The sequence below is a fragment of the Flammeovirgaceae bacterium SG7u.111 genome, assembly GCA_034044135.1.
Lineage (GTDB): Bacteria > Bacteroidota > Bacteroidia > Cytophagales > Flammeovirgaceae.
In genome coordinates, this window is record CP139021.1 from 1,593,602 (window position 1) to 1,824,287 (window position 230,686).

A 230,686-nucleotide genomic window follows, 5' to 3' on the forward strand; every position below is an offset into this window, starting at 1 on the left:
GAATTATCCCATGAGTGTGCAGCAAATTAGGCAAAAAACGGGATTGGGCGAAGGCGGTGATGTTTATTTGTTTGCAGTCACCACCTTGGGTAATGAAAAGTTGATATTGAAATGCCGAAAAATATAAACTACTTCTCTAACAGGTTTTTTACATCTTTCCAGAAAATATTTACCCAGCCAGTGTACATCTTTCCCGAAGGGTGCAGCCCATCTGAAGCAAGCAGGGCCTCATCGTTTTTGGCAGTTCTAGAATAGGGTGTAATATTATAAAAAGCCACTTGGTACTTTTCACAAATCTCACTTGCCTTTTCATTGTAATTATCTAATTCTAGGGCAATTTTCTGGCTATCTCTGGCAGAGGCAAAAGGTGTTACCCCATAATCGGGAATAGAAACTACAAATACTCTTTCAGGTCGGTTCTGGGTAAAGGAAATAGACTGTATCAATAACTCTTCAAATTCCTTTTCGTACTGCTCAAAAGGATAGCCTCTGTACTGGTTATTCACCCCAATTAGGAGGGAAACCAAGTCATAATCATTTGTGATCTTTTCAGCATTAATGGCTTTTTGCAGCTCATCAGTCGTCCATCCAGTGGTAGCTATTATTTTAGGAGGTTCTACTTTCAGCCCTTCCTCTTCTAGCTTTTTACTAAGTTGTACAGGCCACCTTTCGTTCGTAGCCACACTTTCCCCAATTGTATAAGAATCGCCTAAGGCTAAATACTTTATAGTAGATGAAGTTGAATCGGTAGAGGGTGTTGTGGTCATGTCTTGTTCTGTAGGTTTTGGAGTTTTAGTACTGTCTTCACTTTGGGGGTTAGGCGATGACGTTGAAAAACAACTTGTAATGACTAAAAATACGAATAAGTAGTAGGTTTTGAATAACATCATGAACTTCATAGATGAGGGTTGGAATTATATTATTTTGTTGTCTAGCAAAACTTGAACATACATAAGTAAGCATTTTTACCTCATTACTATAAGCAAAAAATAAGGCAGATGTTTTGGTAGTAGCTGGAAATGAAGTGGGTTAATAAAAGCAAGTATTTAAGATATTGATTAAACTAAAAAGGAGCTTTTGGTTTTTACTTTAAGAGGAAAAATATCCTGATAGGTAGAAATCGCAGACTTAATAAGTGTTTATAAAAATTTAGATTTTGAGCATTTATTACATAGCCTGTCAAATCGCTTTTCTCGAGTTTTTTATTTTACCCGTTTCTTGGTATTTTTAGTATAAGTCATTGTTTATCAATGTTTTGAGATAGGAGTATAGCTACTTGTGGATAGTGTGAATATTTTGTTTGAATTAAAATTTGAAGTAACCTGATAATCTATGGAAAAGTTAACTAATCTTAATTAGTCATCCGAATATATCAAGTTTACTTGCAAAGTATGAATAGTGTGTATACAGGGAATAAAGCAGTGTTAATTAATATTTGGAATATTGATTTATTTTGTGATAAATATTTTGCAATGTCATAATAGGCAATAGAATATTTGTAACTGTTTAAGTGTGTTTGTAATAAAGATTGAGTGTTGGGGAATTAGTTCAGTGTTCTTAACATACGTTTGCATATGAAGATTTTGTCATAAAAGTGGATAAATCCTAGTTCAACTTACATGTAATCATTGTGCATCAAAATAAGATAGGATACTTATATAAATGGCCTAGCGTAGATAAGTACAAGCTATCAAATATAAGCACTTTACTAAATTCTATACTAAAACTAAGACACGATGAATTATTCTCGTAAGATTTTCTTAACCCTTATTCTTATGGCTATTAGCTGGAGTATCCTTCCAGCACAGACATCAAACCGATATGAAATAAGGAAAATGTTCATGTACCATTTCTTTAAGTACATTGAGTGGCCTGATGATAATAGTGCTAGTGGTGAGTTTGTTATTGCTGTTGCAGGCGATGATCAAATGGCACAGGTATTATCTAAGAACTTTAACAGTTTCAAAAGACACGGAAAAAAGAAATACGTTGTAAGAAGCTATGATAGCTTCGAGCAAGTAAAAGATTGCCATGTACTCTTCTTAGGAAGAAGTCAAAGCAAGTATTTTGAAGATGTAAAAGGTCAGTTTGAAGGTAAGTCGACCTTACTTATTACAGATAGAAATGGACTTGGAGACAAAGGCAGTTGTATCAACTTTAAAGAGCAAGGGAATAAGCTCCAGTTTGAACTAAATGTCTCTTCTTTAGACAAAGCAAAACTGAAGGTTGCAGGGCAATTAAGACAAGTTGCAATTTTGATTTAAAAAAGGGCGATACTCAAGTAATTTGTGGGGTACATCAGCGTTTCTAAACTGATAACCCCATTTTTTTTGAGGTATAGAGACGCAAACTATAAACATTTACTTGGCTCATAAACAATGAATAAATTCAGATTAACGATTAAGACGAGGATCATTGCAGGTTTCTTATTGCTGATTGTGATTTTTGGATGCAATGCTCTTATCAGTTTTACTACACTAGAAAATAGCCAGGCTATTATCAGGAGTAATTCTGAGGATATCAATCCTAGTGTTACCGCACTGCACGATTTTTCGGAATTGTTGCTGAAGTCAAAAATGTATTCGACAAACTGGGTATATCTGCAAGCGAATACGGATGATAAGAAAGATTTGAAAGATCTTCACAAAAACTTATATCCTACTTTGAAAATTAGGTTGAATAACCTTAAAAAAAACTGGGATAACCCAGAGCATATAAGTGAGCTTGATTCAATTTTTACAAGTTTTGAGGAGATGCTTGCCAGCGAGAAAGAGATCATGGCCTTACTGGTTTCTTTTGACGATTACCAAAATCCTTTGGCAAAATTCACGGCAGAAGACCTAATTGAAAAAACGATTCTTATTCAAACAGCAACTATCTCTGAAAGGTTATCTAAGCTGGTGGTTGCTAAGCAGGCTGAAGCCGCTGCTGCCGATAAAAGTCTACTAGTCTCTTTTGGTGAGTTGAGAATTATAAATACTGTGTCAGGTATATTGACAGTGATTTTTGGATTGGTAGGGGCATTATTTGTTGCTAATTCAATCACTACACCTATCAATAAACTGAAAGAAGTCATTATAAAGCTAGGTCATGGTGTACTTCCAGATAGCCAATCTTCTAAGTTTAAGAATGATGAAATAGGTGAGATGGAAAAAGCTGTAGATAAGCTTGTGAAAGGATTGATTTCTACTTCAGAGTTTGCCGAAACAATAGGTAAAGGCGAGTACGATAATTCTTATCAGCCACTGAGTGAAGAAGATATTTTGGGTAATGCTCTCATTTTGATGAGAGATAACTTGAAGAAGGTGTCTGAAGAAGATAAGAAGAGAAACTGGATTGCTACAGGAGTTGCACGTTTCTCTGATATTTTAAGGAGCGAACATGAGAATATAGAAGTAGTAACGAATAATATTCTTCAAGAGCTTATCATGTATGTGGAGGCGAACCAAGGTGGTATTTTCATTGTAAATGATGATAATAGAAGTGATGTTCACCTAGAAATGGTAGCCTGCTACGCTTACGATAGGCGCAAATTCTTAGAGAAAAGAGTAGATGTAGGAGAAGGTTTGGTAGGTCAGTCTTACCAAGAAAATGATAAAATATTTTTAACTGATGTTCCTGAAGAGTATGTAAGTATATCTTCTGGATTAGGTGAAGCTAACCCAACAAGTATCTTGATTATTCCTTTGTCAATCAATGAAGAAACTGTGGGTGTACTAGAGCTTGCTTCTTTCAAAGTATTTGAAGACCATGAGGTTGAATTTATAGAGAAAATAGCTGAAAATACTGCTTCTAGTATCGCTTCTGTAAAAATAAACCATAGGACTAAAAAGTTACTAGAAGAGTCTCAGTTGAGTGCCGAACAGTTAAGGTCTCAAGAAGAAGAAATGAGGCAAAATACAGAAGAACTTCAAGCTACTCAAGAGGAGTACGAAAGACGAATAAATGAGCTGGAAAGGCAACTTGAGCTCAAAAAGTCTGAAGAAGGAGCCAATTATGAAAGTAATATTGGTAACTCACTCGAGTAACAAGAAATTGATATATTGATACATGAAGCCAAAATAGTAGAGCTGCTCTGAAAAGAGCAGCTTTTTTTGTTCTAAATTATAGTAAAGAGGAAGATGTAAAAACTAAGGACCGCCACCTTTCATTTTTTGTGTAAATTCGCAACTTCATTCAACCATAGCTACTAATGTTGATAGCTCAGAATTTATACTAAATGGCTTTAGACAATAAGATTTTTAAAAACGAAGACCCTCGAAAACTCTGGTACTTTTTAGGGGCGTCTATACTCATCAGTTGGGTAACTCTTTTAATCCCTAAAATAAGCTTTGCTTATGTAATTACTCCCTTTCTTGTAGCGCTGTTTTTGGCTACCTTCAATACTACTGAAGGGATAAAGAAAGATTTTAGGGATAGAATAGTTGATATAAAACGTATTAATAGAGGATGGTTGCTTTTGGTTTTGCTTTTTCATCCCACAGTAGTTTTTTTAACTTATGGTTTATCAGCTGGGTTTGGACTAGCCCCTATAGATTGGGAGTGCATCAAGTTGAGTGTTTCCCAAAATTTGCTCATGTACCTAGTTTTCATGATTTTCCCATCTATTTTCGAGCAAGCTGCTTGGAGAGGGTTTGCCCTAGACAGGATGCAGCTTAAGTGGACAGCTTTGCAGGCAAGTTTGCTTACGGCACTTTTCCATATTGTTTGGTGCTTACCATTGTTTTTCGAGGGAAATGTGATGGCTAGCATTGGGCTATTTACCCCACGTTTCTTTGCTTGGGTAATACAGATGCTTGCACTATCAGTGGTTTACACCGTGATTTACAACAACAATCAGCGGAGTATTTTGATTACTATTTTGTTTCATGTTTTATTTAATATTACTAATGTAGCGCTTTGCTATAAGCTTGCTGAAGCAAGTGTAAGCACTGAAGTGATAAGGACGGGTATCTATGTACTAACAGCTGCAGGGTTTGTGGTATACTTCGGTGCCAAACACCTCCTAAAAGAGAAATAAAAATAGGATTCAGGTATTTAAGCTAAAATTTGAATTTCTTATTCAAATGGAGTTTTTGTTGAAAGGCTACTAATAAAACATGGAGGGTTTTACAAAAATGTTCAAATTTCAAGGAATCTTATTAGTTTTGTAGCCTTAAAAATAAACCTAGCCAGCTAGGTATAACTTGGCTATGGAGTGAGAGCTTACAAGCCATCAAATCAGCGTTAATTAAACTATTTTAAGGACTAGTTCCTAACCTCAAGATGGAAAACAAAAAATACTACATCATTGATTTTGATAGTACTTTCACCAAAGTAGAAGCACTCGACGAGCTATGTGACATTGTACATGCAGGCAAAGAAAGCCTTGGACCTGTTCTTTCCAAAGTAAAGGACATTACCGATAGGGCTATGGAAGGAGAACTTTCCTTTGCCGAGGGGCTTGCTGAGCGAATTGCCATTATTGGAGCTCATCGCGATCACCTTCCCACCTTGGTCGATAGACTTAAAACCAAAGTAACCGATTCTATAGCTAGAAATAAGGATTTCTTCGCAAAGAATGCCGACGATATTCTGATCATTTCCAATGGATTTGTGGCATTTATAGAGCCTATTGTAACGCAATATGGCATTAAAAGTGAGAATATCTATGCCAACCATTTTGAGTTCGATACTGAAGGAAATATAATTGGTTTTGACAAAAGTAACCCACTAGCTGGCAACAATGGAAAGGTGAAGTTGATGAAAGACCTGAACCTAAAGGGGGATATTTATGTGATCGGTGATGGTTACAATGATTATGAGATCAAAAAAGCAGGGATCGCCGATAAGTTTTTTGCTTTCACAGAAAATATAAACCGTGAGAAGGTGAGCCAAGTTGCCGACTATATCGCACCAAGTTTCGACGAAGTTCTTTACGTAAATAAAATGCCAATGGCTATTTCTTATCCTAAAAATAGAATTAATGTATTGCTTCTAGAAAATGTGCACCCCAATGCTCAAAAGATGTTTGAGGATGAGGGTTACAATGTAGAAGTGATGAAAGGAGCTCTTGATGAAAATGAGCTTGCAGAGCGTATCAAAGGAGTTTCTATTTTGGGTATTCGCTCAAAAACCAACGTAACAGCAAAAGTGCTTGCCAATGCTAACCGCCTTATGGCAGTTGGTGCATTTTGCATAGGTACTAACCAAATTGATTTAGCGGGCTGCCTTGAAAAAGGTATCACCGTATTCAATGCACCTTTTAGCAATACGCGTAGCGTGGTTGAGCTTGCAATCGGTGAAATTATCATGTTGATGAGAAACCTTCCTGATAAAATGGCTGCCATGCACCAAGGCAAATGGGATAAATCTGCAAGCGGTTCTTTTGAGATTAGAGGGAAGAAGTTGGGCATAGTAGGATATGGAAACATTGGTGCTCAGCTTTCTGTATTGGCAGAAAATATGGGTATGAAGGTTTATTACTACGATATGGTAGAAAAACTAGCCTTGGGCAATGCAACCAAATGCAATTCTATGGAAGAGCTGCTTGGTATTGCCGATGTAGTCTCTCTCCACGTAGATGGCAGGGCTGAAAACAAGATGGTTTTTGGCGAAGAGCAATTTGCCATGATGAAAAAAGGGTCTATTTTGGTGAACTTGGCTAGAGGTTTTGTGGTAGATATAAAAGCTCTTACTGACAACCTGAAAAGTGGAAAACTAGTGGGTGCGGGAATCGACGTGTTCCCCGAAGAGCCTAAAAATAACCAAGAGCCATTTGTGTCTGATCTACTTGGTATGAAAAACGTAATTCTTACTCCGCATATCGGAGGAAGTACACTAGAAGCTCAGGAAAATATTGCCAGCTTTGTACCTAGTAAAATCATCGAATATGTGAACACGGGTAATACGTTCAATAGTGTGAATTTCCCGAACTTGCAGTTGCCAGCCTTCGAAAAGTCGCATAGGTTGCTCCATATTCACAAGAATGTATCTGGTATTTTGGCTAAGATCAATAGCGTATTAGCTAAGCATGAGATCAATATCATGGGACAATACCTCAAAACCAACGAACAAGTTGGTTATGTGATCACCGATATAGATAAAGAGTACGATAAGCAAGTGATGAAAGACCTAAAAGCAATTGAAGATACTATCAAGTTTAGGATTCTTTACTAGCAGCATTTGCTTGGGAAAAGCAATATTATATAAAGGCCATCGAATCTCAATCAGACTCGATGGCTTTTGTTTTTTTTAGTGATTTTTGTGCTTCGACCTTAAGCTTTCACGCCCAAAAAAGGTTCAAGTTGCCTAATGAGTTGCGCTTCAGGAACTACTCCCGATTGCCTCCACAAAATCTTGTTCTTATGGAAGAGAATCAAGGTAGGAATACCTCTTATCTGGTACTTTTGGGCTGCTGCGGCATTTTTATCTACATTTACCTTTAGTACTTTCAATTTGCCATCCAGCCTTGAAGCCACTTTGCTCAGCGTAGGCGCCATTACCTTACATGGCTGACACCAATCGGCATAAAAATCTACCAACACTGGAACATCTGAATTTTTGATCAAATTTGAGAACTTTGACATTTTATTTACTGGTTTTTAATGCGTTAATGCTTTTAATTATAATTAGTCTAATGAGTAGTAGCCATGGAAACCCATGCATTAGCAAGTCAAAATAATCCATAGCTTGCATGCCAACCGCTCCTCCTGCTACCCATTTTAGCTTTCCCCACACATGCGGTTCTGGGAAAAAAGGGGCGAGCCCGAGGGTGAGACATGCCATTACGATATATGCGGTATTGTTTACTATTTTCATCAGCTATATTATTTACAAACACATGAACATTTGTTCATGTAAATATAGTTCCCAAACCCTTAAAAAAAGAGTAGAAGGTTTAAAAGTAGATAGGCAGAAATGAATAAAGCCCCTACAAAGGGGCTTTACAAAACTTGATACCTGAGGTGCTTGGCTATTGTTTGGGCTTGTAAAGCTTAAAGCTATTTACAAACTCATCAACTACTTCGTTGCTTGCTCGGTTTCTGGCGGCTGCATACATGATGGTGTAAATCCTCGTTCCAGCCTTTATCATTTTCATGGTAATATGGCCATTGATATTGGTTTGTGGGGAAAACATCTTGTAGGTAATGCTTTTGTCGAACCCGTCATTTTCCCCTACCGTTCGTGAGCCCATTGTAATATAATCTGAGCTTCTGTCCATTGCTTCAGCAGATTGGTCAAAGAACTGCTCAATATCAATCGAATTAAAAAAAGGAGGAGGAAAATCCACATAGCTAACCACGTATTTTTGCTCTATTCCCATGCTGCACAAGAAAGTGACCGCATCAAATTTTTGATTTGCCAACATATTTTCTTGTATCATTACATTCGGTTTTTCAGGAAACTTGATTAAAAACTCGCCTTTTTTTGAGCCATAAAGCCCCGATTTTGTTGTTATTACATCGGGCTTATCGCTTGAGCATGCTTGAAAAATTAATATTAAAAAAATAACTACTACTTGAAGTTTTCTCATCTGTTGTTTTATTAATTGAAATACTCATTCTTGTTAGCATAACGTACTTTTTTAATAAAACATGTGAACAGTGTTCTGAAAATAAGGGAGATTTATTACCTGTTTGTCCCCCTTATTTCCCTGATCCAATATCTTCTGATTTATATCTTCTTAAAAGCTACAATAGCATTATGCCCCCCAAATCCAAAAGTATTACTTATGGCTACATCTACCTTCGCTTCTTTTGCTTCCCCCGTTACAATATTCAACTCCTGAGGGATTTTTTCATCTTTCTGTTCCAAATTGATGGTGGGAGGAATCAGTCCCGTATTGATGGCTTTGATGCTCAAAATCCCTTCTACAGCTCCTGCAGCCCCAAGTAAGTGCCCAGTCATCGATTTTGTTGCACTTATGTGCAAGTCGCTTTCAGTGCCAAAGACTTTCGTAATAGCCTTGATTTCACTCAAATCTCCCACTGGGGTGGAAGTGGCATGTGCGTTGAGGTAATCAACTTGATTGGGAGAAATACCCGCTTCTGCCAGTGCTAGTTCCATTGCTTTGGATGCGCCTAGTCCTTCGGGGTGAGTAGAAGTCATGTGATAGGCATCGGCAGTCATGCTTGCACCTACAATCTCAGCGTATATTTTTGCCCCTCGTTTTTTTGCATGTTCGTATTCTTCTAGTATCAATGCGCCAGCTCCTTCTCCCATCACAAACCCGTCCCGGTTGACATCAAATGGGCGAGAAGCTTCCACAGGATTTTCATTGTTGGTGGACATTGCCTTCATAGAGCTGAACCCTCCCACAGATGCTTCCGTAATTGGAGCTTCCGATCCACCCGTAATAAATGCTTTTGCCTTTCCAAGTTTGATGTAGTTGTAGGCATCCATAATGGCTGAGTTGGAAGTTGCACAAGCCGAAACCGTGGTGTAGTTGATCCCCATCAGTCCAAATTTCATGGAGATCATCCCCGAAGCCATATTGGCGATGAGTTTGGGTACGAAAAAGGGATTGAACCTTGGGTTTAGGTCGTTTGCGACATAGCCTTTCACCTCGTCTTCAAAAGTCTGCATGCCTCCTTGCCCTGATCCCCAGATCACTCCCATATCGTAAGGCGACATTTTTTCTATATCAATGCCGCTGTCTTCCATTGCTTCTGTTGCTGCATAAAGTGCATATTGGGTAAAAGGATCGCTCTTTCTAATTTCATTTCTGACCAGATACTTTTCAGGCTCAAATTCTTTTACCTCGCAGGCGAACTTTACTTTGAAGTTACTTACATCAAACTTGGAGATGGGAGCAGCACCGCTTTTTCCTGCAATCGCATTGTCCCAAAACTCATTTACCGAATTACCAATAGGAGTCAAAGCTCCCATGCCCGTAACACATACTCGTATTTCTTTAGGATGTTTCATGATTATACTTATTAGTAAGTAAGTTTTAAAATCAAATTTTTTTAACCACAAAAATATTGACTGAACTAGCTTATATAGTTTTTAGATATTTTCCAGAATAGATCTTTTGACTGTGGCGAGCACATTTTCTTTGGTCACCCTGCTTAGAATCAGGGAAGAAAGTAGCGCTGAAACTACTTCATCGGCTTTGTCCGAAGCCTCGCCCTTAAAGTTGAAATTGCCTAGTTTTCTGCCGTTTTCAAAAACCTCTCTCAGCCAAACTCTTATTTCTTGGCTAGCTGCCGTAAGTGATTCCTGCATTTTAGGAGGGAAGGTTTCGTATGCCGAGCCCATCGCTCCCATGAAACAAGCTAGTTTACTTGCATAGCTTTTGTCATAGATGCCAATGAAAGCTTCAAGCTGCTTGAGCGGCGGAAGCACACTCCAATTCACTTTTTCCACAGCAAATTTTTCCATCGTTCTGTCGATAATGGCTTTGCCCAAATCTGCTTTGGTGGGGAAATGGTAGTGAATCGCAGCATTTTTTACTTCTAAAGGCGTGGATATATCTTTGTAGCTAAAGGCATTATATCCCTTAGAGCGAATCAATACCTCCGCCAAATCCAAAATTTGCTCTCTCATTTCTGACATATCTTGCAATATTACTTACTAGTAGGTAAGTAAGCAAATTTTGTTTTGAGTAATGCAAGGAAGTTTCGTTGTGCTTGTTTCGACTGCCCACAACCTTAGTGGAAAGTAACTAAGAAAAATTCCTACCAATTCGGATGAATACTATCTTTCAACAGCTCGTCGTAAATCTTTTGAACTTCTTCCATTTGAGCTGCCGTTAGGTCAGGCAGGTTGCTTACGCTGATGTTGGCTTCGGCTTGGCTAGGTCGGCTAGCTCCTGGGATTACGCAACTCACCGCATCGAACATCAGCACCCATTTGAGGGCTTGTGGAGCGATTAGGGTTTCCCCAAATAATTTCTGAACCCTTTCCAAAGCAGCAAACCCGAGTTCGAGTGGAACACCAGAGAAAGTTTCCCCTTTATCGAAGAATTTTCCATCTCGGTTGAAGTTCCGATGGTCTTCGCTGGCGAAGGTAGTTTCCTTGGTTATTTTTCCGCTAAGCAAACCGCTGGCAAGGGGAACTCTCGCCAAAATCCCCACATTATTTGCCTTGGCTAGGGGGAAGAATTCCTCGGCAGGCTTTGGGCGGAACATGTTGAAAATGATTTGTACAGTCGCCACGCCAGAGTAGTTCATCGCCATAATAGCTTCCTCTACTTTCTCCACACTCACTCCATAGTGGCGGATTTTCCCTTTTTCCTTTATTTTATCTAAGGCTTCAAATACCTCATCTTTTTGGTACACAGAAGTAGGAGGGCAGTGCAGTTGCAAAAGGTCGAGCGTATCCAGCCCAGAGTTTTTCAAGCTATCGTCAATGAAACTTTCGATGGTTTTTGAGTTGTAGCCTTCAGCATTATGAGGATTCAGTCTGCGCCCACTTTTGGTGGCAACCAGCACCTCTTCCGAACGGCTTCTGACTACTGCTCCCACAATCTTTTCACTTAATCCATCTCCATACACATCGGCAGTATCAATGAAATTCACTCCTTCGTCTATGGCTTTATGGATAATGGCTTCCGCATTCTTCTGATCAAAATCAGCTCCCCATCTGCCGCCCACCTGCCAAGTGCCTAGCGATACTTCTGAAACTTTATATCCTGTTTTACCTAATGTTCTGTAGTTCATGGGTATTGTTTTAAGTGTTTTTTAATTCGATTTTTCTACCATCCATATCCTGAATTATAGCAGTTAAACCCCATTCTGTGTCTTTGATATCCGAAATAATTTTCCAACTTGAGTTCTTGATATGCTTGATTGTTAAATCTAGGCTTTCAACTGAAATTCCTAGCCTGAGTGAGCTGTCTGCTTCTTTCATTGATTTTGTTAATGGATAAATTTCAAAGACAAAACCATCCTTTTCACTCGCATAATGAAGTGGCCCTTTCCCATGTTGGTGATAGTCAAATTTAAATCCAAGCAATTCATATTGCTTTTTTAGTAACTGAGGCTCTTTTGTTCGAATAACAATTAGATTGAATTTCATTTATTCTTTTTTCAATTTCTTAAATATATCTATCAAAATAAGAATAGCTAAAAATGAAGCACAAAAAAATCCCAGTAAGCTAGCCTACTGGGATTCTATATGAACTGGTTTTTACAGATTAGTACCTGTAATGTTCAGGTTTGAATGGTCCTTGTTGTTCCACACCAATATATTTAGCTTGCTCTTCAGAAAGCTCGTCCAATTCAACACCAATTTTTTCAAGGTGCAAGGCAGCTACTTTTTCGTCCAAGTGCTTAGGCAACGTATAAACTTTGTTCTCGTAGTTTGCAGAGTTGTTCCAAAGCTCTATTTGAGCTAGCGTTTGGTTCGTGAAAGAGTTAGACATCACAAACGATGGGTGGCCAGTTGCACATCCCAAGTTCACCAATCTACCTTCAGCTAAGATGATGATTTCTTTTCCATCTACATTGTAAACGTCAACTTGAGGTTTTACTTCGTATTTAGTATCACCGTAGTTGCCATTCAGCCAAGCCATGTCAATTTCATTATCGAAGTGACCAATATTACAAACGATGGTTTTGTCTCCCATCAACTTGAAGTGCTCTTCAGAAATGATGTTGTAGTTACCAGTACAAGTAATTACAATATCAGCTCTTGGTACAGCATTTACCATTTTCTTTACTTCATAACCGTCCATTGCAGCTTGTAGCGCACAAATTGGGTCAATTTCAGTAACGATAACCCTTGCGCCAGCACCGCTAAGTGAAAGAGCAGTTCCCTTTCCAACATCACCATATCCAGCAACAACGGCAACTTTACCAGCCAACATTACATCAGTAGCTCTTCTTATCGCATCTACTGCAGACTCACGGCAACCGTATTTGTTATCAAATTTAGATTTTGTAACTGAATCGTTCACGTTGATAGCAGGCATTGGAAGAGTTCCATTTTTTACCCTTTCGTACAATCTGTGAACACCAGTAGTAGTTTCTTCAGAAAGACCTTTGATGCCAGCAACCAATTCAGGATACTCGTCAAGCACCATGTTGGTAAGGTCACCGCCATCATCCAAAATCATGTTCAATGGCTTCTTGTCATCACCCTCTCCAAAGAAAAGAGTTTGCTCAATACACCAGTTGAATTCTTCCTCGTTCATACCTTTCCAAGCGTAAACAGGGATGCCAGCAGCGGCAATTGCAGCAGCAGCTTGATCTTGTGTAGAGAAAATATTACAAGATGACCAAGTAACTTCAGCACCTAATGCAACTAAAGTTTCTATCAAAACAGCTGTTTGGATAGTCATGTGTAAACAACCAGCGATTCTTGCGCCTTTCAAAGGCTGCTCAGCGCCATATTCTTCTCTTAGGGACATCAAACCTGGCATTTCTGCTTCAGCCAATTTGATTTCTTTACGACCCCAATCTGCTAGGTTTATGTCTTTTACTTTGTAATTAAGTGTAGTCTGTGACATTGGATGGAATTTTTTATTTTTAAAGATTTGCAAAAGTAGTTCTTTCTAATGTAAACATCAATGAAAATAACTACTGATCAGCGTGTATGTTATTCAGAACTCCTTTAATATATGAAAAAAATTATTTTGTTGAACTTAGGTGCCTTATCGTAGATGCTACAGAAGAGAATTTTTGGGCTTCACCATTTTTATACAAAACCCACTCTGTACCCTGTCCATTTTGGTGGATATTCAATTCTAAATCAGCATTTTCATCAAAAGAAAAGCCTTCTCGTTCCAAGGCTCTTTTTGTCCAGAAGTAATGGGCTTTATCTCCTTTTAGGTTGATAGTTTTCCCCCTCTGAGGAATATTGACCTTGAACGTCCCTGTTTCTTTACAAAAATCAAAGCCACCTTTTTGGAAAGCTTTTTCAAATGTACCTTGTAAGATCAAGTCTTCTGGCATGCCAGTAACCATGGACTGGTTGGGCATCATAAGCCAAATGTTATCGGCTGCTTGGAGGGCAAGGTCTAGTTCGTGGGTTGAAAGTACAATTGCTTTCCCAGTCTTGCGGGCCATCTCTCTAAGCAAACGGATGATTTCAACTCGGTTGGGAAGGTCAAGGTGGGCGGTTGGTTCGTCCAGCATGATCAGTGGAGTATCTTGAACCAAAGCCCTTGTAATAAGTACTTTTTGCCTTTCGCCGTCGCTGAGCTGACTTATTTGTTTGTCGAGAAATTCTTCAATTCCAGTAGCTTTTACAGCTTCTTTTATCACCCGCTTGTCTTCTTCGCTTAGTTGCCCAAACCAACCAACGTAAGGGTAGCGGCCGAGGGATAGGAGGCTGTACACACTTAAATTTCCTACTGTCATATTTTCGGTGAGTACCAAACTGAGTTTTTTTGCCAGCTCTGTCTTTTTAACTTTATGGATATCGATATCTTCTAGCCAAATTCCCCCTTTCAAAGGCGCTTGGATTCCTGCCAGTGTTCGCATGAGCGTACTTTTTCCAGCTCCATTGGCTCCTAAAAGACAGACCAGTTGACCAGGATATAGCTCCAAATTGAGATGCTCGGCAACCATTTTGTTTCCTTTTTTGGATTTGTACCCAATTTGAAGATCGTTGGTGCGCAGGATTTTCGGAAGCTGTGATACGCCGTTAAGGGAAGTCGTGGATTTGGAGGCAAGTGTTATATTTTCCATATCGGTCAGTTTTCTCATTAGAAAGCTCCTTTTAAATTTTTTCGTTGAATAATCACCCAAATTACTACGGGTGAACCGATAATAGCTGTTACCGAGTTGATAGGAAGCGTGCTCTGGTGCCCAGGTATTTGTGCAATGATATCGCAAAAAAGCATGATGCAAGCACCCATTAGACAAGCCGAGGGGATCAATACACGATGATCCGACGTGTTGAATAACGAGCGACAAAGGTGGGGTACTGCTATACCTACAAAACCAATAGGCCCACAAAAACCGGTCACCGCACCTGCCAACAGGCTAGTGGAAAGGATGATCAAGATTTTTATTTTTTTGAGGTTCAACCCCATGCTGCTAGCGTAGTTTTCTCCCATGAGCAAAAGGTTGAGGTATTTGGAAGAAATAAACGTGATCAGTACGCCAACTCCTACCGAAATACTCAGTACTTTGAGGTGTTGTTGGGTAACCCCTCCAAGGCTACCGAAAGTCCACAAAAGGTAATCTTGAATTTGTTCGGGGCTGCTGAAATATTGCCAAATACTTACCATGGCAATGGTCAAATTGGCGATCATCAGCCCTACTATCAATAAAACAACATTATCGTTGATTCGGAGCGAAATCCCTATAATGATAAGGAGAATGAAAGCTGAACCAAGGGTAGATGCTAAAATGATAAGCCAACTTCCACCTATCCCCAGTTGCCTCAGGGCAAAGCTAGTGGTCACAAAACCCGAGCTAAGCATCACAACAGCTACGCCTAAACTTGCCCCTGCAGAAATGCCTAAAACTGAAGGACCTGCAAGTGGGTTTCTAAAAAGCGTTTGCATTTGCAAGCCACTTACGGCCAGTGCCGCCCCAGCCAAAATTGCGGTGAATGCTTTTGGGACACGAATAGTTTCTACAATCTTGAGCCAAGCTATATTGTCCGAACCTTTGCCTACCAATATGGCGACTACTTCCGTAAAAGGGATATTAACAGAGCCAAGGGCAACGTCTAAGACCAAAAAAAGAATCAATAGGGTAATCAGTGCCAACATCCAAGATAGCTTGGGGGCTAAACTTGGCAGCTTTATTTCTTGCCGAGTATCTATACTACTTGTTCTTTGCATAAAGTTTCAAAAAATACAGCCATGATAATGACGGAATGTAGCTTTCGTACTCGATGGATCTGCCCCGAATCCTCCTTGTATAATTATTGGAAAAACTAAGATAAGCTGGCTGTCGCCTGTTACTTATTCGCTTTTCTCCCGAAAGCTTAAAGCTATATACAAAAATGGCAGGTCTTCTGACTTTCCCAGGTTTTGGCTTGCCTTCCCGCCCCAATTAGGGCAGTGGCGAAGGTAAGAGCCTCACCTCTAGATGTTGCAAAGCAACAACAGGATTACAGCAGCGGGGACTGTTCCAGAGTTTCACTGGATTCCCTTTTCATGCTTGCCCTTATGCAAGGGCTTGCAACCACTTTTCTTCTACAAAGATAACACATTTCCCGAATGAAGGTAGGGTTTTCAACTGCTCAATTCGCTAAAGATCATTTCCGCTCTAGTTTCTACAGTCGTTTTGGGAAGTTCAATCACCTTGTAGCCAAGTTCTATATATACTTTTTGGATGGCTGTGCCGAGGGCAAAAGCTTCGGTATAGGATTGGGGCCTTTCTGGGTCGTTGACATAGACTTCTTCCCACGGTGGACACCAAAAAACGGTAGTATAGTAAGGGTGGGAGAGAATGCTCTTTTTTACTCCCAAGTCCGGTAGATTATTGCAACGCAAGTAAGCTAAAATATCGGGCATACCTCTGTCAAAAAAGACAAAAGAGGGATTCTGAGAAGCATGCTCCCATTCAGTAGCCATTTCTTTGCAACAAAGCAGGGCAAATGCGGGAAGATTCTCCCAAGGCAACAGGCCTTTCTTTTTGGACGATTCTTGTTGGATAAGCTTTCGACTGACTTCTTCGCTTATTATATATCCAAGGCTTTGTAGTTTGTTAATTAAGGTAGTTTTCCCTGCTCCAGGCCCTCCCGTTATTACTATTCTTCTTACCATTTGTATTTTTTTCGGCAAAGGTAAAAAGGAAGCGGAAAAGCTACTCAAATTGATAGACTAGTTCTTTTGTATATTTCTCTAAGTGTAAAACAATGCTATTATGCCCCTCTTTTTGCAAAGGCTTTAGGTCAAAAGTAAGTGTGTCCTGTACTATTGCTTCGCAAAAATCGTGGTCTTCAAAAGAAAGAAGGAGGTTGAGCTGAGGTGGCATCGATTTCGTCAAATAGCCATCTGTAACCATGTAAGCTTTTATTTCACCACAGCCTCCGCCATAGCTGATTACCAATTCCAAAGAGTCGTTTTTTATCTCTGCATGTTTGTAGAAAAACTCGTCTTTGCTTGCTTCGCTATATTTTGCAGGGTCAACTATTACTTGCGAGCTGGTACTTTTGAGTTGCCAGTTGGCAAAAGCATCATCGTCTTGGGTAACCTCAACGTTATCATCTGAGCAGGAGCTCAGAGCTATCAGGCTAAATAAAAAGATGTATAAGTAGTGAAAGTGTTTCATGATCAGATGTTTTTTGATAGTTGTTTTGTAAAGTTTCTACAAATAAGATGCTTTTTTTGGTCAAAAGGTTTAATAGCCTTGGCGTATTTACTGTTAAAAAAACAAAAAAGCCCTGTGGGCTCCCACAGGGCTTCATTTTCAATCGCTTTTTAAAACTAATACGTTATCTCCACATTTTGCTCAAAGTCATAGAGAGTAAGCGCCCTAATGGTGTAATAAGCACTCCAAAAATCCCGAAGTGATTGGAGATAGTTTTGTTTGGCCTCGTCTTTCTCTTTTAGTGCAATGTTTAAGTCTGTAATACTGATTTTGGCTACCAAATAGCGCTGCTGGGAAATGTCGTACCTGAGTTGGGCAATTTCATCGGCTCTTATCGAAGCTTTCAATTGTTCTCTCAAAATGGGGAATTGTTTCACCAGAGTATAGATTTCTTGTTCAAAGTTGATCTCCTCTTGGGCAACTGTGTTTTTTACGAGTTCTTGATTGGCTATAGCTGTGTTTTTCATTGCTTTTTGCCTTCCCCAGTCCATGATCGGGATTTGAAAAGTAACAGCTAAACGCTGCTGGTCTTGCATGTCATTATAAAGCATATCGAAAGTATTGCTTTGGCTGGTGAGACCGAAACTTCCTACTACGTTCACATTGAGCCCGCTTTGCCCTTTGGCTTGGGCAACCTCCCGTTCTGCTTCCATTAGCTCCCGTTTAAATGCTAAATACTGCTGCCGGTTCTTTTTTGCTTGTTGAATAGCCAACTCTACGTCAATCGGGAAATCTGGTATTTCGGCAGGGGCAATTAAAGTGACTTCTTGGTTATCAGGGTTTCCAATGAACGTGTTTAGGTTGAGCATAGTTGTTTCCAAGTCTAACCGAGCTTGCCTTACTTGTTGTTCCGAATTAACAAGGTTGAGCTCCAACTGTAGAAGTTCGTTTTCTGCGATTTTTCCCAGCTCGTACCTTCCTTCGGCAATCCGGTAAATAGTATCGTTGTTGATCTTGTTTTTTTGAGAGATTTCTAGTGAAATCTGGGCGAGGAGTAAGCTGAAAAATAAGTTGCTGGCTCGAATGGCTACCCGTTCCACTTCTTCATTATAATCTTTAATAGATTCTTCGTACCTGATTGGTTCTATTCTTTTGTCCCATTTTAGTTCGTTAAACCCAAATACAGGTTGGGTAACACCAAATATTAAAGGAGATGCAGCGTAGCTGGTAGACCTATTATCTCCATATAGGTCAATCCGCTGAACGTTGGTACCGGCAAAGATCCGCCCGCCTGTAGCCGAAATAGCTTGGCTGATACTAAGTTGTAAATCCGAACTTGCCAAGCTTCTTCTTATAAATATATCTGTACCATCTGGCTGGGTAACAGGAGAGATGGAACTATTAAAGTCTGGCAAAGAGCCATCTAGAGAGAGCTGTGGCTTGTAGTTGGATTGGTAGGTTTTGTATTGCCAATAGCGGTTTTCCTTCCTGTTTTTTGCTTGTAATGAGCTGAGTGAATTCATTTTTGCCAAATTAATCACTTGGCTCAGGTCGTAAACTTGCTGGGCGAATAGCCCATTTGTAATTAAAATAAAAAAAATGATAACTGGCAGTATTCTTTTTGTCTGCATTTTTCTGAAGTCTTAGAAGATCTTGTGTATCAATTTAAAATTATGCAAAGGCATTGTGCAGGTGGAATTATAGGTTTCCACCACAAAATTTACTCATGCCTCAGCGAGGTAATGGGGTCTTGGTCTGCAGCTCTTTTTGCAGGAGTAATTCCGAAGATAAGCCCAACACCAGCTGCTACTGCGAAGGAAACAATGATAGATCCTGGAGAAATAATAGTAGGAATATCGGCTACTTCGGCGATTATAAGCGCCAAGGAAACTCCCAGTATCACCCCAATCAACCCTCCTGAAAGGCTGATCATCACAGATTCGAATAAAAATTGGAGGACAATGTCGATGCGTTTTGCCCCGAGGGAAATTCTAAGCCCGATTTCCTTGATCCGCTCCATTACCGATGCTAGCATGATATTCATGATTCCAATCCCCCCAACTATCAATGAGATTCCTGCAATAGCTCCAAGTACTATGTTGAAAATATCCTTGGTTCGCTGCTGCTGTTTGAGCAAGAGCTCCGGGATAGTGATTTCGTAATCGACCATTCTGAAGTGCCTTCTTTCCAACATCCGGGCAATTACGTCAGCCGTTGCGTTGAGATACTCTGTTTCTTCTACTTGTACTACTAGTTTGTCAAGTTGATGGTAGTTTTTGTCTGCGGTAGGCACATCTTCTTCATCTCCACCTCCGCTTCTCACAATGAAAAAACCTCCATTACTAGCCGCAGCTTGCCTGATCATACTTGCCGTGATAAGTGCCCTGTTTTTGTAGCGGGTAAGGATAGTTTGAATGGGCGTATAAACATCCATATTAAAATCTCGGATGCCTAGCTTAGAAGAAATACTGGATTTTGAAACCATCCTTTCTTCCATCACCCCAATGATCTTGAGCCAGTGTGGACCACATTTGATGTACTTCCCTATGGGATTAGATTTACTAAAAAATTTTGATTTGATACCTCTTCCGATTATACAAACTTGGTCTCCGTAAGCGAGGTTATGTTCGTTGAACTCCCTGCCCTCAGCTAAGTTGAAATTATAAATATCAAAATAAGATGGCTCAACACCAACAAGTTTTGCGGATCTCCTAATGCCGTTACACACAATTTGTGTCTCTAGCAAAATCTCTGGGCTCATTTTGGAGATAGTCGGAAGGATTTTTTTTACACTTTTCGCATCTAAAAGGGTAAGCCCTGGTGAGAATTGAACTTTTTCTTTTCCTCCTCCCGAGTCATCATCTACATTTTCTTCCACTTGCTCCACCACTGGCGTGACTACAATGTTGTTGACCCCTACCAATTTGATTTGCTCCAACACTTCTTGCTGGGCACCATTCCCAACGGCTAACATAGCAATTACAGCAGCCACCCCAAATATAATTCCAAGGGCGGTGAGCATTGTTCTCATTTTATTTGAAAGCAATGCTTCGGTAGCTATATAAAGGTTGGATAAATACCTTTCTAAATTATTCATTTCTATGAAGTTCCCCTGCTTTACAGGGGCTTGGGTTTTGTGAGTGATGTTTAAAAAAGGCGGAGTTGCCGCCTTTGTCATTCAAAATCTGTTAATTAGAAGCCACTTGTTCTGCCTCTCCGCCGTCTAGTAGCTTAATTCGTTCATCTTCCATGCCTATTGGAGTGGAGAGATAAATTTCATCGCCTTCTTCTATTCCGCTTTCTATCACCGCTTCGTTGTCGTTGGTACTCCCTACCATCACCTGCTGTTTTGTAGTTCCAATGCCAAGTTTGGTGTATACATAAGTAATAGAGTCGCCTTGGTTGTGAAGGCATTCCAATGGCACAGAAAGAACATTTTCTACAGTATTCGAAATGATGATGTTACTTGTAGTCATGGCAGGGCGGAGGGTGGTATCGCTTTCGCTCACTTTTATGAGTACTTCAAATACTTTCGCATCGGAGTTTGGCTTTTGTTCACCTACGTTGGCTACTTGAGTAACCAAGCCGGTCAGCTTTTTTTCTGGGAAAGCATCTAACCCAATCTTAACAGGTTGGCCTCTCTTAATCTTCATGATATCCACCTCGTTTACATAGGTTTTGGAAATCATAGTGCTAAGGTCGGGAAGGGTTGCTACTTCAGGATTCCATGAGGAGATGGTCGATCCTTCTCGTATTTTTTTGCCATTCCAAGACTTTGTGTAGATCACCATGCCGTTTTGTGGAGCTATAATGGTAAAGCTACTTAACAGGTCATCTAAAAACTTAACATCTTGTTGTTGTTCGTTTAGCTCCATTTGAGCCTCAGTCATTTTTGCTCTAGCTTGCTCAGCTTTTATCTCATAGTTTTCCTTGGCTTGTTTTAAATCTCTTTTAGCCTTGGTAAGTTCTATTTCCGCTTGCTTAATAGTTGCTGGCGGTTCAAATTGAGATTGTTCCAAAACAATTTCCTTTTCCTCAACATTAAATTGGAGGTTAAGGATATTATCTCGTGCTTCTCTTAATTGAAGAGCGGTATCAAGTTTTGTCTGAGTGTATTCCGCCTGTTCTTTGGTAAGTTGATCTCGTTCTTCTTGGTATTTGTTGAAAAGCTCAGATTTATCTAGCTCTGCTATAAAGTCTCCGGCTTTTACCCTCGAACCTTCTGGGATAAGCTTTTCGATTTTAAATTCTCTCAAGCCACTTCGGCGCAAGCCTCTGGGACCTCTGATGCTTACCGAGTTAATAGGGTCAAGCTCACCTGTAGTAGTAATGGCTATTTCAAAATCACTTTTCTTGACTGTAACTGTAATCTCATTGCTGCTATCAGCATCTGTCTCCCACAATAGGAACACCGCTAACAAGGCAACAATAATAGCTCCTGGGATAATATATCTCTTTTTCATCTTTGATAGGTATTTGTGTAAGGGCAATCCGTTTGCCCTAGGGTATTTTATATTGGAAATTTACTAAATATATGTAATGTTTATTTTTTCTCATTAAAAAAAGTTAGCCTATAAAGATTAAGCATAGAAAATGAAAAAAGTTTATGCATTTGAGATAGAGCAGGCATTTGTATTTCTGATAAATTGGTAGAGTAGCTAAACAAGCATTGATTGTGCCTTCAAAAAGTCTATCAGTTGATTGGTAAAAGTCCCGTTCAGAACGGAATAATTGTGAAATTAACCGTTCCCTTCAATATGTCAAACCATTTTGGCTGAAACAAGGTGATAAATACACCAAGGGGTAAAAAATAGGATGAAAAGGTTTTTTTATATAAGCATGTTTAAAATTTAGGTTTTCAAGTGAGACTCCATAAATGAGCGTTTGCAGCTAAATAGATGAAATTTAAACAGGCTCTAAATGCCCTAATCCAAAATCTTTGATTTGATTTTTCTTTTTTTGTTTTTGATACAAAGGACTTGGCTTTTCCCACTTTCGTTTCCAGTGCGGTCTATGGCCGTTATTATATAGGTGTACTTTTTGTTTTTCTTTACATCCGTATCCCTAAATTCGTTTCTTTCCACTCTTCGGAAACTGCTGATGTTTTTATTCTCTGGCACAATGTTTTCATCTTTGCCTTCTGCTCTGTACACAATGTGATAAATAGGCTTGCCCGAAGAGTCTTCTGCTTGGCTCCACTGGAGGACAGCTTCTCCATTTTCCCCTTTTTTACAATTTATCCTAGAAGGAGGTGCAGGAGTCGTTTTGTCTATCCAAGGCATGGTAGGAGGGAGGGCTTTGGTAGGGTAAATGCTTGTTTTTAAGCTGTCGCAAAAGCCTAAAGAGTTTTTCTTAAAATGCTTGGAGCTGTAGAATGCATTGCCCATTATACTCGTTTTTTGCCTACTCATCTGGATTTGCTCGGGAAGCTCGGCAGGGTCGAGCCATTTTTCTGGCCTCGACTGCCCGATTCGATAAATGGCATGCCCCACGTACACATGCCTGCCATAAGCGTGTTTGTCCCACCACTGGAGCAGGGTGGTATAGTCCGCCGCAGGATGCCCTTGTGGCCAGTAAAGTTGAGGGGCTACATAATCTATCCAACCAAGTTTCAACCATTTGAGAATATCGGCGTAGAGGTCATCGTAGTTGGTCATGCCTGCTTTTGTATTGGAACCCTCCGCATCTCTGTCAATGTTTCTCCACACACCAAAGGGGCTGATTCCAAACTTCACGTCTGGCTTCACTTCTTTTATCCCCTTGCTAAGTGCCTCTATCACCTCGTCTACATTTTTCCTCCGCCAATCTTCTTTGGTTTCGGGGGTGAACCCTGTTCCGTAAAACCTAAAAGAGGTGCTGTCGGGAAAGTCTTGACCAGCTATTTTGTAAGGGTAAAAATAATCATCAAAATGGACGGCATCTATGTCGTACCTCAGCGTTACATCCTTTATCACATTTACTAGGTAATCTCGCACTACAGGAATTCCCGGATCGAAATAGACTTTTTTCCCATAGGTTAAAAACAGGTCTGGGCGAGTTTTGGTGAGGTGGAATTCTTCAATGCTTGACTTTGACGTATCGAAAATAGCTCGGTAAGGGTTGAACCAAGCGTGAAATTCCATACCTCTTTCATGTGCTTCTGCTATCATAAACTGAAGCGGGTCGTAATAGGGCTGGGGCGATTTTCCTTGCTCTCCGCTAAGCCATTCTGACCAAGGTTCAAACCTTGAGTAATAAAAGGCGTCGGTGGAAGGCCTGACCTGCACTATTACCGCATTCATGTTGAGCTTTTCTAGCATATCCAGTAATTCAACAAATTCCTCTTGTTGTGCTTTGGGTTCAAGTCCGGGTTTTGAGGGCCAGTCAATATTTGCAACAGTAGCTATCCATGCTGCGCGAAGTTCTCGCTTGGGGGCAGTTTGGGCTTGAAGATACTGGTTTATGAAAAGGAAAATGAAGAGGAGTGAAGTAGGGAAATTGAGCTTCATTAGTTTTATAATGTTTTTGTAAAAGTGGTGATTTCCTCGGCAAGGTTTGCCCAAGTGAACTTTGCTTTAAAACTGGCTATATTTTGCTTGAATTTTTCAAGATTCCCCTCCCTAAATACTTCTTGGATAGCATTTGCTATAAGGGTTGGCTCAGCATCGGGAATAGCCAAACCCGTACCATAAGGTTTTACGCTTTCTTTGAGGCTTCCTTTGTCGGTCACTATGATAGGCACATCAAAATGGAAGGCAACGGCAGAAACCCCGCTTTGGGTGGCGGTGCGGTAGGGTAAAATATTTACATCCGCAGCCGAAAAATAAGTGTTCACCTCTTCATCTGGCACATATTCGTTGATAAGTCGAATACCTTCTTTATTAGGACTTGTCTCTATCAGCTTCTTATATTTTTCAATGCTTTCATATGCTTCGCCCACTATCAGCAATACATATTCATCGGATAATTGCCCCATGGCTTCTATCAGCGCATCTAGCCCTTTGTAAGCTCGGATTAACCCAAAGAAGAGTATTACTTTTTTATCGGGAGCTATGTCCAGTTTTTTTAAAGCCTCATTTCGTTCTATTTTCTCTCCAAAGTGAGCATAAATAGGGTGGGGGTGAAGTATAAAAGGTGCATCTGGTCGGACTGAAAGCAAGTCGTTTTTTACCGATTCGCCCATTACCACAAAGCCATCGTTCTGTTTTACAAAAAAATTGGTGAACTGGGCATCTCCTGGCTTTTGCTCATGAGGGATAAGGTTGTTGATTACCGAAATTACTTTGCAGCCTTTTTTGCGGAGCAGCTTGGCAACCATGCCTTGGGAAGGTCCAAAAAAGGGCATCCAATAACCAATGATCAGTAAATCGGGTGCAAATTTTCCAATTTCAGTTGCTGTTTTCCAGTAAGAAAGTGGATTGATACTGTTTAATAAACGGGTAGAAGGAATGGGGTCGGCATTGTCATTTTCGGGAACATATTGGCTGGTGCCGGGGAAAAGTAGGTTGGGATATTGTACAGTAAAGTTATAAGCCTTTACTTCGTGGCTTTTTTCCAATGCTCTGAATAGGCTGGCGTTGTATTGGGCTATCCCTCCTCTGAAAGGATAGAAAGTTGATAAATAAGCTATTTTCATAAGCAACTCACTGCTTGGAAACCCCAAGGACTTAAAATGGTTAATGTTGATTGGGCTATGGGACAAAAAAAGGGCTGATATACAGCCCTCAAAATTACCATTCTTTCATTACCATCCTATGTTCTGATTACGCTTTTTCTTTGAGCAGTTGCTCTAGCTCCTTTATCTTGGCTTCTTTTTCAAGAAGCTGTTTTTTTAGATCCGTTTGGGCTTCTTTACTCTTCATATTGGCTTTTACCAATATTTGTTGGTTAGATTCCAGCTTTTTGGTAACCTTTTCCAACTCTTCTTTTTGGGCAATAGCCTCTGTTTGATAAAACTCAACTTCCGACAATTTCTTGGTGAGAGAAGCTTCCCTTGCCTCTATTTCCGAGTTTTTTGCGATGATATCTTTTTCTTTTTCTTTGGCCTTTTCAAGGGCTTTTTTCAAGATATCTTCATTTTTCGAAAGCTTGTCGTTTAGTTTCTCGACATCATTTTGCTTACGCTCCATTTGCTCCTGAGTAGCTTGGAGCTCCTCCATGTTTTGCCTCATTTCCTCTTCTTGTGACCTAAGCATCTCGCTTTGCATCTGAGAAGATTCCAATAGCTCTTTGGTTTTTATAATGTTCTTGGTGTTTGAAATAGCAGAAGCTATATTTTCACCAAGCTTTTCCACAAAATTGATTTGGTATTCTTCAAACAAATTGAAGGACGCTAGCTCTAAAACACCGTAAACCTTGTCGTTGATTTTTAGGGGTACTATTAGGATGTTTTTGGGAGTAGCTTTACCCAAGCCAGAAGTAATGTTGATATAATTTTCTGGTACAACTTTCAAGTAAGTGGTTTTACCTTCCAAATATACCTGACCGACCATTCCTTCCCCAACCAATATTTTCTTTTCATCAAATTTCTTGCGGTCATACGCATAGCAAGAGAGCATTTCGATGAAAATATCATTTTCGTTATCGTCATTTAGAGAAAAAAGACCGCCTTGGTTTGCACCCATATATTTCACCAAATTAGAAACTATAGTATCGTAGATGGTTGATCCATCATCTTGTTCGGTGTTTCTGAGGATATCGGCAAACTTTGCAAGACCCGTGGTAATCCAGTTTCGCTGGTTTTCCTCTGCATTAATCTTTTTTATATGGTCTCGCATTCTCACGAGAGACTCACTGAGTTCACCTGTAGCATCCTCATTAAAAGTTGCTTCTAGGTTTCCCTCTTCTATTTGTCTTACAAACCTAGTTGCCTCCGAGATTTCTCTTTGTAGGTGCTCAAAAGATTCTTTGAGATCAGTATTTTGCTTTTTCTTAAAAATGCCTTTGCCTAGCATGGATTGTCTTTTTGTTTTGGACGACTGTCTTCTATCCTTATTAAAAATATTGGAATAATTCATTTTTGTATATGAATTACTATGGGATAACGGTTTATTCACTGAATTGATATGCCAGATTTTTGCTTTTTTTATCTAACGTTTAGCTGCATTTCATTGCTCAGATAAGGTATGCCAGAGATAGTATATGTCTAACTTAAAACGAGAGGTTGCCAAGTGATTGATTCAATACTGTAAGGAAGTTGTGTAAGTTTTTTAGGTTTAAATGATTTTTTCATCCCAGTATAAATTGGTTTATTAACATTTGTTGGGGAAATGTCCTGTTTTTAAGAGGTTTTCACTACGGATGTAAGTTGTTGGGGCTTGTAAGTTTATAGCTGTAATGTTACCTTTGTGTTGTCAGGATATAATATGCATGTCCGGATAGAAGATAAAATTGAGATACTCATTAATAACACGAAGCTCTTAAGAACCTTTGGTTCCTAAGAGCTTTTTCGTTTTATACATCGAAGCGTCCTGCATTGCTTGTGGGGGTGGGTTCTTACAAGCAATGCAGGACGCAAAATAAAATACCTGCTAGAGGTATAAGAAGGCTCTTTTTACCCTCCTACAGTTTCCTTTAGTTTACCTACCAAATGAACCCAGAGGTCTTCAAGCTCTTCTTCATCGTCCATATCCGAATAATCAATGACTTTTAAAAAAGAGGATTGGGTCATTTCGTTGAAGTTGATCTTGAACTCTAAGTAAGACGGATCATCGTCATCTTCTTCTCCATCTTGGATGAAAATATATTTAATATGGCTGTTTGTTCTTTTCGTAGCTATTTTAGCCTTTCGTTGGTCATCTTCCCACACAAATTCATATACCTTATCATTGGAGATATTCACTTGGTCTGCGAGCCACTCTTGCATTTCACCAGGGTTAGACAAATAAGGGAAAAGCATTTTGACTCCTGCCCTCAGCTCGAATTCGGTAACATATTTATACTTAGCCATTTCGTTTTTGTTTAGTCAAGCCTGTTGTTTGTGCCCAATTTGTTTAAGTAATTATATTATTGGACGACTAGGGCTTTTTTTGTGTATCCGATTAACTGATACAGGTGCTGATTAAAGAACTTTTTGTTCTTCCCTGTCTCGCAATTTAAAAATTTGAAACAAAACTCCAAGCAGTTAAGGTAGATATAAACTGAAAAGCTTACATGGGGGAGAGAGATTGCCCAAGTTGGAGGATGGTGGTACGGAAATTGACAAAGAAGGGTGGAAGTGATTGGTAATTGCCCATGGGCAGAGCCAGTTATTTAAAAACTGAGGTCAAATCTAGTTGGTTAACTCAGTTTTGTACCAATATGAAGCCGCCCCGTTCCGTCTAGGTTCGGGGTGTTTTCATTTAAGAAAACCAGCTTCGTATCAGTATAAAATAAATTGGTCTTTTGTACTGGATTATAATTACTTAATAAACTTGATATCCATTATTTCAGCAAGCTTTTTTGGGATATCGGTATTGTCATAAAATCCATCAAAGCTTGATTGTTGCACACCCAAAGCGCGGACGGGAACCGGTATTCCGGTATGTGCATGGCTTATCCAACCAATTCCTGCTTTCGTATTGAAGATTTTCAACCATGCATTTGCTGCTGCATTAGAATCTGCATAGGTCAAGCTTTCTGTTCCTTCATTGTTTATAAGATGCTTATGGGCAATTTGTAAGCTTTGTAGCTCTTCAGAATCCAACTCGCTTTTGTCTATTCCAAAAAAGTCTTTTCCTATCTCAAGCACTTTTTCAAATGAAAGCTCTTTTAAAGAATTCTCTTTTATAAAATCGATAAACAAATTGTTCAATTCATTAATAGAGCCTTTTTGCTTCTTCAAAAGGGCAAAGTTTGACTCATATTTCATTTTACTATTTCCCATTGCAAGACCGCCAGTTTCATGGTCGGCAGTTATAATGATGATGGTTTCATCAGGGTGTTCGTTGTAAAAATCGACCGCTTCTTTAATAGCTTTATCAAAATCGATAACTTCTTGAACAACCGAAGCGGCATCATTTGCATGTGCAGCCCAGTCAATTTTACCACCTTCTACCATCAAGAAAAATCCATTTGGGTTATCAAGAAGGTTTATAGCTTTCTTCGTGAAATCAGCCAAAGTAAGCATACCTGCCTTTTGATCAATTGAATAAGGTATTTCCGCCTGTCCGAGTATATCAGGGGATACCATCATGATTTTGTCTTCAGTACTTTTTAGGTTGGCAAAGCCCGGCTTTGTGCTGATATATTTGTATCCAGCTTTTTCAGTGATTTCGTATGCACTTGGCATTGAACCTGGCTCTTTTCCAGTAGGGTGGTTGAACCCCCCTCCGCCAAATACATCAAAACCACTTTTAGGTAGTTGGACTCCAATTTTGTAGTAGTCACCTCGAGAAGGTTGGTGAGCATAAAAAGAGGCTGGCGTAGCGTGGTTTATACTTACAGAAGACAGGATTCCCACCTTTAGTCCTGCTTGTTTTGCAGAATAAGCTATTGAATGTACGGCAGTTTTGTGGTCCTCTTTCATGCCAATAGTACCGTTGGAAGTCTTGCTCCCAGTTGCCAAGGCAGTGCCCGATGCCGCAGAATCGGTTATGAATTTCTTTTTCGAGTAAGTCGATTGAAATCCTAGAGTTGGAAATTTGCTCATAGTCAAGAGCTTTGTTCCGACTTCTCCTTTGGCTGCCGCCAGGTATGCTTCTGTGAGGCTTACATGAGCTTCACCCATGCCGTCGCCAATAAAAAAGAAGACATATTTAGCTTTTTTAGGCTCGTCACTTGGGTTGGTAAATCCTGTAGTTCCTAGGAAAAAGGCAACTAGGAGTAAATAGTGAGAAATGGTTTTCATGTTTGAATTAGGTTCAGTTTTGTGATATAATTAACTTGTTTAACTTAGGATTTAAGTCCTTTATTTGCACGTAATTGGGTAGCCTTAAGCGGCTATGCTCCAAAGTAACCCCACAAGTTTAAATAGCCCAAGGTTTAGGCGTGTTTTTTTAGTAGGCGGCGGATAAATTAATCTGCCTTTAATTTTACCAGAAGAATAAGCGGTATTTAGAGTGAAAGGGGAAGGCTAGTTATTTGGAAGCTGCTTATGCACTATTTCCCGACTCTTATGTGGTTTTGCTCCACGGCATCGTAAGCTTTTGCAAAGGAATGTCCTTCGTTTAGTTTTTCTATCATTTGCGAAAGCCCTTCTTTTCCTACTATTTTCCACCACCTGTCCACTTCTAGGGAAGCGGTTACATACGAAAGAAAAGGGCTTATTTCTGTGTACTTCTGAAACTCGCTCATTTCTTTTAGTTCATTGAGCGAAGGGGCTTTTTTACCATAGTCTGTAAGCAGGATCCATGTTTTTTTGGTGTCCTTGTACCGGTGGTCTAGCAAAAGAGCCAAACCTTCATCGAACCATGCGGGTATTTCTTGCTCCCTCTTGAGCCAGCCAAGCCTTGCTAACAACTCGGCATGTACCAGTTCATGGCAGATCACATCCACATTTAGCCCTTCCGCCCCAAGCACAATATACGAACCAAAAGGAGTGATATGGTTCATGCCAGGGCTGCTTGATTGCATGCCATAAGTCTGCATAACTGTAGGGGAATTTCCTGCTATTATCACAGGCTGTGCATAGGTAGGGTCGAAGAAAGTATGTAACCGTTCTTCGGCTTCTGCAACAGCAAAAAGAAAGTTGGAGACCTGTTCGTCTACCATCTCTTCTTCTACATAAATATTGGGCGCTACCTCTTCCAAACTAGATATCGGCACCAACATACACCTCAGTTGACTTGAAAATAAATAGGCGTATGCTAGGGCAAATGTCCCTGAAGCAATGAATGCATAAAAGAGGTAGTTGGCTGTTTTCTTTTTCACGGTAAATAGTATAGTACAAGTTAATGGTGGAAGGCTCGTTACTGATTGTACTATGCCTTTTATTAGTTGTACTTATTAATGATAAATCAAGTTACATCAAATAAGTGCGGGTAAAATTTGTTAATAAATGTAAATAAATGTTATCTTTTACCCCCTTTAGGTAGAGGGTAGAAGCGAAAATGAACGTTATTCAAAAATAAGAACACCAAAAGTTAACGAACTGTTCAGCTTGGTAAGTTCAAGATATAAATTTGTTGAATGTCCAAAAAACAGAAGTATTTTTTATAATGAGCTAATAAACAAAACGTTAACAAATAGGAGTTTAGAGCGTTGTAACGCATAGCATTAAAAGTGATTGCTGCAATTACAATCATAAAGAATTATTTATCCATTCATATAAAGTCATGAGTAAAAAAGCAAAAGTACTACTAGTAGAGGATGATAGGGTTATAGCCAAGTTGGTGAAAAAGTACCTAGACATTAGAGGTTATGATGTTGTCTATTGTGACAATGGAAAAACCGGACTATCGACATTCAATAATTACAGTTTCGATATTTGTGTGTTAGATGTAATGATGCCATACAAAGATGGTTTTACATTGGCGCAAGAAATCAGAAAAGTCGATGAGTTTGTGCCTATTTTATTCATCACATCCAAAACCCTTGCAAAAGACAAAATCAAAGCCTTCAAGCTTGGAGCAGACGACTACCTTACTAAGCCGTTTGACATGGAAGAGCTTTTGCTTAGGATAGAGGTGATTTTGAAAAGGCAACAAAGCCAGCCTAAAAAGCCGCACAGCGACCAAGAAGACCAAAAAGAATTCAAAATTGGAAAATATACGCTGGATTTTTCTTACCAAAAACTGATTTTAGGAGAGGACGATCCAGAGCCAAGAAAACTTACCACACGTGAAGCCGAATTGCTCAGGTTCTTGTACCTCCACCGCAATGACCTGATAAGGAGAGAGTATATCTTGCAGGAAATTTGGGGGGATGATGATTACTACAAAGGCAGAAGTTTGGACGTGTTTATGTCCCGCCTAAGGAAGTACTTGAAGGAGGATCCGGACATCCAAATCATCAATGTACATGCTATTGGGTTCAAGTTTATAATTTGATAAAGCCCTGTGTTAGTAGCGTCTTTCGAAACCAGTAAGGGGACAATCGAGTTCGAGTTGTTTGAAAATGATGCGCCGAATACGGTCGCTTACTTTTCCAACTTGGTAAACAAAGGGTTTTACAACGGGATGATTTTCCACAAATACATCCCCGAAACCCTAATTCAGACGGGCTGCCCCAATGGCGATGGAACCGGTCATGCAGGCTACCTCATAAAATGCGAACTGACAGGAAACAGGCAAGAGCATGATATTGGGGTACTCTCTATGGCGCATGCAGGTAGAGATACCAACGGGTCGCAGTTTTTTATCTGCCTCGGAAGAGATCAAGTGAAGCACCTAGATGGAAACCATACTTGCTTTGGCAAAATCCGCCCTAAAGGAATTGATGTGCTCTATAAGCTCAGGAGGTTCGATGAAATAGAATCCATCAGAGTGTATGAGCTAAGCGATTCTTACGATGATATTCCAGAGCTGTAAAAAGTTCTTAGTCATAGTAAAAAGGGAGGTTTGAGTTTTAAAAAAACTTAAATCTCCCTTTTGTTTTTTTACCCCTTCACCAGTTCGTTTTCCAGCACCTCGGCTATTTTGGGCAAAGAATCGTAAAGCTCTTTGTACGAACTGATCACCCAATATTTTTCCTGAAACTTGTCCTTTATATAAGGAGTAGCCAAAATTTCAGTCACGTTGTAAGGCAGGTGCGTAGCCTTGTTGCTCAGGCAGTAGACCGACTCCCCGCTGGAAGAAAGGATGCCCGCACCATAAATCTTAGTTTTCCCTTCTTCCCGAATCAGCCCAAACTCCACAGTATACCAATAAAGCCTCGAAACCAGCTCGATTGCCCATTCGTTCTCAATGTGCCGAAGGGCAATTTCGCTCAAGCCGCTCAGGAAGTCACAAAAATGCTGGTTGGTGAGCAGCGGCACGTGCCCAAATACATCGTGGAACATGTCGGGTTCTTCGAGGTAACCGAGCTGGGAAAGTTTCCTAAACCATGTGGAGGCGGGGAAGCGTTGGTTTTTCAGCAGCTCAAAAAACTCCTTGTTGGGGATCAGCCCTTTCACCACTTCTAAGTTCCATCCTGTTTTTGCTTCCAGCACTTCGTTCACTTCGCTGAACTTGGGGATAGCCTCTCGGGTAAACCCAATGGCGGAAATCCCCTCCAAATAAGCTGGGGAAGCCACTTGGGGCAATTGTTCCATTTGTCGGTCCACTAGTTTTTTCCACACCTCAAAGTCCTCCGAGGTGTATTTTTCATATTCTTGCAGCATGTGTTGTTGGTTTATGGTTGTATTACAAGAACACCATGAAGAGGGTTTGGGTTTTGGGGGATATGATTATGGGATGAGAAGATTTGCTAATGAAATATACCGTCGTGGTCGTTTTGACCGCCCACGACGTTTTGGAGATGCCATAATTAGTTGATTAATGAGAGGGTGAAAGGATGAGGCAATGAGAAGATTTGCTGATGGGATGATGGGATGATTAGAAATAGATGGGAAGTTTGTAGCTTGGTCTTCCAGACCGAATGGCTTCTTAATTCTGTCACCCCGAATCTTGATGCGGGGTCTGTTGGCTATTTGGGAAGGGGTTTGAAGTTAAATCAGCTCATCTAAAAGTTCTTTAGCAGACCTTGCTTCTGATTTTTCGGCTTTCATTAGTTTAGGGGTTCACATACTCTTAATAAGCCCACCTCTTTACATACCCAACCAAAAACCAATTTCCATTTCTCTTTTCGTAAAGGATTATCTCCCCTCCATTGTTGCCATTTCTAATGGTTATTAGAGAAAAATTACCGTTTTCAGAAAAAACGGGTCTTGATACAGCGATTGGAAAGCTTCTCCAAGAGGAAGTTCTATTATTGTATTTTCTTATTTCCTTTTTCAGTGCTTTTTGTTCTTCTTCATTTAGGTTAGGAAAGAGGGAAAGAGCTTTTTTGACTTTAATGAATTCCCCTTCTTCTTTTACGACGATTTTTTTGGTAAACTCTGTTTGGTTCCATTTACTGGTATCGAGTTTAAGGTTTGATTTTTTTATTAAATTAATAAGCAATGTTGTATCCTTAAAATTCAAGGATTTCATGTGTCGTGGTACATAAAAAGTATTAAAAGTGTCAATATTTAATTCTCGATAAAATGGAGTTGATTCAACAATTGATGACTTATCTTCTAGAGCTATTTCAAGTAGGTTTTGAGAAAAAGCATTTAGAGGAGTAAATAAGAGTATGAAAAATAATGCTTTGTTTATCATCGATAGAAATTTATTTGATTCTGTAAGTCAGAGTAGTCTATGAAAAAGAATTTAATTGATGAGATAAAATCAATTTCAATTACAGCAAGAGTCGCCTTTGGATTGATTTGTTTAGAGAAGTGTATCAAAAATGAAAAATTATTTTTGAACAATACATTTTTATGGTTATTAAACGAAATGTGGTCTTACACAAATACCAGTGACGCAGCGTCTTGGCAAGAAGAGATGGATGAAGCCTGTCCAGAGGTTATTTTTGATGAAAGAGCAGTTTATGAAGAGTTTGAAAAAATAACCCCTCAAATGGGTTACGAACTTAGATCTCTTTATGATGAAATACCAGCTTATATAACAAGGATCGTTGATGAGGTGATATTAATTGGTACATCGAATTTATATGCTGGAACAGGAGAATATGCTAAAAATTCGCATTTTCATACCATGAATGTGATTCAAATCATGGAAGATAAAAATATTCCTTTACCAAGTATTGAAATCTTTAGGGAGTATTCTTTTAAAGAAAAGGGTGGTTGGGGGAGAGGTTTTGATAAAGAAGAAATAGTTAGCAAACTAAAATAAATTAACCCCATTACTCAGAGCATCCCAGTTTACCACGCCTTGCGTGGCTCCGACCAAGCAAGGGCTAGATTCTGTAACTCGTTATCGGGCATCAAGTGTTGAATGACATTGGCTTTTGGATAATAGTGTAATTTTTCTTTTGATTGAAAATCAACAACTTATCGACTCCTTCAAAAAAACTTTAAATTTTTTTCATTTTTTTGAGTACAAAATGAATGGTAGTGGCTTAACTGTATAGAAACCGAAAAACAATGGCAAACGGGAATTTAACATATAAAGATTACGGCGTTGAGGATTTTGCTCAAGATACCTTCTTTTCGAAGTGGGTGAAGTCGCCAGATGCCGAGAGCCAGCGGTTTTGGGAAGCTTGGCTCAGCGAAAATTCCGACAAGCAGGCGGAAGTGGAGAAAGCCAAAAAGTTAGTTCTTTCTATTCATGTAAAAGATGACGAGATAAGCGAAGGGCAGATCAAGAAGATTTGGGGGGTGATAGAAGGCGGAATGGACAGCGAAGGAAAAGTTGTTCAGTTAGAGACGGAGAAGCCTCGCAGATCTTGGATAAAGTTTGCCGTGGCGGCGAGTGTTGCCGCGCTCATCGGGGTGCTTTTCCTGATGAACCTCGGAAACGAACCGCAGTTTGAATCGTACAGGGCTGAGAATGGTAAGCATTTACAAATCGACTTGCCCGATGGTTCTTTGGTGAAGTTGAATGCCGGCTCGGAGCTAAGCTTTGACAGAGCAAACTGGGAAAAGGAACGCTTGGTGAAGCTAGAAGGAGAAGGCTTTTTCGAAGTAAAGAAAGGGGAGAAGTTTTCGGTGCTGACGGAGTTGGGTTCGGTAGAGGTGTTGGGGACAAGTTTCAATGTGTTTGCCCGAGACGGGAAAATGGCGGTGGATTGCATCACGGGAAAGGTAAAGGTGAGTACGGCAGACAAAAAGAAATCGGAGATGTTGACTCCAGGGCTGGGGGTGAGCGTGGCGGCAGGAAAGATTGTGGAAAGCTACGACTTTGAGCCTGAGGAAAAGGCAACGTGGAGGATAGGCGAGTTTACCTACGATGACATTGACGTAGCGCAAGCACTGAAAGAAATAGAAAGGCAGTTCGATTATTCGGTAGAAATACAAGGAGATATCTCCGATAAAAAATACACTGGTGGGTTTGAAAACTCGGATTTGGAGCTGGCACTGGAGCAGATTTGCTACCCCATGGAACTGAGTTATGAAATACTGGAAGCGGAGCGGAAAATTATCATCAAGTGAAATTGATTTTCGTTTTCAAAAAAAGCTTCAATCAACTAGCGTTATCTAACATCATGTGGAGAAAATTGTACTTACAACTATTGAAAATGAGTGTGTGTTTGTTGGTGTTAATAACATCACACATAGTTTTGGGTGCAGAACCAATTATTATCAATGAAAAATTTGAAAATGTACCTTTAATAGAGGTTTTTGATATCTTAAAGAGCAAGTATAAACTCAAAATAGCGTACGAGAAAAAGTTAATAGAAGACATTATAATCAATCAAAAAATAGAACAACTTCCCCTTGAGGAGGCTTGGGAGCTATTGCTCCAAAATACCGGATTGGGTTTTAAAATAATAAAAGGAAATAGGGTCTTAATCAGAAAAGAAAAAATGCCGAAAAAGAGTAACCATATCGCCCCATCAACTTTCTCGGTAACGGGAGTAGTGAAAGATGTGGAGACTGGCGAAACGCTCCCTTTTGCCACGGTAAGTGTGAAAGGGAATGAGGAGAAGTTGGTTGCCCAAGCAGTTGCCAACCAAGACGGACATTTTTCTCTAGTGGACTTAAAAGGTTGGAGCGATTCTATTCAAATAAGTTACTTGGGTTACCAAACGCTTTCTACCAAAATTGACCTGACTGAAGATGGCATGATGGTGCTGGAAATTGCCCCCGAATATTCGATGCTGGACGAGGTGGAGATAGCCGATATTCCCAAATCGACCATGGAACTGGGCAACCAGCCCGGAAAGTTTAGGCTCAACCCAAAGGAAATTGTGAAAACTCCACAACTAGGAGAAGCTGATCTGATGCGGGGAATGCAGATGTTGCCAGGGATTAGTAGTGCAGGTGAAAAGTCTTCGGGCTTGAACATACGAGGAGGCTCGGCAAGTCAAAACCTGGTCTTGTTCGATGGCTTTACCATTTACCACCTCGACCATTTTTACGGGCTGTTCAGCTCGTTCAATACCGATGCGGTGAAGGATGTGCAGGTGTACAGAGGAGGGTTTGAAGCGAAGTATGGCGGAAGGGTTTCGGGCTTGGTAGATATCACTGGCAAGGCGGGGAATTCGAACAAGCCTGCGGGAAGTATTGGAGTGAATCTGTTGAGTGCAAATGTGGCGTTAGAAACTCCTATTGGGCAAAAAGCAACGGCATTTGTTTCGGCAAGAAGAGCTTATACGGACATCATGCAGACGGGCTTGTACAATAGTTTGTTTAGCTATGCTCAGACGGAGCTTCCTGAGCTGAACACCGATACCAACAAGAATGAAAATAGAACTGAAACACCCAATTATTATTACTACGACATCCATGCAAAGGTATCGTTGAAACCTTCAGCAAAGGACTTGGTTTCATTGAGCTTTTATAACGGGCAAGATGATTATGTTTCTGTTGAAAGCCTAAAAACAGAAAGAAGTAACTCTTCTTTTAGCGAGGAAAGTATTGAAAAATACTTGGTGGGAAATACGGGAGTTGGCTTGAGGTGGAACCGAATCCATTCTAATAATTTGTTTGGAACGTTGAATTTGGCTTGGTCTAACTATTACCGTGACTATTCTTTTGAACAAAACTCGCTCACTACTTTTTTCCAACGGGAAACTGCTAGAGGTTGGGATGTATTTAGGGAAAATAGGATTAATGAACTTTCGGCAAGATACAACTTTGAGTACACCGTAAATGACAAAAACTACGTGGAATTTGGGTTTTATACTACCCACAACCAAATAGATTATAGAGATGTAGCGAGTGATTCCGAAGGGCTGCTTGAGTTCAAGCATGGAGGAACGCAAATTGGAGGTTTCATTCAAAATACCTTTACGCCAAACGAGAAATTGAGCTTTACTCTTGGGCTTAGGGAAACATACTATACACCTACAAAAGAGTTTTACCCCGAACCCAGGTTTTCCATGGGCTATCAGGTAACTGAAAATTGGAAGCTAAAGGGTTCGATAGGAAGGTATTACCAGTTCATCAATCAGATAGAACATAGTGCGGCGAGTATCATCAATCAAGATTATTGGGTGTTGGCAAACGATGAGTACATACCAGTTCTTTCGGCTGATCATTTTATAGTGGGAGGGAGCTTTAGTAAAGGAAGCGTGGTCGTAGATGTGGAGTTTTATCATAAAAACATGGAGGGTTTGATGACTACCGAACTTGAGCATGTGTTCCGAGGAAATAACCTTAGGCCAAGCTGGAAAGTAACTGGGGTTCTCAACGACGGTGAAGGAATAGCAAATGGTGTGGATATTTTGGTGCACAAGCAGGGAAAGGTATTGAATACTTCGGTTGGCTACACGCTAGCGCAGGTAAAGCATAAATACGACCGGTTGCAGGAAGGTGACTATTTTGCTGCCAATATAGACCAGCGGCATGAATTTAAGGTGTATAACCAAGTGAACTTGGGGAAGTGGGATTTTTCGGCAAACTGGATTTTCCACACGGGCAGGCCTTACTCTGTCCCAACCGATACGATGACGCAAACAAACGGAAATGTGAAAATACTATACGATGAACAAAACAACGGAAGGCTTCCGAATTACCACCGTCTCGATGTTTCTGCCAGTTACCAAATGAAGATGGGGAATGGTATAGGTAAAATTGGCTTGTCGATCTTTAATGTATACAATCAGAAAAATGTGGGGAAAAGGGAATACTTGCTTGATAGGAATCAAGTATTTGCCCCAAGGCAAGGATACCAAACTTTTAATTCGGTAGAAATATACGATGAATTGTTACTAGGGAGAACAGCTAGCTTATTTCTTAACTTCCAATTCTAACTTTATAAAATAAGGCTAATAACAAAGAAAAATTAATCTAACAAACCATGTAAAACCTAATTCATTTTACCTAATCAAATATTTCTGAAGTAGTAACTAGACTTCTTTTTGAAAAAATAAAAAAGAAGACCTGGGGAGGATTGTACCTATTTCAAAAACAAAATCTTGAACAAATTAAATTTCAAAATCATGAAAAACCATTTGATAAGTATTAAGTCACTTTTAGTAGCTGTTGTATTTGGAGCATTGGCAATGAGTTGTGAGAACAACGGAATGGACGATGTAAGCCCAGAAGAAATATTGGACGCTACCACTTTTTCCGAGAATACATTTAGTGAAATGGAGCTAGAGCTTGATGAGGCAACCGATAATTTGGGGGCAAGTAATGAAAGAGGCGGGATCACTTGGGGCAAAAATGGCTGCGCAACCCGTACTATTGAAGAACCTGCTGAAGGTGGTTACCCTAAAACTATCACCTTGGAGTTTGGTGAAGATTGTGAAAATGCTGCAGGCAAAAGCAAATCTGGTAAAATCATTATCACACTTACTGCTGAAAAAGGAACTGTGGGAGCGCAGAAAATTGTAGAATTTGAAAACTACGAAGTGAACGGCTATGCTATTGAAGGCAAAAGGACTTTTACCTACTTAGGCGAATACACGCACACGGTGGTATTGGAAGGTGGGAAAATAACTACTCCTGAAGGCGAAGTTATTACCCGTGAAGCTGAGAAAGAGCGCAAAATGGTAGAGGGAATGGATACTGAAGCAAGAGCTGATAATGTATTCGAAATCACTGGCACTGTAAGTGGAACGGTAGAAGGAGTGGCTTATACCAAAACTATTACTTCTCCACTCGTGTCTAAGGTTACTTGTCCTTGGATAGTTTCTGGTACTATCGAATCAGTTGTATCTGAAGCTACTTCTGTGGTGGATTTTGGTGATGGAACTTGCGATAACTTGGCTACACGGACTGTTGATGGGGAAACAGAAGAGTTTGAGATGGAATTTAGGATTAAGAGAAGGATGTTGAAAAGAATGAAGAGTTCCAAATAAATAGTAAAGGTTAATCATCGCAAAACAACATTCAAATTTAGGATTTCATAGAATAAATTTCTCCGAACATTAGAGATAAAACTCTAATTTAAGATAAAGGCCGCCCGGGTTTCCGAGCGGTTTTTCTTTTTGTAAGTCTATTAGACTATATCACGCTTTGCGGTAAGGATGTTGCTGAAAAAAATCAATAGACGGGGTTTTTAAGCCCCGTTTGGAAGCAAAAACGGTATTGGCTTTAGCCGAAACTAAGCTTTAAACCAAGAAAATTTATGCAGACTAAATCGTGATAAACTCTATTGGTTCAGTGCATCTAAAAGTAGTTGGTTTTTATTAGTGGAAAGGGTGGCCAGTCGAAAATGAAACTCGCTTAATCCTCTAAAGTTCGATGCATTTCTGATGAGGATTCCATGCTCGTTGACGAGCTTTAGCTTTAGGTCGGCGGCTTTTTGAGCTTTATGTTTCAATAAGAAATAGTGAGTGTGGCTAGGGCTAATTTCAAGGTCGTGGATTTTTGCCAATGCAGTGATTAATGCTGCTTTTTCGGAAAGAATATTGCCCATGTCAGGCTTCAGTGCATCGTAATTATCCATGATGAACTTGCCCGCTTCTACAGCCAAGGCATTTACCGACCAAGGCATTTTTAACCTTGTCAATTCTCTAATTACTTTTTCGTTCCCTAGCACATACCCCAACCGCAGCCCAGGCATGGCAAAAGTCTTGGTCAAGGATTTTACCACTACCAAGTTTTCCAACTCCTTTATATAAGGCACCGTACTTTCCACACTTGGGGCAAAATCGATATACGCTTCATCGATCACAAAAAGGGTCTGTTCATTCTGCTGTATAAGCTTTTTGAGAGTAGAGAGCTCTGTTGCTCTTCCATCGGGATTATTGGGGTGGCAGATGAACGCCATGCCTTTTGGGAGCGTGGGAAGTTCGTTGATGGTACGATAGGGGAGGTATGTCATCTGGCAGCGGTGGAGTAGGCAGGCATCTTCGTACTCGGCAAAAGTGGGGTAAAAAATGGTGGCCGGGCTTTCCCTGTTCCAGTGGGCTAGGAGGTAAAAAGCTTCCGTGGCGCCATTGGTAGGAAGGGCGTGTGTTTCTTCCAATTGATGGAAACTGGCAATAGCTTTTGCCAAACTTTCTGCCGATGGCTCGGGGTAGTTCCCTATTTTCTTTTGTTGTTGAAGTAAATAATTCAGTAAGCGTTGGTCGGTTCCTTTGTGCCAAACATTGGTGCTGAAATCGGCAACAATCTCTCTATCAAAAAGGTAGGCGTCATCGCCGTGTCCGTGTAGCATATCGTCTCAATTAGGTTTGCTTTTGGAGTGGTAAAGCTACACTACGAAGCTTCATGAAAATGTGTTTTTGTAGAATAAAATTTGGTTGGCAGTTTCGGGAGAAAAACGCCAAACGTAATTGATGTCCTCTTTATTTTCTTCTGCTTATTCTCTAAGACGGCCATAGTAACTCTTTGTAAAACCCATAAATTTACACTCTTTATAAAAAGTACTTCACCTGACATTTTTTTGAGAATTAAAGATTATGCCAATAAATCTGATTGTACAATAGCATAATTACCTTTGTTAAATTAAGAAGAACTTTGATAGGCTTATAATTGTAGGGAGGTGGATTTTACTTGAAATGACGAATAACATAATGCTAAACCGTGTTGTTTAAGTCATTTTCCTTAACAATTGTTAATAAAATTTCATAAAAATTTAATCGCCTGACTTACAGCATTTACCGATTTATACAGATAGATTGGTCTAAAAAACGTTGTAATGCTGCTTTGATATTTACAAATTGCAGACTAATTTGAAAAGATGGATATAAGTTAAACTACCAACAAGTTTTGCGCTTCCGCGCATTTATAAAATATTAATCTTCCAAAATATAATTTTCAATGAGTTTAGTCAAAGATACCGTAACCAATGATGGTAACGCTCTTGAGCAAGGCAAGAGTTATTCACACCAAGAAGCCCTAGAAAAGTGCTTAGTTTATTTTAAAGGAGATGAATTAGCGGCGACAACTTGGATGAACAAGTATGCCGTAAAAGATAAAGATGGCAACTTTAAAGAAACTAGTCCAGCCGATATGCACCGCAGGATGGCAAAGGAATTTGCAAGGATAGAAACAAATTATCCTACAAAAGCCGAGCTCAACGGAAGCACTAGCAAGCTGTCGAAATATGGGCAAAAGAGGAATCTTCTCGATGAAAACAAAATATATAGCCTTTTTGAGGACTTCAAATATGTGATTCCTCAGGGTAGTGTGATGGCCGCTCTTGGTAATCCCTATATGTTGGCATCTTTGTCTAACTGTGTGGTATTGCCTCAGCCTTTCGACTCTTACGGTGGTATTTTCTATACCGACCAACAACTTGCGCAGCTTTTCAAAAGAAGGTGTGGAGTAGGTATCGATATTTCTAAGCTTCGCCCTAATGGCGTAAACGTTGCCAATGCGGCGGGAACTACTACAGGTGCGGTATCGTTCATGGACCGTTTTTCAAACACCACTCGTGAAGTTGCCCAAAATGGCAGAAGAGGTGCATTGATGATCACCATCGACATTGCTCACCCTGATGTGGAAGAATTTATCACTATTAAGCAAGACCTTACTAGGGTAACTGGTGCGAACGTATCTATCCGACTTTCAGATGAGTTTATGGAAGCTGTAGATAAGGACACTGATTACATGTTGAGGTGGCCGATTGATGCTAAAGATCCTGAAATAAAGAAAACTATTAAGGCTCGAGACCTTTGGAATACGATTATCGAATGTGCCCATAAAACTGCTGAGCCAGGATTGATTTTCTGGGATAGGCAACATAAATATTCAACTTCTTCGGTATATCCAGGTTTTGAAAACGTATCTACCAACCCTTGTTCGGAAATTGCGATGCAAGGAGGAGATAGCTGCCGTTTGATTGCGATCAACCTTTATAGTTTTGTGGAGAATCCGTTTACTCCTGAGGCTAAGTTCAATATGGAGAAATTCTACGAGGTAACCTATGAGTCTCAAAGGCTTATGGACGACTTGGTAGACTTGGAATTAGAGGCTATTGAACGTATCATCGCTAAGATTGAAAGTGATTCGGAGCCGATGCACATCAAACAGACCGAGATTGATACATGGAGATTGTTGTACGATGCGGGAAAAAACGGTCGTAGAACTGGTCTAGGTTTCACTGCTCTTGGCGATGCTGTAGCTGCTTTGGGATTGAAATTTGACAACGACGATGCACTTGCCGAAATAGATAAAATAATGAAGGTGAAGTGTGAGGCTGAATTTGATAGCTCTATTGACATGGCTATTGAAAGAGGTTCTTTCACCAACTTTGATGCTGAAATTGAAAATACTTCTGAGTTTGTTCAGATGCTTGAGAAAGACCTTCCTAAGGTATACAAGCGTATGATGAAGCACGGCAGAAGGAACATTTCTATCAGTACGGTTGCGCCTACGGGTACGCTTAGTATGCTGGCACAAACTTCTTCTGGTATTGAGCCGGTATTTATGTTGGCTTATAAGCGTAGAAGAAAAGTTAACGTACATGACAAAAACAAAAAAGTAAGTTTCGTCGACCAAATGGGCGATTCTTGGGAAGAATTTGATGTGTACCACCCAAAATTGAAAGTTTGGATGGACAAAACAGGGGAAAAAGATTTAGAAAAGAGTCCTTATGCAGGTGCAACTGCTCAAGAAATTGATTGGATTCAGCGTGTAAAAACACAGTCTATTGTACAAAAATATGTGACTCACTCTATCAGTTCAACTATCAATTTGCCAGAAGACGTTGCTGTAGAAAGAGTAGGAGAAATCTACCTAGAAGCTTGGAAGCATGGTTTAAAAGGCATCACTGTGTACCGCGACGGTTCTAGGAGTGGTGTGTTGGTAGCAGATACCAAGAAAGAGGAAAAAGACAAAGATCAGGTACTCAACGAGATCATAGAAACGAAAGCTCCTAAGCGTCCGAAAGAATTGGAAGCAAGAGTGATCCGTTTTAGGAACGAAGACCAGCAATGGTTGGGCGTAGTTGGTTTGCTCAATGGTCGTCCTTACGAGGTGTTCACTGGTCGTGCCGAAGATGCATTTGCGTTGCCTAGCTATGTGACCCAAGGCTGGATTATCAAGAGTAGCGTAGAAGACGGTGATTCTTCTCGTTACGATTTCCGCTACACCGATAGCCAAGGCTATAGAGTGACCATTGAAGGGCTTTCTCGTTCATTCAGCAAGGAGTTCTGGAACTATGCGAAGTTGATTTCAAGTATCTTGCGCCATGGTATGCCACTGCCGCAAATTGTAGATTTGGTGAGTAACCTTAACCTTGATAAAGATTACATCAATACTTGGAAAAATGGTGTTGCAAGAGCCTTGATCAAGTTCATCCCGAACGGAACCAACGCTGCTGACCGCATGTGTGGAAGCTGTGGAGACCCAGAAGGGTTGATCTACCAAGAAGGTTGCCTCAAGTGTAAAAGCTGCGGGTACACCAAATGTGGATAAGCAATTCTTGTTGAAATATACGGAGCCCACGCTTTCAGGCGTGGGCTTTTTTGTTCTAAAGGGTAAATGACCTAACTTTCCCTCCAAACCATTAAAAACAAACAGTTCTTTCATGAAAACAATCATTACTGCACTTCTCCTGCTTCTTGCGGGGCAACTTATGGCTCAAAAAGTATTGGTAGCTGAGCATTTGAAAAATGGAAAAAAGAAAATCATTCGATTAGACGATAAAATCAAGCTTTTTTACAAAGTGCCCGATACAGTTACGTTGGGAAAGGTAAAGCTTAAAGCAGGCTTGAGAGTAGTAGAAGACAACCATACTGATTATAAGAGGGCGACCTTGCTTCAGATACTAGACGATACGGCTATTCAAGTAGTAGAATATTCCGATACGGTGATTGTAAAAATGGAAGACATAGTAGCTATCCGAAAGCACCCGAAGCCCGGTAGAGGGCTTGTGAGGCTGGTATATATTGGAGGTTTTATTACAGCCGCTGTTGTAGTTCCTGCAGGCATTGTGGTGACCAATGTAATTGCCGCAGTAGTAGTTCAAGAAGCACTCTGGGGCCTTGTAGATGATAAAATTATCTATCCCAATCATAAAATAAGGGGCAAGCGGAAGAAATGGAAGCTCTACATAACCGATGCTAGTGATGTCGGCGGAAGTTGAAACCCAGCTAGAAAACTCTAGAAATATCTTTCTCAGTAGAATAGTTTCTCTATGAAAATCCCTCGAATAAAAGGAATAATTGATAGAAGAATCCTGATCAATTATCAAGTTGAACCAGATGTGTTGGAAGCTTATTTGCCCAAACCTTTCAAACCAAAATTGGTGAAAGGAAAAGGTGTTGCCGGGATTTGCCTTATTAGGCTAAAAGAAATCAGACCCAAGGGCTTACCAAAACTATTCGGCATTTCTTCGGAAAATGGGGCGCATCGGATTGCCGTAGAATGGGTAGAGAAGGGCGAAGTAAAAGAAGGGGTGTATATTCCAAGGCGAGATACTTCATCAAAGCTGAATTCCCTAGCTGGAGGCACCATTTTCCCCGGTACGCACCACTTAGCCCAGTTTGCTGTTAAAGAACAAGATGGGGCTTACCAAGTTGGTTTTAAAAGCGATGATGCAACAAGTTTGTACATCAAAGCAAAAGAGACCGAGGAATGGAATGAGGAAAGCATTTTTGATGATTTGCCAAACGTTTCAGCTTTTTTTGAAAATGGCGCAGTAGGCTACTCCCCCAAGAAAAGTGAGGAGTGTTTTGATGGGCTAGAACTCAACGTGCCGAATTGGAAAGTTTCCTTGTTGGACGTAGAAGAAGTTCGGTCTAGTTTTTTTGAAAATGAAGCTATTTTCCCGAAAGGCTCTATAAAATTTGATAATGCTCTTTTAATGAAAGATATCCATCACGAATGGATAGGATTAAATACCTTGAGAAATGAATTCTAAAATCAACTTAGTGCAAGGTGATTTGACGAAGCAAACCACCGATGCAATCGTGAATGCGGCAAATAGTTCATTGCTAGGTGGAGGAGGAGTAGATGGCGCTATCCATCGGGCAGCAGGGGGAGAGCTTTTGGAAGAGTGCCGCTTGCTCAACGGCTGCCCAACGGGTGAAGCTAAAATCACAAAAGGATATAATTTGCCAGCCAAGCATGTTATCCACACAGTAGGGCCAGTTTGGAAAGGAGGGGAGCGAAACGAGCCGGCACTGTTGGAAGCTGCCTACCGAAATTCTTTGCAGTTAGCAGAAGAGAATGGGTTGAGCTCTATTGCATTTCCCAACATTAGTACAGGAATTTACCATTTCCCCAAACACCTAGCTGCTCAGATAGCGATGAAAACTGTTGTGACTTTTTTGGAAACCAGCAAGCATATACAACAAGTAGTTTTTGTTTGTTTTGATAACGAGAATTACTCGCTTTATCAAAAGGCTTTGGCTTAGTGTTAAGAACAAAAAAGACCACGCCAAAGCGTGGTCTTCAAACTTAATATAATTCGGTGTTATCCAGCTTAGTCCGCTTTGGCTTTGAGCATTTTTGTTTGGGCTAGCTCCATTTCGTACTGCGAAACCTGCGCAAACGGCCCTTTACCTGATTTCATGAACGCTTCTCTTGCTTTGTCGAAGGTGTCCATATTCACATAAACCACTCCAGCCATAAAGTTGTATTTTACTGTTTCTATGGGGCTTAAGTTCGCATCTTTAAGCAATTGCTCTACTATAGCAATCGCCTGCTCATTTTTACCCATTTTATAAAGGCTAATACTTTTCATGAAAAGGATATTTCTTGCATTGCTCACCTTAGAGAGGCACTCATCAGAAAGCTTCACTACTTCGGCATATTTTTTTGCGTTGAGCAAAAGCTCTATCGCCTTATCGTAAAGTGCCACTTGTTTTTTAGGATCTTCCTCACCTTCTATCGCTTTTTTGTACAGGTCTACGGCTTTTTGGGGGAAGTTTTCTGTTTTTACAGAAATGTCGGCTAGTAATTGGTTTGCTGACGACATTTTAGGATCAATAGACAACGCTTCGTCAAGCATCTTAGACGCATTTTCAAAGTCATGAACCATGGTATAGCTATTGGCAATGTTAAAATAATAGCTAGGTCTTAATTTTGCTATTTTAGATTTAAATGGACCAAAGTCAGCTTTTTCAAGTGCTGCATCACTCTTATCAAAATCTTTGGCTTTATGATAGGCATAACCTAGCTCAAAATACAGCTTGGCCGTTACCTTAGGGTCGCTGCTATTCACTGTGCTTGTGGCCGATTCCATGTTATTGATGGCTGTTTGGTAATCGCCAAGTGCATTGGCAACTACGGCATTATTATACAATGCATCAATATTCGTTTTGTCTATTTTCAATGCTTCTGTTGCATATTCTTTAGCATCGCTATAGAGCTGCTTACTAATATAAAATTGCGAAAGGCGAGAATAACTTTCTATTTTCTTTTTAGGATCTGGTTCGTTTTCGGCCATTCTTTTCATCACCCCTATTACCTTGTCTTCTTTTTTGGCAACGGTATAGCATTTTACCAAAGCTCCATAGGCTTGCATCATATCAGGTTTTAAGCTTACGGTTTTTTCAAGGTTGGAGGTAGCGTCTTCCAGTTTTTTCATAGAAAAATAAGCCATGCCTTTTGAGAAGTACGCTCGGTGGAAGGTATCGCTAATGGCAAGTGCATAATCATATTCCAAAATAGCTTTTTCAAACTGCTTTGCCTTCATCATCATGTCCCCTTTTTTGATAAAAGTTTTTGCGGCTTCTACCGTTTTGGAGGGCTGTCCTGCTTTTTGCTCGCCCTGACCATAGGCTAGGCTAGTCAAAAACAACAACCAAATGGTTAGGTTAAGGATTCTATTTTTTCTCATAATAATTGATTTAAGACCTGCTAACTTGCTCGTAGTCAATTTAATGTTTTACAAATATTTGATATAAACGGAATTGCCTGCCTTTTACAGATTGGCAATAGCACACCTTATCAAATACTTAACTCGTTGCGTTTAATAATATTATATAATAGTGACGTAGAAAGCGTTGGGAAAATAGCACTATATGTATAGCCAAGTATTATCCTTAAATTGTAAATTTGGTATTTTACCTACGTTGTTATAAATAAGTATTTTGTTTAGCCTAGCCAAGCTGAAAGGTGTTTTTGTTCTTTTTCGGAAAGTTTGTCTTTTAGAGAAATTTCATACGTATGGAAGTAATGCCGGCTATCGGATTGGAGGGCACAAGTGTACAGTTCGTTGTTTCGGAAAAAAGCTATTTGGAGCTTTGGCTCTGAAAGGGCAACTAGGGCGTCGGGAGAACTTGTAATCTTGATCCCGTTAATGGAAACAAGTTCATCGTTGATGCATAAATAGGAATCCGCTGGCGAACCAGTGGCAATTTTGGCTATTTTGTGGACACCATTTTCTTTCTTCAGCTTCATACCAAAATCTTTTTCCAAAGCTGATTCGGGAAGTGCCTTTTTGAATTCGCACCCTACATTTTTAAGCAATTCTTGGAGTCGCTCTTCTACGGGCGTAGTTCCAAAAATATAGGCTTCAAAGTATTTTTCCATGTCCCTGCCCGCTATGGTATTTACCATGCGGATATAGTCGTCGGTTCGGTAACCTTTTTTTCCCGAGCCAAATTCTTCCCACATTAGCCTCATCACATCATCAAGGCTTTTTTGGTTGTTAGTCTTTTGGCGGAGTTCCAAGTCGAGTAACATAGCAACTATCGCCCCTTTCACGTAGATGGAAACCTTTCGGTTGGGGATGCCCAGTTTGTAGCCGTCCAGCCAAAGGTCGGTGGAGGAGTCTGCCAAGGACATATTGAAGCGCCCGTAGTTTTCAAAATGCCTTTTGAAGAGCTTGTTCAGTTCTTTGAAGTAGCGCTCTTGGCTAAAAACACCGCTGCGCTTAAGCATGAGGTCGCCGTAATAGGTCGTTACTCCTTCGGCTATAAAGCCAGTTTGGAAATAGTTTTCCTTGCTAAAATCGTAAGGCACCATCTGCGCTGGGCGAATGCGGGTCACGTTCCATGTGTGGAAAAGTTCGTGGGAGCTTACGCCCAAAAGTTCATCGTACAGTTTTGGGTCGTGAAACTGTTCTGCCGGACCCAAAGTGATAACAGTGGAGTGCGCATGCTCCACTCCATGGTAGTGCTTGTAAGGTAGTATTTGGAAGAGGTAATGGTATTCTTTGGTTGGGAACTCTTCGAATAATGCTACTTGTACTTGGGTAAATGCCCTGAACTCATTTTCCATTTTCACCCAGTCGGGCTTGCAGTTGCCCTGTATCCAAATATGGAACTCGCAACTGCTTTCCTCAAACTGGTGGTGCAATAAAGTGGGGCTGGCAATCACTGGCGAATCTACCAATTCGTAATAGCTTGCCGCCTTTAGCTTTTTCCCCTTCACTTTCAGGCTAGTGGCTATGGTATAATTGTCAGGTACATCGAGCCTTACGGTGTAGGCTTCTTTTTCCCTGCCAACCACGGCAAGGGTACAGTTTACCCAGTTGATGTAAAGCTGATTTTCATCGAGCCAACTTCCTCCGGCATCCATTTGGCTGGCGTAGTAGCTGTATCGTATCACTATTCTTCTTGCACCAGAGGTTTCCACTCTCCACCGGTCTTTCTTCACTTTTTGCACCGAAAGCGGTAATCCGCTACCGTCTTGAGCTGAAAAGGAGCGAATGTTTTGGGCAAAGTTTTGAAGCTCGTACCTACCAGGTCGCCATGCGGGGAGCTGAAGTTCGAGGAACTTTCCTGTTACCTTTTCTATAGTAAACTCAAGGTCGATAAACTGTTTGTGGGGAAACCGATAAGATACTTGATAGTGCATATGAGTTAGGCTAAGTCTATAGCCCTAAGTTCTCATTTATTTAGTTGGATTGCAAGAATAGTTTTGGGAGGGTTATACTAGAAAAAACTCCCAGACAACCTATTCGCTTGTCCTCAGATAGTTTCGGCCTTTTTTTTCCATAGTTCAAATGGGGAAGGATCTCCTTGATTATTGCACCTTTGGTCAAAACACTCATAAATGATAGATAGCTTAAGATTGTAAGACTTTCCTAAGTTGCTCATTTTGAGTGTTTTTTAATTTAGACAATTTCTTCAACGAAAAAGGTCAATATGAAGGTTATTACTATGAATATTTCCCAGATGGAAAACTTAGAACTGAAATCTTGTATGAAAAAGGAAAGATTCTTTATTCAAAACAACTAACAGAAAATGGGGACATTGAAGGTACTTTCTTAACCATTGATGTTAAACCCCAATCCAAAGTTGATGAATATATTGTTGGGAACAAATATACGTTTGCAATTACTCTTGCCTACCCAGGGTTTGAAGATTCTTTCATAGGAATAAATGTAGGAGAATTAGATAAAGGCAAAAATGTGGTTTCAAGCGATTTTGAATTTGTTTCTGATTCACTTACCGCCTTATTTTTTACCTATGTCAAGCAACCCTCATATTGAAAAAGGGGTCAGGTTAGATATCGTTATTTGTTTGCTATAACATCTTGAAATATGAATAATATATTACTTTAAAACCGCTAAACTCTCAGCCAATAATGAAACTCAATTTTTTATTTCTTTATTTAACACTAATAGCTATTCTCTTTTCTTGTGAGCAGAATGATGATATTGATCCTAAGCTCGATGTACCAGATGCCGTACCAGAAAATGAAATTATTCGCATCCCTGTGGTAGTTCATGTTGTCAACTATGCTCCAAGTCCTTTTGAGATTAGCGATGAAAAAATCCAATCTCAAATAGATGTGTTGAACAGAGACTATAGGAAAAAGAACCCAGATTACCTCAAGACTCCTGATGAGTTTATGGATTTGGTTGCCGATGTGGGTATTGAGTTTCACCTTGCTACGGAAGGTCCTGATGGAAAAGCAACAACAGGGATAATACGAACAGAGAGTACTGTTTCAGGGTTTGATGGCAGATCTTTGGATGATAGTGTGCCCATTGAAGATTTAGCGCTTTATTTTGCCGACAAAGGTGGACAGGATGCATGGCCCAATGACAAATACCTTAATATATGGATAGGGGATATGACGTCTCGCAGTGGAAAGGTTTTGCTTGGAGGCTATGCTAATTTCCCTGGCAGTGACCCAAGAATTGACGGTGTTGTATTAGAACCTAGGGTAGTGGGTACGCTTCCACCTTTGAGTGAAACAAACAACCTTGGCAGGACGGCTACCCATGAAATTGGACATTGGCTACATTTACTCCACATCTTTGCTAAGGACAGTGATTGTGCATCAACAGATTCTGTAGCTGATACGCCCCCACAATACGCTCAATACCAAGGAAGGCCTACCTATCCGAAGATGTCGTGCGGAAGTAGTGACTTGTTTATGAATTATATGGATTATGTCCATGATGATGCCATGTTTATGTTTACCAAAGGTCAGAAGAAAAGAATGAGGTCCCTTTTTGATAAAGGCGGTGCTAGGAGGGAGCTTTACCTCAATTCTAGGAAAAGTAAAGCTGAATAAAAGATTGATTTTAGAAAAGGAAAAGCCTGAAATTTAGTGATATAGCTGAACTTTAGGCTTTTATATTTTATTAGAAAGCTATATTACAACCTAGGGCAACTACTACAGTTTTTGCCTTTGCGCTTATATTTTTTACAGCACTTTTTCTTTTTGAAGGTTACATCGCAAGAAAGTTCTTCTGGTATAAACTCTGTATCGCTTAGTAGGCTAATGCCGTTTCCTTTGATCAATATAGGTCTGTCAAATGTCATTTCAATTCTTATTTGTATTCGTAATGCATGGCAAATATGCATAATTTTATTTTTAATTAGAATAAATCTAAATAAAAAAGACTTTGTCTTGCATATATGGAGAACACAAGGATATCTTTGCATTTTATTTTTAATTAGTCTAAATAAAAACATGAAAACTATACTACTATTCACATTACTACTCATGGCTAGCCCGAGTCTTTTTGGGCAATATGGAACCCTAACAGGGAAAGTCATTAATCAAAAAGGGCAGCCTGTCGCATTTGCCAATGTATATTTGGAAGGAAGAACTTCGGGATCTTCAACCGATGATGAAGGGAAATTCATTATCAAAAACGTAACTACTGGGAAGCAAACGGTGTTAGTCAGTGCCATTGGCTACCAAGGAGCAAAGCAAGTTGTAGCAATCAGTGCAGGTCAAACGACTACAATCGACTTCTCCATCGTAGCAGATGCCCGGTATTTGCAATCTGTTGAAATCATTGGCAGGGATGAAACCAGTTATAAAAATACTCGCTCATTTATTGGAACAAAGTCAGGTACAGCACTGATCGATGTCCCTCAATCCATTGGTTATGTTACCAAAGAGCTGGCCTTAGACCAAGGAGCTTTTCGGGTAAATGATGTGGTGAAAAATATAAGCGGGGTAAATCAATTTTCTTTTTATAATGACATAACAATACGAGGACATCGGATTCAGGGCCAAAGAAGTTCGGGGAATTTGACGAATGGAATGAGGGCTTTTACCAGTTTTTGGAAGCAACAGCTTATTCCGCACATAGAGCGGGTAGAGGTAATGAAAGGACCAGCTTCGGCACTTTTCGGAAATGCTTCGGCTGGAGGAACCATCAATCGTGTGACCAAAAAGCCACTGGCTGAGCAAAGGCAATCCATCAGCGCAACGGTAGGAAGTTTCAATACTTTCAGAACCCTAGCGGATTTTACGGGGGCAATGACGGAGGATAAAACCTTACTTTACCGCCTCAACCTTGGCTACGAAAATTCGGGCAGTTTCAGGGATTTGCAATACGATAAAAACCTCGTAGTTGCCCCTTCTTTCTCTTTCTTACCTACCGAAAAAACACGATTGAACATAGACTTGGTATATCAGGGTTCGGATGGTAGGCTGGATCGGGGGCAGGCAGTTTTTGGTGATGGTGATTTGTATTCAGCACCTATTTCTAAGTCGCTCAGCGCTATGAACGATTACCTCAAAGAGGAAAATGTGAATGTCACAGTTTCTCTCAACCACAAGTTCTCTGACAAGCTGAGTTTCAACAGCATTTACATGCGTTCTAGCTACCGAGAAGATTTGCAAGAGCATAGAACTGCCAACACGTTTGCCTCGTTGGGCGATGGTAGCCGCGATCCAGAAAAGGTAGAAATGAGGGTGTTTATCAGAGAAAGAAAATGGAACAACGATAACTTTAATAACTATTTTAACTATAACTTCAACATTGGGAGAGTTGAAAACAGCTTGCTCGTTGGCTGGGATTACTTCCAACAAGTATTGGAGCCAGGAGGCTCTCAATTAGAAGCAAGGGGATATCTCAACGCAGATAAAACAGGGGCGATCAACTCTTTTGATGCAAGTAAGCCAGAAAATTATGCGCTAGATTCTGACGGTAATCCTATTCCCAATGTACCGCATTTTGACCTGACCGACCCATTTGCCAACCAGATAAGAGAGCTGTCGAAGTACTTTTATACCACACGAATTTATGCTCAAAGCAAGCTTTATTCGAATGGTATTTACATTCAGAACCAAGTAAAAATTGGCAAATTGCAAGTATTGCTTGGTTTGAGGCAAGAGTTCTACAACGATGTGCTTAATTTCAAGTCTGAACAAGAAGAATCTGTAGAACAAGATGCGCTTATCCCAAGGTTAGGTTTAGTTTATTCGCTCACCCCACAACTCAATGTGTACGGTACTTGGGTGAGAGGATTCCAGCCACAAACAGCTAGTGTGGTAAATGACCCGAATGCGGGTGGTCCTTTCGACCCGCTCACCAGTGAACTTTTTGAAGCTGGGTTAAAGTCAGAGTGGTTTGAGGGAAAATTAAGTACGAGCATGGCAATCTTCCATCTTACCGACAATGGAGCGCTGTACCCAGCAAATGATCCTAATAATGCTGATTTACAAGTGCAAATTGGTGAAGAAGTATCCAAAGGAGTCGAGCTTGATATAGCTGGAAGTATTTTGCCCAATTGGAGTGTAGTGGCTAGTTACTCATTCAACGATGCCACCATTACCCAAAGCGATACTGAAACGGAAATTGGCAGGCAAAAGCCAAACGCACCGAAGCATACAGCCAACATTTGGACCAAATATATCTTCGGCAAAGGTTCATTGAGAGGACTTGGTTTTGGACTGGGAGCCAACTATGTGGACGAGCGTTATGGATCCATCGTAAGTACCGATACACCTCCCGTGTTTCCAAGTTATCAACTAGTGGATGCTGCCGTGTACTACAAACTGGAGAAGTTTCAGGTACAGCTAAACATCAATAATGTATTTGACAAAACCCATTGGGTAGGAGGTTACGATTACCTTAGGGCATTTCCGGGTTCGCCCCGAAATGTAATGACTACGATTGCGTATACTTTTTAAAGGGTTTTCTCTAACATTTTTTGATTCCTTTTTGAGTTAACGCTCACTTTTGAATGGTTGCAGGTTGCTTGTTTCTCGTTACTGGATAATTAAAACTAGATTAAAAAATCTTGGTAATTGGTTTGTACAAATTGTTTATCAGTGTTTTTACAATGAATTTTCTTTGATTTTTTCAGCAGCCAGTAATTAGAAACAAGCAACCGTAGTCATATAAACTTTCTAGCATTTTACCCAAATAACAAATCAATAATGAACAACAAATTGTTGTGGAAAATCCATAGCTGGGTAGGGCTTTACTCAGGAGTGATCATTGCCTTTTTGAGCCTGACGGGAGCGGTTGCTCTTTTTAGGGATGAAATAGACTTGGGCATCAATCCGTACTTGCGCAAAGTGGAGATCAGCGGGGAAAAGGTGAACATGACCGAAGTGGTTGAAAGGGAAATTGCTGCTCATCCAGACTTGGCTTTGTTCGAAGTGGAGTTGCCAAAAGTTGAAAATGGTACTTGGAACATCCGTTTCTTTGCCAAAGAAAAAAGCCGTTTATTTCCCATATTTTGGGAAGTTTTTGTAGATCCCTACACAGGCGATGTCCTTGGCGAACGGAATTATTACACTTCCTTTTACTATTACCTGCGCAACCTCCATGTGCGGTTTTATGAGAACTTTTACGGTCGGCAAATTGTCGGCTTAGCCGGAATTGCCCTGCTCATTTCCACCATCACGGGTTTCCTTATTTATGGGAAATTCATGAAAAACCGCTCTTTTTGGTCAATAAGAAGAAAGAACCTACGGATGATGCAAGCCGATCTTCACAAGCTCATCGGCATCACCGCACTAGCGTTCAATTTAGTAATTGCGATCACCGGTAGCTGGCTCGGGCTTCAACCGTACCTCCAAAAATGGCTGGATATCGAACGCCCCAACTCCTATAAAGTAGCAGAAAAACCATTGGACAAGGCAAGTGATCTGGCTTATTCTTTTGATTACGATGCTGTGTTGGAAGCGACCAAGGCAAGCTTTCCCGAATTAGTTCCAACCCGAATTCGTCCTTCTACCAATGGCGAGCGGACTATAAAAGTACTGGGTGATGTGCCCGGCAAAATCCAAGAACGATTCAGCAACACTCTTGTGTTCGACAAAGCTGATTTCCGGCAACTTTTCAAGTACGATATCTCCGAAGGAAGTTTTGGGGGCAAACTTTTTTACATTCAAGAGCCGCTGCATTTTGGTGATTTTGGGGGGATTTGGCTAAAAGTTTTCTACTGCTTTTTTGCCCTCACTTCGGGCTTCCTTTCCCTCAGCGGCTTTATCATCTACCTGAAGAGAACCGAGAAGAAACGGAAAGAGAAGCCAAGCTTTGTAGAGCTAAAGCCCCTTTTGCTCCGCTGGTCGGCTGGGATGTTGGTTTTTTGTGCGATAGTTTTTGCCCTTCACGCTGTGTGGGGAATTGGAATAGCCTCGCTGGTAGTCGTGGTCACTTTTTATAGCTTGCTGGTGGGCTACCTTGTAAAAGCAGGCTGGTTGTGGGGAAAGAAGAAGTTGGGGAGGGAAAAAGCATTGGCGTGATAATTATACTACCAACCCCATAGCCACTGAAATCAACACCATCATCGCTAAGGTAGTGCCGTGGTTGATACGTGCTACTTTTTTGATTTCTTGATGGGAGATTTCCCGATCGTTTGTGCCTATAAAAGGCTTGGGAACTAGCTGGCCGTGGTAGTAATTGGGCCCACCAAATTGGCAATCTAAAATGCCTGCAAGAGCAGCTTCGGGGTAGCCTGCATTGGGGCTTTTGTGCAGCCGAGCATATTTTTTTACGAAAACCAACCCTCGCTTTTGCCAGCTCACCAAAATCATGAGCGTAGCCGTGATACGGGCAGGAAAAAAGTTGGCGAGGTCATCGGTGCGGGCCGCTACTTTTCCAAAAAGCTCGAAGCGTTCGTTGCGATAGCCCAGCATGGAGTCCATGGTGCTTATCATCTTGAATGCCATGAGAGCAGGCACGCCGCCCAGTAGGTAGAAAAATAGCGGGGCTATTACCCCATCGCTCAGGTTTTCGGAGAGGGATTCGAATACGGCGATGCGGATTTGCTTAGGGCTGAGTTTGTCCGTTTCTCTTCCCACAATCCAGCTCAGTCGCTTGCGTCCCGCATCCAAGCCTTGCTTTTCCAAGGTATCAAAAACCTCTTTCCCTTCCTGCAAAAGGCTTTTATTGGCTAAGCCAAAAAACACAAAAACGCTGTTGAACACCAAAGCAAGTACCGGGTGGAGTTGGTACAGCCAATATTCGGCTTGGAAGAAAATTAGGAAGGTGACGATGATAAGGGAAATAGCCAAAAATGCCCCTTTCACCAAGCGAAACCTTCTTTGGTTGAGCAGCTGCTCGCCTTTGGAAATACACCAGCCAAACCAGCGGACGGGGTGGGGGAAGTTGCGCGGATCGCCCAACAGTAAGTCCAAAAAATAACCAACCCACAAGGGGATAAGTACGGTTAAAAGGTCATCCATGTTTTTACGTAACTAGGTTTTATCCCATTCTACTTATGATTGGTTGCTAGTTCCTAGTTGAGATATGTACAAAAACCAGCAACCAGTAACTAGCACCCAGCACTCACACCGCAGGCTCTTGTTGGCTGAGGCAATGGAAGCTACCCAACCCCCAAATGATATCTGTTGAATCTATTCCCACTACATCCCTGTCTTTAAAACAACTGGCAAGAATTTCCAAGGCAATTTCATCTTGTTTGCAGTTGAAGGTAGGCACTATCACCGAAGCATTGGCTATGTAAAAGTTAGCGTAGGAAGCTGGCAAACGTTGCCCTTCATACGTTACGGCATCGGGCATGGGAAGCTCTATGATTTCGAGTTGCTTTCCTTTCTTTAGGCGCATCTGCTTAAGCAGGGCAAGGTTATCTTGCAAGGGCTGATAGTTCTCGTCCCCTTTGTCGTGTTCCACCACCGTTACCACCGTATCGGAAGCTACAAAACGGGTAATGTCATCGATGTGCCCGTCCGTATCGTCGCCCACTATTCCTTCTCCTAGCCAGAGGATTTGCTCTACATTATAATAGTCGCAAAGTAATTTTTCAATTTGGAACCTACTTAGCTGGGGGTTTCGGTTCTTGTTTAGCAAGCAAGAGGTGGTAGTGAGCAATGCTCCATCTCCGTTGAAATCAACCGATCCTCCTTCCATGATAATTTTCGGCTCAAACATGGGAAAGCGAAAGGCTTCGGCAACACGCATAGGTATTTCATTGTCGAGGTCGAAAGGGGGATATTTCCCGCCCCAAGCATTGTGCCCCCAGTTTACTATCGCCTTTGGGTTCTCCGCTGTTGGGTTTATCACAAACGCAGGCCCATGATCGCGACACCAAGCATCATTAGTTGGGTGGTGGAAAAACTGGATTTTATCCAAAGGGGCGTTTATTTTTTCAAGTTCCGCCATGGCAGTTCTTCTCATGGCTTCGCTGGTTACGTTTATTCGCACAAATTCCCCTCTTGTCAGCTCTTTTATAAACTGATAATAGCTTGGGAAAATAGCATCTATTTTTCCGGGAAACGACTCTCGGTTGTGAGGAAAGCTGAGCCATGTAGCCTCATGTTTTTCCCATTCGGCAGGGAAGCGGTAGCCTAATTGTCTGGGTGTTCTCATTCGTCGATCAGCCTTTTGGTAATAGGTTGGTACGAGTCAATTCGCCTGTCGCGCAAGAAAGGCCAATGAACTCGGTACGTGTCTGTTTTAGTTAAATCAAGCTCTTGTACATGTAGTTCTTCTTTGTCGTGAGCGGCTTTGTAGAGCAACTTGCCAAAAGGGTTGGAAATAAATGAGCCTCCCCAAAAGCCTAAGTGTCCTTCTTTGCCCACACGGTTCACTGAAACTACATGCACTCCATTGGCCACGGCATGCGAACGTTGGATGGTTTGCCAAGCGTTGTATTGTTCATCGTTTACTTCCTGTTCTTGGCTGTCTGCCCAGCCGATGGCGGTAGGGTAAAATAAGATTTCCGCACCCATTAGGCTGGTGATCCGCGCCGCTTCCGGATACCATTGGTCCCAACAAATAAGCACGCCTATTTTGGCAAACTTAGTATCAAAAACTTTGTAGCCTAAGTCGCCGGGAGTGAAGTAGAATTTCTCGTAAAAACCAGGGTCGTCAGGTATGTGCATTTTGCGGTATTTTCCCAGATAAGTACCGTCCGCATCAAGTACGGCAGTGGTATTATGATAGACTCCCTGTGCCCTTTTCTCAAACAAAGAAGCGATAATGACCACACCTAGCTTTTTGGCAAGAGCCGAAAACCGATCCGTAGTAGGACCGGGAATGGCTTCTGCCAATGGAAAGTTGTCATAGTCTTCTACATCGCAAAAGTAAAGGGATGCAAATAGTTCTTGAAGGCAGATGATCTGTGCACCGCCTTTTGCAAGCTCTATTATTTTTTCTTCTGCTTTTTGTATGTTTTGGGCTTTGTCTTTCACACAAGAAAGCTGTGCCAAGCCCACTTTTACCTTATTTTTTGTCATGATAGATGTTAAACCAAGCTTATATAAAATATGTCTTGAGAGCAGTTGCCGCTACTAGTTCATTTTCTCAAAGTAGGCAATTCACTTTTAGGAGATAATGATACCTTTGTTGAAGGGCAGGGCAAGATAAAAAGTTCGCAAATATAAATGCAAATTTGAAAGAGGATTAAGTACGGAGCTTCTTTTTTTTAATACTAAACTTCTTTCTGATTATCAGGTTTTTATGTTGTGTTTGATTAAAATTTGTACCTTAAATTCCTCATTGAGATCTAAAAAAGATAAACCTACATGTATTCAAAACAAAGAATAATGTTTTCCGCACTGTTCTTTATGGCTGCTATAGTCCATGGGCAGCAACAACGTAATTGGTTGGTAGAAGAAGCCAGTAATATTACTATTTATGGGACATCAAATGTAGCTGATTTTGCATGTGCCATTGCAAGTAAAACCGAGAAAGATACGTTGGACATGAGCTTTGAAAGAAGCTCAGAAAAGCTTGTGTTTCAGAAGGCGGAGTTGCGGATAGATGCCGCCAGTTTCGATTGCCAAAACAGATTGATTACCCAAGATTTTCGCAATACCCTGCAAGTAGATAAGTATCCCGAGATTATCCTCCATTTTATAAGTTTAGATACACCTACAGAGTCGAATCTTAAAAACCATAAGCTAGATGGAGAAGTGAAAATCACCATTGTAGGCGTATCCAAGTCTTACGAGATCAGGTTTGAGGTGGAAAGGAAAAATGAAAAGGCTTTTTATTTGGCTGGGAAAAAAAAGGTAAGGTTCAAAGATTTTGGCTTAAAACCGCCTCAAAAGCTTGCCGGTTTGGTAAAAGTGGAAGATGAATTAGAAATCGATTTTACCCTATTGCTTAGCTCATTAAACTAATCTTTACTTAACTTTCCCCCATGGATCGTCGAACTTTTTTACATCTGTCTTCAGCTGCTTTGCTTGCCTTGCCTGCTTGCAAGCCTGCAAAAGAAACCAATTATCCCTTGCCACTTTTCGAACTCATTTCAGATCGGAGTAGGGGACATCTTATCTTTGGGGAAAAGCAATTTGAACAGGGGGAAACTATCCGAAAAGAGGTAATGATAGTAGGTGGAGGAATGGCTGGATTGTCGGCGGCTTACCAGCTCAAAAACAGGGATGTAGTGCTTTGCGAACTTTCTGATAAGCTAGGTGGGAACGCCAGTGCGGGGGAGTACAAAGGCGGCATGTTTTGCCAAGGGGCACATTATGAACTTACATTTCCCCATTACTTTGGTAAAGAAGCGTTGGGCTTTTTTGAAGAGCTAGGCATCCTTTATTTCGACAAGGTAAAAAACGAATGGAATTTTCATGATAGGCAATTCATGATTCGCCCAGGAGTAGAATCGCAGTGCTTGGATGGTGGGGAATATCGAGACGATGTGTTGCCCGAAACCGATGCGACGGATGAGTTGTTCAATTTGCTCAATCCGTTGGTGGGTGAATTGATGTTGCCCACCCGCCTGATTCCTGAGCATTGGCAGCATCTCAACCAACAAACCTTTACTCAATTTCTTTCCCAAAATATAGACCTTGGAAAAAAATTGAAACAAGCCCTCGATTATCATATGATTGATGATTTTGGTGGAACAGCTGATGAGGTTTCGGCGCTGGCAGGGGCGTATTATTATGCTGGGAGAAACTATGAAACGGTAGAGCCAGAGATTTTTTCCCCTCCCCAAGGGAATTATTATTTTGCCCAAAAAATAATGAAAAAGCTTCCTGCTGAAAGTTTGCTCACGAAGCATTTGGTAAAAAAAATCAACCCTATGGCAAAAGGTTTTGAAGTAGAGGTGCTGGATTTGGAACAGGGTTTTATTAAAAAATACGAAGTAGAAAAACTGGTATATGCAGGGCAAAAACATGCGCTCAAGTACATTTATCCGCAAGACTATCCGCTGTTTTCCAACACCGCTTATTCCCCGTGGATAGTGATGAACTTTGCGATGAAGCAAGGCTTGCCACAGGATGGCTTTTGGCAAAATGAGCTGCTTACGGGCAAGCGGGGCTTTATGGGGTTTGTAGATTCTGCTTCGCAGTTTGGGGCAAAAGGCAGGACGCTTTCGGCGTATTTTTGCCTTCCACCTAATGAACGTAAAACACTCGAAACCTTAGAAGCTGATCCTACGCCAGCGCTCAAAGAAGCTATAGGGCAAATAGCTAAGTATTATCAAATCCTTCCCGAACAATTTGCCGAAATGGTGGAAAAAGTCTTCGTAAAGATGATTGGGCACGCCATGCCTGTCCCCACGCCCGGTTACTTGCTCAACGACCCCAACCAGCGTCGTTCCAACCCTAATTTGGTCTATGCAGGCACGGATGTTAACCGCCTGCCCCTGCTCCTCGAAGCCGTGGATTCGGGTTTGGTGGCGGGGAGGATGTTGGTGGCGGGGTAGTTAAGTTAATATGATATTATTTTCAAACCTATCAGGTTTTCAAAATCTTATAGACCTTTAATGAAACCCCAAATTTGAACCTTCGGATTGTTGTCGTAATTTAGCCATCGAAACTTTACTCTGATCATGACAATGAACGAACATCCTTTAAACCAATACAAACATAATATTGATGCTTTTGGGAAAGAAGCCGATCGCTATCGGAAGAAATACAACTTCTGGTCGGTGCTGCGCGCTTCATTTTTTTTGGCGGGGCTGGTTGCACTTATCTACTATGCTAGCGAAAGGGATGCTTCCATTTTTTTCGGCTTGTTGGGAGTTGGGATCGTTGTGTTCGCTCTTATGGTTCGCAAGCATCAGCAAATTTCATTTCAGCGGAAATACTTTGAAAACTTGGTGAAAGTTAACGAGGATGAGTGCAAGCGCTTGGACGGAAGGCTGCGGGAACTGGAGAATACGGGCGAAGAGTATATTGATAGAAAACATGCGTATAGCATTGATTTGGACATCTTTGGGAGTAGCTCCCTTTTCCAGCTGATTTGCCGAACGGTTACTGCGTCGGGGCATAAGAAGTTGGCTGATTGGCTGCTTAGCAAAGCGAATGCTTCGGAGATAAAAGACCGGCAGGAGGCTACTTTAGAACTGAAAAATAAGCTTGAGTTTAGGCAAGAATTTCAGGCAAATGGTATGTTCACCAGCCCAGGTTTTGCAGAGATAAAGTTGCTTAGCGACTGGATTGGCAAACCTAGCCGTATCATCAATAAGCCTATTTTGGTGGCAGCGGGTTATATTTTGCCCCTAGTAATGTTGGTTGCGCTTATCGCCTATTTTTCATTTGACTTGCCCAATATTGTAATTGCTGCTCCTGTGCTTGCCAACTTGGTGGTACTTGGATTGGTAGCAAAGCCGGTCACCATCCTGATCGTAGAAACAGGGAAAAGCGCAAACATTCTTAAGACCTTGGAAAGGCTGATTACCCTTATAGAAAGTCAGGAGTTTCTTTCGCCCAAGCTTTTGGCAATCCAACAAAAACTTACCGATAGAAATGTGAAGGCTTCTGTTTCAATAAAAAAGCTAAGTCGAACTTTAAACTTTTTAGAAGCGAGGCAAAACGTTTTTTTCTATGGAAGTGCCAACCTGTTTTTTTTAGCTGAAGTGATTGGGGCTATCCGTTTGGAAAGGTGGGAGCAAAGGCATCGGGAAGATCTGGTAGGCTGGCTTGATGCCCTCGCCGAATACGATGCCCTCAATAGCCTTGCTGCTATGACCTATTCTTACCCTGACTACAGTTTTCCTACTATTAGCGAATCTCCTTATGTATTCAAGGCCAAAGAATTGGGGCATCCGCTCATAGGAGAAGAACGAGTGACCAATAATTTTGAGCTAAGCGGCCATGGCAAAACTGTAATTATCACAGGCTCAAATATGTCGGGGAAAAGTACTTTTTTGAGGACCTTGGGAATCAATGCGGTACTGGCATTTGCTGGAGCACCCGTTTGTGCTAAGCAGGTAGAAATTTCCCTGTTTCAAGTATTTACCAGCATGCGTATTCAAGATTCGCTGGAAGAGCATACTTCTGCTTTCTACGCCGAACTAAAGCGGATAAAGCTACTTCTCGATGTCATTAATGGCAACGAGGAAGTTTTCTATTTACTGGACGAGGTGCTGAAAGGAACAAACTCAAAAGATAGGCACAATGGTGTTCGGGCGGTGATTAGCCAGTTGGTGGAGAAACCTTGCTTTGGGCTGCTTTCTACCCACGACCTGGAGCTAAGCCAACTTGCAGAGGAGTATCCAGAGCAGATCAGTAATTTTAGTTTCAATAGTTCCATTGAAAACAATAAGCTTCATTTTGATCACAAACTCACCCCAGGGCTTTGCCATAGTTTCAGTGCGAGTAAGTTGATGGAAGGCTTGGGGATTATTTTGGGGGAGAGTGAAACTGATAAAAAGTAGGATTAAGCTAGTGAAATGAGCATCAAGAAGTAGTTTAGCGATTAGGAAAAAGAACTTACAACCCGTTATTATTCACATTCACTACCCATGGACTTAGATTGGTATTACTATTTTTTTATGCTGTTGGCAGGAGTATTAGCTGGAGCTATTAATACACTTGCCGGGAGCGGCTCGGTTATCACGCTGTCCATCCTCATTTTTGCTGGTTTGCCCGCCGATATTGCCAACGGGACCAACCGGATTGGTACTTCTGTTCAGAGTATGATCAGTGGGTACAATTTCTACAAAGGTAAGCAATTCACCATTACAGGTAGTTTGCATTATACCATTCCTGCCTTGCTTGGGGCTATTGTCGGTGCTATGGTGGTGGTGGATATCAACGAGAAATGGTTGGAGTACATCATTGGGATCATGATGATGGGGATGCTGTTGCTCATCATTTTCAAGCCGCACAAAAAGATACGCAACGAAAGCAATGAAGCTGGCAACAAATGGGTTACATGGCTGATTTTTGCCGCCATCGGTTTTTACGGAGGCTTTATTCAAGCTGGAATTGGTATTTTCTTGATGATGGGCCTGAGCTACCTTACAAAGCTAAGCATGGTGCAGTCCAATGCGGTGAAAGTATTTACCGTGGCACTTTTCTCTCTTCCCGTACTTTGCATATTTATTTACAACGACCAAGTAAACTGGGAGCTAGGAATTTGGTTGGCAGTGGGGCAAGCCATTGGGTCTTATTCGGCGAGCAAATTTGCCCTCAACAATCCTAATGCGGTTACTTGGATGCGGAAAGTACTGATTGTGATGATAGTAGTTTCTATCATCCGTATGTTCGGAGTTTGGGAATGGGTAGTTGGTTGGGTTTAAAAAGAAAAAGGTGCTTTACTGTAAAGCACCTTTTTTGTAATGAAAAGCCGCAAGATGGCACGCTATCTTTCATTATTAAATATACGCGTACCTACATCTTCTCCATGCACAATATCAATGATGACGTTTTCACGCTTACCATTGGCTATGTAGGTAGTAATATTTTTAGCAGCTGCTTTTTTCGCAACACTAATTTTTGATTCCATTCCTCCTCTTCCTTCGCCTTCTTTTTTATTCGAAGACTGGACAAATTGCTCTACATCTTGAGTGGTGGAAACAGTACTGATCACTTTCGAGTTTTCATCGTCAGGGTGACCATCGTAAATACCATCGGTATCCGTTAAAATGATTAAGGAATTTGCATTTACAAGTTCGGCTACCAAGCTGGCCAGTTCGTCATTATCGCTAAACATGGACATCGACAGCGAAACAGCATCATCCTCATTCGCAATGGGAATGATCCCTTGGTTGATAAGCCCTTCGTAGCAGTTGATCATGTTATCTCTGTGCTTGCCTGGGGCAAAATCACGTTTGGTAGCTAGAATCTGGGCGCATATCATACCATAATCATGGAATAAGGTATAGTAATGCCTCATCATTCGGGGTTGTCCTACAGCAGAATAAACCTGTCTGCGAATGGTATTGTCTTCGATAGTGTTCGTTCCGCTAAGTATTTCTTTACCAGCTATAACCGATCCAGAAGATATCAATATACACATGATATTTTCTTCATAAAGCTGTGCTATTTGATCGACTAATTTTTTTAGAATAGGTACTACAATGCGGTTGTCCCTGTTGGTCATCACATTGGTTCCTACTTTTATTACAACTCTTTTTTGATATTGCTTTTCAACTTGCATATCTAATTTTATTATTTTCCTAGTTCTACTGCTCTATTAAAGGCTGCGAATGCAGCTTCTATAATTAATCTATTCACGTTGTTACTTTCCATTGAATCTAAAGCGGCTCTTGTAGTTCCACCTTTAGAAGCCACCCTGTCCATCCATGTTTGTGGAGAGAGGTCATTTTGATTAAACAGCTCGACAGCCCCCTCAAAAGTTTGGCAGACCAAGGTTTTTGATTCGAGATCCGAAAACCCCATTTCTTTTGCAGCATCCATCATAGATTGCATAAAGTAGAATACATAAGCAGGACCGCTTCCAGATATACCTGTTGAAGCATCCACCTCTTTTTCGGTACCTACCCTTACTGATTTTCCTGTTGTATTTAGCAAGTTTTCTACGGTGGAAAGCTCCAAGCGAGATACTTCGGCTGAAGCAGTGAACGAGGTGAGTCCTTTGCCAACCAGTGCTGGCAGGTTGGGCATAGCCCTTACCACTTTGGTAATGCCTAGTCCATTTTTTATTGTTTGGATAGTCGTTCCCGCCATAATGGAAATTACCAGTTGGTCGGGAGTCATTAAGTGTTTTATATTGTTAAATAACTCCTCGCTATGGAATGGTTTTACCGCCACAAAGATAATGTCCGCTTTAGGAACGCAGTCTTCAAGGTTCGAGTAAACATCAAAGCGGCTTTCTTTTTTCAGTTCCTGAATCTTGTCAGGATCTGTGTCCGCTATCATTAAACTACTACCCGTTAAAAAGTCCGATGTTAACAATCCTTTGGCGTATGCTAGCCCCATGTTGCCAGCACCAATAACTAATACCTTCATTTTGATTTTAAAAGTTTAAGGTTTGATTTTTTTCTTGTATGAAAAAAAGTTCGCTGAACTAGAGTTGTATCTAAAAAAAGTCTAGTCTAACAAGCGAGTATTGTCGCAAAAATAAAGAAGTAGTAGGGAAAATCCTATTTTGTGATTTTTCGCTCTAGCAATCTGAGTTTGTTTTACAAAATGTTTTTGGCTTAGTGTAGACTCTGGTAAATGTACATATATGGGTAGTGAGACTACAATACAGCTAAGAGCCCGATGCTTTTAGTCCCTATAGGTTTTTCAAAGAAAAAAAGTATGAAAATTATTTTTGAGCAGCCATAAAACACCTATAATTCTCCTGCTAGAGAGAGTTCGTGAACGAGAGTTTGACATGTGAAATTATGTCCCTGCGAAAAGGCGTGTGTGTAGTGTTTTTCTGCGATGTCAGCTTTTCCTCATCAGAAGTGCTTTAGAGCCAATTTCAAGTGATTATTATTTTTTTTAAACCAGAGATTGCTGTTAAAAGTTAACTAGATATACTATTTATTTCACCTATGTATAGGTGCTGTTTCGAAACAACAATTATTTTGATAGGTGATTACGCTCAAACGGGTCGATTTGAGATTAACATTTAAACATTGAACATGATGAAAGAAAGCTATCCGTTTGATACGGATGAAATTAACCAGCTAATGCGAGAGAGGAGGTCGGTGTTTCCCGATCAGTTTAGCGGAGAAATTATTCCTCAAGAAATTATTGAACAGTTATTAGAAAATGCTAATTGGGCACCAACCCATGGGCTTACCGAGCCTTGGCGTTTTTTTGTGTTTTCGGGAGAAGGGCTGAAAAAACTTGGGGAGTTTCAGTCTGACTTGTACAAAAAACTGAGCGGGGATGATTTTGATGAGAAGAAATACGAGAAATTGCGGTACAAACCATTGAAGGCCTCCCACGTGATTGCAATAGCTATGGAACGACAAGAATCTGGGAAAATTCCTGAAATTGAAGAGATTGAGGCTGTAGCTTGTGCCGTTCAGAATATTTATCTTTCCGCAACGGCTTATGGGCTTGGCGGATACTGGGGCAGTGGTGGCATTACTTACAAAGAGGAGGCAAAAGGCTTTTTTGGATTGGGAGAGAATGATAAGCTGCTGGGTTTCTTTTATTTGGGAATTCCAACTAAAAAAGCTGGTGGAGGAAAACGCAAGCCTATAGCCGAAAAGATGACGTGGATTAGCTGACAAAGATTGATATATGTCCGTGTTGACATATGAAAGAGTGTCAATATGTCTGCTGGAACTTTTTTAGCAGTAAAATTGATATATGTAAGTGCAATGTAAAACACCGAAGAAAATAGTTCTTACATTTGTACTAAAAGTACACTAAGTGTTAGTGTGTACAAATAACTTTACATTGATAACCAGTTTTTTACAAAGAAATAGGTGGTCTTTGTACAAGCAAGGTTAGTTTATATTTTATCAATACAATAAATAATTAATCAGACAATGGGAAAAGCGATTCAAGTTACGGATGAAAACTTTGAAGAATTAGTATTAAAATCTGATCAGCCAGTATTGGTTGATTTCTGGGCAACTTGGTGTGGACCTTGTATTATGATGGCGCCAGTAGTAGAAGAATTGGCTACAGAGTATGATGGAAAGGCGGTAATAGCAAAACTAGATGTAGATGCAAACCCTCAAGCTGCTGCTCAATTTGGCATAAGAAGTATTCCTACTATGATGTTCTTCAAAGGTGGTGAAGTTGTTGACAAGGTAATTGGAGCGACCTCAAAAGGAGATCTTTCTGGAAGGATCGAGAGCTTGGCATAGTTGCCGCATCATCCTATTCTTTAGGTATAAAAAAGCCGCTGGGAAACCAGCGGCTTTTTTGTGTAAATGCCCTAGGTTTACCTTGAAAAAAACGCTTTTCGAATTGTATGTGATGTTTATGTTTAATGATGGTTAAGAAGTTTAATATCGCTGTTTTCATGCGTTATATAAGGTAATTCGCACATATTGCTTACTTATGATATTTAGAGAAATTTGGAATTGGGTAGGAGACCTTGGGTTGGACTATGCAAAGAATAAAAATGATTTGCGTAAGATCCAGTTGATGAACAGGGTGTACTTTACAGCTGCATTAATATCCCTGATAGCCAGTTGTCTTGATTTTGCCACGGGGTATTTTTTTTCTGGGTTGGCCGTAGTTGCAATCGCTTTATTTATAATGTCAGGTCTATGTCTGAATAAAGCTGGATATTATAAGTTTTCTTTCGATGTGATTTCATGGATTATCTGCGCTCTTATTTTTTACCTAGATGGTAGTTTAGGTGGAAAGGCTGGAGGATACTTCTACTTTTTACCTGTAGTTTTGGCGACTGCGTTTATGAGTGATTTTGAAAGCGCATGGATTTTCTTTCAAAAAATATCTGCCCCTGCTTTTTTCCTATCCATTTCGCTTTTTACTGGTCATGATTTGTTTATTGATAACAGCTTGCTTTTCCCCCAAGGATTGAGCGAAGATCATGTCTTTGTTTTTTATGTCTCCAATTTTCTACTAAGCCTTATAGCATTTTTACTATTCCTCTATCAGATTATACATACTAACATTAAGAATCAAAAAATGCTGGCTTTTTCGGAAGCTAAGTTACGTGCCATACTCAATAACAACGATATGGCAATGGCAATGGTAGGGCTTTCTGGTGATGTCCTTGAATATAATACTGAGTTTATTTCTATTTTTCAAAACCCTGAGTTAGTAAAGATCGATTATCTTTTGACAGAAGACCCTCAGAAGGAGATATGGTTGTTGTGCATTGAAAATGCCAAGAAAGGCGAGAAAGGAAAGTTTTTTTATGAGAAGAATGTAAATGGGGCAAGAAATACTTACCGAGTATATTGTTATCCAGTATTTGAAGATGATAAAGTTACAGGCGTAACTATATTTTTGAGAGATATAACCAAGAATTTCGAAATTGAAAAAGAGATTAAGAGAAAGAGTCAGACACTTAATGGGATTTTGGAAAATGTGCCCGTTGTGGTATTTAGGCTAAATCCTGAAGGGTTGTTGGCGGAACTAGAAGGTAGTGGGCTAAAGCGTTTGTTGGGTGATGACGGTGACCCGGCAACCTTTATGCAAAGAACTAATATGGGACTAGAGTCTGCACTATTTGTAAAAGAGTTTAAGAGATATATGATAGATGCTCAAAATGGAAAATCTGGTTTTTTTGTCTCAAAAGGTAGTACGAATGGAGAATGCTGGTTTTATAACATTCATATTTTCCCCGACTCGGTTCGTACTGGTGGGGTCATCGGGTTTGCTTTTGATGTGACCGAACAAGTCATTAGTAAAAAGCAAATTCAGGCTACAAATGAGCAGTTGGAGCTGGTGTTGAAATCAAGTGATGAAGGTTTTTGGGATTGGAATGTATCGACTAATGAAATTTATTTTTCTCCAAGGTGGAAGGAAATGTTTGGGTACAAGGATGTTGACCTTGGCAAGAACATAGATATTTTTGAGAAGGTCTTGGGGAAAGAAGTTAAAGATGGTTTTTTTAGCGAGCTCTTAGGGTTTGTAGAAGGATCTACTTCAAGATTTAGGCAAGTGTTAAAAGCCCGGCATAGAGAGGGGCATATTGTTTATATTGAATCTAATGCAATCCTTAAAAATGATAAAGAAGGAAATTTAATACGAATTGTAGGTTCTAGTAAAGACATTTCTGACCTGAAAATAAAAGAAGAAGTGCTGAGTCAACAAAATGAAAAACTATTAAAGTTGAACAATGAGTTAGATAGTTTTGTGTACAGCACTTCTCACGATTTACGAGCTCCTTTAGCATCTATTTTGGGCTTGGTTAATATTTCGAAGTATGAAACAGAACTGAATGTTATTAAAGACTACCTGCTGCTGACGGAAAAGTCCATAAAAAAACTTGATGGTTTTATAGGGGATATTTTAGATTATTCAAGAAATAATAGGCTACAACTCGCTAAAGATGATATCGACTTTAATCTTTTGATAGATGAAGTATTTGATCAATATGTTTTTAGTGGAAACGATGAAAAAATACAAATAGAGATTGATGTGCATCAGCACCATAGGTTTGTGACCGATCGGCGTAGGCTAAGTACAGTAATTAAAAACTTGGTTTCGAATGCAATTAAATATGCCGATACTAATAAACCCGAAAGCCTTTTGAAAATTGCCGTAGTTGTAGAAAAAGAAGAGTCTAGGATAGTGGTAAGTGATAATGGTCAAGGAATTGACCAGTCGCATCTTGAAAAGATTTTTGAAATGTTTTACAAAGCCAATGAATATAATTCAGGTTCTGGCTTAGGGTTATATATTGTAAATGAAACTACCCGTAAATTAGGAGGGCTTGTTGAAGTGGAATCGGAGCTAGGCAAAGGATCAACGTTTACTCTTATCGTGCCTAATCTGAAAAAAGAAGAAAGCCCACAAGTGGCATAAGAAATAAGAGTGTTTTAATATGAAAACTTGAATTTTAAACACCCTCTAAACAATTTTAAAACATAAAAAGGACTGGTTTTATAACCAGTCCTTTTTATGTTAACTCCATCCAAATCAAATTCCTGCCGTTGGTGGTATTTTAGGGTTGCATTTTTAAAGTAGTGATGTCAATAGGGTGAAAAGGCTTTAATTCTTTTTGAAAACCTCATTTTGTTTAGCGTTAAACTTTAAGACCTATGTTGATCAATTACCTAAAAGTAGCTATTAGGAACTTACTGAAACACAAATTTTATTCATTCCTCAATATTTTCGGGCTAGCCATTGGGCTTTCCATTTGCCTGCTGATTTTTGTTTACGTAGCCAGCGAGACCAGTGTAGATAAGTTTCACGATAGGGTAGAGGATATCTACAGGGTGAACTTGATGGGGAAAATAAACGGGCAAGAAATAGAAGTGGGAGTGACCTGCCCTCCCATGGCAGCAACGCTTAAAAGAGAATTTCCCGGTGTTGAAGATGTAACAAGGATGTATAGATGGTCGGATGTTGTGATCCGCCAAGGGGAACATGTTTTTACAGAGGAAAAACTGGTGTTGGCAGATAGTAACTTTTTCGAATTCTTTAGTTTTCAACTGCTGGAAGGGAATAAAGAAAAAGTATTAAATGAACCGAATACGGTCGTTCTTTCCACTTCCTATGCTCAGAAGTATTTTGGAAATGAAGATCCAATTGGCAAGATATTGACTGTGGGAAATGATAATACAGCCTGTAAAGTAACTGGAATAATGGCTGACCCACCGGTCAATACAAGGTTTAGGGCAAAGATGTTACTCTCGATGGAAACGATGGAGTATAGCCGAAATACTGAATGGCTTTCTAACAATTTCTGGACTTATTTCAGAAAAGCAAATAAGGCGAATGTTGCCGATATAGAATCTCAGCTAGATGAACTTGTATTCAAATATGTAGGGCCTGAAATAGAACAGTTCATGGGAGTTACTGTGAAGCAAATGAGGGAACAGGGTGGTAATTATGGCTACTTTGTAGAGCCACTAGGAGATATTTATTTGCATTCGACAGTCGCAGAGCAAATTGGACAAAATGGTGATATTAAGTATATCTATATTTTTGTGGCTATTGCCATCTTCATTTTGTTGCTTGCTTGTATTAATTTCATGAACTTGGCAACAGCCCGGTCGGCAAAGAGAGGAAAAGAGGTGGGGATCCGTAAAGTATTGGGCGCATTTAAGCGTAGATTGGTTGGTCAGTTTTTGGCTGAGTCTGTGCTTTATAGCTTGCTTTCTATGGTTGTGGCTTTTTTGCTTGCAGCAGTGACACTTCCCTTTTTCAATCAGCTTGCAGGAAAGGAAATACCTTTTGAAGCTTTGCTAAATATACAATTGATACTTGGCTTCCTCGCAATTACCTTGCTAACTGGGATTGTGTCAGGAGCGTATCCTGCCTTTTATCTCACTTCCTTCCAACCGTCTCAAACCTTGAAAGGAACGATGAAAGCTGGGGTAAGAAGTGGCATAATGCGCAATAGCTTAGTTGTTTTCCAATTTGTGATCTCCATTGGGCTGATCGTTTGTACCACCATTGTATTCAAGCAATTGGAGTATGTGAGAAACAAGAACCTAGGTTTCGATAGGGAAAATGTGCTGGTGATAGAAAATGCAAGAAGGTTAGGGAACAACAAGGCTGCTTTCATGGAAGAACTAAAAAAGCAAACGAGTATAAACAGTGTAGGCGTAGCGAATGATACCCCGCCAGATATTCGTAATACTACGGTATTTAAAGATAGGCTTACTGAGTCAGATCACCTCATTGCCCAGTTTTATGTGAATTGGGATTTTATACCAACTATGAATATGGAGATAGTAGCTGGTCGGAATTTCTCTCGCGATTTCCCATCCGATTCTACTGCAGTAATCCTCAACGAGGCTGCAGTAAAAGAGTTTGGCTTAACCGACCCTATTGGCGATGAAGTACTTTCACCAGATGATGACGGCATTCAGCACCTTAAGGTAGTAGGCGTGGTGAAGGATTTCAATTTTGAAAGCCTGAAAGATAAAGTGCGACCTATTGCCATTCTTTTTGCCAAATGGCCCAATAGGATAGTGGTCAGGTTAAACCCGGGGGATGTGGCCGCCAATGTAGAGATGATTGAAGAGAAGTGGAAACAAATGGCTTCCAACGAACCGTTCGATTATTCTTTTTTGGATGACGATTTCGATGCCCTTTTTAAAGCAGAACAGCGCTTGAGCCAAGTATTTACCACACTGACTACACTAGCTATATTGATAGCTTGTCTTGGTTTGTTCGGTTTAGCCGCCTTTACCGCCGAACAGCGGGTAAAAGAAATAGGGATAAGAAAAGTATTGGGGGCTTCAGTTGCGAGTTTGGTTGTGTTGCTCACCAAAGAATTTACCATACTGGTACTGATTGCTTTCAGTATAAGCATTCCTATAGCTTATTTTACAATGGACAAATGGTTGGAGGATTTTGCCTATAGAATAGAAATAGGGGTAATGGAATTTGTGTTGGCAGGAGTAATATCGTTGGTGGTTGCTTGGCTTACGGTGAGTTATCAATCAATTAAAGCCGCATATTCTAATCCTATAAAGTCGCTCAGGAGTGAATAGTTTTAATTGTTCTGAAAAGAGCCGTTTATGATAATTTACGAAGCTGCTTTTCGAAAGAAGAGTAGCTTTTTCTATATTGGTAATTCCTTATCCACACCACCAGCATCTTAACCCACAACCTTTTCAGGAAGTTGTTCAAGTTGAGATGTCTCTTCCTCAAACTATTTTATTATTCTAATCTAACTATGAAAAAGTACCTACTTGTAATTGCATTTCTTTCTTCATTTTTTCAACTATTGGCTCAACAAGAGCGCCCTTTTGAGTTAGGGATAAAAATTGGTGTGATGGCTCGTGGTGAGCAAAATGCCATTACCGATGTAGCAGGAGTAAAAGTCGGGCATGTTACTCTTCACCAAGGCGATAGCGTGAATACGGGTGTGACGGCAATCCTTCCTTATAGCGGAAATATTTTCCAACAGAAAGTACCTGCGGCTATTTACCTTGGTAACGGGTTTGGGAAGTTGGCAGGTTATAGCCAAGTAGAAGAGTTGGGGAATATCGAAACCCCGATAATATTGACAAATACACTCAGTGTGCCCAAAGCTTCCAATGGATTGATTGATTATACTTTTTCATTTGCTGAGAACGATAATGTGCGCTCGGTGAACCCTGTGGTGGGTGAAACAAATGATGGTTATCTCAATGATATAAGGGGGAGACATGTGACAGAAGAACATGTGTTGGATGCTATCAAAAATGCGAAAGGAGGGAAGATAGAAGAAGGAAACGTGGGAGCAGGCACGGGTACCATGTGCTTCGGGTTTAAAGGAGGAATAGGAACGGCTTCACGCAAGCTTCCTGACGACCTTGGTGGTTATACGGTTGGGGTGCTTGTTCAAACAAATTTTGGTGGAGTATTGGAGATAAATGGTGTGCCTATTGGCGAGGAATTGGGTAAATATTATTTCAGCAGAATATTGGAGCAAACTCCCGATGGTTCTTGTATGATGGTAGTGGCCACGGATGCCCCGCTCGATGCTAGGAACTTGAAAAGGCTGGCTAAAAGGGCGATGCTTGGCTTGGGGAAAACAGGTGGGATCGCTTCGAATGGAAGTGGGGATTATGTAATTGCTTTTTCTACCAATGAAAATTTACGCATGCCTTACTCATCGGAAAAAAGTACTTATGAAGCCACATTGCTTAGAAATGAGGAGATGTCTCCTTTGTTTTTAGGAGCTATAGAAGCAACGGAAGAAGCTATTATCAATTCACTTTTTGTTGCTAAGTCGGTTACGGGTAGAGATGGGCACAAAGCAGAGGAGTTGCCTGTTGAAAAAGTGCTCGAATTAATGAACAAATATAACAGATTGGAAAAGTAGGATACTAAGAAATTGGTTTTTACAAGACAAGAATGCTTGAATTATTTTTCGTTCAACCATTCTATTGCCTCCTCTGTTGACCTAAAGAACTTAAGGGGAAGGTCAAATTTTTTGGATCTGACCAAGATGTGGTTCAAATAGTATTCTTTGAAAATATTGCCATCAAATACTACGGCAGCTTTCTGCAAGCCTCTTTCTATTGCACTTGGAAGAGCTACTTCTTCAAACCAAGTTCTATCCCTTGGTCCTATGATCACTTGCCGGCGGATGTCGGACATGAAGTTACCTTTATCAATAATATCGGCATACTTTAATGCTGATAGAAAGGTCTCTTTGTATTGTTCGCTATTGACTTTCCCTTTCCAGATGATCTGTAAAAGCTTCATCTCTGGAATGAAAATAATATCTGCTGCTTCGGTATCCTTTAGTACCTTTTTGCTGTATTTGAGTACATGTTCCATTTGTTGGTTTTTATTTTTTATTTCAAACGAAATGTTAACAAATGGATTTTGTAGAAGTGTATAAAGGAGACTTATTGTTCTATAATAACATTGAGAATGTCAGAGGTGGCATTTCCTAAAACATCGGTTACGGTGATTGTAATAGCTATTTTTTGACCTATTTTGAAATTACTTAATGCTTCTATGTACTTTCTTTCATTGCCATTCCCCACTTTGTAATAGATTTCGTCAACCCCAGTTTTGGCATCAACAGCGGAGAGGTAGATAATCCCATGTGGGGGTATGGCGTAGTGTATTTCTCCATCTATTTCTTTTTGAATTGCCGCAGTACTAAAGTTGAAAATCAGCTCTGGAGGTGTGTTATCGACAAAAAAGCTTATAGTATCGGAAGATTGATTCCCCACTTGGTCGGTAGCCAAAAAAACTATTTGGTGAAAGCCCTCTTCTTTTACCTTAATAGGGCTTTCATAGGATGTTTGTACTCCCTTGTCGAGCAAGAAAGAGGACTTTTTCACGCCCGATGCTTTGTCTTCTACATTAAGTATTAGCTCTGTATTCTCTTTTATGAATAATGTATCTCTAGAGTTAAATGTTTTTCCTGCAAAGCGAGGGCTTAGTACGGGTGGTTGATCATCGAAAAAAATGCCTAGTTTTTCACTATTGGCTTTACTCGTGTTGCCTACTTTGTCGGTGGCGTAGTAGCTTATTTGGTGTGCTCCTGAAAGCTGAGCAAGCTCGAACATTTCTGTATATGTACTCGCCTTTCCACCATCTATGCTGTAAAAAATGCTATCTACCCCAGCATGATTATCTACAGCATTTAGCTTGATTTTAGCTCCGGGAGCTGCGTAAAGCTGATTGCCCAAGAACTTTTTCCCTACTACTTTATAGACTACATAAGGAGGGATTTTGTCAAGGTAAAAGTCATAGGTTTTTTGTATTTCCCTGTTTTTTACCTTGTCGGTAGAAGAATAATGTAATTGGTGCTGGCCATCGGGAAATGAAGTTAATGACAAGAGGTTTGTATAGGTTTTGGAGGCATTTTCATTGAAAGCATATTGAATTGATTTTATGCCTGCTCCATCGTCCGTAGCATTTAGCGATATTTTTGCATTTGGCGAGAATGTGTTTTCCAAGTGAATTCCCTCTGGAGAATAAAAAGTTGAAGGAGGTAGCGTATCCACAAAAAAATGAATATCCTTAAGTTGTTCCACATTTCCTACCCTATCTGCAGCGTAGAAAAGCACTTGGTGCTCTCCGTGGGAAGAAAGCAAAATGCTATCGGAATACTCGAAATAAGATTGCCAGTCTATTCGATAAAAGATGCCTTTCAACCCTGCTAGATTATCGGTAGAAGAAAGGGCAAGTTTTAGGCCCTTTCCAAAAAAGGTCAACGTATCGGTTTTGAAAGAGGGTGCGCCAGTAAATACATGTGTAGTGATGGGGGCTTCTCCATCTACTCCGATAAAAAAACGACCTTCGGTAGCATTTTTTCCCAAAGCAGCAGGGTAGAGATCTAAGTAATATTTTCCCGATTTTTGAAATCTAATCCCTTCTTTCTCTGCCTGTTGATTTTGTAGAGTATATCTGCTGCTATCTTCCCCTGCTATAAGCGCAAGGATGTTGATAGGAAGGGCTTGGTTAATGTATAAGTTGTTTAGTGAATCGGTAAAAGGGGTTTTTTGATGGCTCTCTGGGCTTTGGCAAACGGCCGCTAGAGGAAAAAAAGCCATTATTAAAAAATAGAACACTATGGTAGTAGTCTTTGGATTCATAAGATCAACATTACCAAATAGTTAAAAATGGAGCTCATATCAGGCAATGTGTTTTATATCGATAATCTAAATTTTTCTATTGTAAGAAACAACGCTTTATTCTAAAGATATTTTCTTGTTGTGAAGCTATTTGGTAGCAGAAAAACTGGTTGTTATTACTCAGTTATTGCCCAACTTCTATGCTTTTTTTTCCGCAGATGTATTTTTCATCTCCATTGTCGGCTAACCCTCTTACCATTAGCGTTACGGTATACTTTCCAGGCTTATCGTATTGATGATTGGAAATGATATTGCAGCCATAGTTTCCATCCCCAAAATCCCAATAAAAATCTACCGCTTCGTAGTCATTGCTTACAAAAGAATCTGATCCGTCGAAATAATAAGGAAATCCTCGGCTAGAGCTACCGGGTTTTTCAGCTTTGATCTTTATTACTTGGTCTACATCTATGCGGTATCGGTTGGTATCGGCAAAGCTAATACCCTCGTACGACTGGACAGAAACTAGCATTACCTCATAGGTTCCGTAAGAATCGTAGCAGTGTTCTACAAACCTTCCACCAGAAGTTTCCCCATCTCCGAAATACCATTTGTGTATGACTTTAATATCGCTTCCCGAGCCATCTTCATCTATGTTGAACTCATAGCAAAAACCACTTCCTACCTGCTCAAGGCAAGTGACATCGGTCAGTTCTTGGAATATGACAGGCGCCATACAAGGCTGATCCTCTCTGGTATTTACGAACCCTGTGGTAGGCAAAAAAAGAGGAGCCAACCAATGCAAAAAATATAGAAACGTAGGTATAACGGTCATAGGCTTTTGCAATCAATTCACTCGGTAGTAATAGTTGGTTCCTTCGGCCTGCTTATATTTTTTAGCCAAAAGAGGCATTTTATCAAATAGTTCTTCCGCTACATTGGCTTCGTCCACTATTACCTCTGGAGGTTCTGCTTCAAGGTGATCAAAGATACTCAACAAAATAGAATACCTGTTCATCTGATCAAAATGCTTTAGTGATAGCTTCCAGTTGAGGTACGGGCTTGTAGAGGTGTTGTTCAAATAATAAGATGTATTATTTCCAAGTACTAATACTTTTTTCCCCTCGTCAAAACCCTCTACTTTTTGGGTGGTAAGGCGGGCATAAGAGACGAAGTCTAAGTCTGGAATTATATTTTGAATATTGTTGTAACAGAAAAAAATCAGCAAGACTGGCAGCAAGATGAATTGTATCTCGGCGACTAGTCTTTTCTTTATCAATAAAAAATAATGGGTGAGAAAAAAAGCAAATGCTGGTGCGAATACAATTAGTTGGAAAGGTGCAACAACAGGATTAAGGAGCAAGGAAACGGCACAAGTGATAATCCAGAGTACCATAACTTGTTGGCAGTTTACCTGAAAGTTTACAAACCCTCTTTCGGTGAACGTCTTGAATGCGCCGAACAGCATAATAGCTGCTGGAAGCAAGGTAAGAGCTATCATATCTTGCCAAGAAATATATACCACCCGGATAGTGAAATAGGAAATGATATATTGTTCAACAAAATCGTTTACCGCACCTCTATAGAACAAGAAGGTAAAGAAAATGATAAATACGAAAAGAAATCCATACACCACCATGAGCAGGAAGCGCGCCGAAGAAGTTCGGTACATGGCGAATACAACCAGCGTTAGGAACAAGAATAAAAAGCTAGGTGCATAAAATAGCGTAGCAATGGCTAAATACAGGCCTGTTTTGAAAATTTCTTGTGAAAGGGTCTCTTCATCTAAAAGGAACAAATTTCGGAGTACCAAAAGCAAAAAGCTCATGGAGAGAAGCACTGGAGAAAGTGTCCAGAAATCGAAGCTTATAGAGATGAAGAGCATGTATAAAAATGCAGGGATATAAGTGTTTTCGTTAAATACCCTGGCCCTAACCAGAAATCGGTTGAATGTAAATGCTTGGGAAATGCCTATGAGCATTGCAATTGACTGATAAGCCAGTTGTGACTTTCCAAACAAACTATCCACCAACCAATAGACTGCAGCTGTTAGGGGCCCGGTATTGTCCCATACATCCGAATACATGCTCACGCTCCAACCAAGTTGCTCGCCTAGCAACATCCAGTTGAGCTCAGGCAGCGTGAGTGAAGTGCCTGAGAGTATCATCGGAAGGCGGATCATCAGCATGATGAGGAAAACGCCAATTACCCGAAAAGGATCGTTGATGCGGAAAAAACTTAGCAATTTGTTTCTTGTGTTTTGTTATTTCGACTTAGACTAGTCCTGTTCTTCTTCGTCTTCATTAGTTTCGGGTGGGATTTCTAGCCCTTCAAAAAGTTTGTTCACTTCTTCCACCACGTCTTCGGTATTGTCAATAAAAAATAGAAGATCGGGAATTACCCTAGCTTGATGCCTAATTCTATTGCCCAATTGCTTCCGCAAGTAGCTTTTCTTTTCGTTTACCAAGTTCAGTAAACCTTCCTTATCTTCTACCATCAAAAAGCTAAGGTAGATCTTGGCAATGCTGAGGTCGGGAGTGATGTTTACTTGAGTAACCGTAATAAACGCTCCCCCAAACATATCTCTGCTTGCCTGTTGCATGATCTCGCCTAGGTCTTTTTGTATAAGCCTTGAAAATTTCTTTTGTCTCTTCGAATCCATTGTTTCACTTTTTCAATACTTCTGCAAAGGAACTGATTTATCTACAAAATACAGTATGCTCTGATATTTTTCCTCAGAGCATGTATAAATTTTACCTGTTTCGTTCCAAACACCCATTTACGAAACCTCACAGAAGCGTCTGCCCGGTTCAAAATAAAATTTCTCACTGTGCCGACACTCGGCCTAAATTTTACACATGCTCTAATTAAACAAGTCAGAAAGGTCTGGGTCATCCGATAAATTAGGGTCCCCTTCTTCAGGTCTGCCAAAGTCATCCATGGCTTCTTGTTCCGATGCCCCTTCCAAAAAGGCATCGAAATTAAGGTCGTCTATAAGCGTAAGCATATAATAAAGGTCATTATAAAAGCTTTTTAAGTATCCCAGCCTGTTCAGTGGTTGGAACATCTTTATCTTAAAAATTTCCCTATCAAGGTTTACTGCTACATAGAGCTTATTGCCAATAATAGAAATATACACTTTTGCCTTGGAATAACGCTTTAACTTCAGCATTTTTTGCATAAAGGGTTCGGTTAAGATCAACTCGCCCTCCAAGAGGTCATCTGCATATACCACGAAGTTTTCCCTAAAATCAATATTATCGGGGCGCACATACTTGCCTCGGTAAAAGTTATGCTTTTGGATGAGCGTACCTGCATGGCCCATGTTTTTATACAATTTGTTTTGCATAATATAGACATCGCCTTTGAGGGTGAAGGGAATGTCTGCCACTACAAAAAATCCATCAAACATCTTTTTGATTTTTCCTTTTTTGCTCGGGTCTTTTCCTTTTATTTCCGAGGCCACGTGCAATTCGGAAAATGAAACAGGAATACCGTCCACCATGCCTTCTATAAAATCGTCTCCATAATAGATGTCAGGACGCAGCAAAAATAGTTTACTGGCTTGGAAATCGTCGTAGGGCACATAGTCCTCAGGGCTGTAGGTAAGAGAAGGATCTACAAACTCGATAAGTCCGCGTACTACAGTATCCTTGAAGTTGGCAGGAATATCGTGGTCGAAATAATATTTCTTATATATAATGATAATTACAGGGGTAGCCAAGGCGATCACTATCAATATGGCCCAGTTGGGCATATATCCTAAGTACGCTATTGACCAACTTACGGTGATAATGGATACAAGAATCCCCCCAAGCCAATTTTTTCGACTTTTCATCTGGAGCCTCCGTTCCTCTAGCCCTTCAAGCTGCTCGCCCATGGAGTCGGCAAGATGTTGGCGAAATTCTTCAAACGATTTCATTCAAGTTTTTCTCTAGTTTTTTGATGACTACTGTTTCCTGCGCAATAGTCCAGTAAGTTGCCAAAATTTATTTCCAAACAAAAGGAATTGCAAATTTTAGCGGGGCAATTTCCGGTGCGCAGATGAAAACTTTGGCACAGATTTGTTACTTGAAAAAATACTTGCCATTTTCCCTGTTCGGTTTGTCTATAAAGAGGATTGTTTAGGATAATAGAAAAGAAAATTAGGATATGGGGATGGAATAGGTCTTTTGCCCAATAAGCAACTCTATAAAAATTTAATCAATCCCGATAGCTATCGGAGTACGCAAATGTTTAACTAACAGAATAAATGAAAGCTTTACTATTATTACTTAGCTTATTTGGTTTTGGAACAGCTCTAGCTCAAGGCAACCTAGTTTTTGAAATCACCGAGCACAACTTTGGGGAGGTTAGGGAAGGAGAGCTAGCCGAAAAGGTTTTTAAATTTATAAATACGGGAGATATACCAGTGGTAATTAAAGACGTATGGGCTTCTTGCGGTTGTACCACGCCCGAATGGCCTAAAGAACCTATTCTGCCTGGCGATTCTTCTGAAATAGCCGTCGTATTTAATAGTACTGGAAGACCAGGTACTTTCTATAAGACTATAAGTATTGCCTCCAATGCTCTTGAGCCAATTTCAAAACTGATAATTCGAGGTCAGGTCATAAGGCCTACAGATCCGGCAAAACCGCAGGGAGGGAACAATTCAGCATCGCTTGAGCTAGGTGAAAAGTCTTATAACTTTGGAAAAATCCAAGTTGGGGATAAGTTGGTGAGGAATGTTTTTGTGAAAAACACTTCTGAAAGGTCGGTATTTATAGAAGGCTTGCAAAGCGAATGCAAGTGTGTAAGAATAAAAGGAGGAGGCAAATTTATAAAAGCCCAAGAGGAGGTAGAAATCGAGTTGATATTTACCCCAAGGTCCATTGTGGTAACACCTATATTGATCAACTTCCAAACAAACCGTTCTGGTGCAATTACTTACGAGCTGAAAGGTGAAGTAGTGAAAAGTTTAATAGAAAAGAGTACAGTAAGGGAGTCTGAGTTATATGATTTTTAAGATTGGTCTCTTAGAACTTACTTTAAGAAATAAGTTTTTGAAGAAGAATAACGGCTGATAAAAAGCATCGGAGTGTCAGAGAATTGTTGATTTGTCACTTTTCTGATGCTTTTTTTATTTTTTTCAAAAACTCATTACATCTTTTTACTTGATAAGTGAAATAATTTCAATCTATCCTTGGATTTTGGAGTATAGAAGTTTTTCTTTGAATTGCAGTTTTTTAGTACTGTTTTTTTTGTTTTTTTGTTTAATTGAATGGTTCTTGTTTTAATATAAAGAATAAAATATGGAAATGGTGTTATAGGGGAACAAGCTGAAATGTTTAAATGAAATAGAATGCTTTGTGTATTTTGTGATAAATACAGATAAAAATTACACTTGAAATGTATTGCTCAACTAACAACAGTAAAGGACAAGATTAGTAGGCATATTTGTAGTGTTAGGATTTAGGAAAATAAATAAAACAACACTACTATGGATACTCTACTAATTATAATTTGCATAATGGCTGGTTCTTTCGCCTTCTCAACTTTGCTTTATCTTTATTTCGCTTACACTTCTAAGCCAAATCCTGAAGAAGAAGTTGAATTCATCAAAACTGCGACTGCCATTAAATTTGGTGCTGAAGACAGAATGAAAATGAAAGTAGCAATTGCTGAAAAAGTAGCATAAGCTCAAAAAAGATAAGGCTAGTACAAAGATTACTCTTTAAGTGCAATACATTATTATCAAAAAACCTATCGAGATTGTATAGGTAATTAAATGTAATAAACACAAAGATATGACTCACTCGACCTAAACTGGTCAATCTGATAAAACAGGTTGACCAGTTTTTTTTGAATGCTTTTTAATACTCTCTGACCTCTTGAACTACTGACCTCGTAAAAGGTGCAAGCTGCCTTTGTACACTGTTTTGGTGAAGCGAATGAAATAATAATAAACCCCTGAAGGGCTTTCACTACCATCCCAAGCAAATTCTCGCTCTTCACTTTTGTAAACTGGGTCTCCCCAGCGGTTAGTGATCTCTACCGACTGGAATTTATCTTTGCAAATGTCAGGAGGAAGTTGCCCTATGCGGTACTTATCACTTTTTCCATCCCCATTAGGAGTGAAGGCATTTGGAAAGTCTACTGTTTCAGCAGGGCGAGGGTTGTCTATCAGGTTGATAGTAAGTTGGAGTGTGTCATAAGATTCTAATCCACAGGAAGTACTTGAAAATGCTATTAAAGTCAGGTCATAGCTAAGCTTGGAAGTATCTCCTAGCAGCTCGCAGGAAGTAGACCAGTTCAATGTAGTGTTGAGGGGAGCATTCCCACTTACGGAAATAAACTCCATTCCCAGATCTGAAAAAGTAAAGCTTCGCGGTATAGCAGATAAGGAAACGACATCGTTTTCCGTATCGTCAGCTAAAATGGAAAGATCAAGCTCATCGCCCGCTATTACCGTTACCGATTGGTTTCCAGAAGGCTGGTCAATTGTTGCGTCAGGAATCGAGATTATAGGAGCTTTGGCTGGGTCGGGGATGTAGATAAAGTGCAGCCTCAATTTTACAGAACTGGTGTCTGAATAGGAACATCCGTAGTAGTCTGTGGATTGGAATATGAATTCGTAAACAAGTTCATTAACTCCTTCAGTAACTGAGGGGAAATCGCTACACGAAGGTTTCCAACTTAAGCTAGTACTTACTTCGCCTACTCCAGCAACAGTGTTGGCACTCATTCCATTTGAATTTAGGCTAAAGCCATCTCCAAAAACTTCGAGTAAAAGGCTATCGAATTCAATATCAGTAGCGGCTATTTCTAGTTCATAGGTTTCTCCCAAATATACCGTATCTATGAAAAGTTGTTCTGTTTCATCAAAGGCGACATCTTTTGGTACAATCACAGGAGAGACGTTGGGTGGGATTTCATCTATCAAATTAATTTTAACCCTTGCTGTATCTCTACTAATAATCCCACATTTGCCAACATCACCTACTATTAAATCCACAAAAAAGCTTTCTTCGGATGAGCCTCCTTGCAAGTTTAGGCAAGAAGACTCCCAAAAAAAGGAGGAGGTGACTTCACCAACCCCATTTGTTAAGGGGAAAATCATTCCCTCATCACTCAGCTGGTAATTATCTCCAATGCCATAAACAACCAAAGAATCTCCTTCAACATCTTTCGCCAAAGCATCGAAGCGGAGCGTATCTCCTAATTTCAAATCTACTTCATAATAGCCTGCGCTAGCATTGAAATCAAGATCAGGGGTGATTTCAGGAGGGATATTTGGGTATTGGATATCAATGAATAGATGGAGGGTGTCGTAAAGTGGAAGGCTACAACTATTATCCCCAATGAGTGCTAGCACTTCGTACATACCATTGAGTAGGGCAGGACATTCTTTAAGGCAAAGCTCAAACTTAGCAGTATCTCCCTTATTTATAGTAGTTTGGGGAATGTCTCTTACCTCAATTTCGGTGCTTGGGAAGTTTAAGGGGACAAAGCGGGTGTTGATGATCGTGTTAGAATCGGGATCAGTGAAGTAGAGAGTGAGGCAATTATCAAGTGCACCTGCTTGGTAAACCAAGGTGTCACCATCTGAGTAGAGCTTCCCAGGTTCGGTTTCAGCTATTACAGAAGGAGCATTTGCTTCGGGACAGTCAAGTACCATTAGCTGGAAATCTCGAATTACTTCACCTATTTTTTGTCCATCTCTAAATTCTTCACATCGTATAGAAAAAACAAAAAGCCCTATCTCAATAGGGGTAAGGTTTAGCTCACCAGAAACAAGATCGATACTGAGAGAAGGTACACCTCGAACCATATTGTTTACATCATACCCATCTAAAAACTCGACTGGTGTATAGGGCCCGGCTCTGAAATTGGCAAGCACAGGTTCATCTCTTGAAGAATTACCGCTCAAGGGAACTGCCAAGGAATAGGCTAGGGAATCTCCATCGGTATCAGTACCTGAAAAGTCGAAATAAAAAGGTTGGTCTATACAGGCATAATCGCTTAGAGGGGGGAAAAGAGTAGGAGACGAATTGATAAAAGGTTCACCGTTTTTCACAACAGGTGGAAATTCCATATAGAAAGCCTGGCCCGCCCCACCCGGATCGAAAATATTTTGGATGACACCATTCCGGCAACATCTTTCGTAAACGGCATAATAGCCTTCTATATCGCTGTAGCTGGATGCCGTAAGGATTACTTCTGCATCATAAAGCTGCCGGGTTGTTCTGAGAAACCCAACTGCACAGTCAGGGTTGGTGTAGTCCACAATTGTTTGTGCTCGCCTAACTAGCGAGAAGGATGTGACGAATTCGTCGTTGCTTTTGCTAAAGATTGCGATATTGGCAGTAGGGTCTTTAGCCCCTTGTTGACCATTTATTTCATCAAAATAAATAACGAGCGCCAAGCGATACCTGTTCGCTTCCAAATGAGTAAGGGTGATTTCCCCACCTACAATATGGGTAGCTAGTGCTTGATTGTGCAGACCTGAACAAAGCCATAGTAATAATGAAACAGCAATGAGTTGAGTAGTTTTTTTTATCTTCATACACATGGGAATTGACAATTCTAGCCTTGGAGTAGGGTAAAATTGGGAGGTATAACGAATGCTAGTAGCTTAGTGTTGGTATAACGATTTTGCAGAGGTGCAAAATACTATTTTATATGACACATTGAGTGGTAGAATAGTTTTCTTTTGGAAAACAATTCTACAAAAAAACCGATAGGTAGCTCAGCTTTTTATCGGTTGGAAGTGGGTTTTGTATTTGAGTGATGTTATTCTTTTTTCATTTTATCGATGGTAGATGTGGTGGAAAAACCTTCCACAAAATCGATGGTTTTTACTTCTCCGCCATGTTGTGTTACAATATCTGCGCCTACAATATTTTTTATTTCGTAATCGCTGCCTTTTACCAACACATCGGGTATGAGGGCGCTAATTAGTTCAAAAGGGGTTTCCTCGCCAAAAAGTACCACCGCATCTATAAAACTCATTGCGGCAAGCACCCTAGCCCTAGCATATCCGGAGTTGATGGGGCGGCTTGGTCCTTTCAGCTTGCTTACCGAAGCATCGGTATTCAAACCTAAGATCATTTTATGGCCAAAAGCAGCAGCTTTTTCCAAGTAATCTACATGACCTAAGTGGATAATATCGAAGCAGCCATTAGTGAAAACCACTTTTTTGCCTTCTTCTTTCCAGTTTTTCCTGAGTTCTTTTAACTCATTTAGTGTTTGTATTTTATCTTTTGATGCCATTTTATTCCTTCTCTATCAATTTTCTATTCAATTTTTCAATTGTGACTTTCTCCTGCTTTTTTTTTCTGTTTGTGATGAAAAAACTGATGATCAAACTAATTCCACCACCTACTAGCAAGATCAGGGTAGAAAGTCCGTGGGAAAGGAGGGCAAAGTTTTTCCCAGTAAGTTCGTCTACGCCAAACAGCGTGAGGGTAAATATGGCAAATAAATGAAATGACCCCGTTCCTCCTGGGGTTGGTATGGCCATGCCTACACTGCCCAAGACAAGGAGGTTAAAGGCACAATAAAGCCCCAATGAACTTGTTTCGGGTAGGGCAAAAAACAGGAAGTAAGTCATGAGGAAATAACACACCCAAATAGCGAATGTAGAAAATATATACGCGATTCGCTGCTTAGGATTTAGGTCTTTGATACTTAGGAGACCTTCCTTTAAACCCATCAAGAAATCATATGCTTTGGCGTAAAGCCTGTTTTGCCTTAGGCGGCTTCGGAATTTGTAAAGGGCAAATAAAATGAGTATGCCCATGATCCCTACCGACAAAAAGAGCAAGGCTTTTTCCATGAGCCCAGTAGGGTGTGAGCTTATGTTGTCAAGTACAAAACTTCCCACCATTTCGTACTCTACCAAAAATAGAGCAATAGCCATGGTTGCCAGCATGATCAGGTCGACTACGCGCTCTGTCACAACTGTGCCAAAAGCTTTGTTTACGGCAACGCTATCCGTTTTATTGAGTAAGCCACAGCGCATGAACTCGCCAAGACGAGGGACAAACAAGTTGGCAAAGTATCCAGACATTACTGCCAAAAAAGCATTTATGCTACTTACATCATAACCAATAGGCTTCATGGCAACTGTCCAGCGCCAAGCTCGGGTGTAGTGGGCTGCTATTGATGCTAAAAGGCTCATTACTACCCAAAATAGGTTGAGTTCAGTCAGCATTTTGCCAATCTCACTGGTGCTTTGATCTTTGTAAAGGTACCAGATTAGCAATGCGCCCAAAGAGAGGGAAGATACATATTTAAAAGTGGATATTAGCTTTTTTTTCATTTGCTCAGTGTGACCGGTTCTCTTTTTCTGTACCTTTAAGTTACCAAAAAATTGATACGCTTGCACAAAAAAATAATGCCCTGCTGTTGGCAGGGCTATGGTTAATCTAATTTGTTGTCCTCGTTGGGGAAAACCAAAATAGGTTTATAATCTTTTGCTTTTTTCTTTTTGATGGAGACGTATGAAATGATAATCAGGATGTCTCCAACTTGTACTTTGCGGGCAGCTGCGCCGTTGAGGCAAATAACTCCACTACCTCTCTCGCCAGTAATTACATAAGTTTCGAACCTCTCACCATTATCGTTGTTCACGATCTGGACTTTTTCGCCTTCGATCAAATCTGCTGCATCCATCAAGTCCTCGTCTATGGTAATACTGCCCACATAGTTCAACTCAGCTTGAGTGACTTTTGCACGATGGATCTTCGACTTTAATATTTCTATATACATGACATTTTTAGGGCAGAGCCCCAGCTGTTTTTAAGATGTTTATTGGTGGTTTTGTATTGCCTTTTCCATACAAACGCCTATTTCCCAAAAGATTTTGAGGGGCTAGAAAAACGGGAACACGAAACCACCCTAAAAACGGTCGCAAAATTAGGAAAGTTTCAACTTATCCCTAAATGCTTGTGCTAGTTTATTTTCTAATCAGGTAATCTTTTAGCCAAAAGTTGTCTATGAGGCGTGCAGAGCCTAATTGAGCAGCCAGACAAATGGCCATTTTATCTAAGGTTATTTTTTCTTTGAGTTTCTCGAGAGAGTCGGTATGAACGAATTCGAAATACTCCAACCCAAAAAGTTTTTCCTCTAAAATCTGTTTTTTACCTATTTCTTTAGCTTCAATAACATCCCCGCCATTCGCAATATGTTCGCAAGCTTTTAGCATGCTTTGATAAAGGGTAGGCGCAGCAGCTCTTTCCTTTGGGTTTAGCCTTCGGTTTCGGGAAGACATGGCCAACCCATCTTTTTCTCTTACCGTGGGGCAGCGCACTATTTCTATCCCAAATGACAAGTCGGTGTTCATTTGACTGATAATAGCTAATTGTTGCATGTCTTTTTGCCCAAAATAAGCCCTATTGGGAGCAACAATATTGAAAAGTTTGGAGACAACCACACCTACTCCACTAAAATGACCGGGTCTTTGCTCACCTTCTAGGGTAGAAGAGAGGGAGTCGAATTCCATGCTGGTAAAGAGGTTTTCGAAGCCATTTGGGTACATTTCTTCGTGAGAGGGGGCAAAAATAGCGTTGCACCCTGCTGCTTCTAGCATTTGGGCATCGCTTTCTAACATTATAGGATAATTTTTGAAATCCTCGGGGTTGTTGAATTGTACAGGGTTTACGTAAATGCTGCTTATGGTAAGGTCATTTTCCGTCACCGATTTATTCGTAAGTGAGATATGACCTTGGTGAAGAGCACCCATAGTAGGAACTAAGCCTATGCTTTTACCACTTTTTCGCTGTTTGGCTAAAAAATCACGAGTTTCTTTGATGGTATGGAGTATGATCATTTCCTTGGATATTTTTTTTGCAATAATAGTCAGGTAATACCAATAGTATCTAACCAATTTAAAAAATGAATAAGTCATGTAAGGTTAGCTAGTTAATATTGTTGTTTGCCAATATGAACCTAGCTCGATGTTTTAAGGTTATATCGCTAATGAAACCTGTGTTTTATACGGGGTTTTGTGTCCCTAATATTTTCAAAGCTTTTTTTATAATGAATGAAAAGCCGACTTGTGACTACATTTTGGAGGGGTTTTAGTGTGGCAAATAGCAGATAGCGAGAATATGTTCACATCTGCTAACAGAATTTTCCAAAATTTAAAGGTAAGAAAACCGGCAATTTTTATAAAAAAATCTAATTTTATAGAAAACAGTCCTTAAGATATATGAAGCAGCTTAAGATTACTCAGAGTATTACCAATAGGAAGGAAAGCGAATCGCTGGATAAGTACTTACAGGAAATAAATAAGATTGACTTGCTTAGCGCAAAAGAGGAAGTTGAGCTTGTGAAGAGGATTAAGCAAGGGGATGATAAAGCATTGGAAAAGTTGACCAGTGCGAATCTCCGTTTTGTTGTATCTGTTGCGAAACAATACCAAAGCCATGGGCTTTCACTCAATGACTTGATAAATGAAGGCAATATTGGGTTGGTGAAGGCTGCCCATAAGTTTGATGAAACTAGAGGCTTTAAGTTTATCTCCTACGCTGTTTGGTGGATTCGTCAGGCAATTATGCAGGCTCTTTCGGAAAATTCGAGAATTGTTAAGCTCCCTTTGAGCCTTTCGGGTACGATTAGTAAAATACGTAGAGCTGCTTCTGAGCTGGAACAAAAGTACGAGCGAGACCCAACAGACGAGGAAATAGGAGAGATTCTTCACTTAACTGCTGATGAAATAAACGGGGCGTTGAATTCGGTAAAAGGACAAGTATCTTTTGATGCACCACTTGGCGGTGGAGATGAGGCTGGTTCATTGCTCGATATTATGGAAAATACCAATATTGATAAAGTTGATAAAGAACTTACTGGTAACAATTCTCTAAAAGTAGAAATTGAAAGAACATTGAACTCTCTTTCTCCAAGGGAAAAACAAGTGGTAAAAATGTCTTTCGGGTTGGATGGGAGTGATCAATATACCCTACAAGAAATTGGGGAATATATGGATTTGACCCGAGAGCGAGTAAGACAGATAAGGGAAAAAGCACTTAGAAAATTGAGGTTTACCTCACGAAGCAAACTGCTTTCCAAGTACCTAGAGTAGTTAGGGCTGGGGTACAAACAAGAAACCCCGACAAACATAGGTTTGTCGGGGTTTCTTGTTAAATAAAGCTAATCTTTTATGATTGCTTGAGCATATCCTTTAATGAGGTTATATCTTTGACCTCATCTTTCACTTTTAAGGTGAAGACATGTTCTTTGTTGTTAATTTGCTCATGATCTAAGGATTCGAAATCGCTTGAGCCAAACACTGCCATTTTATTATCAGGAAGCACGGCCACAATTCTATTTTCAGCTTTTGGGTCAAAATAAAACTTCTCTTGGTTTTTAGCATCAAATCTTATCACAGCTCGTTGGTCGCCAGTCACCAAAAATACCGATGTGTTTTCCATTTGAAATATATTTTGGTCGAGTTCAAATGAAGCGCGGCAAACTACAGGGTTTTTGATGTAATGGATACGGTCAATATTGTAAATGCCAAAACCATTAATTCTTAAGCTTCTAAGCATATTTGCTTCTGTTGCCATTCTTTTTTCCTCAACAATCCTTTTTTTCTGAGCTTTATCGAATTTCTTACGCTTTTTCTCAAACTCCTTCAGGGCAGTTTTGTAATTATTACCTGCAAGCACAGGGGCAACGTCGAAATCTATCTTTTTGTCTTTGTTGCTTAATTGCATGGTGTACTCTCCTTTTTCTCCTTTGATAGGGCTAAGTTTGATATCCTGCCAATCGTGTTGGAAAACCCACCTGTTGTCTTCTAGGGTAGGGTTAAAGTCGTTCTCATCGCCTATGTATTCCCACATAATTCCATTGAAATAAGCTAGTTCAGGATATTCTTCCACATCCATTATAAGGTCGAAAATGAATTTTTTGTCTTCCGCAGATTGTGGCTCTAAGGGTTCTACAGGTACGGGGGCCAGTTTATCCAATCTTGCTAGTTTTGCTTTGTTAGGCTTTCCATTAGAAGGTACGCCTTCGTAGTCCCACTGGCGAGTATTGTTGTCTAAAGCATAGAAGTTATAACCAGGCTCGTCTATGAACGAAGCTAGGTTCACCTCAATGGTTTCGCCTTCTCTAACATAAAGTTGCTCTCTCGCGCCTTCTTCTGTAGGTATCATTTGAGCTTTTACAGCTTTCTTGGCATATGCACGGATTTCGAACATGCCTCCAGTTTGGAAATTGTGAATAGTGCCGGCGCTATCGTAGGTCATTGGTATGCCACTTGCGATGATATCGGCAGCCGTGTGAAACTCTCTGTACTCAATGTCCACGTCTCCGTTTACGGTATTTCCATTGGCATCTACCAATATACGGGCAGGTATGTGTACTACAGATCCTGTCTTGTAAGTAAAGGTGGTGCCTTCTTCAGCTTTTAAGCTTACTTTTTGGGCTACAACATCTACGTTTTCAAAAGGTGAGGTAATACTGGTACTTTCTTTTGGGGTAGAGGTGCAGTTGTAAAGGCACAAAGCACCGATAAAAAGTAAGGTAATGTAGGATTTTTTGCTCAACATGGTTTTAAAAGTTATGTGTATTTTAATGTAAATGGTTAATTTGTTTTGGAGGTAAGTTTTTACTAGCCAACAACACTTTAGAATAAATGTTTGCCAGATTTGGTATTGGGTAATGAAGCTGGTAATCGAGTGGAATTAAGTTTTTCAAAAACTATTCTTTCCTTACAGGAATGCTTAGTGTTTTTGGTGTAAAAAGCACAAGCTGGCTAGTTCACTGTAACATAACGCTTTGTTTGTAATACTATTTTCTTGGACTCCATACCCATTCACCTTTGGTATTTATATACCCAATTTCATCCCCTCTTATAAGTTGGAACATGTTTTTGTTTTGTTGGGTAATTCCATCAAAATCAGGTGATACGATGACTGTGCCGCTCCGGTTGGCAATCCCATATTTGAAAAGTATCCCCACTTTTGCCAATTTATCGGAGTTGAAAGGGCTCACATAGTTGAACTTGGCTTCGGTCAGAGGAAGGCAGAGTTTATCAACCAATGCCCATTTTTGATTGTTTTTTTGAACAAAAGCAACATGGTATTGAAAATCAGTAGCATTCAAATTTTCATCTTTTAAGATAATATGCCCTTGCTCATCTATATAATTTATAAGCTTTCCCTGTCTAACTATCGCCCTTCCTTCGCTGTAGGTTTTAAGAGGAGTGTAGCTGCCCGTGTTTACCGTTTCAAGTTTTTTATTTATGAAAATAGGACCGTTTTTTCTGCCGGGTTTGGTATAAACTACCGCTATACCTTCATTGAAATTTTCTGCTCCAACAAATATAGGAGGTATTTCATATTTACCTTTGTGGTTGAGATATCCCCAAAAACGTTTTTTCATGGGTCTGGTACTTGCAAGGCTATCACTAAAGTCGCCTACTAGTTTATACTTTGGCTTTATTACTACCTTCCCTTCTTTATTGATAAAGCCATATTTTCTCTTTCTAAAATTATTTTGGCTAGTACGAACATAAGCTAAGCCTTCGTGGAAATCACCTATTTTACTAAAATGAGGTTTTAATATCACATTACCCACCGAGTCGATGATTCCCCAGTTCTTTTGTTTGACTTTTGCATAGCCATCTTGGTCAAATGACGTGATCTTTGAATATTTGGGAGGGACGACCCACTTCCCTTTTTCGTCCATTAGCCCCCATTTACTTTTTGTGTAAACCCTTGCTACCCCTTTTTCATAATCTTCTACTCGGTAATAAATTGGAGGGATGATTTCAGTTCCGTTTATTCCAATGATTCCTTTTCTGTTTTTGAGCTTGACCCAAGTTTTTCCCCCACTAAAATTGCCAACATCTTGGTAGGTAGGTTTGATCATCTCATTTCCATTTCTATCTATAAACCCCCAAACATTTTCTTTGCGGAAAGCAGCAAGCCCTTCGTTGAAATCTCTAACTTCAGCCAGCGTATCTCGGATTACCATTTCCCCCTCTCGGTTTATAAACCCCCAGCCTTCAGAGGTAAGCACCCTTGCCCTTCCTTCCTTGTATTCATTTAGGGCTAGGTACTTAGTTGGAATTGCTTGCCTGCCAAGCGTATCCAAGTAGCCCATTAGGAGGTCTTCTTTGATCAGAAGGTAGAGACTATTTTCGCTGTCGGGCAAGAAGGAAATGTGACTGTACTGAAAGTCTATTACCACATTATTATCAGAATCGATCACCCCCCATTTTCCATCTTTTTCAACTATAGCCTGCTGATTCACAAAGTCATGTGCAAAATCATAGTCCGCAGGAATAACCAGTTTTCCATATTTGTCCATAAACCCCCATCTGCCGCCATCGCAAATAGGTATATCTTTAAAATTGATAGTTATTTTGGCTTGGTTGAGGTAGGTGATAAAGCGTGATGACCTAAATGCTTTCATATCATCTAGGGCGTATTTTTGACTTCGGGAATTTTTTTCTACAAAGCCATATTCCCCTCCTATATTTACCCTAACCAGTTCATCATGGAAATTACCAACATACCCTAATTTTTCATATGTTCTTTGACCAGGTCGCTTAAAGGTTGATCTTTCCCCTTTTCTATTTTTAAGCCCCCAGTAAAGGCTCCCTCTTCCAAATTTATAGATAAACCTAAAAGCTCCATTTTCCTTTATTCCAATAAAAGCAGATTTGCTTTTGTCATAAAGAGCCCATTTGTTTCGTAGGCTTCCAAAGCGGTATAAGCTGGTTGAACTCCCTCCAAACCAAGTAGATGCTGATTGGTTTTGCCACGAGCCTCCTCCAGAACCAAAGCGGGTGGGGGTAAAGGCTGAGGTATTCATGGAAATAGCCTTGCGCCCTTTCAGGGAAATGGACAAAACATTAGCCAGCCTATAACTATCTAGTAACTTCCCCTCTTTGTCAAATTTTATGATTTGTACGCCACCGCCTTTTTCATACCCTTTTGCTTGGCCGGAAAAAACTTCTATGTTTTCATAGATAGGCTTCAGCAGCACCTTTCCTTTTTTATTGATAAGCCCCATTTTACTCTCTTTTTCTACTTTGGCAAGACAGAAATTAGGTGGGAATGAATAAATTGTATTATAAGTGCAAGGTGCTATCAGGTTGCCCATTAAGTCATGAATTCCCCATAGCCCATCTTCGTTTATGGCAATAAGGTCATCGCTAAGGAATTTGTAGTTTCTATACGTTTTTTGGGAGAGCAGGTCGCCTGACTTCAGTATTATGAAAAAGCCATTTTTGGATTTTATCTCCAAAAAACCTTTATTTATCCTGCTGACGTTGTTGATTACTCCTTCAAACACTATTTTTTTCTGCAAGTGAGAAAATATTGCCGAGATAGATTTTTCTTTTCTCAACAAAATGAAGTCATCATCTATTAGTTCAAAGTCTTTCCAAGCAATGTCGACCAGAAGGCTATTGGTAGAATCGACTATGCCCCATTTTTCTTGTTTTGAAACCATGAAGTATTTAGCGCCATCGCCCACGGCATCGTAAGTAGGGGAAACGAGTATATCTCCTTTGCGACTAGCAATGCCATACGCCGATCCTTGTCTGATCTGTAAAAACTGATTTACCCCTTCTAATATACTGATATGGTCGAAGGTAGGAGGAAGGAGCTCTTGGCCTGTGGTATCGAGTATTCCTGTAAGATTGTTCATCCTACTTACTACAAGAGAAGAGTCAAGAAAATAGAGCGAATCGTAAGCTGATGAAATGAGCAAATAGCTGTTTTCTTCTTTAGGTTCAATAGTTCCCATTCCATGTTTACCGTTCTTTTCAAAAAAGAAAAATGGTTTTCGGACGAAGTTGATTTCTGCAAAAATAGCGGGACATATTAGCGAGCCAGTTAGGTCACTTATTCCTAAAAGGGAGTCCTTGAATACTTTAAAATACCCATCAGCCTCTTCTTGAATGAGATCGAAATTGGTAGGGGAAATGATGCTATCGGTAAGGTTGGCTAATCCCCATTTTCCATTGTTGGCTACAATGGCAATTTTATTTTTAGTAAAACGGATATTGTCAAAAGCAGGGTCGAGTACTTGTTTGCCATCTGAATCTACCACTCCATATTTTTTGTCCAGCTTCACAACCGCAAGGCCTTGGTTGTTAAAAGCTCCCATATGTTCATATTTCGGTTGTAAAATTACATTACCTGTAGAGTCGATAGCTCCCCATTTATAATCTATACGAACAGGGTAGTAATTGCCAAATTTTTGGGCATAGGCGGATATATTGGATAAAAATATTAGAAGAGTAAATAGGATTATTTTAGGTTTTATTGATTTGGACATGGTTCAAAAAATTGAATTAGTCTTAAAATATCACATGAGCATGAATGCTCGTTTGGTTTTGGGAAATGAGAAAATTGATAAAGGATTTATATGACCTGCTATCATACTTGGCTCATCTCTTTTTTAGTAAACTTGATCTAAGAACGTACCAAGCTATAGGTTATGGGCATTGAGGGCATAAAATTCTCTAAAACTCTTGGTTTGTCTTATTGAAGCGGGGGAGGTTGTGGTGTTGATTGAGCTTAATGTGAAATACTAATTACTAATTTATTTGGCTAACGAGCTTGCTCTTTAGGCTTCTAAAGCGAAAAACCTACATTAGATAGCTGAAAAAAAAGCGAAGCTTCCCACAATGAAAGTCGATTTATTGGATTTTAATAACAGTTATACACTACGATATATAGCACCATTCATTTGAAATTAACTTCTATAGGTATGAATTTTACACGTTCCAAATTCTTTGTAAGCATCCTGCTTTTACTTTTTTGTATTTCAGCCAAGGCTCAAGAACAGAAAGCCCATGAAAAAAAGGTGTATGTCTCTGAAGACAGTAGTATTTACTGGCAAGGAGATTTACCCGTTTATATTTTCCTTTCTACAGATCCCGAGGGTAAAAACCCTATCCGATTGAATAAGGGAAATGCAGACCAATACACAAACCCTTATTATTTCGATACCGAAGGCAAGAACTTTATCAGAACTCGCTGGGCGGTTGACCGAAAAACTAAAAAGGCTATTGTTCCTGCTTTGGAAGTTGAACTAGAAGTTGAGAACGATAGGATAGCGCCAACTACTGCTATAGATCTTAAAAATGCACCTAAATTTGTAGGCAAAGGAACGGTTTATTATGGAAAAGGCTTAGAGGCGTCGCTAGATGCTAAAGATGCTCTTTCGGGTGTGGAAGGTATTCATCTTTCACAAAACAAAGGAGCTTATGCAAGCTATGATAGCCCCATAAAAGTAGAGCGTGAAGGTGAGCATACATTTACCTATTATTCGGTAGATAATGTTGGAAATATTGAAGAGCCTAATTCTAAAATATTTACTTTGGATATCACCCCACCCCAAACTAAACATGCGATTGTAGGAGACCATTTGGATAATATAATTTCTCCAAAAGCGAAGCTAGAATTGACTAGCCACGATGCATTATCAGGTGTAAAATCTACAAAATATAAGTTTGATGAAGGCGACAATAAAGGGTATTATAGTAAAATCTCACTTGCATCCCTAACGGAAGGTGACCATACCATAAAGTATTTTTCAGAAGATGAAGTGAAAAATGCAGAAGCAGAAAAAAGCTATTCTTTTTACCTAGATAAGACAGCCCCAATTGCCCATGTAGAATTTGAAGGTGCTCGCCATAAAATAGGGACGAAGACCTTTGTTGCAGGACCTACTAAAATTAGGATTGTGTCTACAGATAATAAAGCTGGTGTTGAAAAAGTAATGTATTCATTTGATGGAGTTACCTACGAAGAATACAAAGAGCCTTTTAACTTGGTACAAGGACAAAGCAAGAAGTCAATCAAGTATTATGCAGTAGATAAAGTAAAGAACAAAAGCACTGCAAGAGCTGATAATGAAGTTGGTTCGCTTTACCTCGACCTTACTGCTCCTAAGCTAAGTTATTCTTATTCAGGTGAGCATTTCTTAACTCGCGATACCATGTTCATCACAAGCGAGACAAATATTGTTCTGAAAGCCACAGATTATGAAGCTGGTGTAAAAGAAATTACCACTTCAGTGGATAAGGGTACAGAAACAGTATATGATGGGACGCTGAATATTGAAGGGAGTGGCTTTCATACTATAGATTATATTGGTAAAGATCAAGTGATGAACACCAGAAAAGAGAGCTTCTTTGTAATGGTTGATAACGATGGCCCAGAGATTTTCTATCACTTAAGTATGGATGCTATAGGTGAGCAGATGTTGAAAGACAAAACGAAGCCAATTCCAGTATATGCTAGCCACACGAAGCTCTATTTGGCAGCTACAGATGTATTAGTAGGTACTGATAAAATCTATTATACAATTGATGGAGGTACAGAAAAACTTTATACAGGGCCAATTCAGACATCAAAAGCAGGTTTAAGAGCTTTGAGCGTAAGAGCGGTTGATAAGCTTGGCAATGAAAAAACTAGTGAACTTATTGAGTTTGTAATCCAATAAACACTCTCTATTCATATATATATAATTTCGAAGGACTGGGGTTTGCCCTAGTCCTTTTTTGCGTTTTAGATATTTCCTACCTACTTAAAAGCAGGGATTCCCGTAATTTCATGCCCGAGGATGAGCAGGTGGATATCGTGCGTACCCTCGTAGGTTATCACCGACTCTAAGTTCATCATGTGCCGCATAATGGAATAATCTTGGGTGATGCCCATCGCTCCTAAAACTTGCCTCGCTTCTCTCGCTATGTCCAAAGCCATGGCGACATTGTTCCTCTTTGCCAAAGAAATTTGGGCAGTTGTTGCCTTGCCTTTATTTTTGAGCTTTCCAAGCTTCCACACTAGCAATTGCGCCTTGGTGATTTCGGTGAGCATTTCTGCTAATTTCTTTTGAACCAATTGGAAGCTGGCAATTGGTTTGCCAAACTGAATACGCTCCAAGGCATACGACTTTGCTGTATCGTAGCAGTCCATAGCTGCGCCAATTGCTCCCCAAGCAATCCCGTAGCGGGCAGAATCTAGGCAGCCAAGCGGTGCTCCCAGCCCATCTTTATTTGGGAGGAGGTTTGCCTTAGGAACTTTCACATTGTCAAATACCAATTCTCCTGTAATACTTGCCCGCAGCGACCATTTTCCATGTGTTTCTGGTGTGGTAAAACCTTCCATGCCTCTTTCTACTATCAGTCCTTTTATTCTGCCTTCTTCGTTTTTTGCCCACACCACGGCAACATCTGCTTGGGGAGAATTAGAAATCCACATCTTTGCACCGTTGAGCAAGTAATGGTCTCCTTTGTCTTCAAAATGGGTGACCATTCCGCTGGGGTTAGAGCCATGGTCGGGCTCTGTAAGCCCAAAGCAACCTAACATTTCCCCCGTAGCAAGTTTTGGCAAATATTTTCGCTTTTGCTCCTCGCTACCATATTTGAAAATAGGATACATCACTAGTGAACTTTGCACTGAAACAGTCGAGCGCATGCCCGAATCACCCCGTTCTATTTCCTGCATAATCAGCCCGTAGGCTATATTATCCATTCCGCCGCCGCCATATTCCTCAGGGAGGTTGGAGCCAAATGCACCCATTTCTCCAAAAAGAGGAACAAGGTGAGAGGGGAAATGGGCTTTTTCATAACAATCTTCTATGATGGGGCTGATTTCTTTGTTCACAAAGCTTCTGATAGCATCTCTTACCATCAAGTGCTCTTCGGTAAGTAAGTCGTCAACTCCATAAAAATCTGGGGAAACAAATTCTCTATTGATCGCTTTTCGGTTGATGTCCATATGTTTCAATTTATTGGTTGTTGGTTGTTGGTTGTTTTATTGGTTTGGAGTTCGATAGTTGAATTTATAAAATATCTCCTAACTATTGATAGTTATAGGGTTCAATATTTTGCCTATGCAGACATCTTCTTTTGTTGGTATAATTTGCTATTCCTTTGTTTTTAGGAAATCTTACTTTAGTTTACAATCTATTTATCATTCCTTAGCCATTCCAACATAATTTTCTTTCACGTTGCTACTTCATCAAGGTGTTTGAGGTGGGCAATTGATGGTTTCCTCTGACATTTAGTCTTTGGTAAATCGGGGTGAAATTACTGCCCAACTTCTCTTTTTTTAGATTTAAGTGTATGAACAAAAATAAGTACAACCTATTTTTCAGTAAAGTGTTGATTGTCAATGCCAAGTTGTCCTTATTAAAATAGCACTGGTGCTTAATAGGTGCTGAAATATTATTGACCAAGTAATGGATTTGAAAAAAACGATCAGTGGAATAGCCGGGCCTCTGGCTTTTATAATTATACAAGGAGTTGAATTTGAAGGTTTGTCCCCAGAGGGCAGGGCAATTATGGCTTCCACGGCCTGGGTAGCTATTTGGTGGATTTTCGAGACCTTGCCGATGGCTGTTACAGCATTGTTGCCCATTGTGCTTTTCCCGCTCACGGGAGGTATGGATATCAAAACGACAACTACTACCTATTTCAGCCCTCTTGTGGTGCTCTATTTAGGAGGGTTTATCATTGCCTTGGCCATAGAAAAATGGGAGTTGCATCAGCGGATTGCCCTCAATATCATTAAGGTGATTGGTTCTAATACCAAAATGATTGTGTTAGGGTTTATGGTAGCAACAGCCTTTCTTTCCATGTGGATATCCAATACTGCCACCACGCTCATGATGCTGCCTATTGGGATGGCCATTGCTAACCAGTTGGGGAAACTGCGCCACGCAGATGACGAAGAATTGCGGATGAATTTCAATAAATCGTTGGTGTTGGCCATAGCCTATGCTGCCTCAATTGGTGGTATGGCAACCTTGATTGGAACACCAACAAACGCTATTTTTTCTGCTATCAGCATCGAGCTTTACGATAAAGAAGTCTCTTTTTCCGAATGGTTTTCTTTTGGGCTGCCCGTAAGTACGTTCCTACTGTTCATTGCCTGGCTGTACCTTACCAGTTTTTCTTTCAAATCGGGAAGTTCAAAGATTTATGGAGCAACCGATGAAGTGGATAAACGGTTGAAAATGTTGGGAAAAATGGGTTATGAAGAAAAGCTAATTGCAATCGTGTTTGGGCTGACAGCTTTAGCTTGGATGTTACGCTCATTTGTACTTTCCAAATTTATTCCAAACCTCAACGATACCATCATCGCAATTGCCGGAGCAATTGTTTTGTTCATCATTCCTTCCAAGGAAAAGGGGCAGGCATTAATGGATTGGGAAACGGCAAAAAAGTTGCCTTGGGGCGTTTTATTACTGTTTGGAGGCGGTTTGGCAATTGCCGCCTCTTTCAAGAACTCAGGCTTGGCAGATTGGTTTGCCCTACAAATGGCTGCTTTAGAAAGTTATCATTACGCAATCGTACTGTTGGCTATTATTCTCATGGTCAATTTCTTCACCGAAATCACCTCTAATGTAGCTACGGCAGCGGTGGTGCTGCCTATTCTTGCTTCCATGTCCCAATCAATTGATGTCCATCCATTTGGTTTGATGATAGGAGCTTGCTTTGCCGCTTCTTGTGCGTTCATGCTGCCGGTGGCCACTCCGCCAAATGCCATTGTATACAGCTCGGGTTACCTCAAGGTAGGCGACATGATACGAACAGGAGTATGGCTAAATATTCTCACAGCCATTATCCTCTTCCTCTGCATTTACTTCCTCCTCCCGCTCATTTGGGGAATTGATATGATGAAGTTTCCTTTTTAGAAGCTGGTGGTGGGGCAGTAATGGCACAGAAACTCGCAACCTACCTCTTCACCACAAGCTTTTTGCTGATAAACTCGCCGTTGTTGAAGCTGGTTTTGAGCAGGTAAAGCCCTTCGGGCAACGTCGAGATATCCAGCGAAGTAGTTGGGAAACCAGAAGGCTGATGGCTAGCCATTAATCTTCCCGCCAAGTTATAAATGCCAATGTGCTTTGGTTGCATACCTTCCCAGCTCACATTTACAGACTGGCTGGCAGGGTTGGGGTACACCACAAACTCTCCGTGAAGCAATTCATCTTCCAATGAAGTAACAATATAGCTGCTTTCGCTTGGTTGGGACACAAAGTCGTTTTTCATTGCCCTTACAGAAAAAGAAAGAGACTCATTCGCTGTCAAGCCCAAAATCTCAACCTCTGTTTTTCCAGGATCAACGGTTTCTTGGGCTACTAAAAATCCATTTTCATCCCGTGCTTCTACTACAAATTGAGGTTGTAAACCAGAGTTGTTTACCCAGTTTACCTGAGTAGAGGTGCTACTCGTATTTTCCAATACAACATCCGATGGAGCATTGATCAACATAAAAGTTTGGGCTGTTTCATACTCAAATGCATCGCCTTTTATGCTCAAAATAGAATCACCATTAGAAAGGCTAAGTAGGGCGGCAATGGGTGCAGCCGAGCCGTCACCAAAATGATCGAGCAAGTGAAATTTGTATTCGCCCTCAGGCAAGCTAACCTGATAGCTTATAGAATCATTTAATAAGTCTTCGTGAGGAGCAAATCCGTTGATCACGTTTCCTTCAGCGTTGAGAAGACGCCACGCATTTTCTTCGGGATAGTTATCAGTGAAAAGTTTCACGGTTAAGTTTATCCCTTTTTCAGGTTTGTGGGTAAAGATAGTGAGCGTGTCTTTTGCCGAACATTTTCTTCCATTAAGTGAAGTGACCCAGATTTTTAATTCATTTTCGGTATGGGTAAGTTGCGATACGTCTATCGACAAACTTGATTTGTGCAATGGGCGAACAGAAATACCCGTTTTTGCATAAGTTGTGTGACCGTTTGTAGAATATGCTAGCTCAATCTCTTGCACGGTGGCATTTCCCGTATTTTTTATTTCAAGGGGAAATTCGACGTTTTCCTTTTCGGTATAAAGCAAATCTAAAAAAGTCCCCACTTCCACTTTTTCGTTTGGTACAAATGGGATGCTAAAAGGGAATTCGAGTTTGCCGCCATAGTTGCCTTGTACATGCATAGCAGTAAATAAACTATCGGCTACGGGAAGTTTTAGTTCCACATATCCATCAGGATGGTTCAGCCCATTTTTAAACAAGTCTTCTACCACCAATGTGTAATTGCCCTCGGGCAGACAAAATTCCTCTCCCAATAAGCTGTTTGCATGGTTTTGCCCAAAGTTATATCCTCCATTTCCAGTAAATACAATCTCCCCACTGGCCGCTTCCAGCACATGCCACGATACTTCATTTGGTCTGTCGTCAAAATGAAAATCTAACTTAGCTGTATGTCCATGAATAAGGTCAATTCCGTGGGTAGCCGAATTGTTAGAAGTGTCTTTGTCAACCGTGTTGCCTTCAAAATCGATACGAACGATTAGGTCAAAATGTCCGAGGTGGTCAAATTCAAAATCAGTAATTTCTATATAAGAAGCATCTCCGCTGGCCAGCCCGTTTTCTATGGAAATGCTTTGTTGGTAAAGCAGGTGATTTTCTGTTCCCTCAGGCGAGGAAATAGTGACTTTTACAGAGTTTGCAGTTGCAAGCCCCTTGTTTTCAACCACCATTTTAAGTACTCCTTTGGTTAGTTTCCCTTCGCAAAAAGACGGTTGCCCTTTCGAGCCCAAAGCAATAAGTCTGTTGATGGCAAGGTCGGCTTCCAGTGGGGTAGTTGGTTCGTCAAGATGTGTGGTATCTTTTATCCATTGCTCGTAAACAGGCACACGGGTGTAGATGCCAGGCAAGTGTGCTTCTCCGCACCCATAGCCCCAGCTAGTTACGCCGCCCAAAATCCAGCCAGAGTCATCGGCATTTCTCACGGCCAACGGGCCGCCACTATCGCCTTGGCAAGCATCTTTGCCCCCGTGGTCGTAATTGCCGGCTGCCATCATTCCATGGTCTATCAACCCATCGTAAGAATCAGCACTGTTGGCCAGCTCATTGGATACAATGGGCAGGGTAACGGCTTGCAGGCTGTCGGCAAAATCTTGGGTAGTACTGCTCTGGTTGCCCCATCCGCTTACAAGGACTTCTTTTCCAGCATCAAGTAGGCCAGCTTGTTGGTCTGCCATGGTGGCAAGTTCAATTCTTTGTGCTTTGTTGCCAGTCAGGTCAAGTGGCTTTGCAAGTCTAATTAGTGCAATGTCATTAGAAATATGTGCCTCATTGATGTATTCAGGGTGGATAATGATGTCAGCTACTTCCATTCGCTGTCCAGCATCTTTATATAGGCTAGATTCTCCCGCCACTACCCAAAGTCCAGTAGGATTGTCTTGGTAGTCTGCTACGCAATGCGCTGCGGTAAGTATCCAATGTTCATCTATGATTGTTCCTCCACAAAATTGGGCACTAAAATCACTTAAGCTGTTTGCCTCACGCAAAAATACTTGCCAAGGCACCTCTTCTATCGGAGTTGATTTCCCTCCTACTATTTTCCAAGGAATGCTATCTGAGGAAGAGTTTTTGCCCAAATTGACATCTTTCTGATCTTGAGCCCAGATGCTTCCTACAAAAAGGAGTTGGATAAAAAGAACTACAGTAATTTTCTTCATTTGATAGTGATTGGAGTGGAGAGTAAATGGACTGGCTATCACCATTGCCCATTGAAAACCTTCTCGTGTTTTTAGATGAAAAATCAGTTAAGTCTTATACAAAATATACAGTTCTATGACTGAAGGAAATTTTGTTTAAGTGTTAATAATCAGAAGGAAAGTAGAGTTTTATCGTAATGCAGGTCATAAAGTAAGCTCAATCTGAGAAGATTTGCTTGATTTTCCTGTTAACAAGATTGAAGTAATATTTGAATAGTTCTTAAGAGAAAGTATTCCTTCCTTTTTGCAGTTGGTAGGAGGTTAAAGTCAATGGATTTAGAATGGGAAATTAGAGTGCCTAAACCTTAATATCCTTATTGTTAAGTAATAGTTTTTATATACCTGCCCTATTTCAATAGTTGATTTGAATAAAACTTAACCTACACCCACCCAATAATTTTCTATTTTTACTTTCAATACCAAGCCTTTCCAAATCAATAAGCACCACGATAACTATCAGAATCGTAGTTCAACAACATCAACCCAACAATTTAAGATCATGAACAGAAGGAAGTTACTCAAGCAAATTACCACTGGTGCCTTTGCTTTACCGCTACTAGGAGCAAGCGATATCGGGAAGCATTTACCCCAAGTTTCCGAATGGAAAGGAGAGTTCAGCCTCGACAAGGTGAAGGACGAAGCATTTTGGAAGAAGGTAAAAAAGACCCATTACGATGTTTCCGACGAGTTTATTAACCTCGAAAATGGAATGTTTGGCGTGCAGCCCAACATGGTGGTAGATGCCTACTGCGAGTTTATCAGGAAAGTGAACAGGGATAGTTCGGGCTATGTGCGAAACCATTTTTATAAGGAAGATTACCAGCCTATTATGGATATCCTCTCCGAATTTTCTGGAACGGAAAAAGAGGAAATCCTCATCACCCGAAATGCCACCGAGGCCATGAACATCATCATTAATGGCTTGCCTTTCAAAGCTGGGGACGAAGTAATTTTCCACATGCAGGATTACCCCAGCATGATCGAAGCCTTCCAGATGCTCGAAAAAACTAAAGGTATCAAGATCAAGGAAATAGAGATTCCTTATATACCAAAAAGTGATGCTGAAATAGTGAAGTTGTACGAAGAAGCCATCACTGAGAAAACCAAATGCATCTTGGTGACGCATATGATCCACCTCACGGGGCAGATTATGCCGGTGAAAGCCATCTCGGATATGGCAAAGAAAAAAGGAGTGGATGTAATAGTAGATGCAGCGCATAGTTTCGCTCACGTCGATTTTAAGATTCCTGACTTAGGCTGCGATTTTGTGGGAGTGAACCTGCACAAGTGGTTTAGCACGCCATTGGGAATGGGCATGTTGTATGTCAAAAAAGATCGGATAAAAGACCTAAGCCCGCTGTTTGGCGATGCGACCAAACCTGATGACAGCATTTATAAATTGGGGCACTTCGGCACCATTTCTTCACCTACTTATCTTACCATCCCAAAGGCGGTGGAGTTTAACAACCTAGTGACGCTTCCCGTAAAAGAAGCCCGCTTGCGCTACCTCCAAAACTACTGGACAAGTGAGATCAAAAACATCCCCAATGCGGAAATGCTAACCCCAACCGAACCAGCGAGAAGTTGCGCCATAGCCACCTTCAAACTAAACAACATGGGTGTGGAAGAAGCAGCGGAAAAGCTGTACAAAGGCTATGGTATATTCACCGTAAAGCGCAACCTGCCGGGCGACAAACTGGGCATCAGGGTCACGCCGAACCTGTACAATGGAACAAATGACCTAGATCGTTTGCTGGAAGGGATTACTGCTTTGAGCAAGGTGTAGAGTTTATAAATCTTTTCAGCTCAACCAACGTCATCCCGTATTTGATGCGGACGGCTAGTCATGGGATCTTCCTCTATGCACAAGAGGGCATTGCGGAAAGAATAGGAGGAAGATTCCCGTATTCGCAAGAATGACTGATTTTAGGAAGTAACGCCGTCACTGGCAGTGACGGCGTTACTATATATCTTGTTATTTAACAGAGTTTCTTTTAAATTTCATCTTGATAACTGAAACTGATTTTTTAAGTCCGTCAAACTTAAACAACCATGGAAGATTTTCTTTAAATCGATGTACTTCTGAGTAGGTAAAACTCGTATTAATATTTTAGTTAAATGAACAGTCTGAGAGTGATTAAAGTTTATACAAGCCGTTCTGTGTTATTTCATTATTTTAATTCTGTCTTCAGTTTCTAATGAAATCTCTTGATGAGATTTCAGGTAGTTGATAAAGACTTCTACATCAACAGGGGATTGTATGGGTGGTACAAGGATTTTTTCTTGTAAAATGTTGTTGAAATTACCCCCTCCTAGTAAAATATAGCTAGGCATTGCAACTTTATATTTTTCTATTTCATCTATTGGTTTGCCATTTATGGTTACTGATAAAAGGCTTGGGCTATTCTTTATCATTGTGTAAGTATAGTTGATTCCCGATACTTGTAAAAAATCACCTCCATTTTCATTAACATCGGTAATACTTTTATTAATAAGGTCTTTTATTTCTAATCCATTTAGTTCAACTAAGCATACTTTGTTTCCAAAAGGAAGTACTGCGTGAGCTTCCTTAAGTGTTATTTCACCTTTGAAGATATTGCCTCTAATACCTCCTCCATTTATAAGCCCAATGTCAGCTTTATGATAGTCTCTAAAAGAATTGGTAATTAAGTTTCCTAATAGATTTTCACTTTCTCTACTGCCTTCATTCAATAAGTTTTTATTTGTATATGAAATACTAGAGGATAATTTAATGTCAAGACTATCCATGTATTTCTTCTCCAATACTAACAGTTCTTTATTAGATTCTATAGTAGTGTCAAGTGGATGTATTTGAATTTTAGATATGATTTTATGTTTTTCCTTGTATAGGGTAACCTCAGCGAGTGATCCCATATTTCCGCAAGTAGCAATGATTGTTTTTTTACCACTTGAGTGAACGACTGTTTTGGTTTCTGAAACTTCTTCAGTAAAAATCACATCAATACCATCAACTTCGCTTAATAATATCTCATTTACTGAAATAGGAGATTGAGTAATAGCTATTATAATTTCTGCTCCTTTGTTTTGTAGCCTTTTTACATTCTTTTTAGCTGATTTTATTAATTCATCCTGTTTTATTATATTTTTTTCTTGAATTGAGGTGTTCATTGCATCTGTTAAACCTATAAATCCAATCTTCGTATTTGATTTTTCTATGAGTATAGATTCAGGTAGAGAAGCAAAAGTATTTCCAATACTATCTTTAAGGTTAGAAGAAAACCATTGAAAGTTAGATTTCTGAATCAGTTTTTTAGTGTTTTCAACACCAAAATCAAAATCGTGCTGACCGAAGTTAGCAATGTCAATAGGAATTTCATTGAATGCTTCAACCATTGGAAAACCATGGTAAATTCCACCAAAAAGAGTTCCGCCTGCTAAATCACCTCCAAATAAAACAATAGCGTCATTTCTTTCTTTTATGTTATCGACAATGGTTTTAAGTCTTGATACTCCTCCTCTATTTCCATATTTATCATTGACAGGGGCGATTTCATGGGCATCGTTAAAATATAAGATAGATATAGTTTCCGAAGGTTTAGGTTGGCAGGCTACAAAAAAAAATAAGGAGAAAACTAAAATTACTATTTGATTGTGTACGATGCTTTTCTTATCCATGCTCTAAAAGTAATAATACCATTTGCGGGAAATTATAAACCCAATTCAATAAATTCTTTAATTTTATTTGGTTGATCTAAATTATCTCAGTAAGTATTACAGATCGATCAACTTGCTTAATTATAAGAGTGTAATTAAGTCTTAGAGTTAAAGTTTGTGGTTATTTTCTCAAGCGCTGGAAAACATCCAAATATCAAATATTAGTTACATCGTAAAAATCATCTACAACAATTTTATATTTCTCCAATACTTTTTGCAGTGAATTGTATCTACTTTCCATTTCTTCAAGAGGTAAATGTCGTTTGCCTTCAGCTTCTCTTTGTGCAACTCTAGGAATTAGCTGTTGAGGCGTTCCGCCTAAATAATACATTTTAATACGATAGTTATTTTCTTGAAAAAGTTCTATAATTTCCAAGTGCCTTGCATTTGAAGCTCCGTTATCAAAAAGAACTGATAAGTTTTTTTCAAATGCTTTAACAAGTATTTCGTAGCCTAAAATCCGTGCAGGAATTTCCCATCGTTTGAACGCATTTACTATATCCTTTTTCTTTTCTTCCTGATAGAAAGAAATTTTTTCCATTACATCATCAAAACCAAGGTAAAGAATTTCTTCACGAACAAGCTTTTTAAGCAAGACATTTTCACAATATGTAGACTTTCCACTTCCTGGAAGTCCCGCCATATGAATCAGCAGTTTGTCCTGTTGTGGAACAACTGAATTTAACATATTATCCTTCAACAATTGAAATTCTTCTATTACCTCCTTTTCGTCCACTTCGTTTGGTAACGTTGTCACAATATTATCAAAGGATAAGCTATTTATGTCTGTTATTAGCTGTTCTAAATTTTTCATTTTGTATTTATTTTATCTTCAACTCTCTTTTTTGATTTCCTTGTGTTTTTTAGTTTATGATGCTCCGATGGCAGCATTTTTTCTCTAATTTTTAGAGTCTCATCATAAAAAAGCAATGCTTTTTCATTGTTTTCTATATACTCATAAAACTCGGCTGCAGATTGATAAGCCCTTGCTACATTTTTTGTAATAAAGTCATTGTCATATGTTTCATCCCTTTCCTCCTTGATTTTTTCACATAAGCTAAGGGCTTTTTCATGATACGTGCTACTCTCACCTTTATAATTATCATTACCATAATATTCATAAAGAGATTTATACACATGTCCAAGCGAGGTGTAATTTCTCAATAGATATTTTTTATCTTCTTTTACATAATATTTTTCTCCCAACGCTAAACTTTCATTGATAGCTTCCAATGCTAATTGTAAATCTTCTTCTATTTGTTTCTCAATATCTTGGCTTTTGTCCTTACTATTAAGTGCTTTAATATTTTCATTTGCCCTCAATCGTCTTGTATCCCCAATGCTATCATAGGCATTTATTATATATTCTTCAACTCCCATTGGGGAAGTCATTCCCTCAACTTCAATAAGATTTATTTTCCGACCATTAGAAATTGAATAAGATTTTTGGGAAACACTAATATCCTTTATTTGCTGTAATCTTCTGAAACTTTCAATAGATTTTTCAAAAAATTGAATAGCTTTTTCAGAATTTTCACCTTTTCTTTTAGCCTTGAAAATAAGTCCAAAGTTGTAATGTTCAAGTGATTGTTGGAATAAGTTTGTTCCAAATCTTGATTTGGCTTTTACCGCTTCTTCCTCATACCTTAAAGCAATATCGTATTCTGATTTAGTGGATTCTCCTAGTAATTGATAAAAGAAGCTAAACACTTCATTTGCTTCAATATAGAGTTTATAGTTTTCATTTTCTTCTAAATTATCTTTACAATATTCGATTACTTCATCTAAATAGTATTTGATAAGCTTCTCTTGATACCTGCCTGAAAGATGAATTGAAGCTAAAGCAACTACTATTTTAAGTTGCATCACCTCGTAAATATGCTCAAAGATATTAAGCTCTAAAAAAGCCTGTGCTAAGTCTAAAAAAATCTCTCTATCATAAATATCTTCTGGTTTGCTTAGTAAAGCAACATACATCCTTTGCAATTGAGGGTTGAAATCTGATATTTTGAAACCTTCTTTTTCAGGGGCTATAGCAATATTGTCTCTCAGTAGACCTCCAATTAAATCATGTATCGTGTAACGGCCACCATAGTTTTCAATCCAACCATCCTCAGCTAAAGAGTGTATGGCATTTGCGATTTTATTATTGTTATGGTGAGATTGTTCTCCATATAAAAATTGAATATCCTGAAAGGAGAAGTTCTTAACAGAAAATAAAGCAGAAGTAAATAGTAGTTCTCTCTTTATTCCTATAATGGTGCTATCTAATTGGTATAATTCATTTAAGACATTTCTTACATATTCTTCTTTTCCTTCAAATGCAACGATGTTTTCATTCATCCCAAACAACCCTCTTTCATCTAATTTTCTATTTATATATCTAGGGCCTACTCTGTTGGCTAGACCTGCGGCAATAATAATAAGTTTTGTATTGCTATATACCTTATTTATAATACTTTCGATTTCGGTTTTGTCTTTTTGAAATTTCAATCGTAGAGAATGACCCTTTCGAAGTGAAGGAGCATGTTCTTTAAAAAGTCTAAATGCGTACTTTTTCTCTAGTTTATCTACTTCAAGTGTGTTTTTAAATGCCCAATAGCGTTCGTCTAATTTTCTTGAAGTAACAATAAGCCTGAATTTACCTTTTTTGAGCGATTCAATTCTACTAATAAATTGCTCTAAAGTGATTGATACTTTTGGTGTGATATTATCTAATACAATTAAGTTAAACCCTTCTTGCTCTTCTAAATATTCAAAAAATTCATCTCTAAACTTTTCTTCATTCAATGTAGAAGGAGGCTTGCTAAACTTGGTAAATTGTTTGATTATTTCAATAGTATCATCTTCATAATCAATCCAAGAGATGGTATCATAAGATGCTTTGTGTAAGTCAATGTATTTTTTAGCCAACATGGTTTTGCCAAACCCTCCTAAACCATGTAATAAAAATCGAATGCAATTTGTGTCAGAATGTATCTGTAATGTTTTATGTAGTTTTTCGAGTTTTGGTACTCTATCAACGAATTCTTTTAATTTATTCTCATCAACTTTTGGTATAGTTGTTAATGGTTTGGCTTCTTTTCGTATTTGCTTTTCTACTTGCTTGATAAGCTCTTTAAAATCATCTTCTATTAGTATTTGTGGGTCAGTCCAAACTTTGCCAGAAATTTTTGCTAATGGGATATGTACTTTTTCTTTGATAAAACTAAGGTCACTATATTTTTCTTCAAATGCAGCTTTTTGAGAAAATGATAACGGTGCTAATTTTTTATCTAAACTGCCAAACTTTTTTTCCCAGTAGCTAATTAATTCTAGCCTACCATTTTCTGAATAAATTATCTCTTTGGCATCTTTTAGCACAATTGGGAAAATTCTTTTATCAAAATCATGTCCCCAGTCATACGCTTTGGCTAATCCAAACATGTACTTTTGTGATTCTAGATACTTTTTTTCGATAATGATAATTAAGGCATCTGAGCTACCAACTCTAATAATAAAATCACGAAGAGGTTCACTGTCTTTCAGGTCTTGTTTAATATTGTAACCTTCTTTTTGGAAAGCTCTATCAAGTAAATCAAAAATCCTTTCACTCTCTGGACTTTGATTGTCCTCATGTTTACTAAAATATAATACATGAATTTTTGAAGAATCCATTCTATAAAAAACTTAATGATTAAATGACCTAATTACATTTTTGCCTATCGACTTTTGGATAAAACTTGATTTATAATTTCCTCAAATTTTTCTTCCATTAGTTTTTGTGCATCAGAATTTCTTGTCATACCAGAAATTTTTGCTAATGGGATATGTGCTTTTTCTTTGATAAAACTAAGGTCACTATATTCTTCTTCAAATGCAGCTTTTTGAGAAAATGATAACGATGCTAATTTTTTATCTAGATCATCAAACATTTTTTCCCATTCCTTAATTAATGCTATTCTCGCATCTGTTGAATAAACTATATCTTCGACATCATCTAAAACTATTGGGAAAATCCTCTTTGAAAAGTCATGCCCCCAATCATATGCTTTGGCAAGTTCATACATGCAAAATCTTGATTTTAAGTATTTTCTGCTAATGATGGCAATTAAAGCATCTGCACTTCCTATATCGTTCATAAAGTCACGAATGATATCTCTATATTTCATATGGGTTTTATCGCGCCTCACCTCATGACCTTTCTTTTTAAAGGCTTCGCACAGTTTATCAACAATTACTTCACGGCTAACCCCTTTTTCTTTTTTATCTCCCCAAGCGTATGATACATAAATTTTCATGATATTATTTTTTATTAGGCTTTACTATTTTGTAGAGATATAATCAAATAGAGTTATATCTTTTTCGTAAATTTTCTCTATTAACCTTTTTTCTTGTTTTTTAAGGTATAAATTATAGTCAGTGCTTCTTATAGATTTGTTTTCTTGTGGAATAATATTGGGAGTCTCTATTCCTATTTTGGTGAAAATCACATGAATTTCTTTTGTAAAATTTTCAAAATTTGCTACGTAGTCAATCAATAATTTTTTTTGGGAAGAATCACAAATCATCTCATATTGAGGTGCTAAATGCCTATTTAAATCATCTATCTCATAGTTTCCATTTTCGATAAACTGAAGCATTTCATAAATAGTGTTGAATTGAATTCTGTTGGGCCGTGATTTTCGCCAAAAAAACTCTGATACTACCCTATCCCAAGGGTTTCTGACAAAAGCAAATTTGAAGTACTCATTAAATTTATTTACCCCTAATGCTTTCTGGATTTCAGTAACATTCAAATGCATTTTTCTTCTTCCAATATTTATTGTATTGTCTTTAGGTAAAGCATCTCGGTTATGTTGAGCATCAGGAAGAATCTTATACAAGGACTTTCCACCTGTTTTAGGAATATGAATATATATATATTTATGAGTATGAGAAATCATAGCAAGAAAAAACGAGACTTAAATTGTATTTAAAATAACACTTACAGAATTAATGATTTTCATGTTTTTACTTCTCCGAGCAATCTTTACGATCCAGACAAGGGCTGTTCTACCTTGTTTTTTGTTTGATTAAGCTACTTTTCAAACTTTTTTTGATGTATATGAAATTCTGTTGCCTATACGCAAATCACATAGATAAATCGAATTAGTTTTGGATTCCGCAAGAGTCAACATATTCAAAGATTAATTCTTGTGCCTACAAAAAATGGCTTAACAAAAGTATCAATCCAGGCTAATAGAAAGAAGGTGTTTTGACATACTACATTTTGATATTATAATGCTACCTAAAGGGGTAGCCCTATAATCTTTTATAGCTTTCAGTGTTTTTTTTGCTGCCCAAGCTTGTTCTGTATGAACTGAAGATGATCTATATTCAGTTAAGGATAAATAAAACTCTGTATCGGTTCCAATATAATTTTTTATAAACTGCAATGAGGTTATATAGAATGATTGACATAAATAACTACTCCATTGATTTGTTTCTTTCGGTAAGATTTGTTCTAAATTGTCAATTTTGCTTATAAGTTCTTTGGGATTCATTATGTAACATTTCGTTAATAGTACCCAAAATACTAACTTACTGTTGGAAATACTACACTTTAACTTGTTTTTGGTATTTATAAACCAGTGTTTTTTACCTTGAAACTATGCCCCATCACTTCCAATCCAAGTAGTTCCGCCAGTTGTGTTGCTCTTTGAAGCCCAGTACTTCTCGAATTTTTCGGTTGGAGAACAGTGCTTCGTGTTCTTCCAGTTCGCGGGTAATGGGTACGCCGGGGTAGAACTGTTCAATCAGTTTTTTGGTAGGAATCACCGCCCCGTTATGGTCGTTCCCTGCATTGAACACTTGGTAACCAAGTCCGTCCTTCTGCAAACATAAATCGACGACCTGCCCCAAGTCACGCGCATCGATGTAGCAGAATGCATTCCTGCGGCGCACTTCAGGGTGTTTGAAATAATGAGGGAACAGTTCCGCATATTCGTGCGGCTCAATCACGTTTCCTATACGAAGGGCATACACATCGAAGCCAGACCTGCGCTGGAAGGTGCGTGCTGTTTTCTCATTTACTACCTTTGACAGTCCATAGCTATCCATCGGGTCAACGTCATAGTCCTCCTCCAAGGGCAATGATTTCGGGTCGGTTTTGCCATCCGAAAAACACATGCCGTAGGTAGTCTCCGAGGAGGCAATAATGATTTTCTTTATACCAAGCTTTACCGCTGCTTCAATCACATTATACGTCCCCATGGTGTTGACCCGAAAGGTTTCATTGTCAGGTTTGATCAAGATGCGGGGCACGGCGGCAAAATGCACCACTGCATCAAATGTTGGAACACCATTTCCTGCGTCCAGTTCATCCAGCCCGGCATATGAGCTCATGGCGTTGAACATCTGCCCAGAATCCGTGATATCTGCCGTTAAGTTATCCACCACTGGGTGATCCAAAGGCGTCAGGTCTACATTCATCACCCTATGTCCTTGGTCGAGTAAGTAGGGAATCACATGCTTTCCAGCTTTTCCAGATCCTCCTGTAAAAAATATCCGCATCTTCGTTATGTGTTTCGGTTAATAGTAATGAAGTTGTTTAAAGATAATTCTTCACGCTACAAATGGCTTGTTTTATCTTATATTTCGTTGCTTTTTTTGCAAATAAAGCTGCTCCACAGCGGAGTATGCAGGAAGGTTTTAATGTAGACTTGGCTTAACTAATTTGAACTTAACTGTTAACTTAGTACATGACAAAAAATACCCGTTGCCTGTGGGTCATAGACAACATTGTGAATCATCTAGTTTGGGATTGTTTTTTTACGGTCTGTGCGCCACAGACTGTGGGAGAGACATCCCTAGCGGCCTCTTGAGTAACTATGTAGAGGTTTCGAGAAAAGAACCCTGTGAAGGGTTCCACTATTGTAGAAATGGATATTTAAACAAAGCCAATCCTGTTAAGGGTTACAGAAACCTAACTATTAGCCAAAAGCCTGCAACATCCTGCTGAAATGCGGGACAGGCTCTACGGCGTTGTTTTGATTTTAGATTGCCAAACTACAATAATGAAACCCTTACTTTAAACAACTTCATAGTCTATTGTCCATTTACAAAATTATTGCCTATCAAAACTTGGTTTTTAGCTAATTATACTACAGGATAGTACATGTCTATTTATTGTCTCAGCTCTTTCAAAAATAGTCCAATGTAAGTAATTGCTTAATTTCGAAACGGAATTCCTCCATTTTGGGCAAGTGTTTATCAATACTCTGTTGTGAGTCCGATAAAATCTTACGCATTCGGGCGGTTTTCTGCTTATGGTGCTTCATAGGTTCTTGCAATGCGTATAAAATTAGCAGTTTGTCCCCTAAATAGTGCGGCAGTAGGGCTGTGACAAACGGCGTTGTTTATAATATTAGCGGCGCATGCTCCATTTCATGCGGCGCACGTGTCAAATCATTCTGCTTATTACATGATCAGTACGGCGCAGCCTCTAAATCGTGCGGCGGTCGCACCATTTCATCCCACAATCGCTCCAAGTCATGCGGTGATGTAATAAATCCATGCGGACAGTGCACTATTTTATCCCGCTTTGTTTATAAAATTAGCATCTATCCTTCCAGCCCATGTTACTAGTGCAATAATCCTAGTTGACAACGCTATAAATGCTACCTATATCCTTCCATTTGCCAAAAATTATGCGCCAAGCAGTGTTGAGAGGGTAAAAGTGAGTAATGTAAGAAATTGGGAAGGTGAGGTAGTTTTGATGTTAGGCCGTCCCGCTCGCTTTAAGCAAACGGAACGGTTAAATACTACTTATTGCAAACGGTAAATAACACATTGTCAGCATTCCACTTTCCTTCGGGGAGAATATCCTCCCTAAAGTGGACACCTGTAAACCCTTGTGCTTTTAGGAATTCGACCACATCTTTTTTGGAAAAGAAATGTGTCCAAAAGCGGTAGGTGCTCATTGCCCCATTTTGGTCAGTGATGTGGTGTTGGTACAATACCACTTTTTCTTTTTCATAAAGATGAGATTCTGAAAGGGCAAGATATGGGGTGCTTTTCCAAAAGCCAGTGTCCACAGCTTCCCAAGACTTGGGCGTAACCATAGTTTCTAGCTCTTTGTCTTGCAACACATCGAAGATAAACAATCCTCCTTTTTTGAGAGAACGATAGATTTTACCTAGCAATAGGTCTCGCTCTTGTGGAGGTAACACTCCAAGGTCGGTATAGATAAGTACTACCAAGTCGAATGCATTATCTTCAAGCGCTAGCTCTAGGTAATTGGCATTGAGGTAGGTAATGTCCAAGTCTTGCTTTTTGGCAGCTTCTTTTGCATACTCGATGGAGATTTGGGAAATATCCAAGCCTGTGACACGATGTCCTTTTTGGGCAAAGAGTTCTGCATAAAGTCCAGGTCCGCAGCCCAAGTCAAGTATGTTGAGAGGGGATGAGGATTGTTGAACCTTTAAAATCCAATTTGCCGTCTGAAGGATGGTAGCTTTTTTTCTGCTTGCTAAGTCCAATTCAGGGTTTAAGTGGACTTGAAGCAATTGCTTTGAAATATGTGGGTCTGTCCACATAAATGCACTGCCTTTTTCATATATAGCAGGCTTTGCAGACCCTTTTATGATGTCTGAAATATTCACGATGTACTTTCTTAAGTGATTAAAATTTAGATACACCTAGATAGGGCAATGAGATCTGCTCATTGCAACGGTGTTGCCCCAGAAAAGGGAAGAGATATGAGTTATAGTGTTTTCAAATCGATATAAAGATAGCCATTGGTGAAAGAAAAGTCAAGCTTCAACATCTAGTCAGGGCCTTAAAAATCAGAAAGTCCTAAGTAAGTCTTTAGGTTGAATAGTCAATTAGAAAATCTAAGAAGCGATTTGGAAATATTTTTATAATTCTTACATATATCTAATAACAACTAATTTTTTCCGCAAATGCAAATTGGCTATTTGAGAAGATATGGATAAAACAAAATGGGTTCGGCAACAACTATTTGTAGCTTCACTCCAAATGGAAACTACTAATTACTATTTTGTAGTATTTGTTATTTTGTTTATCTTAGTAATACTATAAAGTAGTATTAGATATGAAACAATTTCAATTAGGAGAATTTGAAGAGATCGTACTCCTTACGGTGGGCATCTTGCACGGCAATGCCTATGGGGTTACCATTAAGGATGAAATAGAGCAGCGGCTCGATAGGCAAGTGAGCGTAGGGGCACTCCAGACCACGCTGAGGAGGCTGGAGAAAAAAGGGTATTTGACCTCTTCTCATGGCGATTCTTCTGAAGCCAGAGGAGGCAGGCCCAAGCTCTTTTTTACCATGACTGCCTACGGAAAGCAGGCAATCGACTACACACGCCAAACCCGGAATAAGCTTTGGGATTCGCTTCCTCCCTTTATCTTGAACCTAGGTTAATGAAAAACTCCTCAGCTCCAAAAGCTCTTTTGAGCGTATTCAAATGGTTTTGCAAGCCCGATTACCACGCCGATATAGAAGGTGATTTGCTGGAACTCTACGAGCGCAAGGTGCAGTCGGATGGCAAAAGAAAGGCAAATTGGTTATTGCTCAAAGATATTTTACTTCTTTTCAGGCCAGGTATTATCCGACCTGTCATCAGAACGAATCCATTAAAATCTAACGGTATGTACAAGCATTATATCAAAATTGGTTTTCGGAATATCCTGAAGCATAAAGTCTATTCTTCTATCAATATTATGGGCTTGGTGATAGGAATGTTGGCAGTGCTGATGTTGGCGAAGTACGTTGGCTTCTTTGTGGGCTACGACGGCTTTCACGAGCAGGTCGAGCAGATTTTTGTGATCCAGCAGGAAGAAAAGCAGGAGGGGAAGTTGATGTATGCGGGGAAACAAACCTACAATGGTGTGGCAGAGTTTGCCAAGGAAAATTATCCGGAAATACTGGAGGCAAGCCGTTATGGCTTTAATGTAGAAATGCTGATAACAACGAATGGTAAAGAAGGAGAGGAACAGGTAAAGTTCAATGAACAGCGGATATACACGGTCGATTCTAGCTTTTTCAATATCTTCTCCTTCGAGTTTTTACAAGGAGACCCTGCTACTGCACTTAGCCAGCCTGGCTCGGTGGTGCTCACGGCTTCTACTGCCAAAAAGTACTTTGGAGAAGAAGATGCCGTGGGGGAGTTTCTTCAATCGAGTCTTCCTTGGGGCGAAAAACACGAGTTGCAGGTCACGGGTGTTATTCAAGATACTCCTCTCAATTCCACTTTTTCCTTCGATTTCCTCCAAACATCGGTGGGGAAGGAGCTGGAAGGTGATTGGCTGTATCCGGACATGGGGTTGTTTGTATTGCTAGATCCTTCAGCCCAGCCGAAGCTGCTTGGGGCTAAAATCAGTGCCGATATTTCGAGTCTTGAGGAGTTTACTTCTATCCAAAAAGAGCTTTTCATTGAATTGAAGCCTATTAAAGGGAACCTGTCTAATACGGAATATTTGCTTGCGCTTGTGGGGGTATTTATGCTCGTGATCACATGGATCAACTTCATCAACCTTACGGGGGCGAATGCCTTGAACAGGTTCAAAGAAATGGGTGTGAGGAAAGTATTGGGCTCGCTAAAGTCTCAGATTGTTCGTCAGTTTGTGTTGGAAGGCTTGCTGCTCAATGGGCTTGCCCTAGTGCTTGTTATACTTGCCGCTACGCTTCTATTTCCTGCCATAAAAGAATTTGCCAATGGACGAATTTTGCCTTTGCTAGAGTGGGATACGCAGACCAATAGCCTATTTTTATTGGTGTTCTTTTTTGGTTCAATCGCTTCTTCTGCCTACCCTGCCATTGTTCTTTCCAAACTTCACCCAATGGACGCGCTCAAAGGGCGGCTTTTTAACCAAACCACTAAGGTAGGTTTTCGGAAAGTGCTGGTCGTGTTCCAGTTTAGTTTATCTATGGTTCTGATCATCGGCATATTCATCATCTCTGACCAGATGAAATTCATGCAAAATCATGACCTAGGATTTGAACTGGACAGGACGCTCATTGTAAAAACAGCGAAGAAAGGTTGGCGAGGAAAAAGCCAGTTCGAGGCATTTAAAACGGAGGTAGGTGCACTGTCGGTAGTGGAAGGGGTAGCGTCGTCTACCATGGTACCCGGCGGGGGAAATGGGCAAGATGTGGTTTGTAATCTGCAAAGTAGTAAGGAGGGAGTGCAGCTCCATTTGATAGGCGTAGATGAACATTATATGGATAATTACCAGCTCCATATCCTTGCTGGAAAAGGATTTAGCGAAGAGGCTATTTGGAAAAACAAACGAGGGGTCATCATCAATAAAGCGGCCTTTGAGCTTTTGGGATTAAACAATTTGGAAGAAGCTTTAACGCAAAAAATAGTCAATCAGAACAATGGGAAAACCTATGATATTTTAGCTGTTATAGACAATTACCATCATCAATCCCTAAAAGAGAAAATCCATCCGCTTTTATTTGAGTTCAACCCATTTAGAGGGCATACATCCATCAAATTAGCAGCTAGAAGTTACCAAGATTACGACAACCTTGCGCTTGCCATTCAGGGAATTGAAGACGTGTGGGAAAGTGTATACCCCGATCAATACTTCGATTATTATTTTTTAGATGATCGTTTTAACTCCCAGTATGAAGCAGAAACCAATTTTAGGAAAATATTTGGGGTTTTTACTGGCATATCTATTTTTGTGGCTTGCCTGGGGCTGTTTGGTTTGTCTGTTTTTGTAAGTTTGAGAAGGAAAAAAGAAGTGGGTGTTCGGAAAACCTTCGGAGCATCTTCCATTCATATTTTGGGCTTGTTCATTAAAGAGTATCTAGGGCAGATTATTCTTGCCGCATTTCTAGGTGCGCCTATCGCTTACTTTCTTATGCACAAATGGTTAGAGAACTACAGTTTTAGGGCAAGTATTGGAATTGAATCGTTTCTCCTTCCCATTCTTTTGCTCACCAGTATTTCTCTTTTGTGCATCGCTTATCAGACAGTAAAAGCAGCCTTTACCAACCCCACGGAAACACTTCAAAATGAGTGAAATAAGTGGAGAAAGATCTGTTGGATATAACAAATAGGAATGCTTGAAAAAGACAAAAGAGATGGCTAGTATCCGAGCCATCTCTTTTTAAAGGTTTGGATTTGTTGGTCCAGCACTGAGTTTACAGCATCATTCCACCCGAGGCCTCAATGCGTTGTCCGTTGATCCATTTTGCATCTTTGGTGCATAAGAAAGCGACCACCCCACCAATGTCGTCGGGCAAACCGACGCGTCCTAAAGCCGTAGTACTTGCTAATTGAGCATTTACCTCTTTGTTATCCCTTACATGCCCGCCACCAAAATCTGTTTCGATAGCACCTGGAGCAACCACATTGGCAGTAATACCGCGCGAACCCAATTCTTTAGCCAAGTATCTGGTAAGTACTTCAACAGCCCCTTTCATGGAGCCATAAGCCGAAGAACCGGGGAAAGAAAAACGGGCAAGACCTGAGGAAATATTGATGATTCGTCCGCCATCATTCATAAATGGCAGTGCCTTTTGGGTAAGGAAAAATACACCTTTGTAGTGGATGTTCATGGCAGTGTCAAATTGCTCTTCCGTAGTTTCGGCAAACGATGCGTAAAGTGCCGTCCCCGCATTATTGATCAAAAAATCAAAGTTTGTACTGCCGGTTTCCTCTTGCAAATATGCTGTTACATAGTTGAAAAATGCATCGAATGAAGATACGTTTCCAGCATCCAACTGAAAAACGCTTGCTTTCTGCCCAATTGACTTGATTTCTGTAGCTACTTTATCAGCTTCTGTTTTGTTGGAGTTGTAGGTCAGTACAACGTCAATTCCCTTTTTGGCTAGTGCCAAAGCCATATTTTTTCCCAACCCGCGGCTTCCGCCTGTAACTAATGCAATCTTGTTTTTAGTATTCATCCCAATTGTATGTTTTGTGTGGTAAATTCAACAATACAAAAGTGCTGGAATTAAGACTAATCCATTTGCATGTATCAATCCATTGTTTGCAAAAATCAAATATTAGGATTAGGAGCGGAAAGCTAGAGGTGAAATGCCAGCTTGCTTTTTGAAGAAATTGGAAAAATGGGCAACTTCTTCGAAGCCCAAAGAATAGGCAACTTCTGAAACATTCCAGTCGGTTTGTTTCAAGAGCAATTTTGCTTCTTGTGCAATGCGACCACTGATGAAATCGGTAGTGGTTTTTCCAGTGTTTTCCTTTAATACTTTATTGAGGTGGTTGACGTGGATGGCTAATCTTTCCGCATAGCTTTTGGCGGTGCGCAACTCCAATTGTTGGCTAGGCGAGGTGATAGGAAATTGGCGTTCCAATAGCTCAACAAACAAACCTACTACACGGGTGGTGGCATTGTGGGGTGGCTGTGTAGCTATTTCTGGTTGAAGCTTTTGCCCGTAATGGATCAATTCCAACACATAGTTGCGTAACAAGTCATATTTGAAGGTATAGTCAGATGTGATTTCCTTATTCATTTTATCAAAAATAAGGCTAATTTCCTTTACTTGTGTAGTGTTAAGCTGGAAAACAGGATAGCCACCCGGTTTGAAAATTGGAAGGTCATCTAGTAGCATTCCAGCCCTTGAAGATGCAAGGAACTCCTCAGTGAAAATACAGAAATGACCTGATTGGTTTTCATCTTGGGAAAGGTAATTATATGGAACTTTTGGTGAGGCAAAAAGTAAGGCATGTTGCTTTATTTCAATTGTTTTATCAGCATATTCAGCAAGGTTGTGCCCGCTTATCAGGCTAATTTTGTAATACGCCCGCCTATTGTAAGGCATCGTTTTCGTTTCCTTTACCTTCTGCATCACGTTGCTGATGTTGAACACATTGAAATGGCCAATGTCTTTGTTGATACCTTCTGGCAGAATACGTTGGAGCTCGCTGTCATTTGCGAAACCCATCTCCCTATAAAAATCTTGTAAAGTTGTTAAGCCTACCATAATCCTGAATTTGCGAAATTCAAATATAGGAATATTAGTTGAATGTGCAGTTTTTGATAGAAATAGGAAGAAGGTTTTAGCAGTACTTACTAAGAGTATTTATGACTAGGTAAGTTGAACCTCGAGAGTATACTATCCATGATTTAACTTCCCAAGCAACTTGATCGTTTCCCCCAATCCAACAAAGAATAGCCAAAATAATTAGAATTTTTTAATTGATCAAATCTGGTTGTCGGTAGACTAGAGTAAGCCATTTGTTGAAAACATTGCCTTTTTGGTGTTTAGAGCCTTTATCTATGCTTGCTTTTTGTACAACCTTATCTTGTGAGGTAGGGTCATTAAACCTAATGATAACTAATCTTGAATTATAGATTAACTAAATATTTCAAACTTATGAAAAATAGATTTTTTATGGCAATGCTTGGCAGTTTGGTGTTCATGCTGATGCTAAGCGGGTGTGGGGAGGATGATGTAATAAATGATGGGGACGAGCCTTCGATTATTGATCCAATTGATTATGAACTAGGCAGCAACGATGGAATAATTATTTTCTATGGCGATTCAATCTATACCGAAGGGACAGGGCTGAGCGTAAACGAAACCGTGGTCACTATTACAGCAGTAGGAACCTATTCTGCTATCGGCACGCTAAACGATGGGCAATTGTTGGTAGATACGGAAGACGAGGGGAATATCAATATTGTGCTCGACGGAGTTGATATGACTAGTGCTACATCTGGGCCAATTTTTATTAAAAGTGCCAATCAGGTAAATATCATTTTGAATGAAGGCTCTGAAAATTACCTCACCGATGCGGATGAGTATGTATACGAGGGAGACGATGACGAGCCAAATGCCGCTCTTCATAGCAAAGCAAATATGACTATTTCGGGAGAAGGTGCGCTAATGGTAACCGCAAATTACAACGACGGAATTACCAGTAAAGATGGCTTGGTGATTATGGATGGCACATATATAGTAAAGGCAGCGGACGATGCGATCAGAGGCAAAGATTATTTGCTGATAGAAGGCGGAAGCTTCTCGTTGGAAGCTGGTGGTGATGGCCTGAAATCGGATCATGAAGCCGATGTAGACTGGGGCTATATCACTATTAAAGCAGGAGATTTTGTGATCACTTCGGAAAACGATGGCATCCAAGCCGAGACAGATCTTACTATCGAATATGCTACGATGGCAATAGTAGCGGGAGGTGGTTATTCAGCTAAGTTGGGCAGCGATGTTTCTGCAAAAGGCTTGAAAGCAGGAGATGAATTGAAAGTAGTAGATGGAGAATTTGACATCAATACTGCTGATGATGCCATCCATTCTGACAACAGCATTGTGATAGATGGGGGTGGTTTTGTGCTAGGTACGGGTGACGATGGAATTCATGGAGAGGTTACCTTGGCAGTCAATGGGGGAAATATCCTAATTGAGCATTCGTATGAAGGGATTGAAAGTGTGGGAATAACGATCAACGACGGAAATATCCATGTGACTTCTTCGGACGATGGTATCAATGCAGCAGGAAACAGCGGTCGGGATAATTACCTGACTATCAATGGGGGATATATTGTAGTGGATGCAGATGGGGATGGTTTGGATGCTAATGGCTATGTGGAAATGAACGCTGGAATAGCCATTGTGAACGGACCTACCCAGCGCAATAATGGTGCGCTCGATTATGATGCTACCTTTGCCATGAAAGGAGGAACCTTGATTGCAGTAGGTTCTTCGGGAATGGCTCAGGCACCAACAAGTGGTACTTCTTCACAATATGGCTTGATGGCAGTGTTTGGAGAGAATCAAAAATCAGCCAATACCTTGGTGCACATCCAAAATGAAGCAGGAGAGGATATTGTGACTTTCGCCCCTAGCAAAGCGTACCAATCTGTGGTGTTTTCATCACCTGTCTTGCAAACTGGAACTACCTATTCACTCTATTTTGGAGGCAGCAGTACTGGTACAGAAACGGACGGGCTGTATGATGGAGGCACGTATTCTGGAGGAAGTTTGTACAAAACGTTCAATATTTCAGGTACGATCACTACCATTCAGTAGGTGTAGTAGGTTATATTATAAAGCAAGTGAAACCCTCTCAGGTGCTCTTTTCTGAGAGGGTTTGTGTTTTGCAAATGGGCTTTTTCCCACCTATTTAATTATTCACCATTTTCATTGCGCCTTCTGTATACCTTTCTCCTAATACTTTAATGTTATCGGATAGAGAAGAGATTGCTTGTAGCTCATTGGTACTAAGGTCGATAGTTACAGAACCGGCATTTTCATCGAGATACTTGATTTTCTTTGTTCCCGGTATTGGAATGATGTCATCTCCCTGAGCCAACAGCCAAGCTAGCGCCAATTGGGCTGGAGTATTACCTTTCTTTGTTGCTATTTCTTCTAGTTTATCCACTAGCTTTTTGTTTTCAACAAAGACCTCCTCTTGGAACCTAGGCAAATTAGCTCGAAAATCGTCCGATGCTTTTGGGGCTTCTTTTATTGTTCCAGTAAGCATGCCTCTGCCCAGTGGGCTGTAGGGTACTACTGAAATGCCTAATTCGCGGCAAAGTGGAAGTATTTCCGATTCTAAATCTCGGGTAAAAAGAGAATATTCACTTTGTAAAGCTGTGATGGGGTGCTCTGCATGGGCTTTGCGAATAGAGCTTGCAGAAGCTTCTGAAAGCCCTAGGTAACGAACCTTTCCTTCTTTCACCAGCTCTGCCATAGCCCCAACGGTTTCTTCTATGGGTACATTGGGGTCAACCCGGTGCGTGTAATACAAATCGATGGTATCAACTCCCAAACGCTTCAAGCTAGCTTCACAAGCTTCTTTTACGTAAGCTGGGCTTCCATCAAAATAAGTCTTGTAGGTTTTCATGTTTGAAGGGTCAAAATTTTTGTCGACCCGAAAGCCAAACTTGGTGGCAAGGAAAACCTTATCCCTTTTTTTTTGCAATACCTTGCCCAGTAACTCTTCATTATGGCCAACCCCATACATATCGGCCGTGTCCCAGAAGTTTATGCCAATACTAAGTGCATGTTCAAGTGTTTCTATTGAGTGCTTATCATCCCTTGGTCCATAAGCGAAACTCATTCCCATACAACCCAACCCAATAGCTGAAAGTTGCTCATCGGTAGTTGCCAATTTTCTATATTTCATAAGTATTTTGGTTAATGAATGATCTGTTCAAAAGTAGGGGTTTGCAAGAGTAGAGACATAGAAGGATTCAAACCAAAAACTATAAAATTCAAACAATAAGGAGGAGGCGATTCATTAACTTCTAAATTCCCTAGGAGTCATACGGGTTTGCTTCTTAAAGAAGTTGTTGAAGTAAGAAGGGTTTTCAAAACCAAGGCAATAGGCTACATCTGCAATGTTCCAGTCCGTATGGCTTAGAATAGCTTTGGCTTCATCAATTACCTTTTTACTTATATGATCTGTAGTCGTTTTTCCTGTGATTTTCTTCACGGCTCGGTTAAGATGATTGGTATGTACGGAAAGCCGGTTGGCAAAGTCGTTGGCACTTTTGAGCTGTAAAGAATGCTCCAATGAAACGGGAAATTGCCTTTCGAGTAGCTCAAGAAAAAGAGAGGAGATTCTAGTAGCGGCATCTTTATGTTTGAGGTACGATCCAGCAGGTTTCATTTTTAAAGCCTCATGCACTATCAGGTTCATATAACTTCTCATGAGGTCATATTTGTATTGGTAGCCTGATTCTATTTCAACTAGCATATTTTCAAATAAACTGCTTACTCGCTCAGTTTGGTCATTATCTAAGAAGAAAACCGGGTTGCCCCCCACTTTGAAAAGTGGGTATTGCAAAAAGCTGTCATTTTGATGGTTGGAAGTGGCAAACTCTTTGGTGAAAAGGCAAAAATAGCCTGACTGTTCTGCTGATTTAGCTTCCCAAGAATAAGGGATATTGGGGTTGGAAAAGAGCAAAGTGTTTTGCTTGACTTCAATCCATTGGTTGGCGTAGTGCAAAGTACCTGTTCCTTTGATGAGTGATATCTTATAAAAATCCCTCCGATTGTACGGACTGTAGTTTTTGCAAGCAATGTCACTTCTTTTGTACACATTAAAATGTCCACCGTCCTTGTTTGTTAGAAGGTGCGGTTTTGTTTCTGTATCCGAAATTGCTATCCTATTGTAAAAGTCTTTTACAGATTCGCTTTTTTGCATAGTTTCTATTCTGGTGTTGAGTTTTTCAAAGTTAAAGAAATCAAACTAAAATAGAGTTGTGAATAAGGAGGGAATGAGGTAGTGAAAAAATAGGGAGAGGTTTTGTCCTTCCCTATTTTTTGTGTTTTATGTACTACTCCAAGCTTTTCAACACCGCTATAAGCAATTCAGGCGTTATCCTTTTTTATAGCTTGGCGAGTTGCTTCAGCTAAGCTTAGTCTTATTTTTTAGTGGTTAATACTACTACTCCATTTTTGGCGCGAGTTCCATATATTGCAAGTGCGGGAACACCATTATCTTCCGATAAAATATCCAAGCTTTTCATATCTTTCATTGAATACTGGTTCAGGTCGGACAACTTTGCCGGTTTGTTGTTGATGATTACTATAGGATAATTGTAATGACCTGTGTCCTCGGTAATGTTTAATTCACTTTTTATTCTGTTTTCAGCATAAGAATAGAAATCCGTTTTTTGTACTTCATTACCAAGAAACTTATCGATACAGATGCCACTCATTCCCCACCGGTAACACCCAGGTGATAAGGAGTCTAAAAAGATAGATGTTAACTTATTCGTTTCTAGGGTTGTATTTACCAAGTTCAATAGTTGAGTTGCCAGTTCGCCATTTTGGGTACTTCTAAGTCGACCACTCCAAATGCTGAGAACTTTGTAAGATGCAGGAGTGGCAATTTCAAAATAGACAAAACTGCCATCTATTCCTCTGTAATCATCATCTTCTAACTCCCAAATAGATTGAGCCATTATGGCCTCTAAAAGTGGTTGTGAAATGCTTTGTGGGAAAGAGGTTGTAGAGGAGATAGGCTTACTACTTTTTTTTGTGTGAATTTTGTATTCACAGCTAATTGAGTCATCTAGCTGCAGCGTAAAAATGCTGTGTTGTTTCCAAATTCTAATGCCTAGGGAATCTGGCGAATAGCGCAAGTCTTCCAAATCGTAAAGCTGTAATGTTTCAGGTAGCCTTTCTGCAAAACCTTTTGTATTTACATTATTTTGAGGAATATCCATTTCCTTTTGCCCCATCAACAGGTGCGTAAAAAGCAACAAAGAAAGAAGTAAAGTATAGCGCTTCATCATCAAGTGTTTTTTTAAGATTGTACAGTGGTATAGGTGTTCTTGTAGACACTATTATGAGGGCTGGGGTTGTAAGCAATGGGCAGCAATGTGGGAAAGGCAAACAGATTTAACATCAAAACTCAACCTCCCTTTTTCTAACTCCCACCAAAACACTTCAGAATAGGTAAGAGATAAATAAAAAAGGGCATTTCTATTAAAAGAAATGCCCTCCTTGGATGGGATTTTATGTTATTCTAAATTCTTCAGCACTGCCATTAGCAGTTCAGGAGTCATTCTTTTTTTGTAGTTTGGAGAGATGTATTCGAACAAAATTTGCCCCTTGGTATCGGTGACAAACACGGTCGGCACAGGTAAGGTTTCCGTCTTTTTCTGACGCGCCTTTTCTGGGGAGAGTTTGAAAGCAATGCCTGCTTCTTGGCTAAATTTGCCACCTGCATCCGAATAAATGCTATACTTCACCTTGTCTTTTTCTACAGTTGGTTCGATGTTTTCAAAGCTATCTGGGCTAACCGCTACTATCTGGTAGCCAAGCTCAAGTATTTCCTCTTCGGCAATAGCCAAAGCCGAAAGCTGCATGTTGCAATACGGGCACCATCCGCCCCTATAAAATACCAACACCGTTGGCTTTTCTTTTATCACATCGTAGAACTTGGCAGTGCTTCCATCTGCCTTGGTAAGTTCGCTATTGGGCAAAACCTCGCCAATAAGCAAGGGGGAAATGTCTTCTGCTTTGTCGGGTATTTGTGCTGAAAGAGTACTCATGTTGAATAGAATTACTGCGCTTAAAAGTGTAACTGATTTTAATAGTTTCATAAATGTGGTTTTGTTTTAGGTGATTGAACAGCTAACTACCAAACAAAGTTTCGAGTAGGGGATAGATAAATCTTAGCGTTTGAAATAGTTGATAGATTTTTTGTTGCGTTTGCTAATTCCCTTCTCTATATGAAAAAACGCTTTAGCATACCTTTCTTCCCAACTTCCGCTAATTTCAATGAAGCGAATTCCGTGCTCAGCCAAGGTGTTTCTATGTGAGGTATCTAATAGGTTCCTATCTGTTTCATTGAGCCTTGTCCCATCTTGTACGTGGGGAACATCATTGTTTAGATACAAGTAAAGGTCTGCAAGGTTGGAGTTGTATATTTCAGAACTGACTTGAAGGGCTTTGTCAAAGAAGAACTCCGAGTACGATTTTGTAATATGAATATCGGTATCTATGATGATGAGAGGGCTATCGCCTAGCACAGTTTGGTCTATTCTTTTAGCATGTTCCATTGCCAAGAGATGCAAGTCTTCAAAGCTAAACGAATTGGAGTTTTCAATAATTTCGCGTGCAACTTCTGAAACTAAACTACAATTGAAATGGGACGAGAGTTTCCTCGATAAGGTAGTTTTGCCTGTAGACTCTGTACCCAATAGCACCACTTTTATTGCAAAATCTGGCTTTACACTAGCAGGTAAAAACTTCCAATACGAGAAAATATCGTTTCGAAGAGCTGTGGCCGAAACAGGGTAGAGCTGCCTGGGAATATCAAAAGCAAGGTGCTGAATATCCATGAAAGAGGCTACATAGTTGCCATACTCTTCTGAGGTGATGAGCAAGGAGTAATCGGGGAAAAGCTGTTTGAAAATGCCTGCCCAAGCTTTTGAAACCGTTTTGGAAGACTCGGATGTATTTGGCAATTCACTTTCTAAATAATTGAAAACTCGAACTTCAATATTTTTTTGTCCCTCAAACGATTGTTCAACCCACTTTTTCCTTTTGGTATCAGGGATAGTTTCTTTGTCGCTACAGCAGACCAACACGCTAAGGAAGTCGCAGTTTTGGAGGGCGAAATGTACCATTGCCTCATGGCCTTTGTGGAAAGGCAAAAACTTGCCAAATACGAACGCTTTAACCATTTTTCAGCAATTTTTTCCAGTTATAAAGCCCGTATGCAACCAAACCAAGGAAAATGAAATATTCTAAGGATAAGAAGTAAACTTCTCTGATGAAATACAGAATAACGCAGACAATATCAATAATGAGCCATAAATACCAGTTCTCTATTTTCTTTTTGGCCAAAAGGATAGTGGCTGCAATACTGGATACCATGATGAAGGAATCTACAAATGGATAAGCTGCTGGAATGGTGAACAGGCTAGGCAGGTAGCTGTGGATGTTTTTGAATAAGTATCCTGATAGGATCGTACCTATCACAATTGCCAGAGCTATTATTAGTCTGTTGTTTGGACTGATTTTCGAAACCTTTTTCTTGTTTTCTTTGGTCTTCCAATTGTACCAGCCGTATAGCGTGACAATGAAGAAGTAAACTTGGAGGAACATGTCTGCATAGAGCTGAACTTGGAAAAACAAGATGAAGAGAAAGACTTCATTTACAATGCCAGTACCCCAAGTTAAGATATTGGCTCTGGAGGCCAAATAAACCGAGAGCAAGCCAAATGCTGTTCCTATGAGTTCTACATAGCTAATGGGATTGCCCCAGATTTCAAAGGCTATTTTTTCAATGCTGAAGAAGTCCATTAGAAACTGTAGGTTACAGATGCATAAAAATTAGTAGGTGCTTGGGTGAAATATTTTTTGCTGCCATCAAAATCTACATACCCTTGGTTGAAGTATTTGGTATTGGTGATGTTGTTTGCGAAAACAGAAAACGTATAGCCTTTGAAATCGTACTGAACCTTGCCGTTTAGTAGAAAATATCCATCGATAGCGGATGAGTTTGCAAAATCTATGTAGGATTTATCCTGATACCTTGCCAAGAGAGAAATTGAAAAGCCGTTTATGGAATAAACTACTTCTTGGTTTATGATAAGAGGTGGGGTCAGTATAGGGGAAAAGACTTCTGATTGCTCTTTTATTCGGCTATAGTTGAAAGAAGAATTGTTGATAAGCGAAATGCGATTGTTAATCTTATAGTCAATGGTTAGTTCCACTCCTGTCCGATAACTTTGCTCTACATTATTAGTGAGAGCTAAGCCGTTGGGACCAAAATTGCCTTGCAGAACAATTTCATTTCGGAAGTTCATGTAGTAGAGGTTGGTATTTACATGGAATTTGCTTGAAGAATATCTCAAGCCTAACTCATGGTCAACTACATATTCGGGGTCTTGTATGAAGGTCAGGGCATTTCCTAGGCTGTCGGCAAGTAAATCATCATTGCCTCCAAATATATCATTTCTTGTAGGTTCCCTGCCCGTGCTGCCAACACTGTAGTAGAGCACTGTATTAGGCTTTGCTTCCAAGCTTACCCCCACTTTTGGATTGATAAAGTTCCAATCCATTTTATCGAACGAAACCGATCCTTTGTAGTCAAAAGAAGAGTAGCGGTATTGGATGTCGGCAAAAAATGAAAGGTTGTTTATGGTATAATCTGCTTTTGTAAAGATGCTGACTTCATTTTTGTAGCCTGTGTTTTCATACAAATTTCCCAAGGCTTTCTCACTGCCGGTATGCTTCCGATCATACACATTGCCATGGATGCCAGTTGTCCAGTTCAAGCGGTTTTTAGAAAAAGTGTAGTTACTGAAAAAGCCTATCAGGTTAGATTGAAAGGCATAATTATAAAGCTCTTCCGTGGATGGCAGCCCTAAGAAACTATTTAAGTTGAAATCATAGTTTCCTTTCAGGTAGGTGTAATAGATACTTGATTGGAGAGATGAAAAATCACTGATCATCCAATTGTTTTGAATTTGGGCGAGGGATTGAAAAAAGCGGTCTCGCTCATTTTCATTGACATTTGTTCTTCTATCTATGGAGATCAAGGAATCTGAAACGCCCAACCAAGCTAACTCATTCTTTTGTTGTCCTGCCAATAAATTGAATTTCCATGTAGACTTGTCCAAGAATAAGCCACTGCTCAGAAACAGTGATTGGGAATTGTTTGAAGAATTGTATTTATAGCCATCGGAATATACTTGTGAGGCTCGTACATAAATTGCTTTTTTGTTTTTTATGCCACTGTTGTATTCCCCAAATGCTCTGAAACTATTGAACGATCCATAGCCAAGGCCAAAGGTTGTTTTGGTCGAGTCGTAAAGATTAGGAGAAAATAATTGTACACTTCCGGCATAGCTTGCTATTCCGTTTTTTGAGGTACCCACACCTCTTTGGATCTGAATTTTGCTTACCGAATTGAAAATATCGGGGTAGTTGGAAAAGTAAGCGCCTTGGTCTTCGGGCTCGTTGAGTGGAACACCGTCCAGCGTAATATTAATTCTTGTTTGGTCTACGCCTCTCAGCCTGAAATAAGAATACCCCTGTGAGCTTCCTGCATCCGAATAATTAGTAATGGATGGGGTTTCTATTAACAAAAAAGACGGCTCTTGACCTGTCGATTTCGTTTTTAACTCTTTCGAATCAATATTTTGATAGGTGAGTGGTGTGAGCTTGTCGGCTTGGTAAGTAATAATGACTTCTTGCAGTGTGGTTGCCGAGTCAAGTTGTGGGTTTTCTTGTGCGACAAGCTGTCCACCAATCAGAAATGTAAAAAGGAACGGTAAAAAATATCTAGTCATTTATATGTGTTTTGATTGCTATGAAGCAGCGAAAGTAACTAGAGTAAGGTGATAGTTCAAATTTACCTTTGGTTAAAAAAATAAGATACCTAGCTCACTTCTTAAATTCCTTCTTACACTTTTTCCAAAAGGCAAAAAAAGAAGGGAATGCTCTGTAACATCAAACATTCAGTCCCTTTACCCTCCTGAGCCCTCTTTAAAATTTCTGGTAGATGCATAGCAATCGGGTCAATTTGTTCGATACGTGCTTTTATGTCTTTGAACTGAGTTGGATTATCTCTTTGCTATTTTATTGGAGGAAACTATTCGTTGCCTAGAGCATTTGAACCTCGTAATCTCACTATTTCGCTTTTTGCGGTGCTTCTGGCTTGCTCCGCTATTCACACGTTCTCTCCACATTCGAAACGATTTGGGTTTCAGCTCCCTGCGCATCAGTTTGATCACTTCTTGCTCTGGCAAGTTGAACTGATACTCAATGGCTTCAAAAGGGGTACGATCTTCCCAAGCCATCTGAATTACTCTGTCTATATCCTGTTCGTCCATCTGTACTATAGCACTTTTTTGACTTCAAACAGGGTGTTTAGCAGGAGTGTTTTGAAGAAATAGGAATTGAATATATAGTCTATTCAAGTATTAAAAGTTTTCTACAAATACCTCTAATAGCAATTGTGAATACCCCTTGGTAGGTATTTCGATAGCGGATTTCTTCATAGATATTTGAGATATAATCAATCACAGAAATGATATCATCTTTCATTGCGGTAGTTAAGAACTAGCGGCCAAACTTTGGTAACACGAACCTATCTAACTTATTCACATAATAAAGTATATTTTCCATGAGAGAAGCTGCAATGTTTAACAAGTCTACAGAGAAGTCAAATGGAGTTGAAGAACTATCCGCTCAACCTAAGGTGGTTTATAGTAGTAAAGAAGAAGGAATGAAGATGAAGGCTAAAAAAGATATTTCCCACTACCGAAAACATAGTTCCTCTGATGATCTGTATAAAAAGAATTTGGCAATAAAACTTAGAAACTACACCCACTATGTTTTTTAGGAAACCTTTTGTGTAACTCTAAACTTTCTGAAAGTTAATAATCTGATAAATAGTTAAAAATACTTTTTTTATATTGCTGTAATAAAGACTAAACATTTTAATAATGAAAGGATATTCTATTCATGTGGGGGTAAATCGCATAAGTGAAACACACTATGAAAAAAATTACGATCCATTGACAGCGCCAGTATGGGATGCAGAACGAATGAGGTTCATTGCAGATAAAGAAGGCTTTATTCCAATTGCTACCCTATTGAATGAAGCGGCTACAAGGGAGAACTTCTTTTCAAAAATTGAGTTGTCATCATCAAGAATGACAGATGAAGATACATTGATGATCACTTTTTCTGGGCATGGATCCTCTTTTCGAGACTCTAAAAATCCTCGTGACTATAAAATAGTTCAAGCAATTTGCTTATATGATTGGATGCTTCGGGAAGATGAATTGTTAATTGTATTGGATGGTCTTTTTAATAGTAAGCAAAAGATTATTTTTATTTCGGACAGTTGTCATTCAGGAGGTTTTCTAGAAACAGAAGACACTTTAGATATAGAGCCTGATAAACAGCCAAGTTTAACCCAAGAGTCTATAAAACCGACTCCAGAAGATCATTTAGGACAGAAAGCAAAATCACTCCCAGAAAAACATTTTGAAAATATCTTTTCGAGAAAGATATATCAAGATAAATGGAAGGATTTGGGCATAGATGACATAGATAATCAGCCTCAAAACGATTTAACTATAAATCACCTTGCAGCTTGCCTACAAAAAGAAGAAGCATTAGAAAGAGAAGCAGAATATAGTTTTTTCACAGAAGCTTTGTATCGGGTTTGGAATATGTCAAGACATTCTTATATCGACTATGAAAGCTTTACTAATGATATAAAGATCCATCTTCAAACATTAAACCCGGTACAAAAACAAAGCCCAAATTTCAAGCAATTGGGCACGCCAAACACTGAATTTATACTTAGTAGACCTTTTTAATTTTATTTACCCTAAATTATTTTCTTATGAAATCAATTGAAGAAATTGACCTTATCAATTTTGTCCATGTCTATATAGATCATGACCATGAAGATGAAACACAACTAATGGTGAGTGCACAGATTTTTGTAGAACCTATAGAAAACAAAACGTTAAAGCTAAAATTTATTGATAATGGAATAGATGCTAAACAGGTGTGGAATTGTGATTTTGATATTGATGATCACGAAGAGAATGATAGTAGTGTTGTTGGTTTTCAGGAAGTTATTATAAATACACATGTCTATTTAATGTTTGTATTCCGAAAAAACCTTCCCAAAGTTGGACAAAATTGGTGTCAGTTTTTTCCACAGCTCTACATTGATGGTCAAAGAGTAAAAGGTCACGATGGAACTATTCACAAACCAGCAGGTGGGGATGGTGATTAATAATTATGAGACTAGTGATACTATTATTTATATCTACATCTTTTATTTCAGACTTTAATGAAAGTTTGTCTAAAGCAAAAAAAATGGCTAATAACTTCCAATACGAGGAAGCTATTAGCCTTTGCTTTGATATTATTCAGCAAGCTGAAAAAGTAGAAAATGATTCAGCTAAAGGTTATGCTTTTATCAGACTGGGTACAATTTATTGTGACCTTGCTAAAGAAGAAATTGGAAAAATCTATTATTTTAAAGCTAAAAACGTAGCTCGAAAAATTAATGATTTACATCTTAATGCATTATCTAACTACGGTATTGCCGCTGCTTATCAGCATCTACATCATTATGATTCAGCCATATTTTTTTATAATGAAGCCATTCCTTATTTTGAAAGTGTGGATGATAGTTTGACACTTAGTTATTTCTACAGCAATTTAAGCCTATTGTATTCCAAAATTGATAGTATTGGTCAGATGGAAGCGTATTCCAAAATGGCTCTTTCGATACAAATAAAATATGATGATCATAAAGGTATAGGAGTCTCCCTATCTAACCTTGGTTTAGCTGCAATGCATAATGAAGAATATTATCAGGCTATAGAAAAGTATAAGAATAGTCTACCAAAGTTTCGACTTATTGATAACAAAAAAGGGTATTCCGAATCTCTGCGTTGGATCGGGGTTTGTTACTACAAATTAGGGGAATATGATAGTGCCTCTTATTACTTCTATAGGTATGAAATGGAAGGTCATGATTTGTACCACCAAGATTACCAAGATCAGATCCTTGAGTTAGAGACTAAGTATAAAACTTCAGAAATAGAAAAAGATATTGCAGTTAAGCAAGCCGAAATAGAGAAAAACCAAAAGCAAATTGCAATACTTATAGTAGTTATAATCGCTATTATCATCATAGCTACTATAGGTTTTTTACTTGTTCGCCAAAAAAGGTTGGTGATGAAAGCCAATGCTGAAAAAGCTATTCAAGACCTACTTCAGCAGCAAGAGATCAAGACTGCTTATGCCCTCCTTGAGGGGCAGGATTTGGAACGAAAGCGCATAGCCTCCGAGTTACACGATAACCTTGGCAGTATCCTCACTTCGCTCAATATGTTTTCAGATGCTTTACGGTCGAAAACAGAACCTGAAAAAATAAAGGAAATTGCAAGTAAGATTAGCGAAACCTCACAAATTGCTAACCAAGAAGTGAGGGCTATATCCCATAGTCTCGATGCTGGTTTGCTTAACCACTTCGGGTTGAAAACAGCTATCCAGCATTTGATGGAAGCAATCCAAGCGTCAAAAAGCATTGCGATAGAGCTGGAACTGCAAATCGAAAGCTTGTTAGAAAATGAAACAGCTTTAGAGGTTTATCGAATAATCCAAGAGTTAGTGAATAATACGCTCAAACATGCTAATTGCTCAAAAATAAGGGTAGATATTAGTCATGTTGAGAAAGAAATGAGTATTATTTTTTACGATAATGGTGTAGGGTTTGACCTTTCTAAAGTAGAAAGAGGGATGGGGCTAAGTAATATTGAAAATAGGGTCTTAAAATTGGGAGGGGAGTTATCCATCGAGTCAGAGGTTGGAAAAGGAAGTACTTTTATCATTGAATTACCAAACATATGAACAACATTAACATCCTATTAGCCGACGATCATCAAATAGTCATTGAAGGGTTGAAGCTTCTTTTAGAAGCCAGAGATAATTTCGATGTTGTTGGTGAGGTAGTAGATGGTCAACAAGTATTAGATTTTATTGAAAAGAACAAAGTAGATATAGTCATTCTAGATATCAATATGCCTGTGATGGATGGGATAGCCTGTGCTAAAAAAATAAAGGAAAGCCATCCGCAAGTGAAGGTGATTATATTGACCATGTATGCGCAGAAGTCATTTGTAGAAGAGATCATTAAGATTGGGATAGATGGATGTCTTCTGAAGAATAATTCTGGCAAAGAACTAATCGATGCGATTGATAGGGTGCATTCTGGTCGCTCTTACTATGACCAGATCCAATTCTTTACTTCGACTAAAGAAGAAGTAAAGACCTATAAGCTAAGCGATAGGGAAATTGAGATTATACGCTCTTTGGCAAATGGCAGGACAAGCGCCGAAATAGCCGAAGATTTATATATCTCCCAGCATACCGTAAAAACACATCGGAAAAATATCCTCCGAAAACTAAACCTCCACAACAGCGCCGACTTGGTTAAATACGCACTGAATAATGGAATAATCTGAGTTAAGATAGCCCAGCAACGACATCGCTCCGAGCTATTACACCTCTTCCAATCCTCCAAAATACAGAGTCATTCTAGACCTGACCCAGAGTTTCTCTTCTACACCTCCAAAATATGGAGTCATTCTGGGCTTGACCCAGAATCTTCCTCCCACGTATCAGCGAGCTACGCAGAACTTAGTTTTTTTGGATAAGCAGTATAAGGACACTAATCTAAGGTAGGAAGGAGATCCTGTATCAAGTGCAGGAAGGCTCAATAGAGGAGTATCCTAAAGCATATTTCTTTAAAAGGTAACCTATTTGCAAGCGATGGCGTCGTCTCTTTACCTCTCCAATTCCATCGATTATTGCGACCAGTTCATTGGTTCATCCACCAATTCCACCTATTATAGCAATCATCCCATTGGTTAGTCCGCCAATCCCACTTTTTATAGTACCCAGTCCATTGATTAGCCTACCAATTCCATTAGTTAAAGCACCCAGCTAATTAGTTAGCCCACCAATTCAATTGATTATAGTACCCAGCCCATTAGTTAGTCCACCAATCCCACTGGTTATAACATCCATCCCATTAGTTAGCCGACCAACTCCAAGTTTTGTGTAAGAAATAAAGTGTTATAGAAAGATTTTATGGGTTGAATTGGATGTCACCTATCGGTTATGAGATTCAGGCTATTTTTTGTGCCGATTTTCTAAACAATTGCATTGTTTGAGCAGCTGATTTTGGTAATAAATTGACCGAAAGTTTAAAATGGGTCTAACATTACTTAGGCAATATGTAAGATTTTTGCAATGAGAGAATATTTTGCCTGTAACAAGCCTAATTTTCATGCTATATTTTTTCTGATTTCTTACATCGGCTGCTCTAGCGGACTGTAAAGGAGGGTGATACTGTATGTGGTATACAGCTAAAAGTTGCATGCAACAAAAAATCTATAGCTCGTTATATGACCAATTAAAATTTTTATTAACCATAAAATCAAAGACTTATGGAAGAAAATGCAAATCCAATCAATAACACAGAAACCCCAAAGAGGAAAGAGAACAACTCTTGGAGGAAAACCTTTACACAAGATGTACAATTCTTGGTGAAAGTAGCAGAAAGCACTAGCAACCTCGCTAGGGCAAACGATGCAGGCTTTACAAAAGGAGAGCTTGAAACCATGATAGCCGTGGCAAAGCAGGTAATTACCTTAGATATCGCTTGGGAGGAAATGCATGCCAAGCGAGACGACCAATACAGCATCTTTAGGCAGTCGATGGACAATTTGGAAGCCCTGTATATCCGCGACCTTACCAAGGCAAGGCGTATTTTCGACAAAGCAGAAGAAAAGGGCATCAGCAAAATGCTGAAGCTAGAAGGCAAGCGCCCGCAAGACATTAGCAACATATTGGACTACATCACTAAGTTCTATAGCTTTATCCTAAGCGAGAAAGAGATTGGCGATAGGCTAAAGAAGCGGAACATTACCCCGGAACTAGCCCAACAGCTACTTGCCCTTACCGAAGAAGTAACCGACAAGCACATCCTCGCCCAGCGCAAAGCAGAAGAGGCAGTAGAAGCTACCGAAACCCGCAACACCAAGCGCGATGAATTCTACAGTTGGTTCAAAGATTTCAAAGCTACCCCAGTTCCAAAGAAAAAAGCTGCAGCGAGTAGTAAAGTGAAAGCTGTGAAGGCTTAGAAATTTTTTAGTTAGATATATAATCTATCCATTTTGTTATTAGCCTAGTGTAAGCTGGGCTAATTTTTTTATGCAATTTTAAAAGTTGTCCGATTTTTACAATGAAAGGTGTTTTGAGGGTGGTATGTTTGAAATATTATTAAACATAAACCATTCAAAATGAAAAAATCAAAAGTTCTAATTAAGGAAAATGATAAACCTATTCAGCTTGAAGTTCAAAGTGGGTATTCTATATTAGGAGGATTCTCATTGACATTGTATACGGATAATGAAAAAAGTGATCTTTACCCTGAAAGGGCGAAATCATTAACTGATAGAATAGTTGATATTTTTTTATTACCACCTGTAGACGTTTTACTAGAATCAAAACTTTATATATATGGTGTATATGGACCTGCACCTACCCACAGTCAAATTTTTATTAGTTATAATTTCCTTCAAGAGGACATTGAATTGAAGGTTCTTGAAAAAAAATCAAACCAAATAGAAGAATCAATCAGTACTGCTTCAAAGAGGTATCATAATTCATTTTCATTTGAGAAAGAGACGGTATGAAAAAGGTAATATTGTTTATTTTGTGTTTTTCTTTTATTCTTAATTTGAAAGCTCAAGAAGACTCTGGAACTTCAGATTCGAAATCATTAAGTGACCAATCTTTAAAAGCAACAAATTTTTCTGTGCCAAATTCATTGGCTTTTGATTTATTAGAAGTGTCACCCTCTAATATTCATAGACCTGGAATTACAAGAGATTTTAAATCTGATTGGATATTTAATAATAATGGGTTAAACCCCAACATAGCTTTTGAGGCAGAACCAATATGGCTTTTATTTCATCGGAAAACTAGTTTTATGGAATTTGAAGATAAGCGAAATAAATATTTAAGAAAAACACTGTCATCATTAAATTTATCTGTTGGTACTGTTACTAAAGATTCAACACAATCATTAGCATATGGATTGAAAATCAATTTGTTTACAGAAAAACATCCAATGTTTGATAATGACCTTATCTTAGATATAACTCCTAAAATGACTAAAATAGATACTTTATTAAGGGATATAGAAATAGATATTGATAATGCTAAAACTAAAATAGAGTTTGATTCATTGAGTCAAATAAAAGATTCGATAGAAGTAGTAAAAGAAAAAGAATCAGCAAGTTTTAATGATTTTGTTATAAACAGACTCGAAGTTTTTGAAAAAGAAAATTGGAATTCTACTGTCATAGATTTAGGGTTCGGTCAAATATTAAATTATGATTCAGAAAAATTAGATAGTCTTAACCTTACAAACAAAGGGTTTGCATTTTGGCTTGCAGGAGTTACTGGTATTGGTAAAAAAGTTATGCTTAATGGTATAATAAAATACTCTGTTTTTGACGAATTTAAAAGAATTGAACCAGGAGGTAATATTAGATATGGGAGTTTAAAGGTTAATGGTTTCGTTGAATTACTTTATCAGTATACAGATTTTAATGAAATGGAAAACACCAAAAATATAATATTAGCTTATGGTGTTGATTATAAAGCGTCAAATGGGTTTTATATTCAAGCAAGTTTAAAAACTAAATATGATGAAGATTTTAAGGTCAGAAATTTAATTCCTACAATTAGTTTTAATTATCAGTTATCACAGTAAAAGTTATTCTTGATAAATAATGCGGAAACATCTAAAATGAATTGGAATAAAACTATACCATGGTTTCTTACAATAGCTTGTACTTTAACATTGATTGTGATAGGGGTATTCCTTAGATCATGTTTAAAAATTTTAAATAGGCATTTTTTTGATCCTATTAAGTATTATTTGGCAGTTTTGCCATAAAACCCAAGCTTCTTGGCTTTTGGTAGTTTTTTCATAGTCTTTGGACAGCCTCCGGAAGAAATTGAACGTGCCGAATGTCCTCTCGGTGACCCATCTCCACTTGATGGGCACAAAGCCCCTGGGGGTTGGGGGACAAGAGGATATCTCGACCTCTACGCCCCTTATGTTGTCCTCTACCCATCCGGTGAACTTCTTTTTATAGGCCTGGTCTGCCAGGATCTTTTCCATCCTGTGCAGGTAGCCCAAGAGGGGCTCCACCACCCGTTGCCCTATCGTGCCGTCATGCTCGTTGGCGCCAGTGGCGACCACTCCCCATACCAGCCCGAGCGTATCGGTGATGACGTGCCTTTTTCTCCCGTTCACCTTCTTGTTGCCGTCCAGCCCCGTGTCCTGCCCGATAAAAGGCGCGCACTTTACCGACTGGCTATCAATGGAAAGCATGCTCGGGGTCGCCTTCTTGCCCTTCCTCTTGCGCTCTAGTTGGTTGAGTGCCGCGTTCAGCCGAAAAAGCGTGTTGTCCCCCTGCCACTTGCGGAAATAATAGTATACCACATTCCAAGGAGGGCGTCCCTCGCCCGAGAGGCTGCGCCACTGCTGTCCGCTGCGCATGCAGTACAAGATCGAGTCCACCACGTCCCTGAGGTCATATTTGCGTTTCCTTTCCACGGGAAGATATTCTTTTATATATTGCCATTGCCGGGAGGTCAAGCGGGTATATCCTGTTTCCATAAACTTTGTTGTTTCGTCACTACAAAGTTTTAGCCTGCCCGGCTCTTTTCAAAATTTAAACATGCTCTAATTAAGAATATTGAATGGTACAAAAGAAGTGTATTTGATATTTGTATTTCAGAAGTGAGTAGTCCAGAATACAGATTTTATGCATACCATTTACACTTAAGTATGATTAAACGTTCAATAGGACTTTTTTCCGGTTTTGCAATAATGTTCCTCGGATTAGGAGTTGCTTTTTTTACATTAAAAGAAAATACAACTCTTAGCTCAGACGGTTTTGGCTTTACAACAAAAGTAGCAACTGCTTCGCCTGGAATAATTGCATTGTTGGTAGGTACTTATTTAATTATATCAACAATTAATAGTAAAGATCATTTTCCTGTATATAGTAAAACTAATTCAACTAAAAGAACATTAGACAAATCTAAAAAACCGAATTTTCCACAAGATTTAGACTAATAGTATTATGAAAACTTTTGTTTTTTTATTTATTGTAGCGGCTTGTTCACTTTCTTTTTTTACTAAAATAGAGGATAACATATCCCAAAAAGATTTAAGAACAACTTGTAAGGTTCTTTATCAATTGACAGATGAAGCTATTGATAATGATAGAAAGGATAACATAGCTATTTATTATAATGCTTATTATGCTATTAGGGGAAATTACAATATAACAGATGGGTGCGATCAATACTTTGAAGGCATAAGCAGTAGTTATTTTAACGATATTGGAAGCTATAATATTAATTTAGAATCTCCACCTAAAGCTAAAGAAATGCCAAAAATAGTAGTAGGAGGATTTACGCATCAGCAAGTCCAAGTTTTAGAAAAAATCACTGAGTTGAATATAACTATGGATGACTTAGAAAAATATTTTTTCTATAATGAATTACAAAAGGGTTACATTGATTTAAACAAATTAAAACCTGAAAATATTGATGATCTAATGAAAATATATGATAATATGAATAAAATAAATTTAAATCATTTTGATGCTAACAAAGTAAAAGATTTGCCAAATAAAAAACTTGAAATAAAGGAATTCAATGAAATTATTAAAAACAAAAACTGAAAAGAGATTCTGAAGTAAAACCTTATATATAATATTCAACTTTATATTAACTCAAGCTCAGGTTCTAGTTCATTTTGATATTTTCTTTATCAACCCCCTACAAAAATTCATCAACATAAGTTTCCAACCTTATCCCCTTCCATCCCAACAACAATTACTAACTTACCCCCATGTACAACCACAACTACAAAAAATGAAAAAACTACAACTCCTAGTATTGATTCTTGGGGGAATCCTATGTCTTTGGGGCTGCCAAACGCCGCAAAAGGAATCCAAGTTAACCTTTACCGTCACATTGGCGGATAGCCTTGCCGAGGAGGTGCAAACGGGCAGGCTTATTTTGGTGCTCTCCAAAGATGGGGAGAAAGAGCCTCGGTTTTCCCTCTCCGATGGTCCTGCTACGCAACTGGGCTTTGGAAAGGATGTGGAAGGCTTTGGCAAGGGAGCTACAGTAACCTTCGATGCAAAGGACTTTGGCTACCCGATCGAAAGCCTTGACGATATTCCTGCAGGCAAGTACTATGTACAGGCAGTGCTTAACCGTTACAAGGAATTTAACCTTTCTACGGGGCATACGGTGCAGCTTCCGCCAGACAAGGGCGAGGGGCAGAAGTGGAACAGGAAGCCGGGGAATTATTACAGCAAGCCCATTGAAATTGAGATTGGGGAAGCGGGAGGCGCGTTTGAGGTTACGCTCGATCAGGAAATAGCCCCAATTGCCCCGCCAGCCGATTCTAAGTACATCAAGCATATCCGCATGAAGAGTGAGAAGCTTTCCGAGTTTTGGGGAGAGGATACCTATTTGGGGGCGCATGTGCTCCTGCCCGAGGGCTTCGACGAGCATCCCGAGGCGAAGTACCCGCTGATGGTGTTCCACGGCCATTTCCCAGCAGACTTCGGTGGCTTCCGCACTACAGTTCCCGATCCTGACCTTGAGCCTACGTTTAGCGCACGCTTCAATGTGAATGGCTATAACAAAATAGTGCAAGAGGAAGAATACAGTTTTTACCAACAATGGATCAGCAAGGAATTCCCTCGGATGATCATCATCGAAATCCAACATCCGACTCCCTATTACGATGATTCGTATGCGGTGAACTCCGCTAGCCAAGGTCCTTATGGCGATGCCATTACTTATGAACTTATTCCCTACATAGAGGAGCAATTCCGAGGAATTGGTGAAGGCTGGGCACGGTTTCTCTATGGTGGTTCTACGGGCGGTTGGGAAGCGCTTGCCGCACAAGTGTTCTACCCTGAGGAATACAACGGCTGCTTTGCCGCCTGCCCCGATCCTATCGACTTTAGGGCATACACGGTGACGAATTTGTACGAAGATGACAATGCGTATTACTACAAAAGCGAGTTCAAAGAGCCCTTGCGCCCCGGTCATCGCGACTATTTGGGCGATATAAGTGCGAGCATAAAAGATGCAAATATGTTGGAACTAGTGTTGGGTACAAAAAGCCGCTCAGGTCAGCAGTGGGATATTTGGGAAGCAACGTATTCCCCCCAAGGCGAAGACGGCTATCCGCAGCGTATTTGGGACAAGAAAACGGGGGAGATCGACAAGGACGTGGCGGAATATTGGAAGGAAAACTACGATATAGGCTACATCCTCCAACGAGACTGGACGACTTTAGGGCCTAAGCTAGAAGGGAAAATCCACATCTACTGTGGGGATATGGATAACTATTACCTCAACAATGCGGTCTATTTGGTGGAGGAGATTTTAGAATCGACCAGAGAGCCCTACTACGCTGGCGTGGTAGATTACGGCGACCGTGCCGAACACTGCTGGAACGGTGACCACGAGAACCCTAACCACATTTCTAGGCTGCGCTACAACACCATGTACGTGCCAAAAATACTGGACAGGATAAAGAAGAGTGCCCCAGCAGGAGCGGACTTGACGAGCTGGAGGTATTGATTATTTGATGATGGGATAATTTGCTGATGTGCTGATGAGAAAATGAGGAAAAACCTTGTGCTATTCTGATGATGGGATTATACGATGGTATGATGATGGAGTGATTTGTTAATAGCTTGTGCCGATAGCTATCGAAACACGCCAGCAAGCGGTATTGAGTTAGAAATTAGAGAGACAACCCGTAAAGCTTGTCACAAGCTGATAGTCAAAGATTTGAACAAGGGTTAACGAATGAAGATGTACGATTTCCGAAGATTATTTTTTTACTTCTAAAATCGCTATTCGTTAATCCTTGTTCGTAATTCAATTTCAGATTGATTACCAATTCCTCAGCCCCACTGACTAGGGTATTTATCAAGTTTTTAAAGGCTCTCTCGTGGAAATATCCATGGGAGAGCCTTTTTTAATGATCATCAATACTACAATTAGGATATTGCTTTTGTTTGTCTATATTTGCAATACTACAAAAAGGAAATTGTATGAAAACATATCCATTAGGTGAATTTGAAGAAATAGTACTGCTTACCGTTGGGGTGCTTTACGACGAAGCATACGGGGTAGCGATAAAGGATGCTATTGAAGAAAAAGCGCATAGGAAGGTAAGTGTTGGTGCTTTGCAATCGGCATTGAAGCGGATGGAGAAAAAAGGGTACTTGCAGTCGAGGATTGGGGATGCCAATGCGCAAAGAGGAGGGAAGCCCAAGTGCTTTTACACCATCACTGCTTATGGGAAAACGGCTTTGCAGCAAAGTCGTGAGATCCGCGCTCGACTCTGGGATGAAATACCAAAACTAGCTCTTGAACTCAAGCTGACATGATAAAAAAACTTGCTAATCGCTTATTCAAGTGGTTTTGCCACCCTGACTTCTACGATGAGATAGAAGGTGACTTGGAGGAAATGTACCAACGAAACCTCAAAAACGGGGTAGCAAAAGCCAACTGGCAATATTTTTTCCAAGTCTTAGGTTTGTTTCGTCCAAGCCTGATGCGTTCCTTTTTCCACCAACCTCTTTTTAACGTTCATATGTTCAGCAATTACTTCAAGATCAGTTTTCGGATATTGGTTAGGCAAAAATTCTATTCAGCAATTAATATCGTCGGATTGGCAGTGGGGATGGGTGTTTGCCTGCTCATTTTTCAATACCTCCATTTTGAAATGAGTTACGATACGTTCCATGAGAATGCAGATAACCTTTATAGAATCACGCAAACAGTCAAAAAAAATGGAGAGGTAACTTCCAAAGGAATTGATGTGACGTATGGCTTGGGGGCAAGTATCAAAGAGGAAATTCCTGAAGTGAGGAAAGTGGTGAGGGTCAATCCGCAGGAGTTGGGATTGATTGTGATAAATGAGGAAAACGATGTAAGGCATCAGGAGAATAACATGTGGTATGTAGAAGACAATTTCCTAGAAGTGTTCAATTTTCCTTTGAAATATGGGGCAAAAGAAACAGTGTTGGCAGATATGCACAGTATAGTACTCACCGAGCAATTAGCTCAAAAGTATTTTGGTGATACGAATCCCATAGGAAAAGAATTGAAGGTGAGTGGGGGAAGTTTGACGGGAGACTTCATCGTCACTGGCGTGTTGGAAAAGCTTCCTGAAAACTCTCATTTACAGTTCGATTTGCTTATGCCGATTCAGTTTATGCTCTCTCATTGGCGTATGTACAAAGAAAGCGATGGATGGAAATGGCAAGATTTTACCACTTACGTGGCAATTGATAAGACTCAAAACCTTGGCGAAACGGCGGCGAAGATTGACCAACTCGTGCGAGTCCATTTGGGAGGTGCTTTAAAAGAGTTTAACATTGAAGTAAACAGTGGTTTCCAGGCTGTGCCCGATATTCACCTAACATCTGATGGGCTGAATGGAGAAATAGCCAAGAACAACGGAAATAGTGAGAATATACTCTATTTCGCCATCATTGGTATCTTCATTTTGGTGATAGCTTGGATCAACTACGTGAATCTTTCGACGGCACGTGCGATGCATCGGGCAAAAGAGGTGGGGGTGCGCAAATCAATTGGGGCGAAGCGGCGTCAGTTGGTAAGCCAATTTCTGGTTGAATCTGTGTTGATCAATGTACTGGCAGCGGTTTTGGCTTTGGGGATAGCGTATTACCTCTTGCCTGTGCTTAGTGCTATTGTTGGGAAAGAGATCAGCTTTGCCATTCTTCAAGATGCTGCTTTTTGGCAAGGCTTTCTGTTTATCCTGATGTTGGGTTCGTTGCTTTCGGGCTTGTATCCTGCGTTTGTCTTGTCTTCTTTCAAGCCGATAAGTGTGTTGAAATCAGTTAAATTAAGCTACAGCGGTGGGTTCAATTTGCGAAAGAACCTGATCGTTTTTCAGTTCTTTATTTCCATCATTCTCATCTCGGGAACCTATCTTGTGTACAAGCAAATCTCGTACATGAAGGGCAAGGACTTGGGCTTTGATATGGAGAAAATATTGGTGGTGAACGGGCCGAGAGTGGTGTTGGAAAAGAATAGAGAATCTTTAGGAGCGCTGTATCAGCAGTTTAAAACCGAAAGCCAGCAGTTCCATACCATAGGTGCAGTGACGGCAACCAGCGATGTGCCGGGCAAGGGATATACATGGTCGGAAGGGGCTTGGAAGCCCAATCAGTTACAGGAAGAAAATATCATGGTCAATGCTGTTTTAGTTGATACAGCTTTTGGCAGAACCTATGGGTTGGACTATTTGGCTCAAGCGAGTTCCCCTTCACAGATAAGTGTAGACCAAGAATATATTATAGTAGACGAAGAGACGGTCAAATCGTTTGATTTAGGGTTACCCTCCGGGGCATTGAATGAAAAAGTGATTTATGGAGGAGATACGCTAGAAATCGTTGGGGTGGTAAAAAACATGCACTGGAATTCTGTAAAGGAAAAGTATAGTCCCATATTTTATGTGATTGATAATCAGTATGGAGCTTATTATTCCATTCAAATGAACTTATCTGACATTCCTGAGAGCATTTCCCATATTGAGCAGGCTTATAAAAAGGCATTCCCTGACGACCCTTTTGACCACTACTTTCTGGACGATGATTTTAATCGCCAATATCAAGCGGACTTGCAATTTGGCAACTTGTTTTCTGCCTTTTCGATACTAGCCATTTTTATAGCCTGCCTTGGCTTGTTTGCCCTCGTGTCTTATTCGGCTACGTTGCGAATAAAGGAAATAGGTATCAGGAAAGTGCTGGGTGCAAGTGTTGGAAACCTGATGCTTTTACTTTCTAAAGAATACTTCTTTTTACTCATTATAGCCATTTTGTTAGCTGCTCCCGTAGTATTGATTGGTGGGAACAACTGGTTGGAAAATTATGCTTTTAGAACGGAAATAAGCATTGATTTTATTCTCATCCCAGCCTTGGTATTGGTGCTGATCGCAGTAATTACAGTAAGTTACCGCACGTACAGATCTGCCAAATCCAATCCTGTAAACGCATTGAGGAAGGAGTAGGGGACAATAATTGCATTAATAATCCCGAAATACATCTATTGGGTTCGTTTATATGTTGTTTTTTGCGTAAAATAGCGACTCATTAATCAGCACTATTATGAACCTACCAGATGCGTTAAAAAAATATCAGCCAATCATTGAGAGTTCAAAGCAGGATTACATAAAAGTGGAAATTTCTAAAGAGAATAAAGATATTCCCATTACTTCAAGTAAAATTGGAGGGAATCCTTATTTGCCAATAGAAATGGATTATCCAGTTGATAAAGCGGGAAATCCTATGGCACTTTTGGCTCAACTCAACTTTTCCGAAATACCGCAATTACCCGATTATCCTTCCAAAGGGTTATTGCAGTTTTATATCTCTATGGACGATCTTTATGGATTGAATTTCGATAATCAAACAGTTCAGGAAGGCTTTAAAGTCATCTATCATCCAAAATTAAATTATCCAGATTTGCACTCTGATTTTTCTTTTTTAGACGATTATTTAAAAAAGGAAGAAATTTATCCAATAGTGACAGGAGAATATAAACTGGGCTTCAGGAAAGATGTTTGTTACGTATCTGTGTCAGACTTTAATTTTCAAGCTTATTTTGGGAGTAACGGTTTAGAGTTCTTTGAACAGTTTGAAGATACTGAAGAAGATATGTGGGAAGCGTATGACGGTCTATTTAGTAGTTCTGGCCATAGAATAGGAGGGTATGCTTTCTTTACTCAAGAAGACCCTCGCAATTGGAAGAAACAGTTGAGAACGTACAACAAGTTATTGTTCCAGTTAGATTCTGAAGGTGAGTTTTTGATGTGGGGAGATGTTGGGGTAGGAAACTTTTTTATTAAAGAGGAAGATCTAAAAAAACTAAACTTTTCTGATATCCTTTACAATTGGGATTGTGGTTAAAAAAGCTGTTGTACTAGATTTAGTATAGGATACACAATTTGTTTTTTACTTTTTATAGTATCGGGGTATTTGAAACTACCCCGATCATTATTACTTGCCCAGCATCACATACCAATCCCAATCTTTCGGATCGCCAATGCCTACGCTGGGTGTGTAGAGAAACAAGCCGATTCTCTTGTTGCTGGCTCTGTAGTCTTCCACTATCTTCAGATGCTTGATAGAATCCCAAATGCCTTCATAATCAATCTCCTTATCTTCTATGTTGTCGAAAATCTTTTGGAAATCGGATGCTGATGGCTGCTCCAAAGGAACGGCTAGGCGAGGGAAGTTCTCTGGCTCGGGGGAGGCAAAGCTCGAAGGGAAGCTCATCTCGCCTTTTCCCATCCAGATGATAGTACCATCAAACACCAGCTGATCGCTTGGCTGTGCATACAAGGCAATACTGCCAAAATCACCAGGAGCGGTGTAGTCAATTCGTAGCGGGATGGAATCCGTTGCCGTGAGGTTGGCAGAGAGGTCAATCTCTTTTCCTCCTTCAAATGTGTTGGTGGTAAAGTCTACCTTGAGAAGGGCAATTGAGTGCGTGTTGTCACCGGTGTCATCGCCGTCATCTTTAGTAGGGCAGGCCATTAAAAATGGAATTAGGCTGATGATAAGTGCTACTGAGATGTTCGCTTTCATGTTTGATTTAGTTTTTGTTAAAGTTTCTCCTTTCCCCACAGACAGCAGATGTTTTTGGAAGGTTGGAGCAGGAGCAAACAAAAAAATCCCCTCGGTGGAGGAGATTTGGAAATAGTCTTTTATCGTTTGATAGAAACGGATGTTACCTAAAGTTTTTAGAAGGAGTTCGGTTGGCATGTTTGAAATCAGTTTCTCCTTTAAATACTGTATTCTCTAGGCTTGAGTTTGCACCGAAGTGGGCGTGTTTGAAGTCACTGCCTCTTTTAAATATAGTTTTGGACATGTCTACCCCTTTTTTGAAATTGACATGCTTGAAGTCTGCAAAACGCTCAAACAACACATTGCTAAAGTCTTGGTGGTTGGGGAAGCTTACGTGTTTGAAATCTGCTTCTCCTTGGAAAATAGAGCTTTTAAAACCAGTATTTTCACTAAAATGAGTGTGTTTGAAATCAGCTTCTTTCCCAAAAATAGTGGAACTGAACGAAGATGCCTTTGTAAAGGAACTGTGTTTGCAGCTTAGTTCGTCATTGAACTTATTTCCATCAAACATAGCTTCTCCTTTAAACTTAGAATGCTTGAAAGTTACCTCATCTTTGAACTCACAATTTTCAAAAACTACTTTTTCGTTGAAATGTGTCGCATAGGAAGTGTGGGTGCTTTCATTGAAAAAGTGGGCGATGACTTTTCCTTCGAATGTGCAGTTTTTAAACTCCATTTCTGAATTTACCCAAGAAGAGTAGCTATTATTGTTTTTTGAGTCTAAAGCAGCATTATCAAGTTGAGTCATGTCGAGATCACCCGAGATGCTTACATCTTGGTAGCTCACATTTTCCCCATTGTTAATTTTGTCTATAATTTCGGAGGCAGAAACGGATGATTGGGCAAAGGCATTGGCAATTAACAAGTAACTTACAACAAACAGCATCAGTTTTTTCATTTTATTACAAGAGGTTTTGTTAAACTTCAAATTGAGGTCAATATCCTAAAGACTGGGCAAATAGGAAAAGGTTGCAGATGACAGATGATTAGATAAGATTTAATTAACCTCTTATATAGGTGCCCCAAAACCAATGAAAAAGCCCCTCGTCCCAACGGAATTAAAGGTATATTCGAAGCGGAGTACTAGGTCGTAGTAGGTGACGAAGTCTAGCCCTAACCCCCAACTAAATAACCCTTTGTTGTTAAGCGGATTGTTTTCGGTAAAGTTGTTTACCACGTAACCGGCATCGGCCAAGAGGTTTAAATAAAATGCGTATTGTATCGACTTAAATTTACTGTCCTCTTCGCCGGGCTTCACCTTTTTTACATTGGGTTTTACCAATTCATATTTCAAGTTGCTGCGGAAATAATACATTTGGTCTCCTTTTACTGTGTAGAGATCAAAACCACGGATGAAGTCTTTCTTGTGATTTAAGCTTTGTTGATAGCTATAAGGCGCATTTTCACCGGTCGAGTTTACTGCTTTTATCATTTCTGCCACATAAAACTTTTCGCTAATTTTCTGGTAGAAATGAAAATCAATTCCGTAGTAAAACAAATCAACTTCTCGTTGCCCTATTCCCAAGCCTTGCTTGTCCAAAAATACACGCAATAAATTTCCTTCTAGCGGATAAGATTTGTTGTTCCGGCTGTCGTAGTAATAATCCAAGAACAGGGTGAAGCTTGAGTTAGAAGTTTTGTTATTTGCCAAAAAATTGGGATTCAATGTAAACAGCGAGTCAGAAATAGCTGTGTGTTGCCACGAAAGCTTGACCGTATTGTAACTATAAAGCCCTGGTCTAAAATCCATTTTTGCCATCAAAAATGTTGACTTAGAACTGCTGTTGTCGTATATAATTTGCCTTTTGTTTTCCACTGAGGCATATTCTACAACAGCAAGGTCATTGTACCCTCCAGCTATGGTCAGGCTCTTTTTTTGCCCTTTGCCCACCCAAGGAATGCGATACCCTAAGGCCAACGCCTTCGATTTGCCAGCATAGCCAGCAATAGATGCTTGATGGCTTGAGCCAAATAGGTTGTTGTGGCTAGCAAACAAGCCCATGCTCAGTTGTGATAAGTCGACATCGCGTAGCCACTCGTTGAAATTAGGTGCATTCAACTTCATTACGGGGAAAACCCACCAGTAATGTCGTTCGGTAACATCAATGGTGATCTTATATTCCTTTCCCTGCACCTGCTCTAGGTACAAGTCGACTGTCATGAATATTTTGGTGTTTATGATGTTATCCCTACTGTAATTAAGACGAAGCCGCACCTCACTGGAATCTGAAACAACAAACCGCCGAAGAGAAGTCCGTAATTCCTTTCCTTGCTCAAAAACAGCCAAACTATCTCCCAGCCTAAAATCTAACTCTCTGGTGACGATGTTTTCCTTTGTTAGTTTGTTTCCCGTCACCACCACTTCCCTAATCACTATATGGGTGTGTTCGAAGGTTTCGGGCATGTGTACCTCGCCGTTTTTATTTTGAGAAAAAGCACTTGAAAAAGATACAATAAATAAAATGAGGCTTAAAAAGTGTTTTGTCATGAGGTTTAAAGTTTCCAATTTCACAAGAAAGATAAGAAAAAAATGATGCTTGTAATACTTTTTAAAATCTTAAGAAATAAGCTGTTCAGATTAGCTGATCCATCCATTGGCCATCTCATTTTGTAGATGCGCCCAATTCATATTGATAGGAAATGTTCATTCCCCACTTATACTTTTTTTTGACCTCTGGTGCTCCTCTGTTTCTGCTTTATAAAAACTGCAATTACGAATTAAATAAGTCCTCGTATATTTACTGCAATTGCGAATTAAATAATAAAGCTATGTGTACCAATAGCTTTGGGGTGTGCAACGTGAATTAAAACTGCTGAAATGAAAATAACCAAGTTAGGAGAGTTTGAAGAATTGGTCTTGCTAACGGTAGTGGTGCTGAAGGAAGAAGCCTACGGGGTAGCTATAAAGCAAGACTTAGAAGAGCGTCTGAATAATAGACTGAGTGTGGGTTCCATCCAATCTGCATTGAAGCGGATGGAAGAAAAAGGCTTGCTCACCTCAGAGTTTGGCGAGGCTACACAGAAGAGGGGAGGAAAGCGCAAGCGGATTTATTCGGCAACGCCTTATGCCCACAAAGTACTTATCGAGCTAAAAGAAGTTCGTGAAGAGCTTTGGTCGGCTATTCCTTCACTTGGTCTAAGTTTAAAAGCAATATGAAACCTATTGAAAATACTTCTCCACCCAAGTGGTGTTCCAAGTTGCTTCATTTCTTCCTCAACGAGCAATACCTAGAGGAAATAGAAGGAGATATGGAAGAGGTTTTTCAGGAAAACTTGGAGCTGTATTCAGCAAAAAAAGCCCGAAGGCTTTATGTCTTTGACTCTATAAAGTTGCTTCGGCCATCTCTCATCAAGAACTTTATTACTATTTATCAGCCAAACACTTACGGTATGTTTAAGAACAATATCAAGATTTCGTTACGTGTATTTCGAAGGAATAAAGCCTATGCGTTTATCAATATATTGGGGATGTCCACAGGGCTGGCTATTGCTTTGTTTATTATTATGTATGCAAAGTTTGAATTGAGTTATGAAAAATATAACCAACTGTCTGATAGACAATTGAGGCTTACTGTGGATATTCTGAACGGGGAGTCGCTAGTGGAGCAAGATTGTGAGACGTATCCACCTCTGGGCCCTAAGATGAAAGCAGAAATGCCCGAAGTGGAAGAGTTTACAAGAACCTATCACATGGACCATAATGCCCTGAAGGTGGGGGACAAAACTTTCCGTGAAGCAGATATGTATGCTGCTGATCCTTCTTTCTTCACCATGTTCAATTACCCGCTTTTGCACGGTAACCAGCGTGAGATTTTCAAGAAGCCATATGAAATGGTGTTGACGAAATCTATGGCGCTCAAACTGTTCAATAAGGTAGATGCAGTGGGCGAATCTTTGGAATGGGTGGAGGTGGAAGAGCCTTTTTTAGTGACGGGAATTGTAGACGATAGCCCGGCTACTACCCACCTCAAATTCAGTGCACTGATTTCTTACCCAACGATGATTGCAGCCTTTGGGGAAAGGGAAAACAATTGGAGTGGGAACAATACTTTTACCTATTTGCAACTGGAGGATGGAGTCTCTTTTGATGCATTTAACGAAAGCCTGATGGCGTTCAACAAGCGCTTGACCGAAGAGAAAATATTAGAAAGCGAGCGCTTTATTGCGCAGCCTGTTCGCGATATCCACCTTTACTCGGATAAATCTTTTGAGCCTGAGCCAAACGGGGATGCCACTTCGGTGTTTTTCCTTTTGGGTGTAGCTTTTTTAGTCATGGTGATCGCCATTGTCAATTATGTAAACTTGTCTACTTCAAAGTCGCTCGATAGGGCGAAGGAAGTGGGTGTAAGGAAGGTAATTGGCTCTTCCAAATCTCAGCTGAGGCAGCAGTTTTATACTGAATCGCTACTGGTCAATATTTTCTCGGGCATTTTTGCCGTGTTATTGTTATTTGCCTTCCGCTCTTATTTCTTAGAAGTAGCAGGTTTGCCCCTCGATTTGAATTTTATAGTTGATCCAGCTTTTTGGACGGTTCTAGCAGGTTTTATACTTGTGAGCAGCTTGCTGTCAGGTATTTTCCCCGCCTTTGTTCTTTCATCTTTCAAGCCAATTTCTGTAATGAAAGGAAAGTTTGGCGAATCGGGGAAAGGCTTGCTTATGAGGCGTGCATTGGTTGTTTTCCAGTTTTCGATTACCATATTCTTGCTTATCCAAACACTTACCGCCGAGGAGCAGCTCACGTTTATGAGGGAAAAAGACCTAGGCCTGAATATAGAACAAACGGTAGTTTTGAGAGAGCCCTTTGGCGAGAACGACCTAGAAAAGGCCAAAACGTTCCGCGAAGAAATATTGAATTATCCTCAGTTCCAGGCAATGACTATCTCTAGCTGTGTGCCTGGTTTGCCTTCTCATGAAATGAGTACTTCGACTGGAATCAATTTGGTGGAAGCTCTGGAGAAAAAGAACTTTAATTTTTACTTGTATTGGATTGATGAGCATTTTATTCCTACCATGGAGATGGAGTTGGTCGCTGGTAAAAACTTTTTGACAAATAGCCCCAACGAGGATATGGTATTGGTAAATGAGGAAGCCATTAAGCTTTGGGGGCTTTCCAATCCAGAAGAAGCAATAGGCAAAGAAATAATAGGAGGGTCAAAAAAGACAACCATAATGGGGGTGTTGAAAAACTTCCATCAGGCAAGTGCAAAATCTGAACATATTCCCATGATTTTCTTGTATAATGATGGATTTAGCCACATGTCGAGCATCAGAATAGCTTCGGGCGATATGAAAGAAAACGTGATGCTTATCAATGATGTTTACGAATCGGTGTTCCCAGGTAGTCCTTTTGATTTTTTCTTCTTGGACCAAGAATACGATAAGCAATACCGCGCCGATGAACGGTTTGGGGCAGTATTTGCCACGCTTACTGCTTTTGCAATCCTTATTGCCTGCCTCGGTTTGTTCGGCTTGGTGATGTTTACCGTAGCCAAGCGGACGAAGGAAATTGGAGTGAGAAAGGTGCTAGGAGCGGAGGTATGGCAAATCGTATTGTTGCTTTCCAAAGACTTCGTAGTGTTGGTGTTCATTTCCATGTTCATTGCTATTCCGCTTACCTATTTTATAGTGCAAAGCTGGTTGGACCGCTACGCTTTTCGCATCGACTTGGAAGCATGGATTTTTATGGTGCCGGCATTGGCAGTGCTGCTTATTTCGGTATTGACCATTGTAGGGAAGACCTTACAAATCTCGAGGGCAAATCCCATCAATTCTTTGCGGGATGAATAAGCTATCTTAAAAAAACATGATTATGAAAACTCGCTCTTTTGGGCGAGTTTTTTTGTTTCTGGCTTTCGCAGGATTTTTTTTCTACTTGAAATACAGAGCTTTAAGAATTAGTTGTAAAGCTTTATTTTTAAAGTAAGGAATCCTAACTACATTTGTATCATTAATTTAATCATTCAAACTAAAACTTATTTGAACATGTCAAAATCAGTATTTTATCACGCAGGTTGCCCCGTATGTGTTAGCGCAGAAGATGAAATTGTATCACTAATTGGCGAATCTCAAGTTGAAATCGTCCACTTGGGCGAAACCAAAAGCAGAATTGGTGAAGCAGAAAACGCTGGGGTAAAATCTGTACCAGCCTTGCTCACACCAAAAGGAAATGTGTTGCACATCAATTTTGGAGCTTCTTTAGCCGATGTGAAAGGGTAATACTTTTTTTATCCTAAAAAGTTAGGACTCCTTATTTGATAGGCCTATTTTTGCCCATGAGCTAAATCACTCATGGGCTTTTTTATGGAAAAAGATAGAAACGAAAAAATAGTAGCAGGGCTTGAGCGCATTTCAGAAGTGTTTAAAACATTGCTTTGGGAAAAAGCAAAGGCGCATGGCATCAGTCCCATCCAAATTCAATTACTACTTTTTGTGGCCAACCACAAACCCGAGCTATGCAGCGTGAGCCATTTGGCCAAAGAGTTTAACCTTACCAAGCCCACCATTAGCGATGCAGTGAAGATGTTGGTGAAAAAAGGTTTTCTGGAAAAAGATTTTTCCTCGGCAGATAGCCGGAGCTACACGCTTTTTGTCTCCCAGTCAGGCAAGGAGTTGCTTGACAAATTGGATAATTATTACCAGCCACTTTCTTCGGAGCTGAGCAAGCTAGGCAGTGAAGAATTGGGCAACTTATATAGCACACTCACCAAGCTGATTTATCAGCTAAATCGCAGTGGAATTATCCAAGTCCAGCGCACGTGTTATGGGTGCAGGTATTACGAAAAAAAATCGAAGGCTTCGTATTGCCATTTGCTCCAATCAGATTTAGAGGAGGAGGAAATCAGGCTCGATTGTCCCGAGTTTGAAGAGAAAATGTAGGTTTTTAAAAGTGTTTAAAATCAGTGGTTTATGAGTAGATGAAATATTTTTTTCAAGGTGGTGTGACTTTTTGTAAAAGCTGCGTATTTAGTTCAGGTTTATGCTTCTGTATGGGGCGACCTGTGAAAGAAAGATAGACTTTTGCCCTTAAAGCATCGGCTGTCAATTAAAGTTTATTTATTCAAAGAGTTCAGTGCTTTTTAACAAGACCATGAAAAAACACACCTTGGTATTTATTGTAGCAGGCTTCCTGTTGGGAGCTGCCCAAATGGCTCCAAAAACTGGCGTGCCAGCCAACGTTATGAAAGCTTTTAGCCAGGCTTTTGCAGGCGTAACCCCCTATCAGTGGGATATGAATGCTACTGCATTTTATGCTTATTTTGAAGTGGAAGGAGCTTACCAGTATTGCAGGTTAGATGCAACAGGAAAGATAACTGACACGGGTAAGTTCATTGGCGAAGACGAGCTTCCTGAAGACTTGCTTGAGAAAATGACTGGCAAAGTAGCTGATGCAGAAATTTCTGAGCACTATGTAGTAAGTACTGCCAAAGGCAAGCAATACCTTTTCGTGTATGATGACGGTGTAAGCAAAAACTTGATCTTGGCCTCAGCCAAAGGAGAGGTTGTTCGCAAAGATCAATTTACCATCTTTGAAGATGAGGGAATAGAAGAAGAAGTGGAAGATGGCGATAGCAAAGACGAAGAGGATTGGAAGTAGGTAATTATTTGTAATAAGTTCTAAATATGAAAAGGGACAGCCACAGTTTTGTGGCTGTTTTTTTGTGGGTAAAGGACAAAAAAAGGGTCTTGAATTAACTTCAAGACCTTATTAAATATCGGTAAGACCGATTGGTAGAGTTGAAACCTATTTTCTATACTTCAGTCCCAATCGTTTTGAGAGTTTTTCCTCATCTTTTTGGGGCGGATAGTGTAATCCTCTTCCCATTCATCGGCATAATCAGCGTATTTGTTATCATCGACATCATCGCTGTAACCAGACTTCTCGTCATCAAATTCATCATAGGTATCGTTAGCGTCGTACCCGTAGTCGTTTTCGAATTCTTCGTTGGAATCCATTGAAAAGAAGTTTTCGCTATTCTTTTTCATGACTAAAACATTAAAACAGGTTTAAGATAGATAAAATTGGTTTTTACCCATAATACGCAAGTTTTAGATGGAAGTCACATCCCCAAGATTAAAAAATCATAAACTTTTTCGGTGCAATTTGGTCACCTTTTCCTTCGCTCTTTTTATCCGCATTTTCACAGCGCTTTCGCTCAGGCCAGTTGTCTTTTGAATTTCTTTTATAGAAAGGTCTTCATTGTATTTGAGAAGCAGCAAAAGCTTGTCTTCTGGAGGGATTTGTTCCAGTAATTGTTCCAAAATTTCAATGCCCAAATCGTCACTTACTTCCTTATCTAGCTCAGAAAGCTCTTCTACCGAATCGGAAAGGGTTTCGGTAAGCTGCTCGTTGAGTTTGCTCTTGTTTTTGCGTAGGAAGTCTATGCAGGTATGATGCACAATCGTATTGAACCAAGGGGCAAACCTGTTTTCTGGATGGAATTTGGCTAAGTTGATGTACAGTTTTATAAAGATTTCTTGTACCAAGTCTTTGGCGTTGTCTTCGTCTTTCACAAACTCTCTGCACCGAATAAAAACTTTTTTCTCGTAGCGCTCAGTGATTTTGGCAAACAGCGAAGGGCTAAACTCTTGCTGTAGGCTTGCCATTAAATATTCATCCGATTGAATTTCTTCAGCCATAATTGCTTTTGGTTTGTACGATAAAGCTAGTAAAAAATGCTCTTCTTTCTCTATTTGAATTTAAACGAAAGGTTATCAAGATCAATATTTTGATGGAATTGACGAATTGGTTCGTAGATAAAATCTATCCATCTGCTGAGTTGAAGCATGGCTCTGTTGAATGCTTTTTACACATACTGCCCTTAAAAGTACTTTAGTGAAAGAGTTTGAAAAAAGGCTCTAGAAAAAGTTAATTATTAATCAATAAAAAATAAAAAAAGTATGAAAACAGCATTCAAGAAATATATCAGCCACAGCATTATCATCTTGTCTATTTTGCTAATGGGGAGTTTGGTTCAGGCACAGCCTCAGGGTCAGGGGCGACCAGCAGGACCTCCGCCAATTCCTAATGCAAAACAAATCAAAAAAATGGTTGCAGACCTTTCAACAGAGCTTTCGCTCAATGATCAGCAAGAAACTCAAATTTCTGAGTTGTACACTGCCCATTTTGAGCAAGTTGAAGAGGTAATGGAAGGGAGCGATAGAGATGCCCAGCGTAAGGAAATGGACTCGCTAAAGAAAGCCTTTGACGAAGAGGTGAATGCCTTACTTACCGATGAGCAGCAAACTTTATACGCCGCCTATCAGAAAAAAAATGATCAGAGGAAAGGTGGACGAGGGCCACGTAACCGCTAGAGCTTATACCTCGATTTAGAGGAGAGCCACTTTAAAGTTTTAGTAAGATGCAAAACATAGGATAAATGGATTCGATTAACAAAAAATTTAAGCCGCTAAGGGGCATAAGCGTATTTATTGCAGTTTTTCTATTTACAATACCTTTCACAAGTTGCTCAGATACTGAAGTAGATCCGGAGGATGATAGTGAAACAGTAATAATAGATGATACTGAGTTCACTCCTACCGATTGGACAGATGCTACGCATAGTAAAGGAGCTGATCCTAATTTTGATATTGTATTTGATAATTCGGAAGTTCAGCGCCTTGATATCGTAATTACTGAAAGCCGTTGGCAAACAATGCTCAATAACATGACGAGCTTGTATGGTACTTTTGGTCAGATGAGAGGTGGTGGAGGTTCTTTTAGCGATGAAGATCCTGTATTTGTTCCAGCCGAAGTGTTCCACGATGGTAAAGAATGGTACCGGGTAGGGGTAAGGTTTAAAGGGAACTCTAGCCTCCAAAGTAGCTGGCAGGCAGGAATATTAAAGCTTTCGTTCAAGTTGGATTTTGATGAGTTTGAAGATGATTATCCGCAAATAGATAACCAACGGTTTTACGGATTCAAAAAGCTAAGCCTTAAAAATAATTACGATGATCCATCTATGTTGAGGGAAAAGGTTGCTGCCGAGGTGTTTGCCAATGCAGGGCTGGCGGTATCGAACACGGCATTTTATGCAGTGTATGTAGATCATGGAGATGGACCGATATATTTTGGAGTGTACACCATGGTAGAAGAAGTAGACGATACGGTGATAGATACGCAGTTTTCGAGCGATGAAGGGAATTTATATAAGCCAGATGGCTCTGGGGCGAGTTTCGCAAACGGGACATTCGATGAGTCTGAATTTGTAAAGAAAACCAATGAAGACGACTCCGATTGGTCAGATATTCAGGCATTGTTTTCCGCATTGCACGATGGTTCTAGAACTACCGACCCAGCTACTTGGAGGGCAGGATTGGAAGAGGTATTTGATACGGATGTATTCTTAAAGTACTTGGCAGTGAATACGGTGATCCAAAACTGGGATACCTATGGGGTAATGACTCATAATTATTATCTGTATAACAATCCTGATAATGGGAAGCTAACATGGGTGCCTTGGGATAATAACGAAGCCTTGCAAGATGGAAAACAGGGAGGATCTCTTGCATTAAATTTCTCGGGTTTGCAGTCGCAAAGCTGGCCGCTGATAGGTTATTTATATGCCGATGAAGTGTATAAGGCTAAGTATGATGCTTATGTGAAAGAAACAGTAGAAGGAGCTTTTGAACCGAATGCGATGGAAGCGCTTTATACCAAATATGCTGCGTTGGTAGAGTCTTATGCTGAATTGGAGACTTCTGGTTATACTTTTCTCTATTATTCCGGTGAATTTCAATCTGCTATTACTGAGTTGAAACAGCATGTTAATAGCCGTACTTCAGCGGTGAATAGCTACCTCCAATAAGGCACAGGACAAATGCCCTTACTACAGAACCTACTTGCTAGGGAAGATCAATTGAAATGAACCTTTAATAAACAAACTACAAGCAAATGGATATAGTTGGGTTTCAATCTATTGAATTGGATATGGGGCGGGTCAAGTTTTTGAACCGAGTGGAAAAGAAATACTGGTTTCATTACTCCCAATTACCACAGTTGTTTGAGGTTATTCATCAAGATTATTTCTTGCTGCAAGTAGGTAAGGAGCAAAATCTGAAGTATACAAGCACGTATTTCGATACTCCAGAAGACACTATGTACATCGACCATCATAATGGTAGGCTAAACAGGTATGAAATCAGACGGAGAGATTATACCTTCTCTGGAGATAGCTACTTGGAGGTAAAGGTTAAAAACAACAAGGGTAAAACGAAGAAAAAGCGCTTGCTTACTGCTACCCAAAGTCTCCACTTAGATGCTCGTGAAAGTACCTTTTTAGCTAAGTATTCACCATTTAGCAGTTCAGATTTAAGAGCGAGTCTTGTAAACGAATTCTCCCGTTTTACCTTGGTCAACAAAAATTTTAGAGAAACCTGTAACATAGATTTTAATATTCGATACGGTGTTCCCCAAAAGTCAGTAAGCTTAGATGGCTTGGTGGTGTTGGAAATAAAATCTGAGGCAAACTCTCCGATCTCGTCGCTTGCCAGAGCTTTGCGGGAAAGTCGGATAAAAGAGGCTGGCTTCAGCAAATACAGTGTAGGTCGATCGCTCACTAGCACTCACTTAAAAAGGAACAGGTTCAAGCCACAGATCAGGAGAATAGAGAAAATGCTTGAGCCTTCAAACAAACTTTACAACGTGTGATATGACCAACTTAACTTCAATAGCAACAACTTTTATTGAGGGCAGCAGCGGCAACCAATTGCCAATGTTGCTTGCAATAACTGGGTGGGAAAAGCATTTTAAGTTTTTGGGAATCAAGCTGATTGATGTGGCTGACTTTGCCGAATTGATGGCAAGGTTTTCTTTCAATACATTCCTTATTTTTATTATTATACACTTTATATATGCTAAAAATAGCAGGAGGAAAGACTTTTACTTTAGCTACCTCGCTATCGGCGTAATCGTTTTTCTTCTGTGTTTCTTGCTCAACAATGTAAAACTTGAGCTAGGTTTTGCCCTAGGGCTTTTTGCCATCTTTGGCATCATCAGATACCGTACCGATGCTATTCCCATCAAAGAGATGACCTATCTTTTTATCATCATAGGCATTTCGGTCATGAATGCACTTGCCAATGCTAAAGTGAGTTATGCGGAACTGATCTTCACTAATTCGGCGGTCTTTATTGGCTTATGGTTTCTCGAAAAACACCTGATGCTGAAGCAAGAAGATTCTATTAAACTGATTTATGAGAAGATAGAAAACATACACACCGACAACGACCAGCTTTTGCTCGAAGATTTGAAAGCTCGTACGGGAATAGACATAAAACGCTATAAAATAAGCAAGATAGATTTCTTGCGAGATGTAGCAGAAATCACTCTTTATTTTAATGTAAACGGTCATTCGACCCATTAACCCTCTGCTGATATGAATAAGAATATTGTGAAATATAGCCTGCCTTTTTTATTGATAATGTTGCTGAACTTTGTGGCAAGTGCTCAGGAAACTGAAGTAAATACCCAAATCCGAACATCACTAGAACTTAGTTATAAGCCTGTAAAAAAGTTGAAGCTTAGCCTAAAACCCGAGTTACGCTATGATGAAAATATGACAGTTGATGAATACCTAATGGAGGCTGAAATTGCGTATAAACTATGGAAGTTTATCTCAGTTGGAGGTACTTACCGATTTGTGGGAAATGTTCGTGACAACAAAGATACCGAGTATCTCAATCGCTTTGCATTGAACACTACTTTCAAAAAGAAAATCGATAGGTTTAGCACTTCTTTTAGGTTGCAATACACAGACTTTGCCGATGATGAAGAAAGCGATAAAGAATATTTACGTTATAAAGCTTCGCTGAAATATGATATCCGTAATGTGAAAATCACGCCAATAGTAGCAGTAGAAGCTTTCCAAACACTCGACGGAGGGGGCTTGCACAAGATGCGCTATACCTTTGGTTTTGATTACAAGCTTTTCAAAAAGAATTTCATAGGTATAAGCTATAAGCTCGACGATTTTAATTCGGAGGAGAAAGTAAGGCATATTCTTAGCTTTGGGTATAAGCTCGGATTTTGATTATTGCCTTTTAAAAAAAGCTTTTTTTCAGAATAAGCTATATACTTGTTTGATTTTAACGACTTTGATTCCCTTAATGAAGCTGTTTGGGAATTTCAAAGGAATACTACAAAACAGTTTCAAAAAAACGGAGAAATTTATATTTTGAATTGTACAGGATTCCATGGGCTTTTTAAAAAAAAACAGACTGGCATTTATCGAATTAGTGATTATTATATTCGTGTGGTTTTTGCTATTAGTTGTTCCCGTACTCTTTGGCGATTTTCAAGATGATGTCAATTGGGGGCATATTTTAAAACAGTGGAAAGAATACTCCTTGTTGTTTGTCGCTTTTTTGATCAACCATCTGCTGCTGTTGCCCTTCTTGTTTTTCAAAGGAAAGCGGATTGCCTATTTTGGTAGTGCCGTAGTCCTAATAATTATGTTATTTGGATCCATGTACCTAAACTATGAGCAGGTTCCCAAGCCGCCCTATCTAAGGCGAAGTGGGGAGAGAATAGAGCGAAACATGGAAAGGCCGCCTAACGAGCGAAATATAGAAAGGGAAAGATCTCCAAGCGAGCGAAATATGGAAAGAGAAAGACCTTCAAGCGAGCGAGGCAGATCCAAAGGACCTATGCCCCCCATGCGAGGTGCTATTCCTCCTTATGCAAACCTTTTGATTCTTTCCATTCTGATAATTGGTTTTGATACGGGTTTGAGCATCTCCATAAAATGGGTAAAATCGGAACAAGAAAGGGTAGAGCTCGAAAAAGAAAGCACTGAAAACAAGTTGGCTTTTCTGAAGAACCAAGTTAGTCCTCATTTTTTCATGAATACCCTGAACAACATACATGCGTTGGTCGATATCAACTCGGAAGAAGCCAAAGAATCTATCATAAAATTATCTCGGCTGATGGGCTATTTGCTGTATGAGTCCCAAACGGATCTTATTCCGCTCCAAAAAGAAATTCAGTTTATAAATAGCTACGTTGAGCTGATGAAACTTCGCTTTACCGACCAAGTAAGCGTGGATTTGCTCATGCCACAAGCGGAATCATCCGTTTCTATTCCCCCGTTGCTGTTTATCTCGTTTATTGAAAATGCGTTTAAATATGGAATAAGTTATCAGAATCCTTCTTATGTTCGTATAATATTCAAGTTAGAAAAAGAAAGGCTTTACTTCGAAATTGAAAACTCGGTACATGGGGAAAGAGAGAAGCAGAAGAATTCGGGTTTAGGGATAGAAAACACCCAAAAGAGACTGGAGTTAATTTATGGAAGTGGCTTTGACCTTAAGCTAGACGATGCGCCTAGTTCTTTTAATGTAAAACTAAATATACCGGTGTGATAAACTGTATTGCAATAGACGACGAGCCATTGGCATTGAGGCAAATAGCTTCATATGTTAAAAAAACGCCGTATTTGAACTTGGTTGGAGAATTTTCAAACGCCATTAACGCTCTGGAGTTTTTGCAATCGAATCAGGTAGAATTGATGTTTGTGGACATAAATATGCCCGATTTGAGCGGGATGGATTTTGTAAAATCCTTGCTTAATCCTCCAAAGGTGATATTCACTACGGCCTATAGTGAATATGCTCTTGAGGGCTACAAAGTAGATGCGGTAGATTACTTGTTAAAGCCTATTAGCTATACCGATTTTTTGACTGCTGCGGGCAAGGCAAACCAGCGATTGGCGCCAAAGGAAGAAGTTAGCAGCGAGGTTCGGCATACGGACGAATTCCTCTTTATCAAGTCCGAATACAAAATTATACGCATAAACCTCAACGATATTAAATATGTGGAGGGGATGCGCGAATACATTCGGATTGCTTTAGAAAATCAGCAACCGATCATGACACTTATGAGTATGAAAAAAATGGAGGAACATTTGCCCGAAAATAGTTTTATGCGCGTACACCGCTCATTTATAGTCAATTTGAATAAAATAACTACTCTAGAGCGTAATAGGATTGTCTTTGACAATACGGTATATATACCCATAAGCGAGCAGTACAAGGCTAAATTCCAGACATATTTGGACAATAATTTTCTGAAATAATGGTGGGTAAGCAGTATTATTGAATCATAGAAAAACCACTTCCCTAGTAATTTTTCTTCTTCTCTCCATAAAGATTGAGCAAAGACTAGATTTTTTCCCAATTTTGCAGGATAACTATTCCATTAAAATTGATTTAAATGCTGTCGATCCAAAATCTCTCTTTCCATTACGGAAGCCGCGCGCTCTACGATGAGGCCTCCCTACATATCAAACCCAAAACCAGAACTGCCCTCATAGGCATGAACGGGACTGGAAAATCGACGCTTCTTAAGCTAATAAACGGTGACTTGACTCCTGATGGTGGTCTTATAAGCAAACGAAACGATTGTTCTATTGGGTTCCTCAACCAAGATTTACTTTCCTTTGAAAGTGAAGAAAGTATTTTGCACGTGGCCATGCAAGCTTTTGAAAGACAATTGTATTTGCAAAAGCAGATAGAAGAGATTTTGGTGAAGATGGAAACTGACCATAGCGAAGAGATTATCAATAAATTGGCGAAGCTTCAAGATGAGTTCGAGACTTTGGAAGGGTATTCTATCCAAGCCAAGGCAGAGGAAATTTTGGAAGGTTTGGGCTTTGAAACCGATGCTCTTTCTAGACCACTCAAAAACTTTTCGGGAGGTTGGCGAATGCGGGTAATGCTAGCCAAACTCCTGCTCCAAAAGCCAGGTTTGCTCATGCTCGATGAACCTACCAACCACTTGGACATGCCTTCTATCCAATGGCTGGAAAACTATTTGGAAAGCTACGAGGGTGCGGTGATCATCGTATCTCACGATAGGGCTTTTTTGGATAGGGCGGCGAACAATACGGTAGAAGTAATTAGCGGAAAGCTGATCCAATATTCGGGGAATTATTCTTTTTACCTAGAAGAAAAAGAGCTGAGGAACGAAGTGCAGCGAAATGCTTTCAAGAATCAGCAACAAAAAATAAAGCAGACAGAACGCTTTGTGGAGCGTTTTAAGTCGAAAGCTACAAAGGCTTCCCAAGCCCAGTCGAGGGTGAAAATGCTCGAAAAAATGGATAGGGTAGAGGAAGTAGTAGATGATAATGTGCAGCTCAATATCAAATTCACGTTCAAGCAGCAACCAGGAAAAATCATTACTACGCTCAAAAATGCAAGCAAGTCGTATGGCGATTTGAAGATTTTGAAAAATACCAATGCACAGATTATGCGGGGCGATAAAATTGCCTTCATTGGGGCAAACGGTAAGGGGAAATCGACCGTGTTGAGAATGATTGCTGGCACAGAATCTTTCGATGGCATAAGAGAACCAGGGCACAACGTGATTCCTTCTTTTTATGCTCAACACCAACTGGAAGCCCTTCATCTCGAAAACGAGATTTTGCAAGAGCTGAAAGAATCGGGGGCGGAAAAAACCGAGCTGGAGCTGAGGAGTATCTTGGGTTGTTTCCTTTTCCGAGGAGATGATGTGTTTAAGAAAATCAAAGTCCTTTCAGGAGGAGAAAAGTCGAGGGTGGCTCTTTCCAAGACCCTTATTTCCCAAGCCAATTTCCTCTTGCTTGATGAGCCTACCAACCACCTCGATATGCAGTCGGTGAATATATTGGTGCAGGCTATCCAAGGCTATGACGGAACGTGTATCACAGTTTCTCACGACAGGCACTTCGTGTCGCAAATAGCCAACAAGATTTGGTATATAGAAGACATGCAAGTGAAGGAATATCCGGGTACATACGATGAATTTAATACTTGGATGGCAGAGAGGGACGAACAAAAAGAGCTTGCCAAGTTGGTTGCCCAAAAAGAGGTAAAGAGCAACAAGAAAGACAAGAAAAATAGCTGGAAAACGGACGATGCCACTGCCAAAGAGCTTAAAAAACTGAAGAGAGAACTTTCCGCTGTGGAAGACAGAATAATGAAGTTGGAAGAGAAGAAGGAAGCTTTTGAAGAAGAAATGGCGAAGCCTGAAGTTTTTGCCGAACCTTTCAAACTTGCTGAAGCTACTGAAAAGTATGAAAGGGTAAAAGCAGAGTTGGAAAAGGTGAACGAAGAATGGGAAGAGCTGGCGGAAAAAGTTGATGAACTGGAAGGCTAGTTTAATCAATGGCACTTTATTACAGCGTAATGGTTTTTATCTATGCCATTTTAGATTAGAACTAAGTGTTTGATTTAATCAGAATGCTTCGGTCAGATATCTAGTACATATTTTTTGTGTATATTGTGTTCTTAGTTTATTTGACAACTGATGTTTGTTGATACTTACACTGTAAAGGGAGGCTTGCCAATGAAACCAATTAATAGTAATTCTTGGCGAAGAATAGTGGTATTTTTGAACTTGTGCTTGTGCTTACCAGTACAAGCACAAGTTCAAAATAGACTGCGATTTGAACATTATTCTACCAAGCAAGGTCTTACTCAAAATACAATTACCTCCATTTTACAAGACCACCAGGGTTTCCTGTGGATAGGAACTGTGGATGGCCTCAACCGTTTTGATGGAGACCATTTCCAGCAATTTACCAAAGTAGTAGGTGACTCAACTACCCTAGGTAACAATGTAATATTAGCTATTTTTGAGGATAGTCAGCAGCATCTAATGGTTGGGACTTCAGATGCGTTATACGTTTTTGACAGGATCAACGAGCATTTTTCCAAGTACCAAATAGGTTCGGGCGGCAAGGTGTTGAGCATTGCGGAGTTGGATGGGGAAGTGTGGGTGGGCGCATCTCAAGGTTTATATTTGTTTGATGTTAATTCAGGAACTTTTCATCGTAAGAGAATTCCAAAAAACTATATTGGTGAAGATCAACCAGACACGAAAATAGCTCATGGAGAATTATTAACGGCTGGGAAAAACAGTATAAGTGTGGTCTGCCCAGATGTGGAAAGAAAAGGTATTTGGTTAGGGACTGGTGCAAATGGTTTTCTTTTTTACAATCCTCAATCAGATATCTTCACCCAACATCCTTTTGGTAATGATGCTTTGGGAAATATAGGAGGGGAAATTGTTTTCGATATCAAACTAGACAAGGAAGGGAGGCTTTGGGTTGCTACAGAAAAAGGATTGGTTTTCTATTCGCCAACTGAGTGTACTTGGCAGGTTTTTGACGAAAAGAGTGGTCATTTATCTTCTAATCTGATCTATTCTTTATATATAGATTCAGAAGGGGTTTTGTGGGCTGGAACTGGCGGCGAAGGATTGTTTAGGTATGACGTAAGCAGCAATTCTTTTATCCAATTTAAAAAGGATGTATCCGAAATATCTAGTTTGAGCGGCAATGATATTTATGGTATATATGAAACAAAAGAAGGCGTACATTGGGTGGGGACGTATAACGGAGGTCTCGACAAATACGATCCATCTTCCCACAAGTTCCTTCACTTTGTAAGCTTATTTGAGGAGGGAAATTCGCTAAGTAGTAATGTGCTAAGGAAAATTTACGAAGAAGGAAATTTTCTTTGGGTAGCAACGGTAGATGCAGGGCTGAATAGGGTAAATCAGAAAACAGGAGAGGTGATTACTTTTTTTGATGGGAAAAATGGTTCCGAAAAACTTAATATTAATGCCGTCACGAGTGATCTTGAAGGGAATATATGGGCGGGTAGTGCTGTTTCAGGCTTGTATAAGATTGAAATAACAGAGATGGTGGGTAAGGAACGGTTTGAAATCACTCATTTTGAGGGGATGCTTGGGGCGAAAGATAAGCTGGGAAGCAATGAATTGATGGATTTGAAAACGGATAGTAAAGGAATGGTTTGGTGTGCCACTTACGGAGGGCTTTGTAGGTTGAATCCTCGTACTGAAGAGTTTGAAAATTTCATTCCTAACAATAAAGAAATAGATAGTTTTCCAAATTACTTACGCACGCTCTGCTTAGACGAAGATAGCCTTGTGTGGGCTGGCACATACAATGGCGGTCTTTTGAAGTTTGATATTTCTACCCAGCAGTTTATTACTTACCAAAGTGATCAGGGCGATGTGAATTCACTATCTTCCAATATTATAAATACCCTTCATTTGGATGAAGATGGGGTACTTTGGATAGGTACATCTGAAGGTGGTCTTAATAAATTAAACCCTAGAACAGGTGAATTTCGGTATTATACGCGGAGACAGGGTCTTGCCAATAATTATATCTATGGGATTTTGGAAGATGATCACCAGCATCTTTGGATAAGTACGAACAAGGGTATTTCCCGCTTCAATAAGGAAGATGAGTCTTTTGTGAACTTCGATGAAAAAGATGGACTACAGAGTAATGAGTTTAACATCGCTTCTTATTTTAAAAACAAGAATGGGATAATGTACTTTGGTGGAGTTAATGGCTATAACAAGTTTCACCCAGACAGTGTTTCTCTTAATAAAAAGGCTCCGGATATAGCTTTTACAGGTTTAAAAATATTGAATAAAGAAGTTCCTATTGGTACTGGGGTGATCGATAAAAGTATCATAGAGAGTCCTCATGTGTATTTGAATTACACAGATTATATGTTTTCCCTGAATTTATCCGCATTATATTATAGCAATTCAGAAGAATGTGAGCTTGCTTACATGCTTGAGGGCTTTGACCAAGCTTGGATCAATATTGGTAAAAATAGGACGGTGACCTTTACCAACCTCAATCCAGGCGATTATACCCTAAAGGTGAAATCGGCTAATAGCGATGGGATATGGAACGAAGCGGGCTTGAGCTTACCAATTACTATTGTGCCCCCATGGTGGAAAACCACTATGTTTAAAGTACTTCTTCCCTTCTTTTTGGCATTTCTGCTTTTTAGCATTATTTATTTGAGGGTGAATTTGCTGAAAAAGCAAAAAATAAACCTAGAGAAAGAGGTGATGAAGAGGAATAGTGAAATTTTAAAAAAAAATAAAAAAATCACAATCCAAAATAAAGAGCTTCAAGCTATTCAAAAAGAATTACAGACGCAATCGGAGGAACTCCAAGCCCAGCAGGAGGAATTAAAGTTGCAAAATGATGAATTGATCGCGATCCTTGGGAAACTCAAACAGACGCAGAGCCAACTAGTACACTCAGAAAAGATGGCTTCTTTGGGCTTGCTTACTGCGGGTATTGCACATGAGATTAACAATCCCATCAATTTCATAAAATCAGGAATTGTTGGATTAGAGCCAATAATCCAAAATATTTCCATGCTCCTTGAAAAATACCGAAGCATCAGCAAAGAGAATTTTGATGCTAAGATGGAAGAGATAGAAATCCTTAATAGTGAGCTAAAAATGGATAAAATGTTAGATATGGCTAAAAAGGTCACTAAAAACATTGTAACTGGAGCCAATAGAACTGCCGATATTGTAAAAAGTTTACGGACTTTTTCAAGGATTGATTCGGAAAAACTAGAGATGTACGATGTGCGACAAGGCTTGGAAGTGACGCTTATGCTTATTGACCATTTGGTGAAAGATAAAATTCAAGTTATTAAGTTTTACGAGCTAGTTCCTGAAGTAGAATGCACTTCTAGTAAAATCAATCAAGTATTTATGAACTTGTTGGTAAATGCCGCACAGGCTACCGAAGACAAGTCTAATGGTGAGATTATTATTACGGTGAGGAAAGTCAATAAGTTTGTGGAGATTTGTATTAAAGATAATGGTTCTGGGATGCCTGAGGAGGTCAAATACAAAATGTTTGATCCCTTTTTTACAACCAAAGAAGTAGGTAAGGGCACAGGATTGGGGCTTTCGATAGTGAAGGGTATTATAGATGATCATAAAGGCGAAGTGGAAGTACATAGTCTGTTGGGAGAAGGAACGGAAATAGTTGTTAAGTTGCCCATCAGCCAAAATTCCTATTCCTGATAAAAAAATTTCCTGCCGACTAAAAAAGTCGACTTACCAGTAAAGGTTGGATTTGTACTGAAAGGATAGGAAAAATAATTTTCAATTGGATTAAGGGTGTCTCAAAAATAAGCTGTCTTCTAGCCACAACATTGCTAGTAGTCAAATTTAAAATAAAAAAACATGAGACAGTTTCTTATTATCACTATTATCATACTAACCAAGTTTGCAAATGTACAAGCTCAAACTTCCAAAGTTGAGTACAAAACCATTACGACTGTGGAGTCGATAATTCCTGCCGGTGGCGGTCGATCACGTATGATCGAAAGTATAGATGAGGTGGATGTAGATAATTTTACTACTGAAAGAACGGATGGCAAAAAGAGTATGCAGGGGAACATTAGCCGAAGCGATGCAAAAATTGACAGGTTTGCCGAAACCAAGATGTTGAACTTTTATAGTTTGACGGGCTTGAACTTTCAAAATATTGCTTCAAACGATGCTATGATTTCTTCTAAGCTCAGCGATATGGCAGAAGCTGGTTGGGAACTAATGTTTGTGACCAGTGGGGTGGAAAGTGATGCTGGGGAAAAAGATATGTATGGCGTGTTTATTACCCGATTTATCTTTAAAAGAGTTATTCAGTTATAACTTGAATGCCCTCGCAAGCTGATGGCGCAGGAATGTATTTCTGTGTCATTTTTTATTTTAAATGGTTTTTTAGTTAATCGTTTGCCACATGGCTTCCTTTGTTTGTCTTCCAAGGGTTGCCGAAACTTTGTTCGAGATTTTTAGCATTCTACTTTTGGCTGAGTGGATCTTTTTCGACCTTTGGCAAAGAAATTTTGGGCTAGCCTGACTTGCCTATACATTTAATAAAATAAGAGAGAGATTTTGGAAAGACAAGAAGCGACGAAATTTGTGGGGATCATTCCCGCCCGGTATGGATCTACCCGCCTCGACGGCAAACCTTTGCGAATGATTCATGGGAAATCGATGATCCAACGTGTGTATGAGCAGGCCTCGAAAGCCTTGGAACACGTGTTTGTGGCCACAGACGATGAGCGGATTATCCGTGAGGTGGAAAGTTTTGGTGGCAATGCGATCATGACTTCTGCCACTCATAATACGGGTACAAACCGCTGTATGGAAGCAGCCGAGATTATCCGCAGCGAGAAGAATATCGATTTTGAGGTGGTGATAAATGTACAAGGAGACGAGCCAATGCTAGAGCCAGACCAAGTGCGGGATATCATGGCTTGTTTTGAAGGAGGTTCGCCCGAAATGGCCACCTTGGTGATTTCCGTTTCACATACAGAAGACCTTTTTAACCAAAGTGAAGTGTTTGTAACCTATGACAATGATGGATATGCACTTTATTTTAGCAGAGCTACTATTCCCTACTTAAGGGATATCCCAAAAGAAGAATGGCTGAAACATGCAACGTTTTACAAGCACTTGGGCATGTATGCTTATACATTCGATGCCCTGAAAGACTTTGCTGCCATGAAACAAACTGATTTGGAGAAAAAGGAATCGCTGGAGCAGCTTAGATGGTTGGAAAATGGTAGAAAGATGAAAATAGGAATCACCGAGCATGATAGCATTCCGGTAGATACAAAAGAGGACCTGGAAAGGGTTATTGGTATCATCAAAGAGCGGGAAGGTTGATTTATGTTGCTAAAGGAAAGTTTTTTTGCATAAAAACGTACCTTTGCAGCCATCTGGACAAAAGCGACACTTGCTAAGTCAGACCAATACGTATAATAGACACAAATTTATTTTTCAATGGAAAAAAAGATAGTCAAAGTTGGAGATATTTCATGTGGTGCCGATGAGTTGTTTTTAATCTCAGGTCCCTGCGTGATAGAGGAAGAGTCGATCATGATGAAAACAGCGGAAGCGATCAAAGAAGTGACCGAAAAACTGAACATTCCTGTGATCTACAAAGCGTCTTTCACAAAAGACAACAGAAGCTCACTTTCTTACTATAGAGGGCCAGGCTTGGAAGAAGGCTTGCGCATTCTTCAAAAAGTAAAAGATGAGTTTGGTTTTCCCATCATTTCCGATATTCATTACCCTTCTCAGGCTGCACCTGCGGGTGAAGTTTTGGATGTAATCCAAATACCTGCCTACTTGTGTATGCAGTCTGAATTGTTGACTGCTGCTGCAAAAACTGGCAAGGTGATCAACATCAAACACGGTCAGTTCCTTGCTCCTGAGAACATGATAAAGCCAACCATGAAAGTGGTAGACAGTGGCAACGATCAGGTGATCTTAACAGAGCGTGGTTACACATTTGGTTACAACGACCTTATAGTTGACCCAAGAAGTTTCTACCACATGAACCAAACGGGCTATCCTGTTGTATTTGACATCACGCACTCTATCAGGAAATACGGCATCCCAAGTGCCGATCCTAAAGGTGGTAACCGTGAGTTTTTGCCAACTATCGCTCGCTCAGGTGTAGCGGCTGGGGTAGATGGAATCTTTGTAGAAGCTCACCCTGAGCCGGCAAAAGCGCTTTGCGATGCAGCTAGCCAGTTGCCTTTGACAGAGCTAGAAGAGTTCTTGAAGCCTTTGTTGGAAATCCACAACGTAACAAGGAAGTACACAAAGTAAACCTTTGTTCAGTTTAGACTTTAATCTTATCAATAAGTACGAAAACATATCTTTAAAAAATTATGGAATTATATCTTGATTCGGCTGATCTTAACGAAATAGAAGAAGCGTTCAAACTTGGCTACTTGGCCGGGCTTACCACTACCCCTACATTCATGCACCGTCACGGTGTAACTGATATCGATGGCATGATTTTGAAATTGGCTGATATGGTGCCAATTCTTCAAGTTGAAGCCTTGGGCAAAACGGCTGACGAAATCGTAGCTGAAGCTGAAAGATTGGTGAGCATTGGATGTGACCCTAAGAAAACCGTTTTCAAAATTCCTATTTCTATCGAAGGAACAATGGCTTGTAAGCGATTGATCGATAAGGGAATGATGGTAAATATTCACTTGGTTTATACTTTGCAACAAGCGTACATGGCAATGGCTGCTGGTGCAACGTATGTTTGCCCATTGGTTGGTCGTTTGCAAGACCAAGGCCACGATGCACTTGAGCTAGTTGAGCAGTGCGTAGAGGCAGTGAACTACTACGGTTACAACACCAAAATCATGTTCTCTTCAGTGCGTTACCCTGAGCACATCAGAAATGCAATGAAAGTTGGTGTTCACACCATCACTGTGCCTTGGAAAGTAATGAAGATGTTGACTGAAAACAACTTTACCAAATTGGGTACTGATCAGTTCTTTGAACATACCCGCCTTATGACTGTAAAGGTGAAAGATGCGATAAGTGATGTGAACCCAGTGGTTAGCAAAGAAACTTCTATCACTGAAGCGTTGGTGAAAATGACCGAGTACGGATTCGGTTGTGTAACTGTATTGGATGGCGATAAAGCAATTGGTGTATTTACCGATGGCCAGCTTCGTAGGTTGATCCAAGAAGGTGGCGAAGGCGCTATCAGCAAAACATTGGGCGATTTGGAATACAGAAGCCCTATTTTTGTAGAAGGCGAAGAGCTGTTGTTCGAAGCTTCTAAACTATTTAAAGAGTACGAAGTTGATACCTTGATGGTAACCGAGCAAGGAAAGCCAGTAGGTATGCTTGATATCCAAGATTTGAACAAATACTAAAAAACGATTTATATATCATGATTCAAAAAATCATAGGGATATATCAACAATCAGGAGGTGTCTTTACGGCATCTCCTGATTTGTTTATGGAGAAATTTGCCAAGATCAAAGGGTTTATCTTCGACTGGGACGGGGTGTTTAATGCAGGTAGGAAAAGTGAAGCAACTCACAGTGATTTTAGTGAAGTGGACTCGATGGGCACGAACCTTTTACGCTTCGCTATGTGGCTGAAAGAGGAGAAAAAACAGGCGCCGTTTGCTGTTATCACTGGTGCACGAAATAGGGTTGCCTATCACGTTGCCAAACGAGAGCATTTCGATTCGGTGTATTACAGCATTAAGTTTAAAATTGATGCAGCAAAGCATTTTGCCCAAACCCATGGCTTAGAGCTTGATGAAATAGCTTTTGTGTTTGACGATGTGCTTGATCTTAATTTGGCTGCCGAAGCTGGGCTGCGCTTCTTTATCAAAAGAAAGGCAAATCCGCTTTTCAATGCCTATGTAGAAGAAAAGGGTTTTGCCGATTATATAGCTGGTAGAGAAGGAGATAAGTTTGCCGTGAGGGAAATTACCGAGCTTTGCCTTGGGCTCAACGGTTACTTTGAAACCGTAGTCCAAAAGCGTATGGAATACCATGGCGATTATAAAAACTACCTCACCGAAAGGAACGAAAAAGCAACGAAATTCTTCACCACGAAGGACGATGTAATAGTGGACGGTGAAGGCTGATTTTTTTGATGAGGAAAAGAGTAGTTAGTAAAAAAGATGCCATCTTTTTGAGCAATGGCATCTTTTATATCACAATCATAGCTTTTAAGAATACAAACTCTTCAGTAATTTCCTCACTTCTTCGGTAGAACGAATATTAAGAAGTGCTGCCGAAACGGTTAAGCCAACTTTTATGCTGAAAGCATTTTCGGGCATGGCTTTGAAGGTATCTTCATCTGTCACATCGTCGCCAAGAGCCATTACAAAATCCCAGTTGTCTTTTGCGAGCCACTTGCTTGCCGCTCTACCTTTGTTCACCACTCGGCTTTTTATTTCTATTACTTTGTTCCCTTCCATGGTTTGCAAGTCCATGTTGGTAATGAGGTAATTAAGGTTCGATAGTAATTCCCTCGCCCTCAAATCGCCAAAGTCCGTATCAGCTTTGCGGTAGTGCCATACCAGCGAATAGTCCTTGTCCTCGATGAACGAGCCAGGTGTCCTGTCCACATATAGCTCCAAAATATGCCTGATCTGGTCTTTCCACGACTGATCCAACGTGTCAATCATATCCCATTCTTTACCGCTTTCTTTGAGCCAAACCCCGTGCTCTGCTATGATGTCTAAGTTGAGGTGGGAAACCCAATCGTGGAGCGTACTTTTGTCCCTTCCGCTTATGATCACCACCTTGTTTTGTGGGTCTTTGGTAAGGTTGGTCAATATTTCTAAAAGCTCTTCATCGGGACTAACCGATTTTGGGTCGGCGGCAAATGCTTTGAGTGTGCCATCGTAATCCAAAAACAAGATCCTCTTTTTGGAGCTTTTATAAGCATTCACAATTTTGTCAGCTGTTTTTCCAGTAACTAATTTCATGTTCAATTTTTCTTGTTCAACTTTTACTTCATCCAGTTGTTCCATAAATACTTCTACCCAGCGGTGCACATTATAGCGTTTTACCTTATGTTGCATTTCCTCGTTTCGGGCAATTTGCTCCGCTTCGGGCATTTCCAAGGCTTGCGCCATTGCATCTACCAACTGGTTCACATCGTTCGGGTTGATGAGAATTGACTCCGAAAGCTCTTTGGCAGCCCCTGCCATTTCACTCAAAATCAACACGCCTCGCTTGTCTCGCTTGCTGGCTATAAACTCTTTGCAGACAAGGTTCATCCCATCGCGAAGTGGGGTGATGAGCGCTACATCTGCGCAGCTATAAAGTGCAGAAAGGTCGTGGAAAGAGAAAGAGCGGTAGAAATAGTGGATAGGTTGCCAGTCAAGCAAACTATGTTTTCCGTTGATCCTGCCTACCATCGTATCAATCTCTTCTTTGAGGTGTTGGTATTGGTCTACCTGAACCCTTGAAGGAACTACTAGCAAAATAAGTGTAACCTTCCCTTGGTATTGAGGATATTTTTCCAAAAACATATCGAAGGCGTGCAACCTTTGCTTGATGCCCTTGGTGTAGTCCAAGCGGTCTATGGATAGCATCACTTTTTTGGAAGAGAAAATCTGGAAATACTGCTTTAGCTTGTCGATGGTCTCGGGAGCATGGGTAGCATTCGAGAACTTCTCGTAATCAATGCCCATAGGGAACGCATCTACGGCAATCAGCCTGTTGTTGATCTTGATTTTACCCATAGTGCTGCCATAGCCCAATACTCTGTTGGCGGAGCTAAGGAAGTGGCGCATGTCGTCGTAGGTGTGGAAACCTAGCAAATCCGAACCAAGCATTCCCTCCAAAATTTGTTCTCGCCAAGGTAAGAGCCTGAAAATCTCGTAAGAAGGGAAAGGGATATGTTGGAAGAATCCGATGGTGGCGTTGGGTAATTTTTCCCTCACCATGCTGGGGAGCAAGAGCAGTTGGTAATCGTGGATCCAGATCACATCTCCGTCCGAGGCGTGTTTCAATATTTCGTTCCTAAACTTCTCGTTTACCTTCACGTAGGCTTCCCAGAGGTAGTCGTCGTAGATGGCAAATTCAGTAAAGTAGTGGAATAGCGGCCAGAGCGTTTTGTTGCTAAACCCTTCGTAATAATCTTCAATATCTTCTGGCGTCAGGTACACTGGCGCCATGTTGTCATTCTTTAACTTTTGAGCAACTTCCGTCTTCTGAGATTCTACCACATCGTAAATTCCCGGCCAGCCGAGCCAAAGGTTTTCACCTTGCTTATAAACAGAGCTAAGTCCAGTAGCCAACCCCCCAGCACTTGGTTTAAAGCTAAACTCGCCTTCGTCTTCGTGCACGGTAACTGGTAATCGGTTAGAAACTATTAATGTTCTTTTTGACATAAAAATGATATTGGTTCTCAAATGATGATAAAAAATAATGAGCGCCTTTGGTTTTTCCATAGAGTTTGGAAAAAATCACTCATTAGGTAAAATAAGTGTTTCGTTTTAGTAAAACCACCTATTTTCTAACTTGTTTGCTTTCTTTTCAAAGAGCTTTGCAAATCGACCACATGTTAATCATTTTTTACCATGAACAAAATTTTTTTGTAAAAACTAAAGTCTATTTCTAGGAATGAAAGAGCGTTATTTTTTTTAGAGAAAACACTAACATGCTGGTTTTCAGGGATTGGTTTTATGCTTTACATCTAATTTTTCTTCAAGGTTTCTATTTGCGTCAGAATGGATTAATTTAGCAATGAATTATTCACATTTTACTCTCCAAGTTTTTTTATGCAAATCATTAGAGGTTTAGTAGGTCTTCTTGTATTAATAGCGGTAGCATGGATGTTTTCTAAAAACCGAAAAGCCGTAGATTGGAGGCTGGTAGGAACGGGTATCGTTCTTCAGATTATATTTGGTTTGCTTATCACCCAAGTTAGCTTTGTAAGGATGGCTTTCATGAAAGTGAGCGAAGTATTTGTGAACTTTTTGAGTTATGCAGGAAACGGAGCTGAGTTTCTGTTTGGCGCTTTGGTGACTGATGTGAGTTCTTTTGGGTTTATATTCGCCTTCCAAGTGCTTCCCACCATTATTTTCTTTTCTACCGTTACGGCTGGGCTTTATTACTTAGGTATCCTTCAGAAAATAGTGTATGGCATTGCTTGGATAATGGCTCGTACTATGCGCCTTTCAGGGTCGGAAAGCTTATCGGTAGCAGGAAATATTTTCTTAGGGCAAACCGAAGCCCCTTTGTTGGTAAAGCCCTTTATTAAAAACATGACCTATTCGGAGCTGATGACCCTGATGACAGGAGGCATGGCGACCATTGCCGGCGGCGTGATGGCTGGATATGTAGCATTTTTAGGAGGCGATGATCCCGAGCTTCGAGTAAAATTTGCCTCGTACCTGCTTAGTGCTTCCATCATGAACGCACCTGCAGCGGTAGTGATTTCGAAGGTACTGATACCAGAAACGGAGCCTGAAAAGATTGATAAGGAATTAAAAGTAAATAGCGAAAGCTTAGGTGTAAATTTAGTAGATGCTCTTTCCAATGGAGCTTCTGAAGGGTTGAAACTTGCCTTGAACGTCGGTGGAATGTTGTTGGCGTTTATTGCTTTGATATTTGCGGTTAATGGGCTGTTGAGCGGATTTATTGGTGAGGTAACTGGATTGAATCCGCTGATTGTAGAATCTACTGGAGGGCAGTTTACAGGTTTTTCTTTGGAGTATATTTTGGGTCAAGCTTTCCGCCCTTTTGCTTGGGTAATGGGAGTGGAATGGGGAGATACGCTCAAAGTAGGAAGCTTGCTGGGGCAGAAAACAGTGATCAACGAGTTTATAGCCTACAACGATTTGGCTCAGATGAAAGCGGATGGAGTATTGGCTTCCAAGTCGATTGTGATAGCTACTTATGCACTTTGCGGATTTTCAAACTTTAGCTCCATCGCCATCCAGATTGGCGGCATAGGGGGAATGGCTCCTAATCAGCAAGGGAACTTATCGAAGCTTGGTTTCTACGCACTTTTGGCTGCAACACTCGCTTGTATGATGACCGCTACTATTGCAGGCGCACTAGTTGGGTAAATTGTTTAACTGTCCCACTTTTCTGTTTTTCCTCTGTCAACTACATGCCCTGAGTCAATAATCTGCGTGATGATAATGACTTCCTTCTCAGAAACTCCAAGTTTGTCTTGTACTGTTTCCAAAAAGGTGTTTTGGATTTCTTTTATGGGAGACTCGCCCCACAGAGAAGGAAGGAATAAATGCACTTTCATATCGTACTTTGCGCCTGCCGTCATAAAATTACTGACGATATGTATGCTGATATCTTTTACATCTACCCGTATCTTTTGTGCCCAGGAAAAAACTACAGCTTCCCATTTTTCTTGGGAAATAGGCTCTTGGGTATAAATAGTTGCTATAGGCATTTTAGTACTGTTTTTTTACATAAGTGCAGGTGTCAATTTCTCGTCAAGTCCAGTTGGATGACGGCTTTCGTATAATGGTCGGTTGCTGTTCCCGTGAGCCTATTCCCGTTGTTTTGAATCTTGAGCGTAGCTGAACCAGAAGTGTTGAGAAGGGTATTGTAGTCAATTTTGACTTGCTTGCCCGAAATGCTACCATAGCCATCGCTGGTAATGGTCTGCACTCCAAAGTAATTTACAAATTCCTTCAAACTAATTTCTGTGCCGTATTGATTAATCTGGTAGAGCCCCCCACTGTAGGCATCGGTCCAATACCCTGTAAGGTTGACACTTGAAGTAGGCTCAGTTTGATTATTGCTCACCGCTTTTTGTTGCTTTGCTTTTAGCTGTTTTTCAAGCTCTTCTATTCTTTTCAGCATTTCCTCTTCTTTGGCGGCAGCCTCGTCATCATCTAGCTCGGTTATCTTATTTTCGAGCTCTTGTACTCGTTGCGAATTGCTCGGTTGGTTTGCAGAGGGAAGGGTTTGCTCGGTTTGGGGCTTGGTAGTCACGCTGCTTTTGGGTGTGCCCAATAACCCGACTTGGTTTAAAATAACGATCAACGTTCCTATAGCGGTGATCAGCCCGGCAACAGCTCCAATAAAAGTGGTGAATCCTCTTTTTTCAGCCATATTTCTTTAGGTTAGATATGCTCGCATACTAATTTAAGGATTTAGCGCATTTGAGGAAAGGGTTCTTTCTAATTATCTTTGATGAAGTTATCTGTACCAAATGAAAAAAATGGATTTGCCCCTAACTAATTTGTGCGGACTTTTATGCAATATCCAGATAGTTTACATTTCAACATCAGAATCTTTTATTAAAAAGGATCTGAGTACATGACAAAAATAAAAGGCAAGCCATCAAAAGGTTATTTTTGAGTTGCGAGACAAAAAAACAACCTAGATGACAAGCCTGTATAAAAGTAAAGAATTGCAATTGATTTTGCAGCAAGAGTTGGGAGGAAATAAAGCCAGAATAACGTTGTTGAGTTATTTAATCATATCGGTTTTGAAAGTAAGGAGCGTGAATTTCAAACGATTGGCGACAGGATATGATAATGGGGTTCTTCTATCATCAAAACTTCGTAGAGTCCAGCGGTTCTTCAGCCAATTCACCTTTGCAGAAGCCCTTTATTGTAAGCTGATAATGAAAACCTTACCAATAGAAGGTAAATATGAATTAAGCCTGGACCGGACAAATTGGAAGCTGGGACAGCTCAACATCAACATTTTGTTCTTATCAGTAATTTATAAAGGAGTAGGCCTGCCCGTATTTTGGTGCACATTGGGAAATAAGCGGGGCAATTCCTCTCAAAAAGAGCGAAAAGACCTACTCAATCGTTTTATGCTCAACTTTGGAGATGATAAGATTGCCTATTTGACAGCTGATAGAGAGTTTGTTGGCCAAGATTGGTTGGCGTATTTGACGAGCCATCAAATCCGTTATTTTATCAGGGTCCGCAATAATATGCATATTACTTTGGCGGAAGGCAAAACGGTGAAAGCTTATTGGTTATTAATGGCTCAACGGCTAAACCGAGTATATTTTCACCCTAAAATTGTTTATCTCAATGATACGTTGGGCTATTTCTCAGGTATTAAATATGTTGGTCAAAATGGAAAAATTGATTACCTGATATTGGTTTCCTATAACCAAGAAGACTTAAGCCTAGACATCTATAAAAACCGTTGGCAGATAGAAACTATGTTCAGGGCTTTCAAGTCGGCTGGTTTTAATTTGGAAGATACCCATATTACTGATTATGAAAGATTAGACACCCTGATAAAAGTCATTTCCATTGCTTTTGTTTGGTCTTACAGCGTAGGCATTTACCTTAATGATTGTGTCAAAAAAATAGCAATTAAAAACCACGGCAGGAGGGCCGTAAGCTTCTTTACTTACGGGCTTGATTTCCTTACCAATGCTTTTATCAATACAATTAGAAACGACATCAAAATCGCTTTTAAGATTTTTTTGTCATGTACTTAGAAAAAGGATTTATCTCCTAACTTGATTTCTACAACCATTTGAGCACCCGTTGAGCTTACCCAATTTGGCAAATTTTCTGATTTGCTAATGAGAGAGTAAGCGCCAGAAGGAGCCATTTTAGTCAGTGAAGATGCTTGATAAACCATATTATCTTTTACTATGGAAATGTGACCTATTTTCATAGTACTATCTATATCAGTTTTGTTATCTTTTACAAATTCTGCGAAAACATCTAGCTGATTTTCAATATTGAGTAAATACCCATTGAGGGTATATTTTTCATCATTGATTAAAATCTCCTCTGGTGCAGCAATTAATGATTGTACATCGATATCATCATTAGTTGAACAGCTCTCAAATAGTAGGGCTACAGTCAATAACAATAAAATTTGAATAAAATTTTCTTTCATGAGAAACGACTATTTAGGTTTGGTTTAAATCTATTTTATGTTATAAGTTTGATTGTTTTCAATGCTAGGAGAGTTTTATAAGAAGTAAGGTTGGAAAGGTAAGTGCTATTTTTTATATTCATAATTATAATAGAGTTGCTTTATGGCCTTCTTGACTGGGAGTCAATGGTTCCGCTCGATTCCTAGGGATGTGGTTTACAACCCTACTACTCCAGGAAAGTGGTTTGAGTGCTACAAACACGCCTATCGAGTTTGGAAATGAAAATAAGTAGAGACGCTCAAAATGAGCGTCTCTTTGATTCAGTAATGATTTTATTACTCAAATATTTCGGGGAAAATGGGTTTTAGGTCAAGCGAGTCTCCTGTTTCCTTTTGCCATGCTACAAATTCTTTCCCAAGTTTTTTCAATAGCTTTTCGTTCCCCGTTTGGGTTATCAAGTTGGTCGTTTCCCAAGGGTCTTCTGTTACATTATAAAGCTCGGCTGCTTTTCCGTCGGGGTACATGATTAGCTTGTGGTCATTGAGGATAATCCCTCGCTGGTCGGTGAACATGGCTAGGTAGATAGAGGCGTAAGGACTTTTGTTGGTTTTCTGTTTAATGAGAGGAGAGAGGGATTTGAAGTCGATATAGTCTGGCTTTTCGGCCCCAACTAAGTCTAGCAGCGTGGGGTAGATGTCTTGCAGGTACACTCGTTGGGGGAGTTTTATATCCGAAGGGATACCGGGTCCACAAACAATTAATGGAGCGGTAGCGCTCACATTGTAAAGGCATACTTTGCCAGCCACGCCATTTTCGCCAAAGCTTATGCCATGGTCAGACATAAACACGATAATCGAGTTCTCGTATTTTCCCGATTTTTTCAACGCTGCTATGATATCCCCAACTCGTTCGTCCATATGGGTGACCATGGCATTGTTTTGTTGGTAGCGCTCCTTCATGCTCTTGGCCCTGATGGGGTCAGAAGTGTAGTTATATTTTATGTGCGGGTGTAACGGCTCGCCATCTTTCACGCTAGGTGGAAGTTTGATTTTTGAGGTAGGGTACATGTCGTAGTATTTCTGCTCGGTTTGGCGAGGGACATGCGGTGCATTGAAAGCAACGTAGAGGAAAAAAGGATTGTCTTCTTTGGCAGCTTGATTAATGAACTCTACAGCCTCATCGCCTACCACATCCGTGAGGTGTCCTTCCTCGGTATAATAGGTTTTCAATTGCCCAGGAAGGATATGACCTACATGGTCGAACGTATCTTGTGGTCTTTTGCCCAAGGCATGCCATTTTCCTGTAAAGTACGTGGTGTAGCCTTCTGCGCTTAGCCGCTCAGTAAGTGATGCTCCGGGCACTTTTTTAGCAGTGATTTTAGAGGCTTTCCAGATAGTAGTTCCGTTAAAAAGCATAGTTCGGCTGGGGATACATACCGCTGGCGACCAGCAGCCCATGTTGTGGGCACTAGTAAAATAAACGCCTTCTTTGGCAAGTTTATCAATGTTGGGTGTGTGCATTTCTCCAAAACCAAATGCCCCAACAGCAACGTTGCTTTGGTCGTCAGATTCGATAAGGATGATGTTGGGTTGGGCAAATGCGTATGTCGAAATTACAAGCAAAATGGTAGTTAAAATGTGTCTTTTCACTTCTGTAAGTATTTGTGAGAGTTAAGAGCATGTTTAAAATTTAGTGTTCATGCGAAAATGCAGACTGCGGTGGCGGATCGCTTTATGGTTCTCGCAACAGAAGAAAACTTTTGAATAGTAGTGCTACCGAGTATTGGCCCAGTGAAAAAAAATATTTTGAACCGGGCAGATGCTTCTGTGAGGTACATGAAGTATGCATTTGCAGCGAAATAGATAAAATTCAAATATGCTCTGAAAATGATTACACACAAATGTAACTAGATGGATTGATTTCTAGCAACCGTAGTTATGCAAAGGATTTCCCTTATTTGCTCAAAAACAACAAAGCCTTCCCCAGAAGGGAAGGCTTTTGCCTATTGTTAAACCTATTATTTATCTATCGATACTTATGCTGTTACGCCTGAGTTAGGTGCGCCAGCCAAGATTTCTTCGTTAGCATAATCTGCGTATTTCTCGAAGTTCTTGTTGAACATCTCTGCTAGTTTAGTAGCAGTTTTTTCGTAAGCAGCTTTGTCAGCCCAAGTGTTCTTAGGAATTAATACTTCTGAAGGAACACCGTCACATGAAGTAGGAACGTTTACTCCGAAGATTGGGTCGGTAGCGTACTCTACATTGTCAAGTTTGTTTTCGAGAGCGGCAGTGATCATACCCCTAGTGTATTTCAAGCTCATTCTCTCTCCAACTCCGTAAGATCCACCAGACCATCCAGTGTTGATCAACCAAACATTCACGTCAGTTTTCTTCATGTTTTCACCAAGAATCTCTGCATATTTTGTTGGGTGGATAGGCAAGAATGCTGCACCGAAACATGCTGAGAATGTTGGTTGTGGCTCAGTGATACCCATTTCAGTACCAGCAACTTTAGAAGTAAAGCCAGAGATGAAGTGGAACATAGCCTGACCTGGAGTCAATTTAGAGATCGGAGGCAATACACCGAATGCATCACAAGTCAAGAAGAAGATGTTCTTAGGCTTAGGCCCTACTGAAGGAATCCTTGCGTTTGCTATGTGGTGGATTGGGTAAGATACCCTAGTATTTTCAGTAACTGAATTGTCAGTGAAGTCTACAGTTCTTGTTGTGTTACCTTCAGTGAAACGAGTGTTTTCAAGGATAGCACCAAACTTAACGGCATCCCAAATTTGTGGCTCTTTTTCCTTAGAAAGGTCGATAACTTTAGCGTAGCAACCACCTTCAAAGTTGAATACTCCGTCTTCAGTCCAAGCGTGCTCGTCATCACCAATCAAATCCCTGTTAGGATCGGCAGAAAGTGTAGTTTTACCAGTACCTGACAATCCGAAGAAGATAGCAGTGTCGTCGTTTTTGCCAACGTTAGCTGAGCAGTGCATAGAAAGGATACCTTTTTCTTGTGGTAGAACATAGTTCAACACTGAGAAGATACCTTTTTTCATCTCACCAGCATAACCAGTACCACCAATGATGATTTGCTTTTTAGTAAAGCTAACCAAAGCGAAGTTGCTAGAACGGATACCGAAACGTTTAGGATCAACTGTGAACTCAGGAGCATCAATTACTGTCCACTCTGGCTCGAAGTTCTCTAGTTCTTCTTTAGAAGGTCTGATGAACATGTTGTCGATGAACAAATTTTGCCAAGCGTAAGTGTTTACGAAACGTACAGGAAGCGTATATTTTGGATCAGCACCTGCAAAACCGTCTCTTGCATATAAGTCTTTATCGTACAAGTAAGTGATCATCTCTTTGTAGATCTCATCAAATACTGAAGGCTCTATTGGTTGGTTAATGTTACCCCACCATACAGTATCAGCAGTTTTTTCATCCTTCACTACATACTTGTCTTTTGGTGCACGACCTGTGAAAATAGATGTATCTACCATCACTGCGCCTGAGTCTGCTATTACACCTTCATCATTTTTGATGATCTCTTCGTACAATTGAGATGGCTCTAAGTTCCACTTCACGTTTGCGGATTTGATACCAAGAGAATAAAGATTTGTTTTCTTAGAACGAATACCGATTTGTTGCATTTTTCGATGGGTTTTGGTTATTAATATTATTTCTATAAAATTTTAATTCGTTTTTGAGAGGTTTTGCTTCCCCTTTGTTTTTTATTACAATGCAAGTTTACTCGGATAGCCAAATTTTCGAAATGACTTAAATCATAGTTTAAATATGATTTATTCAAAAGGACGTTTTTTAGGGCTTTTTGCTTTAGTTTTTACACTAAAATCATTTTTGATTTAGCTGGCCTTGTAGTGTGTAAATAATTGATATGTAATGAATTAAAACTTTGTAGGCTTTGCTTTAAAAAAATACCTGCCGAAAAAAATAAAAAATAACTCAACCTATTTTAAAAAAAAATACTACAGATTGGATAAGCTGTTCCCAATAGAGAGCTCGCTTTTAGGCAATCGGCTACCCGCATCTTCCATATCTTTGTTCAAAAGAATCCTGTTTTTCAAGTGTCTCACCAAATCTATAGGAGTTACCATGCCCACAAGCTTTCCTTTATCTACTATAGGTAAGCAGTGGAATTGATTCTTTTCGAAAAGCAAGGCGGCATCCAGCACCGTGTGCTTGGAGGTAAGCGTCCTTACTACATGAGTCATTATTTCTTCGGCGGTAATAGACCCATAAATTTCTTCGTTCACCTGCTGGTCTTCTTCAGGTTTCAAGTTTGCACCGTAGGTCACGCGCAAAAAATCAGATTGGCTAATGATACCGACCATCCTGCCTTGATTAATGACGGGAAGGTGGCGGAAATGGTAGAGATCGAATGTTTCTTTGATCACAGAGAGCTTGTCTTTGGGCTCTACGGTGAAAATCTGGGTCATCATTACTTTGGATATAGGGACGTTGAGTTTCATAAGCTTGTTACTTTTTGGTAGATTTTAGGGGGTATAATCTGCTAAAAGTTACGATATTAAAATATGATCTTCATCATAGAAAGGCAAAAATATAAAAACTTCTTTTTCAGTTAATTGCCTATTAAAAGACCTTTCGTGCTTAAGAATGTTCTTTATAAATACCCAAAGCGAACCATTTTCTAGTGATCGATTTCTTATTTTTGCCCCAGAAGTTGTTTTTTGAATAAAAAATTCAAAACAGCTTCACAGTTTTTTCACCCCAATAAAAAATTGACCAAATCATGCAGGAGGAAAGATATAGGCAAAGAGGCGTTTCGGCTGATAAAGAAGATATTCACAAGGCAATCAAAAACTTGGACAAAGGGCTTTTCCCAAAGGCTTTTTGCAAGATAGTGCCCGATTTGCTGGGCAACGATCCTGAGCAATGCGTGATTATGCATGCCGACGGTGCAGGCACAAAATCTTCCCTCGCTTATATGTACTGGAAAGAAACAGGCGATATTTCAGTGTGGGAAGGAATTGCCCAAGATGCCATCATCATGAACGTAGATGATCTGCTTTGCGTAGGCGCAACCGATAATATGTTGCTTTCTTCTACCATTGGTAGGAACAAGAACCTAGTGCCCGGCGAGGTGATTTCGGCAATTATCAACGGAACGGAAGCAGTGCTGGAAAACCTGCGCGACCATGGGGTGAACATCCACAGCACGGGAGGGGAAACTGCCGATGTTGGGGATTTGGTTCGGACAATCATAGTAGATAATACCATCACTGCCCGCATGAAACGCAGCGAGGTGGTGAACAATGCAAATATAAAAGCAGGCGATGTGATCGTGGGCTTGGCTTCCTTTGGGCAAGCTACGTACGAAAGTGCCTACAATGGCGGTATGGGCAGCAATGGGCTCACCTCAGCTCGTCACGATGTGTTTGGCAAGTACCTTGCGGAAAAATACCCTGAAAGCTTCGATCCGGGCGTTCCCTCTGACTTGGTATATTCGGGTTCAAAAAAACTGACCGACAGCGTAGAAGGTAGCCCTTTGGATGCTGGTCAGTTGGTGCTTTCTCCCACGCGAACTTATGCGCCCGTTATTAAGAAAATATTGGACGGTTACCGCAACGAGGTGCACGGTATGGTGCATTGCAGCGGCGGAGCGCAGACCAAAATCCTTCACTTTGTAGAGGGGCTACATATTATTAAAGACAACCTGTTCGATTGCCCTCCACTTTTCAAGCTCATCCAAGAAGAGAGTAAAACGGATTGGAAGGAAATGTACAAAGTCTTCAACATGGGGCATAGGATGGAAATCTACCTCGATGAAAAATATGCCCAAGACATCATCGATATCTCCACCTCTTTCGGCATAGAAGCACAAATAGTAGGCAGGGTAGAAGCTGCCGACCAGAAAAAGGCAACTATCCGAAGCCAGTTTGGTGAGTTTATTTATGGCTAGGAAATTATAAATATAAAACAGTAAAGGGCATCCATGATCATGGATGCCCTTTACTTGTTTACTTTGTTGTCAGATAATCAGAGCACGTTTTTAGTAACAATCCATCCTGAGTTGGTTTCTATTTTGGTAATAGCTGAGAGACTTCTGGTTAATGATTAAGCAGATTTTCTCCAAATGTGCGATTACCTCTTTCTGCATCGCTATGGAGCCACAGATCATGATAACACCCTTTTCCCGAAGCGTTTGAGCTATCCATTGGCTATCTCTGGAAATCAACTCTTGCACATAGGTTTTACTCGTGCCCAGTCTAGAATAAGCAGGGATAAAATTGGTCAGACGATTGTCGTTTAAGGCAGTTTCAATGTAGTTCTTGTACAGTTCAAAAGATTGCTGGTTTCTTGCGCCCCAGTATAGGTGAGTTTCTACTTGCCTGTTATTTTTGTCCAACATGCCCAAGAAAGGAGCTATGCCAGTTCCCGTACCTATCATCACAACTCTTTTTGCCTTTTTGGGGAAATAGAATTCTTGATTTTTGACAATATTAGCTTCTAGTGTTTCACCAAAGTTCAACTCGTTTAGGTAGTTGGAACACAACCCTTTTTCATGTCTTTTTATACTAAGCAGTACTTGGTTATTTTGGAGGACAGCCATAGAATAAAGGCGTTCATATGCATTAGGAGCTGGGTATATAGCCAGCAGGTCACCTGACTGAAATCTTTGTTTTTGACTGGATTCTACTTGTAAAAGAAAGGTTTCATCTGGGTTTTCAGCAGCCTGCGTTTTTTTGACTACTTTAAACAGTTGCTTTTCCTTCTTTTTTACCTCCACAGGGTTGTTTGCAGGAAGCTCAAGTGAAAGTTCCAGTTCTTCGCTCCATTGTTTTACCCATTGGCGGTACGATTCCCAAGAACGATTATTGATGGTATGTGTTTCGAGTAGCCTATGGCTGTTTGCATCTTTTTGGAGGAAATGGTCTATGTCAAAAGCAAACTTGCAGAACTCGATATAAGCCAAAGAGCCAAACCCAACAACAGAAAAAGAGTAGGCAGTTTTAGGTCTGGTTTCCCTAAATATCTGCAAGAATTTACGGGCGTTTTCAGGAGCTTCCCCTTGTCCGTAGGTAGAGGTGATCACCACAAGGTGTTCCATCTGTTTAAATCGTGTATACCTATTGAGTTCGGTAATAAAGGCTTTTTTCTCGGCTTTTAGGAGTTGCTCGTGGAGCTGGATAGCATACGGTAACGTACTGCCCGTTTCCGAGCCTACCAATATAATATAGTCGCACTCGTCTTTACCGAATGTGTTTTTAAGTTTGTAATTTCGCCTTTTGAGTGTAAGAGAAAAGCCCGAATAAATGAAAAATAGGGTGCTAAAGGATGATAAACCAAGTATAATAGACCATCCTATGCTACCTCTGCCTGTATGTAGGGAAATACTTAGGTCGGAAAGAACTTTAACGAGGGGGGAATTTATTTCGCTCAATACCTCTCCTGTGTATTGGTCGACCAATAGTTCTTTTGTCTTCAGCTGGAGGGTGAAATAATCTTCCTCATCTGGTGAAAAAGGAAATTCCAACGAGCGGATATCAGACAATTGGGTGTTTTTGAAAATAGGAAAATCCTCTAGGTTGATTTTAGGAGAATCTGAACGGTTTCCAAAGTCGATGTTATGAGAAATCTTTCCTTCGGGTATAATAGCAAAGCGTTGGAGGGATAAATATGTACCAGTGATGGAAATAATGATGATAGGGATGAGCACCAAGCGACCTAGGTATACATGGTAATATTGGAAAAAGTTATCCTTCACTATCTTTGAAAGGAAATGCTTTATTCCCTGTTGCCTTTTCAGGATAAGAATAGCACCCGTAATGGTAATGAGGAAAAGTAGAAAAGAGGTCAACCCTATGAAAAAACGTCCGATTGCCTTGAGAAATAAGGAGCGGTGTAAGTTTGTGGCAAACTCAAATAGAGACGATTTTTTTATTAAATCACCCTCTTTCTCCCCCGTAAAAGGGTTGATATAAAAGTTGCCCATATTCCCTTTTTGGTCTATTGCCGATAGGGCTACAAAGCCGTTGGCACCCACTTCTAGGCTAAATATTTCGTCATACGAATTTTTTAATTGTGGTATTGTTTCTGAAAGGCTCAGTTCGGAAGCTCCATCTACATCATATTTTTCTAGTTTGTTGGAAATAGGTTCAACAGCTAGGATGACACCTGTTATGGAAGCGATCGATATAAATATGAAAGAAGATACAGCCAAGAGCAAATGGCTGTATCTCCAAATTGAGATAATCATAAATCTGTTGATGGCTATTTAATTAGGCATAATACGGACGTAGCGTATATAGCCTTTCCCTTCATATTTTTTGCTTACATTTTCAGAAGTAAGTGGGAATTCCACATCGTCTACATAATACTCCTGACTTTCTACAGCGGTTTCGATGCGAAGTTTATAACCCGTATTTAATTTTTCTTTATCTATCTCAAATACAAAAACTGCTCGCTCTCCGCCAGTAAGGGAAGCCCCACTTATGCCATCTATCTGTATAGAAGATTTTTCAAAAAAGATCCACCACTCTGCGAGGTCGTGGTACCATTTTTCGTCTTTTCCAAACACATAAAGCGTTTTTTCGTACTCACCTTCAGGGTTTATTAAGGATGTTACTATGTAAGCTCCTTCACCTGTATAATTGGTAAGTTGCAAAAGGCATTTATAAGAGTTGCTGTCTGTTGCTGGTTTTATAGCCCAACTACCTATTATTGGCACCAAACAAAATATCAAACCTAATTTAATTACTTTCATTATTTTGAAGGCTTTAAAAATTCGACGTTAATATCTTTTTTCCCAAGCACTTCATTTTCACTTGCCAAATCATATACTGTTTCACCAAAACTAGTCTTTGCTGAAAGGTTTGCTCCTTGGGCAACGAGGTATTTTAGTATCTTGTCGTTGGTTGCTTTCATGGAAGCAATATGAAGTGGAGTAGTTCCATTTTTATCCGCTTGATTTACATCCATACCAGATGAGACAAGCGTTTTGATAAGTTTGAAATCATTTTTACCAGCTGCTACATGAAGCAATGAAGCTCCCTTTGTTTGTTGGGTGTTTACATCGTAGCCACTCTTTTTTAATATTTCCAGTTTTTCACTGAAAGGATCGCTCTTTATTTCACTCTGGACTTGTCCACCTGGGGCTGGGCGACCTCTTCTTCCACCTGCTGGTCTGTAAGCCTCTACCAAGTAATATCCTACATCATTTCCTTCTTTATTTTTGAGCTTCGGATCAGCACCTTTTTCTATTAAGAAAGCAACGGCATTTGCATCGTTTTTTGAAGCCGCTAACATGAGTGCGGTTGCGCCATCATTATTTTGGGCATTAATTTTTTTAGCTTTGAAATGGGGGTACATCAATTTCAATAAGTCAGAGCTACGTGCGCTTGCAGCGTTCAAGAAAGGTGTATTGCCTTTTTTGTCAACCTCGTTTACATCTACACCTTTGTCCAAGAAATAGCTTACTATTTCTGCTTGGTTCCTCTTGCCTGCAATAGCGTGCAGAACATTTTGATTATCTTTGTTTTTAGTTTTTGGATCGATCTTCAGTTCGTCTACCAAGTATTTGTATACTTCAATAGAATTAGCAGTTCTGTAAGTACCCTGCGATGCTATAATTAACGCATTTTCATTGTATTTCACTCCTCTTTTAAGGAGCTCTTTCATCGCTGGTACGTAGCCAATTTTTGCTACATGGTTAAAGGCGGTGTTGCCGTCGTCATCTGTACTGTTGAGCGATAAGCCTTTAGATACAAAATAGTCGGTGATTTTGAGGTCTTTATCGTAAGGTATAGAAATAAGTAAGATGTCTGCCCCAAATTTGGTTTCATATTTTTTATTGAGATCTATTCCATGTTTTATGAAGACATCTATCACGTCAGTTGTCAAATGCCCTTGAAACCCTGCGTAGGTAAATGCGGTATGTCCATTTGCATCTATAAAATACATGTCGGACCCTTTTGCCAACAAATGGTCAACGACTTCAGCATTGCCTTTGTTGGCAACCAAGTGGAGGTAGATACGCCCTTCGTGGATCAGCCGGGCAAAATCAACACCAGGCTGATCTAATAAATAGTTGATGGTGGCTGTAGGTGCACCATAACGGATGGCTAGCACAATAGGGTCCTCCATTCCAAGTATATTCTTGAAATCAAACCCTTTTTCCATCTCTGTTTTTACAGATGCCAAACTCGGTTTTGCTTCCCAAAACTTGTCATTTAATAGCTTGCTTGTTTGTGCATGAATGCTACTGCCATACAAAGCAAATAGCCATACTGTTGACATTAAAAATATTTTTTTCATAATCTTTTTCTTTAACTAATAAAAAATAATTCTGAAATAAGGAATGGTCAACAAAGAGCATCGGTCAATTTGACCATTCTATTAACTGAATTACTTACTTTCTGTAGTGTAAGTTAATTTGGCCAATCCACCAATACCTGTTGCTGCTTTAACTACTACACCCGCAGTGGCAGTAGCTGTTACAGGATCAACTACATACACTGTTGGGCTTGCATCGCTAGTGGTTATAGGTAAATATGCTTTGCCATCAGAAGAGAACGGCCACCCAACATCATTGATGTTGCCAAACTCAGGAATTCCTGAAATCCAAGAAAATGTTTTTGCCTCAGTATTTACTATTGCATATTGAGTGGCAGCTGTACGGCTACTAGGTTCATATTCATTGTAGAACTCTAGAAGGAAATAATTTTCTGTTACATGGAATACTTTTCGGAATGAGTAGTCATTTGCCTGTTCTTGGATATTAAAATAATAGCTTTCATCAAAAGATGTAGCACCTTGGTTGATTCTTAAAGCGCCTCCTGCTTTGCTTCCGCCAATTGGGTTGCTAAATACATATGTATTGCCTTCATCGTCGTTTGCAATAAGCGAATAACGCGCTGAGCGGAATTGACCTAATGCACGGCCAATACGAGTATCCATCATGACGTTCAAAACATTCAGGTTTGCGTCCATTTTCACAACGTAACATGTATCTAAACCCTCATCCAATTCTACAGAAGTAAGGAATGTACCATCCCCACCATCTACTACACCCACTAAGCTGCAATCTGATCCTTCTTTTACAAGATCCATGGTTGCCAACTGCTTTGAAGAAACAGCAGCATCATTATCCAAGTCAAGAAAATAGAAATTTGCTCCAGTTGTATTATCTGCAAAGGTAACTCCGCTCTTGATCGTTACTAAGTAATTCTCAAAGGGACCGATTGATGAAAAACTGTTAGTCAACTGAAAGCCTGCTCCTACTTCCGCTAATTGACCAGTAGTGTCCAGCCCAAAAATTCTACCAGTAGCAGGGTCACCCTGTCTATAACCAAGAGCCAGCACAGCAGAAGTTCCATTGTAAGCATAGTGTGTATAGGAATTAGCATCTTCAATTCCGTTGCCAGCAGTGGTGGTAGTTCCTCCTGATAGGCTATCAACTGCCAAGAAATAAGTCCCATTGTCATTTTCTGCTGCTATAAAATACCGAGTTGATACGATAGGTTCAGGATTAGGTTCAGGGTCGTCACTGTCATCGCTACAGCTAAATATAAAAGCACTTGTTGCGAAAATTAAACTTAATGCCCACATGTTTTTCTTGAAATTTGTGGTATTGCAAATTGTTTTCATAAAATTCATTTTGATTGATTTAGAGTTGTTATTAACTACCAGTATTCCAATAGTATCTGAGTTTGATGTTAAAGCTTCTTCCAGGTTTTTGCAGGCTCCAATTGTCGTACAATATGGCGTTGGTGAAATTGAGTGATTCCACACTAATGTTATATTTGCCATTTTTGAGCGAGTAGCTTGCAGAGAAGTCGTGGTATAACTGTTTAGGAAGTGTTGCCTTTGTATTAGCGCTTCCTTGGCTTTCCCAAAGCAGGTAGAATTTTCCCACAAAATTGAAATTATAATTGAGACTCAATACATTGCCTTTTCCCCACAGGTCGTGTATATAGTATGTTGCATCTGTATTTCCATAGAAATAAGGAATATTGGGCATCCGGTTGTTATAAGTAGCGGCATTAACAGATGATTGTGCATCTCTTAATTTTTCTTTGTTACGGAGATCCATGTATGTAACTGTACCTCCAATCATGAGCTTGTTCTTAAAATAATAGCGTGCCTCTACATCAACACCTATATTCCTTACTCTCCCAAAGTTCACATTGCTTATTGTTCCATAGCGTGCACTTTGGACTTGGCGGATAAAGTTTTTATTTAACCTATAATAACCGCTTATATCTACATATACAGTATTGTTGTTCCCCAACTTTTGGTTCAGAGAACCTCCAAGGTTAATATTGAAAGAATTTTCTGGCTTTAGACTCGAATTTGATGAAGTAACTGCTTCATCACCAAATAGCTGTTGGGCAGAGGGAAGTTTAAATGCTTTTTCAACTGAGGTTTTTAGCTGAAGTTTTTCGTTGACAAAATAGGTGACAGCCAGCCCATACCCCATAGTCTGGTAGTACCGTTCTTGTTCTTCATAAGAACTATGGCTGACCTCTCCGAGTGTATCGACAGGCCCTATCACATGTTGAAAATAGTGCTTGCCAAACAAATTAGCATTCCATTTGCCGTTATGGCTGTATTGATAGGATACCCCTAACACATTTTTTACAGAGCCTCTCCTCATAGTATCAGCTGCTGTAAGTTCTTCTGCGGGTACATTGCTCGATAACTTTCTGTTATAACGAGTGACCACATTATTGACTGTTATAGAATGATTTTTGATGATCTTATAAGCCAAATTAGCTGTAGAAGAAAAGTTTTTATTGTTGTATTCTGACAATGTATTGGTACCACCTTCTCCCTTTGTCCGCGTTGCCATATAATTGCCATACCAGTTGTATGACCTTGCAGCCGTATCTATATTGATATTATGATTGTAATTGAAGTTACTGGTCAGCCTAAATGTGAGTTTTTTTACTAAAAAATTCTTTTTGTAATATTCTAAAGAAGGGAGTAGTGTACTTGCCGATCGGGTTCTCGCCCCATAAACAATTTCTAAGGTGTTGGCATTTTGAATATCTCTTTCTTCCTTACCTGTGGTGAGCCCTATAAAAAATCTATCGGTCCACCACTTTCTCACAAATCCTATTTTAGCCATGATAGTTTTATTCTGATAAGTATCGTGGAATCTTTCTACCAAATAGTCTCCTGCTATATAGCCTCCAGTAGAAATATCAAGCATCTTGTTTAAGTGGACTTTATAATTATTGTCAGAATAATTCATAAAGGCATTTAGCTGGAATGAAAAGCCATTTTTTGAAGTATGCCCGACACTGATGCTGGGTTTATGGGTATTAAAAGACCCAAAAGAATAAGATGCGTCTACAAAAGTATTCTCAGTTTGGTTGGTCACAATGTTGATCGCCCCCCCAATGGCATCTGCGCCAAATTCAATGGGTACCACTCCTTTGTATACCTCAATACGGTTGGCTACAGTAACTGGAATGTTGTTTAACTGAAAGGCAGAGCCAAAGCCTTCCATGGGGACTCCATCCATAAAGAGTTTGATTCTTCTGCCCGTAAAGCCATTGAGCGAAATAGACATGCTGGAACCAACACCACCCGATGACCTAACCTTTACCCCTGAAGCCCTATTGAGCATACTTCCCAGGTTCATCGACGTATTATATAATGACTTGGCATCTAAAGCGACTACGTTGAAGGCTGATTCTCTGATTTCCTTTATCCCAAATTTGCTTGACACCACCACTTCATCCAGTACCATATTAGGGTCGTATTTTAAGGTGAAGCCTAATGCAGTTGTTTTGCCAGGTTGTACGATGATATCTTCAAACTGCTTAAGGTAGCCTAGACCTGAGCAAAAAATAGTATAATTTCCTGTCGGGACTGTTAATTGGTAGGTCCCTTTATTATCTGTAGTAGTGTGGTAATTTGTGTTTTTTAAGTAAATGACAACATCTGTAAGTTTTTCTCCTGCTTCTGAAACTACCACTCCACTGATTCGGGAAGTTGCTTTTTGTGCCATAGTTATACTAGGGAAAAAGCAGGTGATGATGAGTATTTGGGTTAGTGCAAATATTTTGATCGGTGACATAATTTTTATTTAAACTAATTCTAAATAACTTGCACAAAGTTATATTTTGATTACATGCCAGTGGTTTCGGTATTGGTAATAAAAGTTTCGAAAAAGGTATTATGCGCTTAAGGTCATATTTAAAAAAAGAAGGAATAACGCTGTTCGATCTAGACCTAAGTCTTGTTTCAGGAGATAAAACATTACAGTCAAGTAATCTCCAAATCGAGAAAAGTGGGGTAGGGGTGGAATGCCAATTAAATTACACATCTGAAATATGTATTATTCAAACTACTTTTAGGCATGAAAGGGAAATAACAGATGTATTCCATATAGAAGGGGAGTATATAAAAGTATTGGTTCTCAATAATGGGAACAGCCCGAGGATAACAGGGGAAAGTGGTGTAGAGCCACATTCCACCAATCCAGGTTTTCTCAAACTTGGCTATGGAAAAGATGCTAAGTTGAGCATAGATATGCCCAAAAACATAGCTTCGCCCGAAACACGATATACGATCATAATTATGTCCTACAGCTTTTTTAAGGGTTTGATGAAGGAGGAATGGGCTACCAAAAGTGAGTTTTATAAGTTAGTCAGCAAACAGAACCTTACTTCTGGGGAAATCACTTTTCCAATCACTTTTCCACTTCATCATATTATCACCGAAATGGTTCGGGCTGCTTGGAAGTTAGATGAAAGGGTGGATTACATTAAGCTGAAAATCAAAGAGTTTTTATTAGTATTGTATTGTTTTGAACAAGAAAATACCGAAGAGTTTAGAGGTGTAAATCCTGCTGTGCTCAGAAAAGTCAGGCTAGCTCATGATTATTTGGAAACTAACTTCAAGAAAACCCCCACAATTAAAGAGCTAGCTAGGCAAGTACTGATCAATGAGCTCCAGTTGAAGCAGGGTTTTAAGGAGGTATATGGGAAAACCATAAGGGCTTTTGTGATCGAATTGAAAATGAGGGAAGCAGTTGTGTTGTTGAGCAGGTATAAAGTAAATGAAATAGCTGAGATTCTTGGGTATAAGAGTTTGCCACATTTTATCACTTCTTTTAAAAGGCACTATGGCTGCCCGCCTTCGCAGATTTTAAAAAATGGACTGAATGAATAATTAATGTTACTCTACCCGATGGCTTTTCAATTAACAATCCTAGCGCCTTTATGTATATTATACAATGTTGTAAGTCAAAAGCAAAACCCAGTATGGGTTTCATAATTGTAGAAACCTGCGGTATAAAGAACTCAACGCCGTAGGTGTTGCAAAAAAATAATTAACATAGGTCTATGAAACCCCTAACGGGGTTGTATTTAACTTCAATTATGGAATCTCTGGGATTCTTTTCTTAAAAGCCGTCGGGGTAGAGTACAATACGGGTTACAGCCCTAGGAAATTACTTTTCGATCAGCAACTGATTGATGCGATAAATTTGGAGGGCACGAAATCGGCTTATCAACATCGAATTGCAAATGCTAGCGACTTTACCTTTGTATTTGTGGGTGACTTTGAGGAAGAGAAACTACTCGATTTGGTCAAAAAATATTTGGGGAATATTCCTGCAGATATCACTGAAAAAGTGGCAGATCATCAGATGCGACCTAAAAAAGGAATTGCAAAAGTACATGTATCCGAAGAGATGGAGACTCCCCAAACTACTGTTAGTGTATATTTTAATGGGAAAATACCTTATTCGAAGGAGAGCAATATAGAAGCTTATATGGTAGGGGAATTACTTAACAAACGATATATGGAGCGAATCCGAGAAGAAGAAAGCTATGGCGTAAGTGTAGGTGGTGATGTGGCATCTGTACCAGTTGGGAATTACAGCGTGAGTGTGGATTTCGATTGTAATCCTGACAAGGCAGGTGAGCTACTTAAAATTGTTTATGCTGAACTGGAGGAAACTAGGAAAGGTGGTAGATTCATCTGATTTTTTCTGTTTTGCCATTAATGAATCTTCTGATCTATCAATCAGCAAAGACAAACTCCAAATCAATGCCGTCATGCCCATATTCACAATCTGTGATAAATAGGGATCCATGTCGTCATTGTGAGCATAGAATTCTGATTGAAAGACAACGGTAACAATCAAAGTCAAGCAAGCCAAGAAACCGAAACCATGGGCAAGAGCTCTTGCTTTCCGCGGGAAAGTCATGTAGGGCAAGATGATTATCAAAAAACAAACGGTGGTAATCCCTGAGGGGTATCCAGACAAATAAAGAAATACGAGAACTGAAATGTATGCTGAAATAGAAAGCCAGACTGAAGCAACTACCCGCCTGCCTTTTTGGTTTAGAAACAATACCAGCAGAAACATCAAGCCTAGTATTACATTCCATACCGCACTTGTTGTTTCCGAAATGGATATGGCAATTGACATCCATATCGTGTTAAACAGAACCCCTAGAATTGCGGCTATGTTGGAGACCCGTAGGTACCTTTTCTCAGTTACTGAGAATTCCTCGCTTACACCAATATCAGAGATTCTTTGAAAAAGAGTTCCCTTTGTATCATCAATAGGCATTTAGTTATTCTTGTTTTCTTTAGATTATCGATTGCTTTTTAATTGTAGATAATATCCGTATATCAATACAATTCCTGACGCCCGCCGTATTTGGGTGGGCATAACCTACTGTTTCTGTTATTCCCCTTATACTTATCCCTATAAATATAGTGCAGAAGAATTGGTTGCTGGAGGGGAAAGTGTATTCTTTTTCAAAAAAGCACCTTCTATTACTAATGGAGGATTGGCTCAACCGCTCGGCTCTAGCCGAGTGGCAACTATTTGCGTAGCCTCTGGCTACCGTTGAGCGAGACGCTCAAGAAATATTCCTCACACGGCAGGAGCCGAGCGAGAGTAAAGTGATGGCCTAAAGCGGCTCTTCATGCTCACCATTGTTAGCGCATGTTTTTATTTTCATTCTGTTCAAAAAAATTCTTAACCATCTTTTTCTGTTCTGGATTTAACAGGTTGTAATTGAATTCAGTTAGTTCGTTTATCTCCAACTGATTAAAATACTTGTCATGTAGTTCAACTAATCGATCCTTTGAAAGTGGTTCGAATTTTATTTTCAATTCATCTCTTATTATTTCTAGAAATAATCGTTCTTTGTCAGTAGTTTCGGAATCTGGTTTCGAATAATATTTAATGGTATCGCCTTCATCATATGACAATTGTTCTATTGCAAACCATCCTACGTGATAACCTAATGATAAAAATTCTTCAAAGCTTTCAGCAACAATAATGTTGTTTTTATTCGACATTGGTACTGTCATGACGATTGGACCATCGTTTATTTCTGAATTACCTTCGGTAATAAATCCGAAATGAACACCCTCGCCTCCTGTTGTTGCGAAAGTCATCGAGTTTTTAGGTGTACAGAAGTAATTATAATTTTCTAATGGTCTGATAGGAATAAGTCCACAATAATCAACATGATTAAACCATTTCTTTCCAAACCGTTTTTTAATCAGTTCGTCAAATCTCCAAAAGTCTTTAATTCCAATCATTACTATTATGTCCAAACCAAATATGCGCTAACATCCGTATATCAATACAATTCCTGATGCCCACCGTATTTGGGTGGGCATCACCTACTATTCTTGTTATTTCCATTATACTTATCCTCTAAATATAGTGCAGAAGAATTGGTTGCTGGAGGAGAAAGTGTATTCTTTTTCAAGAAAGCACCTTTTTTTACTAATGGAGGACTGGCCCAACCGCTCGGCTCTAGCCGAGTGGTAACTATTTTTGTAGCCTCTGGCTACCGTTGAGCGAGACGCTCAAGAAATATTCCTCACTCGGCTAGAGCCGAGCGAGAGTAAAACGTTATGCTTTTTTAGTCTTTGTTGCCATTCTTTTTAACTATTTGACGAGAATTCAGATATTAATCTACATTTATCGCATTTGAAAGCATAAAAAACGTTAGGAACTACTCTTTCAACTAACCAATCATCTCCACAATTAGGACATTTTCGTTTTTTGTCTTTTTTCTTCCCCCAAGCTCTGTAATTAAAAAGATAATAATATGTTGGAATGCCAGTAACTTCTTCTATTTTTTTACAACACTCAATACCTTGTTTACTCAATTCACTATTGTTACTTTGTAATTGATTTTGAGCCCATTTTTCCCCAACTGCTCCATTAAACCAAAGCCCTTCAATTCTCACGTAATTGTTTTCCCAAAAGTTTATATCGCTATAACATTCTTCATCATAATAGGTATATGGTATTTTATATAATGGAATTTGTTTTAACGAAACTCCTTCAATTAATGGAGAAAAACGTGCTGTTTTGAGAATTATAAACTCTTTCTTTTCAGGAATTTGTATTTCTCCAAATTCAGGGTCTATTTCCAAATAATGAAACTCCATTAAGCAACTTAATTCTTTCTCAATTTTAGACCTCCATTTATTGGCATATATAGTAGAGTTAGTTTCTTTAAATGAATCAGGTTCAGGGCAAAATAAATTTAAGCTTACACCATTTTCAATAGATACATATTGCCATTCTTCATTAATAATTTGTCTCGAATCATAAAGTGATTGGAAATAGAAATCAGCTATTTCAAAAAATTTCTCTGTTCCAACATTCTTACCTATAATATTTAGCTTTACTATATGCATTCCTCCAATGAATGGTAACATCCGTATATCAATACAATTCCTGATGCCCGCTGTATTTGGGTGGGTATCATCCACTTTTGTTGTTATTTCCATTATACTTATCCTCTAAATATAGTGCAGAAGAATTGGTTGCTGGAGGGGAAAGTGTATTCTTTTTCAAAAAAGCACCTTCTATTACTAATAGAGGACTGGCTCAACCGCTCGGCTCTAGCCGAGTGGTAACTATTTGCGTAGCCTCTGGCTACCGTTGAGCGAGCGAGATTTCCATCAACCTTTTCCCTTTCTCCTCCCAATTTTTTAAACTTACGGCTCAAACATAGCTGAACATCCTTGAAATCAAATTACACCTCTGTTTTTGCCACTTTCGATCCCTATCCTTCTTACAAAGGCTCAGCCATCCACATTGAAAAAGTGACGGAGACGCTGTCCCAAGAATTTCCCGACACGCTCTTGCTCAGCCTAGGGCGACATTTGGACAAGCCTTTTCTCCCTTCCATCACGCATATAGAAGCTCCGCTCGAAGAACCGAACTACCTCAAAAGGGGCATGGCGTTTTCCGCTTGGGCAGATGAGGTCTTGGCGCAGCAGTACAACTTGAAAATTGGGCATTTTAGGGATATTTGGAGCGGATTGCCCATCATCGCCCGCCCGCATGTCACCAGCGTATTCGAGGTGAACGGGCTGCCTTCCATCGAGCTGGTGAACAGGTATCCGTTCATTGGGCAAGATACGGTAAGCAAAATCCGGGCAATGGAAAATGAATGCTTGGAGAAAAGCCAGCTGATCATTTGCCCCTCGGAAACTATTAAAAAGCACCTTCTTTCCAGAGGGGTTTGGGCAGGGAAAATACGTGTAATTCCCAACGGAGCGGATATTCCCGAGGCTAAGCCTAGGCCAGAAGGGCTGCCCGAAGAGTACATCGTTTACTTTGGGGCGTTGCAGCCTTGGCAAGGGGTGGGCACGCTGCTCAAAGCCATGCAGTACCTACGGGATAAACCCCATTTGAAATTGGTGATTTGTTCTTCTCACAAACCCAAGTTTTCGCGCCCTTTCCAGAAAATGGTGGAAAAGTTGGAAATAGGGGAGCAGGTAGTTTGGAAATACCAGCTGCACAAAGATGTTCTCCATCAGATACTCCAACATGCCATGTGCAGCATAGCCCCGCTTACCGAATGCAGCCGGAATTTGGAGCAGGGCTGCTCTCCTTTGAAAATCTTCGAGAGCATGGCTTGCAAAACACCCATTATAGCTTCAGACTTGCCGGTGATAAGGGAAATATTGGCACCTGACGTGGAGTGTAAGCTGTTCCGAGCAGAACGACCAGCAGACTTGGCAAGGTGCATCCGTCTACTGAGCGACTATCCAAGCCTTCGGAAAGAAATAGTAAAAAATGCTTATACTAAGTTGATAAAAAATTATACTTGGGATATAATTAACAAAAAATTATCGGCAATTTACAAGAATATAGATCAATTGGTTTATTAGACAATAACAACATAAAACATGAGTGCAGCCAAAGTTAGATACAGTGATTTCACCCCTGAGCAAAAGCAGTTTGTAGATGAAAAGACATTGAGCGCCACAATGAAAATTAGTAGGTGGCTTGCTTTCCTAAGTAAAGTTTCCAGGTTCGATAAGGAGAATGACGGTAAGATCAAGAAACTGATGACTGTTGGTATAGTCAGTTTTGTAGTAGCTGTTGTGTGTTTCATTGTAGCCATGGTTTCCGAAACATTGGTGATTGCAGCGGGTTCGGTATTGCTGATAGCGGTTGGAATTGGGCTGTTTGTATGGAGAAGCCAACTCAAAAAAAACGATATAAATGATTACCTCAGGTTATTCTTTTTGCCTGTTTTACACGTGCTTGAGGCAAAATCTGGAAGCCAAGCCAAGCTTTCAGCAAGTTTGGATTTTAGGATTCCGAGAAAGGCGCTCACTCCCGAACAAAGCAAAGTAGGTGTAAGAAAGCTGAAAGCCTACTCGCCCAAGTACGTAGCTGCTAAAGTTACCATGAAGGATCAATCGGTCTTGGAATTTGCCGTAGCCGATGAGATTAAGGATTTTTCGTGGACGAAAACAAGTGCCAGTGGGAAAACGAAATTTAAGAACAAATCGAAGTTTGTGCACCAATGCCTCATTAAAATGACCTTGGCTAAGTCGGAATATACATGGCAAGGAACTACCGCTCCAGAGATGACAGTGGAGGAGCATAATGAGACGTATATTGTAAAAAAGAAAGTTAAGCTGAAGACCGAGGGGAAAGAAAACGTACTGAAGGTAAATGCTTTTTTTGGGGCGATGCAAAGTATTTATGAACAGTTTGATGCTAAAAATCCTGCCAATCAGGCTAATGCGGATGCTGAAAAACCACGAAGGGAAAGGGAAGATGGAGAGCATGAAGAATATTACGACGATAGAATGGACATGATGGTATTGCCCTACATCTGGTACGGCAGCCAGTTCGACCAGTACGATTACGACAGCGTCGAGTACATGGAATCTGGCGATTACGCCATGGACGATGATTCGGTTACCGCTTTTGATAGTTGAGGAGGAAAATATGACTTTGTGAAAAAAAATAATGCTGGCGCGAGCGTCTCGCTCGTGTCCTTTCTTCATGCCATGATCCCCTTGAATTGTCCCTTAGTTGCCAGTTCTGTTTTAACGAGCAACTAGTAACCAGTAACTAGAAAAATGCCCAAACTACTTTGGCTTACAGATAATTACCCACCCCAGCGAGGGGGAATGTCCCAATCTTGCGACCGGATTGTGAATGGACTGAGGTGTGCTGGCTTTACCATCGAAATCATCCATTTTGTAAATAAAGGAAGGAAACTTGCCCGAAAGCAACAGCAAAATGGAGGCTATACCGCCATGCCTTTTGCAGGCAGCGAGGCGCATGTGCTCAACCTGACGTGGAACTACATTAAGACGTTGGGCGAGTTTGACTATATCGTCTGTTTTGGAGGCTATTTGTCCATGATCGGCGCGCCTGTTTTTTCCAAATGGTCAGGTACTGCCTTGGTTACGCTGATTCGGGGCAACGACTTGGACAACTCCATTTTTACACCCAGAAAGCGTAGCGTGTTGGAAGATGCACTTCGCCAGTCCGAGTTTGTATTCACCGTCAGTAGCGATAAGGCGGAAAAGGTGAGGAAATGGCTTGGGCACGAAGCGGTTCATTATATCCCTAATGGGATCGATAAAAAAGAATGGATTCCCACCGCAAGTGAAACAGACTTTGCCCAAACTTGGAAAGAGACCAACAGTGCTGGCAAGCTTACCTTGGGGCTTTTTGGGCAATTGAAAGATAAAAAAGGGCTGGATTTTTTCCTCGAAGCTTTGCGCAGAACGAGCTTGGCAGAAAAAGCACATTTGCTGCTTATAGGCGAAATAGAAGAGTATTTGATGGATGAACTAGAGCAAATGGCTTGTACCTTCACCCTTCTTCCTTTCCATGACCGCTACGAGCTGATGAAATACTACCTCTGCTGCGATGCCTTGGTGATCCCTTCTTTTTACGACGGCATGCCCAATGTGTTGCTAGAAGCTGGAGCTTTAGGGAAAAACATCATAGCTTCCGAGGTAGATGGCATGGCAGACATACTCGAACACGGGAACGATGGGTTGTTGTTCGCACCGGGAAATGAAGACGAATGCCGAAAGGTTTTGTACCAATATTTTGCGATGCCCGAGGAGGAACGAAACCTGCTAGGCGAGCGCTTGAAATCAAAAATTGAAAACCAATATTCTCAAGAACATGAAATCGAAGCATATAAAAAATTCCTTGCCTAAAGCTTTTATAGCGCTTGTTTTACTAGCTTTTTGTGCTTGTTCCGATAAAAAAGAGTCTGTACAAAACGAAGAGCAAGTCGAGCAATTAGCCACTCCGGATGCCGCTCCTGTCAGTTCTGTTAAGGAGTTTTACATTAGTAATAAGGAGAATATTTCTCTAGCAGTTGTTACGGTTGATGGCCCAAGTTTGAACATCAACGTAGGAGGGGAAATGTTGTTTGGCGACCTAAAAGGGGAAAAAAGGAAGTATTACGATCAGCAGAACCAACTCGTCTATTCGGTGAAGCACAAAGCTGGGGAGTCTTTTAAACTGCGGGACAAGGACGAAAAGTTGCTTTGGAAAGTGAAGGTTGCGGGTGATAAAGTTAAAATAGCCAACAACGAGGAAATGACGAATCCTTACCAAATAAATGTGTACGAAGAGGGAAGGGTGAAATTGAAATTGGGAGAGGAAGATCGGGGCAGTATTCGGTACGAAAAAGGTGCTGCTATGATGGAAGTGAACGGAACATATTTCTTAAGAAATTTCACGGGTTCTCATGCTCCGGGTGTGTTGATGATTTCCGAGATGGATGAAACGGAGAAGTTCGTGATTTGCGCTGAGCTAGCAAAGTTGGGGAAATGATCGCTTTTTATGGGTTTGGCGGAGGTTTCGGTCACTTAACTAGAATAAGGACATTTATCGATACCTATAAAATTACCAGCCCCGTCCTTATCCTTACAAATAATCCGGCTGCTTTCAGGTTATTCAAGCAAGCAGAAATAGCCTTTCTACCTTCTCACTTACCTTTTGAGAAGGCTTCCTTGCGATGGCTAGTAGAAAAAGTGCTAGCCGAAAACGAGCTTGAAGCATTTTACATAGACGTATTTCCCTGCGGTTTTTTAGGGGAACTTTCCAACGAGTTTTTTAGGGAAATTCCCGTTCACCTGCTGTGCAGAAGGTTGAAGTGGAATAAATATGCACCGCAAGTTACGAATGCTCCGCTTGCTATTAGCAAAGCCTATATTTTTGAAGAATTGGAGAACGAACACCAGCAGTTCATTGCGGAAAACTCCTCTCATTTGCTAAATGCATCCCTTCATTTCCCCTCGCCAGCGAACAAGCCAAGTGCCGTGGAAAAACTCAAAAAGCCCATTTGGTTGGTTGTCCACACCAGCCAGCAGGAGGAGCTAGAAGTGTTGATAGATCATGCGCAAGATTTGGCGAAAATAGAGCAGGTAGAGCCTGAAATAGTGATTCTGTCCGACCTATCGGTAGAAATTCCGACCAATGCTCATTTGCTTTCGGAAGAAAATCCTATTGACTGGTTTCCTTATGCCGAGAAGGTTTTTACCGCAGCGGGTTTCAATACTTGGTATCAACTGCAGAGATGGAGAGAGAAACATATCGCTATTCCCTTTCCCCGAAAGTTCGACGATCAGTTTTGGAGAATAGCGAATGTGTAGGTTTTGAGTAAAGGGGCTAGCTTTCTATAAAAATAAGCGCTTCTACTAGTTCCTTTTCAGTGTCAATTCCCTTGCCCAACTTTTTGAAATAGCCTTTCAACTCCGATTTCTTTTCGGGGAAAAGCTTCATTACAGCACCTTTGCTCAAGCCTATTTTTTCGTAGCCATTTTTGGTTTTTATGTAGAGTTTATCTGTTTTTTGGTATTCGTCATATGTTTTTCCTTGCGCATAGGCGCCCTCGTAGTTAGCTTTTTTATAGATCACATTGGTCTTTTTTACCAACTTCGTTTCACCATCGTAAAGCACTTCGCAAAATAACTCTCGCCCCTCTTTTAAACCTAGTTCCGTAGGTTTGAAACGCACAAAAAGTGCTGCCCCAGAGTTGCCTGTTGCAACGAATTTCTTTATTTGTGTACTGTATAAAATTCTCACCGTCTTGTTAGGAGAAAGGAGGTGTATCTCATCGTTTTCTGCATTATAATTCAACTTCAGTCCCTCCTTGTATTCCGTTCCATTTTCCAAGTAAATTTCACAAGGTATCCATTCCTCAAACAAAAAAGGAGATCCTTTCACGCCTTCGTAGCGGTTATCGAAGCCCAATGCTCCCACCGTGTTTGGCGTGAGGGTTCCTATCTGGTTCAGGTTTGTCTGCGCATCCAAGGTATTGGTTTGGGCAATTGCAAACGAGCTTGATATTATCAGTAAAGTTACGAGTACGAGCTGTTTAGTAGTTTTCATTCTATGTATAGTTTTGATTGAAATATACGACAATACTATTTATTAATCTATAACAAAGAAAAGTTGTTTTGCTGATTTGATAAACCTGTAAGGTTTTTTAAAACCTTACAGGTTTGATTTGAATGTTTACGGCTAGCTTTTTACTAGCTTTGCGACTTCTAAAAATATAGATTATGATTTCAGTTGATAATTTAGCCGTTGAGTTCAGCGGTTCTACCTTGTTTAGTGAGGTGTCTTTTGTGGTAAACCCTACCGATAAAATAGCCTTGATGGGCAAAAACGGTGCGGGTAAATCGACCATGATGAAGATAGTGGCGGGGGAGCAAAAGCCTACCCGTGGGCATGTGCGTGCGCCCAAAGATGCGGTAATTGCTTATTTGCCACAGCATTTGCTCACCGAAGATAATTGTACGGTGTTTGAAGAAGCAGCCAAGGCTTTTAAGCAGGTGTTTGAAATGCGCGACCAAATGGCGGAGTTGAACCATGCCCTCGAAACCCGAACAGATTATGAAAGCGCCGAGTACATGGCCATCATTGAAAAAGTTTCTGATTTGGGCGAAAAGTACTACCAGCTAGAGGATGTAAATTACGATGCTGAGGTGGAAAAAGCCTTGAAGGGTTTGGGTTTCAAGCCTGAGGATTTTACCCGCCAAACTAAAGAATTTAGCGGTGGGTGGCGGATGCGAATTGAGCTAGCGAAGATTTTGTTGCAAAAGCCTGACCTGATCTTGCTTGATGAGCCTACCAACCACATCGACATAGAATCGGTGATCTGGCTGGAAGATTTTTTGGTGAACAAGGCCAATGCGGTAATGGTCATCTCTCACGATAGGGCTTTTATCGACAATATTACCAATCGCACCATTGAGGTGACGATGGGGAAAATTTACGATTATAAGGCGAATTATTCGCATTACCTCCAACTAAGGGAAGACCGCAGGCAGCACCAGATAAAAGCATACCAAGAGCAGCAGAAGTTTATAGCCGACAACATGGCTTTTATAGAGCGTTTTAAAGGAACATATTCCAAAACCAACCAAGTGAACTCTCGTGAGCGGATGTTGGAAAAATTGGAAAAAATAGAGATTGATGAGGTAGATACTTCGGCTTTGAAGCTCCGTTTCCCGCCAGCTCCTCGTTCGGGCGATCATCCTGTAACAGTCAGCGATGTATCCAAATCGTATGGGGATAAAGTGGTATTCAAAAATGCGAGTATGTCTATTTCTAGGGGTGAAAAGGTTGCTTTTGTGGGAAGGAACGGAGAAGGGAAATCGACCATGATCAAAGCTATTTTGAAGGAGATAGAGGTAGAAGGGACGTGCCAGTTGGGGCACAATGTGAAAGTGGGCTATTTTGCCCAAAACCAAGCTTCTTTATTAGATCCTAATCTGACTATTTTCCAAACTGTAGATGAGGTAGCCGAAGGAGATGTCCGTACCCAAATCAAGAATATCCTAGGTGGGTTTATGTTCCAAGGCGATGATATTGACAAGAAAGTTAGCGTACTTTCGGGTGGGGAAAAAACAAGGCTGGCGATGGTGAAGCTCTTACTTGAGCCTGTAAACTTGCTCATATTGGATGAACCGACCAACCATCTCGATCTGAAGTCGAAAGATGTGCTCAAGGAAGCGCTAAAAGCTTTTGATGGTACGCTGATTTTGGTTTCCCATGACAGAGACTTCTTGAAAGGGCTTTCCCAAAAAGTATTCGAATTCAAAGACAAGCGGGTAATTGAGCATTTTGAAACAATTGACGCTTTCTTGGAGCGCAATAGGATCAAAAGCATTGCCGAGATCAACCTGATGAAGTAGGGGTTAAGTATCTTTCAAGAAATCATAAAAGGAAAAGCGAAAGCTTTTCCTTTTTTTGTACTAAGCTATTCAGAATGCCCATAAAAATATTTGCTTATTCTGTAACAAAACCTACTGTTTGTTTGGCGGATTCCCAGCTATTTTCTACATTGAAAAACTAACCTCAAAAACCGGTGCATACAAACAGACTCTCCAGCCAGCTGCATTTCAACCATTTCAGAGTATAAACTCCGCTAATCTAATAGGTTACAAGTTCTATTCTGTAGCGAATTTCAATACAATTCTATCATCTCATAACACTAAAAAAAGTAAAATTATGGCTAAGAATTCCTCGGCTGTGAAAAGCCAGTTAAAAACAATTGAACAATTTATAAAAGATATTCGCTTGCAAGTGCAAGAAGAGCGGAGTAAAGGACCAGAGCTGAAAGAAGAGTTGTCGGAAAAGCTTGTGCAGGCAGAGCTGAAGCAAGCAGGCATACGAAAAAAGATAAAGTCGGCGAAGGAGCAGAGCAAGAAGAGAAAAAAGGAGATAGATGAGTGGAAAAAATGGTACAATGAGATTGAGCAATTGGACAAAATGGAAGAGTTGAAGCAACTCAATGAAGAAGTAGCTTGGCGGGCTGCCGATATAGCGAAAAAAGAAGGAGAGATTAATGCGAACTATGTAAAGCTTTTGGAGTCGGAAGGGGAATGCGAGCAACTGAAAATCCGCTTGGAAGCACTAAATGAAGTTCCAGCCGATGTGGAAATAGACGAAGACCCTCGCCTGAAAGACTTGCTGGGAGAGCGAGATACACTCAAAGCCAAATTGAGCAAAAAAGCTTAGTACTTACCTCGCTTCTACCGCAATAGAAGCACTTTTTTATTCTTATTTACCTCATTCTTAAAAAGACTTAATCTTATGAGTTTCATATCCGATTTGCAAGGGATGTACAGTCCTGCTACCAGTTCCCTTGTGTTAAAAACTTCCCAATTAGGTACTGTGGGGACTTTGCTCCAGGCCATGGTGGGAAGCCCCCAACTTGAATTTACCGGAGTAGCCCAAGCTCCTTCCGAGGACTCAGGAAAAATCACTTTTACGGCAGCAGGACTCGAACTTGTGGGCGTGGTTCCTGCCTTGCTTTTCCCAACCGAAAAAACTACAACCGTTTCGGTCACAGTTTACGAAGCAGAAACAGATCCAGTAATCGTAATCCGGCTTTCCCTCTCGGCTACGTGGTCTTTTGTTGATCTTGTTCCGGGCTTGTCCCAAACCTTTTTGGCTGAGCTAGGCTTGAACTCTGGCAGCGATGAACCTTCTTCCTTTTTACTTCTTTCTACAGGTAACATATTAGAACCTGAGTTGGAGATAGAACTGGAAAAAGGGATAAACTGGGTAGGGGGAATGGATGAAAGCAAGGGGATTTTAACCCCTGTAAAATGGTTGTTGGGAACGGGAATAAAAGCCATTGGTTCTATAGAACTCTTGCCCAATTCCTTGCCCGCAGTTTCCATTGAACTAGCATTGCCCGATATCCAAACCGATTTGGTAGGGCCATTTGAAGGAATGGAAGTATCGCTACAAGCAGTGATTGTTTTCGATCCTAGTTCCGAGGGGCTGGTTGATGGCTTGAGCATCAGCGCATCGCTCCAGTGGGCAGATGGTGAGGCGGTATTTACAGGAGTTTTGCCCTCAGCTTTGTCAAATACGTTGGAGTTTATGTCGGAAGGCAGGCTTCCTTTACCAACTCCAAATGACCTAGATCGCTATTTTGGAGGGGAAAGTATTACCCAGCATTTACCCGCTCAATTTACCGCAGTATTAAATTCCATTCAAGTTGCGGAAGTTTCCCTTGGAATTGATTTGGATACCAAGCAGTTGATCTACGCCCAAGCGGTGTTGGCTACCAAAGAAGAAGCTTCATTTGCCCTCATCCCCGATATGGTAGAGATCAGCCAAGTGGAGTTTGCGATAGATATAGAATGGGAAGACGGTGAAATGGAATCTACCCATTTTTTGGAAGGAATATTTAGCATAGGAGATGTGGACTTAGGGGCTTCAGTCGATTTGGTGCTGACCCCAAGAATGAACGAACTGACGGCGCTTATTCAGTTGGATGAAGAAGATGTGTTGGATTTGCCCACCATTGCCAAGAAATTTGGTTTGCCAAAAGGCGCACCTAAAATGCGAGTGGAAGACTTCGATATGCGAGCCTCCATTTCGGGCATTTTCTTGATCCAAGCCGATTTGGCGGATTTCACCATCGACCAAGATTTTGTGCTAAATGCTCTTACTTTCGACTTGGAATACGATGGGGAAGAAATGAACATGGAGATGTTAGGGGAAATGGAAATGGAAATAGCAGGGGTGAGTGCTTCGGTAGCCATTTCCAACGAAAATGGATGGGCGGTTTCTGCTCAGACCGAAGAAGAAGACCTTATTTCGGTAGGAGGTTTGTTTACCAAATTTGAAAAAATTTATGGCAGCGTATTTCCTGTCCCCGATTTCCTGAAAAACCTTTCCGTGGTCAATTTGGATATGTTTTTCAATTTCAAATCCAAAGAATTTTCTTTTGCCGGTGCCATCCAGTCGGCTGTGATGGGCGAAGAAGACGAGGCAGTTTGGCAGATCCCTTTTGGTGACGACGAGCTGGCAATTGGGCGCTTGAACTTCTACGTTCAGAAAGAAACTGGCGGTGTAAAAATGAAGTTTTCGGGAGGGGCGACCATGTTTGGATCTACCCTTACAGTAGCTGCGGAATTGGATAAAAAGATGCAGATAAGCGCCAGTGCTACCAATGTAAACCTAACGGGCATAATAGATGCTCTGCTTGGGGATATCGACTTCCCGCCCGAAGTACCCGACGTAGTGTTTGATACGGTGGAAATGACCGTGACGCCTTCTACCAAAGAAGTGGTCTTTTCGGCAAGCGCTACCGAAGATTGGGAAGTTCCATTGGGGGTTGCAGGCTTCTTGATAGAAGATTTGCAACTTAGCCTAGAGCGAAAAGCAATTGCTGGAGGAAAGTTCAAAACTACGGGCACGCTAAGCGGAGAAGCCAGTATAGGCGCAGTGAGCTTCGACCTTGTCTATGATTTCCCCGGTGATTTTGTTTTCACTACGCAAATCCCAGAGATCAGTCTTTCTCCTGTAGTTCAAGATTTGTGTGGAACGGAAGCCATGATGGGTATTTCTGTTCCTAGCAGTGTGGCGAATGTTGCCTTGAAAAAGATGAAACTCAGGGTTGCTCCTCAGCAAAAAACGATGTCCTTTTCAGGAACGTCACTTTTGGGTTCTACCGAGCTGATTGTAACGAAAAACTTACAGGGCAAATGGGTGTTTATTGCCGCTTTTGCCCCGCCAGCTAGTTGGAAATTCTCCAAATTGGAAAGCAGCCTCAAGCCGCTCGATAAGCTCAGTTTGGAAAATACCGCACTGGTGCTCAGCTCTGCTCCCGACAAGGATGTTCCGCTTACGGTCATCCAAATCCCCGATGATATTTCCATCAACAAAGGACTTACCTTCTTTGCTGCGCTCGATATGAGCGACTTAGGAGTGAAAGACCTGATGAACGTTAGCTCGCTTACGGTGAGCACCAGCATCGACCGAAACCCTGCGAATATAAAATTGGCAGCAGCCATGGGCGGAAGTTTCAAGATCAGTGATAACGTAGCTATGGGCGATATGAAATTCTTCTTACGTCCTGTTCCTTCCAATTTTGAGTTGGGGATTAGCGGAAGCGTATTGGCAAAAATAGACAAAAGCGAGCTTGCTTTTGTAGGTACGATGTTCATCAGGCCGATAGACCGGAGCGCAGGGTTTGCCGCTACCATGCTAGGTTTTTGGGACGAGCCTTTTGGGGTGAAAGGGCTTTCTGTAGGCAATGTAGCCCTCGAAGTCGGTATCGGGATAGTGCCACCTCCAGCCGTGGCAGCGCCCATAGTGGGCATTGCGGGAAGTATCGCTATCAACGAACTTTCGGGAAGCGCGGCGGTGAAAGCCGATACGGCCAACCCGGGCAATAGCATGATTGCCGCTTCCTTCAACCGCTTGTACCTCAACGACGTTATCCAGACTTTCTGCGAAAAGAAAGTGTATAACCAAATCCCTGCCGATATCCGCAATACGGTGCTTGATGCAGGGCTAGAAGACGTAGCGGTCTATGTAGTCCCTCAGCCAACTACCATCGGCGAGCTGTTCTACGAACAAGGTTTTAGGTTTGAAGGAAAATTATCGATAGGTGAGTTTGATGCTTCCTTTTTCTTCTTGTTGAGCTACAGCGAAGGTTTCGCCATTAAAGCTTCGATGGACCCTATCAAAATCGGTTCGGTGTTCGAGCTTGCCGGAGCGGGAAATTTGCCAGGACCTACGCTGGAAGTTGACCTGAGAGTTGGGGGCAGCCCAGGTATCGTTATCGCTGGTTTGGTGAATATTATGGGAATACAAGCGCAGACCTTGGTGAGTATTTCCGACAAGGGGTTTTTGTTCTTTGTAGAAGGGAAAATATTTGATCTCTTTGTGGCTTCCCTTACGGTGAGCGGTGGGAATTTGAAAGAAGGTGGGGATTTCTATATAAAAGCCCAAATGAAGAACGACCTCATCTCCTATTTGAGGGAAAATGCCCAAAAAGCCATCCAAGATGCTGCTTCCGAAGCCACCAAAGACATTGAAGCAGCGCAAAAAGATGTGGCAAAGGTGCAGAAGGAAGTCGATAAGATAGATACTGACATCAAAAATATGCGTGAAGTGATAAAAGCGGAACGAGCTAGGGATGCCAAGCGAGTGAAGGATGCCGAAAATGCGGTTACAGCAGCTCAAAATAAGGTAAACGGGCTTCAGAAGGAGATTGATAAAATGCGGAAAACGATCCAATCTGAGCGAAATAGAGATGCTAAGCGTGTAAAAGATGCGGAAAAAGCAGTGGCATCGGCACAAAGCAAGGTGAATAAGCTACAAGGGGAAATTGACAAAATGCGGAAGACGATCAGAGCTGAACGAGCCAGAGATACCAAGCGCTTGAGCGATGCAAGAAAGAAAGTAAGCGAAGCGCAAAACAGCGTCAACAGTATCCAAAGTGAAATAAACAGTTCGCACAGACGGATCAGCACCTTAAACTCGCACATAAAGTCCAAGAAAAAGTGGTATGATAAGTCTCCTTGGTACAAGAAGAGTTACCGCTGGGCAGAGTACGCCGCCTATGCAGCAGCCAAAGGAGCTGAAATCACTGCTCTTTATACCAAGATTGGTGGAATGGAAGCTGCCAAAGGAACTGCCTACGGCGTGTTGGAAGCAGCCAAGCAGATAGTGAGAGGGATAGAATTGGCGGCAAAGACCTTCCCGATAGATGCAGATGTACGGATTGCAGGCTTGTTTACGGCGAAGGAAACGGCAAACGGGGCATTGGAAGTTGCCAAGCAATCCCTCCGAGGGATAAAAGCGACTATCGACGTGTTCCCAATTGATGCTGATGTGCGGATAGCAGGTTTGTTTACCGCAAAGGGTACGGCAAGTGGCACGTTAGAAGTAGCCAAGCAAACCCTCAAAGCGTTGAAGGCAACGATCGATGCATTTCCAATTGATGCCGACGTGCGGATAGCAGGCTTGTTCACCGCCAAGGGCACGGCAACCGTAGCGTTGCAAACTGCTATTGGTGTATTGGAAGCGGCAAAAGCAACCGTAGGTGGTTTGGCTTCCGTAGCCGATTTTGTAGTTGAATTTGGTTTGGGGGGCTTAATAGATATCAAAGAAGCTCATTTCGAAGGCCAGCTCAATGTGATGAATGGAGGGCAAGTAAATATGGGCTTCAAAATTCTGCTGCTCAAAAAGCCGCTCGATCTCGACCTTGCCTTCAACTTCAAAAATATGGCAAGCACGCTCAAGTCTTTCACAGGCAAGCTGATTGCTGAGATAAATTAGGGGATTGAATAGGGTTTTCTAAAAAAAAATTAACGCCGTTATTATAGAATAACGGCGTTAATCAATCAAGTCTCTTTCAATAATCAGTTTGGCTATTTCCCCACTTTCGTTTTTTTGCTGTAGAGCAGGTCAAAAGAGAGGGGGAGGGGTTCTTGCGTATTGGGTTTGAGGTAGAAAATTTCTATGCCTTGTCCGCCGCCTTGCTGGAAGAACTCAATTTTTATAGGATAAAAGCCTTCTTTGAGAGGGAGGATATACGATACAGGTTCTTCCATGGCGTGCAGGCCATCGTTGTTGATGATCATCTCCTCGTTTAGGTACATTTTCGACCCGTCGTCAGAAGTTATTCCAAAGGCATAATACCCTTCTTCTTCTATGTGGAGGTATCCTTCAAAAACACAGGCATAATTTTCCTTTTTGGGTAGGATGGAGAAGTCAAAGCTATTTTCCATCACACCTTTATCTGCTTTTTTGAGCTGGCTGAAGTCGGGTAGGGAATCCCATTTCCCTTCGTAGTAGGTATAATTTAGGCTGCCTTTTGTCGCTTTTTTGGGTTTATTGACCGTGGGCATCGCTTCTCCCAGTTTGTATTCATTGGTTGTTGTTGTCCCACCTCCTCTTTTGCTAAATGCCCTTGTTTTGAGGACTGTGGGCTGTTCTAATACTAACATGCGTTTTTCTAACTTAGGTGAGTCGGCAGTGGGTTCGCTACCATCGGTTGTGAAGCGAATATTTGGGTGCTCTGTAGTACAAAATACCATAATAGGTTGGTCTTTCAGCATAATGCCGCCCATGGGGTGCATGCTAACGACAGATGTGCCGAAGCCTTCGTAAATGTATTGCATGGCATCGTAAATGCTTTTGTATCGAACCGAACCGTGGGTTTCGTTGGGGTAGGCTACGCTTTTCCAGTCCAACTCGTTGTCCAGTTTTTGTAGTATCGAATCCATCGTGTTCAAGCCCATTCCAATATAGCCTTGTCCTTCTCTTCCTGTGTAAAAAAGGATTTTCCCTTTTGTTTTTTCAGCATCCAGTTTTTCGGCTGCGGTACGGACTAGCAACTGCTCATCCCACCAAAAGCTTGGGTCAACGGCAATGTAGGCATCGAACAAGTCGGGCTCTTCCATAAGGGCGGTCATGGAAAAGACACCACCAAAGGAATGTCCGTATAAAATATCCATTTTGCTGGTCGCATAGTTCTTGTCGATGTGGGGCATGAGTTCTGTTTTGAAGAACTTTAGGAACTTCGAAGCTCCTCCCGAAGTAGGTACGTTTTTGTTATGCGAAGGGAGGAAATCTCTGTTCCTATCTACATTAAAAACAATGACCATAATGACGGGTGGAGCTTTCCTTTCTTGTTGCATAAACTGCATACATGCTTGCATCAGATCTTTGTTGCCACCTCCGTCGGTGACATAGATCACATCGTATTTGTCGGCAGTGTTTGGGTCGTACTTTTCGGGTAAAATGATTTCAAAATGCCTTTTCTCTTCAAGGGCTTCCGAATAGAGAGAATCTTTTATGGGTTTATCTTCTTGAGCAAAAGAAGCAGTGGCAATACATAAAAAAAATAGGTAAGTGGATAAGGTTTTCATTTTCGAGAGTTTTAGCTGAGTAACACTTGTTTTACTAGTAATTTACGGAAAAACCCTCCTTGCTTTTCAGGAACTTATATGTAGTGCGAGATAGTGTTACTTGCGGTGTATTTGTTGGATAGGAGAAGTGATATGTTAATATAGCCAATCCAATCTATCATTTTTACTTTATCGAAAACGATTTACACTTTGTTTTTATAGTTTTGTGGCGAACAGAATTTCAACAAAAAACTTCAAAAACTACCATTTTTAATGAAATATTTTTTGCTATTTCTATTACTCGGACTTTGTACTCAATATGCAGTAGGGCAATATTCTTATATTGACACCCATCCTAACGCAGCTAAAATAAATAAAAGGCTGGATAATTGGCGCAAAGGAACAATTTGGCTAAACGACGGGACACAGGTGAAAGGTTTATTCTCATATAACCCATTGGTGGTAGAGGGAATATTGAAAGTGCAGGACGGTGAGAAAACCAAGATGTACACGGCAAACCAAGTGGATGGCTTTGCTTTCTACGATTATGAGAAACAAACTAAGAGGCGCTATTATACTTTTCCTTTTACCTATAATGATATTTACAATAATTTCTTCTTTGAAATCCTCCACGAAGGAAAGAAGTACTCTTTGCTGGGCAGGGAAAGTATTTTCATTATGCAAACTATAAATGACGGCTATACTAATTCTGATGTGTACAAAGGAGATTATTTACTGTTTATCTTTGAAAATGAGACTGGGGAACTACAGAATATAAAAAGAAAAGTGCTTTTTGAGGCTATGGAAGATAAGGAGCAGGAAGTAAGGACTTTTATGAAAAAGCTTAATATCCATAGTGTGAAGAAGCTTGAGAATGCGAGGAAAGTTTTTAGGTATTATGATTTGCTCTTGGATAAAGATGAGGAGAGATCCAGCTCGTTTTAACCTTGCTTTTTTGTTTGTTTAGGGGAAATATTCTTTAAAAAGGTCTGATTTTTTGAGCTGGTTGAGGAGTTCTTTGGTTAGTGGTTTGTCAAAAAAATCTAATACATAGCGGTTTTCCTGAGACAACTCCTGATCACTTGGATCCACGCTAGAGGAAAGGACAATGATCTTCAATTGGCTGAGCAGCTCTGGGTATTTTGATTCCATTTCCTCGATAAACTCCCATCCTCCCATCACGGGCATATTCAGGTCTAAGAAAATCAGGTTGGGGACCACTTTGTCGGTGCCGGGCTGGGTACTGTATTCTTCAAAATAGTCGTAGGCAATTTTCCCATTTCCTATCTCAATAAAGGTTTTACAAAAGTCTTCAGTTGTAAAAATAAATTTGGACAACATCAACGTAGTTGGGTCGTCTTCAATGCACATTACGTTCGGAATCATATATCTTGGTTATTTAAAAGTAATAATGAATGTTGACCCAATATTTTCTTCACTGGCAACTTCTATAGTCCCGCCTAATGAAGTTACTTGAGAATGAACAAGGTACAAGCCAATTCCCTTGCTGTTTGCGTGGTTGTGGAAGCGTTGGTACAATCCAAAAATTTTGCCTTTGACTTTTTCCATATTTAAACCCAGTCCGTTGTCTTGGACGGTGAGCTGTACTTTTCCAGCTTTTTTCCTTGTTCTAATAACAATTTTAGGTTGCCTTTCGGGATGGGCATATTTTATGGAATTGGTGATTAGGTTAAGTAGAATACTATCTAAGTATTCTTTGTTGAATTGAACTTTGTCGATTTCTTCAAAATCGGTATTTATTTCTGTTTCAGACTGTTCTATGAAAGAAGAAATAGAACTGGTTACCCTTTTTAAACTTGCTGCCACACCTACACTTTCAGGGTCTAGGTTGGTGTTTTCTTTAATGATGAGAATGTTGATCAAGTCATTTAATGTCTCGTTCAGTTGCTTGGTAGAGGAGCTAAGTCCATCTATTAGCATTTGCGTTTTCTTATCCTCTATTTTAGTTGTATCTAGTAAATTATGGATGCCTATAAGGTTGGTGATTGGTGCTCGTAAGTTGTGGGAAGTTATGTAGGAAAATTGCTTCAGTTCAGTATTGTTCTTGGACAATTCCTGAATGAGATGTTCTCTTTCTAATTCTACTTTTTTTCGTTTGGTAATATCGAGCATTATTCCATTTAAAATGATGTTATCATCGACTTTCAGCGGAACAGATTTCCCTTGAAACCACTTAATGTTACCATTTCCGCAAATTATCCTTCCCTCATAATCCCAGTCGCTCAAATCAGCTATTGTTTTTGCTGTAGAACTATAAAAATCTTCTCTTTCACCTTCAGGTATTTGAGCAGACCACTCTTGGGGTGTAATGCTGGAGGAAAACCCGAAAATTTCTTCCATTTTATCGCTAACGTGTGTAAAATAAGTATTGCCATCCTTTTCCACACACATTTGGAAAACTACACCAGGAACATTTCTGGCAAGGTCTTTTACCTTTTTCTCACTTTCCATTAAAAGGCTTTCAGCTTTCTTGGTTGCTGAAGCATCTTTAGCTATACTATAAAATAGCTCATCGTTGTTATCCCAAATCACCGACCAGATAATAGGTACAAGTTTTCCGTCCTTTCTTACGTATCTATTTTCAAAATTAGTGGTAGCTGTTCCTGCTATAATATTCTTTGCCTCTTTCTCTGTAATGGCTTGATCTTCTTTGTATACAAGGTTGATGAACGGAATTCCTATCAGCTCTTCGGGAGTATACCCTAGGATTTGTTTGGAAGCAGCACTTACTTGGACAAATTCGCCTTCTTTGTTTATAGTACAAATAATATCGAGTGAATGGTCCATTATTTTTTGGAGGTTTTCCCGGCTTTGTTTTAACTCGAAATCTGCTGTTTTTAGCTCTGTAATATCTTTGGCTATGCTATACACCCCAATAATATTACCATCAACCACGATCGGCATGTTCGTCATATTCAGAGCTAGTTTGTTGCCCTTACTGGTGATGATGCCAAGCTCATAGTTTTGAGGTTTTCCTTCCCACACTTCGTCAAAATGACCCATTACCCGGTCTAAATCTTCAGGTGCGCAGAAGGAGGTGAAGGTCATGGTTTTCAACTTCTCAGCAGGCGTTTCGGAAAGGGCAGAAAGTTTTTCGTTGAAAGAAAGGAGATGGCCTTCTCTATCAAGTGCATATACTGCATCGGGGTTTTGACTGAAAAGTGATTGGTATTCTTGTTTGCTTTTTTCAAGCTGTTGAATGATTAGCCTTTTTTCGTCAATATCTTGAAAGGCACCAAAAATTCGGATGACTTTTCCATCTATAAATTCCGCTTTTCCCATTGCCCGGACCCATTTTTCTTTTCCATTGGCAGTTATTATCTGTAATTCTAGATCAAATGGCGTAGCATTCGTCACACACTCATTCACAGCGTTGGAGATTAATTCACGACTCTTACCTACCTTGTAAAAGTTGATGGCAGTTTCAAGACTAGGTTCAAAATCAACTGCGACCTCATGAATTTCCTTAGTGACTTCGGACCAATAGATTGTATTGTTGAGCATGTCTATTTCCCAACCTCCAACCCTTGCCAATTGGTTGGTATCATTAAACAGCCGATCTATTTTTTTCCGGTCAGAAATATCAGTCATCACGAGGTTGACCCTTTCTTTGCCAGAAATAGTGTCTTTGTACAAAACGGCTGCTACTTCTAAGAGAAACCGGTGGTTGTTTTTTCTAATACCAATAATATCTCCTTTAACCCTGCCTTCTCTTTTGAGCTGTCTAATATATTTTGATACCCGTTGGTCTCCAGTATCTACTATTTGGATCAACTGAAGTGATTTGAATTCCTCTTGGGTGTAACCAAACATGTCACATGCTACAGGGTTGGCATCGAGAAAGTTTCCTTCTAACGTACTTAAAAAACAAGCATTTGGGGAGTTGTCAATTAACGCCTTATATTTTTCTTTACTGGCAGTAGTTTGTATTTCTGCATACTTTTGAGGGCTTATGTCCCAGTTTGATCCTACCATCCTGATGGGGTTGCCTTCCAGGTCAAACTGCACTCCTCCACTCGCTTTGATATACCTAATGGATTTGTCCGGACATATTATTCTAAATTCTGTATTATATACTTTTTTGTTCTCAATTGCGAACATTATTTCTTGCTTGATTCTTTCCAAATCTTCTGGGTGTGCTCTTGCTTCCCAATCTGAAAAAGATCCGGTAAATGAAGCCTTGTTCACTTGGTAAATTTCAAACATGATATCATCCCAAATAATCTTATTCGTTATAATATCCCAATCCCAGATGCCTATTCTGGCTGCTTCTGTAGCTACCTTGAACCTGTTATTTACCTTGGTAAGGTGTTCTTCAGCTTTAAATAGGGTAAGGTCTCTTGTAACTTTGGTGAAGCCGACGACCTTACCGTCATCATCATGAACGGCTGTAATAGTTGTACTTGCCCAAAAAGAAGACCCATTTTTTCTTACTCTCCATCCTTCATCGGATGCTTTGCCTTGGGTGAAGGCTTTTTCTAAAAGCTTTTGAGGTTTTTGATCCTCTTGGTCTTTTTTAGAATAAAAGTTAGTAAAACTTTTTCCTATTATTTCGTCAGCAGTGTAGCCTTTTATTTTTTCTGCTCCTGAGTTCCAGTTTTCTATTATCCCCTCTGTATTGAGCAATAAGATCGCATAATCATCAATTTCACCGATGATTTTTTGAAAGCTCAAGTTTTTTATGCTTTGGTTATTTTTGGCTTGCATAAAATGTTAACTAGATTTAGATAGCTTTGTTATAGTGCAAAGCGACGTATTTTACAGGAAGGGTCTACCTAATAAATACTGGAAATGAAGTAGTACATGGCTATTAAGATACTAATTATTGGACTATTTTAAGAAATTTTGTCTGCTTAATTTTAAATTGCCCTAAAACTTAGATGTGTAGCAGATGAAACAATTCTTTTCCCAAATACACAAAGTAAATGACCGGGTGATGGACGAATATATTTCCCATTGGTCGGGATATACTGTGCCCAAAAAGACGGTGATGACCGCACCAGGTGAAACGGAGCGATATTGGTATTATGTGCTGGAGGGGATTCAAAAGTCTTATTATCTCAATGGGGACAAGCAACATGTCATTGCCTTTACTTATCCCCCTTCGTTTAGCGGAATTCCCGAATCGGTATTGACCCAAAGCCCATCTAAGTACTATTTGGAGACTATTACCAATAGCAGATTCCTTCGCATTCCTTATGAAAAACATGTACAACTGATGGAAGAACACCGCGAAATAGAAACCTTGTTCCGAAAAGCGACGGAGCTTTTTTTAGTGGGAATACTGGAGCGGTATTATGAACTGATGGCGTTCGATATAGAATCACGGTTCAAAGCATTTGTGAAGCGCAGCCCTCATTTGCTGAACATGGTTTCGCAAAAAGACCTTGCGTCCTACTTGCGGATAGATCCCACCAACTTTAGCAAACTGGTGAATAGCCTACACATCTGAAATCTTGGTTTATACCAAGAATCAAATGGCTTGTAAAGTATAGCTTTGCCCTGTATTTCAATTTGAAACGAATAACCTCTATGAAAAACTGGACAAGTCAACTAGATAATACAACTCAAGAGTTCCAACAGAGTTTTAGTGCATTATCAGGTGAAGAGCTTAACTGGAAACCCAGCCCCGATACTTGGAGCATCGCCCAAAATATTGATCACCTTATCGTCATCAACCAAAGCTATTTTTCCGCACTTTCCGAGCTGAGGGCAGGAAGGTACAAGCTTCCGTTTATAGCTAAATTCGGATTTTTAGTTTCTTATTTAGGAAAGTTTATCCTCAATGCTTCCAAGCCAGACCGAAAGAAGAAGATTAAGACATTTGCCATTTGGGAACCGGCTAACAGCCAATTGCCTACCGATGTATTAGCTCGGTTTGCAGCACACCAAGAGTTGCTAAAAAGAGAAATAGAAGCATCGGCTGGGTTGGTAGCAAAAGGCGCAGTTTTATGTTCCCCTGCAAACCAAAACATCGTTTATAAACTTGAAGCGGCTTTCGATATCATTGTAGCCCACGAGCAAAGGCATTTGGCACAAGCCAAAGAAGTGTTGGGGCTGATGAAAGAAGAGGTGGTTTGATATAAAGGAAAAGACACACCGCCGATAGATAAACTATCGATGATGCGTCAATGGGATATTACTTCTTGCTGTTTTTTTTATTCCCCCAACTGGTTCTTAATAGCTGCTAGCAAGCGGAGCAGGTCAACGAATTTTCCAAGGTCAAACTGCATTGCGGCAACTATGCTGTGCATGGCTAGTAGCATTCTATCTACCGATTTTGGTTCTTTTCCCAATAGCTCTAGCGCTTTTGCTTTGGCTGCTCCGTATCCTTGGTTCTGATAGGAAGTTAAGAGCTCAATGGTGTTTTCCTCGGGAGTTATCACTCGTTTGGCGGGGGTATAACCAAGTTGCTGCACCATAAGCTCTGCTACAGCCCAAGTAGACCAAGGATTTTGCCCAGTGACTAAATTTCCATCTTTACAGACATTTTTCAAGTACATGTGCCCATCGCTGAACTGCGCTCCTTTTTCTTCCAATTTATCTTGTAACAGAAAGGGGAATATGGTTTCAGCATCAGGGATCAGGAACAGTTCTTCGGTGTTGGTAAAGCTGCTTACTGTTTTGTTGGTCAGCAGCGGGCGACCATCGGAAAGGGTAGCATTTACCAAGGCGGCAGGTCCATGGCACACTGCCCCAACTACTTTTCCAGTTTGGTAATATTCGCTCACAAGGGACTGGATAGTGGTGTTTTCTGGAAAGTCGAACATAGCTCCTTTTCCACCCGCAAAATAGACAGCTCGGAACTCCTCGGGATTGACTTTTTCTATAGCTATGCTATTACTGACCTTTCGTTGGGCTGTGGTATCGTTCAAAAATGCATAGTCAAACTTTCCCATGTCGTCTTTATCGATAATGACTGGGGGCTTCCCTCCAAGCGGGCTGGCTATAGTTACTTCAAAGCCATTGGCTTGGAATACATAATAGGCACGGGACAGTTCTGTGAGTTCGTAGCCAGTTGGCTTCCCGTTATCGCCCATGGTGCTGCAACTTGTTACTACTACAAGGATATTTCCCCTAGAAACAGTGTCTTGCTGGCTGAGGTAGGGGAGGTCGGTGGGTCGGGTATCATTTAGGTTTGAGCTTCCTGCATTTGAAGGAAGCAGGCTTACGAACCAAAACCCAAATGAAACTACACATACAATTAGGCTGAGAATTACAATCAATGACCATTTGATGATCGCTCTTTTTTTAGACATACTGTTGTTTTAAGTTTGCTGATACTTGACTTGCTTGAGTCTTAAGTGATACTGCAAACCAACTTGTATTGGCGATTAAAATCTTCCAAAATGATCATTTCGTCAGACTAAAAGATCATTTCAAAAGCTCTTTTCGGAAGACTAAAGGGGTTTTTCCTGTATTTTTCTTGAAGGCGGTGTTAAAACTGGAAATGCTGTTGAACCCGACTTCATAAGCGATGGCGGTAATTGTATAATTATCAAACTGCTCTTGCCGGAACATTTTGATAGCCTCAGCCACCCTGTAGTGGTTGATGAAGGCATTGAAGTTTTTGTTGCTCTTTTTATTGACCACCATGGAAAGCACCTGTGGGCTTATATTCAACTTTGCGCTTAGTGATTTGAGTGTGATATCGGCATCTTTGAATTGGCTTTCATCTACCACTAGGTGTAGCACTTGTTGGTAGGTGCTATCAAGCTTATCGTCGGTGACAGGGGTGGTCTTGTACTTAGTACTGTCATCCAAGTATCCTTTATGGATCACAATGAAACTGATTAGGTAGGCAATTAAGGTATAAAGAACTGGTCCTACAATGTAGGGAATAAACTCGTCAAAAAGGTTCAGCACATACACAAGCCATATTGCCAGCAAACCCACAAATAGTAGGCGAAGCAGCGCATAGGTATTGCTACTTATCCCTTCCTTCTTTCCTTTGGAAATCTGTGAATAGCTGATGAGCAAGTACACAAGGTAATGCAAGTAGTAGGTGATGAACAAAAGGAGGAAGAAGACCTTGGGGAAGGTATTGAAGGCGGAATCTGGTATCCAAATGCCAAAGAGCAGCCCTACAAAGGTAGGGATAAAGTGCAGCAAATGAGCTTTTTTGATTTGGAAAGACTTGTCAAGTAACGAGCGTGTGTACAAGTAAAAAAGAGGGCCTATGGCCATTAGGGTTGCCAAGCCTGTAAAAATGAACTTGATATCTAAGTCCTCGGTAAACTCTAGAAAAACAGATTTGCCCACCCTAAAAGAAAGGACGATTAGCAAGAGACTCAAAATCCTATTGGCTTGTTGGCATCCCTTCTTGTTTAACCACGAAAATATGGCAAGAAAGAGCCCATGAATGACCCCCAGGCCACTGACTATTATCAAAATAATTTGACTTGCTGACATGGGGTAAAATTGCAAATATTTTGGGAATGTGAGCAGACTGGGGAGTAAGTTTTATGGGAATTATACCAGCGGTCTTTTTACCATGATAGGTTTAGTCCGTAGTCCAATAATCTACTACCAATACATCTTCCAAGTAAGGAGTCAATATATCTCCGAAAGCTTTGTGTGCAGGGTGTGGGAGATAAGCCGCTCTGCCTTCTTCACTATCAAATGTTAGCAGAAAGCAATGGGTGTACCCTTTGTCTAATCCTTCTGAGCTATTGTTTAACCCCCATTCAAATCCTTTTATTTCTTCGATTTGAGAAGGAAGAGCCGCAAAGGCTGTTTTTACCTTTTCGATATCGGCAGTAGTGGTAGAGTCTTTGAGCTTGAATAGAACCACGTGGCGTAGTTGCTTTTTAGCTGTTTCCATAGTTTCTGTGGTTTCAGTTGTTGTTTCCTCTGCTTTTTCGGCACAGCTACTAACTAACAAGAAGGCAAAAAACAAGAAGGTATACGTTTTCATATGTGTAAAAGAGAATGTTTGAACTTTATCTGATTTCCATCCAAATTACTACATTAATTGGCATAAGTGCTAGTATGTTTAAAATATAGGTTTTCCGAAGCATCTGCCCAGAACTGGGCAGATTATACCTCTATTCTATAATGACTAATATTTATATCCTTGCAGCACTTTTTTGAAATATGTCCCTTGTGGTGTAGGCTTAAAAGTCCAATCGTAAAACATCATGGGAGACCAGCTAGGGTCAAATACCCAAACTAGGTAGGAAATATCCCTGTCGTCGCAATATTTCACAAGTGCATCACCGTAAGACTCATCGCTAATAACCGGTTGGTGAGCTCCCCTTTCGTTGGGGCCACAAAAGCCAACCTCGGTCAGTATTAAGGGATATTTTTCTGCAACAAATCCCCAGTCGGCAGTCCATTTGTCTTCCCATGGCTTTTCCCTTTTCTGAGGGTATGGATGGCTGACATACGCAATCCCTTCGGCATCAATTGGGTTGTTTTTTACCACGCTCAGGTCATATGCCCAGTTAAACCCTGCTACTAGCGGGATGGCCTCTGAGCCATTGGCACGAACAATCCCGATGATTTCCTCCATCATTCCTTTCCATTGCTCCCAAGTGCATGTGCCCAATTCGCCGTGGTAAAGTGTTGGTTCGTTGTACAATTCAAAAAAGGCAATCGTAGTGTTTCCTTTGTAATGGCGTGCCATCGCTCTCCAGAAGCGGTAGGTCTCTTGCAAGTCGGTATCGTACATATCTGCCTGGTACAGCCCTGTCCGCAAATTTCCGATGCTGTGCCAGTCGATGATGACGTGAAGCCCAACCTCGGTGGCCCATTCAACCCCCTTGTCCAGCAGCTTGATGTATTCTTCCTCACCGTACGAGCGCCACCTCACTGGGTGTACCGGGAACCTAATGATATTCGCGCCCCATTTTTTAGCTTCTTGGAAATAGGCTAAGTTCCAGTGGCCTTCCTTATCCAACTTACCTGGGTCACTGGCATTTAATCCTCTAAAAACAATCTGTGTTCCGTCTTCTTTCACAAGCTTATTGCCATCCACGCTTATTTTAGGTAGCTGGGCAAAGCCAAGGGTAGCGAGAAAGAGGGATAGTATTAAGATAAACAAGTATTTAAAATTCATTTTCATCTTCATGTTAAAAAAGTTTAGTGTGTATTTCGATTTAACACCCTTCAGCTTATCTGGGTGCATAATCCCAAATTTCTGCTGAAAGGTTTCAAGTCTTAATTTAGGAAAGAATTTGGATATAATTCTTATGATGTATTGTTTGAGGGAGAAGTGGACAAGGGTTGGTATTATAGGTTGGTTGTTTCACTTGCACTGTAGTCAAATTGATCTTCATTATAGCGAGATATCCCATTGGATTCTAAATCGCCATTCACTGGCAATATCTGTATCCGATTCCTGATAATCGAAATTACTCACCTCCATGGTTAGTTTGTTTTTATGTCCGCTAAAAAATCACTTGAAGACCAATGTTTTTTCTTCCTGATTTTGATTTTCGTTTATATCAGGTTGGTAGTTAGCATAGCACAGCCCCATTTCTAAAGGGGAGGGGCACCATGAAACGGCTTGGTGTAGAAAATACCCTCTTAAATCAGTTGCCTTGTCATTATCTAATTTATCAATTATCTTTTTTGATGGAACTCAGATTGCCCACTAAATCCTTTGTACATAAAAGCAGTTTCTAAATTGTATTGGTTTACGCGGTATTGTCCTGCTTCCCCGTCTTCATAATTTATCAATTCCCCACCTCCCGATTGTGAAAACCGAATGTATGGGCTTCTGTTTGTGCCCCCCCCATTCAAATCCCTTGATTTCTTCTATTTTAGAGGTAAGGGCGACAGAGGCGCCTCTACTTTACCGATGTCGGTTTGGGTGGCTGAGCCTTGGAACTTGAACAAGACTATATGGCTAAGTTGTTTTTGAGGTGTTTCCATAGTTTCTTCGGTTTGGGTGGCGATGTTTGTTTCCGCTGCTTTTTCGGCGCAGCTACTAGCCAATAATAAGGCAAAAAACAGTAAAGTGTTGATTTTCATAGGTGCTTAGTGTAAGGGTTCAATATATGCTTGATTTAATACAGATTGGCTACAATAAAAGTAGGTTATGGTAGGCTTTACAATCCGAATCTAATGAGTATTGGGAGAAAAGAAATTGTACAGTGGAAAAATCAGAAGAGAAGAAGCTTTCAGAACTTTGACTTCGTATAAAGAGGATGTAGTCGGTAGATTCATGTATGGGCGGGAATGAAGGAGGCTTCAAGAGCCTCCCATCACTTTATTAAAAAGAAATTGTATTCTTTTTATAGCATGATTTTTTCAATTTCTTCTTGGGTTACTTTGGGGTTTGCTCCATTTTTTGAAGCTACAAGGGCTCCAATGGCGCAAGCTGAGTTGATTGCCCTTTGTGGAGGTGTTTCATTTAATAGCTCGCTGATTATAGTGGCTAGAAACGAATCGCCAGCCCCTACGGTATCGGCAACCTTGACTTTATACCCTTTGTTATAGAAAAAATCGGTTCCGATGTATAGAACGGCTCCGTTTCCACCCAGCGTCACGCAAATTTGTTTTGTTTGCGTATGTTCGGCAATAAACTGTACACACTCTTCTAGTGAGCTTTTTTCTAGCCCCATCTCCTTGCAGATTTCAAATATCTCATCATCGTTGAATTTGATAAGATCGGCATGGTTCATCAGTTTCAAGAGCGTTTTTAGATTGTAGTGCGGTGGGCGCAGGTTTACATCGAATACTTTAAACCTGGCCTGGTTCAGTAGCTGGAGTAACGTTGAAAGGGTTGTTTTACTTCTTGCCGCCAAACTGCCATGGATAAAAGCATCCGATTGAGCAACTGTTTTTGCATCTTCCTCTTGGTGTTCGATGTCATCCCATGCACAAGGCATTTTTATATCGTAGGAAGCGGAGCCATTGCTATCTAGGTGTACCAATACTTCGCTAGTTCCGAATTTTTTACTTACCTGTATATGGCTCTTATTAATACCATAGGTTTTCAATTCTTCCAAAATTTCTTGACCAATGCTGTCATTACCAATGGCGCTTATTATATTGGATTCCATTCCCAGTGACTGTGCCCTAAGTGCAACATTTAAAGGGGCTCCACCTAGTTTTTTACCTGTGGGAAGCATATCCCATAATACTTCGCCAAAGCATACAATGTTTTTCATGTCACACAACCTTTTGGTTCATTTCTTTAACGCATTCTTTTACCTTGTTTTCCCTTAGCCTTTGTAGAGATGAGAGAAATGCGTCTACAAAAGCCTTGTTGTTTACTAAGTCACCAAAAACAGGCTCTATTTCCAAAAAGCGAATAGGGTCTTGGTGCGACAAGGCCGCAGTGCGAATAAGTTCATTGCTCATGGCGTCTTCAATAGTATATTTATTTCCGTTCTCATCAATGCCATCGTTATATTTGCACCACGCTGCCACAACAAATGCCGCTCTTTCAAAATTACCGCTATTTTGCAATTGAGCTTTGATAGTTGGCAGTAAGAAGATTGGTATTTTTGCTGAGCTTTCAAGGCAAATTCTAGCAATTAAATCTTTTATATAGACATTTTGGAAGCGTTCTATTAAACTGTCTTTATATTTCTCTAGGTCTAAGCCGCCAAGGTTACCTAATGTTGGGCTGGCTTCTTCGTCCATAAAAGCTCTAAGGAAATCATGGAAGTCATTATCTCGTGCAGCCTCGTCAATAGTAGTATATCCATGCAATGCGCCAAGCATACCTAGCACAGAGTGGCCGGCATTCAGCAAGCGCAATTTCATGTTTTCGTACGGTACCACATTATCGACAAACTGTACGCCTACTTTTTCCCATGCAGGTCGGCCATTGGCAAATTTGTCTTCCACTACCCATTGAATAAATGGCTCACAAACTACTGGCCATTGATCGTTTATATGAAATTCTTCTTGTAGCTTTACGATGTCTTCGGCAACAGTTACCGGTGTTATGCGGTCTACCATAGCATTGGGGAAGGTTACATTTTTTTCAATCCATGGCAATAATTCTGGCTCGGCTTTTTCAACATAGTTCATTAGTGATTTTTTAGCTATATTTCCATTGCCTTGAATATTATCGCACGATTGGATGGTACAGCCTTCTATACCTCTCTGCATGCGCAATTTCATGGCTTGTGCAAGGTAGCCAAAAACGGTTTTGGGCGACATTGGGTTTTTCATATCTTCAACAACTACAGGGTTGCTAAAGTCGAATTCGCCGGTACCTTCGTTGAGGTTATAACCACCTTCGGTAATGGTAAGCGATATAATTTTAATATCGGGGTTTGCCATTTTTTCAATTACAGCAATCGGGTTTTCGGGGGCGAAAATATATTCCACAATAGAGCCAATAACCTTGGCGCTTAACGACCCATCAAGCTCTTTTGTAATTAGGGTGTAAAGCCCATCTTGATCTTTTAGGATGTTGTAGATACGGCGGTCATAATCCAACAGCCCTACTCCGCAGATCCCGCAGTCGAGCACGCCATAACGTTCCATCAATTCGTTTGTGAAATACGCTTCATGTGAGCGGTGAAAGTTTCCTACCCCAATGTGTACGATACTTGTAGTGACTTTATTCCTGTCGTAGGAAGGGGTCTTAATGCTCGGAGGCATTGTGCTTAAGCTTTCCTGATTCAACGATATTGTTGTTTTCATCTTTTTATAATTTTTTAAGTGACTTGATTAAGGCTCTTTTTTCTGCGAAGTGCCCAGTACGCAAATGTGAAATAACCGATGGTGCAGCCAAATGCTATAGAATGGAAAAGTTCTTTATTGACGTTATATGTTTCCAAATCGGGGCTGGCAAACATAGTTCGTGCTGCCAATATGGCAATTGTCAATAAACAAACAACCGATAGGATGTTTAGCCCTTTTGAAAATGTCCGGGTGTCTTTTACTTGGACTTTTTCACTTTTGGCTTTTGTTTCTTGAAATACTACAACCTCAGCCTGTAATTGTTTTTCCTCTGCAATTTCCTGGGTATAATCTTCTTTTGCCCCACTAAAACGGGCCATAACCGTGTATAGGATAAGTGTGAAGATCCAGGTTGGGATAAAAAGATAATAAAATGACATTATATGTAGTGCGTTTAATCCAAATCCTAGTATCAGTCCTGCAATCCAGGCGATAATAGCCGGCTTGCTGGTTGCCATTTTTTTATAGTATGCCCAGTATCTTGTTAAGCCAATTTTATCGAACAAAAAGTGCTCGGCAAAAACAATAGCTCCTACGGGAACAACAATAAGCCCAGCGTAGGTAAGCATCGGAAGCATTTTGGAGAACACAAAAGGGAAGCATGCGATAATTACGGTAAATACACCTACTACAAGTGTAGTTTTTTTTCTTGAATGGTTTTTGAAGATGGCCTGAGCTGCTAGTCCTGCACGGTAAAGGTTTGCGTTTGCAGTAGTCCAGCCTGCAACAATGACTATGACGAAGCCCGATGCACCCAATGCGTAAAACGCTACATCGCCCGGATCTAGAGCAGAAACTTGTGAGTTTAGCAATACGGCTGCGCCTGCGCCCATAATACCGGCAGCAATCCATGCCAAGTAATGTCCAAACAGCATGCCGAAGCTTGAATATAAACCATAAGTTGCTTTTTTTGCGTATCGGAAAATTGCCATATCTATTAATCCTACATGGGTAATTGTATTTGCTGCCCATGCGAACCCAATAACTTCAAGCAGGCCAATACCGGCTTCACCGGAGTCGGTTGTTCCTTTCCAAATAGACATATCGCCAATTCGGACAAAATCACTAAAACTCGAAATGGAGGTTGAGCCTATTACCGAATGAGCAAGTGCAGGCAATAATGCAAAAGCTCCAGCAATAAACAACGTAAACAGCCATGGTGCGCAAATACTTGAAAAGTCGGCAACGGTATTGAAACCATAAATTGCAACAGATACAACAACGATACCTACGGCCACTACAATTAGCAAGAACCAAATATTGGTCGAGTACCAATTTAACTGTGCCGGTATGTTGAAAAGAAACCTTACGGCCGAAGAGGAAACCGTGATCATGGCTGCTGAAATAACCGTAAAAATGAGCACATTGGCCCAATTGTAAAGCTTGGTCATAGAATTACCTGCTATTTTGTTCAAATAGGTGTAGAGGCTCAGCCTTGTTTCAACCGCAATGGGTGCAGTTAGAAATGTCCAGCTTAGTACGGCCAGGATATTACCGATTAGCAGGCCCAATAAAATGTCTCGGGTACTTGCCCCAAGCGCAACAAAGGTTGCCCCAATCACAAATTCGGTTGCGGCAACATGCTCACCTGCATATAATCCTGCAAAATGTTTTCCGCCATGTAACTTATTATGTGCTATAGGCAATTGCTCCTCGTCTAGGTGGGAGAAGTCTCTTATTGGTGCATTTTTCATGAGTAAATATTTTCGAAGAATTTTATTAAAAAAGTGCTATATCAATCTGTAATGCCCCTACTTTTGTTTCTAGATTCCACATAGCAGTAGCTGCCACAGGTATTTTTTGAGAAAACAGTTTGATATCTTTGTTAAGTAATAAGCCGAAGTTGGTAAAGGCAGCATCCTCGCTGTAAAAAGTTTTATCGGTCACTAACGAAAAGGCCCCTCCGGCAAAAGCGGTAAGTTTTGTCTCTTTCTTGTGAAGTAGCTTGTGCCGAACTTCAACATACGTTGAATAAGAATCGGTAAGCGTACCATCGATACCAGTTTCGTAATCTTGGGCATTACCGAATAATATAGTCGACCAGTATAGTGTGAGCGGAATGTCGTTGGAGGGTGTGTATTCCAAAACAATATCGACAAAATTTGGTGATGTTTCTTTGTCGTAACTAAATATATCTATTGTATCTGAATTACTGTAATTATTGTGGCTGATTAGTGAAACATTGAAGCTTTTAGTGAAATTATACTTTGTGTAGTAGGAAAATTCCTTATAGCTGCCGTTGAAGCTGGCGCCTCCCCAAAGCCCAGCAATGAATTTGTCGTCGGCAGATTTATACTCGATACTCGATGCCAACATTACTCCTGGAGTAACAACAAAGCCATGCCACAAGTGCATGTTTTTTACATTTAGGTGTATATTAAAAATGTCGGTGACCGATTGGTCTTTCTGCGCTATAGCATTTCCAGAAAACCCTAATATCCCAATCATAAATAGCGCATTTATCAAAAAAGTATATTTTAAGCGTGTATTTCGTGCTATTTTTAAATAGATGTTTCTATTTCTGTTCTTGATTGTTTTATTCAGGGCTTTCATTTTCATTCTATTTTAATTAACACACAACAAGCGTTTAAATGACGTTTGTAAAACAAATATAGATAAGATAAATAATGCAAAGCAAGTTTTTTGTTAAAAAAATAATATTTACTTTATAAGTATTTGATTTTATGTTTATTATGATAGTATTTTTTTGTGAATCAGTTTGCTATAGATTGGTTTGTTTTGTATTTATGACTAAATGATTGATGTTATAAAAAGTATTTGCGTTTATATTACGTTTGTAAAATTTATGTGTAAAAATCTGAAAAATTGAGGGGAATCTTATAATGGTTTTTATATTTGCATTAATACTTATTTGTATTATTAGCGTATGTTAAACGTTTAATATTTATGGATTTTAGGAAATTCCCTAATATATCGGTTGATTGTGTGGTGTTTGGTTTGGATGCCTCTGGGATTCAGATATTGTTGACAAAACGTACCCTTCATATGTATGATGGTAAATACCCCGAGGTAGACGATTGGGTGCTTAAGGGAAATCATGTTTTTAAAAGTGAGAGGCTTGACGAAACTGCCAAGCGTATTTTTAAAAGCCTCACTGGACTCGAGGATATGTACATGAAGCAATTTCGGACTTTTGGGAATCCGGAGCGGATAAAAAGTGATAAAGATCTGCTTTGGGTGAAAAGTAGGGGTGGCGATCCAAGAACAATGTCGGTGGCATATTATTTTATTTTACCGACCAACAAAGTACAGCTTAGGAGCGACAACGCAAAGTGGTTTCCGCTTAATAAGCTTCCTCATTTAGGCTTCGACCACCTCGAAATTATCAACCAGGCCCTTGCCGATATACGGAGTAGGATTATGGCAGAACCTCTCATTTTTGAGTTCTTGCACGATAAATTTACGCTGAACGAACTACAGCATGCTTACGAATCGGTCTTAGATATTGAAATTGATAACCGTAACTTTAGGAAAAAGGCATTAAGCAAAAATTATATTGTACCGTTAGACGAAAAAAAGGTGGGGGCATCAAAAAAACCGGCGAAACTTTACATGTTCAGTAGAGATATTTATAACAAGATTAGTAGCAAACATAATCTTGTTAGTTTGTAAAAATGATTTTTGATAAGAGCATGTTTAAAAATTTAATTCATGTTTTCTTTTGAGCCTGTTGAGTATTATTTGGCAGTTTTGCCATAGCACCCAAGCTTTTTGTGGTCTTTTCATAGTCCTTGGACAGCCTCCTGAAGAAATTGAGCGTCCCGAAAGTCCTTTCCGTGACCCACCTCCACTTGATGGGCACGAAGCCCTTGGCGGTCGGTGGGCAAGAGGAAATCTCGACCCCCACACCCCTGATATTTTCCTCCACCCAGCCCATGAAGCCTTCTTTGTAGGCATGGTCGGCCAGTATCTTCTTAATCCTATCCAGGTAGCCCAGCAAGGGGTCGGCCACCCGTTGCCCTGCCGCCCCATCAGGCTCGTTGGCCGGGCCGGCGAGCACGCCCCATACCAACCCCAACGTGTCGGTGACCACGTGCCTTTTCCTGCCGTCCACCTTCTTGTTGCCGTCTATGCCGGTGTCCTGGCCTATGAAAGGCGCACACCTTACCGACTGGCTGTCAATGGATAGCATACTGGGGGTCTCCTTTTTGTTTTCCCCCACTCTCCATTTCTTGTTCAACTGGGCGTTGATACGCTCCAAGGTGTTGTCCTGTTTCCATCTGCGGAAATAATAATAGACACTCTGCCATGGGGGGTATCCACCGGAGAGGTTCCGCCATTGCATCCCCGTGCGCAAGATATAAAATATGCCATCCACCACGTCGCGCAAATCATATTTACGCTTTCTTTGCACAGGTAGGTATTCTTTGATATATTCCCATTGCTGGGCAGTCAATCGGCTTTGGTCGGTTTCCATAAACTTTGTTGTTTGGTCACTACAAAGTTTTGGGCTGCCCAGCTTTTTTCAAAATTTAAACATGCTCTAATTGGACAAAACTCCGTGGTATTTGTAGCGAAATAATACTTCTGGTTTCTGTGAGGATTAATGTCGCTTTTCTCAGGTAGGTAACATAAAACCCTAGTAGTTGGCAGCTACTAGGGTTTTATGTGTTTTTTAGTATTCAATAGAGTTTAAGCGAGGAGCTACATATTGTAGACTCCGCCATTGATGTCGAGTAGTAGCCCCAGTAATAAAGCCGTCGTT

The 230,686-nt window shown here is 40.2% G+C and carries 189 protein-coding genes and 1 riboswitch (1 of these 190 only partly in view); of the genes, 89 read left to right on the plus strand and 100 right to left on the minus strand.

The genetic code is table 11. From position 1 onward, the window contains the following. On the plus strand, positions 1-127 hold the 3' end of the coding sequence (locus tag R9C00_06270) for an RsmD family RNA methyltransferase (protein WPO37047.1). 1,049 nt of this gene lie to the left of the window's left edge; the window shows 127 of its 1,176 coding nt (coding positions 1,050-1,176); the start codon falls outside the window, past its left edge; it ends in the stop codon at positions 125-127. A 1-nt stretch (position 128) separates the two neighbouring features. On the opposite strand, the gene R9C00_06275 is transcribed toward R9C00_06270, so the two are convergent. After that, a complete protein-coding gene (locus tag R9C00_06275; GenBank protein WPO37048.1) occupies positions 129-767 on the minus strand; it encodes an SGNH/GDSL hydrolase family protein in 639 nt (212 codons plus the stop codon). A gap of 1,008 nt (positions 768-1,775) precedes the next feature. Here R9C00_06275 and R9C00_06280 point away from each other — a divergent pair. The 4 genes from R9C00_06280 to serA all read left to right on the plus strand — a co-directional run bounded on the left by R9C00_06280 (position 1,776) and on the right by serA (position 7,158). Then, complete coding sequence (locus R9C00_06280; GenBank protein ID WPO37049.1) at positions 1,776-2,264, plus strand: YfiR family protein; 489 nt, start codon at positions 1,776-1,778, stop codon at positions 2,262-2,264. A 114-nt stretch (positions 2,265-2,378) separates the two neighbouring features. Then, positions 2,379-4,028, plus strand: a complete 1,650-nt coding sequence (locus tag R9C00_06285) for a GAF domain-containing protein (GenBank protein ID WPO37050.1) — start codon at positions 2,379-2,381, stop codon at positions 4,026-4,028. 191 nt (positions 4,029-4,219) lie between these two features. Beyond that, on the plus strand, positions 4,220-5,020 hold the full coding sequence (locus R9C00_06290; protein WPO37051.1) for a CPBP family intramembrane glutamic endopeptidase: 801 nt from the start codon (positions 4,220-4,222) through the stop codon (positions 5,018-5,020). A 245-nt stretch (positions 5,021-5,265) separates the two neighbouring features. Further along, positions 5,266-7,158, plus strand: a complete 1,893-nt coding sequence (serA, locus tag R9C00_06295; GenBank protein ID WPO37052.1) for a phosphoglycerate dehydrogenase — start codon at positions 5,266-5,268, stop codon at positions 7,156-7,158. 98 nt (positions 7,159-7,256) lie between these two features. Here the strand turns inward: serA and trxA (R9C00_06300) are convergent, their stop codons facing one another. The 21 genes from trxA (R9C00_06300) to R9C00_06400 all read right to left on the minus strand — a co-directional run bounded on the left by trxA (R9C00_06300) (position 7,257) and on the right by R9C00_06400 (position 29,969). Further along, positions 7,257-7,568, minus strand: coding sequence for a thioredoxin (gene trxA, locus R9C00_06300; GenBank protein ID WPO37053.1), 312 nt, complete (start codon positions 7,566-7,568; stop codon positions 7,257-7,259). 1 nt (position 7,569) lies between these two features. Next, a complete protein-coding gene (locus R9C00_06305) occupies positions 7,570-7,800 on the minus strand; it encodes a hypothetical protein (protein ID WPO37054.1) in 231 nt (76 codons plus the stop codon). 154 nt (positions 7,801-7,954) lie between these two features. Further along, positions 7,955-8,515 carry a hypothetical protein gene (locus R9C00_06310; GenBank protein WPO37055.1) on the minus strand — a complete coding sequence of 187 codons (561 nt, stop codon included), beginning with the start codon at positions 8,513-8,515 and terminating at the stop codon, positions 7,955-7,957. Between the two features lie 140 nt (positions 8,516-8,655). Continuing rightward, positions 8,656-9,909 carry a beta-ketoacyl-ACP synthase II gene (gene fabF / locus R9C00_06315; protein WPO37056.1) on the minus strand — a complete coding sequence of 418 codons (1,254 nt, stop codon included), beginning with the start codon at positions 9,907-9,909 and terminating at the stop codon, positions 8,656-8,658. A gap of 81 nt (positions 9,910-9,990) precedes the next feature. Then, on the minus strand, positions 9,991-10,539 hold the full coding sequence (locus tag R9C00_06320) for a TetR/AcrR family transcriptional regulator (GenBank protein ID WPO37057.1): 549 nt from the start codon (positions 10,537-10,539) through the stop codon (positions 9,991-9,993). Positions 10,540-10,661: 122 nt separating this feature from the next. Further along, positions 10,662-11,645, minus strand: a complete 984-nt coding sequence (locus R9C00_06325) for an aldo/keto reductase (GenBank protein WPO37058.1) — start codon at positions 11,643-11,645, stop codon at positions 10,662-10,664. A gap of 10 nt (positions 11,646-11,655) precedes the next feature. Next, on the minus strand, positions 11,656-12,003 hold the full coding sequence (locus tag R9C00_06330) for a glyoxalase/bleomycin resistance/extradiol dioxygenase family protein (protein ID WPO37059.1): 348 nt from the start codon (positions 12,001-12,003) through the stop codon (positions 11,656-11,658). A gap of 118 nt (positions 12,004-12,121) precedes the next feature. After that, entirely contained in the window at positions 12,122-13,435 is a 1,314-nt protein-coding gene (gene ahcY / locus R9C00_06335) for an adenosylhomocysteinase (protein WPO37060.1), read from the minus strand. A 121-nt stretch (positions 13,436-13,556) separates the two neighbouring features. Further along, entirely contained in the window at positions 13,557-14,636 is a 1,080-nt protein-coding gene (locus R9C00_06340) for an ABC transporter ATP-binding protein (protein ID WPO37061.1), read from the minus strand. Continuing rightward, on the minus strand, positions 14,636-15,724 hold the full coding sequence (locus R9C00_06345; GenBank protein WPO37062.1) for an iron ABC transporter permease: 1,089 nt from the start codon (positions 15,722-15,724) through the stop codon (positions 14,636-14,638). Before R9C00_06345 ends, R9C00_06340 begins: the two co-directional genes overlap by 1 nt. Before the next feature lie 148 nt (positions 15,725-15,872). After that, a riboswitch (cobalamin riboswitch) is annotated at positions 15,873-16,090 on the minus strand. Positions 16,091-16,120: 30 nt separating this feature from the next. Then, positions 16,121-16,654, minus strand: coding sequence for an AAA family ATPase (locus R9C00_06350; GenBank protein WPO37063.1), 534 nt, complete (start codon positions 16,652-16,654; stop codon positions 16,121-16,123). A 40-nt stretch (positions 16,655-16,694) separates the two neighbouring features. Next, a complete protein-coding gene (locus tag R9C00_06355) occupies positions 16,695-17,162 on the minus strand; it encodes a hypothetical protein (GenBank protein ID WPO37064.1) in 468 nt (155 codons plus the stop codon). A gap of 155 nt (positions 17,163-17,317) precedes the next feature. Further along, positions 17,318-18,772, minus strand: coding sequence for a TolC family protein (locus tag R9C00_06360; protein WPO37065.1), 1,455 nt, complete (start codon positions 18,770-18,772; stop codon positions 17,318-17,320). 89 nt (positions 18,773-18,861) lie between these two features. Then, positions 18,862-20,238 carry an ABC transporter permease gene (locus R9C00_06365; GenBank protein WPO38763.1) on the minus strand — a complete coding sequence of 459 codons (1,377 nt, stop codon included), beginning with the start codon at positions 20,236-20,238 and terminating at the stop codon, positions 18,862-18,864. A 91-nt stretch (positions 20,239-20,329) separates the two neighbouring features. Beyond that, a complete protein-coding gene (locus R9C00_06370; protein ID WPO37066.1) occupies positions 20,330-21,604 on the minus strand; it encodes an efflux RND transporter periplasmic adaptor subunit in 1,275 nt (424 codons plus the stop codon). A gap of 462 nt (positions 21,605-22,066) precedes the next feature. Next, the gene (locus R9C00_06375; protein WPO37067.1) at positions 22,067-23,629 is read right to left on the minus strand and encodes a family 10 glycosylhydrolase; all 1,563 of its coding nucleotides are present in this window, start codon (positions 23,627-23,629) and stop codon (positions 22,067-22,069) included. 5 nt (positions 23,630-23,634) lie between these two features. Then, a complete protein-coding gene (locus R9C00_06380) occupies positions 23,635-24,756 on the minus strand; it encodes a glycosyltransferase (protein ID WPO37068.1) in 1,122 nt (373 codons plus the stop codon). A gap of 127 nt (positions 24,757-24,883) precedes the next feature. Next, complete coding sequence (locus R9C00_06385) at positions 24,884-26,137, minus strand: GAF domain-containing protein (GenBank protein ID WPO37069.1); 1,254 nt, start codon at positions 26,135-26,137, stop codon at positions 24,884-24,886. Positions 26,138-26,673: 536 nt separating this feature from the next. Then, a complete protein-coding gene (locus R9C00_06390) occupies positions 26,674-27,069 on the minus strand; it encodes an START-like domain-containing protein (protein ID WPO37070.1) in 396 nt (131 codons plus the stop codon). Positions 27,070-27,519: 450 nt separating this feature from the next. Next, a complete protein-coding gene (locus R9C00_06395) occupies positions 27,520-28,947 on the minus strand; it encodes an alkaline phosphatase (GenBank protein ID WPO37071.1) in 1,428 nt (475 codons plus the stop codon). Positions 28,948-29,198: 251 nt separating this feature from the next. Further along, a complete protein-coding gene (locus R9C00_06400; protein WPO37072.1) occupies positions 29,199-29,969 on the minus strand; it encodes a hypothetical protein in 771 nt (256 codons plus the stop codon). 404 nt (positions 29,970-30,373) lie between these two features. Between R9C00_06400 and R9C00_06405 the strand changes: the two genes are divergently transcribed. Both R9C00_06405 and R9C00_06410 read left to right on the plus strand, forming a co-directional pair. After that, the gene (locus R9C00_06405; GenBank protein ID WPO37073.1) at positions 30,374-31,087 is read left to right on the plus strand and encodes a response regulator transcription factor; all 714 of its coding nucleotides are present in this window, start codon (positions 30,374-30,376) and stop codon (positions 31,085-31,087) included. A 9-nt stretch (positions 31,088-31,096) separates the two neighbouring features. Then, positions 31,097-31,567, plus strand: a complete 471-nt coding sequence (locus R9C00_06410) for a peptidylprolyl isomerase (protein WPO37074.1) — start codon at positions 31,097-31,099, stop codon at positions 31,565-31,567. A gap of 68 nt (positions 31,568-31,635) precedes the next feature. Here the strand turns inward: R9C00_06410 and R9C00_06415 are convergent, their stop codons facing one another. Next, positions 31,636-32,358, minus strand: a complete 723-nt coding sequence (locus R9C00_06415; GenBank protein ID WPO37075.1) for a phenylalanine 4-monooxygenase — start codon at positions 32,356-32,358, stop codon at positions 31,636-31,638. Positions 32,359-32,767: 409 nt separating this feature from the next. After that, positions 32,768-33,337 carry a hypothetical protein gene (locus R9C00_06420; GenBank protein WPO37076.1) on the minus strand — a complete coding sequence of 190 codons (570 nt, stop codon included), beginning with the start codon at positions 33,335-33,337 and terminating at the stop codon, positions 32,768-32,770. Between the two features lie 39 nt (positions 33,338-33,376). Here R9C00_06420 and R9C00_06425 point away from each other — a divergent pair, with 39 nt between their 5' ends. The 4 genes from R9C00_06425 to R9C00_06440 all read left to right on the plus strand — a co-directional run bounded on the left by R9C00_06425 (position 33,377) and on the right by R9C00_06440 (position 38,990). Continuing rightward, positions 33,377-33,913, plus strand: coding sequence for a hypothetical protein (locus R9C00_06425; protein ID WPO37077.1), 537 nt, complete (start codon positions 33,377-33,379; stop codon positions 33,911-33,913). A gap of 251 nt (positions 33,914-34,164) precedes the next feature. Then, positions 34,165-35,172 carry a FecR domain-containing protein gene (locus R9C00_06430; protein ID WPO37078.1) on the plus strand — a complete coding sequence of 336 codons (1,008 nt, stop codon included), beginning with the start codon at positions 34,165-34,167 and terminating at the stop codon, positions 35,170-35,172. A gap of 128 nt (positions 35,173-35,300) precedes the next feature. Further along, positions 35,301-37,937, plus strand: coding sequence for a TonB-dependent receptor (locus R9C00_06435; protein ID WPO37079.1), 2,637 nt, complete (start codon positions 35,301-35,303; stop codon positions 37,935-37,937). Positions 37,938-38,126: 189 nt separating this feature from the next. Beyond that, positions 38,127-38,990 (plus strand): hypothetical protein, encoded by an 864-nt coding sequence (locus R9C00_06440; GenBank protein WPO37080.1) that lies wholly within the window; start codon positions 38,127-38,129, stop codon positions 38,988-38,990. Between the two features lie 293 nt (positions 38,991-39,283). Here R9C00_06440 and R9C00_06445 read toward each other — a convergent pair whose 3' ends face one another. Further along, the gene (locus R9C00_06445; protein WPO37081.1) at positions 39,284-40,294 is read right to left on the minus strand and encodes an aminotransferase class I/II-fold pyridoxal phosphate-dependent enzyme; all 1,011 of its coding nucleotides are present in this window, start codon (positions 40,292-40,294) and stop codon (positions 39,284-39,286) included. Positions 40,295-40,899: 605 nt separating this feature from the next. On the opposite strand from R9C00_06445, the gene R9C00_06450 reads away from it, so the two are divergent. The 4 genes from R9C00_06450 (at position 40,900) to R9C00_06465 (ending at position 45,443) form a co-directional block, all read left to right on the plus strand. Further along, entirely contained in the window at positions 40,900-43,500 is a 2,601-nt protein-coding gene (locus tag R9C00_06450; GenBank protein ID WPO37082.1) for an adenosylcobalamin-dependent ribonucleoside-diphosphate reductase, read from the plus strand. A 112-nt stretch (positions 43,501-43,612) separates the two neighbouring features. Then, complete coding sequence (locus tag R9C00_06455; protein WPO37083.1) at positions 43,613-44,170, plus strand: hypothetical protein; 558 nt, start codon at positions 43,613-43,615, stop codon at positions 44,168-44,170. Positions 44,171-44,221: 51 nt separating this feature from the next. Beyond that, positions 44,222-44,947, plus strand: a complete 726-nt coding sequence (locus tag R9C00_06460) for a DUF2071 domain-containing protein (protein WPO37084.1) — start codon at positions 44,222-44,224, stop codon at positions 44,945-44,947. After that, entirely contained in the window at positions 44,937-45,443 is a 507-nt protein-coding gene (locus R9C00_06465; protein WPO37085.1) for an O-acetyl-ADP-ribose deacetylase, read from the plus strand. The genes R9C00_06460 and R9C00_06465 overlap by 11 nt, the downstream gene beginning before the upstream one ends. Before the next feature lie 68 nt (positions 45,444-45,511). On the opposite strand, the gene R9C00_06470 is transcribed toward R9C00_06465, so the two are convergent. After that, positions 45,512-46,870 (minus strand): hypothetical protein, encoded by a 1,359-nt coding sequence (locus R9C00_06470; protein WPO37086.1) that lies wholly within the window; start codon positions 46,868-46,870, stop codon positions 45,512-45,514. 257 nt (positions 46,871-47,127) lie between these two features. Further along, on the minus strand, positions 47,128-48,834 hold the full coding sequence (locus R9C00_06475; GenBank protein WPO37087.1) for a M61 family peptidase: 1,707 nt from the start codon (positions 48,832-48,834) through the stop codon (positions 47,128-47,130). Between the two features lie 247 nt (positions 48,835-49,081). On the opposite strand from R9C00_06475, the gene R9C00_06480 reads away from it, so the two are divergent. Both R9C00_06480 and R9C00_06485 read left to right on the plus strand, forming a co-directional pair. Continuing rightward, positions 49,082-49,471 carry a hypothetical protein gene (locus R9C00_06480; GenBank protein ID WPO37088.1) on the plus strand — a complete coding sequence of 130 codons (390 nt, stop codon included), beginning with the start codon at positions 49,082-49,084 and terminating at the stop codon, positions 49,469-49,471. 95 nt (positions 49,472-49,566) lie between these two features. Then, entirely contained in the window at positions 49,567-50,505 is a 939-nt protein-coding gene (locus R9C00_06485; GenBank protein ID WPO37089.1) for a zinc metalloprotease, read from the plus strand. Positions 50,506-50,588: 83 nt separating this feature from the next. On the opposite strand, the gene R9C00_06490 is transcribed toward R9C00_06485, so the two are convergent. After that, complete coding sequence (locus R9C00_06490) at positions 50,589-50,756, minus strand: hypothetical protein (GenBank protein WPO37090.1); 168 nt, start codon at positions 50,754-50,756, stop codon at positions 50,589-50,591. A gap of 151 nt (positions 50,757-50,907) precedes the next feature. Here R9C00_06490 and R9C00_06495 point away from each other — a divergent pair, with 151 nt between their 5' ends. Further along, positions 50,908-53,367, plus strand: a complete 2,460-nt coding sequence (locus R9C00_06495; protein WPO37091.1) for a TonB-dependent receptor — start codon at positions 50,908-50,910, stop codon at positions 53,365-53,367. Between the two features lie 249 nt (positions 53,368-53,616). Beyond that, a complete protein-coding gene (locus R9C00_06500) occupies positions 53,617-54,933 on the plus strand; it encodes a PepSY-associated TM helix domain-containing protein (protein ID WPO37092.1) in 1,317 nt (438 codons plus the stop codon). Positions 54,934-54,936: 3 nt separating this feature from the next. Here the strand turns inward: R9C00_06500 and cbiB are convergent, their stop codons facing one another. The 3 genes from cbiB to R9C00_06515 all read right to left on the minus strand — a co-directional run bounded on the left by cbiB (position 54,937) and on the right by R9C00_06515 (position 57,888). Further along, positions 54,937-55,875 (minus strand): adenosylcobinamide-phosphate synthase CbiB, encoded by a 939-nt coding sequence (cbiB, locus tag R9C00_06505; GenBank protein WPO37093.1) that lies wholly within the window; start codon positions 55,873-55,875, stop codon positions 54,937-54,939. A 103-nt stretch (positions 55,876-55,978) separates the two neighbouring features. Next, positions 55,979-57,019, minus strand: a complete 1,041-nt coding sequence (locus R9C00_06510) for an agmatine deiminase family protein (protein WPO37094.1) — start codon at positions 57,017-57,019, stop codon at positions 55,979-55,981. Beyond that, a complete protein-coding gene (locus R9C00_06515) occupies positions 57,016-57,888 on the minus strand; it encodes a carbon-nitrogen hydrolase (protein WPO37095.1) in 873 nt (290 codons plus the stop codon). Before R9C00_06515 ends, R9C00_06510 begins: the two co-directional genes overlap by 4 nt. A gap of 309 nt (positions 57,889-58,197) precedes the next feature. Here R9C00_06515 and R9C00_06520 point away from each other — a divergent pair, with 309 nt between their 5' ends. The 4 genes from R9C00_06520 (at position 58,198) to R9C00_06535 (ending at position 63,137) form a co-directional block, all read left to right on the plus strand. Then, positions 58,198-58,776, plus strand: a complete 579-nt coding sequence (locus tag R9C00_06520; protein ID WPO37096.1) for a YceI family protein — start codon at positions 58,198-58,200, stop codon at positions 58,774-58,776. A gap of 20 nt (positions 58,777-58,796) precedes the next feature. Continuing rightward, positions 58,797-60,314, plus strand: coding sequence for an NAD(P)-binding protein (locus tag R9C00_06525; protein WPO37097.1), 1,518 nt, complete (start codon positions 58,797-58,799; stop codon positions 60,312-60,314). Between the two features lie 126 nt (positions 60,315-60,440). Further along, on the plus strand, positions 60,441-62,270 hold the full coding sequence (locus tag R9C00_06530; protein WPO37098.1) for a hypothetical protein: 1,830 nt from the start codon (positions 60,441-60,443) through the stop codon (positions 62,268-62,270). Positions 62,271-62,357: 87 nt separating this feature from the next. After that, the gene (locus tag R9C00_06535; protein WPO37099.1) at positions 62,358-63,137 is read left to right on the plus strand and encodes a sulfite exporter TauE/SafE family protein; all 780 of its coding nucleotides are present in this window, start codon (positions 62,358-62,360) and stop codon (positions 63,135-63,137) included. A 62-nt stretch (positions 63,138-63,199) separates the two neighbouring features. Here the strand turns inward: R9C00_06535 and proB are convergent, their stop codons facing one another. Both proB and proC read right to left on the minus strand, forming a co-directional pair. Continuing rightward, a complete protein-coding gene (gene proB, locus R9C00_06540) occupies positions 63,200-63,997 on the minus strand; it encodes a glutamate 5-kinase (protein WPO37100.1) in 798 nt (265 codons plus the stop codon). An 11-nt stretch (positions 63,998-64,008) separates the two neighbouring features. Then, complete coding sequence (proC, locus tag R9C00_06545) at positions 64,009-64,809, minus strand: pyrroline-5-carboxylate reductase (GenBank protein WPO37101.1); 801 nt, start codon at positions 64,807-64,809, stop codon at positions 64,009-64,011. 626 nt (positions 64,810-65,435) lie between these two features. Between proC and R9C00_06550 the strand changes: the two genes are divergently transcribed. The 5 genes from R9C00_06550 to R9C00_06570 all read left to right on the plus strand — a co-directional run bounded on the left by R9C00_06550 (position 65,436) and on the right by R9C00_06570 (position 73,219). Next, positions 65,436-66,029, plus strand: coding sequence for a nitroreductase (locus R9C00_06550; GenBank protein ID WPO38764.1), 594 nt, complete (start codon positions 65,436-65,438; stop codon positions 66,027-66,029). Between the two features lie 264 nt (positions 66,030-66,293). Next, positions 66,294-66,617, plus strand: a complete 324-nt coding sequence (gene trxA, locus R9C00_06555; GenBank protein ID WPO37102.1) for a thioredoxin — start codon at positions 66,294-66,296, stop codon at positions 66,615-66,617. Positions 66,618-66,813: 196 nt separating this feature from the next. Beyond that, positions 66,814-69,258, plus strand: coding sequence for an ATP-binding protein (locus tag R9C00_06560; GenBank protein WPO37103.1), 2,445 nt, complete (start codon positions 66,814-66,816; stop codon positions 69,256-69,258). Positions 69,259-69,494: 236 nt separating this feature from the next. Then, complete coding sequence (locus tag R9C00_06565; protein ID WPO37104.1) at positions 69,495-71,900, plus strand: ABC transporter permease; 2,406 nt, start codon at positions 69,495-69,497, stop codon at positions 71,898-71,900. A 185-nt stretch (positions 71,901-72,085) separates the two neighbouring features. Then, positions 72,086-73,219, plus strand: a complete 1,134-nt coding sequence (locus R9C00_06570) for a P1 family peptidase (protein ID WPO37105.1) — start codon at positions 72,086-72,088, stop codon at positions 73,217-73,219. A 41-nt stretch (positions 73,220-73,260) separates the two neighbouring features. Here R9C00_06570 and R9C00_06575 read toward each other — a convergent pair whose 3' ends face one another. The 6 genes from R9C00_06575 to R9C00_06600 all read right to left on the minus strand — a co-directional run bounded on the left by R9C00_06575 (position 73,261) and on the right by R9C00_06600 (position 79,353). Beyond that, positions 73,261-73,680 carry an STAS/SEC14 domain-containing protein gene (locus R9C00_06575; protein ID WPO37106.1) on the minus strand — a complete coding sequence of 140 codons (420 nt, stop codon included), beginning with the start codon at positions 73,678-73,680 and terminating at the stop codon, positions 73,261-73,263. Positions 73,681-73,751: 71 nt separating this feature from the next. Next, complete coding sequence (locus R9C00_06580) at positions 73,752-75,413, minus strand: hypothetical protein (GenBank protein WPO37107.1); 1,662 nt, start codon at positions 75,411-75,413, stop codon at positions 73,752-73,754. A gap of 205 nt (positions 75,414-75,618) precedes the next feature. Beyond that, complete coding sequence (locus tag R9C00_06585) at positions 75,619-76,167, minus strand: PKD domain-containing protein (GenBank protein ID WPO37108.1); 549 nt, start codon at positions 76,165-76,167, stop codon at positions 75,619-75,621. 111 nt (positions 76,168-76,278) lie between these two features. Beyond that, positions 76,279-77,676 carry a hypothetical protein gene (locus tag R9C00_06590; GenBank protein WPO37109.1) on the minus strand — a complete coding sequence of 466 codons (1,398 nt, stop codon included), beginning with the start codon at positions 77,674-77,676 and terminating at the stop codon, positions 76,279-76,281. Positions 77,677-77,709: 33 nt separating this feature from the next. Further along, a complete protein-coding gene (gene rbfA / locus R9C00_06595) occupies positions 77,710-78,093 on the minus strand; it encodes a 30S ribosome-binding factor RbfA (GenBank protein ID WPO37110.1) in 384 nt (127 codons plus the stop codon). Between the two features lie 201 nt (positions 78,094-78,294). Then, entirely contained in the window at positions 78,295-79,353 is a 1,059-nt protein-coding gene (locus R9C00_06600; protein WPO37111.1) for a DUF3137 domain-containing protein, read from the minus strand. A 330-nt stretch (positions 79,354-79,683) separates the two neighbouring features. On the opposite strand from R9C00_06600, the gene R9C00_06605 reads away from it, so the two are divergent. Together R9C00_06605 and R9C00_06610 are read left to right on the plus strand one after the other, a co-directional pair. After that, the gene (locus tag R9C00_06605; protein ID WPO37112.1) at positions 79,684-80,436 is read left to right on the plus strand and encodes a DUF1573 domain-containing protein; all 753 of its coding nucleotides are present in this window, start codon (positions 79,684-79,686) and stop codon (positions 80,434-80,436) included. A 474-nt stretch (positions 80,437-80,910) separates the two neighbouring features. Then, positions 80,911-81,108, plus strand: a complete 198-nt coding sequence (locus tag R9C00_06610) for a hypothetical protein (protein ID WPO37113.1) — start codon at positions 80,911-80,913, stop codon at positions 81,106-81,108. 198 nt (positions 81,109-81,306) lie between these two features. Here the strand turns inward: R9C00_06610 and R9C00_06615 are convergent, their stop codons facing one another. From R9C00_06615 to panC, 5 genes are all read right to left on the minus strand, one after another. Continuing rightward, positions 81,307-83,976, minus strand: coding sequence for a gliding motility-associated C-terminal domain-containing protein (locus tag R9C00_06615; protein WPO37114.1), 2,670 nt, complete (start codon positions 83,974-83,976; stop codon positions 81,307-81,309). 227 nt (positions 83,977-84,203) lie between these two features. Beyond that, positions 84,204-84,683 (minus strand): D-glycero-beta-D-manno-heptose 1-phosphate adenylyltransferase, encoded by a 480-nt coding sequence (gene rfaE2 / locus R9C00_06620; GenBank protein WPO37115.1) that lies wholly within the window; start codon positions 84,681-84,683, stop codon positions 84,204-84,206. A gap of 1 nt (position 84,684) precedes the next feature. Further along, positions 84,685-85,734, minus strand: a complete 1,050-nt coding sequence (locus R9C00_06625; protein ID WPO37116.1) for a lysylphosphatidylglycerol synthase transmembrane domain-containing protein — start codon at positions 85,732-85,734, stop codon at positions 84,685-84,687. 101 nt (positions 85,735-85,835) lie between these two features. Further along, positions 85,836-86,183 (minus strand): aspartate 1-decarboxylase, encoded by a 348-nt coding sequence (gene panD, locus R9C00_06630; GenBank protein WPO37117.1) that lies wholly within the window; start codon positions 86,181-86,183, stop codon positions 85,836-85,838. A 187-nt stretch (positions 86,184-86,370) separates the two neighbouring features. Then, a complete protein-coding gene (gene panC / locus R9C00_06635; protein WPO37118.1) occupies positions 86,371-87,243 on the minus strand; it encodes a pantoate--beta-alanine ligase in 873 nt (290 codons plus the stop codon). A 381-nt stretch (positions 87,244-87,624) separates the two neighbouring features. Here panC and R9C00_06640 point away from each other — a divergent pair, with 381 nt between their 5' ends. Continuing rightward, positions 87,625-88,497 (plus strand): RNA polymerase sigma factor RpoD/SigA, encoded by an 873-nt coding sequence (locus tag R9C00_06640; protein ID WPO37119.1) that lies wholly within the window; start codon positions 87,625-87,627, stop codon positions 88,495-88,497. Between the two features lie 76 nt (positions 88,498-88,573). Here the strand turns inward: R9C00_06640 and R9C00_06645 are convergent, their stop codons facing one another. Together R9C00_06645 and R9C00_06650 are read right to left on the minus strand one after the other, a co-directional pair. Beyond that, positions 88,574-89,968, minus strand: a complete 1,395-nt coding sequence (locus R9C00_06645; GenBank protein ID WPO37120.1) for a hypothetical protein — start codon at positions 89,966-89,968, stop codon at positions 88,574-88,576. Between the two features lie 241 nt (positions 89,969-90,209). Then, positions 90,210-93,713, minus strand: coding sequence for a WG repeat-containing protein (locus R9C00_06650; GenBank protein ID WPO37121.1), 3,504 nt, complete (start codon positions 93,711-93,713; stop codon positions 90,210-90,212). A gap of 435 nt (positions 93,714-94,148) precedes the next feature. Here R9C00_06650 and R9C00_06655 point away from each other — a divergent pair, with 435 nt between their 5' ends. Further along, positions 94,149-95,888, plus strand: coding sequence for a hypothetical protein (locus tag R9C00_06655; GenBank protein WPO37122.1), 1,740 nt, complete (start codon positions 94,149-94,151; stop codon positions 95,886-95,888). A gap of 80 nt (positions 95,889-95,968) precedes the next feature. On the opposite strand, the gene R9C00_06660 is transcribed toward R9C00_06655, so the two are convergent. Continuing rightward, positions 95,969-97,165, minus strand: coding sequence for an acyl-CoA dehydrogenase family protein (locus R9C00_06660; GenBank protein ID WPO37123.1), 1,197 nt, complete (start codon positions 97,163-97,165; stop codon positions 95,969-95,971). A 463-nt stretch (positions 97,166-97,628) separates the two neighbouring features. On the opposite strand from R9C00_06660, the gene R9C00_06665 reads away from it, so the two are divergent. Then, positions 97,629-99,086 carry an SLC13 family permease gene (locus R9C00_06665; protein WPO37124.1) on the plus strand — a complete coding sequence of 486 codons (1,458 nt, stop codon included), beginning with the start codon at positions 97,629-97,631 and terminating at the stop codon, positions 99,084-99,086. Between the two features lie 40 nt (positions 99,087-99,126). Here the strand turns inward: R9C00_06665 and R9C00_06670 are convergent, their stop codons facing one another. Continuing rightward, complete coding sequence (locus R9C00_06670; GenBank protein ID WPO37125.1) at positions 99,127-101,865, minus strand: trypsin-like serine protease; 2,739 nt, start codon at positions 101,863-101,865, stop codon at positions 99,127-99,129. Between the two features lie 538 nt (positions 101,866-102,403). Between R9C00_06670 and R9C00_06675 the strand changes: the two genes are divergently transcribed. Further along, positions 102,404-103,690: an aminotransferase class V-fold PLP-dependent enzyme gene (locus R9C00_06675; GenBank protein ID WPO37126.1), complete on the plus strand. Its 1,287-nt coding sequence runs from the start codon at positions 102,404-102,406 to the stop codon at positions 103,688-103,690. A gap of 377 nt (positions 103,691-104,067) precedes the next feature. On the opposite strand, the gene R9C00_06680 is transcribed toward R9C00_06675, so the two are convergent. The 8 genes from R9C00_06680 to R9C00_06715 all read right to left on the minus strand — a co-directional run bounded on the left by R9C00_06680 (position 104,068) and on the right by R9C00_06715 (position 114,224). Then, the gene (locus R9C00_06680) at positions 104,068-105,561 is read right to left on the minus strand and encodes a bifunctional UDP-sugar hydrolase/5'-nucleotidase (protein ID WPO37127.1); all 1,494 of its coding nucleotides are present in this window, start codon (positions 105,559-105,561) and stop codon (positions 104,068-104,070) included. A gap of 193 nt (positions 105,562-105,754) precedes the next feature. Continuing rightward, the gene (locus tag R9C00_06685) at positions 105,755-106,414 is read right to left on the minus strand and encodes a zeta toxin family protein (GenBank protein ID WPO37128.1); all 660 of its coding nucleotides are present in this window, start codon (positions 106,412-106,414) and stop codon (positions 105,755-105,757) included. Continuing rightward, on the minus strand, positions 106,411-109,257 hold the full coding sequence (locus R9C00_06690) for an NB-ARC domain-containing protein (GenBank protein ID WPO37129.1): 2,847 nt from the start codon (positions 109,255-109,257) through the stop codon (positions 106,411-106,413). The genes R9C00_06685 and R9C00_06690 overlap by 4 nt, the downstream gene beginning before the upstream one ends. Before the next feature lie 44 nt (positions 109,258-109,301). Continuing rightward, positions 109,302-109,880: a toll/interleukin-1 receptor domain-containing protein gene (locus tag R9C00_06695; protein ID WPO37130.1), complete on the minus strand. Its 579-nt coding sequence runs from the start codon at positions 109,878-109,880 to the stop codon at positions 109,302-109,304. A 24-nt stretch (positions 109,881-109,904) separates the two neighbouring features. Continuing rightward, a complete protein-coding gene (locus R9C00_06700; protein WPO37131.1) occupies positions 109,905-110,525 on the minus strand; it encodes a sulfotransferase family 2 domain-containing protein in 621 nt (206 codons plus the stop codon). Between the two features lie 282 nt (positions 110,526-110,807). Further along, on the minus strand, positions 110,808-111,125 hold the full coding sequence (locus R9C00_06705; GenBank protein ID WPO37132.1) for a hypothetical protein: 318 nt from the start codon (positions 111,123-111,125) through the stop codon (positions 110,808-110,810). Between the two features lie 115 nt (positions 111,126-111,240). Continuing rightward, positions 111,241-112,134, minus strand: a complete 894-nt coding sequence (locus R9C00_06710; GenBank protein ID WPO37133.1) for an NAD(P)-dependent oxidoreductase — start codon at positions 112,132-112,134, stop codon at positions 111,241-111,243. Between the two features lie 1,250 nt (positions 112,135-113,384). Then, the gene (locus R9C00_06715) at positions 113,385-114,224 is read right to left on the minus strand and encodes a class I SAM-dependent methyltransferase (protein ID WPO37134.1); all 840 of its coding nucleotides are present in this window, start codon (positions 114,222-114,224) and stop codon (positions 113,385-113,387) included. Between the two features lie 452 nt (positions 114,225-114,676). On the opposite strand from R9C00_06715, the gene R9C00_06720 reads away from it, so the two are divergent. Together R9C00_06720 and R9C00_06725 are read left to right on the plus strand one after the other, a co-directional pair. After that, a complete protein-coding gene (locus R9C00_06720; protein WPO37135.1) occupies positions 114,677-115,009 on the plus strand; it encodes a helix-turn-helix transcriptional regulator in 333 nt (110 codons plus the stop codon). After that, positions 115,009-117,621: an FtsX-like permease family protein gene (locus tag R9C00_06725; GenBank protein ID WPO37136.1), complete on the plus strand. Its 2,613-nt coding sequence runs from the start codon at positions 115,009-115,011 to the stop codon at positions 117,619-117,621. Before R9C00_06720 ends, R9C00_06725 begins: the two co-directional genes overlap by 1 nt. A 121-nt stretch (positions 117,622-117,742) precedes the next feature. Here the strand turns inward: R9C00_06725 and R9C00_06730 are convergent, their stop codons facing one another. After that, a complete protein-coding gene (locus R9C00_06730) occupies positions 117,743-118,507 on the minus strand; it encodes an SDR family oxidoreductase (GenBank protein WPO37137.1) in 765 nt (254 codons plus the stop codon). Between the two features lie 108 nt (positions 118,508-118,615). Beyond that, positions 118,616-119,548, minus strand: a complete 933-nt coding sequence (locus tag R9C00_06735) for a helix-turn-helix domain-containing protein (GenBank protein ID WPO37138.1) — start codon at positions 119,546-119,548, stop codon at positions 118,616-118,618. Positions 119,549-119,941: 393 nt separating this feature from the next. Between R9C00_06735 and R9C00_06740 the strand changes: the two genes are divergently transcribed. Beyond that, positions 119,942-121,609: a carbohydrate-binding domain-containing protein gene (locus R9C00_06740; protein WPO37139.1), complete on the plus strand. Its 1,668-nt coding sequence runs from the start codon at positions 119,942-119,944 to the stop codon at positions 121,607-121,609. A gap of 94 nt (positions 121,610-121,703) precedes the next feature. Here the strand turns inward: R9C00_06740 and R9C00_06745 are convergent, their stop codons facing one another. The 8 genes from R9C00_06745 to R9C00_06780 all read right to left on the minus strand — a co-directional run bounded on the left by R9C00_06745 (position 121,704) and on the right by R9C00_06780 (position 129,885). Then, positions 121,704-122,708 carry an aldo/keto reductase gene (locus R9C00_06745; GenBank protein WPO37140.1) on the minus strand — a complete coding sequence of 335 codons (1,005 nt, stop codon included), beginning with the start codon at positions 122,706-122,708 and terminating at the stop codon, positions 121,704-121,706. 114 nt (positions 122,709-122,822) lie between these two features. After that, the gene (locus R9C00_06750; protein WPO37141.1) at positions 122,823-123,731 is read right to left on the minus strand and encodes an AraC family transcriptional regulator; all 909 of its coding nucleotides are present in this window, start codon (positions 123,729-123,731) and stop codon (positions 122,823-122,825) included. A gap of 220 nt (positions 123,732-123,951) precedes the next feature. Further along, complete coding sequence (locus R9C00_06755) at positions 123,952-124,827, minus strand: hypothetical protein (GenBank protein ID WPO37142.1); 876 nt, start codon at positions 124,825-124,827, stop codon at positions 123,952-123,954. Between the two features lie 228 nt (positions 124,828-125,055). Continuing rightward, entirely contained in the window at positions 125,056-125,640 is a 585-nt protein-coding gene (locus tag R9C00_06760; GenBank protein ID WPO37143.1) for a peroxiredoxin-like family protein, read from the minus strand. Between the two features lie 72 nt (positions 125,641-125,712). Next, positions 125,713-126,726, minus strand: a complete 1,014-nt coding sequence (locus tag R9C00_06765) for an AAA family ATPase (GenBank protein ID WPO37144.1) — start codon at positions 126,724-126,726, stop codon at positions 125,713-125,715. Then, a complete protein-coding gene (gene pnuC, locus R9C00_06770; protein WPO37145.1) occupies positions 126,719-127,348 on the minus strand; it encodes a nicotinamide riboside transporter PnuC in 630 nt (209 codons plus the stop codon). The genes R9C00_06765 and pnuC overlap by 8 nt, the downstream gene beginning before the upstream one ends. Next, positions 127,348-129,342: a TonB-dependent receptor gene (locus R9C00_06775; GenBank protein ID WPO37146.1), complete on the minus strand. Its 1,995-nt coding sequence runs from the start codon at positions 129,340-129,342 to the stop codon at positions 127,348-127,350. Before R9C00_06775 ends, pnuC begins: the two co-directional genes overlap by 1 nt. A 273-nt stretch (positions 129,343-129,615) precedes the next feature. Next, complete coding sequence (locus R9C00_06780; protein WPO37147.1) at positions 129,616-129,885, minus strand: TIGR03643 family protein; 270 nt, start codon at positions 129,883-129,885, stop codon at positions 129,616-129,618. 293 nt (positions 129,886-130,178) lie between these two features. On the opposite strand from R9C00_06780, the gene R9C00_06785 reads away from it, so the two are divergent. The 8 genes from R9C00_06785 to R9C00_06820 all read left to right on the plus strand — a co-directional run bounded on the left by R9C00_06785 (position 130,179) and on the right by R9C00_06820 (position 137,378). Further along, positions 130,179-130,397 (plus strand): hypothetical protein, encoded by a 219-nt coding sequence (locus R9C00_06785; GenBank protein WPO37148.1) that lies wholly within the window; start codon positions 130,179-130,181, stop codon positions 130,395-130,397. A gap of 103 nt (positions 130,398-130,500) precedes the next feature. Next, a complete protein-coding gene (locus R9C00_06790) occupies positions 130,501-131,385 on the plus strand; it encodes a caspase family protein (protein ID WPO37149.1) in 885 nt (294 codons plus the stop codon). A 26-nt stretch (positions 131,386-131,411) separates the two neighbouring features. Further along, positions 131,412-131,813 (plus strand): hypothetical protein, encoded by a 402-nt coding sequence (locus tag R9C00_06795; GenBank protein ID WPO37150.1) that lies wholly within the window; start codon positions 131,412-131,414, stop codon positions 131,811-131,813. A gap of 83 nt (positions 131,814-131,896) precedes the next feature. Next, entirely contained in the window at positions 131,897-133,441 is a 1,545-nt protein-coding gene (locus R9C00_06800; GenBank protein ID WPO37151.1) for a sensor histidine kinase, read from the plus strand. Beyond that, positions 133,438-134,055 (plus strand): response regulator transcription factor, encoded by a 618-nt coding sequence (locus R9C00_06805; GenBank protein ID WPO37152.1) that lies wholly within the window; start codon positions 133,438-133,440, stop codon positions 134,053-134,055. Before R9C00_06800 ends, R9C00_06805 begins: the two co-directional genes overlap by 4 nt. A 987-nt stretch (positions 134,056-135,042) precedes the next feature. Continuing rightward, the gene (locus tag R9C00_06810; GenBank protein ID WPO37153.1) at positions 135,043-135,738 is read left to right on the plus strand and encodes a hypothetical protein; all 696 of its coding nucleotides are present in this window, start codon (positions 135,043-135,045) and stop codon (positions 135,736-135,738) included. 159 nt (positions 135,739-135,897) lie between these two features. Next, a complete protein-coding gene (locus R9C00_06815; GenBank protein ID WPO37154.1) occupies positions 135,898-136,293 on the plus strand; it encodes a hypothetical protein in 396 nt (131 codons plus the stop codon). Continuing rightward, on the plus strand, positions 136,290-137,378 hold the full coding sequence (locus R9C00_06820; GenBank protein ID WPO37155.1) for a hypothetical protein: 1,089 nt from the start codon (positions 136,290-136,292) through the stop codon (positions 137,376-137,378). The genes R9C00_06815 and R9C00_06820 overlap by 4 nt, the downstream gene beginning before the upstream one ends. A gap of 132 nt (positions 137,379-137,510) precedes the next feature. On the opposite strand, the gene R9C00_06825 is transcribed toward R9C00_06820, so the two are convergent. Next, a complete protein-coding gene (locus tag R9C00_06825; protein ID WPO37156.1) occupies positions 137,511-138,293 on the minus strand; it encodes an IS5 family transposase in 783 nt (260 codons plus the stop codon). A 171-nt stretch (positions 138,294-138,464) separates the two neighbouring features. On the opposite strand from R9C00_06825, the gene R9C00_06830 reads away from it, so the two are divergent. The 6 genes from R9C00_06830 to R9C00_06855 all read left to right on the plus strand — a co-directional run bounded on the left by R9C00_06830 (position 138,465) and on the right by R9C00_06855 (position 145,662). Next, the gene (locus tag R9C00_06830; protein WPO37157.1) at positions 138,465-138,755 is read left to right on the plus strand and encodes a hypothetical protein; all 291 of its coding nucleotides are present in this window, start codon (positions 138,465-138,467) and stop codon (positions 138,753-138,755) included. A 7-nt stretch (positions 138,756-138,762) separates the two neighbouring features. Then, the gene (locus R9C00_06835) at positions 138,763-139,368 is read left to right on the plus strand and encodes a hypothetical protein (protein WPO37158.1); all 606 of its coding nucleotides are present in this window, start codon (positions 138,763-138,765) and stop codon (positions 139,366-139,368) included. A 193-nt stretch (positions 139,369-139,561) separates the two neighbouring features. After that, positions 139,562-141,295 (plus strand): alpha/beta hydrolase-fold protein, encoded by a 1,734-nt coding sequence (locus R9C00_06840; GenBank protein ID WPO37159.1) that lies wholly within the window; start codon positions 139,562-139,564, stop codon positions 141,293-141,295. 479 nt (positions 141,296-141,774) lie between these two features. After that, complete coding sequence (locus R9C00_06845; protein ID WPO37160.1) at positions 141,775-142,113, plus strand: helix-turn-helix transcriptional regulator; 339 nt, start codon at positions 141,775-141,777, stop codon at positions 142,111-142,113. Further along, the gene (locus tag R9C00_06850; protein ID WPO37161.1) at positions 142,110-144,764 is read left to right on the plus strand and encodes an FtsX-like permease family protein; all 2,655 of its coding nucleotides are present in this window, start codon (positions 142,110-142,112) and stop codon (positions 144,762-144,764) included. The genes R9C00_06845 and R9C00_06850 overlap by 4 nt, the downstream gene beginning before the upstream one ends. A gap of 97 nt (positions 144,765-144,861) precedes the next feature. Next, positions 144,862-145,662: a YwqG family protein gene (locus R9C00_06855; GenBank protein ID WPO37162.1), complete on the plus strand. Its 801-nt coding sequence runs from the start codon at positions 144,862-144,864 to the stop codon at positions 145,660-145,662. A 90-nt stretch (positions 145,663-145,752) separates the two neighbouring features. Here the strand turns inward: R9C00_06855 and R9C00_06860 are convergent, their stop codons facing one another. From R9C00_06860 to R9C00_06870, 3 genes are all read right to left on the minus strand, one after another. Next, positions 145,753-146,520 (minus strand): hypothetical protein, encoded by a 768-nt coding sequence (locus R9C00_06860; GenBank protein WPO37163.1) that lies wholly within the window; start codon positions 146,518-146,520, stop codon positions 145,753-145,755. After that, positions 146,486-147,280 carry a pentapeptide repeat-containing protein gene (locus R9C00_06865; protein ID WPO37164.1) on the minus strand — a complete coding sequence of 265 codons (795 nt, stop codon included), beginning with the start codon at positions 147,278-147,280 and terminating at the stop codon, positions 146,486-146,488. The genes R9C00_06860 and R9C00_06865 overlap by 35 nt, the downstream gene beginning before the upstream one ends. 111 nt (positions 147,281-147,391) lie before the next feature. Then, positions 147,392-148,870, minus strand: a complete 1,479-nt coding sequence (locus R9C00_06870; protein WPO37165.1) for a hypothetical protein — start codon at positions 148,868-148,870, stop codon at positions 147,392-147,394. A 330-nt stretch (positions 148,871-149,200) separates the two neighbouring features. Between R9C00_06870 and R9C00_06875 the strand changes: the two genes are divergently transcribed. The 5 genes from R9C00_06875 (at position 149,201) to R9C00_06895 (ending at position 153,976) form a co-directional block, all read left to right on the plus strand. After that, positions 149,201-149,539 (plus strand): helix-turn-helix transcriptional regulator, encoded by a 339-nt coding sequence (locus R9C00_06875; protein WPO37166.1) that lies wholly within the window; start codon positions 149,201-149,203, stop codon positions 149,537-149,539. After that, a complete protein-coding gene (locus R9C00_06880; protein ID WPO37167.1) occupies positions 149,536-152,169 on the plus strand; it encodes an FtsX-like permease family protein in 2,634 nt (877 codons plus the stop codon). The genes R9C00_06875 and R9C00_06880 overlap by 4 nt, the downstream gene beginning before the upstream one ends. A 195-nt stretch (positions 152,170-152,364) precedes the next feature. Continuing rightward, positions 152,365-152,598, plus strand: a complete 234-nt coding sequence (locus tag R9C00_06885) for a thioredoxin family protein (protein WPO37168.1) — start codon at positions 152,365-152,367, stop codon at positions 152,596-152,598. An 84-nt stretch (positions 152,599-152,682) separates the two neighbouring features. Beyond that, positions 152,683-153,258 carry a helix-turn-helix domain-containing protein gene (locus R9C00_06890; protein ID WPO37169.1) on the plus strand — a complete coding sequence of 192 codons (576 nt, stop codon included), beginning with the start codon at positions 152,683-152,685 and terminating at the stop codon, positions 153,256-153,258. A 211-nt stretch (positions 153,259-153,469) separates the two neighbouring features. Beyond that, on the plus strand, positions 153,470-153,976 hold the full coding sequence (locus R9C00_06895; protein ID WPO37170.1) for a hypothetical protein: 507 nt from the start codon (positions 153,470-153,472) through the stop codon (positions 153,974-153,976). Between the two features lie 161 nt (positions 153,977-154,137). Here R9C00_06895 and R9C00_06900 read toward each other — a convergent pair whose 3' ends face one another. Further along, positions 154,138-154,365, minus strand: coding sequence for a hypothetical protein (locus R9C00_06900; GenBank protein ID WPO37171.1), 228 nt, complete (start codon positions 154,363-154,365; stop codon positions 154,138-154,140). 96 nt (positions 154,366-154,461) lie between these two features. After that, positions 154,462-155,019 carry an RNA polymerase sigma factor gene (locus tag R9C00_06905; GenBank protein ID WPO37172.1) on the minus strand — a complete coding sequence of 186 codons (558 nt, stop codon included), beginning with the start codon at positions 155,017-155,019 and terminating at the stop codon, positions 154,462-154,464. A 261-nt stretch (positions 155,020-155,280) separates the two neighbouring features. On the opposite strand from R9C00_06905, the gene R9C00_06910 reads away from it, so the two are divergent. The 14 genes from R9C00_06910 (at position 155,281) to R9C00_06975 (ending at position 171,641) form a co-directional block, all read left to right on the plus strand. Further along, the gene (locus tag R9C00_06910) at positions 155,281-155,694 is read left to right on the plus strand and encodes a hypothetical protein (protein ID WPO37173.1); all 414 of its coding nucleotides are present in this window, start codon (positions 155,281-155,283) and stop codon (positions 155,692-155,694) included. A 65-nt stretch (positions 155,695-155,759) separates the two neighbouring features. Next, on the plus strand, positions 155,760-157,187 hold the full coding sequence (locus R9C00_06915) for a CotH kinase family protein (GenBank protein ID WPO37174.1): 1,428 nt from the start codon (positions 155,760-155,762) through the stop codon (positions 157,185-157,187). 86 nt (positions 157,188-157,273) lie between these two features. Next, positions 157,274-158,029: a polyphosphate polymerase domain-containing protein gene (locus tag R9C00_06920; GenBank protein WPO37175.1), complete on the plus strand. Its 756-nt coding sequence runs from the start codon at positions 157,274-157,276 to the stop codon at positions 158,027-158,029. A 1-nt stretch (position 158,030) separates the two neighbouring features. Further along, complete coding sequence (locus R9C00_06925) at positions 158,031-158,744, plus strand: DUF4956 domain-containing protein (GenBank protein WPO37176.1); 714 nt, start codon at positions 158,031-158,033, stop codon at positions 158,742-158,744. A 12-nt stretch (positions 158,745-158,756) separates the two neighbouring features. After that, positions 158,757-159,410 carry a DUF2490 domain-containing protein gene (locus R9C00_06930; GenBank protein ID WPO37177.1) on the plus strand — a complete coding sequence of 218 codons (654 nt, stop codon included), beginning with the start codon at positions 158,757-158,759 and terminating at the stop codon, positions 159,408-159,410. A 163-nt stretch (positions 159,411-159,573) separates the two neighbouring features. Continuing rightward, positions 159,574-160,740: a histidine kinase gene (locus R9C00_06935; GenBank protein ID WPO37178.1), complete on the plus strand. Its 1,167-nt coding sequence runs from the start codon at positions 159,574-159,576 to the stop codon at positions 160,738-160,740. After that, on the plus strand, positions 160,737-161,453 hold the full coding sequence (locus R9C00_06940) for a LytTR family DNA-binding domain-containing protein (protein ID WPO37179.1): 717 nt from the start codon (positions 160,737-160,739) through the stop codon (positions 161,451-161,453). The genes R9C00_06935 and R9C00_06940 overlap by 4 nt, the downstream gene beginning before the upstream one ends. A gap of 137 nt (positions 161,454-161,590) precedes the next feature. Further along, complete coding sequence (locus tag R9C00_06945; GenBank protein ID WPO37180.1) at positions 161,591-163,513, plus strand: ABC-F family ATP-binding cassette domain-containing protein; 1,923 nt, start codon at positions 161,591-161,593, stop codon at positions 163,511-163,513. Between the two features lie 189 nt (positions 163,514-163,702). After that, the gene (locus R9C00_06950; protein ID WPO37181.1) at positions 163,703-167,239 is read left to right on the plus strand and encodes a two-component regulator propeller domain-containing protein; all 3,537 of its coding nucleotides are present in this window, start codon (positions 163,703-163,705) and stop codon (positions 167,237-167,239) included. A gap of 162 nt (positions 167,240-167,401) precedes the next feature. Next, the gene (locus R9C00_06955) at positions 167,402-167,869 is read left to right on the plus strand and encodes a hypothetical protein (GenBank protein ID WPO37182.1); all 468 of its coding nucleotides are present in this window, start codon (positions 167,402-167,404) and stop codon (positions 167,867-167,869) included. A gap of 243 nt (positions 167,870-168,112) precedes the next feature. After that, complete coding sequence (gene kdsB, locus R9C00_06960) at positions 168,113-168,889, plus strand: 3-deoxy-manno-octulosonate cytidylyltransferase (GenBank protein WPO37183.1); 777 nt, start codon at positions 168,113-168,115, stop codon at positions 168,887-168,889. A 117-nt stretch (positions 168,890-169,006) separates the two neighbouring features. After that, positions 169,007-169,840: a 3-deoxy-8-phosphooctulonate synthase gene (gene kdsA, locus R9C00_06965; GenBank protein WPO37184.1), complete on the plus strand. Its 834-nt coding sequence runs from the start codon at positions 169,007-169,009 to the stop codon at positions 169,838-169,840. 62 nt (positions 169,841-169,902) lie between these two features. Then, entirely contained in the window at positions 169,903-170,913 is a 1,011-nt protein-coding gene (locus R9C00_06970) for a transaldolase family protein (protein WPO37185.1), read from the plus strand. Positions 170,914-170,930: 17 nt separating this feature from the next. Then, on the plus strand, positions 170,931-171,641 hold the full coding sequence (locus R9C00_06975; protein ID WPO37186.1) for a phosphatase: 711 nt from the start codon (positions 170,931-170,933) through the stop codon (positions 171,639-171,641). Positions 171,642-171,725: 84 nt separating this feature from the next. On the opposite strand, the gene R9C00_06980 is transcribed toward R9C00_06975, so the two are convergent. Beyond that, positions 171,726-173,963 carry a bifunctional alpha,alpha-trehalose-phosphate synthase (UDP-forming)/trehalose-phosphatase gene (locus R9C00_06980; GenBank protein ID WPO37187.1) on the minus strand — a complete coding sequence of 746 codons (2,238 nt, stop codon included), beginning with the start codon at positions 173,961-173,963 and terminating at the stop codon, positions 171,726-171,728. A gap of 330 nt (positions 173,964-174,293) precedes the next feature. Between R9C00_06980 and R9C00_06985 the strand changes: the two genes are divergently transcribed. After that, positions 174,294-175,586 carry a nucleoside transporter C-terminal domain-containing protein gene (locus R9C00_06985; GenBank protein ID WPO37188.1) on the plus strand — a complete coding sequence of 431 codons (1,293 nt, stop codon included), beginning with the start codon at positions 174,294-174,296 and terminating at the stop codon, positions 175,584-175,586. Positions 175,587-175,591: 5 nt separating this feature from the next. On the opposite strand, the gene R9C00_06990 is transcribed toward R9C00_06985, so the two are convergent. Together R9C00_06990 and R9C00_06995 are read right to left on the minus strand one after the other, a co-directional pair. Then, positions 175,592-175,930, minus strand: coding sequence for a hypothetical protein (locus R9C00_06990; protein ID WPO37189.1), 339 nt, complete (start codon positions 175,928-175,930; stop codon positions 175,592-175,594). Between the two features lie 32 nt (positions 175,931-175,962). After that, on the minus strand, positions 175,963-176,598 hold the full coding sequence (locus tag R9C00_06995) for a hypothetical protein (GenBank protein ID WPO37190.1): 636 nt from the start codon (positions 176,596-176,598) through the stop codon (positions 175,963-175,965). Positions 176,599-176,872: 274 nt separating this feature from the next. Between R9C00_06995 and R9C00_07000 the strand changes: the two genes are divergently transcribed. Then, positions 176,873-177,958: an IS4 family transposase gene (locus R9C00_07000; protein ID WPO37191.1), complete on the plus strand. Its 1,086-nt coding sequence runs from the start codon at positions 176,873-176,875 to the stop codon at positions 177,956-177,958. Here the strand turns inward: R9C00_07000 and R9C00_07005 are convergent. The 4 genes from R9C00_07005 to R9C00_07020 form a co-directional block, all read right to left on the minus strand. Continuing rightward, on the minus strand, positions 177,955-178,368 hold the full coding sequence (locus R9C00_07005; GenBank protein ID WPO37192.1) for a hypothetical protein: 414 nt from the start codon (positions 178,366-178,368) through the stop codon (positions 177,955-177,957). The genes R9C00_07000 and R9C00_07005 overlap by 4 nt on opposite strands. A 315-nt stretch (positions 178,369-178,683) precedes the next feature. Beyond that, positions 178,684-179,997, minus strand: a complete 1,314-nt coding sequence (locus R9C00_07010) for a sulfatase-like hydrolase/transferase (GenBank protein WPO37193.1) — start codon at positions 179,995-179,997, stop codon at positions 178,684-178,686. A 386-nt stretch (positions 179,998-180,383) separates the two neighbouring features. After that, positions 180,384-182,000 (minus strand): phosphoenolpyruvate carboxykinase (ATP), encoded by a 1,617-nt coding sequence (gene pckA / locus R9C00_07015; GenBank protein ID WPO37194.1) that lies wholly within the window; start codon positions 181,998-182,000, stop codon positions 180,384-180,386. Between the two features lie 336 nt (positions 182,001-182,336). Then, positions 182,337-182,840, minus strand: a complete 504-nt coding sequence (locus R9C00_07020; protein WPO37195.1) for a CBS domain-containing protein — start codon at positions 182,838-182,840, stop codon at positions 182,337-182,339. A 281-nt stretch (positions 182,841-183,121) separates the two neighbouring features. Here R9C00_07020 and R9C00_07025 point away from each other — a divergent pair, with 281 nt between their 5' ends. After that, on the plus strand, positions 183,122-184,291 hold the full coding sequence (locus R9C00_07025; GenBank protein ID WPO37196.1) for an AIR synthase-related protein: 1,170 nt from the start codon (positions 183,122-183,124) through the stop codon (positions 184,289-184,291). Positions 184,292-184,381: 90 nt separating this feature from the next. On the opposite strand, the gene R9C00_07030 is transcribed toward R9C00_07025, so the two are convergent. The 5 genes from R9C00_07030 to R9C00_07050 form a co-directional block, all read right to left on the minus strand. Then, positions 184,382-186,589: a PepSY domain-containing protein gene (locus tag R9C00_07030; protein ID WPO37197.1), complete on the minus strand. Its 2,208-nt coding sequence runs from the start codon at positions 186,587-186,589 to the stop codon at positions 184,382-184,384. A gap of 18 nt (positions 186,590-186,607) precedes the next feature. After that, complete coding sequence (locus R9C00_07035) at positions 186,608-187,096, minus strand: DUF2271 domain-containing protein (protein ID WPO37198.1); 489 nt, start codon at positions 187,094-187,096, stop codon at positions 186,608-186,610. Then, the gene (locus tag R9C00_07040; GenBank protein WPO37199.1) at positions 187,096-188,628 is read right to left on the minus strand and encodes an ankyrin repeat domain-containing protein; all 1,533 of its coding nucleotides are present in this window, start codon (positions 188,626-188,628) and stop codon (positions 187,096-187,098) included. Before R9C00_07040 ends, R9C00_07035 begins: the two co-directional genes overlap by 1 nt. 108 nt (positions 188,629-188,736) lie before the next feature. Continuing rightward, positions 188,737-189,978 (minus strand): DUF4374 domain-containing protein, encoded by a 1,242-nt coding sequence (locus tag R9C00_07045; GenBank protein WPO37200.1) that lies wholly within the window; start codon positions 189,976-189,978, stop codon positions 188,737-188,739. A 31-nt stretch (positions 189,979-190,009) separates the two neighbouring features. Further along, a complete protein-coding gene (locus tag R9C00_07050) occupies positions 190,010-192,349 on the minus strand; it encodes a TonB-dependent receptor (protein ID WPO37201.1) in 2,340 nt (779 codons plus the stop codon). Between the two features lie 170 nt (positions 192,350-192,519). On the opposite strand from R9C00_07050, the gene R9C00_07055 reads away from it, so the two are divergent. From R9C00_07055 to R9C00_07070, 4 genes are all read left to right on the plus strand, one after another. After that, positions 192,520-193,515, plus strand: coding sequence for an AraC family transcriptional regulator (locus tag R9C00_07055; protein ID WPO37202.1), 996 nt, complete (start codon positions 192,520-192,522; stop codon positions 193,513-193,515). A gap of 316 nt (positions 193,516-193,831) precedes the next feature. After that, the gene (locus R9C00_07060; GenBank protein ID WPO37203.1) at positions 193,832-194,332 is read left to right on the plus strand and encodes an insulinase family protein; all 501 of its coding nucleotides are present in this window, start codon (positions 193,832-193,834) and stop codon (positions 194,330-194,332) included. 307 nt (positions 194,333-194,639) lie between these two features. After that, entirely contained in the window at positions 194,640-194,894 is a 255-nt protein-coding gene (locus R9C00_07065) for a hypothetical protein (GenBank protein WPO37204.1), read from the plus strand. 126 nt (positions 194,895-195,020) lie between these two features. Continuing rightward, positions 195,021-195,212: a hypothetical protein gene (locus R9C00_07070; protein WPO37205.1), complete on the plus strand. Its 192-nt coding sequence runs from the start codon at positions 195,021-195,023 to the stop codon at positions 195,210-195,212. 88 nt (positions 195,213-195,300) lie between these two features. On the opposite strand, the gene R9C00_07075 is transcribed toward R9C00_07070, so the two are convergent. Both R9C00_07075 and R9C00_07080 read right to left on the minus strand, forming a co-directional pair. After that, the gene (locus R9C00_07075; protein WPO37206.1) at positions 195,301-195,912 is read right to left on the minus strand and encodes a hypothetical protein; all 612 of its coding nucleotides are present in this window, start codon (positions 195,910-195,912) and stop codon (positions 195,301-195,303) included. A 351-nt stretch (positions 195,913-196,263) separates the two neighbouring features. Continuing rightward, positions 196,264-197,121, minus strand: a complete 858-nt coding sequence (locus R9C00_07080; GenBank protein WPO37207.1) for a DUF2310 family Zn-ribbon-containing protein — start codon at positions 197,119-197,121, stop codon at positions 196,264-196,266. A 237-nt stretch (positions 197,122-197,358) separates the two neighbouring features. On the opposite strand from R9C00_07080, the gene R9C00_07085 reads away from it, so the two are divergent. The 5 genes from R9C00_07085 to R9C00_07105 all read left to right on the plus strand — a co-directional run bounded on the left by R9C00_07085 (position 197,359) and on the right by R9C00_07105 (position 202,269). After that, complete coding sequence (locus R9C00_07085; GenBank protein ID WPO37208.1) at positions 197,359-198,513, plus strand: glycosyltransferase; 1,155 nt, start codon at positions 197,359-197,361, stop codon at positions 198,511-198,513. A gap of 18 nt (positions 198,514-198,531) precedes the next feature. Then, positions 198,532-199,578, plus strand: coding sequence for a hypothetical protein (locus tag R9C00_07090; protein ID WPO37209.1), 1,047 nt, complete (start codon positions 198,532-198,534; stop codon positions 199,576-199,578). Between the two features lie 144 nt (positions 199,579-199,722). After that, the gene (locus R9C00_07095) at positions 199,723-200,823 is read left to right on the plus strand and encodes a glycosyltransferase family 4 protein (GenBank protein WPO37210.1); all 1,101 of its coding nucleotides are present in this window, start codon (positions 199,723-199,725) and stop codon (positions 200,821-200,823) included. After that, a complete protein-coding gene (locus R9C00_07100) occupies positions 200,789-201,448 on the plus strand; it encodes a hypothetical protein (GenBank protein WPO37211.1) in 660 nt (219 codons plus the stop codon). Before R9C00_07095 ends, R9C00_07100 begins: the two co-directional genes overlap by 35 nt. After that, positions 201,445-202,269, plus strand: a complete 825-nt coding sequence (locus R9C00_07105) for a hypothetical protein (protein ID WPO37212.1) — start codon at positions 201,445-201,447, stop codon at positions 202,267-202,269. The genes R9C00_07100 and R9C00_07105 overlap by 4 nt, the downstream gene beginning before the upstream one ends. Positions 202,270-202,285: 16 nt before the next feature. Here the strand turns inward: R9C00_07105 and R9C00_07110 are convergent, their stop codons facing one another. Further along, positions 202,286-203,008 (minus strand): hypothetical protein, encoded by a 723-nt coding sequence (locus tag R9C00_07110; GenBank protein ID WPO37213.1) that lies wholly within the window; start codon positions 203,006-203,008, stop codon positions 202,286-202,288. A 173-nt stretch (positions 203,009-203,181) separates the two neighbouring features. Between R9C00_07110 and R9C00_07115 the strand changes: the two genes are divergently transcribed. The 3 genes from R9C00_07115 to R9C00_07125 all read left to right on the plus strand — a co-directional run bounded on the left by R9C00_07115 (position 203,182) and on the right by R9C00_07125 (position 210,715). Next, the gene (locus tag R9C00_07115) at positions 203,182-204,819 is read left to right on the plus strand and encodes an ABC-F family ATP-binding cassette domain-containing protein (GenBank protein ID WPO37214.1); all 1,638 of its coding nucleotides are present in this window, start codon (positions 203,182-203,184) and stop codon (positions 204,817-204,819) included. 316 nt (positions 204,820-205,135) lie between these two features. Further along, positions 205,136-205,645, plus strand: coding sequence for a hypothetical protein (locus tag R9C00_07120; GenBank protein ID WPO37215.1), 510 nt, complete (start codon positions 205,136-205,138; stop codon positions 205,643-205,645). A 75-nt stretch (positions 205,646-205,720) separates the two neighbouring features. Further along, entirely contained in the window at positions 205,721-210,715 is a 4,995-nt protein-coding gene (locus R9C00_07125; GenBank protein ID WPO37216.1) for a hypothetical protein, read from the plus strand. Between the two features lie 92 nt (positions 210,716-210,807). Here the strand turns inward: R9C00_07125 and R9C00_07130 are convergent, their stop codons facing one another. Continuing rightward, the gene (locus tag R9C00_07130; GenBank protein WPO37217.1) at positions 210,808-212,310 is read right to left on the minus strand and encodes an alpha/beta hydrolase-fold protein; all 1,503 of its coding nucleotides are present in this window, start codon (positions 212,308-212,310) and stop codon (positions 210,808-210,810) included. Between the two features lie 252 nt (positions 212,311-212,562). Between R9C00_07130 and R9C00_07135 the strand changes: the two genes are divergently transcribed. Further along, on the plus strand, positions 212,563-213,234 hold the full coding sequence (locus R9C00_07135) for a hypothetical protein (protein WPO37218.1): 672 nt from the start codon (positions 212,563-212,565) through the stop codon (positions 213,232-213,234). An 18-nt stretch (positions 213,235-213,252) separates the two neighbouring features. Here R9C00_07135 and R9C00_07140 read toward each other — a convergent pair whose 3' ends face one another. Together R9C00_07140 and R9C00_07145 are read right to left on the minus strand one after the other, a co-directional pair. Then, positions 213,253-213,675, minus strand: coding sequence for a response regulator (locus R9C00_07140; GenBank protein ID WPO37219.1), 423 nt, complete (start codon positions 213,673-213,675; stop codon positions 213,253-213,255). A 9-nt stretch (positions 213,676-213,684) separates the two neighbouring features. Further along, positions 213,685-216,984 carry a PAS domain S-box protein gene (locus R9C00_07145; GenBank protein WPO37220.1) on the minus strand — a complete coding sequence of 1,100 codons (3,300 nt, stop codon included), beginning with the start codon at positions 216,982-216,984 and terminating at the stop codon, positions 213,685-213,687. A gap of 217 nt (positions 216,985-217,201) precedes the next feature. Between R9C00_07145 and R9C00_07150 the strand changes: the two genes are divergently transcribed. Both R9C00_07150 and R9C00_07155 read left to right on the plus strand, forming a co-directional pair. After that, a complete protein-coding gene (locus R9C00_07150) occupies positions 217,202-217,762 on the plus strand; it encodes a cyclic nucleotide-binding domain-containing protein (protein WPO37221.1) in 561 nt (186 codons plus the stop codon). 80 nt (positions 217,763-217,842) lie between these two features. Further along, entirely contained in the window at positions 217,843-218,391 is a 549-nt protein-coding gene (locus tag R9C00_07155) for a DinB family protein (GenBank protein WPO37222.1), read from the plus strand. 77 nt (positions 218,392-218,468) lie between these two features. On the opposite strand, the gene R9C00_07160 is transcribed toward R9C00_07155, so the two are convergent. The 9 genes from R9C00_07160 to R9C00_07200 all read right to left on the minus strand — a co-directional run bounded on the left by R9C00_07160 (position 218,469) and on the right by R9C00_07200 (position 228,408). Then, positions 218,469-219,569 (minus strand): type 1 glutamine amidotransferase domain-containing protein, encoded by a 1,101-nt coding sequence (locus R9C00_07160; GenBank protein WPO37223.1) that lies wholly within the window; start codon positions 219,567-219,569, stop codon positions 218,469-218,471. Positions 219,570-219,684: 115 nt separating this feature from the next. Next, complete coding sequence (locus R9C00_07165; GenBank protein ID WPO37224.1) at positions 219,685-220,605, minus strand: helix-turn-helix domain-containing protein; 921 nt, start codon at positions 220,603-220,605, stop codon at positions 219,685-219,687. Positions 220,606-220,813: 208 nt separating this feature from the next. After that, positions 220,814-221,227, minus strand: coding sequence for a Dabb family protein (locus R9C00_07170; protein WPO37225.1), 414 nt, complete (start codon positions 221,225-221,227; stop codon positions 220,814-220,816). Between the two features lie 144 nt (positions 221,228-221,371). Next, on the minus strand, positions 221,372-222,382 hold the full coding sequence (locus tag R9C00_07175; GenBank protein WPO37226.1) for a cellulase family glycosylhydrolase: 1,011 nt from the start codon (positions 222,380-222,382) through the stop codon (positions 221,372-221,374). A 689-nt stretch (positions 222,383-223,071) separates the two neighbouring features. Next, the gene (locus tag R9C00_07180; protein ID WPO37227.1) at positions 223,072-223,287 is read right to left on the minus strand and encodes a hypothetical protein; all 216 of its coding nucleotides are present in this window, start codon (positions 223,285-223,287) and stop codon (positions 223,072-223,074) included. Between the two features lie 263 nt (positions 223,288-223,550). Continuing rightward, entirely contained in the window at positions 223,551-224,429 is an 879-nt protein-coding gene (locus tag R9C00_07185) for a carbohydrate kinase (GenBank protein ID WPO37228.1), read from the minus strand. 1 nt (position 224,430) lies between these two features. Beyond that, positions 224,431-225,921: a mannitol dehydrogenase family protein gene (locus R9C00_07190; GenBank protein WPO37229.1), complete on the minus strand. Its 1,491-nt coding sequence runs from the start codon at positions 225,919-225,921 to the stop codon at positions 224,431-224,433. A gap of 14 nt (positions 225,922-225,935) precedes the next feature. Continuing rightward, positions 225,936-227,654: a hypothetical protein gene (locus R9C00_07195; protein ID WPO37230.1), complete on the minus strand. Its 1,719-nt coding sequence runs from the start codon at positions 227,652-227,654 to the stop codon at positions 225,936-225,938. 25 nt (positions 227,655-227,679) lie between these two features. Beyond that, complete coding sequence (locus tag R9C00_07200) at positions 227,680-228,408, minus strand: hypothetical protein (protein ID WPO37231.1); 729 nt, start codon at positions 228,406-228,408, stop codon at positions 227,680-227,682. Between the two features lie 459 nt (positions 228,409-228,867). Between R9C00_07200 and R9C00_07205 the strand changes: the two genes are divergently transcribed. After that, a complete protein-coding gene (locus R9C00_07205) occupies positions 228,868-229,593 on the plus strand; it encodes an NUDIX hydrolase (GenBank protein WPO37232.1) in 726 nt (241 codons plus the stop codon). A gap of 37 nt (positions 229,594-229,630) precedes the next feature. Here R9C00_07205 and R9C00_07210 read toward each other — a convergent pair whose 3' ends face one another. After that, a complete protein-coding gene (locus tag R9C00_07210; protein WPO37233.1) occupies positions 229,631-230,398 on the minus strand; it encodes an IS5 family transposase in 768 nt (255 codons plus the stop codon). Between the last annotated feature and the right edge of the window lie 288 nt (positions 230,399-230,686).

Excerpts from the sequence above, each read along its gene's own strand:
- R9C00_06275 (WPO37048.1), bottom strand. The coding sequence starts at position 767 with ATGACCACAACACCCTCTACCGATTCAACTTCATCTACTATAAAGTAT.
- R9C00_06280 (WPO37049.1), top strand. The coding sequence starts at position 1,776 with ATGGCTATTAGCTGGAGTATCCTTCCAGCACAGACATCAAACCGATAT.
- R9C00_06285 (WPO37050.1), top strand. The coding sequence starts at position 2,379 with ATGAATAAATTCAGATTAACGATTAAGACGAGGATCATTGCAGGTTTC.
- R9C00_06290 (WPO37051.1), top strand. The coding sequence starts at position 4,220 with ATGGCTTTAGACAATAAGATTTTTAAAAACGAAGACCCTCGAAAACTC.
- serA (WPO37052.1), top strand. The coding sequence starts at position 5,266 with ATGGAAAACAAAAAATACTACATCATTGATTTTGATAGTACTTTCACC.
- trxA (WPO37053.1), bottom strand. The coding sequence starts at position 7,568 with ATGTCAAAGTTCTCAAATTTGATCAAAAATTCAGATGTTCCAGTGTTG.
- R9C00_06305 (WPO37054.1), bottom strand. The coding sequence starts at position 7,800 with ATGAAAATAGTAAACAATACCGCATATATCGTAATGGCATGTCTCACC.
- R9C00_06310 (WPO37055.1), bottom strand. The coding sequence starts at position 8,515 with ATGAGAAAACTTCAAGTAGTAGTTATTTTTTTAATATTAATTTTTCAA.
- fabF (WPO37056.1), bottom strand. The coding sequence starts at position 9,909 with ATGAAACATCCTAAAGAAATACGAGTATGTGTTACGGGCATGGGAGCT.
- R9C00_06320 (WPO37057.1), bottom strand. The coding sequence starts at position 10,539 with ATGTCAGAAATGAGAGAGCAAATTTTGGATTTGGCGGAGGTATTGATT.
- R9C00_06325 (WPO37058.1), bottom strand. The coding sequence starts at position 11,645 with ATGAACTACAGAACATTAGGTAAAACAGGATATAAAGTTTCAGAAGTA.
- R9C00_06330 (WPO37059.1), bottom strand. The coding sequence starts at position 12,003 with ATGAAATTCAATCTAATTGTTATTCGAACAAAAGAGCCTCAGTTACTA.
- ahcY (WPO37060.1), bottom strand. The coding sequence starts at position 13,435 with ATGTCACAGACTACACTTAATTACAAAGTAAAAGACATAAACCTAGCA.
- R9C00_06340 (WPO37061.1), bottom strand. The coding sequence starts at position 14,636 with ATGAGAAAACTGACCGATATGGAAAATATAACACTTGCCTCCAAATCC.
- R9C00_06345 (WPO37062.1), bottom strand. The coding sequence starts at position 15,724 with ATGCAAAGAACAAGTAGTATAGATACTCGGCAAGAAATAAAGCTGCCA.
- R9C00_06350 (WPO37063.1), bottom strand. The coding sequence starts at position 16,654 with ATGGTAAGAAGAATAGTAATAACGGGAGGGCCTGGAGCAGGGAAAACT.
- R9C00_06355 (WPO37064.1), bottom strand. The coding sequence starts at position 17,162 with ATGAAACACTTTCACTACTTATACATCTTTTTATTTAGCCTGATAGCT.
- R9C00_06360 (WPO37065.1), bottom strand. The coding sequence starts at position 18,772 with ATGCAGACAAAAAGAATACTGCCAGTTATCATTTTTTTTATTTTAATT.
- R9C00_06365 (WPO38763.1), bottom strand. The coding sequence starts at position 20,238 with ATGAATAATTTAGAAAGGTATTTATCCAACCTTTATATAGCTACCGAA.
- R9C00_06370 (WPO37066.1), bottom strand. The coding sequence starts at position 21,604 with ATGAAAAAGAGATATATTATCCCAGGAGCTATTATTGTTGCCTTGTTA.
- R9C00_06375 (WPO37067.1), bottom strand. The coding sequence starts at position 23,629 with ATGAAGCTCAATTTCCCTACTTCACTCCTCTTCATTTTCCTTTTCATA.
- R9C00_06380 (WPO37068.1), bottom strand. The coding sequence starts at position 24,756 with ATGAAAATAGCTTATTTATCAACTTTCTATCCTTTCAGAGGAGGGATA.
- R9C00_06385 (WPO37069.1), bottom strand. The coding sequence starts at position 26,137 with ATGAATTATTCCAATATTTTTAATAAGGATAGAAGACAGTCGTCCAAA.
- R9C00_06390 (WPO37070.1), bottom strand. The coding sequence starts at position 27,069 with ATGGCTAAGTATAAATATGTTACCGAATTCGAGCTGAGGGCAGGAGTC.
- R9C00_06395 (WPO37071.1), bottom strand. The coding sequence starts at position 28,947 with ATGAAAACCATTTCTCACTATTTACTCCTAGTTGCCTTTTTCCTAGGA.
- R9C00_06405 (WPO37073.1), top strand. The coding sequence starts at position 30,374 with ATGAGTAAAAAAGCAAAAGTACTACTAGTAGAGGATGATAGGGTTATA.
- R9C00_06415 (WPO37075.1), bottom strand. The coding sequence starts at position 32,358 with ATGCTGCAAGAATATGAAAAATACACCTCGGAGGACTTTGAGGTGTGG.
- R9C00_06420 (WPO37076.1), bottom strand. The coding sequence starts at position 33,337 with ATGATAAACAAAGCATTATTTTTCATACTCTTATTTACTCCTCTAAAT.
- R9C00_06425 (WPO37077.1), top strand. The coding sequence starts at position 33,377 with ATGAAAAAGAATTTAATTGATGAGATAAAATCAATTTCAATTACAGCA.
- R9C00_06430 (WPO37078.1), top strand. The coding sequence starts at position 34,165 with ATGGCAAACGGGAATTTAACATATAAAGATTACGGCGTTGAGGATTTT.
- R9C00_06440 (WPO37080.1), top strand. The coding sequence starts at position 38,127 with ATGAAAAACCATTTGATAAGTATTAAGTCACTTTTAGTAGCTGTTGTA.
- R9C00_06445 (WPO37081.1), bottom strand. The coding sequence starts at position 40,294 with ATGCTACACGGACACGGCGATGACGCCTACCTTTTTGATAGAGAGATT.
- R9C00_06450 (WPO37082.1), top strand. The coding sequence starts at position 40,900 with ATGAGTTTAGTCAAAGATACCGTAACCAATGATGGTAACGCTCTTGAG.
- R9C00_06455 (WPO37083.1), top strand. The coding sequence starts at position 43,613 with ATGAAAACAATCATTACTGCACTTCTCCTGCTTCTTGCGGGGCAACTT.
- R9C00_06460 (WPO37084.1), top strand. The coding sequence starts at position 44,222 with ATGAAAATCCCTCGAATAAAAGGAATAATTGATAGAAGAATCCTGATC.
- R9C00_06465 (WPO37085.1), top strand. The coding sequence starts at position 44,937 with ATGAATTCTAAAATCAACTTAGTGCAAGGTGATTTGACGAAGCAAACC.
- R9C00_06470 (WPO37086.1), bottom strand. The coding sequence starts at position 46,870 with ATGAGAAAAAATAGAATCCTTAACCTAACCATTTGGTTGTTGTTTTTG.
- R9C00_06475 (WPO37087.1), bottom strand. The coding sequence starts at position 48,834 with ATGCACTATCAAGTATCTTATCGGTTTCCCCACAAACAGTTTATCGAC.
- R9C00_06485 (WPO37089.1), top strand. The coding sequence starts at position 49,567 with ATGAAACTCAATTTTTTATTTCTTTATTTAACACTAATAGCTATTCTC.
- R9C00_06490 (WPO37090.1), bottom strand. The coding sequence starts at position 50,756 with ATGACATTTGACAGACCTATATTGATCAAAGGAAACGGCATTAGCCTA.
- R9C00_06495 (WPO37091.1), top strand. The coding sequence starts at position 50,908 with ATGAAAACTATACTACTATTCACATTACTACTCATGGCTAGCCCGAGT.
- R9C00_06500 (WPO37092.1), top strand. The coding sequence starts at position 53,617 with ATGAACAACAAATTGTTGTGGAAAATCCATAGCTGGGTAGGGCTTTAC.
- cbiB (WPO37093.1), bottom strand. The coding sequence starts at position 55,875 with ATGGATGACCTTTTAACCGTACTTATCCCCTTGTGGGTTGGTTATTTT.
- R9C00_06510 (WPO37094.1), bottom strand. The coding sequence starts at position 57,019 with ATGAGAACACCCAGACAATTAGGCTACCGCTTCCCTGCCGAATGGGAA.
- R9C00_06515 (WPO37095.1), bottom strand. The coding sequence starts at position 57,888 with ATGACAAAAAATAAGGTAAAAGTGGGCTTGGCACAGCTTTCTTGTGTG.
- R9C00_06520 (WPO37096.1), top strand. The coding sequence starts at position 58,198 with ATGTTTTCCGCACTGTTCTTTATGGCTGCTATAGTCCATGGGCAGCAA.
- R9C00_06525 (WPO37097.1), top strand. The coding sequence starts at position 58,797 with ATGGATCGTCGAACTTTTTTACATCTGTCTTCAGCTGCTTTGCTTGCC.
- R9C00_06530 (WPO37098.1), top strand. The coding sequence starts at position 60,441 with ATGACAATGAACGAACATCCTTTAAACCAATACAAACATAATATTGAT.
- R9C00_06535 (WPO37099.1), top strand. The coding sequence starts at position 62,358 with ATGGACTTAGATTGGTATTACTATTTTTTTATGCTGTTGGCAGGAGTA.
- proB (WPO37100.1), bottom strand. The coding sequence starts at position 63,997 with ATGCAAGTTGAAAAGCAATATCAAAAAAGAGTTGTAATAAAAGTAGGA.
- proC (WPO37101.1), bottom strand. The coding sequence starts at position 64,809 with ATGAAGGTATTAGTTATTGGTGCTGGCAACATGGGGCTAGCATACGCC.
- R9C00_06550 (WPO38764.1), top strand. The coding sequence starts at position 65,436 with ATGAAAGAAAGCTATCCGTTTGATACGGATGAAATTAACCAGCTAATG.
- trxA (WPO37102.1), top strand. The coding sequence starts at position 66,294 with ATGGGAAAAGCGATTCAAGTTACGGATGAAAACTTTGAAGAATTAGTA.
- R9C00_06560 (WPO37103.1), top strand. The coding sequence starts at position 66,814 with ATGATATTTAGAGAAATTTGGAATTGGGTAGGAGACCTTGGGTTGGAC.
- R9C00_06565 (WPO37104.1), top strand. The coding sequence starts at position 69,495 with ATGTTGATCAATTACCTAAAAGTAGCTATTAGGAACTTACTGAAACAC.
- R9C00_06570 (WPO37105.1), top strand. The coding sequence starts at position 72,086 with ATGAAAAAGTACCTACTTGTAATTGCATTTCTTTCTTCATTTTTTCAA.
- R9C00_06575 (WPO37106.1), bottom strand. The coding sequence starts at position 73,680 with ATGGAACATGTACTCAAATACAGCAAAAAGGTACTAAAGGATACCGAA.
- R9C00_06580 (WPO37107.1), bottom strand. The coding sequence starts at position 75,413 with ATGGCTTTTTTTCCTCTAGCGGCCGTTTGCCAAAGCCCAGAGAGCCAT.
- R9C00_06585 (WPO37108.1), bottom strand. The coding sequence starts at position 76,167 with ATGGCGCCTGTCATATTCCAAGAACTGACCGATGTCACTTGCCTTGAG.
- rbfA (WPO37110.1), bottom strand. The coding sequence starts at position 78,093 with ATGGATTCGAAGAGACAAAAGAAATTTTCAAGGCTTATACAAAAAGAC.
- R9C00_06600 (WPO37111.1), bottom strand. The coding sequence starts at position 79,353 with ATGAAATCGTTTGAAGAATTTCGCCAACATCTTGCCGACTCCATGGGC.
- R9C00_06605 (WPO37112.1), top strand. The coding sequence starts at position 79,684 with ATGAAAGCTTTACTATTATTACTTAGCTTATTTGGTTTTGGAACAGCT.
- R9C00_06610 (WPO37113.1), top strand. The coding sequence starts at position 80,911 with ATGGATACTCTACTAATTATAATTTGCATAATGGCTGGTTCTTTCGCC.
- R9C00_06615 (WPO37114.1), bottom strand. The coding sequence starts at position 83,976 with ATGAAGATAAAAAAAACTACTCAACTCATTGCTGTTTCATTATTACTA.
- rfaE2 (WPO37115.1), bottom strand. The coding sequence starts at position 84,683 with ATGGCATCAAAAGATAAAATACAAACACTAAATGAGTTAAAAGAACTC.
- R9C00_06625 (WPO37116.1), bottom strand. The coding sequence starts at position 85,734 with ATGAAAAAAAAGCTAATATCCACTTTTAAATATGTATCTTCCCTCTCT.
- panD (WPO37117.1), bottom strand. The coding sequence starts at position 86,183 with ATGTATATAGAAATATTAAAGTCGAAGATCCATCGTGCAAAAGTCACT.
- panC (WPO37118.1), bottom strand. The coding sequence starts at position 87,243 with ATGATCATACTCCATACCATCAAAGAAACTCGTGATTTTTTAGCCAAA.
- R9C00_06640 (WPO37119.1), top strand. The coding sequence starts at position 87,625 with ATGAAGCAGCTTAAGATTACTCAGAGTATTACCAATAGGAAGGAAAGC.
- R9C00_06645 (WPO37120.1), bottom strand. The coding sequence starts at position 89,968 with ATGTTGAGCAAAAAATCCTACATTACCTTACTTTTTATCGGTGCTTTG.
- R9C00_06650 (WPO37121.1), bottom strand. The coding sequence starts at position 93,713 with ATGTCCAAATCAATAAAACCTAAAATAATCCTATTTACTCTTCTAATA.
- R9C00_06655 (WPO37122.1), top strand. The coding sequence starts at position 94,149 with ATGAATTTTACACGTTCCAAATTCTTTGTAAGCATCCTGCTTTTACTT.
- R9C00_06660 (WPO37123.1), bottom strand. The coding sequence starts at position 97,165 with ATGGACATCAACCGAAAAGCGATCAATAGAGAATTTGTTTCCCCAGAT.
- R9C00_06665 (WPO37124.1), top strand. The coding sequence starts at position 97,629 with ATGGATTTGAAAAAAACGATCAGTGGAATAGCCGGGCCTCTGGCTTTT.
- R9C00_06670 (WPO37125.1), bottom strand. The coding sequence starts at position 101,865 with ATGAAGAAAATTACTGTAGTTCTTTTTATCCAACTCCTTTTTGTAGGA.
- R9C00_06675 (WPO37126.1), top strand. The coding sequence starts at position 102,404 with ATGAACAGAAGGAAGTTACTCAAGCAAATTACCACTGGTGCCTTTGCT.
- R9C00_06680 (WPO37127.1), bottom strand. The coding sequence starts at position 105,561 with ATGGATAAGAAAAGCATCGTACACAATCAAATAGTAATTTTAGTTTTC.
- R9C00_06685 (WPO37128.1), bottom strand. The coding sequence starts at position 106,414 with ATGAAAAATTTAGAACAGCTAATAACAGACATAAATAGCTTATCCTTT.
- R9C00_06690 (WPO37129.1), bottom strand. The coding sequence starts at position 109,257 with ATGGATTCTTCAAAAATTCATGTATTATATTTTAGTAAACATGAGGAC.
- R9C00_06695 (WPO37130.1), bottom strand. The coding sequence starts at position 109,880 with ATGAAAATTTATGTATCATACGCTTGGGGAGATAAAAAAGAAAAAGGG.
- R9C00_06700 (WPO37131.1), bottom strand. The coding sequence starts at position 110,525 with ATGATTTCTCATACTCATAAATATATATATATTCATATTCCTAAAACA.
- R9C00_06705 (WPO37132.1), bottom strand. The coding sequence starts at position 111,125 with ATGAATCCCAAAGAACTTATAAGCAAAATTGACAATTTAGAACAAATC.
- R9C00_06710 (WPO37133.1), bottom strand. The coding sequence starts at position 112,134 with ATGCGGATATTTTTTACAGGAGGATCTGGAAAAGCTGGAAAGCATGTG.
- R9C00_06720 (WPO37135.1), top strand. The coding sequence starts at position 114,677 with ATGAAACAATTTCAATTAGGAGAATTTGAAGAGATCGTACTCCTTACG.
- R9C00_06725 (WPO37136.1), top strand. The coding sequence starts at position 115,009 with ATGAAAAACTCCTCAGCTCCAAAAGCTCTTTTGAGCGTATTCAAATGG.
- R9C00_06730 (WPO37137.1), bottom strand. The coding sequence starts at position 118,507 with ATGAATACTAAAAACAAGATTGCATTAGTTACAGGCGGAAGCCGCGGG.
- R9C00_06735 (WPO37138.1), bottom strand. The coding sequence starts at position 119,548 with ATGGTAGGCTTAACAACTTTACAAGATTTTTATAGGGAGATGGGTTTC.
- R9C00_06740 (WPO37139.1), top strand. The coding sequence starts at position 119,942 with ATGAAAAATAGATTTTTTATGGCAATGCTTGGCAGTTTGGTGTTCATG.
- R9C00_06745 (WPO37140.1), bottom strand. The coding sequence starts at position 122,708 with ATGAAATATAGAAAATTGGCAACTACCGATGAGCAACTTTCAGCTATT.
- R9C00_06750 (WPO37141.1), bottom strand. The coding sequence starts at position 123,731 with ATGCAAAAAAGCGAATCTGTAAAAGACTTTTACAATAGGATAGCAATT.
- R9C00_06755 (WPO37142.1), bottom strand. The coding sequence starts at position 124,827 with ATGATGAAGCGCTATACTTTACTTCTTTCTTTGTTGCTTTTTACGCAC.
- R9C00_06760 (WPO37143.1), bottom strand. The coding sequence starts at position 125,640 with ATGAAACTATTAAAATCAGTTACACTTTTAAGCGCAGTAATTCTATTC.
- R9C00_06765 (WPO37144.1), bottom strand. The coding sequence starts at position 126,726 with ATGGTTAAAGCGTTCGTATTTGGCAAGTTTTTGCCTTTCCACAAAGGC.
- pnuC (WPO37145.1), bottom strand. The coding sequence starts at position 127,348 with ATGGACTTCTTCAGCATTGAAAAAATAGCCTTTGAAATCTGGGGCAAT.
- R9C00_06775 (WPO37146.1), bottom strand. The coding sequence starts at position 129,342 with ATGACTAGATATTTTTTACCGTTCCTTTTTACATTTCTGATTGGTGGA.
- R9C00_06780 (WPO37147.1), bottom strand. The coding sequence starts at position 129,885 with ATGGACGAACAGGATATAGACAGAGTAATTCAGATGGCTTGGGAAGAT.
- R9C00_06785 (WPO37148.1), top strand. The coding sequence starts at position 130,179 with ATGAGAGAAGCTGCAATGTTTAACAAGTCTACAGAGAAGTCAAATGGA.
- R9C00_06790 (WPO37149.1), top strand. The coding sequence starts at position 130,501 with ATGAAAGGATATTCTATTCATGTGGGGGTAAATCGCATAAGTGAAACA.
- R9C00_06795 (WPO37150.1), top strand. The coding sequence starts at position 131,412 with ATGAAATCAATTGAAGAAATTGACCTTATCAATTTTGTCCATGTCTAT.
- R9C00_06800 (WPO37151.1), top strand. The coding sequence starts at position 131,897 with ATGGCTAATAACTTCCAATACGAGGAAGCTATTAGCCTTTGCTTTGAT.
- R9C00_06805 (WPO37152.1), top strand. The coding sequence starts at position 133,438 with ATGAACAACATTAACATCCTATTAGCCGACGATCATCAAATAGTCATT.
- R9C00_06810 (WPO37153.1), top strand. The coding sequence starts at position 135,043 with ATGGAAGAAAATGCAAATCCAATCAATAACACAGAAACCCCAAAGAGG.
- R9C00_06815 (WPO37154.1), top strand. The coding sequence starts at position 135,898 with ATGAAAAAATCAAAAGTTCTAATTAAGGAAAATGATAAACCTATTCAG.
- R9C00_06820 (WPO37155.1), top strand. The coding sequence starts at position 136,290 with ATGAAAAAGGTAATATTGTTTATTTTGTGTTTTTCTTTTATTCTTAAT.
- R9C00_06825 (WPO37156.1), bottom strand. The coding sequence starts at position 138,293 with ATGGAAACAGGATATACCCGCTTGACCTCCCGGCAATGGCAATATATA.
- R9C00_06830 (WPO37157.1), top strand. The coding sequence starts at position 138,465 with ATGATTAAACGTTCAATAGGACTTTTTTCCGGTTTTGCAATAATGTTC.
- R9C00_06835 (WPO37158.1), top strand. The coding sequence starts at position 138,763 with ATGAAAACTTTTGTTTTTTTATTTATTGTAGCGGCTTGTTCACTTTCT.
- R9C00_06840 (WPO37159.1), top strand. The coding sequence starts at position 139,562 with ATGAAAAAACTACAACTCCTAGTATTGATTCTTGGGGGAATCCTATGT.
- R9C00_06845 (WPO37160.1), top strand. The coding sequence starts at position 141,775 with ATGAAAACATATCCATTAGGTGAATTTGAAGAAATAGTACTGCTTACC.
- R9C00_06850 (WPO37161.1), top strand. The coding sequence starts at position 142,110 with ATGATAAAAAAACTTGCTAATCGCTTATTCAAGTGGTTTTGCCACCCT.
- R9C00_06855 (WPO37162.1), top strand. The coding sequence starts at position 144,862 with ATGAACCTACCAGATGCGTTAAAAAAATATCAGCCAATCATTGAGAGT.
- R9C00_06860 (WPO37163.1), bottom strand. The coding sequence starts at position 146,520 with ATGCCAACCGAACTCCTTCTAAAAACTTTAGGTAACATCCGTTTCTAT.
- R9C00_06865 (WPO37164.1), bottom strand. The coding sequence starts at position 147,280 with ATGAAAAAACTGATGCTGTTTGTTGTAAGTTACTTGTTAATTGCCAAT.
- R9C00_06870 (WPO37165.1), bottom strand. The coding sequence starts at position 148,870 with ATGACAAAACACTTTTTAAGCCTCATTTTATTTATTGTATCTTTTTCA.
- R9C00_06875 (WPO37166.1), top strand. The coding sequence starts at position 149,201 with ATGAAAATAACCAAGTTAGGAGAGTTTGAAGAATTGGTCTTGCTAACG.
- R9C00_06880 (WPO37167.1), top strand. The coding sequence starts at position 149,536 with ATGAAACCTATTGAAAATACTTCTCCACCCAAGTGGTGTTCCAAGTTG.
- R9C00_06885 (WPO37168.1), top strand. The coding sequence starts at position 152,365 with ATGTCAAAATCAGTATTTTATCACGCAGGTTGCCCCGTATGTGTTAGC.
- R9C00_06890 (WPO37169.1), top strand. The coding sequence starts at position 152,683 with ATGGAAAAAGATAGAAACGAAAAAATAGTAGCAGGGCTTGAGCGCATT.
- R9C00_06895 (WPO37170.1), top strand. The coding sequence starts at position 153,470 with ATGAAAAAACACACCTTGGTATTTATTGTAGCAGGCTTCCTGTTGGGA.
- R9C00_06900 (WPO37171.1), bottom strand. The coding sequence starts at position 154,365 with ATGAAAAAGAATAGCGAAAACTTCTTTTCAATGGATTCCAACGAAGAA.
- R9C00_06905 (WPO37172.1), bottom strand. The coding sequence starts at position 155,019 with ATGGCTGAAGAAATTCAATCGGATGAATATTTAATGGCAAGCCTACAG.
- R9C00_06910 (WPO37173.1), top strand. The coding sequence starts at position 155,281 with ATGAAAACAGCATTCAAGAAATATATCAGCCACAGCATTATCATCTTG.
- R9C00_06915 (WPO37174.1), top strand. The coding sequence starts at position 155,760 with ATGGATTCGATTAACAAAAAATTTAAGCCGCTAAGGGGCATAAGCGTA.
- R9C00_06920 (WPO37175.1), top strand. The coding sequence starts at position 157,274 with ATGGATATAGTTGGGTTTCAATCTATTGAATTGGATATGGGGCGGGTC.
- R9C00_06925 (WPO37176.1), top strand. The coding sequence starts at position 158,031 with ATGACCAACTTAACTTCAATAGCAACAACTTTTATTGAGGGCAGCAGC.
- R9C00_06930 (WPO37177.1), top strand. The coding sequence starts at position 158,757 with ATGAATAAGAATATTGTGAAATATAGCCTGCCTTTTTTATTGATAATG.
- R9C00_06935 (WPO37178.1), top strand. The coding sequence starts at position 159,574 with ATGGGCTTTTTAAAAAAAAACAGACTGGCATTTATCGAATTAGTGATT.
- R9C00_06945 (WPO37180.1), top strand. The coding sequence starts at position 161,591 with ATGCTGTCGATCCAAAATCTCTCTTTCCATTACGGAAGCCGCGCGCTC.
- R9C00_06950 (WPO37181.1), top strand. The coding sequence starts at position 163,703 with ATGAAACCAATTAATAGTAATTCTTGGCGAAGAATAGTGGTATTTTTG.
- R9C00_06955 (WPO37182.1), top strand. The coding sequence starts at position 167,402 with ATGAGACAGTTTCTTATTATCACTATTATCATACTAACCAAGTTTGCA.
- kdsA (WPO37184.1), top strand. The coding sequence starts at position 169,007 with ATGGAAAAAAAGATAGTCAAAGTTGGAGATATTTCATGTGGTGCCGAT.
- R9C00_06970 (WPO37185.1), top strand. The coding sequence starts at position 169,903 with ATGGAATTATATCTTGATTCGGCTGATCTTAACGAAATAGAAGAAGCG.
- R9C00_06975 (WPO37186.1), top strand. The coding sequence starts at position 170,931 with ATGATTCAAAAAATCATAGGGATATATCAACAATCAGGAGGTGTCTTT.
- R9C00_06980 (WPO37187.1), bottom strand. The coding sequence starts at position 173,963 with ATGGAAAAACCAAAGGCGCTCATTATTTTTTATCATCATTTGAGAACC.
- R9C00_06985 (WPO37188.1), top strand. The coding sequence starts at position 174,294 with ATGCAAATCATTAGAGGTTTAGTAGGTCTTCTTGTATTAATAGCGGTA.
- R9C00_06990 (WPO37189.1), bottom strand. The coding sequence starts at position 175,930 with ATGCCTATAGCAACTATTTATACCCAAGAGCCTATTTCCCAAGAAAAA.
- R9C00_06995 (WPO37190.1), bottom strand. The coding sequence starts at position 176,598 with ATGGCTGAAAAAAGAGGATTCACCACTTTTATTGGAGCTGTTGCCGGG.
- R9C00_07000 (WPO37191.1), top strand. The coding sequence starts at position 176,873 with ATGACAAGCCTGTATAAAAGTAAAGAATTGCAATTGATTTTGCAGCAA.
- R9C00_07005 (WPO37192.1), bottom strand. The coding sequence starts at position 178,368 with ATGAAAGAAAATTTTATTCAAATTTTATTGTTATTGACTGTAGCCCTA.
- pckA (WPO37194.1), bottom strand. The coding sequence starts at position 182,000 with ATGCAACAAATCGGTATTCGTTCTAAGAAAACAAATCTTTATTCTCTT.
- R9C00_07020 (WPO37195.1), bottom strand. The coding sequence starts at position 182,840 with ATGAAACTCAACGTCCCTATATCCAAAGTAATGATGACCCAGATTTTC.
- R9C00_07025 (WPO37196.1), top strand. The coding sequence starts at position 183,122 with ATGCAGGAGGAAAGATATAGGCAAAGAGGCGTTTCGGCTGATAAAGAA.
- R9C00_07030 (WPO37197.1), bottom strand. The coding sequence starts at position 186,589 with ATGATTATCTCAATTTGGAGATACAGCCATTTGCTCTTGGCTGTATCT.
- R9C00_07035 (WPO37198.1), bottom strand. The coding sequence starts at position 187,096 with ATGAAAGTAATTAAATTAGGTTTGATATTTTGTTTGGTGCCAATAATA.
- R9C00_07040 (WPO37199.1), bottom strand. The coding sequence starts at position 188,628 with ATGTCAACAGTATGGCTATTTGCTTTGTATGGCAGTAGCATTCATGCA.
- R9C00_07045 (WPO37200.1), bottom strand. The coding sequence starts at position 189,978 with ATGAAAACAATTTGCAATACCACAAATTTCAAGAAAAACATGTGGGCA.
- R9C00_07050 (WPO37201.1), bottom strand. The coding sequence starts at position 192,349 with ATGGCACAAAAAGCAACTTCCCGAATCAGTGGAGTGGTAGTTTCAGAA.
- R9C00_07055 (WPO37202.1), top strand. The coding sequence starts at position 192,520 with ATGCGCTTAAGGTCATATTTAAAAAAAGAAGGAATAACGCTGTTCGAT.
- R9C00_07065 (WPO37204.1), top strand. The coding sequence starts at position 194,640 with ATGTATGCTGAAATAGAAAGCCAGACTGAAGCAACTACCCGCCTGCCT.
- R9C00_07075 (WPO37206.1), bottom strand. The coding sequence starts at position 195,912 with ATGATTGGAATTAAAGACTTTTGGAGATTTGACGAACTGATTAAAAAA.
- R9C00_07080 (WPO37207.1), bottom strand. The coding sequence starts at position 197,121 with ATGGAAATAACAACAAAAGTGGATGATACCCACCCAAATACAGCGGGC.
- R9C00_07090 (WPO37209.1), top strand. The coding sequence starts at position 198,532 with ATGAGTGCAGCCAAAGTTAGATACAGTGATTTCACCCCTGAGCAAAAG.
- R9C00_07095 (WPO37210.1), top strand. The coding sequence starts at position 199,723 with ATGCCCAAACTACTTTGGCTTACAGATAATTACCCACCCCAGCGAGGG.
- R9C00_07100 (WPO37211.1), top strand. The coding sequence starts at position 200,789 with ATGAAATCGAAGCATATAAAAAATTCCTTGCCTAAAGCTTTTATAGCG.
- R9C00_07105 (WPO37212.1), top strand. The coding sequence starts at position 201,445 with ATGATCGCTTTTTATGGGTTTGGCGGAGGTTTCGGTCACTTAACTAGA.
- R9C00_07110 (WPO37213.1), bottom strand. The coding sequence starts at position 203,008 with ATGAAAACTACTAAACAGCTCGTACTCGTAACTTTACTGATAATATCA.
- R9C00_07115 (WPO37214.1), top strand. The coding sequence starts at position 203,182 with ATGATTTCAGTTGATAATTTAGCCGTTGAGTTCAGCGGTTCTACCTTG.
- R9C00_07120 (WPO37215.1), top strand. The coding sequence starts at position 205,136 with ATGGCTAAGAATTCCTCGGCTGTGAAAAGCCAGTTAAAAACAATTGAA.
- R9C00_07125 (WPO37216.1), top strand. The coding sequence starts at position 205,721 with ATGAGTTTCATATCCGATTTGCAAGGGATGTACAGTCCTGCTACCAGT.
- R9C00_07130 (WPO37217.1), bottom strand. The coding sequence starts at position 212,310 with ATGAAAACCTTATCCACTTACCTATTTTTTTTATGTATTGCCACTGCT.
- R9C00_07135 (WPO37218.1), top strand. The coding sequence starts at position 212,563 with ATGAAATATTTTTTGCTATTTCTATTACTCGGACTTTGTACTCAATAT.
- R9C00_07140 (WPO37219.1), bottom strand. The coding sequence starts at position 213,675 with ATGATTCCGAACGTAATGTGCATTGAAGACGACCCAACTACGTTGATG.
- R9C00_07150 (WPO37221.1), top strand. The coding sequence starts at position 217,202 with ATGAAACAATTCTTTTCCCAAATACACAAAGTAAATGACCGGGTGATG.
- R9C00_07155 (WPO37222.1), top strand. The coding sequence starts at position 217,843 with ATGAAAAACTGGACAAGTCAACTAGATAATACAACTCAAGAGTTCCAA.
- R9C00_07160 (WPO37223.1), bottom strand. The coding sequence starts at position 219,569 with ATGTCTAAAAAAAGAGCGATCATCAAATGGTCATTGATTGTAATTCTC.
- R9C00_07170 (WPO37225.1), bottom strand. The coding sequence starts at position 221,227 with ATGAAAACGTATACCTTCTTGTTTTTTGCCTTCTTGTTAGTTAGTAGC.
- R9C00_07175 (WPO37226.1), bottom strand. The coding sequence starts at position 222,382 with ATGAAGATGAAAATGAATTTTAAATACTTGTTTATCTTAATACTATCC.
- R9C00_07180 (WPO37227.1), bottom strand. The coding sequence starts at position 223,287 with ATGAAAATCAACACTTTACTGTTTTTTGCCTTATTATTGGCTAGTAGC.
- R9C00_07185 (WPO37228.1), bottom strand. The coding sequence starts at position 224,429 with ATGAAAAACATTGTATGCTTTGGCGAAGTATTATGGGATATGCTTCCC.
- R9C00_07190 (WPO37229.1), bottom strand. The coding sequence starts at position 225,921 with ATGAAAACAACAATATCGTTGAATCAGGAAAGCTTAAGCACAATGCCT.
- R9C00_07195 (WPO37230.1), bottom strand. The coding sequence starts at position 227,654 with ATGAAAAATGCACCAATAAGAGACTTCTCCCACCTAGACGAGGAGCAA.
- R9C00_07200 (WPO37231.1), bottom strand. The coding sequence starts at position 228,408 with ATGATTGGGATATTAGGGTTTTCTGGAAATGCTATAGCGCAGAAAGAC.
- R9C00_07205 (WPO37232.1), top strand. The coding sequence starts at position 228,868 with ATGGATTTTAGGAAATTCCCTAATATATCGGTTGATTGTGTGGTGTTT.
- R9C00_07210 (WPO37233.1), bottom strand. The coding sequence starts at position 230,398 with ATGGAAACCGACCAAAGCCGATTGACTGCCCAGCAATGGGAATATATC.